The following is a 225,960-nucleotide window of genomic DNA, read 5'->3' as shown; positions in this document are numbered from 1 at the left end:
TTCGTGGCCTTGGATGGAGTTTCTGTCGCCGAGAGTGCGGACAGCAAAAGTGCGGGCGGCGAATGCGTCAACATTAATAAGGCGATGCCCAATCGACTGGATGAGCTGCCTCACATTGGTCCAGCTAGGGCAGAAGCCGTCATCGATGCCCGCCCGTACCAAGGTGTCGATGGGCTGACTCGGGTGAGTGGTATCGGCCCCACGAGCCGAGGACATCGAGGCCAGCGGCATAGTGTGCAGCTTGTAATCTGGAGCAGGGCCACTTGGAGCCGTAATTTAGGCCGCTTTATTGCGGCCTTTCTGTTTGCATGTCCGTTTCAATATCCATGGGACTGCCGATTTCGGCTTGCTGTGATTGCTTGTCGTAGACGCATAACAGCTGTAATCGATTTTTAGCGCCGTGCTCATGCCCGGTCATGCGGGCAAGTCCGAAATGCTTGGAGCCAAAGGGGTCCACCGCAATCGTCTCGACATTTAAGCTGTCATCGACAGCGCCGCGACATTTTTTTCAACGTCTGCACGGAAATCTCTCCAGGCGTTTTCACTGGAGGCTGCAGCTATGGTCGACATAAGTGCAGTGCTTATAGCCATGATTGCTAAAGATATGCGGCCATATTTTGCGTAATGCATGGTGTTCTCCACTGATGGTGACTCTTATGTTTTCACAGCCCCCGTTGTCAGGCGAATGTGGCATTGTCGAGGTGTCGAGTGGTAGGAAGTGAGCTCTATCGTATCCTCGCCACCGGTAACTCATCCCAACTCGTCGTGTACCGCCCCGTCAAATACTCCCGCCGCAATTGCCGCGCCGCGCTTGCGCTGGCCCAGTAGCTCATAGTAAGAGGGTGACGTTGGGGGTGAGGAGCGTTTGCGGGCCATAACCATGCTCCATGCGAATGCTGTTTATAGATACAGCATCTACACGGGAAGGTGAATAAGACAAGTGCTAATATAAATTGGCCAGGATTGCAAACCACGAAACCAAACAGCATAGCCTCGGGAGCAGTGTTGGTAATTAGCCTTCAAAGGTGATAACAATAAGTGATGTATAAAATCATTAAGGTGGGTGTGTTTGATGAAAGCAAATCTTTTTGTGAATTGGAGAACTTATAAAAAAATCAGGGCGCAAGCTATCGACGGCATGAGGTTTAACGATAGGAGAGGGCAGTTAATATGTGGGCTGTTTGTTAGGGTTGATGTGTTGTCCCAAGATATAATAAGAATTTTGAAAGCGGACGCTTCTGCAGGTTGTGCACCGTTGTTGCGTTGTGCTTTTGAGTCTTATATAGACCTGAAGTGCCTTAAGGAGGATGAGGAGTATATTTATGAGTTTGAGGCATTGCACGTAGATAGCGAGATAAAATATTATAAGTTCTACGATGAAGATAATAAGTATTTTCCTCAGATAGGAGCTAATGAAGCTAAAAAGAAGGTGGCTGCGCTGAAGGACAAAAAAGAAGAACTTCTCGCAGGGCGAAAGAAGGTTATGAGTATAAAAGATAGGTTTGAGAAAGCAGGTGAGCTTGGTGCATATTTTACTATTTATCATACTCTTAGTAATTTTACTCACCCTTCTATTACAGCTTTGTCGAGCCAAGTGGAAGGTAGTAATTATGTGCTTAATAAGAAGCCGCATGATTCTGCCTATAATTTTTTATTTTCTTCTGCTATTAATGTTGCTTGTGCTGCGCTCGTTGAAACCCTTGAGGCTATGGAGCATAACAGACACTTCGAAAAGGAGTTGCTTAATAATGTAGAGAGGGTGAATAAAAAATGCCCTAAAGGGGATAAAGTTTCCGCTGACGAGTTGGGTGGGTAGCAGTGTGAGCACTTTAGCATTTACCTGTAGGGTCCCGGATGATCAGATGAGCTATAGAAGTTATCCTTTGCTGGCCGCCAAGGAGCTTCTTCACCAGTTCATCCGGGAGCAAGGATATGGACATCAAGCTACATAAACAGGCGACCACCACTCCGAAGATCCGGGCCGAGATCCAGGCAGCGCCTTCCAGCATCAGCGACAGCGAGCTAGCACGCCAGTACGGCGTCGCCGTCTCGACCATCCGGCGCTGGCGGTACCGTGACGATGTCCAGGACCGACCGCACACGCGTCACAACCTGCTGGCCACGCTCACTTCCGAACAGGAAGAGGTGCTGATCGCGGCGCGCGAATTCCTGCGCCTCGGCCTGGATGATCTGCTCGTCGTGGCGCGTGAGTTCCTCAATCCTGGCTTGTCGCGTTCTGGTCTGCATCGCATGCTCAAGCGGCGCGAGGTGCCGACACTGGCAGAGCTGTCTAGACGGGACGCGGGCGACGATGAGAAACCCCGGCACAAGCCCTTCAAAGATTATGAGCCGGGCTACGTGCACATCGACATCAAGCACCTGCCCCGGATGCCCGATGAGGAGCAAAAACGCTACCTGTACGTCGCCATCGATCGCGCCACGCGCTGGGTCCATCTGGAGGTGAGACGCAGCCAGTCCGCGAAGGATGCGCGGGCGTTCATGAAGCGGGTGGAGGAGAAGGCTCCCTTCCAGGTCCAGACGGTACTGACCGACAACGGCAAGTCATTCACCGATCGCTTCACGCGGGCGGGGGAGCGCAAGCCCAGCGGGAATCACCCGTTTGACCAAGAGTGCCAGGCCCTTGGTATCGAGCACCGTCTGATCAAGCCGGGAAGACCGCAGACAAACGGCATGGTGGAGCGCTTCAACGGCCGTATCAGCGATGTGCTGGCGACTCGGCGCTATACCTCAGGCGAGGACCTGGAGCAGACGCTCAAACGCTACACCTGGCTGTACAATCACCACATCCCGCAGAAGGCGCTGCACCATCAATCACCGATTGCGATGATGAAGGAATGGCAGACCAAGCGTCCTGAGTTATTTACCAAGCGGGTAGTCAATCACACGGGACCCGACATTTACCAAGCATGCATTGGTGGCGGAAAATGAACTTGAGCCAATGATCTCGGCAACACCGTTACAGCCACGGCACCGGTATCGAAACAACGCCCGTTTTGCCAGCGGCATAGATCTTTCTCCCTACTCGCAGGGGTCAGCTCATATCAACCCTTGTCGGCATAGCGTTTTGCCGCAGCCATTTTACGTGTCCGCCTTCGCGAAAGCGCCGATGTTGTTAAAGGTGGGGAGGTCGGGATCCGGTCAGCATATAAAACCTAAGAGAGCAGAATTTTCTCGGTTTATAGAGAATTCAGTAATGCCCCGGCATGGCCGGGGGCTTCGATTTAGTTCTTAAGTTTTGGGTGTTCGAGGTTATCCCAAGATGTGGATAAATGAGCCGTAAGAGGCGATAAGGGTTCCAAGTACAGTAAGTGTAATGCCCTTGAACTCTGTGCTCAGCTGTTTCTCTAGCTCTCTGCGTTTTCTCTCTTGGGCTGCCTCTTGTGTTCCTGAATTCAACCAATAAGCGCAGCACCTGCGGTATCCAGGGCGCCTGAGTATTCCCCCAGAAACACCTGTGCCGGTGTCCGATAACCGAGCCGCTTTCGGGGGCGATCATTGAGCTTATTGACGGTCTTTCTCAGTTCGGCATCCGTCACCTGTCGAAAATCGGTTCCCTTGGGATAGTACTGCCGTATCAAGCCATTCGTATTTTCATTGGTCCCGCGTTGGCCGGAGCAATAGGGATCGCAGAAATAGATCGCCGCTGACACTGCCGTGGCTACTGCCTCGTGATTGGCGAACTCCGAGCCGTTGTCCAGCGTCACGGTCTGAACAGCCCCACGCCGGGGCTTCAGCAGACGAATCATAGCTTTTTGTGTCAGATCGGCGGTGATTTGAGGGAGTCGAGTGGCCAGCAGATAGCCACTGCGGCGCTCAACCAGCGTGACCAATCCGGACTGCTTATGTCCCTTGAGCACCGTATCGCCTTCCCAGTGGCCAATCGTGAGCCGATCATCCACCTCAGCGGCGCGGTACTCGATACCCACTCGGTTCGGAATCTTGCCGAGTCCGGCGCTCTTGGCCTGTGCACGGTGCTTACTCCGCCGCTTGGGTTGCCGGAGATATCGCCACAGCCCGCCACCACGTACCTTGTCATCCCAGATCAACGAATAGATCCACTGATGGCTCACGTAAGCACCGTTGGCCTTGGCCATAAAGCCACTGATTTGCTGAGGGCTCCATTCGTCAGCCAGTTGATCAGTCACCCAGCGCATGAGGCTGGGGAGTCGCTTTGTCATTTTCCAGGCAGTTCGCCTCCGCTGATCACTGCGCGCCTGAGCCTGGCAGGGATCGTAGCCATCAGGAGAGATGTTACGGCGCAATTCGCGACTGACGGTGCTGCTGTGGATGCCAAGCACTCTGGCGATCTGCCGCTGGGTCATCCGGACACCCCGTTGGGCGTGAATCTGGTATCGTTGGGTCTGGGTCAGCTGTCGGTATCCCATGCTCTGCTTCACTTTGGTCGGTAAAGTCGAGAGGGTATCGGCGCTGGCCCTCCTTCCTCTACCTGGCGGTCCAAAGTGCTGCGGTTATTCTATGAATCCAGGGTTTTCTTTTCCTCTCCGGGCCCCGTTGGTGGACCTGTCATGCCTGTAACAGATTGAATTGTTTTCTCCATCCTTAAATACTGCTCCAAGGTGGAGAATTTGATCATTGTAAAAAGGCCAAAGACAGTCATGACGCCACCAGAGGCAGAGAATAGGGCCATGTTTTCGTTCTCTTGGCCGAGGTAGAAGCTAAAAAAGATAGCAGCATTATAAATGCGTCTGCTAGCCCAGAATTTAGGGTTGATAACAGTGCTTTGGCTATTTATTTTTTAAACTTAGGTATTGAATATAATTATCTGTTTGGATCTAGTTTGCCAGCCCCTCGCATACTAATCGAGGGGGCAAGCAAAAGATGTGCTATTTTTTCAGGTAGGCTTCGATGTCTTTAACCAAGACGCCGACAGCATCTACAGCCTCACGAAGCTTTGCCTCCGAGACCCCAAATCGCTGCGTCCAGTACTGAACCTCATGGGCCTGCCCGAGATTGACTTTCTCGGTATCGGGTGAGCCGCGATGATAAAGGTTATCGCTCATGATGTGGATCCTTCTTGCAGCTAGTTGCAGATGAGAATAGTCGTAGCCCCGCTACCACAAGCTAACCGTGGACCACTAGCCATAAGACATCAAGGGAGCATAACTGCCGTCAGGGCTTAGAGAAGCAAAAGTTTTTCCATGTTTTACCATCAACAAAAAACCGCCGCTTATGGGTCAACCATAGCGACGGTTTTTCTTAACAATCTTGGTCGGAGCGACTGGATTCGAACCAGCGACCTCCGCAACCCAATTGCAGCGGGGTTGCTTGAGAGGTGGGCCTTGTTACCAGTAACAGATCTTCCAGGCAACGGGATTGCCTTCGATCCCACCTAATCCCGGGGTTTCGTGAGACCGGTGATAGACTTGGCCATCCAGCTCAAGCGTAGCGCGGTACATCGCGTTTGCTTCAAGGATAGGGTGAACGCGCTCGGGCATGCCCTCTAGCTGCGCCAAACAGATGATGGGCGTGCCGACGGGAGGTAGTTGATCGGAAAAACGATAGTATTTCGACATTGGTGAGCCTCTTGCAACGCCTCACGGCGTGGAATGTGCTCACTCAGCTTAAGCCCTTCTGCGTTTACATGGCAAGCGAGAGCAAGGCATGCATCGATATAAGAGGGGTAAGAAATGCTGACCAAAAAGCTGACCGCACTATGCCAAAAACTGACCATATGTAGACCAGTAGAAGCACAGGAGCGTTTATAACTGATTGAAAACAAAGATATTGATGGTGCGGATGGGGAGACTCGAACTCCCACGCCTTTCGGCACTAGAACCTAAATCTAGCGTGTCTACCAATTCCACCACATCCGCAGTCTGGCAGGTCGAGCGACATTTTACGTATGCCGAGAGGGAAGTCAATCGCCACGGGTACCGAGGCGATATAGAACGCCTTGGCGGGTGTCGGTCATGCTGATACTGGTCTGCATCGAGCGCGGCGTGCGGGAGGCGGCAGGCATGCTAGTCTGTAGCTGTGAAGTCAGGGCTGGGCGGTCCTGTTAACTTAAAAAAAGAATCAGTTAACCATGATGATAGCGAGAAGCGCCTGGGAACTATCAACCAAGATAAAGCTATTGGTTGACCAGTCAGTGCGCGTGGGGCTGCCGGGCCATTGTGCCTTTTGCATGGGCCTGACGCCGCTGGCGTCGCCGTGGTGCGAGGCGTGTTACGAGGCGCTGCCCTGGAATCGTGTGGCCTGTCGGCGTTGCGCCGAGCCGTTGGCGCGCCCCGCCGATCTTTGCGGTCATTGTCTGCGTCACGCGCCGTCCTTCAATGTCGCGAGGGCACCGCTGCGTTACGAAGATGCCACGCAGGCATTGCTTCAGCGCTTCAAATTCGGCGCGCAACCGCGCGCGGGTATCCTGCTGGCGACCCTTTTCGCTCATAGCCGCGAAGGCGTGTTACCCGAGGTACTCGTCGCGGTGCCGACGCACCCGCAGCGGCGGCGTGAGCGCGGCTTCGATCATAGCGTTTGGCTGACGCGTGAGCTCTCGCGTCAATTGGGCGTGCCATATCGGCGTGCCTGGCGTGAGCGTGACACGCCAACTCAGCGTGGGCTGACACGCCGTGCACGTCGCGGCAACGTACGCGGGGCTTTTCGTGTCGCATCCGATTTGCCGGCTCACGTGGCGCTTGTCGACGACGTGATGACCACCGGCAGTACGCTCTCGGCACTAGCCGATGCCTGCCGAGAGGCGGGCGCAAAGCATGTCGAGGCCTGGGCGATGACGCGAACGCCACGAGGAATCTGATAGCATAAGAAGGGAGCATCTCCAATAGGACACGCCATGACCGCCCCGAAGCACCCGTTCGAAAGTCTGTCGCCCGCACACGTGGTCGATGCCGTCGAGTCGCTGGGTTTTTGGTTGCCGGGCGAGCCGTTTGCGCTCAACAGCTATGAGAATCGCGTGTTCCTGTTGAGCGACGACGATCGCCGTCGTTGGGTGGCCAAGTTCTATCGTCCCGAGCGCTGGAGCGAGGCGCAGATTCGCGAGGAGCATACCTTTCTCGATGAACTCGAGGCTGCGGGCGTGCCCGGCGCGCCGCCTTGGCGCGACGCTGATGGTGAGACGCTCCACCATGCCTATGGATTCGCGTTCGCGTTGTTTCCGCACGTCGCGGGGCAGGCGCCAGAGCTCGAGAACCCTGCGCACCTCTTTGCCCTCGGTGACTTGATTGGTCAGGTGCATGCCGTGGCGCGCCGCGGTTCCTTCCAGGCACGTCCTGTTCAGGAACCCATGGCGATCAGCCAAGCCAGTTGTGAGCGTGTGCTGGCGAGCGATTGGCTGAGTCGCCGTCAACGCCAGGCGTATGCCCGTATCGCCGAGCGTCTACAGACACTACTCGCCGAGCAGCGATGGCCGGAGACGGCCTTGCAACGCGTACACGGCGATTGTCATCTGGGCAACATTCTGGGGCGCGATGAAGATTTTGCACTGGTCGACTTCGATGATTGCTGCATGGCGCCGGCGATCCAGGATTTGTGGATGTTATTGACGGCGCCCGAGGCCGATGAATGGCAGATGCAGCTATCCGAAGTGATCGAGGGCTACGAACAGCATGTCGAGTTCGACCGGCGCCAGTTGCGCTGGATCGAGCCGCTGCGCACGTTGCGCTTGATGCGCCATAGCGCCTGGTTGGTCGATCGCTGGGAAGATCCGGCGTTTCCCCGGGCCTTCCCGTGGGTGGCCAGTGAGGGGTACTGGGATCAGCACATCCGGATTCTTGAGCAACAGCGCCTGGCGTTGGAAAATCCGCGCTGGTTGGCATGACGTTGCCACTTTGACGGCTCAGGCGTGGCGTCGTGAAACGCAGTGTTGCCGAGGTCGGCGCGAATCGAGCGTGCGTCGTGCTTTGTCCATGTGGCAAACTTCCGGTGTTGTATTCATTTTGTAACGTATGCCCGGTCGGGCGTCATGACGAAGGCACTTAAAGGCATTTAAATGACAGAAGAACTCGCAACGCATTACCGCGACATCATCGCCGGCTTGGGCGAGGATCCCGACCGGGAAGGGCTGCGTGATACGCCCATGCGAGCCGCCAAGGCCATGCAGTTTCTCAACCAGGGCTATGGGCAGACGCTCGAGTCGCTGGTCAACGGCGCGGTGTTCGAATCGAAGACCGACGAAATGGTGCTGATCAAGGACATCGAACTCTACTCGATGTGTGAACATCATTTGTTGCCATTCATCGGCAAGTGCCATATCGCGTACCTGCCCAAGGGCAAGGTACTGGGGCTCTCCAAGTTCGCGCGTATCGTCGACATGTATGCGCGACGCATGCAGATCCAGGAAAACCTGACACGTCAAATCGCCGAGGCCGTGCAGGAGGTGACCGAGGCGCGCGGTGTGGGAGTGATCGTCGAAGCACAACACATGTGCATGATGATGCGTGGGGTCGAGAAACAGAATTCGTGCATGAAGACCTCCGTGATGCTGGGCGCCTTCCGCAATAACCTGAACACGCGTCAGGAGTTCTTGACGTTAGTGCATGGCTGAGCGAGGCGTCGGTCATCGCCGCGCGTGACGCGCGTTACGCACTTTAGGAGAAATGCCGCATGGCCTTACATGCCCTGAACGATCAGCACCTCGATCATGATCTGGCGACGATTAACATCAAGAATCTGCGCCTGCGTACCCATATCGGAATCAAGGATGAGGAAATCCAGAACCGGCAGGATGTGGTGATCAATGCCACCATTCGTTATAGGGCCGATCGTGCGGTCAAGTTCGATCATATCGAGCAGGCGCTCAATTACCGTACGATCACCAAGCATATCATCGGCTATGTCGAGGATAACCGCTTCCTCTTGCTGGAACGCATGACCCGCGAAGTCTTGGATATCATCATGAGTTACGAGCAGGTCCTCACGGCGCAGGTGGAAATCGATAAACCTTTCGCGCTGCGTTTTTCCGACTCCGTGTCGGTGACGCTATCGGACTCGCGCCTGGATTGAGGTGATATGACCATGCCATCGGTATTTGGTCGGGAGTCGCGTCGTGAACGGTAAGCTGGAAACCTTCGATGATGCTGGCCAGCGCGGCGTGATCGTCGGCGATGATGGGTATCGTTATACATTCACATTGACCGAGTGGCGTGGCCGGGGTCTGCCGAGGGAAGGCAGTCGGCTACGCTTCGACGGGGATGCCGGACGTGCCGAGCAGGTCTTCGACGCGCCCGTGCCTCAGCGCACCGCGCGGCAAACGCGTGACGCTCAAGGGCAGGTCAAATCTTCTTTATTGTCTCCTTGGGCGGTGCTGGCGCTGGTGCTCGTCGCCACGGCGCCGTTGTTGGCGTCTTATATGCTGCTCGTCGACGCGCTGGCGGTGCTACTGGCAGTGCTCGGGATTCGGCAGGTACGGCGCTCGCCGTCGCGTTACAGAGGCCAGGCGCTGTGTGGGGCCGCCATCGCCATTGCGGTGCTGAGTCTCTTTATCTGGGGTGTGGGGTGAACGTCATGTCATTGCGCGCTGCGTTTGGTGGCATCCAGAGACTCGGCATAAGATGAATTCATGGCGACGGCCAGCGTCGCCCTCATTGTCAGGAAGGAGAACGCCATGGAGTCCCTTCAGGAGAACTCGCTGTTTCGCCCCTTTGCCTATATCGACGGCAACTGGGTGGCAGCGGACAGCGGCGAACAGATCGAGGTCGACGACCCGGCCACTGGTGAGATCGTGGGACGCATGCCCAAGCTGGGGCGTGCCGAGACAGAGCGTGCCATCGAAGCTGCCGAGTCGGCCTGGCCGGCTTGGCGTGCCCTGACGGCGCAAGAGCGCGCGGACACCTTGATGAAATGGTATGACCTGATGCTCGAGCATCAGGACGAACTGGCGGCGATCATGACCGCCGAGCAGGGCAAACCGCTCAAGGAAGCGGCCGGCGAGATCGCCTATGCGGCGAGCTTCCTGCGCTGGTTCGCCGAAGAAGCGCGGCGCGTGTATGGCGATACCATCCCTGCCGCCAAGTCCAACCAGCGCATCGTGGTGCTCAAGCAGCCGGTCGGCGTCGTCGGGGCAATCACGCCATGGAATTTCCCGTCGTCGATGATCACTCGCAAGGCGGCCGCTGCATTGGCCGCGGGGTGCCCGATCGTCATCAAGCCGGCCAGTCAGACGCCGTTTTCCGCTACCGCGCTGGCGGCGTTGGCCGAGCAGGCTGGGGTGCCGCGCGGTGTGTTCAACGTGGTGCCGGGGCGTGCCAGCGAGATCGCCAAGGCGATGACCGAGTCGCCCGTGGTACGCAAGATCACTTTCACCGGTTCCACCGAGGTGGGCAGCCAACTGATGGCCGGCGCTGCCGAGCATATCCAGAAGATTTCGCTGGAACTGGGGGGGAACGCACCATTTTTGGTCTTCGAAGACGCCGATCTCGATGCCGCCGTCGAGGGGGCAATGGCCAGCAAGTTCCGCAATGCCGGTCAGACCTGCGTGTGCACCAACCGCTTCCTGGTGCAGTCCAGCGTGATCAATGCGTTCAGTGAAAAGCTGGCGGCGGCCATGAACAGCGAATTGCACGTCGGCCCGGGCACCGAAGAAGGCGTGAACATCGGGCCGTTGATCGACGATGATGCCGTCGCCAAGGTCTCCGAACATATCCAAGATGCCGTCGACAAGGGCGCCGAACTGCTGTTAGGCGGCCATACGCATCCACTGGGTGGACGCTTTTTCACGCCGACACTGGTGAGCCACGCGAATGCCGATATGAAGGTCGCGCACGAGGAAACCTTCGGGCCTTTGGCGGCGGTACTGCCGTTCGATGACGAGGAAGACGCTGTGCAGATGGCTAACGACACGCGCTTTGGGCTGGCATCGTACTTCTATGCCAACGACCTGAGCCGTGTATGGCGTGTGGCCGAAGCGCTGGAGTACGGCATGGTCGGTATCAATACGGGCCTGATCTCCAACGCCAGTGCACCTTTCGGAGGCGTCAAGGCCTCGGGACTGGGGCGTGAAGGCTCCAAGTACGGTATCGACGAATACATGGAAACCAAGTATCTGTGCATGGATCTAGGCTAAGCGGCTTCGCAGAGGTAAGAGTGAAGAAGTAAGAGGTAAGAACAAAGCCCCTGTATATTATACGGGGGCTTTTGCTTTGCGTCGCAGAAGTCATCCTGACCTTCCGTCTTCCGTCTTCCGTCTTCCGTCTTCCGTCTTCCGTCTTCCGTCTTCAGTGCCTGAAGTGACGCATATCGGTGAAGACCATGGCGATGCCCGCTTCGTTGGCGGCGTCGATCACTTCCTGGTCACGCATTGAGCCACCAGGTTGGATGACGGCAGTGATGCCGGCGGCGGCGGCGGCGTCGATACCATCGCGGAAGGGGAAGAAGGCATCCGACGCCATCACCGAGCCGGGTACTTCCAGGCCTTCATCGGCGGCCTTGATGCCGGCGATCTTGGCCGAGTAGACGCGGCTCATTTGCCCGGCTCCCACGCCGATGGTCTGACCGTGCTTGGCATAGACGATGGCGTTGGACTTGACGAACTTGGCGACCTTCCAGGCAAAGCTGAGATCGCGTAGCTCCTGGTCGCTGGGGGCGCGCTCGGTGACGGTGCGCAGGTGTTCGGATTCGACCATACCTTGGTCACGGTCCTGGACCAGGAGCCCGCCGGTGACGCGCTTGAAGTCATGAGCGGGACGCGGCTGGCTGGGCCAGTGCTTGCTGACATCGAGCAGGCGCACGTTTTTCTTCCCAGCGACGATCTCGGCGGCATCGTCGTCTATGCCTGGTGCGATGATGACTTCCACGAACTGGCGGTCGACGATGGCACGTGCCGTATCGGCGTCCAGCGGGCGGTTGAAGGCGATGATACCGCCGAAAGCGCTGGTGGGGTCGGTAGCGAACGCACTCTGATAGGCGGCGAGCGGCGTGTCGGCGACGGCGACGCCGCAAGGGTTGGCATGTTTGACGATGACGCAGGCTGTTTCGTTGAAGACCTTGACGCACTCGAAAGCAGCGTCGGTGTCGGCGACGTTATTGAACGACAATGCCTTGCCCTGGAGCTGTTCTGCCGTGGTCACGCTGGCTTCGGTAGCACCGGCCTCGGCATAGAAGGCCGCTTGCTGATGCGGGTTCTCACCGTAGCGCATCGCCTGTTTTTTCTGGAACTGCACGTTATAGGTACGCGGGAAGTCGCTCTCGCCGCCTTCCACCAGGGTACCCAGATAGTTGGCGATGGCACCGTCGTAGCCTGCGGTATGCTCGAAGGCCTTGACCGCCAGATCGAAGCGCAACGTTGCGCCAACGCCGCCATGTGCGCGTATGTCGCCGAGCACGCGGCCGTAGTCGGACGCATTGACTACGATGCTGGTGTGCGCGTGGTTCTTGGCACAGGCGCGGACCATGGTAGGGCCACCGATGTCGATGTTCTCGATGGCCTCTTCCAGGGTGCAATCCTCGCGCGCCACGGTATCGGTGAAGGGGTAGAGGTTGACCACAACCATGTCGATGGCGTCGATGCCGTGCTCGGCCATTACCTCGTCATCCTGCCCACGGCGCCCGAGGATGCCGCCGTGAATCTTGGGGTGCAGCGTCTTGACGCGGCCATCCATGATTTCCGGGAAACCCGTATGCTGCGAAACCTCCGTGACCGGGATGCCGTGTTCGTTGAGCAGGCGAAAGGTGCCGCCGGTGGAGAGCAGGGCGACGCCGTGCGTGCTGAGTTCGCGAGCAAAATCGACGATGCCGGTCTTGTCGGACACGCTGATCAATGCGCGACGCACGGGCTGGGGAGACGAGGTTGCAGTGTGATCGGCCATGAAGCTCTACTCTTGAAAGATGAGGGACGATTGACGCCAGCCAATAGCGTGAAACGTGAAGAGCGCCCAGTGGGGGCGCCCCTATCAGATCGATTTGGACTCAGATCAGGTCGTACTGCTTGAGCTTCTTGCGCAAGGTGCCGCGATTGAGGCCCAGCATGTCGGCGGCGCGTGTCTGATTGCCGTCGGCATAGCGCATCACAGCTTCTAGCAAGGGCACTTCGACCTCGGTCAGCACCATGCCATAAAGGTCACTGACCGTTTCGCCATCCAGGTGGCCGAAGTAGCGTTGCATGGCGAGCTCGACCGACTCACGCAAAGTTTGCTGATGCGCTGGCGATGCCGTGGCGCTGGCATCGAGCGTATTCTGATCGATGGGAAATGCTTGCCTGCTGGTCATGCTGCATTGCTTCCATTTGAGGCCAACGCCGGTGCATCGTGAGCGAGCGTATCCACGAAGCGGTGTTGAGCCGAGGGCTGTTCCAGAACGTTGAAGCGTGCGCGCAATGCTGCCGCTTGTGGGCGAGTGGCGAGATACCAGCCCACATGCTTGCGTGCGATGCGCACCCCCATGTGCTCACCGTAAAAGGCATGCAGTGCCTCGAGATGACGATGCATCACGGCGGCGATTTCTGCGGGCGTCGGGCGTGCCAGGGGGGCACCGGTACGTAAGTAGTGTTCGATCTCGCGAAAGATCCACGGATTGCCTTGGGCGCCGCGTCCGATCATGACCGCATCGGCCTTAGTGTAGTCGAGGACGCGGGCGGCTTTCTCGGCGCTGTCGATATCGCCATTGGCGAATATCGGCAGCGATACCGCTTGCTTGATAGCAGCGATGGTGTCGTATTCGGCATCGCCGCGATAGCGCTGCTCGCGAGTACGACCATGCACTGCGAGTGCTTGGATGCCAGCGGCCTCGGCTAATTTTGCCACGCGTATGCCGTTGCGCGACTCTGAGCACCATCCGGTACGAATCTTCAATGTCACCGGGACATCCACAGCCGCCACGACACTCTCGAGAATTGCTGCGACCAGGCGTTCGTCGCGCAACAATGCCGAGCCGGCAGCCTTGTTGCAGACCTTCTTGGCCGGGCAGCCCATGTTGATGTCGACGATCTCAGCACCTTGCGCGACATTGAGGCGTGCGGCTTCGGCCAGCATTTCCGGGTCGCCGCCAGCGATCTGTACATCGCGCGGGCCGGGTTCGCCGGCATGGTCGAGCCTTTGCCGCGACTTACGGGTATGCCATAGGCGCGCGTCGGCGGTGACCATTTCCGAGACGACCAAGCCCGCGCCGAGCTCTCGGCACAATTGCCTGAACGGACGATCGGTCACGCCCGCCATGGGCGCCAGAATCGCCCGGTTGGGCAATGCGTAAGGGCCGATGCGCGGCAACGGCGTCACCGGAGATGAGACGTGGGTCGGCATCACGAGACGGGTCTAGATAGTGAAAGGGGCTTATGATAGCCGCCAGAACGATGTTCTTGAAGGGGCAGTGCGCCGCTCCTCGCGTCAAGCGCGCTCATGCCGGCGCCACGCCGGTAATGCGCACCCAACCTTCGCGCTCGTCGGGCGCATCGAGCAGCATGCCTTGCTCGCGATACGCGTCCATGACCTCATCGGCCTGGCCGGCGAGAATGCCTGACAAAGCCAGGCGTCCTCCTGGTGCCAGATGCGCGCAGAGCGTGGGCGCGAGTTCCACCAAAGGGCCGGAGAGAATGTTGGCGACCACGACATCATAACGCTCGACCGCAAGCCGCTCCGGATAGCAAAGCGACAAACGCTCATCGGCGATGGCGTTACGCTGGGCGTTTTCACGGCTCGCGTGCAGGGCCTGTGGATCGATATCGGTGCCTGTGGCGTGGTCAGCTCCCAGCTTGAGCGCAGCGATGGCCAGGATGCCGGAGCCGCAGCCGAAGTCGAGCACTCGGGCGGCGTCGAGGTCGAGGCCGTCGAGCCAGCCCAGGCACAGTGCCGTAGTCGGATGGGTGCCAGTACCGAAGGCCAGGCCGGGATCGAGCAGCAGATTGACGGCATCGGGCTCGGGGGCGGCATGCCAACTGGGTACCACCCACAGCCGTTCGCCCATCTTGAGCGGGGTGAAATCGTCCATCCACTCGCGCTCCCAATCGCGATCGGCGAGCAGCTCGTAGCCGATCTCAGGGCACGGTTCGTCGGCCATCTCGGCGGCCCACTGCTGGCGGACGCGGTCGAGCATTGGCTCGATGTCTTCCAGGTCGTCGTAGAGGCCGGTCAGCACGGTTTCATCCCACAGCGGCGTGGTGCCGCTTTCGGGTTCGAAGACGGGGTCGTCGTAAGCGTCCTGCAGGGTGATGGCCTGAGCACCCTCGGCCAGCAGCAGCTCTTCCAACGTTTCGGCATGCTGCGGGGCGATGTGTGCCTTGAGTTGCAGCCAGGGCATGAAGTCTCCTTGAGCATCAACGCAAACGGGACGGCCAAGGCCGCCCCGTATCGAGTCGCGTGGGCTGATCAGGTCAGGCCAAGCTTCTTCTCGAGGTAGTGAATATTTACCCCGCCTTGCTGGAACGCGCTATCGCGGACCAGATCCTTTTGTAGATCAATATTGGTCTTGATGCCTTCGACCAGTAGCTCGTCGAGGGCATTGCGCATGCGCGTCAATGCTGTCTCGCGACTGGCGCCCCAAGTGATCAACTTGCCGATCAATGAGTCGTAGTGCGGCGGCACGCTATAGCCGGTGTAGATATGCGAATCCATGCGCACGCCCAGGCCGCCCGGCGCGTGGTAGAGGTCGATCTTGCCGGGTGAGGGCATGAAGGTGCGTGAATCCTCGGCGTTGATGCGGCACTCGAAGGCGTGCCCGTTGAGCTGGACATCCTCCTGGGTGATCGACAACGGCAAGCCGGAAGCGATGCGCAGCTGTTCCTTGACGATGTCTACGCCGGTGACCATTTCGGAGACCGGGTGTTCGACCTGAACGCGGGTGTTCATCTCGATGAAGAAGAACTGACCATTTTCATACAGAAACTCGAAGGTCCCGGCACCACGGTAGTTGATCTCGATGCAGGCATCGATGCAGGCCTTGAAAACGTTCTCGCGGGCCTGGGGATCGAGATGAGGTGCTGGGGCTTCTTCAAGCACCTTCTGATGGCGGCGCTGCAGGGAGCAATCGCGATCGTAGAGGTGAATGGCATTGCCCTGGCCGTCGGCCAGCACTTGGACCTCGACGTGACGCGGGTTCTCGAGGAACTTCTCCATGTACAGCGTGCCGTCGCCGAACGACGTATTAGCCTCGTTGCGCGTCACGCTGACTGAGGAGAGCAGGCTATCCTCGCTGTGCACCACGCGCATGCCGCGCCCCCCACCGCCGGCGGCTGCCTTGATGATGACTGGATAGCCGATGCGTTGCGCGGTAGCCAGTATGGCTTCGTCGTTATCTTCGGGGAGCGGGCCATCGGAGCCGGGCACGGTGGGCACGCCGGCTGCCTTCATCGCCGAAATGGCGCTGACCTTGTCACCCATCATACGGATGGTTTCGGCACGCGGGCCGACAAATACGAAACCTGAACGCTCTACCTGCTCGGCGAAGTTGGCATTCTCGGAGAGAAAACCATAGCCGGGATGGATGGCGCTGGAATCGGTGACCTCGGCGGCGCTGATCAGCGCTGGGATATTCAGATACGATTGCGCTGAGGAGGCCGGCCCGATGCACACGGCTTCGTCGGCTAGGCGTACGTGCATGAGTTCACGGTCCGCCTTGGAATGGACCGCCACGGTCTTGATGCCCAGCTCCTTGCAGGCGCGCAGTACGCGAAGGGCGATCTCGCCACGATTGGCGATGAGTACCTTGTCCAACATAGTGTCGTCCGTCTCTATGTAAGCTCGGAAGCGGTTTGCGATCAACAGTCAAGCGTGATCGCAAACGGCTTCAAGAGATGATGACCATCGGCTGGTCGAATTCGACCGGTTCGCCGTCCTCGACCATGATGGCTTCGATTACGCCATCATGGTCGGCCTCGATCTGGTTCATCATCTTCATGGCTTCGACGATGCACACGGTCTCGCCTTTCTTGACGCTCTGGCCAACTTCCACGAACGCTTTGGCGCCCGGTGCCGGCGAGCGGTAAAAAGTGCCTACCATGGGTGAGGTCACCGGGTGGCCGCTGGGCTGCGCGGGTGCTGCCTCGGCCTCCGGAGCGGCCGCTACGCTAGGTGCGGCGGGGGCGGGCGCTGCGGCCGGAGCGGGGGCCTGGGCCGCGGGCGGTGCGCTGAAACCACCAGTGTGGCGGCTGATACGGACGGATTCCTCGCCTTCCTGGATTTCGATCTCGCTGATATTGGACTCTTCCAGGAGTTCGATGAGTTTCTTGACCTTGCGAATATCCATAAGCCTGTCTCGATCAATGTGAATGTGAGGTGGCGTGATTTGCCATCGGAGCGTGGGTGCTGTCAGCCGAGCTGGCGTAGCGCGGCCTCCAGGGCAAGCTCGTAACTGTCGGCGCCGAATCCAGCTATGACGCCGCGAGCGACATCCGAAAAATACGAATGCGCGCGAAACGGCTCGCGCGCATGCACGTTGGAAAGATGCAACTCAATAAAAGGGATGGCGACACCCGTGAGCGCGTCGCGCAAGGCAACGCTGGTATGCGTAAAGGCGGCCGGATTGATCAGGATGAAGTCGGTGCCGTCGTCACGCGCCGCATGCACACGCTCGACCAGTAAGTGCTCGGCATTGGACTGTAGCCAATCGAGTCGATGGCCGGCATCAGAGGCGCGCTGGGTCAGGCGCAGACGAATGTCCTCGAGGGTGGTGGTGCCGTAAACACCTGGCTCGCGGGTGCCGAGCAGGTTGAGGTTAGGGCCGTTGAGTACGAGAAGCTTCGCCATGTCATGGGTCCTGATCGACGCTGTTAACCTGTTCAGGATTGGCTTAGATCACGGCACGATCACGCAAGATGCCGCCGCTGGTGCCATATATCGTTAGTGTGGGCGGAGTTTGCCCAAAAACGGACGAGCTGTCTAGTTTGCGTTGGCACAAGCAAAAACGCCACTGCATGATAGGATGGAAGTCATTGCACTCAACTTCATCACAAGGACGTCTTATGGCTCTTTTTCGCAAGCGTGAGCGTCACCAGCGCAATGTTCTGGAATCGCCCCAGTATGGCTGGATCTGGAAGCCCTTGGTCGCCTTGCTGGCTATCTATCTCGTGGTCTGCGTGGGGCTGGGCGTTTGGTGGAGCCAGCGACCCGATGATTTCAACGTCGATGACGCGGTGGGCGTGCAGCGCGGCGCCGCGCAGTCGTCCAGTGCCGAGGCCGCGTCGGATGCCCCGCGGCCTGGCGAGACGGTGACTGCCACCACCTTGACGCTGCTCGGCAGCTTGCTCGACAAGCCTGGTGGCTATTTGCGTAACGATATCGCGCCGCCAGGGTTGTGGCTGGATAACATGCCGAGCTGGGAGCAGGGCGTGCTCGGGCAAGTGCGGGCCATGAGCGCGACCCTCACTGATCCCATCGCTAGTGACGACGATGACGTGCAACAAGCCGTCGATGCCTTGGCAACGCGCAGCGACGCTTGGCGCTTTCCGTCAGCCGAAGGGCGTTACCAAGAGGCGCGCGAGGCGCTGCGCGCTTACTTGGGGCGCCTGAGTGGACAGCAGGCGGATTTCTCGCAGGACGCGCCAGCGCTGGCGGCGTGGCTTGAGCGCGTGCAGACCCGACTCGACCAGCAGACACAGCGCCTGGCGGCGAGTGTGGGAAGCTCAGAGCGTCGCAGTGCCGATATCGAGACCGGCGAGGATGGCGAGAGCACTCCATGGTGGCGCATCGACAACGTCTTCTTCGAAGCGCGCGGCAACACCTGGGCCTTGGTGCACCTGCTCAAGGCGGCCAAGCGTGACTTTGCACCGGCCATCGAGGAGGCCGGCGTCGGCAAGGCATTTGATCGGTTGATCGACGAGCTTGAAGCCTCGCAGGCGCGCGTGTGGAGTCCAGTGGTGCTCAATGGCAGCGGCTTTGGCATCTTTGCCAATCATTCGCTGATGATGGCCAACTACACGTTGCGGGCATCGCAACTGACCCAAGAGATACGCAGCGATCTCGGGTCGCAATAAGCCCTTAACAAAACACCCCGCGGCGGAATGTCCGGCGCGGGGTGTTGGGCGGGCAGCGAGCGCGTCAGGCTTTGGTATAAGCGTCGGCAGCTTTCTCGATCGCCTTGCGAGCCGCTTCGGCGCCGTCCCAAGAATCGATCTTCACCCATTTGCCTTTCTCGAGATCCTTGTAGTTCTCGAAGAAATGCGCGATCTGTTGGCGCAGCAGCTCGGGCAAGTCGGTGACTTCCTGCACATCGTCATACAGTGCGCTCAGCTTGGAGTGCGGAACGCAGACCAGCTTGGCATCTTCGCCGGCTTCATCGGACATGTTGAGCACACCGACCGGGCGCGCACGAATGACGCTCCCCGGCTGAACCGGATACGGGGTGACCACCAGGGCGTCGAGCGGGTCGCCGTCGTCGGCCAGGGTGTTGTTGATGAAACCGTAGTTAGCCGGATAGAACATCGGCGTGGCCATGAAGCGGTCGACGACCAGCGCATCCATGTCCTTGTCGATCTCGTACTTGATCGGTGCGTGATTGGCGGGGATCTCGATCGCCACGTAGACGTCGTTGGGAAGATCCTTGCCTGCGGGAATGTTTTTGAAACTCATCGTCGAGTCCTTGCTGTTTGCAGGTTGAACACCAGCGGGGGAAAATCCGAGAAATTATACGAGTAGCGTCCAGCGTTTACCAACCGGCGTGAGGTATACATGGCATCATGCAATCGTCGTCTTGCGTTGTCATGCTCATCGCTTGCGGGAATTATCCGTCTCATCATCATCGACAAGGAGACGATCGTTGACGGAAAGCAGCCTTTCTATCAGCTTCGGCCAGGCATTCGTGGCACCGGATCGGCGTCGCCATCGCAGTTCGATGTCGGTGCAGATACCCGGTGGCTCGCAGTTGTCCGCCAAGGGCGCCTGCGCCCTGATCAGTGATTCCACCTGGCGCAATGCCATCGCCAAACAAGCCGGAGACCTGAGCGTACGGGGCTTTCTCGCCGATTACTATTCGACGCCGGAGCATTGGGACGTCAAGACATCGGCGCATCGCGTGCTGCGCGCCCTGAATGGCTGGAGCTATAGCCAAAGCGCCTACATCGAAGGCGGTAGTTATATCTGCTCGCTATCGGCAATGGTGTTTCGTCGTCGTGAGATGCACCTGTTCCATATGGGCGACACACTGGTGTTTCGTCTACGGGGCGCCGAATTCGAGCAATTGTCCCGAGATCATGTCACCGATCTGGGCGGCTATCGCTATCCGTCGCGCGCGTTGGGCATGGACGGCAGCCTCGACATCGATTACGTAACGGATTCGCTCAAGCAGGGTGATCTTTTCCTGTTCACCACCCAGGCCGTACGCGGCACCCTGTTGCCCTCGGACTTCGTACAACTGATCCGTGCCGATGTCAGCGATCTCGATGCGACCTGCGAACGCTTGGCCGAATCGGCGCTTTCCCGCGCGCAGGAGCGCGGGTACGGCGGCGACCAATTCTGTTTCCAATTGGTGCGTATCGACCGGCTGCCCGAGGAAATCGAGCCCGAGCATCCCGTACCGTTGTATGGCGACTTGCCGGTGCCCCCTGAATTGACGCCTGGAGAGCGTCTCGATGGGTTTGAGGTGCAGGAGGTGTTATCGCGTACGGCCAAGTCGCGTGTCTATCGCGTGCATGATGCGCGCAACGAGCGCGAGATGGTGATGAAGGCCCCGAGCCCAGAGCTGTCGCTGCGCAATGCCTACCAAGAGCATTTCGCGCTTCAGCAGTGGATCGTGCAGCGGGTCAACTCCCCGTTCGTCGCCAAGGTCGTGGACCCGGCCCGCCCGCGTCGCTATCAGTATTACTTGCTCGAGTACATCAAGGGCGAATCGCTCAGTGACTGGGCGCTGCGTCACCCTCAGGCGAGTCTCGAGGCACGCCTGGATTTGGCGCGGCAGTTGGTCAAGGCAGTGCAGGCCCTGCACCGCCGCGATGTGCTGCATCAGAACATCCACCCCGATAACCTGATGGTCGATTCACATGGGCAACTGGTGCTGACGGATTTCGGCGCTTGCCATTTGCGTGAAAGCGACAGCCAGCAAGCCGCGCGCGAACTGGCGCGTCAGGTGGGGTTAAATGAGCACAGCGCACCGGAATACGCGCTGGACACCGAAGTAGGGCGGCGCAGCGATCAATACGAGCTAGCCTCGACCATCTACTGGTTGCTGACCGGACATCAGCCCTATGCGCTGGCGCCCAACGAATTGCGCAGCCATACCGACCTCGAGCGTATGAGCTACACCAGTGCGCGTCGCTACAACCCCGCCATCGACGCCGCACTCGATGGTGCCCTGCGGCGCGCGCTCGATCCCCAGCGTGCACTGCGGTTTCGCCGCCTGGGCGAGTTCGCCTACCACCTGCGTACACCCAGGCGGAGCGAAGACGGCGTCGCACGTCAGTCTTGGCAGACGCCGGCCACGCTGTGGAAAGCCGTGGCCGGTGTACTGTTGCTGCTGTTATTGCTGTCGTGGTGGCTGAGGTGAGGCCATAGGGTTTGTTAGGGCGCCGTCAGGCCTGATCCAGCTTCTGCTTGAGAAGGCTGTTGACCTGTTGCGGGTTGGCGGTACCGCGCGAGGCTTTCATTACCTGGCCCACGAAGTAGCCGATCATCTTGCCGCGCTTGGACTCGTCGGCTTCACGGTATTGGGCGACCTGAACCGGGCTGTCGGCGATGACCTGGTCGATCATGCCTTCGATGGCGCCGGTATCGGTGACCTGCTTGAGTCCGCGTGCCTCGATGATGGCGTCGGCGCTGTCCGCTTCACCGTCCCAGAGCGCCTGGAAGACCTGCTTGGCGGCCTTGCCGCTGATGGTGTCGTCCATGACGCGCTGGATGAGGCCGCCGAGCTGCTCGGCCGTGACTGGGCTGTCGCCGATTTCCAGGTTTTCGCGGTTGAGGTTGGCCGAGAGTTCACCCTGTACCCAGTTGGCGGCTTGCTTGGCGTCGCCGCAGACATCCTTGACGGCTTCGAAGTACTCGGCCATGGCACGGCTCGAGGCCAGCACGCCGGCATCGTAGGCAGACAGGCCTAGCTGATTTTCGAAGCGGTGGCGCTTTTCGCTGGGCAGTTCGGGCATGAGCGCGCGCTGGTGATCGACATAGGCACTGTCGAGAGTCACCGGGAGCAGGTCGGGGCAGGGGAAGTAACGGTAGTCGTTGGCTTCCTCTTTGGTGCGCATGCCGCGCGTCTCGTCGCGTTCTGGGTCGAACAGGCGGGTTTCCTGAATGACGCCGCCGCCGTCCTCGATGAGTTCGATCTGGCGCTCGACCTCGAAGGCGATGGCTTTCTCGACGAAACGGAATGAGTTGACGTTCTTGATCTCGGCGCGGGTGCCGAAAGCGGCCTGCCCCTTGGGACGCACCGAGACGTTGACGTCGCAGCGCATCGAGCCTTCGGCCATGTTGCCGTCGGAGATGCCAAGATAAGTGACGATGGCGTGCAGCGCCTTGATGTAGGCGACTGCCTCCTTGGCCGAGCGCATGTCGGGCTCGGAAACGATCTCCAGCAGAGGCGTGCCGGCACGGTTGAGGTCGATGCCGGTCATGCCGTGATAGTCCTCATGAAGCGACTTGCCGGCATCTTCCTCAAGGTGGGCGTGATGAATGCGGACGCTGCGCGTCGAACCGTCGTCGAGGGTGATCTCGACCTGGCCGGGGCCGACGATGGGTTGCGCCATCTGGCTCGTCTGATATCCCTTGGGCAGGTCTGGGTAGAAGTAGTTCTTGCGCTCGAACAGCGAGGTCTCGGGGATCTCGGCGTCGACGGCGAGACCGAATTTCACCGCCATGGCCACGGCGTTTTCATTGAGTACCGGCAGCACGCCGGGCATGCCGAGGTCGACGGCGCACGCCTGGGTATTGGGCTCGGCGCCGAAGGCGGTGGACGCGCCGGAGAAGATCTTGGACTGGGTGGCGAGCTGAACGTGGACCTCGAGCCCGATCACGGTTTCCCACTGCATCATGCCATCTCCTTGCCGAATGCCGGACGCTTGAGGTGCCAGTCGGTGGCCTGCTGGAATTGATGCGCCACGCCGAGCAGCTGGGCCTCGGCGAAGTGCGGAGCCAGCACCTGGAGGCCTACGGGGCGGTTACCGGCAAAGCCGGCCGGAACGCTGATGCCCGGAATGCCGGCCAGGTTGACGGCGATGGTGTAGATATCCTGCAGGTACATCGAGACCGGATCTTTCTGCGCGCCGAGGTCGAAGGCCGGCGTGGGGGCGGTCGGCCCCATGAGCACGTCGACTTCGTCGAAGGCGTCGAGAAAGTCCTGGCGGATCAGGCGGCGCACTTGCTGTGCCTTGAGGTAGTAGGCGTCGAAGAAACCTTCGGAAAGCGTGTGCGTTCCGATCAGGATGCGCCGCTTGACCTCTTCGCCGAAGCCTTCGGCCCGCGTGCGCTTGTACAGGTCTTCGAGATCCGTCGGGTCGTCGCAGCGATGGCCGAAGCGCACGCCGTCATAGCGCGAGAGGTTGGAAGAGGCTTCCGCCGGGGCGATGACGTAGTAGGCGGGGATCGCCAGATGCGTGTGCGGCAGGCTGACTTCGCAGACCTTGGCGCCCAGCGACTCGTAGACCTTGATGGCCTCACGCACTGCAGTTTCGACCTCGGGGTCGAGGCCGTCGCCGAAATATTCCTTGGGCAAGCCGATTTTGAGACCGGAAAGCGAGGTCTCGAGTTCGGCGGTGTAGTCGGGTACGACGCGCGCCACGCTGGTGGAGTCGCGAACGTCGTGGCCGGCAATGGTTTCGAGCAGCAGGGCGCAGTCGGCGGCGGTGCGTGCTAGCGGGCCACCCTGGTCGAGGCTCGAGGCATAAGCCACCATGCCATAGCGCGAGACGCGGCCGTAGGTGGGCTTCAGGCCCGTGATACCGCAGAAGGCCGCCGGTTGACGGATCGAGCCGCCGGTATCGGTCCCCAGCGCTGCTGGCACCAGGCCTGCGGCGACGGCAGCTGCGCTACCGCCCGAGGAACCGCCGGGCACGGCACTCAGATCCCACGGGTTCTTGACCGGGCCATAGAAGCTGTTCTCATTGGACGAGCCCATGGCGAACTCGTCCATGTTGGTCTTGCCGATGTTGACGGCGCCGGCTTGGCGCAGCTTTTCGACGACCGTGGCATCGTAGGGGGAGGCGAAGTCGTCGAGCATCTTCGAGCCGCAGCTGGTGCGCACGCCCTGAGTGCAGAAGATATCCTTGAGGGCTAGCGGCAAACCAGCGAGAGGGCCGGCATTGCCGGCATCGCGTGCACGATCGGCAGCATCGGCATTGGCCAATGCCTGCTCGGCGATCACGGTAATAAAGCTGTTGAGCTCGCCATCGAGGTGCTCGATGCGTTCGAGTGCCGCCTGGCACAGCTCACGGCTGGAGAACTCGCCTGCTTGAAGGCCGGCGGCAAGCTCCGTGAGGGTCTTGTCATGCATGGAAAATATGACTCCTGGTTCGAATCCTGACGAGGATGCTTCACTCGACGACGCGCGGAACGAGATAAAGGCCGTCGGTAACGGCCGGTGCACAGGCTTGGAAGCGTTCTCGCTGGCTATGTTCGGTCACCTCGTCGGGGCGTAGGCGCTGGGTGGCATCCAGCGGATGCGCCAGTGGGGTGATGTCTTGAGTGTCGACGGCCTGAAGTTGATCGACCATCTTCAGGATGCGGCTCAAGTCGTCGACATAACCGGTTGCTTCGTCCTCACTCAGGCCGACGCGGGCCAAATGGGCGGCACGGAGCACGTCTGCATGTTCGATCGCCATATCGTTTGCCTTTTATGGATACTGCGCGGCGCGTGTCATCGCCGCGCCAATGAAGCTCTGACGCCGGGGATAACCCTAGAATTTACCATATCTGGCGAGCGCTGACAGGCCTTTGCTTGCCGCGCCACCCCCGCGATGGTACCGTTTGCATCCGCACAGGGTTCCGGTCTGGACTAGGTGAAAGACTTCCATGTTTAAACGTTTACGGGGGCTTTTCTCGAGCGATCTTTCGATCGACTTGGGAACCGCCAACACACTGATTTACGTGCGCGGTCGCGGTATCGTGCTCGACGAGCCGTCGGTCGTGGCGATCCGCCAGTCTGGCAATATGCGCACCGTCGCGTCCGTGGGGATCGATGCCAAGCGCATGCTAGGTCGTACCCCTGGCAACATTACCGCGATCCGTCCCATGAAGGATGGTGTCATTGCTGATTTTACCGTCACTGAGCAGATGCTTCAGCACTTCATTCGCAAGGTGCATCAAAGTACGTTCTTGACGCCGAGCCCACGTGTCTTGGTATGCGTGCCGTGCATGTCGACGCAGGTCGAGCGGCGCGCCATCAAGGAGTCGGCGGAAGGCGCCGGCGCACGTGAGGTTTTCCTCATCGAGGAGCCTATGGCGGCGGCCATTGGTGCCGGCCTGCCGGTCGAAGAGGCCACGGGGTCGATGGTCGTCGATATCGGCGGCGGGACCTCCGAGATCGCGATCATCTCGCTCAACGGCGTGGTGTATTCCGAATCGATCCGTGTCGGGGGCGACCGCTTCGATGAGGCGATTACGGCGTATGTACGTCGTCATTACGGCAGCCTTATCGGCGAGGCAACCGCCGAGCGCATCAAGGAAGAAATCGGCTGTGCCTATCCCGGCGGCGAGCTGCGTGAAATCGATGTGCGCGGCCGCAATCTGGCGGAAGGCATTCCGCGCAGCTTTACGCTCAATTCGCACGAGATTCTCGACGCCTTGCAGGATCCGCTTTCGTCCATCGTCGCTGCGGTCAAGAGCGCCCTGGAGCAATCACCTCCCGAGCTGGCGTCGGATATCGCCGAACGCGGCGTGGTATTGACCGGCGGTGGCGCGTTGTTGCGTGACATTGACAAGTTGATTGCCGAAGAGACGGGTTTGCCGGTGATCGTTGCCGAGGACTCGCTGACGTGTGTTGCCCGTGGCGGCGGCAAGGCGTTGGAGATGATCGACCAGCGGACCTTCGAGTTGCTGTCCAGCGATTGACGCACTCGGGCGCTTGCCATGTTAGCGCCGATACGCTTGTCTGGAAGCCACACGCGTCGCGAGTGGCTTCCAGCGTGTGTCCGGTCGATATGAGTCTTGCGCCCTGTCTGCGGAGGAAGGCTTATTAAACCTCTGTTTTCGCACGGCCCGGTGCCCAGCTATCGCATGTTGCTATGTGCGGTGGTCGCCTTCTCATTGATGTTCGCGGAGCATCGCCTGCCCTTCATGGACGATGTGCGCTCGCAATTGACCACCGTGGTGGCACCCGTGCAATGGGCGGTGAGTTTGCCTAGCGAGGGGTTGTCCTGGGCGGCGCTGGTTTTTTCGGATCAGCGTGCTCTGGTGAATGAGAACCAGCGCTTGCGCCAGCAGCTGCTGACGCTATCGCATCGCGTGCAACGCATGGCGAACTTGACGGCGGAAAACGTGCGTCTGCGCGAGTTGCTGGACGCCGCGCCGCGCGATGAGGTGCCCTATATCACGGCGGAGTTGTTGTCGTTGGATTCCGACCCTTTCACTCAGCAGATGGTGATCGGGCGCGGGCGCCGTGATGGTGTCTATGTTGGACAACCTGTCATGGATGCTTCCGGCTTGATCGGGCAGGTCATTGCCGTATCCGCGTATACGAGCCGTGTACTGATGGTGAGCGACGCCAATAATGCCGTGCCGGTGCAGGTCAATCGCAGCGGGCAGCGTTTCATCGTCCAGGGCTCCGGTAACCTCGGTACTCTGAATGTGCTCAATGTGCCGGCGACCGCCGACATCCAGCAAGGTGACCTGCTCACGACGTCGGGCTTGGGCGGACGTTTCCCCGAGGGCTATCCTGTCGCGGAGATCACGAAGGTAGACAGGGATGGCCAGCATTCTTTCGCGAGCGTCGAGGCGCGTCCGCTTTCACAACCCGAGCGCTCACGGCATTTCTTGCTACTGTTTCCCTCGCCTGCGGCAGCAGCCGTTACCAGCGACGTCAATATCGAGGCCGCATTGCACTTGATGGATGGCGGGGCGGGTAAAATACCCAACGAGCTTGAGGAGGCGCGTCCATGATGCGCTTACCAGGACTACTCATGGTCTGGTCCACCCTGTTGGTGAGCTTGTGCTTGCAGGTCATGCCACTGCCCGATGCATGGCTGATGTGGCGTCCTAATTGGCTCGGCCTGGCGTTGGCTTATTGGTGCATTGCCGCCCCCCAGCGCGTCGGTGTCCTCCATGGTTTCGTGCTCGGCTTGCTGCTGGATCTGATCGAGGGCACGCCCTTGGGGCAGAACGCCTTGACGCTGTCGTTGCTCACCTATTTGTGTCTCTTGCTCTATCAACGCCTGCGTGCCTATTCCATCTGGCAGCAGGCCGTCCTTATGTTCGTGCTGCTGGGCTTGATCCAACTGGTCGAGCAATGGCTGCGCACGATCTTCGGGCCGGTGTCTATCCATCTGGCATTCTTACTGCCCGCTCTCATGGGCGCTGCCTTGTGGCCGTGGTTGTTCACCATGATGCAAGTACTGCGGCGCCGCTTTAAAATCGTTTGATCCTACTGCCCCGATCCGCGTGGCCTCTGCCACCCAAGCCGTGAGGAAAAGCATATGTCCGCACCCCTGGGGGCGCCGTTGCGCCTGGCATCGGCTTCGCCGCGTCGCCGTGAGCTGTTGGCTTCGATCGGCGTCGAGGTCGAAGTAGCGCCGGCCGATATTGATGAGACACCGCAGCCAGGGGAGTTGCCCGCCGCTTATGTGGAACGCCTGGCGAGAGACAAGGCGCAGGCCGGTGCGGCGGGAACGTCGTTGCCCACATTGGGATCCGACACAGCGGTGGTGTTGGGGCAGCGCATTCTGGGTAAACCGCGTGATCGTGAAGATGCCGTCGCCATGCTCACGGCGCTGTCGGGCACCACGCATGAAGTGATGACAGGCGTCGCGGTGACAGGGCCGCACGGCATGTTGTCGACCTACGTGACGACCCGGGTGACATTGCGTCCTCTCGAAGCGCACGAGATCGATGCGTACTGGCGTAGTCGTGAACCCGTCGACAAGGCCGGTGCCTATGCGATTCAAGGACTAGCGGCGATCTTTGTCGAGCGCATCGAAGGTAGTCACTCCGCGGTAGTCGGGTTACCGCTTTTCGAGACCGCCAAGTTATTGACTCGTCAAGGTGTCTCGCTGTGGGGCGAGCGCTTGGCTGTGCCATAATGCCGACAGATTATCTGGTTAGGGGCAACGCATGAGCGGCGAGGTACTGATCAATTTGACGCCCATGGAGACACGCGTCGCCGTGGTCGAGAACGGTGTCTTGCAAGAAGCCTTCATCGAACGCAGCCGTCGGCGTGGCATTGTGGGTAATATCTACAAGGGTAAGGTGGTACGTGTACTGCCGGGCATGCAGGCTGCCTTCGTGGATATTGGGCTCGAACGGGCGGCCTTCATCCATGTCAACGAAGTCGTGGCGCCCAACGCGAACATCGATGAACACACCACGATCTCGCACTTGCTCCAGGAAGGGCAGCCATTGGTCGTGCAGGTCACCAAGGATCCCATCGCATCGAAAGGGGCGCGTTTGACCACGCACCTGTCGGTGCCGTCGCGCTATCTGGTGTATATGCCCGACTCGCCGCATACGGGTGTCTCTCAGCGTATCGAGGATGAGGGCGAACGCGAACGACTCAAGACATTGATCGACGCCTCTCAGGCAGCCATGCACGAGGAAGTGCCAGGGGGCGTGATCATCCGCACTGCTGCCGAGGGTGTGGGGCAGGAAGAGCTGGCGACCGACATGCATTTTTTGTTGCGGCTCTGGCGCAAGGTCGATGAACGCCGGCTCAACGCCACACCGCCAGCCCTTCTTTACGACGACCTGCCGTTATTCATCCGTACGTTACGCGACGTGTTACGCGCTGACATTGAGCGCGTACGAATCGACTCGCGCGAAAATTATGCCAAGCTCAAGGAGTTCGCCAAGGAGTTCATGCCCGATGTCGAGTCGTGCATCGAGTACTATCCCGGCGAGCGCCCGCTGTTCGATCTCTACAGCGTCGAGGACGAGATCCAGAAGGCTCTGGGTCGCAAGGTGCAGCTCAAGTCGGGCGGGTATCTGGTGATTGACCAGACCGAGGCGATGACCACCATCGATGTCAATACAGGCGGTTATGTTGGGCATCGTAACCTCGAGGAGACCATCTTCAAGACCAACCTCGAGGCGGCCACGGCGATCGCGCGTCAGCTGCGGCTACGCAATCTGGGTGGCATCATCATCATCGATTTCATCGACATGGAAGAGCTCGAGCACCAGCGCCAGGTTCTGCGTGTTCTCGAGAAGGCGCTGGAACGCGACCACGCCAAGAACAAGTTGACTGGCGTGACCGAACTCGGCTTGGTGCAGGTGACGCGCAAGCGCACTCGCGAAAGCCTCGAGCAGACCTTGTGCGAGCCTTGCTTGACCTGCCAGGGACGCGGAACACTCAAGACACCGGAGACCGTGTGCTACGAGATATTTCGGGAAATCCTGCGCGAAGAGCGTGCTTACAGCCCGGAAACCTACATGGTGCTGGCTTCTCAGGGAGTGGTCGATCGCCTGCTCGACGAAGAATCGACAGCGGTGGCGGACCTGGAAGCTTTCATTGGCAAGACGATTCGCTTTCAGGTCGAAGCCCACTATTCCCAGGAGCAGTACGACATCGTGCTGATGTGAGCCCATGAATGCGTTGCGAGGAGCGTGGCGCTGGGCGCTCACAGTCGTGGCGGTGGTACTGAGCATCATCGTACTGGTGTTGCTGGCAGCGCGCGGTCTGGCGACACAGGTCGATGCGTTTCGCGACGATATCGAAGCCCAGCTCTCCGAGCGTTTCAGCGCCGATGCCGAGCTTGAGAATCTCGGCGCCGATTGGCATGGTTGGGACCCGTCTGCGACGCTTTCGGGCATGACCTTGCGTGCCAAGGTGCCTCAGGCGCCGCCTTTGCTGAGCCTTGAAAGCGCGCATGCGCGTCTCGATACCCTGGCGTCGCTACGCGCGGGGTATCCCGTTTTCGAAAGGGCCGAGGTCGAGCAAGCGACGCTTCATCTCTATCAGCGTGACGAAGGCGGATGGGGTTGGCCCTCGGCGGAAGTACCCGATGAGGTTCAGGCACCGGGCCGCTTCCGTCTCGCCGATATCGACCGTTGGGTCGGCGCTCTTCTGCGTCAGCGTGTCGCCATTCATGACGTGCGTGTGGTGCTGCATGGGCGTCAGGACGAGGTCACGCTCGTTGCACCGCGCGTGCTGATGGCGGGCGGCGATTCACAGGCCCACCTCGAAGGCCAGATGCATGTCGAAGGTCAACCGGATGCCGCCTTGAGCGCGGTGCTCGAGGTGCTGCCCGGGCGTCGTGGACTGGGCGCCTTCAATGCCGCTCTGCAAGTCGACGTCAACGCCCAAGGGTTGCGTGCCCTGGGGCAGGTGTTGACTGCTCAGCAACGCTACACCCTGAAAACGGTAGAAGGCGACGCACGGCTGTGGGCCCGTTGGCATGATGCTCGGCTCGAGGATGCTCGCCTGCGCTTGTCGCTACCCAAGCTGGATATCACGCGGCGTGATGGTCCGCCGCTGGCATTCGAGGATATCGGCGTGCGTGCCCAGGCGTTGCGAGATGACGATGGTGGCTGGGATATCTGGGCCAATGGCCTAGTCGCCAAGCGCGACGGCGACGGCCGCGAAGGCTCCCCCTTGCCCGAGCGTTTACAGGCACGCGTTGAAGGCGCCGACTGGTGGCTGCGCAGCAGTGATTTCTCCCTCGGTATGTTGGCCACCTGGGGCGGCATGCTGCCGCTATCCGATGAACACGCACGAATGCTCGAGGAGATGGCACCACAGGGGCGAGTCGCCGGCCTCGAAGTAGGGCGTCATGACGGCCGCTGGTTTTCACGCACGGCATTGACGGGGGCACGCGTGTCGGCTTGGGATAGCATCCCCGGTGGCGGGCCATTCAGCGCCTGGGTGACCACCGACAACGCTTCGGGCAGCGTGCGTTTTCGTGATGAGTCGGGCATGGCGCTCGCGTTCCCCGACGTCTATGTCCAGCCGGTCGCGCTGGATGCCGCGACCGGGCGTATCGACTGGCAGCGTGACGGCAGCGCCTTCGACATTGAAGGCAAGGCGTTGCAAGCCAACTGGCGCGGGGCCGAGGTGAACGGTACGTTCGCGACGCACCTACCGATGGCCGAGGACACGCCCGGGCATCTCGATCTTGACCTGGCGTTTACCGATGTCGATGCAATCGATACGCCGCTGCTCGACTGGTTGCCCACCCAAACCATGGACGACGAACTGCTCGATTGGCTATCGCAGGTCAGCGGGCGAGTCTCCCAAGGCAGCCTGTCATTGTCGCAGACGCTGACCGAACGCGAGGCACCTGAGGGCGAGTTATTCGTCAACCCCGATGATCGTCTGCAGTTGCAATTGGATGTCGAGCAGGGACGTCTTCCCTATGATCCCGAATGGCCAGCGCTGGAAAACGTTGCCGGCCATTTGGATATCGACAACCAGACCCTGGTCGCGCAGGTGGACCACGCCTCTAGCTTGGGCCTGGAAACGCGCGATGCGCGCGTCTTGATGGTCGGCAATACATTGGGTGTGCGCGGACCGGTCACGGGATCTAGCCAGGCCTTGCTGGATTATCTCGCCGAGGCGCCGCTGGAAGATCTCAGCGAAACTTTCGCCGATTGGCAGAGCGAAGGTCACGTCGAGGCCGATCTCGATATGACGATTCCGCTGGCGATCCCAGAAACGATGAAGGCCGATATCCAGGGGCGTGTCGAGGCCTCGCGACTGTATCTCGGCATGTTGCGCCTTCCGCTCGAGGATGTTCAGGGCGATCTGCGTTATCGCCACATCAAGGATCAGGATCTGCTGACCGGTGATGTGAGCGCGCGGGCATTGGGGGGGGATATGAATGGCACGCTGGACATGGGGGGTGACGGCTTCACCTTCACGGGCCGTGCCAGCGCCGAGGGGCTATTGAGCTGGGCGCGCCTGGCGCCGCAGCCCGCGCTTGCCGAGGGCACGCTGCCGTATCGTGCGAGGGTCACCTTCGATGATCAGGACAACGCGAGCGTGCGCGTCACCAGTGATCTCGAAGGTCTGGCCCTGCGCCTGCCAGCCCCCTTTGGCAAGACCGTCGACGACACGGTGCCGCTAGAAGTCAGTGCGGATGTGGCGTCGGGAAGTGGCCGGGTGCGGTTGTCGGACTGGGGGAGGTTACGCTGGCGTACACGCGACGAACGCTTACAGGGCCAGGTATGGTTGGAAAATTGGCCGGAAGCGCCCCAGTGGACCCAGCAGGATGGCTGGACCGTGAACTGGCAGCCGTCGCGACTGGACCCGCAAGAATGGATATCGGCGCTGCGCAAACGCGATCTCAACCGTCAAGTCACCACGCAACCCAAGGGCGTACCGAGCGATACATCAAGCGGCGCGGGCGAAGATATCTCGAGCGGTCTGCGGCGTATCGCCGTCTCGACGCCCTGTGTCGTTCTCGACGATCAATGCCGAGGTGCATTACAAGCCGATGTCACTCCGCTTGAGGATGGATGGCAACTGGCGCTGGCGGGCCCCGTCGCGGCGGGGGAAGCGCAGTGGCGGCCAGAGGCACCACGTCCGGTGGATATTGACCTCGCGCGTCTCGATCTTGATACCTTGTGGCCTGCCGAGGATGCCACCCAAAGCGACGGCAAGGTGAAACTCAGCGATGAAATCGCCACGCCGCCGGACCCTGTAGCACTTCCGGATGGCGTGGAAGGCTGGCCCGATGGGCGCTTGCATGTCGGCGAGCTGCATCATGATGGACAAACCTTTGGTCCGCTCAATGCCGATTGGCAGACCTCATCACAGCGTCTGGATATCAAGCCGTTGTCGCTGGTGGTCAACGGCGTGACCGCTAGCGGCGAACTGGCTTGGGAAACCGCGGGGCGAGAAGATAGCCTGACGCGCGCGCGGTTGGCCTTGAAGGGTAGCAATCTTGGCGACGCCTTGGTTCGCCTGGGGCAGCCCGAAGTGGTCAATAGCGAAAGCGTCGATCTGAATGCACGCTTGGCATGGCCCGGCGCGCCCTGGCAGTTTGCCGTGGAACGCTCGCAGGGCAGCGTGTCGCTGGCATTGACCAATGGCCGTTTTCGGCAGGTCGACTCGGGGCCGGCCAAGCTGGTGGGGCTGCTCAATCTGGACAACATCTTCCGTCGGCTGACGTTGGATTTCTCCGATATTACCCAGGAGGGAACGGCTTTCAACAGCGTGAACGGCGAGGCAACGCTGTTCGATGGTAAGCTCGTGACCCGAGGTCCGGTTGAAATCGACGGTTCGGCCACCCACTTTACCTTGCAAGGCGAAGCCGATCTCGTGCAGCGTACACTGAATCAGCGACTGGGTATCACCGTGCCGGTGAGCCAGAATTTGCCGCTGGCGGCCGTGCTTGTTGGCGCGCCGCAGGTAGGCGTGGGATTGTACCTTGCCCACAAGCTTTTCGGCGGCTGGCTCGATAAGGCAACGCAGATACATTACCGCGTGCACGGCCCATGGTCGTCGCCGCAACTGACACTGGAAAGCGCCCGATGAACGCACTCAACGACAGCGCCTTGAATCAGGCGACCTCATTGCTCCTCGCGCCGGGCGGTCTCGACCTGGCGGCGCTGGATACCGGCCTGGGTCACGCCATGGGGCCGGGCATAGACTATGCCGACTTATATTTTCAACGTACCTGGCAAGAAAGCTGGATTCTCGAGGACGGCGACGTCAAGGAGGCCGGCTACAGCATCGACGGCGGCGTTGGCGTACGCACTCTGACCGGGGAAAAGACCGGCTTTGCCTACTCCAATCAGATCAGTGCCGATGCGTTGGCCGATACCGGGCGTATCGCAGCGGGCATCGCACGAAGTGGCCAACGCTTGCCACCCCAGGCAGTGCAGGCCGCCATGCCTACACGCCGCTATGCCGATGTCGATCCTTTGGCGGGGCTTTCCGCCGAGGATAAAATCGCCATGCTCAAGACAGCGGATCGCGTGGCCCGCGCCGCTGATCCGCGCATTACGCAGGTCAGTGCTTCGCTGTCGGGTGTCTATGAAGTAGTGATGGTGCGCGCCAGCGATGGCACGCTTGCAGCCGATATTCGTCCCTTGGTTCGGTTTAACGTCAGCGTCATCGCCGTGCGCGACGGCCGTCGTGAGCGTGGCAGTGCTGGCGGCGGCGGGCGCTATTCGATGGCCCGGCTGCGTGACGAGAACGTGGCGGAACGCTTCGCCAAGGAAGCGGTGCGTCAGGCAATGGTCAACCTGGAGGCGGTCGATGCGCCGGCCGGTCAGATGCCGGTGGTGCTAGGCAACGGCTGGCCCGGCATTCTGCTTCATGAAGCGGTGGGACACGGCCTCGAAGGCGACTTTAACCGCAAAGGCAGCTCGGCCTTTGCGGGGCGTATCGGCGAGCGCGTGGCTGCGCCTGGCGTCACGGTCGTCGATGATGGGACGCTATCTGATCGGCGCGGATCGCTGAGTGTCGACGATGAAGGTACCCCGACACAGCGCAACACGCTGATCGAGGACGGTATCCTCAAGGGTTACATGCAGGACAAGCTCAACGCACGTTTGATGGGTATGGCACCCACCGGCAATGCGCGTCGCGAGTCCTACGCACATGTCACCATGCCGCGCATGACCAATACCTGCATGATGGCCGGCCAGGATGATCCCGAGGATATCGTCAAGAGCGTCAAGCGGGGCATCTATGCGGTGAGCTTCGGCGGTGGCCAGGTCGATATCACCTCAGGACGTTTCGTGTTCTCTGCCTCCGAGGCCTATTTGATCGAAGATGGCAAGATCACCGCACCGGTCAAAGGCGCGACCTTGATTGGCAACGGACCGGAGGTGATGCAACAGGTGTCGATGATCGGGCACGACCTCGATCTGGATACCGGCATCGGTGTCTGCGGTAAGGAAGGCCAGGGAGTGCCGGTCGGCGTGGGCCAGCCGACACTCAAGATCGACGAACTCACCGTGGGTGGGACACAGTCATAAAGCTCGAAGCGGGAAGAGCGCCGCTATGCGGCTGGAAGCTGGAAGAAGAGAATTCCTGGCTTCGAGCTTCGAGCTTCGAGCTTCGAGCTTCGAGCGGCGAAGCCGTGTCTTCTTAGAGGCCAGCGGTTTCGCGGATCAGTTTGAATAGTTTGCGAGCACTCGTCGGTGGCTTTTCGCGCTGACGCTCGCTTCTGGCATTGCGGGTGAGTTGCCGCAGCGTCTGGCGGTCGACCTCGGGGTATTCGGCGATGAAGGCCTCCAGCGCATCGGCGCTGTCGTCCTCGATGAGCCGGTCGCGCCATTGCTCGAGCCGGTGAAAGACGTTATCGCGGTGTAAGCTTTCCTGCTCGATGGCGTCGAACGTGGCCTGGATGGCCGCAAGGTCTTCGCGGCGCATGACCTTGCCCACGTATTGCATGTGGCGACGCCGCCCTTCGCGGGAGCGGATACGCGAGGTTTCCTCGACCGCGAAGCGCATGTCGTCGGAAAGCGGTAGGCGTGCGCGTTCGGCATCGCTCATGGCGATGATGCGCTCACCCAGCGCTTGCAGGGCTTTCATCTCGTTCTTGCGCTGGGTCTTGCTGGGGCGTCCCGCCTCTTCATCGTGCGGGTCGGGGAGGTCGATCGACATTGCATTACCATCATGCTTCGGGGATGACCGTGCAGTATATCAGGCTTCCTCGACAATCCTACCGAGCCCTTGAGCAGTGTCTCGGGCCTTATGAGTACAGGAGTAGACCATGAGCCAGGCCTTCGATGCCGTAGAGCAGCAAGCACGCTTGGAGGCACGCGTCGCGCAGGCCTTGGAATTGGCCAAGCGATTGGGCGCCGATGCGTGTGAGGTGGGTGCCAGCGTGGACCAGGGAATCGAGGTCGGTGTACGCCTGGGCGACGTGGAAAACGTCGAGCTATCGCGCGATCAGGGGATCGCGGTGACCGTTTATGTGGGGCAGCGCAAGGGCAGCGTGTCGACATCCGATGCGAGCGATGAATCTTTGCGCGCGGTGGTCGAGAAAGCGCTGGATATTGCGCGCTATACCGCGGAAGACCCGGCCTCGGGCTTGGCCGATGCGGCGCTGATGGCGACGGAATTGCCGGATCTCGGCGTCCATTACCCGTGGCCGTTGAGCACCGACGACGCCATTGAGCTGGCGCTTGCGTGCGAGTCCGCCGGTCGTGGGGTCGAGGGTATCGCCAATTCCGAGGGCGCGAGCCTATCCAGCGGTGAGGGCGTGCGCGTTTACGGCAATAGTCATGGATTTCTGGGTAGCCAGCGCGGAAGCCGCCATTCGCTGTCGTGCATGTTGATCGCCGGTCAGGGGGCGGACATGCAGCGCGATTACGACTATACCTCGGTACGCAATCCGGCGGATCTGCAGTCGCCCGAGGTGGTGGGGCGGCGTGCCGCCGAGAAGACGTTGGCCCGGTTGGGGGCAACCTCACCAGCGACGGGGCGGATGCCGGTGCTCTTTGCGCCTGAGCTTGCCAGCGGACTGGTGGGCAGTTTCATGGGCGCCATCGCTGGGGGCGCCTTGTACCGCGAGGCATCCTTCCTGTGCGGTCAGTTGGGTGAGCCTATCTTCCCCGAGTGGTTCACGCTGCGCGAACGGCCGCGTGAATATGGCGCCATGGCGAGCACGGCCTTCGATAACGATGGCGTCGCCACGCGCGAGAACGTCTTCCTCGACAAGGGGCGCTTGGCGAGTTACATGCTCTCGGCGTATAGCGCGCGGCGTCTGGGGATGACCACGACCGGGAATGCCGGTGGGGCGCGCAATCTGCGTATCGACGCGCCTCTCGTCTCACGGGATGAATTGCTCGCGCAAATGGGGCGCGGCGTACTCGTTACCGAGTTGATGGGCCAAGGCGTCAACGGCGTGACCGGCGATTATTCGCGCGGTGCGTCGGGCTTCTGGGTCGAAGATGGCAAGATCCAGCATCCCGTCGAGGAGTTCACCATTGCCGGCAACTTGCGCGATATGTTCGCCAATCTTCAAGGTGTGGGCAACGATACCGATACGCGCGGCAGTGTACACACCGGGAGTTGGCTGATCGATGACATGACGGTGGCCGGCGAGTAAACGCTCGGCGACGCGGGGCTTCGGTGCCGCGTCGTCATTGTCTCATGTGATGGCGCGGCGCTCGTCGCGCTTCAATAAAACGCTGCGGCCAGTCCCAAGAACGCGACGAAGCCGACCACATCGGTAATCGTCGTCAGTAACACGCCCCCCGAAAGCGCCGGGTCAATCTTCAGGCGCTTGAGTAGCACGGGAATCACGGTGCCGGCCAGCGCGGCAACGGTCAGGTTGATGACCATCGCCAAGGCGATGATGCCGCCGAGTTTGTAGTCGTCGAAGCGCACGATGGCGACCAGAGCCACGATCACGGCCCATAGCACACCGTTCATCATCCCCGAGAGCATTTCGCGGACCAGCAGCCACTGCACGTTGGCGCCGCCGACGTGTCCTAGGGCAATCCCACGGATCAGCACTGTCAGCGTCTGCGACCCGGCGATGCCGCCCATGCTGGAGACGATGGGCATCAACACTGCCAGCGCGGTGATTTGCTGAATGGTCGATTCGAAGATGCCGATAGCGAACGATACGATGGTCGCTGCGATCAGGTTGATGCCCAGCCATACGGCGCGACGGCGCCCGGTGCGCCACGCCGGCGCGAAGGTATCCTCGTCCTCATCGAGGCCGGCCATGCTCATAACCTGATGCTCGGCGTCCTCGCGAATGACGTCGACCACGTCGTCGATGGTGATGCGGCCCAGCAGGGCGCCGTCGGTGCTCACTACCGGCGCCGAGATCAGGTCGAATTTTTCGAACAGACTAGCGACATCGGTGTCCGAGGCCGTGGCCTGCACCGAGGCAAAATCGGTATTCATGACCTCGCGGACCAAAATCGAAGGGTCGGACACTAACAGCAAATTGAGCGGTAGTGTGCCGATCAGTTCGTCGCGGCGGGTGACGACGAGCAGCGTATCGGTGGAATCGGGCAGCTTCTCGTGTCGGCGTAGATAACGCAGCACCACGTCCAGTGTGATATCCGGGCGAATGGTGATGGTGTCGGTGTTCATCAAGCCGCCTGCGGTGTCCTCGGGATAGGACAGCACGGTCTCGATTCGCTGGCGCTCCTGCGCCTCCATGGCTTGCAGGACTTCGTGAATGACCGTGTTGGGCAAGCGTTGTAGCAGGTCGGCGAGGTCATCGACGTCGAGCCCTTCGGTCGCCGACACGAGCTGTTCGGCGTCCATGCGGCTCAGGAACTCGCTTTGGATATCATCGCCCAGATATTGCAGCACATCGCCCTGCAATTCGGGCTCGACCAGTTCCCAAAGCACATTACGCTCACGCGGTGGCGTCGACTCGAGCAGATGAGCGACGTCGACCGGGGCCAGGCCGCGATTGAGCATGCGGCGCGCCTGGTCCAGCGCACCGCTTTCCAAGGCCTCGCTAAGGCGGTCCAGCCGGGGCTGTAATTGCTTGTGATTGGGGCTCATGAGGAATCGGCATCCTTTGTCGATTCTAGGGCGAGGCTTCATTCTAACATTGCTTTGGGAAGGCGCGAACACTGTTCGCTAATCAAACATCCTCCTCGAAGCGTGCCTCGAACAAGGCAGTGAGGGCCTTGAGTACCTCCTCGGCATCGTCGCCCTCGGCTTGAATGTCGAGTTCGGTCCCGCAGGGAGCCGCTAGCATGAGCAGTGACATGATATTGGTGGCATCCGCTTCACGCTGGCCATGGAAGACGCAGACGCGTGCCGCGTAAGATTGGCAGCATTGCACGAGCTTGGTTGCGGCGCGTGCGTGGAGGCCGCGCTTGTTGATGAGTTGCAGTCTACGACGCGGCATCGCCATTCTCCGGCAATGCTGCTTGCACACCCAGTTCGCGATGGCGTAGACGGACGCCACTCATTTGCGTCGCAAAATACCGGGCCAGCCCTTCGATCAGGTATACCGAGCGGTGCTGTCCACCGGTGCAGCCGATCGCGACGGTCAAATAACTGCGGTTGCTGGCAACATAGGCGGGGAGCCAGCGTTCCAGCCACTGACGTATATCGTCGGCCATGGCATGTACGTCGGGGTAAGCTTCGAGAAACGTGATGATTTGTGAATCGCGACCGTCGAAACCGCGCAGCTGAGGGTCCCAGTAAGGGTTTGGCAGGCAGCGAGCATCGAACACCATGTCGGCATCCAGCGGGACACCGCGCTTGTAGCCGAACGACTCGAACGTCAAGGTCAGGTGTCGACCGCTATGACGGGCTACCTGCTCGGCGATGCGCCCACGCAGCTCATGCACAGACAGGCTCGAGGTGTCGATGACCAAATCGGCGATATCGCGAATCGACGAAAGGTAGGTCTGTTCCTGCTCGATGGCCTCGGCAAGCGTCATTTCGCTGGTTCGCGTCAGCGGATGTCGACGTCGCGTCGCCGAATAGCGCTCGAGCAGTATGCGCGAGTCGGCGGTCAAATAGACGACCTGGCACTGAATGCCCCGGGCGCGGATCTCTTCGAGCAGAACCGGAAAGCGTCTCAGGGCGTCGGGAAGGTTGCGCGCGTCGATACTGACCGCGATATGCGTGCGGGACGGGGGGCCTTCACGCAGCTCATCGATCAGGGGCGCCATGAGACTGGCCGGCAGGTTGTCGATCGCGTAGTAGCCGAGATCCTCGAGTGCCTGCAGGGCAATTGATTTGCCGGAGCCGGAACGGCCGCTGATGATCACGAGCTGCATGGGCACCCCTTGTATTGCGCGAGTATCAGTTTACGCAGATGTCAGTTTGCGCTGGTATCGTGCTGGCGGATGGCCTCGAGCAAAGTATCGTAGAGCTGCCGCTGGGTCTGTGCCTGACGCAGCTTGGTGCGGATGGCGCTATCGTTCATGATGGCGGCAACCTGAGCAAGCAACGACAGATGCGCATCGTCGGCTTCTTCTGGCACCAGCAGGACGAAGATCAAGTCGACGGGGTCGCCATCGGTGGCATCGAAGTCGATGGGCTCCTGCAAGCGTAGAAAGCCGGCAATCGGCTCCTTGCAATGCGGATTGCGCGCATGCGGGATAGCGACGCCATTGCCGATACCGGTGCTGCCCAATCGTTCGCGGCCAATCAGACGTCCGAAGACTTCCTGGCTATCGAGGCTCGGGGTATTCTGTGCGATAAAGGTGCTGAAAAATTCCAGCACGCGCTTCTTGCTCCCCCCGGCAACGCCGAAGAGTGCGCGCTCGGGGGGTAGGATGCTTTCCAATATCATGGCGAATTAACGGGCACCGGCGCCCTGAGCGCGTGCCTGCACCTTTTCCTTGTGTTTGACGAGCTGACGGTCGAGCTTGTCGGTTAGGGCGTCGATAGCGGCGTACATGTCGTCGCTTTGTGTATCGGCGTGCAGGTCCGCGCCTGCGGCATGAAGCGTGCATGCAGCCAGGTGACGTTCCTTCTCGATGGATAACGTGACCTGGACGGTGGTGATGTTGTCATAGTGGCGTTCCAGACGCGCGAGCTTTTCATTGACGTAGTCGCGTAGAGCATCGGTCAGTTCGATGTGATGACCGGTGATATTGGCTTGCATGGCACGCTCCTATTCCATCGGTTGGCACTTCGATTGTAACCCTTTTTAGAGCGCTGCATAGCCCTAGACAAGCGCTGGATAACGAAGGCCGCGGCGAGTCTACGCAGCGTGGCCGACACGTGCAATCCGCCCACGTTCAGGTGAGTCGCTTGCGCTCGCTGGAGGAGGGGATGCCCAACGCTTCGCGGTACTTGGCGACGGTGCGTCGTGCGACCGGAATACCGTCCTGGGCCAGCAGGTCGACGAGCTTGCTATCGGATAGAGGCTTGCGTGGCGGCTCGTCGCCGATCAATTTCTTCAAGCGTGCACGAATCGCGGTGCTGGAATGGGCGTCGGTTTCGCCTTGCCCCCCGACATGGCTGGAAAAGAAATACTTGAGTTCAAAGACGCCGCGCGGGGTATGGATGAATTTCTGCGTGGTCACGCGGGAGATAGTCGACTCGTGCATGTCTACCGCCCCGGCGATATCCGCCAGGATCAACGGTTTCATGGCTTCCTCGCCGCGTTCGAGGAAATCGAGCTGGCGCGCCATGATCTCCTGGCCCACGCGCAGCAAGGTATCGTTACGGCTCGAAAGGCTCTTGAGCAGCCATTTGGCTTCTTGCAGGTGCTGCTTGAGGAAGGTGTTATCGTCGCTCTTGTCGGCACGCTTGATGAGCGCGGCGTAATCCGGCTGGATGCGCACGCGGGGCAAGGCTTCGGGATTGAGCTCAATGCGCCATTCCTGTCGGATCCGCCGTGCGACGAGATCGGGGATGACATAATCGTTGCTGCTATCCTCGAAGGCGAGGCCGGGGCGCGGATCGAGCGACCGGATGAGGGTAATGACGTGATCGAGTTCTTCCTCGTCGAGGCGCAAACGTCGCTTGAGCAATTTACGGTCGTTGCCGGCGAGAGATTCGAGGAACTGGCGTACTAACCGCTTGGCCTGGGTTAGCAGCGGCATGTTTTCAGGGAGGGCGCCGAGCTGTAGCAACAGGCACTCGCGTAGATCGCGGGCGCCGACTCCGGTGGGATCGAACTGCTGTACACGCATCATGACGTGTTCGACATCGCCCACCTTGAGCCCCGAAAGGCCTTGGCCGCGCAAACCGTCGACAAGCTCGTCGAGGGGCAGGGTGAGGTAGCCGTCGGCCCCCATGGCATCGATCAGGCTTTCGGCAATATCACGTTCGCGCGGTGTCATATCGGCCATGGCGAGTTGCCAGGCCAGATGGTCGTGAAGACTGGTATGCGCCGTATTTCGCTCTATATCAGGGCCTTCCTCGCTGCCTCCGCCTCCCGTCAGTGAGGGGCCTGTGTCCTGGTAGGTATCACTCCATTCGCTATCCAGCGACAAGTTCTCGGGGATGTCGTTCGTCCAGTCATCCTCCTCCTGCGTCTCGCTGACCTCGCGTTCTTCGAAGTCGTCTTCGAGCTCCAGCATGGGGTTGGAATCCAAGGCTTGCTGGATCTCCTGTCGCAAATCCAGCGTAGAAAGCTGCAAGAGCTGAATGGCTTGCTGTAACTGGGGCGTCATCGTCAGCTGTGTGCCGACGCGAAGCTGCAAGGTGGGTTTCATGGACATGGAAAATCGATCATCGCTTCCTGAAACGGTGCCCGTACGTTATCTCGCGACGACGCTACTTGCAAGAATGGAAGCAACAATCATGCCATTTATATAAGCACGCGGCGGTTCCAGTAGTTTGCGTTTACAATCGAAACTCATGGCCGAGATAGACGTCGCGTACTTTCTGGTTGGCGAGTATGGCCTCGGCATGTCCTTCGGCGATGATCTGACCGTCGCCGACGATATAGGCGTTGTCACAGATATCCAGGGTTTCACGTACGTTGTGGTCGGTGATCAAGACGCCAATATCACGATCACGCAATTGCCGGATGATGCTCTTGATCTCGCCAACGGAGATTGGGTCGACTCCGGCGAAGGGTTCGTCGAGGAGGATGAAGGCGGGTTCGGTGGCCAGGGCGCGGGCGATTTCCACGCGACGACGTTCGCCCCCGGACAGGCTCATGCCGGGGTTGTCACGAATATGGGTGACGTGAAACTCCTCAAGGAGGCGTTCGAGTTGCGCCTTGCGTGCAGCCTTGTCGAGATCGCGGCGCGTCTCGAGAATCGCCATGATGTTGTCGGCGACCGAAAGCTTGCGAAAGATCGAGGCTTCCTGGGGAAGATAACCGATACCGGCGCGGGCGCGTTCGTGCATGGCGGAATGCGAGAGGTTGCGTTCGTCGATGTGCACGCTGCCGGCATCGGCGCCTACCAGCCCGACAATCATGTAGAACGAGGTGGTCTTGCCGGCGCCATTAGGGCCGAGCAGGCCGACAATGCTGCCCTGACGTATGGTCAGGCTGATGTCATGTACCACGCGGCGGCCTTTGTAGCTCTTGGCGAGGTTGGCGGCACTCAGGGTCTTCATGGGCGTCGGGTCCTACCTAACGGGGGGAGTGAATCACGAGGCACGTCACTACTCGCTGTCGCGGGGCGTTAGCGTCATGCGAACGCGCTGATCGCCATCGCCATCATCGGCGGAGCGAGCCTGAACCTGGCGGCGATCGAGGAAGTATTCGACATAGGCACCATTGAAGGTATCCCGGGCCTGGTGCAGCTCGGCATTGTCGATGAGCTCCACGCGACGCTCGGCGGCATGATAGATCACCGTATCGCCCCAGCCCTTGGCCACCGGTTCGTCCGGTGCCGGCTGTTGTTCGAGATAGGCGCGCTCGCCACCGCCGCCATGTGCGGTGACCGTGGAGACTTCACCCTGCGCGTCGCGTTCGATTTCCACGCGCGCGGCCGTCAGCTGCATGCTGCCTTGTTGCATGTCGACATCACCGGTGTAGACCGCGGTGCCGGCGTTGTCGTCGAGATCCAACTGCTCGGCGGCGATCTCGATAGGCTGGCTGGCATCGCTTTCCAGCGCTAGTGCTGCGTGGCTGGTGAGTCCCAGCGCGGCGCATGCCAGTGCCGTCGTCAATGGTCGTGTCATCATGATTCGTCCTCGGCAGGCTGTGGATGGTGGCCTCGCACATCACCGCTTAGGCGCGCTTGATCGGTGTCGATCCAGGCATCGAAGCGATTGCCGCGCACGCGTTGCTCATGCTGCCGCAACACGGCCTCGGTGTCACTCCAGGCGTGGCCATCGCTGGACTGGTAGTACAGCACGTCGGTGTCGAGGCGCCAGCCCTGTTCGGGTTGTAGGAGCTGGGCGTTCCCGGTCAGTGTGAGCAGATCGCGTTGCGGTCCCAGGCTTCCTTTGTCGCCGGAGATGTCCCACTTACGTCCTGCTTCGTCGCGCACTTTGGCTGTCGGTGAGTCAGCACGAATGATGTCGTCGACGGGGGTATGCACGAGGCGCGGCGATTTAAGCGTTTGATGGGGAATGCCTTGTGCGTTGAAGCGCGTCATGGTGACGCCTTCGAGGTAGTAATCGGGCTCGCCCGCGTCATCGCTGGGGACCGGGCCAGGTGAAGAAGAATCACGTTGTTCGACGATGGCGAGGCCGATGCCCAGGGCGACGAGTACGAGCAGTAGCCCTACGCGGGCCCATTTGCGAGAAGACAGAAAAGTCGGCATGACGCGCTTCATCCTTGGCCATCGAGATAGGGCGCGAGACAAGCATCCCACCGTCCCTGGCAGCTCAGCAGGGCGTCGCAGATCTCGCGTACTGCACCTTGGCCGCCCGAGCGCTCAGGAATCCAGTCGGCGTGCACACGGACATATTCCGGTGCATTGTTCACGCTCAGGCCGAGTCCCGCAGCGCGAATCGCGGCCAGATCGGGCAAGTCGTCGCCACAATAGGCGACCGCGTCCAGCGGCAGGTCGAGCTGTTCGCATAGGGCGGTGAGCGCCACTAGTTTATCCTCGCGGCCTTGTGCGACGTGGGCGATGCCCAGCGCTTCGGCACGCCGGCTGACCATGGGTGATTCACGCCCCGTGATCAGCGCCACGGCGATGCCGCTTTGCTGCAGCAGCTTGATGCCGAGGCCGTCGAGGATGTTGAAGCTCTTGGTTTCCTGGCCATCGCTTTGAAAATGCAGTGTGCCGTCGGTGAGCACGCCGTCCACGTCCAGTGCAAGGAGGCGGACGTGGCGTGCCTTGTCGCGCCAATCGTCGGGGTACGTCATGGGGCTCCTCAAATGACGCCGCTGGCCAATAGGTCGTGCATGTGCAGTGCGCCGACCGGTCGTCCGGCGTCGTCGACCACGGCGAGCGCCGTGATGCGGTTGTCTTCCATGATCCTGACAGCCTCGGCGGCGAGTAATTCCGGCCGGATCGTCTTGCCGCCGTGGGTCATGACATCATCGACGCGCAGACGGCGCAGGTCGTCGTGCTGGTCGAGAGTGCGCCGCAGGTCGCCATCAGTATAAATGCCAGCCAGATGACCGGCGTCATCGATCACGCAAGTAAAGCCCAAGCCCTGACGGGTGATCTCCAGCAGGGCGTCGCGTAGCGGGCTGCCCAGCGGGACACAGGGCAGGCGCTCGCCGTGATGCATGAGATCTTCGACCTTGAGCAACAGACGTCGTCCCAGGCTGCCGCCGGGGTGTGATAGGGCGAAGTCCTCGGCGGTGAATCCGCGTGCCTCGAGCAGGGCCACCGCCAGGGCATCGCCCATGGCCAGCGCGGCGGTCGTCGAAGTAGTCGGCGCGAGGTCGAGGGGGCAGGCCTCGCGGGCCACGGCGGTATCCAAATGTGCTTCGGCGTGACGTGATAGCGTCGAGCCGGCGCGCCCGGTCATGCTGACCAGAGGGGCGCCCATGCGCTTGAGAAGCGGCAATAGTGCTGTGACCTCGGCCGTCTCGCCCGAGTTGGAGAGTGCCAGGACGACGTCACGGGACGTGATCATACCCATGTCGCCGTGGCTGGCCTCGCCAGGGTGGACGAAGAAGGCCGGCGTGCCGGTACTGGCCAGCGTCGCCGCGATCTTGCGGGCGACGTGCCCGGATTTACCCATGCCGGTGACAACGACACGTCCTTCGCAGGCTAGGAGCAATCGACAGGCGTGGTCGAAGGCCTCATCGAGGCGTTCGACCAAAGCGGCGATGGCCTGCGATTCAAGTGTCAGCGTGCGTCGCGCGCTAGCTCGATAATCGTAATCGGTAACAGTGTTCATGGTAGTGATTGTTGCCCTTAGCGGCCTTGGGCTCAAGCATCGCTGACTCCTGGGGAGTGGCGAGCGAATTGGGGCGCTCATTAAACGCACTCGCCGAGAGTGTTGCAAGGTGAGGCTGGCGGTGATCGCTAGAGTTAGGATACGATGTTCGATAATTATCGAGACGTGGATGAGCGTTACGTGACTGACACGACCCTGGTCGACGTCGAGGGGTTGCATTTCTCGCGGGGCGAGAATGACATCTTTCGTGGCGTCGATCTGCGTATTCCTAAAGGCAAGATTACTGCGGTCATGGGCCCTAGCGGGACGGGCAAGACGACGTTGCTCAAGTTGATCGGTGGTCAGCTAGTGCCCGATGCCGGGCGCGTGTGTATCGATGGAGAGGATGTGCATGGTTTGTCTCGCCGTGCGTTGTTTCGAATGCGGCGTCGCATGGGCATGTTGTTCCAGAGTGGAGCGCTGTTTTCGGATCTGAGTGTTTTCGAGAACGTGGCTTTTCCACTGCGCGTGCATACCGACCTGCCGGAAGCCATGGTGCGCGATATCGTGCTGATGAAGCTTCAGGCGGTGGGCTTGCGCGGTGCGCGCAACTTGTCGCCAGCGGAACTGTCTGGCGGCATGGCCAGGCGTGTGGCGCTGGCGCGTGCGGTGGCGCTCGATCCCGAGCTGGTGCTCTACGACGAGCCCTTCGTCGGCCAGGACCCGATTTCTATGGGCGTACTGGTGCAGTTGATCAAGACGGTCAATCAAGCGCTGGGGTTGACCGCAGTCATCGTCTCGCACGATATCAAGGAGACGCTTTCCATCGCCGATTACGTATATATCATCGCCGACGGCCAGGTCATGGCCCATGGCACGCCGCAAACGCTGGACGTCAATCGTGACGCGCGTGTCAAGCAATTCGTGCATGGTGAGCCCGATGGCCCGGTGCCATTTCATTACCCGGCGCCCGATTTTTATCGCGATATCCTGGCCACCAAGGGGGAGCGTCCATGATTCGTCCTATCGCGTCGCTTGGACGGGGTACGCTCGAAGCGCTGAGTGCCTTGGGTCGGGCGTCGATGTTCCTGGCGCAGTCGGCGGTGGGCATTCCTTCTCGCGAAGGGTGGCACTTATGGCTGCGTCAGATGCATTTCATCGGCGTCATGTCGCTGGCGATCGTGCTGGTCTCGGGGCTTTTTATCGGCATGGTGCTGGGCTTGCAGGGCTACACCATCCTGGTCGGTTTCGGCGCGGAGGATGCGCTGGGACAGATGGTGGCGCTGTCGCTGCTACGTGAGCTCGCGCCGGTGGTGGCGGCGTTGCTGTTCGCGGGGCGCGCCGGTTCGGCGCTGACCGCCGAGATTGGGCTTATGAAAGCGACCGAGCAGTTGACCAGCATGGAAATGATCGGGATCGATCCGCTGCGGCGCATCGTGGCGCCGCGGCTCTGGGCGGGGTTTATCTCGATGCCGTTGTTGACCGTGGGCTTCAGCGTGGTCGGTATCTGGGGTGGGTACCTGGTCGGCGTGCAGTGGTTGGGCGTGTTCGATGGTTCCTACTGGAGCAACATGCAAAGCAGTGTCGCGTTCGTCGACGATATTCTCAACGGCATGCTTAAGAGCGTGGTGTTCGGTCTCGTCGTTACATGGATTGCGGTGTTTCAGGGATATGATTTGATCCCGACGTCGGAAGGCATCTCGCGGGCCACGACCCGCACGGTAGTCTATTCGTCCCTGGCGGTGCTCGGATTGGATTTCGTGCTGACCGCGCTGATGTTTGGAGAACTTGGATGAAGCGCAGCAAGATGATGGAGTTCGGCGTGGGGCTGTTCGTCCTGGCCGGGATTTTAGGCATGGTGTTTCTTGGCTTGCGAGTCAGTGGCATCAGCCTTGGCGTACCGCAGGACACATTCACGCTGCAGGCCAATTTCGCCAATATCGGCGGGCTCAAATCAGGCTCTAGAGTTGCCATGGCAGGCGTGACCATCGGGCGTGTTACCGACGTTGCGCTCGACACCGAATGGCTTGATGCTCGCGTGACCATGGAGCTAGACGAGGATCTTGAGGGCAAGATCTCGCGGGACAGTACGGCATCGATTCTCACCTCGGGGTTGTTGGGTGAGCAATATGTCGGTCTGAGCGTGGGAGGTGACCCCGAGATGCTCGAAGAAGGCGACACCATCCGCGATACCCAGCAAGCGCTGGTGCTGGAGCAATTAATTCAGCAGTTCGTGTCGAACATGACAAGCGATTGAGCCAAGGAGGTTTTCATGACATCAAGGCAATTCACACCCCGGCGCTCCAGTCTTTGTGCACTATTGCTGTCGGTCCTATGGTGCGTGGCATTGACGGCACAGGCCCAGCAGGAGCCTCAGCAGCTGATCGAAGATAACGTGGCAGCGTTGATGCAGAAATTGGAGGGGCGTAAGGATTATTACGCCGCGCATGAAGAAGAGCTTGAGTCGCTGGTCGACGAGAGCCTCGACGACGTGGCCGATTTTCGCTATATCGGCGCCAGCGTCATGGGCCGGTATTTCAGTAATGCCTCGCCGGAGCAGCGCTCGCGTTTCGTCGACACGTTTCGTAAGACGCTGATCGAGACCTATGCCAAAGGGCTGGTGACGTTCGATTATCGCGATATCCGGGTGCTCGATAATGATAGCGAGCGGCGTTATGAGGATCAGGCCAGCGTCGACATGGAAGTGGTCTCCACCAATGGTGATGTCTATCCCGTGGTCTACACGTTGCATCAGCGCGACGGCGAGTGGCGTGTAATCAATGTCATCGTCAATGGTATCAACCTGGGGCTGACATTCCGCAACCAGTTCGATCAAGCCATGCGCGACAACAATCGCGATATCGATGCGGTCATCAATGGCTGGGCGCCGGACGTCGCCACTGATGAGCTCGAAGAAGGCGGTGACGATAGCCAATGAATGTCCTGCTCGAGCGTGACGATGCCCGGCTCGAAGTGCGCGACGAGCGTATTCTCAAAGTCGACGGCGAGGCGGATTTCGATAGCGCTGCCTCGTTGGCGGCCAAAGGACGGGAGTGGCTGCAAAGCTTGCCGCGTGATGCTGCGGTCGAGTTCGATCTAACCGGCGTGAGCTGTGCCAGCAGTGCCGTTCTCAGTGTCCTTCTCGAATGGCTGCGTTGCGCGCAGTCGCACGGCGTGCATATCGTGCATGTGGCACTGTCGCCCCCCTTGGCGCGCTTGACGGCCATGGCGGGATTAGATCCCTTGCTTCCCAGTGACGAGATGCGGGCGGCTTCGGAAACGTTATGACAGCGCAGAGCGCCGCCTACCGGGATTCTACATGCAAGCGGGCGTCGCCAACGGCGCCCGTTTTCTTTATCATGCCTGTTTGAAATCCCGACTCAATTACCGCACCCGTTCGCGTCACGCGCGCGGTGCCGTAGAACAGGAGCCAACGCCTTATGCAACCCAGCGACGTCAAGGCCCTACTCGAATCGCGTATCGACGATTGCCAGTTTCATATTCAAGGTGAAGGCTGCAATTTCCAGGTGGTCGCCGTCGGCGACGTTTTTGAAGGGCTAGCGCCGGTCAAGCGTCAGCAGCTGATTTATTCAGCGTTGTCAGATGAAATCGCCAGTGGCGCCCTACATGCCATCAGTATCAAGACCTACACTCCGTCTCAGTGGGAACAAGCCCCTGAAAACGCGGGCGTCTAAGCACGGAATTTCATGGACAAATTGATCATTACCGGTAATGGGCCGCTCGACGGAGAAGTGTGGGCGAGTGGCGCCAAGAATTCCGCCTTGCCGATTTTGGCGGCGACCCTGTTGGCCGACGAGCCGGTGACTATCGGCAACCTGCCACATTTGCAGGATATCACCACCACGCTGGAGCTGCTGGGACGCATGGGCGTCGAGCCGGTGATGGGCGACAAGATGAGTATTCAGCTTGACGGTTCCCAGGTAACGCATTGCCACGCGCCCTACGAGCTGGTCAAGAAGATGCGCGCTTCGATTCTCGTGCTCGGCCCCTTGCTGGCTCACTTCGGTACGGCCGATGTGTCCTTGCCGGGCGGCTGTGCGATCGGGTCGCGCCCCGTCGACTTGCACTTGCGCGGTCTCGAGGCCATGGGCGCAGAGATCCATGTCGATGGTGGCTACGTGCAAGCGCGGTGCGCCGGCCGCCTCAAGGGCGCCACGATCTTCTTCGACACCGTGACCGTGACCGGCACCGAAAACCTGCTGATGGCCGCGACGCTGGCCGAGGGCACCACGGTACTCGAGAATGCGGCTCGCGAGCCGGAAGTGGTGGATCTTGCCGAGTGCCTGATCGCGATGGGCGCTCGCATTCGTGGCCACGGCACGGATACGATCGTGATCGAGGGCGTGCCGCGTCTGCATGGGTGCCATTACGATGTCATGCCGGATCGTATCGAAACGGGCACTTTCCTGGTGGCAGCCGCGGCGACGAGTGGCCGCGTCCGGGTACGTAACACACGTGCCGATACGCTGGAGGCCGTGCTCGCCAAGCTGGACGAAGCCGGAGCTCGGGTTGAGGTGGGCGATGGCTGGCTGGAGCTCGATATGCGGGGGCGGCGTCCACGGGCGGTCAATGTGCGCACTGCGCCTTACCCCGCGTTTCCCACTGACATGCAGGCCCAATTCGTTGCACTCAACTGTGTCGCTGAAGGCTCGGGGACCGTCGTCGAGACGATCTTCGAAAACCGCTTCATGCATGTGCAGGAGCTCAACCGCATGGGGGCGCGGATCGCGTTGGAAGGTAACGCTGCGGTGATCACGGGCGTCAAACATCTTTCTGGTGCCCCGGTGATGGCCACCGACTTGCGGGCGTCGGCGAGCCTGGTCATTGCGGCCATGATGGCGGAAGGCGAAACGCAGGTGGATCGCATCTATCATATCGACCGCGGCTACGAATGCATCGAGGAGAAACTGCAATTGCTCGGTGCCAAGATTCGCCGCGTGCCGGGTTGATCGGCGGTTTCATTCTCCCGTTCCGCCATGCTGGCGGAACGCCAAGTTCAATAGACGTGCCAACATCATGTCAAAGCAACTGATTCTGGCCCTGTCCAAAGGGCGTATATTGGAAGAAACGCTCCCGCTGTTGGCTGATGCGGGCGTAGAGCCGGCGGAAGATTTCGGCAAGAGCCGCAAGTTGCTGTTCGATACCAACCTTCCCGATGTCAAGTTGGTCGTGATTCGCGCCGTCGATGTGCCGACGTATGTGCAACTCGGAGCCGCCGATGTCGGCGTGGCGGGCAAGGATACCTTGCTCGAGCACGGGGCCGAAGGGTTGTATGAGCCTCTGGATCTGGAAATATCGCGCTGCAAGTTGATGACGGCTGGTGTCGTCGGGGCGCAGCCGACTCATGCGCGGCGTCGGGTAGCCACTAAGTTCGTCAATGTTGCGCGTCGTTACTATGCGCGACAGGGGATCCAGGCCGAGGTGATCAAGCTCTACGGGGCCATGGAGCTGGCGCCTTTGATGAATCTGGCCGATGAGATCGTCGATATCGTCGATACCGGTAATACCTTGCGTGCCAATGGCATGGAGCCGCGCGAATTGATCGACGAGGTCAGTTCGCGGCTGGTAGTCAACAAGGCCTCGATGACCATGAAGCATGAGCGGCTCAAGCCGCTGATCGAGCGCCTGGGGCGCGCGGTCGAGTCGCGGCGCGGTGAGACGCAGGCGTAAGAATACGAGAGGGCGAGATGACTGACAATGCCGTGAATGTGGCGCGTCTGAGCACCACACAAGACGATTTCGATACACGTCTGACAGCGTTGCTGGCGTGGGAAGGTGTCTCCGACAAGCAGGTGGCCGAACGCGTCGAGGAGATCATCGATGCCGTGCGTTCGCGAGGCGACGCCGCAGTGGTCGAATACACCAATCGCCTGGATCGCATGCAGGCGCGTGACATGAGTGAGTTGACGCTGGATGCGGCGCGGTTGCGCGAGGCCTATGAGGGCTTGCCGGATGCACAGCGTGAGGCACTGGCGCACGCCGCCGAGCGCATTCGTCTCTACCACCAGCGTCAGAAACCTGAGTCCTGGCAGTACACCGAGGCCGATGGCAGTGTACTGGGCCAGAAGGTCACGCCGTTGGACCGTGCGGGTATCTACGTGCCGGGCGGAAAGGCCGCGTATCCGTCCTCGGTACTGATGAACGCCATCCCCGCACATGTTGCCGGTGTATGCGAAATCGTCATGGTAGTGCCCACGCCTGACGGGGTGCTCAATGACCTCGTTCTGGCGGCTGCGCATCTGGCGGGCGTCGATTATGTCTTCACCGTGGGAGGCGCTCAGGCCGTGGCGGCTCTAGCGTATGGTACTCAGAGCATCCCCCGCGTGGACAAGGTCGTTGGTCCCGGCAATATCTACGTGGCGACGGCCAAGCGCGCGGTGTTCGGGCAGGTGGGAATCGACATGATCGCGGGGCCTTCCGAGATTCTGGTCGTAACCGATGGCGAGACGGACCCCGAGTGGCTGGCGATGGATCTGTTCTCGCAGGCCGAGCACGACGAGGATGCTCAGGCAATTCTCGTGGGCTGGGACGCAGCCCATCTCGATGCGGTTCACGCCGCCATCGAGCGTTTGCTGCCGACCATGGAACGCGAGGCGATCATTCGTGAGTCGTTGGCGTCACGCGGTGCCTTGATCCAATGCCGTGATCGTGATGAGGCGCTGACGATCATCAACCGCATTGCGCCCGAACACCTTGAACTATCGGTTGGCGACCCTGAGGCGATGGCAGAAGGCGTGCGTCACGCTGGGGCCATCTTCATGGGGCGTTACACGGCGGAAGCGCTGGGCGATTACTGCGCCGGCCCCAATCACGTGTTGCCGACATCAGGTACTGCGCGTTTCTCCTCGCCCTTGGGCGTTTACGATTTTCAGAAACGCTCGTCGCTGATTCATTGCTCGCCGGAAGGCGCGGCCACTCTGGGGCGCACCGCCTCGGTGCTGGCGAGAGGGGAGTCGCTGACGGCGCATGCGCGTTCGGCGGAGAATCGTCTCGGCGATACCTGACGACGGTTGGTCAGCCCTCTCATGCCCCATCGGCGCGCCGGTGGGGCATGTTGCGTTGGCTTACTGTACCTCAGATTCTGACGCTTCGGGGCGTTCGCCTGCCGTCAGTGTGATCTCGCGTTTTTCTCCATCACGCACGATGGTAATGGGGAGCTGTGTGCCGGGGGAAATCTCGGCGATATCGGCCATGGCCTCGCGGGCATCGACGATAGGCTCGCCGTTGATGGACATGAGCACGTCCCCCGGCTGCAGGCCGGCCTTATCGCCTGGGCCGTCGGGTACGACGCTGGCGATGACTACGCCTGTCAGGGTCTTGAGGCCGAATGATGAGGCTAGATCGGGGGTCATCGCCTGAACATCGATGCCCAGCCACGAATGACGCGGCCATGGGCGACGATCTGATCGAGTACTTGGTGAGCCAGGTTGGCGGGGATGGCGAACCCGATGCCTTGTGAGCCTCCCGAACGTGAGAAGATCGCAGTATTGATCCCCACGAGTGCGCCCTCTGCATTGACCAGTGCCCCACCGGAGTTGCCGGGGTTGATGGCGGCATCGGTCTGGATGAAGTCTTCGTAAGCATTCAGACCGAGATGGTTACGCCCCGTGGCACTGATGATGCCCATGGTGACGGTTTGCCCGACTCCAAAGGGGTTGCCGATCGCGAGGCTGACATCGCCGATGGCGACCTGCTCGGAGTCAGTGAGCTGGATGACGGGAAGATCTTCGCTGGGAATCTTGAGTACCGCCAGGTCGCTCTCGGGGTCTGTGCCCACGACCTTGGCAAGTGTTTCACGACCGTCGCGCAGGGCGACCTGAATCTCATCGGCATCGCGTATGACATGATTGTTGGTCAGTACGTACCCTTCGGCGCTGACGATGACCCCCGAACCCAGGCTAGAGAGCATGCGCTGACGTTGCGGCATGTCCTTGCCGAAGAATTGCTGGAAAAAAGGGTCGGACATCAGTGGGTGCTCGCTACGCTCGACCATCCGCGACGAATAGATGTTGACGACGGCAGGGGCTGCCTTGTTCACGGCACTGGCGTAGCTCGCGGGGCCTTTAGATCTGTTCAGGGGCGCCGCCTCGATGACTTCCGGCGCGTGTTCGGCGGTATCGGCACGTTCAGCGATGGCGCGCACGGCGCTGGTATCGGGCACTGGCGTGGCGGCATCGTCGGCGGTGCGCTCGCCCATCAGCTGGGGGAAGGCGTTGAGCAGCACGATGGCGAGCAGGATGCCACTGATGATGGGCCAGACGAGCGACATCAGTGAGCGACGCATGTACGATTCCTTGTCGGCGAGCGGACAGTCGCTGCCCAGTGGGGCAGCCGTTACAATGGTGCCGAGTGTAACATTGCTTCCCTAAGCTGTCTGGAGCCGCCCATGAGTGCTCGACAAGAATTGATCGCCGCTATTGAGTCCGAATTGCAGTGCGGCGACTTCAAGGACTACACCCTCAATGGCCTGCAAGTGGAAGGGCGTGACACGGTGGCGCGCGTGATGAGTGGCGTCACCGCCAACCAAGCATTGCTCGATGAAGCTGTGGCCTGGAAAGCGGATCTGGTGCTCGTCCATCATGGTTATTTTTGGAAGAACGAACCGGTAGCGGTCACGGGGATGAAGCGCCGTCGCCTGGCCACGTTGATGGCGCATGATATCAATCTGTTGGCATATCACCTGCCGTTGGATGCACACGCGACGTTGGGCAATAATGTGCAGCTCGCCAAGCGGCTCGACCTCACGCCGTCAGGCTGTCTCGATGGTGCGCTCGGGCGGGGCCTCTTATGGCATGGGAATATGTCGTCGCCGATGGATCATGCCGCATTCGCTGCACATGTAGAACGACGATTGGGGCGTGAGCCCTTGGTCATAGCGGGACACGCTCGGTCGATCAAGCGTGTCGCGTGGTGCACCGGCGGAGCACAGGATATGTTGCCGCTGGCGGCCGAGGCGGGTGTCGATGCCTTCATTTCGGGAGAAATTTCCGAGCGCACCACGCATATGGCGCGGGAAATGGGCGTGACCTATGTAGCGGCCGGCCATCACGCCACCGAGCGTGATGGCGTCAGGGCTTTGGGGGATTGGCTGGCGTCACGTTTCGACATAACGCATCGTTTCGTGGATATCGACAACCCCGCCTGAGCGGTTCCGAAACAAGAAGGCGCCGAGCATTGAGAGTGGCCGGCGCCTAGGTATTGTGGCAAGCGTGAGGGGCGTCCAAGAAGGTTGCCTGGCAGATTCTAATCTCAGTAGCGCGGCGGCGTTGTCTCTTCTTCGGTGACGCGCTGTTTGCGTGGTTCGAGGCCATAGTCTTCCGAGAGTGTGCCCTGAGTGCCCTCAGCGTAGTCGCGTGGCATCTGGGGTGGCCCGGCGCCTTCTTCTTGCGTCTCACCCTCCTGGTGCGGGTGCAAGCGACGCTTGAGCTGCAGGTCGTCGACGAGACGGTCAGCACCTTGAGATAACTGCTGCTCAAGCTCATGGCTCTGACGCTGGATGCTGTTGACCAGCTCAGAAGCCTTAGCGAAATGGTCGTTCAGTGCATCCTTTACTTGGCTGAGTTCCAGTTCTGCCTCTGCCAGGCGTTGACGAACCTTCTGGTTGCGGGCCACGTTGGCGTTCAGCAGATGGTAGCCGAGGGCACCGATGCCAATGCCTGCCAGAAAGCACGCGATGGCTAGGATCCAGTCGATGTTGCTCTCGTTCACAATGCTCTCCTTGATCGTCACGGGGCATGCGGTTGCGATGCGATGGCATACCAAGCATGGCTATTATATCGGTGTCTTGGCGCAGCGGGTCAAACCCGAAAGTGTGGCACCATGCCGCGCGTGTCCATGCAAGTGTCGTGATGACGCGTATAATGGCAGCTTTCATCGTTCAGCCGAGGTGTGTTTCGCCCCCATGAGTGCCACCATGCCGCCGTCCGTGGACGCACGTACGCCCCTGGAAAAGTATCGCCAGGACTTGAAGCGCGACGATTTCGAGTACGATCCCGAGCAGGAAGAGGCCGTTAAGCACTTGCAGCGGCTCTATGATGAGTTGGTAAACGCGCCACGCCAATCGTCGAGCGCACCATCGGCAAGTGATGATGGCCTCAAGTCCAAGGTTGCCAAGCTCTTCGGCAAGAAGTCCGCACCTTCTCCCTTCGAAGCGCCGCCAGCGATTTTGGGGCTGTATTTCTGGGGAGGCGTGGGGCGCGGTAAGACGTACTTGGTGGATACGTTCTACGAAACCTTGCCGTTCGCCGATAAGATGCGCACGCATTTCCACCGCTTCATGCAACGTGTGCACAATGAGTTGACGCATTACAAGGGGGAGAGAAACCCGCTGACGCTGATTGCGGCCAAGTTCGCCGCCGAAGCCAGGGTGATCTGCCTCGATGAGTTCTTCGTCAAAGACATTACCGATGCGATGATTCTCGCCAATCTGCTTGAGGCGTTGTTTGCGCAGGGGGTGGTGTTGGTCACGACTTCCAATATCGTGCCCGACGATCTCTACAAGAATGGTCTGCAGCGTGCGCGTTTTATCCCTGCTATCGACTTGCTCAAGCGTCACTGCGAAGTGGTCAATGTCGACTCGGGAATCGATTATCGTTTGAGGGCGCTAGAACAAGTGAAGATCTTCTATCATCCATGGGGCGAAGCCGCCGACAGCGCACTGGGAGAAAGCTTCCATGCCATTGCCGGCGCCGAAGGCGAGAGGGATGCCGAGATCGACGTTAACCATCGTGTCCTGCAGCCTCGTCGTCTGCATGAGGATGTCGTATGGTTCGAGTTCGAGACGCTATGCGATGGTCCGCGGAGCCAGAACGACTACATCGAGTTGTCCCGCGAGTTTCATACGGTTCTCGTCTCCAATGTGCCCCAGATGAGCGGGGCGACGGAAGACTTGGCGCGGCGATTCATTAACCTGGTCGACGAGTTCTACGATCGTGGGGTCAAGCTGCTGCTGTCCGCCGAGGTGGCCATTGAGTCGCTTTACACGCATGGCCAGTTAGAATTCGAGTTCGAGCGGACACTGTCTCGCTTGCAGGAAATGCAATCCAAGGAATATCTGGCGTTGCCGCACAAGCCGTGAGGGCTGCTGCAAAGCGTAAATCGGGCTTTGTGGCCGGAGAAACGTCATGTACAATGCGCGCTCGCTCTAACGTTGTCCGTCTTGCGGGGCGCGGCAACCAAGAAAAATAGGGATTGGCTGATCACGCCCTTATACGCGTGACGTCCACACAAGCAATTGGTGATTCACCCATGAAGACGTTCAGTGCTAAGCCACAGTCCGTCACACGCGACTGGTATGTCGTCGATGCGACTGACAAGACGCTCGGCCGCCTGGCCACCGAGATCGCTCGCCGTTTGCGCGGCAAGCACAAGCCGGAATACACGCCGCACGTCGACACTGGCGATTACATCGTCGTCGTCAATGCCGAAAAAGTGCGTGTCACTGGCAATAAGGCGCAAGCCAAGAATTATTACCGTCATACCGGATATCCGGGCGGTCTGCGCTCCATGTCCTTCGAGAAATTGATCGACCATGCGCCTGAGCGCGTTATCGAATCTGCGGTCAAGGGCATGCTGCCGAAGGGGCCATTGGGCCGCGCCATGTACTCCAAGCTCAAGGTGTATGCTGGTGCCGAGCATCCGCATGCCGCGCAGCAGCCGCTTGAACTGAACCTTTAAGGGATTCTTCGCCATGACACAGCAGTATTACGGTACCGGGCGCCGCAAGACTTCCACAGCTCGGGTGTTTTTGAAGCCGGGCACTGGCAAAATCGCCGTCAACAACCGTGACTTGCACGACTATTTCGGTCGTGTCACCGGTGAGATGGTCGTTCGTCAGCCGTTCGAATTGACTGAAACCACTGGCCAGTTCGACGTCTATGTCACCGTGAGCGGTGGCGGCGGCTCTGCGCAGGCGGGGGCGATTCGTCACGGCATTACGCGTGCCTTGCTCGCCTACAATGAAGATTTCCGTCGTCCGCTGCGTGATGCAGGCTACGTGACGCGTGACGCCCGTCAGGTCGAGCGTAAGAAGATCGGTCTGCGCAAGGCGCGTCGTCGTCCGCAGTTCTCCAAGCGTTAAGACGCAGCGCTTCGCACCCATCGGTGCGCGCTACGCAAAGGCCCGGACCTGTTGTCCGGGCCTTTTTGCGTGACGCACACGATAGGGGGCGCTTGTGTGGGGGTATGAGCTTATCTACCCTCCTGGCACGCTTAATGAGTGGCGGCGGGTGGCATTCGTGCCCCCCTGTTAACGTGTTATCATCTGGGTTCGAACTGAAGCGAGGAATGTTTCATGGGTGTAGTGGCCAAGCGGTCGTCGATGACCTTTTATTCTGGCAGCGATGACCATTATAGCCATCGCGTACGTATCGTGTTGGCGGAAAAAGGGGTGGCCGTCGATGTCATTGAGGTTAACGATGATAATCGCCCTGAAGAGCTTGCCGATCTCAACCCGTACAACAGCGTGCCTACCCTGTTGGATCGTGATCTGGTGCTTTACGAGTCCAAGGTCATGATGGAATACCTGGACGAGCGCTTTCCGCATCCGCCGCTGTTGCCGGTCTATCCCGTGGCGCGTGCGCAGAGTCGTTTGTGGATGCATCGCATCGAACGCGAGTGGTGCCCGTTGGTCGAAACGATTCAGCAGGGTAGCAAGAAAGATGCCGAGAAGGCACGCAAGGAGCTGCGCGAAAGCATCACAGGGATTTCACCGATCTTTGAAGACATGCCGTTCTTCATGAGCGACGAGTTTTCGCTGGTGGATTGCTGCATCGCACCGATTCTCTGGCGGCTACCGTCGCTGGGCGTTGAGTTGCCGGAAAAGCAAGTCCAGCCGCTGATGAGCTACATGGAGCGTCTCTTCAGTCGTGATGCCTTCAAGGCTTCCCTGCTGGAGGCAGAGAAGGAAATGCGCACTTAGCGTTGCCAGGCATGAGTATGCAGCGCTAATGAACCGTCGCCGCGAACCGAAAGAGGAAGTTGTCTATGCTTTCCAGTCGCCCTTACTTGGCCCGCGCACTCTATGAGTGGTTGCTGGACAACGGACATACGCCGTATATCGTTGTTGATGCCGAGCGTGAAGGTGTGAACGTACCTCGTCAGTCTGTGCAAAACGGACAAATTGTCCTCAATATTGCGCCTTCCGCAGTACGTGATTTGTATATCGAGAATGCCGCCGTGACCTTCGGAGCGCGCTTTTCCGGCCAGCCGATGGAGGTCGTCGTGCCCATGGAGGCCTTGATCGCGCTTTATGCGCGTGAGAATGGGGTCGGTATGGTCTTTGGCCATGAGCCGGTCATGCCGGAAGCCGAAACGAGCGAGGGTAACGGCACCCAGCCGAAGGACGATGACGATCGCCCTGCGCTGGAAAGCGTCGAGGCGCAGGACGATGAAGAAGCCAGTGGAACCGAGAGTGACAGTGACGACGCCCGGCGTACCAAGGGGCGCCCATCCCTACGTGTCGTGAAGTGAAAGCAGGGTCTTTTGACCCTGCTAGGTGCTCAATTCAGATATTCGAAGACTCTGACGATCCGCTGAATGCCACCCACTTGTGAAGCGATGTTGGTCACGATATCTGCTTCCTGGTGGGTTACCATGCCCATTAGATAGACCGTGCTGTTTTCGGTGATTACCCGGATTCGGCTGCCGTCGATGCGCTCGTCGGTCGCGAGGCTTGCCTTGATCCGTCCGGTGATCCAAGTATCCGTCATGCGCTGACCGATGGGGGAGTTGGCGGCGACTTCCAGTTCGTTGTGAACGCGACGCACCTGCCGTACTTGCTCGGCTACGTTGCCGGCTTTTTTCTTGAGCTCGTCGCTCGCTACTTGGCCGGTGAGAAGTACCATGCCGTTGTAACTGTCGATGTTGAGATGTGCATCGCGAAAGCGTGCGTCAGTGTTGGTAAGATTGTCGGAAATCTTGTTCTGGATGCTTTCGTCTTCCACCTTCATGCCGGGAGTGCGCTTGCCATAGTTTTCACCGCCTTGGTTGTCGGTGAAAGGTGAGGCGCAGCCGGCTAGCGCTAGCGTGATACCAAGGAGTAGTGGAAGAATAACCTGTCGTGTCATGACGAATTCCTTATTCGGTGCTGCCAAACAGTTGTTGATCGATGAGATCGCATAGGCAATGTATTGCGAGCAAATGCACTTCCTGAATGCGCGCCGTAGAGGTCGAGGGGACGCGAATTTCGCAGTCGTCTTGTCCAAGCAGTGATGCCATGTCGCCGCCATCGCGACCCGTCAATGCCACGATATGCATGTCGCGATCATGTGCGGCCTGAATGGCCTGGACTACGTTGGCCGAGTTACCACTCGTGGAGATTGCCAGCAACACGTCGCCGGGCTGACCCAAGGCGCGTATCTGCTTGGAGAAAATCTCGTTATAGCTGTAGTCATTGGCAATCGAGGTAAGTGTCGAGGTATCGGTCGTCAGAGCCAGTGCCGGCAGGCTGGGGCGCTCGCGCTCGAAGCGATTGAGTAGCTCGGAAGAGAAGTGCTGACTGTCGCCGGCGCTACCGCCATTGCCACAGGCCAGAATCTTACCTTCGCTGACGAGGCATTGAACCATCATCTGGCTGGCAACTTCGATGAAGGCCGGCAGGACCTCGCTGGCATAGGTCTTGGCATCGATGCTGGCGTTGAAGTGGCCGAGTATACGTGATTGAAAATCCATGGATAGAGGCCTTGCTTGGGTCAAAAGGCGTCGAATGCCGAACGAATCCACTCGAACGACACGTTGGGTGGCGTGCCGGTGACGCCTACGACGTCGAAACGACACATACATGATAGCCCGTTGCGATGGAGATAAAAACGTGCCGCGCTGACCAGGCGACGCTGCTTGGCGGCGGTCACGGTCTCGAGGGGGTGACCATGGCTGGTATGGGTGCGGTGCCTCACCTCGATGAATACCAGTGTCTCGCCGTCGCGCATGACGAGATCGATCTCGCCGCGCCTGGCATGCTGGTTGGTATCCACCAACTGCAAACCATGCGTGGTCAGCCAGTCGGCGGCGCGACGCTCCATCTCAAGGCCGCGCCGCCGTGGGTCATGGGTCGAGCGTGACATTGTCGATGTCCAGGTCGGACCCACCGGTCAGTAGTGGCGCGGGCACGCCTGACTGGAACTGAGCCCAGGGCAATGTGCGCTGAATCCGTCCGTCGTCGCGTGCCTGAAGCGTTCCGGTGGCACCGAAGACTTCCAGCGAGTGTAGTGCCTGAATCAGAGGTAGACGACGTGCTAGTTCGTAGGCGTCGACGCCCATGGCATTGAGCTTGAGCAGACTAGGATCATCTTGGGCGTCGAGTTCGCGATAGGTGGAGTAAAACGGCAACGCTTCTTCGCCGCCGGCCGCGGCGTCCGGTATCAGCCAGGGGATATCCATGAACATCACATCGTTGAGGTCATGGTCGGCGCGCGGTTGGGGTTGGCCGCCATAAACCTGGGACGTCGCGTAGACGGGGAGGTCGCCTGCGTAGTAATAGTCCAGCGTAGGTGGTACTTGGCGTGCATAGCTAGGCAATGCCACGAGGAAGAGCATATCGATATCCTCGTTTCCACTACGTTTGCCGTCGGCGTTCAGCAGGCGTTTCGTCGCCTCGCTGACGGGGCCCTTGGGGTCATAATGCACGACGGCATCGAGCTCGCCATCCCGTTCTTCCCAGTGCGTACGGAAAGCCTTGAAGACGCGTTCGCCCCATGCGTTGTCGGGAATCAGCGCGGCCGCCTCGTGATGGCCATCCATGCGTGCACGCTTGGCGGCTTGACGCGCCTCGTCCTCGGCCGATAGTCCGTATTGGAATAGTTCGTCCGCTTGATTGCGGTCGTGTTCGCCGTAGTTGAGGGCCAGCGTCGGCAGAGCGACATCATCGCGCTGCTCGAGTTGCGATACCAGATCCTTGTTGAGCGGTCCGAGCACGACCTGTGCACCGTCCATGGTGGCTTGTGCGTAAAGGGCCGCGAGATTTCCCGCGCTACTGTCGTAGTACGTCAGTTGTGGTGTCTGTTCGCCCTGGTTGAGGGCAACCGTGTGGCGTGTCTCGATGCCTTTCTTGATCGCTTTGGCCACGTTCGCCAGCGGGCCGGACTCCGGGAGGAAGATGGCAATGTGCTTGACGTCGTTGCCGCGCAGGTCCTTCAGTGCAGAGAGGTCACTAGGCAGGCGGCGGGCAGCGGGATGGTTGGCGTAATCCGAGCGCCAATCGTCCAGTGCGTCGGTGAGGCGGGACATGTCACCGCCACTTTGGCGATATAGCCGTGCGAGCTCGACCCAGCCTTGAGTGAGAGAGCCGCCTTGATCCTCCATACGGTCGAGTGTGGCCTCGCTCAACCGCGACAGTGGTGTCCAGATGTCGTCGTTGAGTTCGAAAGGGGCCTCGTCGCGTTGCAGGCCGATCAGGGATTCCGCCGCCGCACGCGATTCGCCCACCAGTGTCAGGGCCAGGCCGCGACGATGGCGTAATGTCTGCTGTGCGTCGCGTGGCATGTCATCGATATCGCCGAGTATCTGCGTGGCTGCCAGAGCGCTTCGGCCATCTTCCTTGCGCAGGCTGAGATCGGAGATGAGAAGAGCGCGATCGATGCGATCCTCGCGCGTTAGTTGCGACGCATCGAGGTCGCGGGCGACGTCAAGCGCCTGCTCGTCCTCGCCTTGCCGTGTTAGGATATGGGCCGCTTGGAGCCTGCTCTGTGCTGCCTGCGTAGCGGATTGGCCTTGGGCCTTATCGAGCAGTTCACCGGCGCTGAGGCCTTGCATGGCGGGTCGTGTATCGCTGGGCCCCGGGCCGCTGGCGCACCCGGCGAGTAGTAGGGCGATCAAGGCGAACCCGAACAGGCTGCGCAACGATTTGGGCATGATGTCATTCCTTTATGGCGGTGTGACTCGGACGGTTCCCTGTTCCGGATTATGTCTGACGCATGCTGAGACTGGCGCCGGCCGCATGATCCAATGGTGCGTGGCGCTGGCGACATGACACGACGCAAGTTATCCAATAGAGCGTCGCAACCGGGATATTAACGAATGAGCGAAGGATGTGAAGGGGCATTGTACGTGGTCGCCACGCCGATTGGGAATCTCGAGGATCTGAGTCCTCGCGCGGCCCGTCTGCTCGGTGAGGTATCCTGGGTGGCTGCGGAGGATACGCGGCACAGTGCACGCTTGTTGCGTCATCTGGGAATCGACAAGCCGTTGGTTTCGCTGCATGAGCACAATGAAGCATCGCGGGTGACGGCGCTGCGCGATGCGCTGGCCTCCGGTCAGGATGTGGCGTTGATCAGCGATGCAGGGACGCCGCTGATCTCCGATCCTGGCTTCGTGGTGGTGCGGGAGCTGCGTGCGAGCGGCCATCGAGTCATCCCGGTGCCCGGGGCCTGTGCGCTGGTCGCGGCGTTGTCGGCGGCCGGTTTGGCGACGGATCGTTTTCTCTTCGAGGGGTTTCTACCCGCCAAGGGAGGCGCGCGACGTCAGCGCCTCACGGCTGCGCTCGAGCGCGAAGAAACCCTCGTCTATTACGAGTCGCCGCATCGCATTCAGGCGACACTTCAGGATATCGCAGCACTATTTGGTACGCGGCGCGTGGTTCTGGCGCGGGAGTTGACCAAGACGTTCGAAACATTTCTCGATGCCGATGCCGAGACATTGTTGGCGCGCATGCGCGAAGACCCTAATCAGGCGCGCGGCGAATTCGTGATCATGGTGGCAGGCGCTGAGCCTCGGGATGACGAGACACAAGCCCTGGCCGAAGGCGAGGCATGGCTGGCAGCGATGCTCGCCGAAGGCGTCGGCGTCAAGGCCGCGGCGACGGTTGTGGCCAGCCGTCTCGGGGGGCGCAAAAAATATTGGTACCAATGTGCACAGGCCCTCAAGGACAGCGGTGCATAACAATGTGCCCTTGCGGAGTTTGGGCGCTTGAGGGGCCTGCGAGGGGCTGTTATTCTTGCGCGCTTGGGAGCCGGCCGGACAGTCGCCGCTGCGTATTGCGTGGGGGAGGAAAGTCCGGGCTCCATAGGGCAGGGTGCCAGGTAACTCCTGGGCGGCGTGAGTCGACGGAAAGTGCAGCAGAGAGTAGACCGCCTAAGCGGGCTTTGGCCCGCCGGTAAGGGTGAAAGGGTGCGGTAAGAGCGCACCGCGCGCCTGGTAACAGTGCGTGGCAAGGTAAACCCCACCCGGAGCAAGACCAAATAGGAACCCAAAGGCGTGGCCCGCGCTGGGTTCGGGTAGGTTGCTTGAGGGCCGTGGTGACGCGGCCCCTAGAGGAATGGCTGTCCTCGACAGAACCCGGCTTATAGGCTGGCTCCCATTCGAATTTCAGATCTCCGGGTCTGTGCGCGTCATGCCGCGACGTCTGCCTTCGGGCGGCCCGATACAGCGGCGGCAGGCCCCAATGCCCGAGTGATTCATGCAGCATCGTGACAATCCCGAGAAGGACCCGCTTTCCGATACGCCGAGTGCTGTTGATGGTCGGGCGGTTGATTACCGACACGCGAGTGTGTTGCTCGACGGTGCGGTAGACGCACTGATCACCGACCCCGACGGCTGCTATCTGGACGGCACCTTCGGTCGCGGTGGGCATTCCCGCGCGATCCTCGAACGGCTATCTCCACAAGGACGCCTGTTGGCTATTGATCGCGACCCGGCGGCGCTTGCTGAAGGCGCCGCGCTGGATGACCCGCGCTTCTCTCTTCAATACGGCCGCTTCGCCGAGCTGGATGGCATCGCCCGCGACCATGCGCTGCACGGTCGCTTAGGGGGTGTGTTATTGGATGTCGGTGTTTCATCGCCACAGCTTGACGATCCTTCGCGTGGCTTCAGTTTCTTGCGCGATGGCCCGCTCGACATGCGTATGGACCCTACCCAGGGAGAAAGTGCCGCCGACTGGTTGGCTCGTGTCGCTGAGCGCGAAATGAGCGATGTCTTCAAACGTTATGGTGAGGAGCGCTTCGCGCGCCGCATTGCCAAAGCGATCATCGCGCGCCGCGCCGAGCGACCGATCACGCATACCGAAGACCTGGCGGAGCTCGTCAAGGCCGCGCACCCGGCCTGGGAAAAAGGCAAACACCCCGCGACGCGAGTGTTTCAGGCGATTCGCATTCATATCAACGGCGAGCTCGAGCAGCTCGAGGCCGCGCTCGCCGCCGCACTCGAGGCGCTGGCGCCGGGTGGGCGTTTAGTGGTGATCAGTTTCCACTCCCTGGAGGATCGGCTGGTCAAACGCTTCATTCGTGACCAGGCACGTGGCGATACGCACCTGCCACGCGACTTCCCGATTCGCGATACGCAGTTGAATCGACGCCTAGCCATGGTCGGCAAGGCGAGCCGTCCCGGGGAGTGCGAGGTGGCCCTCAATCCTCGCGCGCGCAGTGCCGTGATGCGCGTGGCCCAGAAACTCGACTGAGGTTCGTGATGGCGGCTCAAGGACGAAACACCACGCTCAAGATCGGCTGGCCGTTCGCCAGTCGCTTGCGTTGGCGCCATGTCATCCTGCTGATTCTGATTGGCGTGATGCTGATCAGCTCGTTGGCGTCCATTGCCAGCACCCACCTGACGCGTGTGCAGTATGCGCGTTTTCAAGAGCTGGAAAGCGAGCGTGATAGCTTGCAGACCGTCTGGGGACGGCTGCTTCTTGAAGAGAGCACCTGGTCGGCGCCGGCACGGGTCGAGGATATGGCCGTCGAACGCCTGGAGATGCGCGTGCCCGACGTCGATGACGTCGAGGTCATTCGTCCATGAGTCGCGAGCGTCGATCCACCACGAGGCGCCGTTCGCCGAATAACGGGCCGATGGGCCGTGGACGTTACTTTTTCTTGCTGGGCATCGTGATCATCGGTCTGAGTGCTCTGGTCGGGCGTATTGCCTATCTCAATGTCATCGACCGAGACTTTCTGCAGAACCAGGGGGATGCGCGCACGCTGCGCGTCGAGCCGATCAATGCGCACCGTGGAATGATTTCCGACCGCAACGGCGACCCGCTGGCGATCTCCACGCCGGTAGTGACGCTATGGGCCAATCCCCAGGAACTGCCTTCCGACCCGACCCAACTGGAGACGCTCGCGCGCGCCTTGAAGATGGACCCCGATACGCTCGAAGCGCGTGTCGAGCGTTATTCCGAGCATGAGTTCATGTATCTGCGGCGGCGCATGACACCGGAAGCGGCAAAGCCCGCCCGCGAGCTCGATATACCCGGCGTTTACGCCAAGGACGAGTACAAGCGTTATTACCCCTCTGGCGATGTCGCCGCGCAATTGGTGGGTGTCACCAATGTCGACGACCATGGCCAGGAAGGCTTGGAGCTGGCCTACGACGATTATCTCAGTGGCCAGCCTGGCAAGCGGCGTGTGCTCAAGGACCGCAAGGGCCGCCTGGTGCGCGATCTACACTTGCTCAAGGATGCCAAGCCGGGAGGCGATCTGACGCTATCGATCGACCTGCGCTTGCAGTACATGGCGTACCGTGAATTGCAGAAATCCGTCGACGCTCATGATGCCGACGGTGGCTCCCTAGTGATGATGGATGCGCGAAGTGGCGAAGTCCTGGCGATGGCCAACCTTCCATCCTATAACCCCAACAATCGCACTTCGATCGACGTCAATGGCTTGCGCAACCAGGCGGTGACCGACGCTATCGAGCCGGGGTCGGTCATGAAGCCTTTGGCAATGTCGGCGGCGCTGGCGACGGACAAGATCAGCCCCGATACGGTCATCGACACCTCGCCGGGATGGATGGTCATCGATGGATATACGATCAGCGACTTTCGCAATTACGGCAAGCTTACCCCCGGGGGGATTCTGCTGCATTCGTCCAATATCGGGATGTCCCATATCGCCTTGAAGCTGGATAAGGACACTATCTGGAAGCAATACCAAAGGCTGGGGCTGGGGCAAGCCCCGGGGACCGGTTTTCCGGGTGAAGGCAGCGGCAGTCTACCGCCCTTGAGTGGCTTGTCGCGCAGTGCTCAGGCGTCCATGGCTTATGGCTATGGGGTCGCGCTGACGCCTTTGCAGCTTGCCAGTGCGTACACCGCGATCGCCAACGACGGGCGACGTCTGCATCCCTCGTTGTTGAAGCGCACCTCGGCTCCGATCGGTGAACAGGTCATGTCACCGACGATTGCGCATGAGTTACTGGGCATGCTGGAGAAGATCGTTCAGCCCGATGCCGGTGGCTCACGTGCGATGGTGGAGGGGTACCGCATAGCGGGCAAGACCGGTACGGTTCGCAAGGTGACCGCTGGGGGCTATCAGCAAAAAGCCTATCGTGGCCTGTTTGCGGGTATTGCGCCGGTTTCCGACCCGCGCATCGTGACGGTGGTGATGATCGACAATCCCAAGGGAGACGAGTATTACGGTGGTCTGGTGGCGGCACCGGTCTTTGGCCGTGTGGTGGGCAAGGCGCTGCGTCTTCTCGATGTGCCCCCCGATAAACAGGAGACTTCCGAGTGATGGAAATCGATACGCAACGTTTGGCGGATACCCTGGCGTTGCTCTGGCCATCGCATGCCACGACCGCGCTGCTCGATGGCTGGCGTCCTGCGCTATCCACTTGCGTGGTGACGCTCGACAGTCGTGAAGCGGGCCCTGGCGTGCTGTTCGTGGCCGTGGCGGGAGCACATGCCGATGGGCGCGCCTTTATCGAGCAGGCGCTGGCGTCCGGCGCGGACGCGGTCCTCTACGATACGGACGCCATGTCGGAAGATATTCCCGAACAGGATGCGCGCGTGTTTGGCGTGCCAGGTCTGCGCGGGCGCCTCGGCGAGTTGGGGCGTTATCTGTTCTGTGTCCCCGAGACGCTGGAGCTGATTGGCGTAACCGGCACCAACGGCAAGAGTTCGGTCACCCATTATATGGCTGCGCTGTCGGAATCGCTGGGTACGGCGACGGCGGTGATCGGTACCTTGGGCGTTGGACGTCCGGGGCGGCTCGAGCCCGGCGCATTGACGACGCCGGGGCCGTTGGCGCTTCAGGCGTCATTGGGAAGTCTGGGCGCGCAGGGTGTCGAGCGCGTCGCCATGGAGGTCTCATCGCATGCGCTCGAGCAAGGGCGTGTGGTCGGGTGCCGGTTCCGTGCGGCGGTGTTCACCAATATCAGCCGCGATCATCTCGATTATCACGGCAGCATGGCGGCCTACGCGGCGGCCAAGGCACGCCTGTTCAAGCATCGTGAGTTGTCGCTGGCGGTGGTCAATGGCGATGATCGCTTGGCGCCATTGATGCTGGCTGGCCTTCCCAAGAGTGTGCGTGTGCTCGCCACGGGGTGCGATGAAGCCACTACCTTGCGTGTCATCGACTGGTTTCCGCATGCGCTCGGGCAGCGTGCCTTGATCGCGACGCCGGAGGGTGAGCGTGAATTGGAGCTGTCGCTGCTGGGGCGTTTCAATCTCGACAACGTGCTCTTGGCGATGGCGACGCTCTATGGTCTGGGATGCGACTTGGCTGCGTTGTTCGACGCCGCCGCGCAGCTTGCGCCGGTGCCTGGGCGCATGCAGCGTCTGGTCGCGGATGGTGCGCCGACGGTGGTGGTCGACTATGCGCATACGCCGGAGGCGCTGAGCAACGCTCTTGACGCGTTACGTGCGCATGTCCCCGCTCAAGAGGGGGCCAAGCTATGGTGCGTTTTTGGGTGCGGCGGCGATCGTGATCGTGGCAAGCGCCCGCTGATGGCGCAAGCTGCCGAGGCGCTGGCCGACCGCCTGGTGATCACCGACGACAACCCACGGGGCGAGCCGGCGGCATCGATTCGTGGCGAGATCGTGGAGGGGCTCTCGAGTACTGGCCAGGCTCGCACGCAATGCGTGGCGGGACGTGGCGAGGCGATCGAGCGTACCTTGCAGGACGCCAATGCGGACGACATCGTGCTGATCGCCGGCAAAGGGCATGAAACCTATCAAGATATCGACGGCCGGCGTTATCCGTTCAGCGATGTCGAGGTGGTGCAGGCCGCGCTTGAGCGACGTCGGGAGCATGAGGCATGAGCGCGACGACGCTACGCGACATCGCGGGTTGGCTGGGGGCACCTCCCCCCGAGGTAGACGCCGAGGCGGTGCAGGTGGTGAGCGATACGCGTCGAATCGTACCGGGCGACGTCTTCTTGGCCTTGGTCGGCGAGCGCTTCGATGGCCATGATTTCTTGGAAGAGGCACGCACCAAGGGAGCGGTCGGGGCGATCGTATCGCGTCCCATGGCGACTCCCTTGCCCCAGATCGAAGTCGCCGACACGCGTCTGGCACTAGGTATGCTGGGGCGCGTTCGTCGGCGCGCCTGGTCGGGAGAAGTGGTCGCGGTCACTGGTAATAGCGGCAAGACCACGGTCAAGGAAATGCTCGCGTCGATCTTGTCACGTTCGCAGCCGACCCTCGCCACGCGCGACAACCTCAACAATGATATCGGCGTGCCGCAGACGTTACTGGCGTTATCGCCAGAGTACCGCCGCGCGGTCGTCGAGGTGGGGGCCAATCACTTGGGCGAGATCGCCTGGACGTCGGCGCTGGCGCGTCCCGATGTGGCGGTGATTACCAATGTCACGGGGGCGCATATCGGTGAGTTCGGTGGTCTTGGCCAGATCGCCCAGGCCAAGGCGGAAATCCTTCAGGGATTGTCGGCCTCTGGCGCCGCCGTGCTCAATCGCGACGACCGGTTTTTTCCACTGTGGCGGGAACTGGCCGGCGAGGCTGAAGTGTTCGATTTCGGGCTCGATGCCACGGCGCGGGTGCGTGCCCAGGCGCTAGCCTGTGACGATGCCGGGCGTTATGCTTTCACGTTATCTGTGGATGGCGAGCCATTGGGCCGGATCCAGTTGGCTTTATTGGGGCGCCATAATGTGCTTAATGCGCTGGCCAGTGCGGCAGCAGCATGGGCGCTGGGCGTTTCGGGCGCCGATGTTGTCGCCGGGCTCGAGGCCTGCAAGGCAATGGCGGGCCGTATGGCGTGTGTGCCGGGGCTGCGTGGTTCGCGCCTGCTGGATGATACCTACAATGCCAACCCCGGTGCGGTCCATGCGGCCCTGACGGTGTTGGCCGATATGCCCGCGCCCCGCTGGTGCTTCCTGGGCGCCATGGGGGAGCTGGGCCGCGATAGCGAGCGCTTGCATGCTGACTTGGGCCGCGCTGCGCGGGAACTGAAGATCGACTTTCTCGGCACGTTCGGTGCCGATGCCCGCGCTGCGGTGGCGGCATTCGGCGATTCGGCGTGTCATTTCGATGATTGGGCGACGCTTGTGCGTTATGCCCGCGACCATCTTCCCTCTGGGGCCAGTGTGCTGGTCAAGGGGTCGCGCAGTGCCGGTATGGAACGCTTGATTGCCGAACTGCGCACGGATGCACCAAGGTGAACGCGACTCATGCTGCTTTTCCTGGCTGACTTATTGGCGAATTACCAAAGCGCCTTCAACGTTTTCAATTACCTGACCCTGCGCGTGATCCTGGGCACGCTGACCGCCCTCATGCTGTGCCTGTGGTTGGGGCCTCAGGTCATCAAGCGTCTGGTCGAACGTCAGATCGGCCAAGCGGTGCGCGACGATGGGCCGCAATCGCATCTTTCCAAGGCTGGTACGCCGACCATGGGCGGGGCGATGATTCTCATCGCCATCGCCATCAGCACCCTGCTCTGGGGAGACCTGACCAACCACTACGTCTGGTTGGTGTTGGCCGTGACGCTTGGTTTCGGTGCCATCGGTTGGGTCGACGATTACCGCAAGGTCGTGGAGAAAAATCCACGCGGCTTGCCAGCACGCTGGAAGTACTTCTGGCAATCGGCCATTGGCCTCGGCGCGGCGGTCATCTTGTATCTCACGGCGGCCAGCCCCGTTGAGGTCAGCCTGATCGTGCCATTGTTCAAGGATGTCGTGGTACCGCTAGGGCTTTTCTACATCGTCTTGACCTATTTCGTCATCGTGGGCAGCTCCAATGCGGTCAACTTGACCGATGGGCTCGACGGCCTAGCGATCATGCCGACCGTGCTCGTTGCCATGGGGCTGGCGATCTTCGCTTACGCAAGCGGTAACACCGTCTTCGCACAATACCTGCATATCCCTCTGGTGCCGGGGGCCGGCGAGCTCGCCGTGTTCTGCGGTACCATCGCCGGAGCGGGGCTAGGCTTCCTGTGGTTCAATACCTATCCGGCGCAGGTATTCATGGGCGATGTCGGGGCGTTGGCCCTAGGCGCCGCGCTCGGGGTGGTGGCCGTCATCGTGCGTCAGGAAATCGTGCTGTTCATCATGGGCGGGGTATTCGTGATGGAAACCGTCTCGGTCATGTTGCAGGTGGGCTCCTACAAGCTGACGGGGCGACGTATTTTTCGCATGGCGCCCCTTCATCATCACTTCGAACTCAAGGGCTGGCCCGAGCCGCGCGTGATCGTGCGTTTCTGGATTATCACGGTCGTGCTGGTCTTGATGGGGCTAGCCACGTTGAAGATTCGCTGATATGGCCAAGGTGCCCCCTGGATATACGCTAATCATCGGGTTGGGTGTCTCCGGCCAAGCGATCGCGCGGCATCTCACCCGTCAGGGAGTGCCGTTCATGATCGCCGATACGCGCGAGATGCCTGCAGGCCTGGAGACTTTTCGCGCGGCCTATCCGGACGTCGAGGTGATGTGCGGCCCGCTGCAAGCGCTGGATATGGGCGAGGCGCTTGAAATCGTGGTCAGCCCTGGGGTTGATTTGCGCACGCCGGGGCTCGTCGAGTACGTGAATGCCAAGGGTGAAGGCCCACACGTGGTCGGCGAGATTGCGCTTTTCGTGCGTGCGTGTCGCGCGCCGCTAGCTGCGATCACCGGCTCCAATGCTAAATCGACGGTGACCACTCTGCTTGGTGATATGGCACGGGAAGCAGGGCGTCGCGTTGCGGTCGGGGGGAATCTCGGTACACCGGCACTCGACTTGCTTGCCGAGGCTCCGGACGCCGAGCTGTTCGTGCTCGAACTCTCAAGCTTCCAGTTGGAAACCACTGCTTGGCTGAGTGCCGAAACGGCGGCGTTTCTCAATCTTTGCGAGGATCACCTGGATCGTCACGGCGACATGGATGGCTACCGAACGGCGAAGCAGCGTGTCTTTCGCGGCGCGCGGCATGCCGTCGTCAATGCTGATGATGCTGCTACATGGCCTGATACTGATGTGCGCGAAGTGGCGCGATTTACCACTCAAGTCCCTTCTAGCAACGATTGGGGCATCGCCGAGCATGATGGGGAATCCTGGCTCGTGCATGGCGACACACCTCTGATGTCGACGCGTAGTGTGCGCATGCCCGGACGACACAATCATGCCAATGCCCTGGCGGCGCTAGCGATGGGGGCACAATTGGGCTTACCGCTGATGGCGATGCGTCGTGTCCTCGAGCGTTTCCCTGGCTTGCCGCATCGGGGCGAGCTGGTCACCGAACGTGATGGCGTGCGCTGGATCAACGACTCCAAGGGCACCAATGTGGGCGCGACGTTGGCGGCGATTGACGGGGTCGGGCCGGTGCTCGAGGGCCGACTGGTTCTATTAGCGGGTGGCGACGGTAAGGGCGCCGATTTCACGCCGCTGGTTGAGCCGCTGATGCGTTATGCACGCGAGGTGGTGGTGTTCGGACGCGATGCTCAGCGCCTTGCGCATGTCATGTCAGGGCGCGTTCCGGTTACCCGAGTTCCCGATCTCGACGCGGCCATGCGACGGGCGCAGGTCATCGCGTGCGCCGGTGATGCCGTCATGCTGTCGCCCGCGTGCGCAAGCCTCGACCAATTTCCCCATTACATGGCGCGTGGGGATGCCTTTCGACAGTGGTTGACGCAGGGCGGAGCGACGACATGCTAGCGCGTTGGGAAAAACGACTTTCCACCCAAGGGCAGGCGACTGACGGGTGGTTGCTGCTGGCGACATTCTCGTTGTTGCTGGTGGGCTGGATCATGGTGACCTCGGCGTCGTCTGAAATCGCGACCAGTCTTACCGGTAACCCTTATTACTTCAGCATTCGTCATGGTGTGTTCGTGCTCTGCTCGATCGTGCTCGGGCTCGTGGCGCTGTGTATACCGCTTGAGCGCTGGCGTTCCTGGGGGCCCGGTTTGCTGTTGTTGGGTATCGTGCTTCTTATCGCGGTGCTGCTTATCGGTCACGAAGTCAATGGCAGCAAGCGTTGGATCCCCTTGGGCATTGTCAATATCCAGGCGTCGGAAGTCGCCAAGTTGTGTCTCATCGTTTACTTCGCCGATTATTTACAACGTTATCTCCCCGAAGTGCGCCGCGATTGGGGCGCCTTCTTGCGCCCGTTCGTGGTGCTCGGGGTGTACGTGGCACTTTTGATATTCGAGCCGGATTACGGGGCCGTCGTAGTGATCGGCGGTTGCATGATGGGCATGTTGCTGATGTCGGGAGCGCCGCTGGGGCGCTTCGGTTTCGTCATGATCGTGGTCGTGGTCGCCGGGGGATTGCTGGCCGTGGCCGAGCCTTATCGCCTGGAGCGCATTACCAGTTTTGCCAATCCCTGGGCCGATCAGTACTCCAGTGGCTATCAGTTGACACAAGCATTGATCGCCTTCGGGCGTGGGCATTGGCTGGGCCTTGGGCTAGGAAATAGTGTCCAGAAGCTATTTTATCTGCCTGAGGCGCACACCGATTTCGTGTTCGCGGTCCTGGCCGAAGAGTTAGGACTTGTGGGTGCCGTCGCCGTCGTCTGCTTGTTCGCGCTGCTTATCTTTCGCGGGCTTCGCATAGGGCGCAAAGCTGAATTGCGTGGCTGGGCCTTTTCCGCTTACCTGTGCTACGGCATTTCACTGGTGTTCGGGGCACAGGCATTTATCAATATCGCCGTCAGTACGGGCATGCTGCCCACTAAAGGGCTGACCTTGCCGCTATTGAGCTATGGGGGCTCCAGCTTGGCAGTCAGCAGTGTCATGGTCGCCTTGTTGCTGCGCGTCGATGCCGAGATGCGAGCCAAGACGCGTGCCACTCAGGCGGCACGCCAAGCGAAGAAACAAGAACGAGGAGAGCGCTAGTGCCTCATCAGCAAGTGTCCCGTGTTCTGATTATGGCCGGCGGGACCGGCGGTCATGTGGTGCCTGCGCTATCACTGGCCAAGGCGCTGCGCGAACGCGGTGTCGTGGTGGAATGGTTGGGCAGCCCTCGAGGAATTGAAAATCAATTGGTACCGGCGGCCGAAATTACCTTGCATCGTGTGCAAGTGTCCGGCCTGCGCGGCAATGGGATCGTCGGATGGCTATTGGCCCCATGGCGTCTAGCCAAAGCCATCTGGCAGGCACGCCAAGTGATTGCCACATTCGATCCGCAACTAGTAGTCGGGTTGGGCGGTTTCGCCAGCGGCCCCGGCGGGCTGGCCGCCTGGTTGATGCGGCGGCGCTTGATTATTCATGAACAAAACGCCTTGGCTGGAATGACCAATCGCTATCTGGCGCGTCTGGCTGATCGCGTCTATGCCGCATTTCCGGGTGCGTTCGGCGAGCACCAGGCCAAGGTAGTGGGAAATCCCGTACGCGATGACATCGCCACGCTGGGCGAGACACCGCGCGATGTCGAGACGCTTCGCGCGCGTCCTCTGCGATTGTTGGTACTGGGTGGCTCATTGGGCGCGCAGGCACTGAATGTCAATGTGCCCCGGGCCGTGGCGCAGTTGCCAGAGGCTCATCGCCCCGAAGTGCGTCACCAAGCGGGACGCGACAAGGAAACCACGACGCAAGCGGAATACGCCGAGGTGGAGGTCAGCGCCGAGGTTAGTGCCTTCATCGACGATATGGCAGCGGCCTATGATTGGGCGGACTTGATTGTCTGTCGTGCCGGCGCCTTGACGATCGCCGAGCTTGCTGCGGCGGCCAAGCCCTCGGTATTGGTGCCGTTTCCGCATGCCGTCGACGATCATCAGACACTCAACGCGCGGCAATTGGTCGATGCCGGAGCCGCGCGTTTGATGCCGCAGGAGCAACTGACGGCGGCGAGTCTCGCCGAGACGTTGGCGGCACTTCTCGAACCCGAGACCTTGGCTACCATGGCGGTCGCGGCACGCTCCGAGGCGCGTTTGGAAGCGGTCGAGCGCCTAGTGGCGGGGTGCATGGAGGCAAAATATTGATAGCGAATAACGTTTCCGCTCCAACTCGTCCGAACCGCACTGGGTTGGGCATGCGCCGCATTCACAATATCCATTTCGTGGGCATCGGTGGTGCCGGCATGTGCGGGATCGCAGAGGTGTTAGCCAATCAGGGCTATACGGTCAGCGGTAGCGATCTGCGTGAGTCGCCCGTCACGCAGCATCTCCGTGATTGCGGCATTCGCGTGTGCATCGGGCACGTCGATGAGCATGCTCAGGGTGCCGATGTTCTGGTCGTCTCTACGGCAGTCGACACCGAGAATCCAGAGATTCGCTGGGCACGTGAGCATCGTATTCCCATCGTCCGGCGTGCGGAAATGCTTGCCGAGTTGATGCGCTTTCGGCATGGCATCGCTGTGGCGGGAACGCATGGCAAGACCACCACGACCAGCCTGACGTCGACGCTACTTGGCGAGGGTGGGCTCGACCCGACTTTTGTGATCGGCGGCAAGCTGACCAGTGCCGGCACCAACGCGCGCCTGGGCGAGGGCGATTACCTGGTGGCCGAGGCCGACGAGTCGGATGCCTCGTTCCTGCATTTGCAACCGATGGTCTCGATCGTTACCAATATTGATGCCGACCATATGGCGACCTACGGGGGCGACTTCACACGGCTCAAGGATACCTTCCTGGAATTCTTGCATAATCTGCCTTTCTACGGGCTGGCGGTGCTGTGCCTCGACGATGACAACGTGCGTGGTTTGATTCCGCGCATCCAGCGTCAATTCGTCACCTACGGTTTCGCCGAGGATGCCGACTACCGGTTGTGCGATTTCGTCCAGCGCGGTGGCGTAGTGCATTTTACCGCTGAGCGTCCGCCAGGTATGGCGCCGCTCGAGATCCAGTTGGGCATGCCGGGGCGCCATAATGCCCTCAATGCGCTGGCGGCGATCGCCGTGGCCAGCGATGCGGGGGTCGACGACGCGGCCATTCAGCGCGGTCTGGCACACTTTGCCGGTGTGGGGCGGCGTTTCCAGGTGCATGGGCAGTTCCCAGCGCCGGCTGCCGAAGGCGAGGTCATGCTGGTCGACGATTACGGCCATCATCCGCGTGAGGTGGAAATGGTCATCGACGCGGTGCGCGCGGGCTGGCCCGAGCGTCGCTTGGTCATGCTGTACCAGCCACATCGCTATTCGCGTACGCGAGATCTGTACGAAGATTTCGTGCGTGTACTCTCGGGCGTGGATACGCTGTTGCTGCTGGATGTCTACAGCGCCGGGGAGGCGTCGATTCCGGGGGCGGAGGGCCGGACATTGGCTGGGTCGATTCGTCAACGTGGCCAGGTCGACCCGCTATTCGTCGAAAGCAAGCAAGAGCTACCGGCGTTGTTGTCACGCGTGCTGCGCCCCGACGATATTCTGATCACCCAGGGCGCCGGTGATATCGGTGGGATCTCGTTGCGTCTGGCCGGTTGTCGGTTACATCTGGATGGAATGGAATTATGAATGACAGCGTGACGAACGAGGGCACGAAGCGCCTGCATCCGGGGCGCGTCGTCGTGGTATACGGTGGCCGTTCTGCCGAACGTGAAGTGTCGCTACTCAGTGGCCGCGCGATCCTGGCATCGCTCAAGCGTAGTGGCGTCGACGCCCACGGGTTCGATTTCGCCGGTGGAGGATTGAGTGGGCTAGAAGCGCTGGCGCCGGAATGTGTCTTTATCGCCATGCACGGCCGTGACGGCGAGGATGGCTCTTTACAGGGTGCCTTGGAACTACTGGACATCCCCTATACGGGCAGCGGTGTGCTGGCCTCTGCGCTGGGTATGGACAAGGAGCGCACCAAACAGTTCTGGCGTGCCCATGGTCTACCCACGCCGGAAAGCGTCATGCTGGAAGGTGCGGTGGATTGGGATGCGGTCATCGAGACCCTCGGATTGCCCTTGATCGTTAAACCGGTGCATGAAGGCTCGACCATCGGGATCAGTATTGTCGATACACGGGAAGAGTTGATCGCGGCGCATGCTGAGGCGGCACGCTTCGATAACGCCATCATGGCCGAGCGTTTCGTGCAGGGCGAGGAATATACCGTGTCGCTGCTTGGCGACGAGGTATTGCCGGCGATTCGCGTCGAGGTGCCCAGTGGCTTCTACGATTACGAGGCCAAGTATCATTCCGACACCACGCGTTATCTATTGCCGTGTGGTCTCGAGGCCGACGATGAACGTACGCTGGGCGAGCTGTGCCGCCGCGCATTCGAGGTGATCGGCGGCAGTGGCTGGGGGCGTGTCGATGTGATGCGCGATGCGCAGGGACGTTTCTGGCTACTCGAGGTCAACACGGTGCCGGGCATGACCGATCATAGCCTGGTGCCGCAAGCGGCGGCGCATGCCGGTCTCGACTTCGATGCGCTGGTGTTGCGGATTCTCGACACCACGATCGGCGAGTGACGCGAGAATGAAGGAGGCCGGTTTGCGCGGTGCCTTGTTAGGTTTGATCCTGTTCGTTGTTTTGCTCGGTGCTGGCGGGCGTACGTTGTGGATCTGGCTCGACCGGCCCATAGAGCGGGTTTCCATCGGCGGCGACCTGCATTATGTCTCGGCGGCCTATTTGCAGCGCAATCTCGCCCCCTTGGTCAGCGGTGAAACCTGGTTATCCATCGATCTCGACCAGGTGCGCGACAAGGCTCGCGATATCGATTGGCTCTCTGAAGTAAAAGTCTCGCGAGAATGGCCGGATGCCTTACGCTTCGAGCTTTTCGAACAAACACCGGTCGCACACTGGAACGATGACAAGCTGCTCAATACGCATGGCGAGCCTTTTTCACCGGGGCCGGTCGATGACTTCGATAAACCTTTGCCGGATCTAGCGGGCCCCAAGGGTAGTGGGCCTGAAGTATTGGCATACCTTGACTCGTTACTACGCCGTCTGGAGACCTTGGACTTGCGTGTGACACAGTTACGGTTGGAGGACCGTGGCGCTTGGCGCTTTCAGGTGAATGACAGTGTGTGGGTTATCCTGGGGCGTACCGATCTCGCATCTCGTCTGGCGCGTTTTACGGCGGCCTGGCAACGACAGTTGGGGACGCAGGCGTCGCAAATTCGCTACATTGATTTACGCTATCCCAATGGTGTTTCCGTCGCTTGGCATGGACAGACAGAAATAGATGCGACAGAGTAACGGCGCAGTTGCCTTTTTCGGCGCCAGGCCACGAAATCCGGGCGACGGGGGTTTCCCTTTTCGAAAAAATCACCGTATTCTGAGGCCGGTTTCATTTGCTGGGTGGTGATGTAAAGTCACATGTTCCTATAATTGGCCCAGCGCGTTTTTATAGATCAATGAATTTCAAACCCAGTGCAGTTCGAGGAGTGACCCCGACCTATGGCAGGACAATCCAATGCTTCCAACATGGTGGTCGGGCTGGATATCGGAACGTCCAAGGTAGTGGCTATCGTCGGCCAGCCTTCCGATGATGGAAGCATCGAGATCGCAGGTATCGGCTCGCACCCCTCGCGCGGTATGAAAAAAGGGGTCGTCATCAATATCGAGTCGACCGTGCAGTCGATCCAGCGTGCCGTCGAGGAAGCCGAGTTGATGGCGGGTTGCGATATTCACTCGGTGTATGTTGGCGTGGCGGGTAGTCATATCAGCTCGATGAATTCCGACGGTGTCGTGGCCATCAAGGAGCGGGAAGTGACCCCCTCGGATATCGATCGTGTCATCGACTCGGCCCGCGCACGTGCTATTTCCGAAGGACAGCGTATTCTTCATGTGTTGCCCCAAGAATTCGCGATCGACAACCAGGAAGGTATCCGTGAGCCCATGGGGATGTCGGGTGTCCGTCTCGAGGCGCGGGTTCACCTGGTCACGGCGGCATTGAATGCCGTGCAGAACATCGAAAAATGCGTGCGTCGCTGCGGCCTGGAAGTCGATGACATCATACTGGAACAGTTAGCCTCCAGTTACGCGGTATTGACGGAAGACGAACGCGAGCTGGGTGTGTGTATGGTCGATATTGGCGGCGGCACCACCGATATCGCCGTGTTTACCGAAGGGGCCATACGCCATACGGCGGTGATTCCCATCGCGGGTGACCAGGTGACCAATGACATCGCCATGGCATTACGCACGCCAACGCAGTACGCGGAAGACATCAAGGTCAAATACGCTTGCGCGCTGACCCAGCTTGCAAGCAGCGACGAAATGATCAAGGTTCCCAGCGTGGGAGACAGGCCGGCACGCGATCTTTCTCGCCAGGCGTTGGCCGAAGTAGTCGAACCGCGCTATGAAGAATTGTTTACATTGGTACGCGAAGAATTGCGGCGTAGCGGCTACGAAGATCTCGTGGCGGCCGGTGTGGTGCTAACCGGCGGTACGTCGCGCATGGAGGGTGTCGTCGAGCTGGCCGAAGAAATCTTTCACATGCCCGTGCGCATTGCTTATCCCCAAAACGTTCGCGGTCTCGCCGATGTCGTTCGTAATCCGATTTATTCGACGGGAGTGGGTTTGCTACTCTACGGTATGAATGATGCCAAACGTAATGCCGTCGTGTCGGCTCAGCCCCGTAGAGAAGAGGCTCATACCCGACGTGGACAAAGGCAGGAGCGCTCGGGGTTGGAAAGGATCAAAGGTTGGTTTAAAGGAAATTTCTGAGAGGGCCGTACAAGTAGCGGTCACAGGAGACGGGGCTTATGTTCGAACTGGTAGATAACGCACCTTCTAGCAGCGCGGTTATCAAGGTGATTGGCGTCGGTGGTGGCGGTGGTAATGCCGTCAACCACATGGTCGAAAGCAATATCGAAGGCGTCGAGTTCATCTGTGCCAATACCGACGCTCAGGCGCTAAAACGCGTCGCTGCCAAGACCGTTCTTCAGCTCGGCAGCGAGATCACCAAGGGGCTGGGGGCTGGAGCCAGTCCCGAGGTCGGTCGTCAAGCGGCGACGGAAGACCGTGAACGGATTGCCGAGCTACTGCAAGGCGCCGACATGGTGTTTATCACGGCCGGCATGGGTGGTGGTACTGGTACCGGTGGCGCGCCCATCGTGGCACAGGTCGCCAAAGAGTTGGGTATCCTGACCGTGGCGGTAGTGACGCGTCCGTTCCCCTTCGAGGGGCCCAAGCGCATGCGGGCCGCCGAAGAGGGCATGGAGGCGCTGTCCGAGTATGTCGATTCGCTGATCACCATCCCCAATGAGAAGCTGCTCGCGGTGCTTGGCAAGAACGCGAGCCTGCTGTCGGCATTCAGTGCCGCTAATGATGTCCTGCTGGGTGCGGTCCAAGGGATCGCTGAGCTGATTACCAGTCCTGGCATCATCAACGTCGACTTTGCCGACGTGCGCACCGTAATGTCTGAGATGGGCATGGCGATGATGGGGACCGGTGCGGCCACTGGCGAAAATCGTGCACGTGAAGCCGCCGAAAAGGCCATCCGCAGCCCCTTGCTGGAAGACATCGACCTGCATGGCGCGCGCGGCATCCTGGTCAACATCACGGCGGGGCCGGACCTTTCCATCGGTGAGTTCAACGATGTCGGGGCCACCGTGCAGGAGTTTGCTTCCCAAGACGCGACGATCGTGGTTGGGACGTCCATCGACATGGAATTGTCCGACGAATTGCGCGTCACCGTGGTGGCAGCGGGTCTCGAAGGGCTCAAGGAAAAGGCGGCAGTCGCCACGCCGCAGCGTGAGACGGTTGCGGCGGCACGCAGTGCCGAATCGCCCGATTATCGCAAGCTTCAGCAGCCAACGGTCATGCGTCAGCAGGCTGCCAAGGAGCAGGATGAGTCGGCTAAGTCCAGGCAGGAGTCGCGCCGTAAGTCGCAAGAGCTAGACGACTACCTGGATATTCCGGCGTTCTTGCGCCGTCAGGCCGATTGATCGGACGACATGCTGGGCGCATAGGCGTGGCCAGGCGACATTTTTTTGTTGAAACGTTCGTTCGGTGTTATAGTGAACAGCGTTTCATAACGATTTCCAAGCTTGGCTTACGCCCATGATTAGACAACGTACATTAAAGAATACTATCCGTGCTACTGGTGTGGGTCTGCACTCAGGTGAAAAGGTCTACCTGACGCTGCGCCCCGCGCCGGTCAATACTGGCGTCGTCTTCGTACGTACCGATCTCGACCCGGTGGTACAGATTGCCGCCAACGCCGAATACGTGACCGATACGACGCTTTGTACCGCGCTGTCGCGTGACGGCGTCAAGGTGGCAACGGTAGAGCACCTGATGTCAGCATTTGCCGGTTTGGGGATCGACAACGTCTTCGTCGAGCTCAGTGCCCCGGAAGTGCCCATCATGGATGGTAGCGCTGGACCGTTCGTCTTCTTGATTCAGTCGGCGGGCATCGCTGAACAAGGTGCGGCCAAGAAGTTCATCCGTATCAAGCGTGAGATCGTGGTTGAAGAAGACGACAAGGAAGCGCGCTTCTTGCCGCATAACGGTTTTAAAGTAGCGTTTGCCATCGACTTCGACCATCCGGTCTTCGCGCACCAGAAGCAGACAGCAAGCGTCGACTTCTCGACGACTTCGTTCGTGAAGGAAGTGTCCCGCGCGCGTACTTTCGGGTTCATGCGTGATCTGGAGTTCCTGCGCGCCCAGAACCTGGCGCTTGGCGGAAGCCTGGATAATGCCATCGTTGTCGATGATTACCGTATCGTGAACGAAGGTGGTTTGCGCTATGAAGATGAGTTCGTCAAGCACAAGGTGCTCGACGCCATTGGCGATCTGTATCAGTTGGGGCATAGCCTCATCGGTGAATTCCGCGGCGTCAAATCTGGCCATGGCTTGAACAACAAGCTATGTCGCGCCTTGATGGCTCAGCAGGACGCTTGGGAAATCGTGACCTTTGAAGACGAGACGCAAGCAGCGCCTATCTCGTATGCGGCGCCAGCGTTAGCCTGATAGTCGCACTGAGTAAGACCAAGCTTTTATTGACGCCGACCGATAGGTCGGCGTTTTTTATGGGGTGCGACACGGCTGTCTAGGTGTCGTCCGGGGCATGGGAAGCCAGGCGCGCCAGCGCTTTTTTTAGCTTGGGGTCCGTGGTGTCATCTGCGCATGCCTTGAGATGGTGCGCGGCCTCGGGAGAAAGCGCACGTGCCTGGAAGGTGGGCGCCTTGAGAGGTTGTACGGGGCGGACCTTGAGATTGAGCGCGAGTACGGCTTCGAATTCGGGAAGTTGGCGCAGCAGCGTGAGGAGACGTTGGCGTTCGTAGCGTAACCACGTCAGCCATACGGCGCCATCGGTGATGAGGGTCAGGGCGCCTTCCCGGTAGCCACCGACATAGACGTGTTCGGCGATTTCGGCGGGAAGCCCGGCGCGTAGGTGCTGTTGGGCCCGCTGCAGCAGTGTTGCCATACGTACCACCGATCCCAACTCGCCGGATCCGTCGATGAGATGGTGGATGGACTGGGCTCGGAAACGCTTAGCCTTTATACTCATGGGCTTGCCCGCGCGAAGGAAAGCAGAATGTCTGCGCAATCTACCATGAGCCGGAGCTCGTCGATAGCATGACCAGCGCTACGCACCATAGCTCAACGCCGCCGCGTCGCGTTCGCACGCGCCACCGTGCGCAATGGTGGCTTGCCGGTCTGTTGGTCGGGTGTCTATTGCCGGCGGGGTTGATGCACTCCGATGCATTGCGTATAGCAGGGCGGTTGACGCAGATATGCCTGATGGCGCCGGAAGCCATTCGTGCCCAATCGCATCGTGTGGCGCGGCGCAAGCGACTGTTGGACACTGGGCGACGTCGCCCCCGGTCTCCTCGCCTGTGGCGATTGCCGCAGCGCTTCTATCATGTATTGAGCGTAGGGTTGGACGTCCTCTCGCGTCGAGGTCCACCACACAGTGTCTGGTTCCGAGATATCGGGCGACTAGCCGCCTGATATCGACGTCGGTCCCGCGTCGATGCGGTGGCCGATATGACGTTTTAGGCACTTTTGGATTTCAGGATCTCACATGCTCAATACCATCGTACGTAAGCTTGTCGGCTCTAAGAACGAGCGCGAAGTCAAACGCATGCGCAAGGCCACCGAGGCCATCAACGCGCTGGAACCCACGTTCGAGGCCCTCGATGATGCCGCTCTGACGGCCAAGACCAGCGAATTCCGCACACGCCTGGAGTCAGGCGAGTCCATTGACAAGATACTTCCCGAAGCTTTCGCCGTTGTGCGCGAGGCGAGTAAGCGCGTGATGGGAATGCGTCACTTCGATGTGCAGATGGTCGGCGGGATGACGTTGCACGAGGGGCGCATCGCCGAGATGAAAACCGGCGAGGGCAAGACCCTGGTCGGCACCTTGTCGGTCTATCTCAATGCGTTGCCGGGCAAGGGCGTGCACGTGGTGACGGTCAACGATTATCTGGCGAGCCGTGATGCCGAGTGGATGCGCCCGCTCTACGAGTTTCTCGACCTCAGCGTGGGCACGATCTACTCCGGCCAGGCTTCGGCTCAGAAGCGCGAAGCCTACGCCTGCGATATCACATACGGCACCAACAACGAATTCGGGTTCGACTATCTGCGCGACAATATGGCGTTTTCGCTGGATGATAAGGTCCAGCGTGCGCTGCACTACGCGATCATCGATGAGGTCGACTCGATTCTCATCGACGAGGCGCGTACGCCGCTGATCATTTCCGGACCGGTCGAAGAAAACGTCGAGCTTTATCGGCGTATCAATCAGCTTTCCCTGGGGCTCGACGAGTGCAGCGACGAAGAGGACCCGGCCAGCGGGGACTTTATTCTCGATGAGAAACAAAAGCAGGTGGAGCTGACGGAAACCGGTCACCAGAAGCTGGAAGGGATACTCAGAGAAACGGAGCTTCTGGGCGCGGACGACTCGCTTTACTCGGCCCAGAACCTGGGGCTTCTACAGCATGTGCATTCGGCATTGCGTGCACGCCATCTCTATCATCGTGACGTCGATTACATCGTCAATAACGATGAAGTCGTCATCGTCGACGAGCACACTGGGCGTAGCATGCCGGGGCGCCGCTGGTCCGAGGGGCTGCACCAAGCGGTCGAAGCCAAGGAAGGCGTGACAATTCAGAAAGAGAGCCAAACGCTGGCCTCGACGACCTTCCAGAATTACTTTCGTCTGTATGACAAGCTGTCGGGGATGACGGGTACTGCGGATACCGAGGCGTTCGAGTTCCGTCAGATCTACGGGCTGGATGTCATGGTGATTCCCACCAACCGTCCTCTGGTACGTGTGGACCACAACGATTTGGTCTACATGAGCGGTGAAGAGAAATTCGAAGCCATCATCGATGACGTCAAGACGCAACGCGAAGCCGGGCGTCCCATCTTGGTGGGCACGGCATCGATCGATACCTCCGAATACCTCGCCCAACTGATGCAGCAGTATCAGATACCGCACAATGTGCTTAACGCCAAGCAGCACCAGAGCGAAGCGGAAATCATCGCCCAGGCGGGGCAGCCCGGTGCCGTCACTATCGCCACCAACATGGCCGGGCGTGGTACCGATATCGTATTGGGGGGTAACTGGGAAGCCGAAGCGGCGGCTCTCGATAATCCTTCCGAAGATCAGCTCGCAGCACTCAAGGCAGCATGGCAGGAACGCCACGATGCTGTACTTGCCGCGGGCGGTCTCCACGTGATTGGTTCCGAACGCCACGAATCGCGGCGTATCGACAATCAGCTGCGTGGGCGCTCCGGCCGTCAGGGTGATCCAGGGTCGACACGCTTCTTCCTCTCGTTGGAAGACAATCTCATGCGGCTGTTCGGCTCTGATCGCGTACAGCGGTTGATGAATGCCTTGGGACTAGAGCGCGGCGAGGCGATCGAACACAAGATGGTGTCCAACGCCGTCGAGCGTGCTCAGAAAAAGGTCGAGGGTCGCAACTTCGACATTCGTAAGCAGTTGCTGGAATACGACGACGTTTCCAACGATCAGCGGCGTGTTGTCTATCAGCAGCGCGATGAAGTGCTTAGGACCGATGATCTCTCGTCGAATATCGCAGAGATTCGCGAGCAGGTCTTGTCTGAAGCCATCACTAGTTATGTGCCGCCACAGAGCTTGGCCGAGCAATGGGATCTGCCCGGGCTACAGGATTACCTCAAGCAAGAGTTCAATCTCGATGTTCCCTTGGTGCAATGGGCTGAAGAAGACGAACACTTCCATGAAGACCTGCTGCGTGAACGTCTGCACGACCAGCACCGCGGTCTCTTCGTCAGCAAGGCCGAGGCCGTCGGCCCGGAGCTGATGCGCCGCTTCGAAAAGCAGGTCATGTTGCAGGTGCTCGATACGCGTTGGAAGGAACACCTGCAGCACATGGACCATCTGCGTCGCGGGATCCATCTGCGTGGGTATGCACAAAAGAATCCCAAGCAGGAATACAAGCGTGAAGCTTTCGAGCTCTTCCAGACACTGCTGGCCAACATCAAGCACGATGTCATTCGCATCCTGAGTCATGTGCAAGTGCGGCGTCAGGAAGAGGTCGATGAATTGGAACGTGAGCGGCGTGCCACGCTGGAGCGCGAGCGTGCGGTCAGCCAGCCGGTTCATGAAGACGCCGTGGCTTCGGCTGAGGCGGTGGCTGCCGAAGGCGAGGAACGTACTGGCGACGAAGACGACGGACAGCCGGTACGCCGCGAAGGCCCCAAGGTGGGTCGCAACGACTCGTGCCCTTGCGGCTCCGGCAAGAAATACAAGCATTGCCACGGCAAATTGAGCTGAGCGCATGGCAAACGTGGCATGAGGAGAGACGACATGGCGGTGGGGGAAGCGAGTTTTCCGGCGATGCCGGCCATCGAGGGCATTCGCCTGGGAACGGCGATGGCAGGTATCAAGGCACCGGGGCGCCGTGATCTGGTGGTGATCGAGCTGCCCGAGGCGACGACTTTGGCGGCGGCGTTTACGCGCAATGCATTTTGCGCGGCACCGGTTCATGTGGCGCGACGTCATCTCGAGACGGACAGGCCGCGTTATCTGCTGATCAATACCGGTAATGCCAATGCCGGTACGGGTGAGCAGGGCATGCACGATGCCGAGCAGAGTTGCCAGGCGTTAGGCGAGCTGACGGGTGTCGCCGCGCAGTGCGTCTTGCCGTTTTCGACCGGTGTGATCGGCGAGCCCCTGACAGTGACGCGGCTATGCGATGCCTTGCCGGAGGCGCTTGCCGCGTTGTCGGTGGATGGCTGGCAGACCGCGGGCGAAGGCATTCTGACCACGGACACGCGTGCCAAAGGGGCCACGACGTGTATCGAGATCGACGGCCAACCGGTGACGATCAACGGCATTGCCAAGGGCTCAGGAATGATCAAGCCCGACATGGCCACGATGCTGAGCTTCGTCTTCACCGATGCCGCCATCGACGATGCGCGCCTGCAAGTACTGTTGCGGCGTGCCGTCGATGAGTCCTTCAACTGCATCACCGTGGACTCGGATACTTCGACTAACGATGCCTGTACATTGGCTGCCACCGGAAGCGGTGTGCGCATCGGCACCGACGAGCACGAAGCGCGCTTTGCTGCGGCGTTGACCGAGGTGCTGGTAGAATTGGCGCAGGCGATCATTCGTGATGCCGAGGGTGCGACCAAGTTCGTTACCCTCGAGGTCGAAGGGGCAACTGATCGGCAGGAAGCGTTGGATGTTGCCTTTACCGTGGCGCATTCGCCATTGGTGAAAACGGCACTTTATGCCAGTGATGCCAATTGGGGGCGTATTTTGGCGGCGGTCGGGCGTGCTCCGGTACCCGATCTGGATGTGTCACGTATCTCTATCGACCTCGGCGATGTGGCGCTAGTCGAACGCGGCGGCCGTGCGGCTTCGTATACCGAGGCGGCGGGCAGCGCGGTCATGGCCGAGTCCGAGATCACGATTCGTATCCATCTGGGACGCGGAGATGTCGCGGCGACGGTCTGGACGTCGGACTTGTCACACGATTATGTCTCCATCAATGCCGACTACCGTAGTTGAGTGCGAGTCGTACAGTACGGCTAGCCGAGTGCGGATGGCAGCAGCGATGAGCGGGCCACCTTCGGTCCGTGGATCATGAATAGTCAGTCAAGGTGAAATGACCAACATGGTGAAGAGAAGGGTACACGTAGCGGCGGCTGCCATCATTCGCGAGGATGGTCATGTGCTGTTGGCACGCCGTCCCTCGATCGTCGATCAGGGTGGGCTATGGGAATTCCCCGGGGGCAAGCTGGCACCCTACGAAACCGGTTTCGAAGCGCTCAGGCGTGAACTCCGCGAAGAGCTGGGCGTCGAGATTCTGCGCGCTCAACCACTCATTCGCGTTCACCATGAATATGCCGACAAACGCATTTTGCTCGATGTCTGGCAGGTACATGAGTTCGAGGGCGAGCCCTTTGGGCGCGAAGGCCAGGCGGTACGTTGGGTGCCCCAGAACGAGCTGAACAATTATCCGTTCCCGGAAGCCAATCACCCGATCTTGCGCGCGGTGTGTCTGCCGCACGAGTATCTGATCAGTGACGAGGAAGCCGACGATACGGTATTTCTCGACAAGCTCGAACGCGCCTTGCGTGATGACGACGTACGCCTGGTGCAACTGCGAGCCAAGACGTTGGATGACAGCGCATATCTAAAGCGTGCCGAGCAAGCACTAGCGCTCTGTCGTCGCTACGAGGCACGCCTGATTCTCAACGGCGACCCTGCACTGCTCGACAGCATCGATGCCGATGGCATTCATTTGCCCAGCCGTACCTTGATGGCGCTCCAGCATCGCCCTGTTGCCAATGACAAGTGGTTGGGAGCGTCCACGCACGATCCCCGTCAACTCGAGCAGGCCGCCGAGATTGGTTGCGATTTCGTGACCTTTTCGCCGCTGCGCGTGACCCCGAGCCACCCAGAGGCTGCGCCGGTCGGTTGGCATGATTTCCAGCAACTGGTGGAAACCGCGGGTATGCCAGTCTATGCGCTAGGCGGGGTTACGCGAGACGATATCGATCAGGCGCGTGCGGTGGGCGCCCAAGGGATTGCGACGATTCGCGATCTCTGGAAATAACGCTCTCGTCGCGATAGCGCTGTATCGCATACCAACGGCTCGCCATTTTGGCGGGCCGTTGGCGTTTATGCCTTATTGGCGTGGTTCGCCGCGTTCCAGATCGTCGATCAAACGGTCGAGATCGGTTTCGTCCATGGCGGGCTCGCCCGCGATACGATGGGATTCATCGGCCCAGGCGCCAAGGTCGAGCAAGCGACAGCGCTTTGAGCAGAAGGGGCGATACGGGTTGTCGGCTGTCCAGGCGACCTTGGTGCGACACTGGGGACAGGCGACTTCAAGGGGGCGATCTTGGGATGTCTCCGTCATGCTAAAGCGAATGCTCCTGATGGGTGCCATCGAATAGTTGCCGGTAACGCGCGTCGAGTTCGGTGACCTGCGCCTTCAGCGCCGTCATGTCACCATGATTCTCGATCACGTCGTCGGCAAGCGCCAACCGCTCTTGGCGGGGCATCTGTGCCGCGAGGATAGCATGCGCCTGAGTTTCACTCACTTCATCGCGTGCCTGAGTACGCGTCACCTGAAGCGTTTCGGGAACATCGATGACCAGGCGGCGGTCGACCAGCGAGACTTGATCCGTCTCGAACAACAGCGGCGACACGAGCAGCCCATAGGGGGCGGCGCCCTGACGTATCGCCTCGAGACGCTCACGCAATCGCTGGCGGATGCGTGGATGCGTGACGCTTTCCAGCCACTGGCGCTCGCTGTCATCGGCGAACACAATGTCGCGCAAGGCGCGGCGTTGCAGCTCGCCGTGCGCGTCGAGCAGCGAGTTTCCGTAACGTGCCACGATTTCGTCCAGCGCGGGCTCACCTGGCGCGACGATATCGCGTGCCACAAGGTCGGCATCGACCCAGGGGATCCCCAGCTCGGCGAACATGGCGGCGACGGTGGACTTGCCCGAGGCGATGCCACCGGTTACGCCGATGATGGGGGCGGTGGAGGTCATGGCAAATTCCTTATAAGCCGGTCCAGGCGCGTAGTGGTGCGCCGAAGAGTACCGCGACCCACCCGGCGAGGGCGAGAAAAGGACCGAATGGTAGCGGCATGCCGCGCAAGCGTGGCAGCGAGAGCTGCAACAGCACCCCGATAATCGCACCCAACCCGGCGGAGAGCATCAGTAGCATCGGCAGCATCGTCCAGCCGAGCCAGGCGCCCAGCGCCGCTAACAGCTTGAAGTCACCGTAGCCCATGCCTTCCTTTTTGGTCAGCCACTTGAAAAGCCAGTAAAAGCTCCACAGAAGCACATAACCGGCCATTGCGCCGACGACTGCATTCCCGAGCATATAGGGCTGAAAGAAGAGCTGATAAAGCAGGCCGGCCCAGAGCAATGGCAGCGTGATGATATCGGGGAGCAACTGGGTGCGCAGATCGATGACAGCCAGCACCAGCAGCGCCAGGCAAAGTCCGCTCCAGGCAAGTGCCGCCCAGGTGGCGCCATGCACGATGATGACACTCGCCATCAACAGGCCCGCCATCAGTTCGATCAGCGGGTACTGCACGCTGATACGCGTCTGGCAGTGCGCGCAGCGGCCACGCCGTTTGAACCAGCCAATCAGGGGCAGGTTGTCGTGCCAGGCGATTGGCTGGCGACAGCTCGGACATTGCGAACGCGGCGTGCACAGGTTGTAGCGCGCCACCTCTTCCTCGGGAAGCGCCAGCGCATCGCGTGCTTCCTGGCGCCATTGCTGCATCAGCATCACGGGTAAACGTACGATGACGACATTGAGAAAACTGCCCAGCAAGCTACCGAGGACAAACGCCATCACGGCCAGCCACGGTAAAGGGATATCGGCGAGCAACGTGCCACTCCTGAAACGAACGCGCCCGGCGAAATGCCGGGGCGGATGAATTGGGGAACGCGGTAGCGTCCTAGATTGCCGAGCCCATCTCGAAAATCGGCAGATACATCGACACCACGAGGCCGCCGACCAGAACGCCCAGCACCACGATGATGAAGGGTTCGAGCAACGATGTCAGGGCGTCGACCTTGGTGTCGACGTCATCCTCGTAGAAATCCGCGACCTTGTTGAGCATCGCGTCCAGTGCGCCGGACTCTTCGCCGACCCCGATCATCTGCACGGCCAGATTGGGAAAGCGCCCGGTGGCGCGCATGGCGAAGTTGAGTTGCTGGCCACTGGCGACGTGTTCACGTACCTCGTCGATGGCACGCTGGTAGACGCGGTTACCGGTCGAGCCTGCCGCAGTATGCAGTGATTCTACCAAGGGCACCCCGGCGCTGAAGGTCGTCGCCAGGGTCCGCGAGAAGCGTGCCACCGACGACTTGTCGAGAATATCGCCGATCACCGGGAGGCGCAGCATCAGCCCATCGACGCGATAGGCGAAGCGCGGCGAACGCCGTATACCGAGACGTATCAGCACGCCGGCAGCGATGAAGGCGCCAAGCAGGTGCGGCCAGTAGGCTTGGACCCACTCCGAGAGGTGGATGGTCAATTGCGTGAAGGCGGGCAGGTCGGCGCCGAAGCCGCGAAACAGGCTCTCGAATTGCGGTACGACCTTGATCAGCAGCAGGGCGGTCACCCCCATGCCCACGAGCACGACAGCGGCGGGGTAATAAAGCGCCTTGCGCACGCGGGAGCGCAGCGAGTCTATCTTTTCCTTGTAGCTGGCGACACGCTCTAGCATTCGATCCAGCGAGCCGGATTGTTCGCCGGCTTCGACCATGTTGACGAACATGCGATCGAAATGTCGCGGATGCTGTGAGAGCGCTTCGGAAAAGCTGGCGCCTGCCGAGACCTCGTTCATCAACGTCTCGATGAGATGATGCATGGCGGGGCGCTTGAGGCTTTCCGACACGACACTGAACGCCTGCAGCAAGGGAATGCCGGCACGAATCATGGTCGCCATCTGGCGTGCGAACAGGGTGATGTCCTGCGGGCGTATGCGACCCAGCCCGAAAGGGCTGCGCACGCGCTGAATCCGCTTGACGAGGATGTTCTGACGTCCGAGTTCCTGGCGCACGCCCATTTCATCCGCGGCGACCAGTTCGCCTTGGATGGTTTCACCGCGGGAGTTCTTGCCCTTCCACCGCCAGCGGTGCAGGACGACGCGCCGAGGCGCCTTGCTGCGTGTCGCTACCGCCATGTCGTTGCCCTCATGTCACTTGCCCTAGTCACTCATTCCAGCACCACGCGATTGATTTCCTCGAGGCTGGTAATGCCCGCGAGTACTTTGCTCAGACCGCTGCGCCGCAGATCGGGATGGCCTTCTTGACGGGCCAGTTCGCCGAGTTCCAATGAATTGCCGTCAGCCATGATCAGTTTGCTCATGGCCTCGCTGACGGGGAGTACTTCATAGAGACCGATGCGTCCTTTGTAGCCGTGGGTGCACTGCGTACAGCCCGTGGCGCTATAGCAGGTCGCGGTCTCGATTTCTTCTGCCGTGAAGCCTGCCTCAAAAAAGAGTTCCCGAGGCAGCTCGACGGATGTCTTGCAGTGCGGGCAGAGTTGGCGCACCAACCGCTGGGCGACGATCAATGTCACCGAGCTTGCAATATTGTACGCCGCCACACCCATGTTACGCAGGCGTGTCAGGGTCTCCGCCGCCGAATTCGTGTGCAATGTCGATAGGACCAAATGGCCGGTCTGCGCAGCCTTGACGGAGATCTCGGCTGTTTCCAGGTCGCGGACCTCACCGACCATCACCACATCGGGGTCCTGGCGCAGGAAGGCGCGCAGTGCGCTGGCGAAATCCAGCCCAATCTTGGGCAGCACATTGACCTGATTGATGCCATCGAGCTTGAGCTCGACGGGGTCCTCGGCGGTGGCGATGTTGCGCGCATCGGTATTGAGGATGTTGAGCCCGGTATACAGGGTCACGGTCTTGCCGCTGCCGGTGGGGCCGGTGGCGAGTATCATCCCCTGCGGCTGCGCGAGCGCGTGTTCAAACAGCGCCTGTTGCGATTCGCTGAAGCCCAGCGCATCGATGCCCAGGCGTGTGGCACCGGCGTCCAGCAAGCGCAGCACGATTTTCTCGCCGTGTACTGTGGGCAGCGTGCTGACGCGGAAGTCGATGGTGCGCGAGGCCGAAACGCGCAACTTGATGGCGCCATCCTGCGGCAAGCGACGCTCGGAGATATCCAGCCGCGACATGACCTTGAGGCGTGCCGAAAGGCGAGCGCGCAGATTGAAGGGCGGGCGCGCAACCTCGACCAGGATGCCATCGATGCGGAAACGGATGCGGAAGGTCGATTCATAGGGCTCGAAATGGATATCCGAAGCGCCACGACGCGCAGCATCGAGCATCATTTTGTGTACGAAGCGCACCACCGGCGCGTCGTCATCGTCGGTGTCCAGCCCCTCATTGAGAGGCGCGACATCGTCGAGATCCAAGTTCTCGAGTGCCTCGCTGGCATCATCGAGCTCTTCGAGCATGCCATGCGTCTCGCGCTGAACGAGATAACGCTCGATGGCTGGCTGCAGTTGATCGGTGGCTACCAACACGCCTTCGGCGGTAAGCCCGGTGGTAAACTGCAGCTCATCGAGGTGTGCAAGCGTCGAGGGATAGGGAATCGCTACGCTGATGTGACGTTCGCCACGCGCCAGCGGCAGTACCCCGAGGCGGCGGATCAGGGTATCGGACAGCCCTTCACCGATGGGTAGGCGCTCGGTACTGATGGCCTCCAGGTCGACGAACGGCAGGCCATATTCCCACGCCGCACTCTGGGTGGCTTCTCGTGCGGGAACCCAGCGCTGCTCGATGACGTATTCGAGCACCGACTGATGCGTGTCGTGCACGGCCTCCAAGGCATGCTGCGCCTTGGATTCCTCGATCAGGCCTTCCGCGACCAGGCGTGCGGCGAGCCCTTTCAAAAGCGGCGTGCCGGGGGCGGGAGGAGACGACGATGAAGACGAATGCATAAGCGTTTCGACACCAAAAGGAGTGACCAGGTGGGGCGGCCGATACCCCGTGACTTCTCGCATCCTACCCCATGCATGCCCATCATGGTGACCCTTGGCATGAGATATCTCGTCAATTAGCGTGTTTGTATGTAATCGGCCGAAATCAGGTAAACTTTAACCTCGATCATCTTGCTAGCATGAGAAGTGTAATTTAACGTAACATCCTAGGTAGCAGCCTCGCAGAGAGTCAGCATGGTGCTGGCACCTCGCTGGAGCGCCCGCAACGGGTTATCATTCGCCCGCGCCGGGCTCGCCAAAAAGCGAATAGCAGGGTATTCAACAAGGGATTACAGGAGAGTTTCATGGGACGTCAGCAACGTGGTTTCACGCTAATCGAACTAATGATCGTCGTCGCGATCATCGGCATCCTTGCCGCCATCGCCATACCGCAGTACCAGAACTATGTGGCGCGCTCGCAATTTGCCGAAGCGCATTCACTGCTGGGCGGTGCCAAGATTTCCATTCAGGAACGTGTCGACCAGGGCGATACTTTTACCAGCGCCGCTGATCTTGGCATACGGACGCAAGGTGAATATGGCGGCATTACTGACGTCACTGGCGTGAGTGAAGGGGATGGCGACAACGGTCCAGCTAGCGTGGAGTATACGTTTGGGGATGATGCTACTGCTAACTCCAATCTTGATAGCCTAATTGTCACCTATACCTATGAAGCTGCAGGTGAGGATGGAAATGAAGACGATTTCCGCTCTTGGAGCTGCACGACAACCGTTCCTGAGCAATATGCATCAAATTGCGATCAGGCAGAATAGTAAGCCGTAACTCTACCGTTCAAAAGGCCGGGCATTAGGTGTTGTGAAAGGGGCAGTGGGAGCGAATTTATTCGCGATGAGTGGACTGAAACCATCGGGAACAAGTTCCCTCCCACAAGGCCAGTGCCTGCCTTCAAGACAAGTCGAGGCTTGTGAATAATGCCAGCAGTGAGCGCTGACTGGCATTATAGATTCGCCGGCCTTTAAGACTCCCTACTATGTCTTTCTTCTTCCCACTTCCTTCTCAAAACTTCCAGCTTCCAGCTTAAACCTTTCAGTACAACGCCTTCCCTTCGTCGACGACTTCCTTCAGCACTTCCAGGAAAAGCCGGTCGGCTTCCGAGTGCTCATTGGGGTCCTCGGGGATATGCACGCTGGTGTTGTCCGAGATTTCGTTGGCGATGGTGGCCCACATCTGCCGGTTATCGCCGTCGTCGGTGTAATGGGCGCGGGCGATGGTGAGCGACTGCTCTAGAATCGCCGGATCTTGCAGCAGTTTCTTGATGAATTCACGCAGCTCGTTGATGATTCGGACTTTCTGCATTTCGGACGCGGAACTCATGGGGCTCTCTCCGTATGGCTCATGCGGGATCGCGTGTCGTGCGTTCACGACGGCGCGAATAGACTCGCAGGACGATGTCGCGGACGATAGCACATCGTCGCGGTTGACGGCAGTGGGCCGCCACGGTGAATGCAGGAGTGCCGGGCGAGTGGAGAAAGTCCCGCGCGCCCTTTATAGTAGCGCCCGATTATAGTGACGCGCCGTTTATCGTGCCTCCGTGGGTCATGGGACGTCGGCGACGCAGGGGTCGAGGAGGTAGACAGGTGGCGGTGATTCACCCACGCATCAAGCGGAGCCTAGCGGTGTCCGCCCCAGTGGTCAGGATTCTGGCGGTGTTGCTTGCCGTGCTGGCGATCTTGATGATCGTGCCGCTCGGCGTGCTTACCCTGGAGGGTGACCCCGACCGCATGGCGTTCTTGCTGTCGATCGCTGTCGTGGCTGGTTCTGCGTGCCTCATGTGGTTCGTGACTCATGGGGTCGAGATACTGCTGCGACCGCGTCAGATGTTCATCCTCACCACCTTGAGCTGGGTGCTGGTGAGTGCGTGTGCCAGCTTGCCGCTGATATTGGGTGCGCCGCAGCTTTCTTTCACCGATGCCGTTTTCGAGTCCATCTCGGCGATCACCACCACCGGATCGACGGTGTTGGTGGGCATCGATGGCCTCTCCGATGGCTTGAAGCTGTGGCGCGGCCTCATGCAGTGGCTGGGCGGCATCGGCATCATCGTGATGGCGATCGCCATCTTGCCGTTCCTCAAGGTCGGGGGCATGCGCCTTTTTCAGACCGAGTCGTCGGACTGGTCGGACAAGGTGCTGCCACGCGCCGGCGGTATCGCCAAGGCGAGTGGTGCAATCTACCTGGCCGGCACCCTGATGGCGATGTTGACATACTGGCTAGCGGGGATGACACCGCTGGATGCCGTCGTGCATGCCATGAGTTCCATGGCCACCGGAGGCTTTGCCAACTCGGATGCATCCTTCGGTGTCTATCATGATCGCCCGCTGATCCTGTGGTTAGCCTCGTTCTTCATGTTGTGTGGTGCGCTACCGTTCGTGCTGTTCATCCGCGCGCTGCGCGATACGCCTCAGGTGCTCTGGCGTGACCAACAGGTGCGGGGATTGCTGTGGCTGTTGGGTGTCGTGATCCTAGGATTGACCGTGTATCGCGTCGCCGGGGGCGCCTCTTTCTTCGAGGCGTTGACCCAGGTGGCCTTCAATGTCATCTCGGTGGTGACCACCACTGGCTATGCGTCCGACGACTATACCCAGTGGGGGCCGCTGGTCGTCGCCGCATTCTTTTACCTCACCTTCGTTGGCGGCTGTAGCGGGTCCACGAGTGGCGGCATGAAAATATTCCGCTTTCAGATCGGCGCCATCATGCTGTTCACGCAGTTGCGCCATCTGGTGCACGCCCAGGGGGTCTTCGCGCAACGCTATAATGGCAACCCGTTGAGCGACGAGGTCGTACGCGGGGTCATTGCCTTTTCTTTCTTTTTCTTCCTGACGATTGCGGGGCTGGCGCTGGGTTTGGCGCTGCTGGGGCTGGATCTGGTGACCGCGCTGTCGGGAGCGGCCACCGCCGTGGCCAATGTCGGCCCCGGACTGGGGCCGATCATCGGACCGGCGGGGAATTTCTCATCGTTGCCCGACGCCGCCAAGTGGCTTCTGAGCTTGGGCATGTTGATGGGGCGCCTGGAAATCCTCACCGTATTGGTGCTGTTGACGCCCACGTTCTGGCGGAAGTGACGTTTCAGGCGTCTTCCTCGACATAGCCGGCGCGATTGAGAATGGGGTTGGCATACTGGCGCAGCCACCAATGGCGCAGGTGGTCGGGCACCGTGGCCAGGCGTGCCTCGAAGCGTGCGCGGTCGGCGTCGGTGACCTCACTGAGATCGACCAGTTCCGGTGCCAGTCCCGTGGCTTCGAGCGCGAGTTGATGGCTGGGGAACATGTGGTAGTTCGCCAGCACCTGACGGTCGATTTCCTGGGTTACGGCCTCTGGCGTGGCGAAGTCACTGCTCAGAGGCGTGCCGAAGGTCAGGCGGATACGCCCCTTGTGGCCTGTGATGCCGGCGACGATGGACTGAATATCCTCGAATTCGACCTTATCATAGCGGCCGTCCGTGTGGAGGGCGTACAGCTCGCGGGCCTTCTGGAGGTCGCAGGGGTCGTATTCGTAGCTGATGGACACAGGTACGAGGCGTAGCTCGGAGACCGCAGCACCGATATCGGCTTCGCCGCCGTCCATGCGCTGGGCCATGCCGAGCATCTTGACGATGGCAGTATCGGCGCGGTCGATGCCGTCCTTGGCGCGCCCTTCGCGCTCGGCGATCCAGATCGAGTGGTTATCGGCGGTGATCGAATGGCGGATATAGCGCGATAATGTCTGATACGCCTGCAGCATCGCCCGTTTGCCCTTGGCCGAGCGCGGTACGATGAAGCTCTTGTTGAGGCGCATTAGGTCGTTGACGAACGGCTTTTGCAGCAGGTTGTCGCCAATCGCAATGCGTACGGTATTGCGGCCTTTCTGGTAGAGCGCGTAATTGACGAACGCCGGATCCATGGCGATATCGCGATGATTGCCGAGGAACAGATAGGCCTTGTCGGCGTCGAGGTGCTCGAGCCCCTCGATCTCGAAGGCATCCGTGGTGGTGGCGATCATGCGCGCCATGTAGCGGGCGATGCGCTGCTGAAAGGCTGTAACGCTCTCGATGTTGCGCATTTCGTGTTGTAGCCCCAGGCGTGCGATGAAACGCGCCACGGGCGGCGCGTAACGCGCCAGCCGGGGGAGGCGAAAGTGCGTGATCGCGTCGAGCAGTTCGTCGCAGTGGGCCAGGCGGTCGAGTACCGTCGCCACCTCGTCGTCATGATAAGGACGAATGGCGTCGAAATCGTGGGGAGCGGATTGAGTCGGTGCGTGCGTCATGATGTCGGCGCTGCCGGGTCGGCTTCGCCGCCCAGCCAATCGATGAGTTGTTCGATGAATCCAGAGAGCACTTGGGCCATGAGGGCGAAGTCCGTTTCCAGGCGTAGCGTGGGGTCGTCATCGTCTTCTTGTTGAGCGGCTTCGTCGAGCAAGGCGTCGGCGAAGCGCAGCGACTTGAGCGTCAGGTCGTCGTGCAGCACCAGCGATAGTTGATCCTCGACATCCAGACCCAGGCGGCTGGCCTGACGCCCGCTGGCGAGCACACTCTGCACTTCTTCGCCGTCGAGGTCGATGCCTCGCGCGCGCCACACGCCATCGTCGCCGTTGGCATCCTTGAGCTCGACCTGATCGCCCAGTTGCAGCCCTTCCGGACGCGAGGCGATATCCTCGAGCCAGGCGGTCATGGTGCGAGAGGGCAATTGGCGTGCGGCCAGCGGCGTGACTTTGAGCGAGCCCAGCGACTGGCGCAACAGGTCGAGAGCATCCTCGGCGCGGGCGCGGCTGGCGCAATTGACGGCGATGAGGCCGCGCTGGGTGTCCCACCATATATCAATGCGTTGGCTACGCGTGAAGGCGCGCGGCAGGAATTCCTCCACGACCTGTTCCTTGAGTGCCTGACGCTCGCGGCGTGGCACAGGGCTACCTTCGGCGGCTTCGCGCTCGGCGGCACGTTCCTCTACTTCCTCGCGCACCACCGAGGCTGGTAGCAGGCGCTCTTGGCGCAGCAATGACAGCAGGCGGTGACCCTGGATCTCATGGGCGAGCTGTTGACCGTGTCGGCCCGCGGGGCGTTGCCAGCCGAGGCGTTTACCTTCACTAGGCGACACCGGACGAAAGGCGAAGGCCTCCAGAGCCGATTCGAGTGCCTCGAGCGCGATGGGCGTCGTGTCGTGCAGGCGATAGAGATGCAAGTGCTTGAACCACATGGGCCTATTCCGTCACAAAGGGGCTCATTATGGCGAAACGCCAAGGCGGGTGCCACTCCCCCAATCGTATGCACTTGTCAGCGGGGCATGAGGAGGCGTGTTTTTCTTGCGCTCGAGAGGAGAGCGCGATTGCATTGACCAAGCCTGCCGCATTGCCATGTGAAATGGTATGATGGCGTGATTCGGGCCTCCTTGATGTGGGCCCGCCATCGAAGCTCAATGATTGCTGTGACGGCCATTGGCGTCGAGCGCTGAAGAGTGGCCTGCGGGGCTTTGTGCTCTGTGAGACCGCTGTTCGTTTCATTCAGTGCCATGACCGATGGTATGGCGCGGTGCAAAGGATTGAACGACCCATGGGTGAGATCGCCAGAGAAATTCTGCCAGTCAATATCGAGGACGAACTTAAACAGTCGTATCTCGATTACGCCATGAGCGTGATCATCGGCCGTGCGTTGCCGGATGTACGAGATGGCCTTAAGCCCGTGCATCGGCGCGTATTGTTTGCCATGCATGAGCTCAGCAATGACTGGAACAAAGCCTACAAGAAATCGGCTCGTGTCGTGGGTGACGTGATCGGTAAGTATCACCCGCACGGGGATAGCGCGGTCTACGACACTATCGTGCGCATGGCGCAGACATTCTCGATGCGCTATGTGCTGGTCGATGGCCAGGGTAACTTCGGTTCCATCGACGGCGATAGCGCGGCGGCCATGCGTTACACCGAGGTGCGCATGGCCCGACTCGCCCATGAGCTCCTCGCCGACCTGGAAAAAGATACCGTCGACTGGGTCGACAACTACGATGGCACCGAGCGCATTCCCGAGGTGCTGCCGACCAAGGTTCCCAACCTGCTGGTCAACGGGGCATCAGGCATCGCTGTGGGCATGGCGACCAACATCCCGCCACATAACATGCGCGAGGTGATCGATGGCTGTCTGGCACTGATCGACGATTACACGCTCAGCATCGATGATCTCATGGCGTACATTCCGGCCCCCGATTTCCCCACCGGCGGGATCATCAACGGGCGCGCGGGGATTCTAGATGCCTACCGTACCGGGCGCGGGCGCATCTATGTGCGGGCTTGTCATACCATCGAGCACAACGACAAGACCGGGCGCGATCACATCATCGTCACCGAACTGCCGTATCAGGTGAACAAGGCGCGCTTGATCGAGAAGATCGCCGAGCTGGTCAAGGACAAGCGTATCGACGGCATCGCCGAACTGCGCGACGAGTCCGACAAGGAAGGCTTGCGCGTGGTGATCGAGGTCAAACGCGGCGAGTCTGGCGAAGTGGTCGTCAATAACCTGTTTGCGCATACTCAGCTGCAGACCGTATTCGGCATCAACATGGTGGCGCTGGATAACGGTCAGCCGAAGATCCTCAATCTCAAAGAGATTCTCGAGGCGTTCATTCGTCACCGTCGCGAGGTGGTGACGCGGCGCACGTTGTTCGAGCTCAAGAAGGCGCGCGATCGCGGCCATATCCTCGAAGGTCTGGCCGTAGCGATCTCCAACATCGACGATGTGATCGAGCTCATCAAGGCGTCGCCCTCGGCGACCGAAGCCAAGGAAAAACTGGTCGCGCGCTCCTGGCAGCCGGGGCAGGTGACCGGCATGCTCGAGCGCGCCGGGGCGACGTCCTGCAAGCCGGAAGATCTCGACGAAAGCTATGGACTCGCCGACAACGAGCGTGAATACCGCCTGTCACCGGCCCAGGCGCAGGCCATTCTGGAATTGCGCCTGCACCGTTTGACAGGACTCGAAACCGAGAAGCTTCTCGACGAATATCTGTCGATCCTCAAGCGTATCGCCGAGCTCAACGAGATTCTCGCCTCGCCGGAACGCCTGCTGGAGGTCATTCGCGAGGAGCTTGGCGCGATTCGCGATCAGTACGGCGACGACCGTAAGACCGAGATCCAGGCCAGTCATCTGGACCTGACCATCGAGGATCTGATCAACGAAGAAGACATGGTGGTCACCATCTCGCGCAGCGGCTATGCCAAGACGCAGCCGCTGTCCGACTACCAGGCCCAGCGGCGTGGCGGACGTGGCAAGTCGGCGACCACCATGAAGGACGAAGACATCATCGAGCACCTCTTGGTGGCCTCGACGCACGACACCATGTTGCTGTTCTCCAATCGCGGCAAGGTCTACTGGCTGAAAGTCTACGAGATGCCCAACGCCAGTCGTGGTTCGCGCGGTAAGCCGCTGGTCAACATGTTGCCGCTGGATGATGGTGAGTCGATCAACGCCATTCTGCCGGTACGTGAATACCGCGACGACTGCTACATCTTCTTTGCGACCGCCAAGGGGACCGTCAAGCGGACCTCGCTGGAACAATTCTCGCGGCCGCGCAGCGTGGGCTTGATCGCCATCGACCTCGAAGAGGACGACCGCCTGGTCGGCGCCGCGATTACTTCCGGCAATGATCACGCCATGTTGTTCTCGTCCAACGGCAAGGCCATTCGCTTTGAGGAAAGCAAGGCGCGTGCCATGGGACGCACCGCCCGCGGTGTACGTGGCATGCGCCTGCAGGGCGATGCCGAGGTGATCAGCTTGATCATTCCGCAGTCGTTGACCATCGATGCCGAGGCTGACGACACCGATAACGTCGCCGAAGAATCGTCGGCTCAGACGGTCAGTGAAGATCAGGTCTATATCCTCACCGCCTCTGAGAATGGCTATGGCAAGCGCACACGTCTCGATGAGTTTCCGCTGCGTGGACGTGGTGGCCAAGGGGTGATTGCCATGCAAACCTCACGGCGCAACGGCGCCCTGGTGGCCGCGATTCAGGTCCGCGACAGCGATGAAATGATGCTGATTACCGACAAGGGCACGTTGGTGCGCACGCGGGTCGAGGAAATCTCGGTAAGTTCGCGCAATACACAAGGGGTCACCCTGATTCGCACCGGCGAAGGCGAGCATTTGGTTGCCACGGTGCGAGTCGATGAGCCGGTCGAGGAACCAGCCTCCGATGAAGAAGAGGTGGTGGTCGACGAGGTGACGCCCGCGCCGGATGACGACGAGGCGCCACAAGGCGATTGAGTCTCAATGCGGCCGCTCCTCTGGAGTGGTCGCTTTACGTTTGGAATCACGCTGATGACACGCAAGTTCAACTTCTGTGCCGGCCCAGCGGCACTTCCCGACCCAGTGCTCGAGCGCGCCCGTGACGAGTTGCTCGACTATCAGGGCCATGGCTTGTCGGTCATGGAAATGAGCCACCGCAGCGATGCCTTTGCGGAGATCGCTGCGCGTGCCGAGCGCGACCTGCGCGCGCTGCTGGCCGTGCCTGACAATTATCGCGTCCTGTTCATGCAGGGCGGCGCTTCCAGCCAGTTCGCGATGGTGCCTTATAACCTGCTGGGCACGGGCGGTACGCCGAACTATCTGTATACCGGTATCTGGGGCAAGAAGGCAATTGCCGAGGCGCGTCATCTTGCGGGCGCGCATGTGGCGGCTTCCAGCGAGGCCAATGGGTTGACGGCGGTACCTCGGCCCGAGGACATCGTCTTGTCGTCGGATGCTGCCTATCTACATTACACGGCCAATGAAACCATCGGCGGTCTGGCATTCGACTACATTCCCGAAGTCGGCGACGTGCCGCTGGTGTGCGATATGTCCTCGTCGATTCTCTCGGGTCCACTGGATGTGTCTCGCTTCGGCGTCATCTATGCCGGGGCGCAGAAGAATATTGGCCCGGCGGGACTGACCTTGGTCATCGTGCGTGACGACCTGCTCGAGCGCGCCTTGCCGAACACGCCGACCATGTTCAACTATCGGGTCATGGCCGAAAATGGCTCGATGTTCAATACGCCGCCGACATATGCCTGGTATCTGGCGGGGCTGGTCTTCGACTGGTTGCGCCATGACATGGGCGGGCTCGAGGCGATGGACCGGCTCAACGCGCGCAAATCCGAAAAGTTATATGCGGCCATCGATGCCAGCGACTTCTATTCCAGCCCCATCGCCATGCCCAATCGTTCGCGCATGAACGTGCCGTTCGTGCTGGCCGATGAGACGCTCAACGGTGCGTTCTTGAATGATGCCGAGGCGGCGGGGCTTTTGAACCTCAAGGGCCACCGCAGCGTGGGCGGCATGCGTGCCAGCCTGTACAACGCCGTGCCGGAAGCGGCAGTAGATGCGCTGGTCGATTTCATGCGGGAGTTCGAACGACGCCATGGCTGATCACGACATGTCCGACAACAATGCCTCTATCACGCCGGCCGACCTGCCGGCACTGCGTGAGCGAATCGATACGCTGGATAGCGAGATTCTCAAGCTGATCAGCGAACGCGCGCATTGCGCACAGCAAGTAGCGCAGGTGAAAAACGACAGTGATCCGCAGGCGACGTTCTACCGCCCCGAGCGCGAGGCTCAGGTGCTGCGTCGCATCATGGCGCTTAACAAGGGCCCTCTCGACGATGAGGAAATGGCCCGCTTGTTTCGCGAGATCATGTCGGCGTGCTTGGCGCTGGAACGGCCGGTCAAGGTGGCCTATCTGGGGCCCGAGGGCACGTTCACCCAACAGGCGGCGCTCAAGCATTTCGGCGACAGCGCGGTGAGTCTGCCGATGGCGGCTATCGATGAGGTCTTTCGCGAGGTGGAGGCGGGGGCCGCGCATTTTGGCGTGGTGCCGGTGGAAAACTCCACCGAGGGCATCGTCAACAGCACGCTGGATACCTTCATGGATGCCAGTCTGCGCATCTGTGGCGAGGTAGTGCTGCGCATTCATCATCATCTACTGGTGTCCAGCAATACCCGCCGCGACAAGGTCTCGCGCATTTATTCGCATCCCCAGTCCCTGGCGCAGTGCCGCAAGTGGCTGGACGCTCATTATCCCAATGCCGAGCGGGTGCCGGTGTCGTCCAATGCCGAGGCGGCGCGCCTGATCAAGAGCGAATGGCACAGCGCCGCGATTGCCGGCGATATGGCCGCTAAGCGTTACGAGCTCGAGAAGGTCGCCGAGAAGATCGAGGATCGTCCCGATAACTCGACACGTTTTTTGATCATCGGGCATCAGGACACACCGATCTCTGAGGATGACAAGACGTCCATTGTCGTTGCCATGCGCAACCAGCCCGGGGCGCTGCACGACCTGCTCGAGCCGTTCCACCGCCACAAGATCGACCTGACGCGCGTCGAAACGCGGCCGTCACGCACTGGGGTCTGGAATTACGTGTTTTTCATCGACTTCAAGGGACATCGCGACGATCCGCAGGTCGCGGCGGTGCTGGAAGAGATTACTCTGCGTGCCGCCGAGCTCAAGGTGTTGGGGTCCTATCCCGTGGGTGTGTTGTAAATGTCGGAGCAGTCCTGTGTGCCGGCCGAGCGCGGTATCCTCATCATTGGGCTGGGTCTGATCGGCGGTTCGCTGGCGGCGGCCTTGAAGGATGCTGGTTATGCGGGGCGGATTCTGGCCTGTGATCGTGATGCCAATGAAGTGGCGCGCGGCATCGATATGGGACTGGTCGATGCCGGTAGCACCGAGATGGCGCCCTGGGTAGCCGAAAGCAGCTTGATCGTGCTGGCGGTGCCGGTATTGGCGATGGAGGCTGTGCTGCGCGAGTTAGCACCGCATCTCGGCGATCAGGTGATCACCGATGTCGGCAGTACCAAAGGCGCCATCGAGGCGTCGGTCGAGCGGGTCTTCGGTAGCCTGCCGCCGCGTTTCGTACCGGGGCATCCGATCGCAGGGTCCGAAAAAAGTGGTGTGGCGGCGTCCAATCCCACGCTTTATCGTCGCCACAAGGTGATACTGACCCCGCGCGCCGACACCGATCCTGACGCCTTGGCCCGCGTACGCGTGCTATGGGCCGCGTGTGGGGCGGAGCTACTGGAACTGGACGTGGCGCGCCACGACCAGGTCTTGGCGCGCACCAGCCATCTCCCGCATCTGTTGGCATTTTCGTTGGTCGACACCCTGGCGCGTCAGGACGAGCGCCTGGAGATCTTTCGCTATGCGGCGGGAGGTTTTCGCGACTTTACGCGCATCGCCGGTAGCGACCCGGTCATGTGGCGCGATATCTTCAGTGCCAACCGCGAGGCGGTACTTGGCGCACTCGATGAGTTCGAGGCGGGCGTCGCCCGTTTGCGCCGTGCCGTGACCGACAATGATGGCGACGCCATGCTGGCGGTCTTCGATCGAGCCAGTCATGCGCGGCAGTATTTCGATACGCTTTTGAACCAGACGAGTTATCAAGCGATGGAACAACGTAATATCCGTTACCGCGTAACCCCCGGTGGCGATGTGCGCGGCCGGATCCGCGTCCCGGGGGACAAATCGATCTCTCACCGCTCGATCATGCTCGGGGCGCTTGCCGAGGGCGTGACCGAAGTGCATGGCTTCCTCGAGGGCGAGGATAGTCTGGCGACGCTGCAGGCGTTTCGTGAAATGGGCGTGGCCATCGAAGGCCCACACCAGGGGCGCGTGACGATTCATGGCGTCGGCTTGCATGGCCTGACGGCGCCGGCCGGCCCTCTTTATGTGGGCAATTCGGGCACCGCCATGCGCCTGTTCGCGGGCTTGCTGGCGGGGCAGGCTTTCGATACCGAATTGACCGGCGATGTGTCGCTCAACAAGCGGCCCATGGGGCGGGTAGCCGATCCACTGCGCGAGATGGGCGCGGTGATCGAAACGGCTGAAGGCGGCCGGCCGCCGCTGACGATTCGGGGTGGCCAGGCTCTCCGCGGCATTCGCTATGACATGCCCATGGCCAGTGCCCAGGTAAAGTCTTGTCTCTTGCTGGCGGGACTCTATGCCGAAGGTGAGACGCGGGTGCGCGAGCCGGCACCGACGCGCGATCACACAGAACGTATGCTCAACGGCTTCGGTTACGCGGTGCAGCGCGCCGGTGACGAAGCTTGGCTACAGGGCGGCGGCCGCTTGACGGCGTCGCCTATCGACGTGCCGTCGGATATCTCGTCGGCCGCGTTCTATCTGGTTGCGGCGGCCATTACGCCGGGTTCGGATCTGCTCCTGGAGCATGTGGGGACCAACCCGACACGTATCGGGGTCATCAATATCCTCAAGGCCATGGGTGCCGATCTTGAGCTGCTCAATCCCCGGGAAGTCGGGGGCGAGCCGGTCGCCGATATCCGCGTTCGCCATGCGCCGCTCAAAGGCATCGATATCCCCGTGGACCAGGTGCCGTTGGCTATCGACGAGTTTCCCGTGCTGTTCATCGCTGCGGCCAATGCGGAAGGCGTGACCCGCTTGCGGGGGGCAGAAGAATTGCGCGTCAAGGAGTCCGATCGCATCCAGGCGATGGCCGACGGTCTGACCACCTTGGGCGTTGAGAATACCGTCCATTCCGATGGCGTCGACATCGTCGGTCGCGCCGACGCCAGCGATACGCATATCGCGCATTACCGCGGCGGGCATGTCGATAGTCTGGGCGATCACCGCATCGCCATGGCCTTCGCCATCGCTGCCCTGCGTGCCGAGGGCGAGATCGTGATCGATGACTGCGCCAATGTGGCGACATCGTTCCCCGGATTCGTTGATCTGGCGCGTCGTGTGGGGCTGTCGCTCGAAGAACAGGAGGCGTCATGAGCTTGTCGCACGGTGAAGTACCCGTACTGACCGTCGATGGGCCGGGCGGCGCGGGCAAAGGGACGGTCAGTCGCTTGATCGCCGAGCGCCTGGGCTGGCACTTGCTGGACTCCGGCGCACTGTATCGTCTCACGGCGCTGGCGGCACTCAAGCATGGCTTGGCGCTGGACGACGAAGCCGCGCTGGCGACGTGTGCCGAAACCTTGGATGTCCGCTTCGTGGCGTGTGATGGCGAAACGCGTATCGAGCTGGAAGGCCGTGACGTGAGTGGCGACATTCGTACCGAAGAGGTCGGCAACGTTGCCTCGCAGGTGGCATCGTTGCCTCGAGTGCGTGATGCGCTGCTGACACGCCAACGCGACTTTCGCGACATGCCGGGGCTGGTGGCGGATGGGCGCGATATGGGCACGGTGGTATTCCCCCATGCGCCCCTGAAAGTCTACCTGACGGCCTCGGCGGAAGAGCGGGCGCGGCGACGCCATGAACAGTTGCTGAGTGCCGGTCGGGATGCTACTCTAACGAGTCTTCTAGACGAAATTAAGGCTCGTGACGCGCGCGACATGCAGCGTGCTGTGGCGCCACTCAAGCCGGCAGACGATGCCGTCTTGTTGGATAGTACGAGTCTTGCGATACCGGACGTGGTGGAGTGTATCGAAAGGCTGCTCAGTGCACGTGGGCTCGGCCTCCCGAACTGAGCAGCTGGGGTGAAACGGGCACCCATCCGGAGACCCTGGCCAGACGTCATGACGTGCGCGGGCGATAACCGAGAGCCTTCGCAGGTCGAACCAGCGCCAACGTCCCCAGGGATATGTAGGAAAGGCCCGCGCTTGCTGGTGGTGCGGAGAATGAGCGGCCTGGCCGCTATTAACGTTGATCACGTAGGAACAACATGAGCGAAAGCTTTGCTGAACTGTTCGAACAGTCTCTCCAGGACATCAATATGGAACCCGGTGCCATCGTCATGGCAACCGTGGTCGATATCGAAGGCGACTGGATTACCGTCAACGCGGGTCTGAAGTCCGAGGGGCAAATCCCCGTGGCGCAGTTCCGTGATGACAATGGCGAATTGACCATCTCCGTAGGCGATGAAGTCAAGGTTGCCCTTGAAGCCGTAGAAGACGGTTTCGGCGAGACGCGCTTGTCTCGCGAAAAGGCCAAGCGTGCCGAGGCCTGGAAAGAGCTGGAAGCGGCCTTCGAGAAAGACGAAATCGTCAAGGGCGTGATCAACGGCAAGGTCAAGGGCGGCTTCACGGTCGACGTTTCCTCCATCCGCGCTTTCCTGCCCGGTTCTCTCGTCGACGTCCGTCCGGTTCGCGATACTGCTCATCTCGAGCACAAAGAGCTGGACTTCAAGGTCATCAAGCTCGATCCCAAGCGTAATAACGTCGTGGTCTCGCGTCGTGCCGTTCTCGAAGCCGAGAACAGCGCCGAGCGTGAAGCGCTACTGTCTACGCTTCAGGAAGGTCAGCAGATCGACGGTATCGTCAAGAACCTCACCGACTATGGTGCGTTCGTCGATCTGGGTGGCGTCGATGGCCTGCTGCACATCACCGACATGGCGTGGAAGCGCATCAAGCATCCCAGCGAGATCGTGGCTGTTGGCGATGAAGTCAACGTCAAGGTGCTCAAGTTCGATCGCGAGCGCAACCGTGTGTCTCTCGGCTTGAAGCAGCTGGGCGAAGATCCGTGGGTCAACATCAAGGATCGTTATCCGGAAAACACCCGCGTCAATGCCCGCGTCACCAACCTGACCGACTACGGCTGCTTTGCCGAGCTCGAGGAAGGTGTCGAAGGTTTGGTCCACGTCTCGGAAATGGACTGGACCAACAAGAATATCCATCCCTCGAAAGTCGTCCAGGTCGGCGATGACGTGGAAGTCATGGTGCTGGATATCGACGAAGAACGTCGTCGTATCTCCCTGGGTATCAAGCAGTGCACCACCAACCCGTGGGAAGACTTCAGCGCGCGCTATAACAAGGGCGATCGCGTCTCGGGCACCATCAAGTCGATCACCGACTTCGGTATCTTCATCGGCCTGGAAGGTGGCATCGACGGTCTGGTCCACTTGTCCGATATTTCTTGGAGCGAAACCGGCGAAGAAGCCGTGCGCAAGTTCAAGAAGGGCGACGAAGCCGAAGCGGTCATTCTCTCGATCGATCCGGAACGTGAGCGTATCTCGCTGGGCATCAAGCAGCTCGAAACCGATCCGGTTTCCGAGTACTTGGCCGTCAACGACAAGGGAGCCATCGTCACTGGCCGCGTTGTCGAAGTCGATGCCAAGGAAGCGCACGTCGAGTTGGCGACTGATGTCGTGGCAGTACTCAAGGCCTCCGAGATCAGCCCCGATCGCGTCGAAGATGCTCGCAACGTGCTCAACGAAGGCGATAGCGTCGAAGCCAAGATCGTCGGTGTCGATCGCAAAAATCGTGCGATTAACCTGTCTGTCAAGGCGAAGGATCAGGTCGATACACGCCGTGCGATGGGCAAACTGCGGGATCAGGAAGCTGAGCCGGAGTCAACAGGCCCGACCACCATCGGTGATTTGATCAAGCAGCAGATGGGCGGCGAATAAGCCACGTCGCCGTCGCGTCTTCGACGCGGCGGCGAGCGCTTTATTTGAGCCGTACAAAAAACCGCGCCTCCAAGAGGTGCGGTTTTTTTGTCCGTCAGATGGCACATTCTCTGGGGTGTATGGTTTTTCTCTCAATCATCGCGTTTTGTGCCGGCTTTCTCCAATGTCGTCAAGACGCCGCGCAGGATGGAAAGCTCCTTGCGGGTGGGTTGAGCACGGGAGAAAAGTGCGCGTAGATGATCTTCAGTGCGTGCATGAGGCTGAGTCAGAAACCCCGAGGACGACAGGGCTTGGTGCAGGTGCGTCTCGAAGTGAGCCATTTGTTCACGTGTCGGCAAGGTGGGCTGCTTGGACTTGGGCTGAGCGGCGCGCGGTGTTTGATGGCGCCATGCACGGCGTACTTCGTAGGCGAGTATCTGCACGGCTTGTGCCAGGTTGAGGACGCCGTAATCGGGGTTGGCGGGAATGCTGACCTGATGCGTGCAGTGTCGAATTTCATCGTTAGTCAGACCAAAGCGCTCGCGGCCGAACACGAGTGCCACGGGGGCTTCATGCGCATGCTCGACCATTTGCACGGCCATGGGCTCGGGATCGTCGTAATGGGGTAGGGGGAGGCTACGCAGGCGGGCGCTAGCGCCGACGACTTTGACACAATCCCCGACGGCTTGCGATATGTGCTCGACGACGCGTGCGTTGTCGAGCACGTCGGTCGCGCCAGCGGCGAGCCGAGTGGCCTCTTCGTCGGGAAAACAACGGGGGTTGACCAATACAAGGTCGGTCAGGCCCATGGTTTTCATGGCGCGTGCGGCCTGGCCGATGTTGCCGGGATGAAATGTCTGAACGAGTACGATACGAATATTGGAGAGCATAGAGCGTCGCGATACAGTCGAAGGCAGGGCGATAGTGTACTTGGGCTACGGGCTACGGGCTACGACTGCCCTGTATTCTGGACATGAAAAACCCCCACCGGTTATCCGGCAGGGGTTCGAGTCACGGGACAGCGCCCGGGAGTCGCTAGGCGGTGATTACATCATGCCGCCCATGCCTCCCATGCCGCCCATGTCCGGTGCGCCGCCGCCGGATTCTTTCTCGTCCGGATCGTCGGCGATCATGGCTTCGGTGGTGATCATCAAGCCAGCCACGGAGCCTGCGGATTGCATCGCGCTACGTGTGACCTTGGCGGGGTCGAGAACGCCCATTTCGAACAGGTCGCCATACTCACCGGTTTGTGCGTTGTAACCGTAGTTACCTTCACCGGCCTTGACCTGATTGACGATGATGGATGCTTCCTGGCCTGCGTTGGTCACGATCTGACGCAGCGGCGATTCCATGGCACGCAGGGCAATGGCAATGCCGTGGGTCTGGTCTTCGTTCTCACCCTTGAGGTTGGCGAGATTGCCAAGGATGCGTACCAGTGCGGTACCACCGCCAGGCACGACGCCTTCTTCGACGGCGGCACGTGTGGAGTGCAGCGCATCTTCGACGCGGGCCTTCTTCTCCTTCATCTCGAACTCGGTCGCGGCACCCACGCGGATGACGGCGACACCGCCAGCCAGTTTGGCGACGCGTTCCTGGAGTTTTTCGCGGTCGTAGTCGGAGCTGGTGTCTTCGATCTGAGCGCGGATCTGGCTGACACGCGCTTCGATGTCGGACTCGACCCCGGAACCATCGATGATGGTGGTGTTTTCCTTGGACATGGTGACGCGCTTGGCGCTACCCAGGTGATCCAGGTTGGCTTGCTCGAGCGTCAGGCCGACTTCCTCGGAAATCACGGTGCCGCCGGTCAGGATGGCGATGTCCTGTAGCATGGCCTTGCGACGGTCGCCGAAGCCGGGCGCCTTGGTCGCCGCAACCTTGACGATGCCGCGCATGGTGTTGACCACCAATGTTGCCAGCGCTTCGCCTTCGATGTCCTCGGCGATGATGCCCAACGGCTTGCCGGACTTGGCAACCGCTTCCAACACCGGCAGCAATTCGCGGATGTTGGAGATCTTCTTGTCGACCATCAACAGGTACGGATCTTCCAGTTCCACCATCATGGTGTCCTGGTTGGTCACGAAGTAGGGCGACAGATAACCACGATCGAACTGCATGCCTTCGACGACTTCCAGCTCGTCTTCGAAGCCGCGGCCTTCGTCGACGGTGATGACGCCTTCCTTGCCGACTTTCTGCATGGCGTCGGCAATGATCTCACCGATACGCTTGTCACCATTCGCAGAAATGGTACCCACCTGTGCGATCGCCTTGGCATCGGTGCAGGGCACGGAAAGCGACTGGATTTCCTTGACGGCAGCATCGACGGCCTGGTCGATACCACGCTTGAGATCCATCGGGTTCATGCCCGCTGTCACGCCTTTCATGCCTTCAGTGACGATAGACTGGGCGAGAACGGTTGCGGTAGTGGTGCCATCACCGGCCACGTCAGAGGTCTTGGAAGCAACTTCCTTGACCATCTGCGCGCCCATGTTCTCGAACTTGTCCTTGAGCTCGATTTCCTTGGCGACGGAAACCCCGTCCTTGGTCACGGTCGGTGAGCCGAAGGATTTTTCCAGGACGACGTTACGTCCTTTGGGTCCGAGAGTAACCTTGACGGCGTCGGCCAAGGTATTAACGCCGCGCGCCATGCGCTTGCGGGCATCATCGGAGAATTTGATCTGTTTAGCTGCCATTTCTAGCTCTTCCCATTAATGGCGCGATCGAGTCGCGCAAACGTGAAACGAAAATGTGACTGGTGAGCGTTGTGAATTACTCGGCAACAGCCAGAATATCGCTTTCGCTCATGATCAGGACTTCTTCGCCGTCGATTTTCTCTTTCTCGACGCCAAAGCCATCCTTGAAAATCACGGTATCACCCACTTTGACGTCCAGCGGGCGCACTTCGCCATTCTCGAGAATACGACCGTTGCCGACAGCAAGGACTTCACCGCGGGTCGGTTTCTCTTGAGCGTTACCCGGAAGCACGATGCCGCCAGCGGTCTTTTGCTCTTCTTCCATGCGACGGACGACGACGCGATCGTGCAAAGGACGGATTTTCATTGCTCACGTTCTCCTGATGGTTCTCTGGATCATAGGACAATCCCGTTGAGCCAAGCTCAAGGGTGAAGGCTGAGCCTTCTGTTTATAAGGCCGACGCATCAAGGCGTTACGGCCGAATCATCTGTTAGGGGCTTGATTGGGTCGACGTGTCCACTTTCAAGGGCCCTTCATGAATTTTTTCAATGCCGGGAATCATCCTTCCCTATATAGTCGCCTTCGATTGGTTGCCCACCATTCGTCTGGCTATTTTGTGAGGCCTTGTCCGTGCGCCGCGTGTGTTCATGCCAATCACTGTCCGTGGTTTTTTCCTGGGTCGCGCCACCGGAACCCATCGTAAAAATTCGGCCTCGCCATCCACCGCGTTGTAGCCCACGGCCCAGCAAGCGGCGGCTACTCGGGATGAGGCACAGAAGCCCCAAGCCGTCTGACAAGAAGCCTGGGGCGACTAATAATGCCCCGCCGAAGATCAGGGCGGCCCCGGTAATCAACTCGTCCGAAGGAAGTTCCCCTTGGGCAAAGCGGACCTGGGCGCGTTGCAGGGTCTGGACCCCTTCGCGCCGAATCAGATGAAGACCCAGGGCCCCGGACAGCAGTACCAATGCCAGCGTTGGAAGCAGCCCGATCTGCCCCCCGATCGCGAACAGCACGACGAAATCGAGTAGCCCGAAAAGCGTAATGAAAAGTAACAGTGGCATGGCGACTCCGTGTGATCTCGACTTTCAGTAGATGGTGGCATGAGTGTGAATTGCAAGGGAAACGGTGCGGCGATGCAAGCTTGCGGTGTTTGCTGCGTGGAGACGCCATGCATCGCATGCTAAGCTCTTCATGTTGCGGTGCACAAAAAGAGTCGTCAGGTCTTGGCTCGTTACTTGAACGCGGGAGGTGTCGCCATGCAGCTTGATGGGAAGGTGGTCGGTATAACGGGAGGTGCCCGAGGGCTGGGATTGGCGGTGGCAGCCGAACTCGGGGCGCAGGGGGCACGTATTGCATTGTTTGACCGTCAGGAAGACGTTTTGAGCGCTGCGGTTGCCTCACTGGCGGAGCGTCACGTCACCGCGTACGCCTTCCTGGTCGACGTGACCGATGAAGAGGCCGTGACCCATGCATTTGCGCAACAACGTGAGTCGCTGGGTCCGCTTGCTGTGCTGGTCAATAATGCGGGCGTCACTCACGATGGGCTGTTGGTAAAAGGTAGTGCGGGACATATCGAGAAACGTATGACGTTAGATCAGTGGCGACAGGTCATCGACGTCAATCTAACGGGTGTCTTCCTATGCGGTCGTGAAGGCGCGACGCAGATGGTGGAGGCGGGCCAGGGTGGCGTCATCGTCAATGTCTCGAGCATCTCGCGATCTGGCAACATGGGGCAGGGCAATTACAGTGCTTCCAAGGCGGGAGTGGTGGCACTGACGGTTACCTGGGCGAAAGAGCTGGCACGCCAAGGAATTCGTGTGGCGGCGGTGGCGCCGGGATTCATCGAAACCGAGATGACGGCGTCCATGCGCACCGATGTGCTCGAGAAAATCAGCAAAGGCATTCCCTTGGGGCATCTGGGACAGCCGGTTGAGATCGCATCGAGCGTGCGTTATATCGTGGAAAACGACTACTTCACGGGGCGGGTTCTGGAATGTGATGGCGGCCTGAGAATCTAATGATGCGTCGTCGTTTCAGACGACACCTGACACCGGCCAAAACGACGCTCGCCGGGCGTTTCCCGTACGAGCGCCGGTAGGGTGCCTTAGAACGTGACACGATCATCCAGGCCCTGCACCGTTGCTTCGCCGATGCCCTTGACGCGGGTCAGGGCGTCGAGTGAGGCGAAGGGGCCATTCGCATCGCGGTCCTCAATGATCGCCTGTGCTTTGACGTCGCCAATGCCCGGCAGCTCGGCCAGCGTTTCAGCAGAGGCTTGATTGATGTCGATAGGCGCCGCAGCGTCTTCCTGGGCGACCGCGAGGGTAGTGACGCTCAGTGCCAGTGTCAGTAGAGCACAGCTCAGTAGCTTCTTCATGCAACCTCTCCTTTAGATATGTCTTATTGAGTGACTTCACCATACTCAGATTTCCATGATTGAAATGTCATCTTTCAATGACATTGTTTGTAAGCCTATGACTACAAAATTAGGTAGTTCTCATAAACAAGAGGCCGGGGAGGAGCACTCGATAGGCGCTAGGTAGCGGAGCGGGGGCAGCGGTATAATGTCGCCGCCATCATATTGTTTGCAGGAGACATCATGCCGCGCCCCGATACGCCTTTGATCATCGCTCTCGACTACCCTGATCTTGACCAAGCGCTTGCCATGGCCGACCGGTTGGACCCTGCACGCTGCCGGGTCAAGGTTGGCAAAGAGCTATTCACGCGCAGTGGTCCGCAGATACTCGAGGCACTGCATGCACGTGGCTTCGAGGTGTTTCTAGATCTCAAGTTTCACGATATTCCCAATACGGTGGCGGGCGCCGTTGAAGCGGCAGCCGATCATGGCGTGTGGATGGTTAACGTCCACGCTGGTGGCGGGCGGCGCATGATGGAAGCGGCCAGAGAACGGCTCGAGAAGCGCCGGCTTCCCACGTATCTGATAGCGGTGACAGTGCTCACCAGTATGGGGCGTGAGGATCTCGCCGAGATTGGCGTCGATGACGACCCATTGTCTCAAGTCGAGCGTTTGGCGGCGCTCTCGCAACGCAGCGGCATGGATGGGGTGGTATGTTCAGCGCAGGAAGCGACGGCGTTGCGCGCACTATGTGGTGATACGTTCTTGAAGGTCACGCCGGGTATACGACCCAGCGCTTCGCAAGGCGATGACCAACGCCGTACGTTGACGCCGACACGGGCGTTGGCGGCGGGGAGTTCGCATCTGGTAATTGGCCGGCCGGTGACGCAAGCCTCGGATCCGATGGCGGCATTGGCCGATATAGAGCAGGAGATCGGCCGCTAGCGGCTACTCGCCTTCTAGCCCGGTGATGGGCTTGGTAGTACCCCAGCTTTGGCAGCGCGGGCATTGCCAATGCAATTGGGCGCTGCCGAAACCGCAGCGATGGCAACGGTGGCGGGGGCGTGCCGCGAGTAATTTCTGGGTGTGCTGTTTGAGCAACAGCAGGCGCTCGCGGTCGCCATGGTCCTCGCCGATCAGATAGAGATCCATGAGGTAATCGACGCCACGCAAGCTGGGATGCGCTTGCAACTGCTCACTGATGAGCTCGATAGCCGCTTCCTGGCTATCCGTGCGCAAGCGGGACGCCGCTAGCATGATGACCACGCTGGTGAAGTGTGTCTCTTGCAGTTTCGCTTCCAGGAAGGAACACCAGCCCGCTTCGTCCTGAAGACGCCGATACGCCTCGTGCAGGGGGTCGAGTATGACGGGAAGAAATCCGGGATCCTGCTCGGGGATACGGGTGAGATGACGAATGACCGCCTTGTAATGTCCTGTGTCTCGTTCGAGTTCGGCGAGCAACCATGTGGCTCGGACACAGCGTTCATCGATCGAGAGGGCCTGGCGCAGACGCTTGCGGGCCACGCTGGGGCTCGCATTGTGTCGATCCCGTTGGGCGAGCTCGCAAAGCCAGTGAGCGGCGGCGCGCTTGATATCGGCATCTTGGCGGATGAGCTGCGGCGTGGCGACATCCAGCGCCTGTTGCCATTCCTTCTCTCGTTGCAGCAAATCGACCAGCAGGCGTTTGGCAGCGTCGCGTAGTCCCTCGTCGGGGGTGTCCTTCACCAGTGTTTGCAGCAAGCGTTCGGCGCGATCGAGCAATCCCAGGTTCAGGAAATCTCGCGACAATTCAAGTTGAACGAGCCCGCCTTGATAAGGAGATAGCGTCGGGCGCGCCAACAGATTTTGATGGATCTTGACGGCGCGGTCGGCCTCGCCACGCGAACGGAAAAGGTTGCCCAGCGCAATGTGCGTCTCGATGGTGTCGCTGTTGACCTCGAGCGCTTGCACAAACGTCTCGATGGCCTGATCCGGCTGCTCGTTGAGCAGATGGTTGAGACCAATGAAGTAGTCCCGGGGCAACGACACTTCGGGGGAAAGGCGTTCGCGAGCGCGCCGGCGCTCGCGACGTCCGAGCCACCAACCGATGGCAATCGCCGCGACCAATAGGCCAAGCAGCAGCGGATCAAGCATTCAGGGCGCTTCCTTGAACTCCTGGGTGCGTAACCGATCCAGTTCCTTGCGCTGCTGTTGATTGTGGCGTTGGGCACGGGTTAGTAGCGTGCGCAGCCGCAGATAGATACCGGTCATGGCCAGCATGCCGAGGATTACGCCGCAGGCCAGCGATATCAGCAGCCAAAGAGACAGCGAGGCGGGCGGCAGTTCAACCCATATCAAGTCGAGCGGCATGGCCTGTTGGTTATTGACGGCAAACAGGATGCCGAGCAACAGGACGACCAACAAGATGATGGCCAGCACGACACCTTTAAACCAACGCATGGGCAGGTTCCTTTTGCATGGAGATTGGCGCCCTGGGGGCTTCAGTAGCCGAGTGCACGGCTGGCGTTGACCTGTTCACGCAACTCCTTGCCGGGCTTGAAGTGCGGCACGAACTTGCCCTGCAGGTCGACGGGGTCGCCGGTTTTGGGGTTACGTCCGGTCCGGGGTTCCCGAAAGTGTAGGGAGAAGCTACCGAACCCGCGAATTTCGACACGCCCGCCGCTGGAAAGCGAGTGGGTAATGTCTTCGAGGATGATCTTGACCGCTGCCTCGACCTCTTTGGCCGATAGCTCGGGCTGCCTAATGGCAATCTGTTCAATCAATTCGGACTTGGTCATCGATTGTCTCCAAGCGACTTTGCCGCTCCGCTGCACATGGCAATAAAGCGACCACGATATTGTTGTGAATTCAGCATACTGTTCAAACCTTGATAAAACAACGCACTAGCACATTGCAAGTCAATATTAGCTGGTTTTGAGCCAAGAGGTGGAAACGGTGTGTCTCGCCAAGTCCTCGGGTATACTCGTCGTCTATTCATGTCATGACATCGCTTGGGAGTCTCCATGCAGGACGATGTAACCATCAAACGGCTTTATTGGCACTCGCGGCGTGGCATGTGGGAGCTGGATCTACTCCTGATCCCGTTTCTCGAACATTGCTACCCGCAGCTCGATGAGGCGGACAAGGCCCGTTATCAGACGTTGATCGACCAGGAAGATCAGGATCTCTTCATCTGGCTGATGCGCCGAGAGTGGCCCGCCGATGCCGAGTTGCGGCGCATCGTCCAGATGATCGTCGATTATGCCGAAACCACTTCCAACAATCAGTATCGTACCCTCTAGGCTCGACTTGGCGCTTCATGCCCTCGTCTGGGGGTTAGTGAGTGGCTTGGCGCTCATGCTGAGCACATGGTGGCTGACGTCTGCGGTATCGCTTAGCGGTGCGGTACTGGTGGGCTACTGGTGGCATGGACAGCGTCGCTGGGAGTTGCGCCAGCGCCTCGACGGGGAGCACGCTACATGGCAATGGCGTGAGGCCTCGGGACAGTGGCAGAACGCTGCGCCGATACCGCTGCGTATCGGTGCGTGTTTGATCGGTTTGCGCATCGGGCGCCGCGTTATTTGGCTGTGGCCGGACAGCGCGGCGCCCACTTCGCGTCGCCTGCTGCGTATACGGCTGTTGGAGGCGATGCCGTCAGGGCAGCATTGACGCTAATCGGTGCTGCCACTCATCGGTACTGGGCGTCAGCGTGCCTCATCCTCGGTGCGCTCCGGGTTGCCCCGCGATGTATCCAGTGGCATCGCCAGGTGGTCGTGAATCAGGGTGTGACGCGAAGCGCGGCGACGCAAGCGGGCGCTGGGCAGTCGGTCGAGTGTCTGCAAGGTGTCGATGAGCGCTTGCGTGAGACGTGCCAGCTCACGGTTGAGCCACAGGTAGCCGCTCGGGCTGAACAGGGCGCGGTCGTTTTCGCCGCGTGCTTCAAGGGCGGCTTGTGCATGGCGTTGCAAGTCGAAGGCGACCACCGTGATATCGATAGTCTGACCCGTGCGGACCTGGAACGCCAGACTGCCGAGCGCGCGCGCCAGGCGGTGCTGTTCGTCCCGCAAGCCATCGAGTTCGGCGATGATGTCGTGACCGGCCCGCGTAGCCCAGTGAGTTTCCAGGAGCAGCTCGATCGTCGATAGCATGCGTCGTTCCAGCGACAGAATGCGTTCCAGGTCATCGCGATGCAGGCGGCGCTCGCTGTGGATGGCATCCACCAGACCACGTTGCTTGACCAGTTGATCCGTCGTGCTCTTCAGCAATTGGCGTGTATCGACGTCATCATGCTGCGTCGCATTGGTATGTGCATGATAAAGCCGCGCTAGCTTGTCGAGGTTGTCGGCGAGCAGGAAGCGCAAGAGGTCGGTGGCTTTCTGGGGCAGAATGAACAAGGTGGCGAGGATGCCGATGCTCGTCCCGATCAGCACGTCGAAGGCGCGCCATAGGGCGAGCCCCAAATCCTGGTGACCGTCTCCCACCACCATCAGCAATGTCACTCCGAACATCAGCGCGCTATAACCATAGCGCGTGGCGAACGTGGTGTGTGTGGCGACTGCGATGCCGATCAAGGTCCAGGCCGGTACCACCCACGGTGCCGGCGCGGGAATCAGCACCAGCAAGATGCCCCAGATCGCTCCGAGCACCGTGCCCAGAAGGCGTTGCCCCCCTTTGTCGATGACGCCGCCGATATGCGGCAGATTGCCCATGACCATCATCGTGCTGACCAGCGCCCAGCTGCCATGAGGAATTTGCAGGGTCAGGATGATGATGAAGGTGATCGCCAACGCCACCGAGGTACGCAGGACGTGCAGTCGATGGCGGTAGCGGTAGATGAAGTACGGATCGCGCAGACGAGTGGGCGACATCACAGTCATGACGCTCCGTGTTGGTTCCCGGCGCATGCTTTAGCTTTAGCGCGCGCCAATGTGGCCGCATGCACCATGCTTGCCGTCCATAACACGAGTAGCAACAGCAACCAGATGAAGCCTAGCCAGCGAATGGGGATCATCATCAGCGCCATCAGAGCGATGAATCCGGCCAGCCACAGAGCGGCCCAGCCCCAGCGGCGAAGGAACGCGTGACCGAGCCCGGGGAGCAAGAAAGCCAATAAGAGCGTGATGAAGAGGCGGTGGCGCATGGAATCTCCGTTCGTCGTGATCCGGGCATTCATGATTGTTTGCCATGATACAGCGTCTCGAGTGTCGACGCGGTGCATCGTTGGCGTTCGGCGGCCAGCAAAGGTTTTAGTATGGCCTCGCGCTCGGTCGGTCTGCCAGCGAGGACATTTCACCGGCCCCGAGAATCCACCATGTAGGCGATGGGCTCATCCGGCATCGCCTTTTTTCGTTGTCGATTTGCGCGATGAGGTGCGCTTCTTGGTGCGTCGTCGCGCGGTGTTGGATTTGCCGCGTGCCGGCCGCTTGGGCTCGGCACCGCCTGGCGTGGCCAGAGCCTGACGCATACGCTCGGTGTCCGCCTGGCTAAGTAGTTGGTGAACATCGCCCACCAGAGTGTCGAGGAACACGGTTGCGTCGGCGTTGCCCTCGGCGATCTCGGCCAGGCGCTGCTCCCAGAGGGCCGTGCGCTCGGGGCGCGTGGCAGTGTCCGGCAAGGCTTGAATCAGCGCGCGTCCGGTCCGCGTGGCGCGCAGTGAGCCTTGCTGACGAATCACGTAACCGCGCGTGATAAGTGTCTCCAGAATGCCGGCACGTGTTGCCTCGGTGCCCAGGCCGTCGGTGTCGCGCAGGGTACGACGCACCGCGTCATCGTCGACGTAGCGGGCGATGTTCATCATCGCCTTGATCAGGCTGGCGTCGGAGAACGGCTCCGGCGGGCGCGTCTGACGATCCCCTACGGCACATGCCTGGACCCGAGCGGTTTCGCCTTCGTGCAATGCGGGCAGTGCCGGTGCTTCATCGCGCGTGGTGAATAGCGGCTTCCACCCGGGCACGAGTATCTCTCGGCCTTGGGCACGAAAGCATTCATCGAGGATCGAGAACTCGGCCTTGACGTCGCGCGTTTCCAGAGGCGGGTAGAATTGCGCGAGTACGTTGCGGGCGATCAGTCGGAAGACGTTGGCCTCATCATTGGACAAGTGAGTCGCAGTGAAAGGGCGTCCGGTGGGCGCCAGCGCATGGTGGGCGCCCACCTGCTTGTCGTTCCAGGCGCGTGAGCGGCGGTTGAAGTCCGCGCCGCGCAGCCAGCCGGCGAGGGTGTCGTCAGAGGCGCAGGCCGTAGAGAGTGTCTGCTTCGCCGTGGCGAAATGCCCTTCGGGCAGGTAGCGACAATCCGAGCGCGGGTAAGTGATGAGCTGATGGCGCTCGTAGAGCGTCTGGCAGATATCCAGCACACGTTTGGCCGGCAGTTTGTAACGGCGCGCGGCATCGACCTGCAATGCCGAAAGCGAATACGGCAAGGGGGCCGTCTGGGACTTCTTCTTGCTTTGCAGGGTACTCAGGTGTCCCTCGGCCCCGGGCAAGCGCGCCGCCAACGCCTCGGCCGGTTCGCGCGCCAACAGCCGCCCCTGGTCGTCGAGCGAATGCGGCGGCTGCGGTTGCCACCAGGCACGTAGTGAGCCGTGCTCGACGCCAAGGTCCGCCCACAGCGTATAAAAGGGCCGCGAGACGAAGCGCTCGATCTCCAGGTCACGGCGCACGATGAGCCCTAATACGGGTGTCTGAACGCGTCCCACCGAGAGCACGCCCGAGTAGCCGGCTTGGCGGCCGGTCAAGGTCCAGGCGCGTGACAGGTTGATGCCATACAGCCAATCGGCGCGCGAACGTGCCTCGGCGGCCTCGAAAAGTGACTGGTAGCGCGCGTTGTCCTCGAGGCGCTGCAGCGCCTGTTGCACCGCAGGGCGGTTGAGGTCGCTGATCAACAGTCGCGACATCGGGCCGCGCCAGCCTAGGCGTTCAATGACCTGCTGCACCAGCAATTGCCCCTCGCGGTCCGGGTCGCCGGCATGCACCACGCTATCGGCGCGCTTGAGGAGTTTGCGAATCACGGCCAACTGCGTACGGGCCTTGGCGCGCGGTATGAGTTGCCATTGCTGGGGCACAATGGGTAAATCGTCGAGGCGCCATTGCTGATAGCGAGCGTCGTAGGCGTCGGGGGGTGCCTGCTCGAGGAGATGCCCGACGCACCAGCTGATGCAGGTCTCCGCGCATTCGAGATACCCGTCCTGACGTTGCGTCTTGGCAGGTAATGCGTCGGCGATGGCGCGTGCCAGGCTAGGTTTTTCGGCGACGATCAGGCGCATGGCGTTCAGTGATTCCGCATGAGTATGGCATCTATTCTGACATGTTCATTCCGAGGCGTGGACTAGCGACGCCCGAAGAGCCGACGTGCGCGCACCAGGGCACGATACCAGTCACGATGGGGTGTCCCCACGGCGGGTGGGCGATGGCTGAGAAAACTGACGTTACGGGCGTCGCTGCGTCCCGTCAGGTTGATGTTGGAGAGCATCTGCAGGGTGCTGTCGCGGGCGCCGTACTGGCGTTTGAGAAACTCGATGGCGGCGGGTTCGAGCTCCACGCGATAGTGGCGCACCAGCGCCAACGCCAATGATTCCGCCGCGCGTGACAACTCGGTATCCACTTCACGGACCATCGAGGCGCCTAGCGCGGCCTTGGCGGCCGCCGAGAGGTTGGGCTCGATCTGGCCGAAGTCGGCGGCGTTGGAGCTATTGATGGCACGCTGCGTGGCGGGTTGCGACAGCCCCACGTGAGGTTCGAGCGCGAGGAATATCTCGATGGCCAGGCGCTTGGCGGCATCCACGCCAACGCTGAGCTGAGTCTCGCGGTGAGCGCCGCGCCACGCTTCGTGATGGCGTGGCGTGATGCCCGTCTGGTTCAAGTAGCGGGCGAGATGCTTGCAGACCCGTGCCTTGGCTTCGTCATCCAGCGCAATGGTGCGTTCGCGGATGCGCAGCCCTCGCCGCCCTGGCCCCAGGCGCAGGCGCGTCGTGTCGTCGGATAGGCTGGCGGTGATGCGCTCCCAGCGATCCACTGACTTGATCAACTGAGCGTGACTGCGGCCCACCTGTTCGTAGGCGCTGGAAACGCTCTTGTAGAGCTGGATGGCATTGGCGAGGATATCTGCCTTGGTGCGTAACGCGCGCTTGCGCTCTTCTTGACCGACTTCCACTGCCTGGGCGAGGTGCACGATCTGCTCGGCCAACGCGTCCATCGCCTTGACCGAACGCTCGAGCAGCAGCTCGGCACGCAGCCCCGAGGCGCTGTCTTCGACCAGGGTGCCGGACTGCTCGGCGAGATAGACATTGAGCGCCTTGAGACGCGAAAGGCCGGTCGCTTGCGCGATGCGCTGGCGTGCGCGTGCCTCTTCCAGATTGTCGAACGCCTGGGCGAGGCGCCAGCGGCCGCGATACTCGAACGAGAGCACTGGAATCTTGCGCCCGCTGATTAGTTCGAACGCCAGAATCATCATTTCCTCGACGTCCTGCAGGGTCATCAGCAGGTCGTTATCCTGCTCAATGGCCGCCATGACGCGCTCGATGAAGTTCTCGTCGCGCGGCACGCCTTGGTGAAGGTCGGGGGCACGACCCTCGAAGCGTTCACGCAACAGGTGCGTGGCGATGGGCGCGGTGTCGTAGAGAGCGTTGAACTGAGGCTCCAGGGTGTCCCGGTATTGCGTGACGAGATCGCGGATGCGGGCATGCAAGCCGACCCGGCGGTAGACGTCGATCTGGCCGATGAGGCGTGCGCTCTCGCGGTCGTCGAGCAGCTCGATGGCCGCGAGCTCGACGCCTTCCGGCGAAAGGTCGTGCTTGCGCAGCAACATGGCGGCGGCCTCGCGGCGTCGGGCATCGCCCTCGAGGCTTTCGACGATCAGGTCACGGGTGACCAGCAGCAGCTCCGGCAAGGTCTTGATGACCTGCTCGATCTGCCCGGAGGTCTTCTCGGCCTTGCGTCCCTGAGTGAGGTGGTAGCCAAGGTTGGCCAGGATCCCCGCAGCGCCGGTAATCACCGTATAGGAAATGAAGAAGACGTAGTTTTCCGTGGTCGGTGCCTTGCCGTATCCCAGCAGGTAGCCGCCCCAGGCGCCGAGCAGCGTTACTGGACCGGCCGTCCATAGGATCTGCATCAGACTGACTGACCAGGGCACCTTCTCGACGGCCGCGGTGATGCGACGGATTTCGTTGCGTCCTTCGCGTTCGAGACGGACCTGTGAGGTTTCTTGAGCGGGTGATGCTTTACGCTGAAACGGCAACGGCAGGAGCACGATGACATCCCTTACATGGCGGGGTTCGGACCAGCGGCGACAATACCCGAAAAGCGGCATCGGTGCATCCAGCCGGTAGACGGATGAGGCTCGCTTGTCGGACATGCTAGAATAAGGCGATTTTTTCTGGAGGGTCGCGATGCTGGCCGCATGGGTGGAACAACTGCTGGGGTACGCCAGCGGCGCGTTGAAAGCGATACGCGACAACGAGCATTATCCGGCGCTGATGATCTGGGCGCGCGACGAGGGAGTGGTACGCGTCGGCGGTGACCTAGGCATGGCGCAGGCTTTGGCGCCCTTGTTGTGGAACGAGACGCCGCTGGTGCGACTTGGTTTCGATCCCGAGCCCTTGGCGTGGCCGGGGCGCAACGAGCCTTGCTGGTGCGATTCAGGGCGCAAGACCAAGCAATGCTGCGGTGCGGTGACGCTGCCGGGTGCGGTTCCCTCGCACCTGATGTGGATGCTTTCGCTCAAGGAATGGACCGGCGAGACACTCAAGGCGGCCCTGGGCAGCGGCAAAGCGCCGGATCAGGCACTGCTGGAGGCCGGTTTGATTGCTGCCGAAAGCGGTCAGCGTGGTCGTGCCCAGCAGATCCTCGAAAGCCTTTTCTCCAGCGAGCGTGACTGGTCGCGCCTTCCCGAGCAGGCCGAGCCGGCGTTTGAAATTCTCGTCGATCTCTATCAATCGCGCGGTTTTCATCGCAAGCGGGCGTCGTTACTCGACGAGGTCCTGGAGCGTGGCCCGACCTTCCTGCGTGGTGTGGCGCTTGAGCGCCTATGCTTGATGCACCTCGACAGCGACGACTTGGCCAGCGCTCGGGAAGCTTTCGTGCGGGCTCAGCAAACGCTGCCCGACTCGCCGACGTTGGCCTATATCGAGGCCATGCTGTTGCTGCACGAGGGCCATCCCGCAGAAGCCCGCGCCCGGGCGCATTTCTGGTGGCGTCGACTCTCCAAGCGCTCCGACCTCGAAACGGATCAGCTACAGTTTTTGGCCGACCTGGCTGCCAATCCCGAGGCAACCCTGGCTGAGCAGATGATCAACTCCGAGGAAGATCTGGCCGAGCCGTTGGCGTCGCTTGCCGCCTTGCTCGACACCTTGGAGGAACCGCCTTGGCTGCAGTTGTCGCGTACTCCGGAAGGCCACGTGGAATATCATGCCACGGCTCGTGAGGATACCGCCTTCGCGGCGTGGTTCGAGTATTTCAAGGTGACCGTCGACGAAGATGCCGCGCTGAGTTTCGAGTCCGACCCATGGGAAAATGCCGGAGAATGGCTACCCGCTTTGTGTGCTCATCCCGAATGGTTGGGCTCGCCGGCGGTAATGCAGTCGCTGAGCCTGGCATTGACCAGCCGCTTCGGAAGCCTGCCTTGGATGGCGGAGAGCTTCTTTGCCCCGCTGGCGGCGCGGTTCGAGGCATGGCTGTCGCAACTCGAGACGCAGCAAGGTCCCTTTGCCTGGGATGACGCCGACAATGCTACTTTGCTGCGCTGCGCCTTGGCGCTGATTGTGGGGATGGAGCGCGGCGCACGGACGCGTTCGCGGCATCTCGCCGAGCGAGTGCTCAAGCTCGATGAAGAAGATGACCTGGGGTTGCGTGAGTTGGTGCTCGATCAGTTGCTGCGTGAAGGGCGTGATGACGAGGCCGCCGAGCTCAGCGGCGCGCACGATGAGGAAGAGATGATCGGCGTGACCATGGCGCGTGTGCTCGCCCTGTATCGTCTGGCACGTCGTGACGAGGCTGACGAGGTACTCATCGTTGCCCAACGGGCCAATCCCTACCTGGTGCCGATGCTGTGCGACGAGAAGCCAAAGCCGGTGGCGCTGGCCGTCGACGCGCCGGCGCCGGGGACGCGCGCCGAGGCATGGCAATACCGACAACTGATGCGTGACCAATGGATGGCGACGCCGGGTGCCATGGCATGGCTGGACGCTCATCGTTGAGGGGCGTCATGCGAGCGTGGCCGCTTTGGATGCCACGTTCAGCGTTGAGTGCGAGCGAGCCAGAGCGCGAGGAGCACGGCGGGCACGCCCAAGGCCGCACTGACGGTAAAGAAGCCTGTGTAGCCGAAACCATCCACCACCAGCCCCGAGAAGCCGCCGAGAAACTTGCCGGGTAGCGTCATCAGCGATGAGAACAAGGCATACTGCGTTGCCGTGTAGGCACGTGAGGTCAGGCTCGAGAGAAAGGCGATGAAGATCGTGCTCGCCAGGCCGTTGGCGAGGTTATCGCCCATGATGGTCATTACCAGCATGGGAAAGTTGTGTCCTGCGTTGGCCAGGGCCACGAACATCAGGTTGGTGAGGGCGGTCGCCAGGGCGCCCGCCACCAGCATTCGTCCCAGCCCAAAGCGTACGACCAAAAGCCCGCCGGCCACACCGCCGAGAATGCTCATGGCGATGCCGAATACCTTGGTCACATTGGCAATCTCGGAGAGACTGAAGCCCAGGTCGATATAGAGCGGATTGGCCATCGCGGCCATCGCCAGGTCGCTGATGCGGTAGAGACCGATGAACAGCAAGAACCATAGAGCCGTGCGCCCATGACGGGCGAAGAAATCGGTGAAGGGGCAGACGATGGCCCCGATGACCCAGGCGCCAAGACGTCGTTGCCGGCGAGGTGCGTGCCGGTGCTTGTACAAAAATGCGCGTACGCGTGGTTCGCTGGCGAGTTGGATGCCAAGCGTCGAGCGCTGCGGTTCCGGTCTCACCAGAGTAGTGATCACGCCGATTCCGACGAGCGCGGCCATGCACGCGTAAGCGGCATGCCAAGAGACCGCGTCGGCGATATAAAGCGCCCCGGCACCCGCGGCGAGGAGCCCGCCGCGATAGCCGATGATATAGGTCGAGGCCATGGCGGCCTGTACGCTTTCCTCCGCGGACTCGATGCGATAGGCATCGATGACGATATCCTGCGTCGCCGCGCCGAACGCGACCAATAGGGCCAGACCGGCAATGGAGATGAGGTGCGCGGGCGGCGAGAGGGCAGCCAGGCCCAGCAGCCCCGCGGCGATCGTCAACTGAGCGCAGAGCATCCAACTGCGGCGTTGACCGAACCAGCGGCCCAAACCGGGCACGGCGACACGATCGACGATCGGCGCCCAGGCGATCTTGATCGAATAGAGAATGCCGATCCAGGAAAAGAACCCGATGGCAGCGACATCCACTCCGGCGTCACGCAGCCACGCCGTGAGTGTCGAGAACACCAGTAGGAAGGGTAGGCCGGCGGCGAAGCCGAGAAACAGCATGGTGATGACCGGTGCCTGCAGATAAACCGCCAAGGCGTCGCGCCAGCGGCGGTGTGCGACATCGTGAGTCATCGGTTCCTCCCGTGGGCGAGCCGCCCGATGCGGCTCGGACATGAATCCGGCACAATGCTAGAATGCAGTGTTTGCATGGTAACGGCCCGCGCCCAGGCGCGTGTCGAAAACGCAGGTTGCGTACCGTGGCATACCCCGACGATGAAGGCCAGAGGACATGACCGATCAGCTCGATCCAAGCGCGCTCGATGACGCGGCCGCCTGCCCGCGCTGGTACGTGGTGCAGTGCAAGGGTGGGGAGTCTTTCCGTGCCAGTGAGCACCTGACCAATCAAGGCTATCGTGTCTTCCATCCGCTGCTCGAGGTGCAGAAGAAGCGTCGCAACAAGTTGGTCTGGATTGCCGAACCCTTGTTTCCTCACTATCTGTTCATTCGTCTTGACCGGGTGGCCAGCAATTGGCGCCCTATCCGCTCCACGCGAGGCGTGTTGAGGCTGGTTGCGTTCGGCGACGAGCCGCTACCCGTGCCGGACACGTTGGTCGAGATGCTGGTCGTCCGTTCCCAGCGCGATGAGACGGTGCGTGAGGCGGGCAACGTCTACTTTCGCCCCGGTGAAATCGTCGAGATCACCGAAGGCCCCTTTCAGGCGCTCAAGGCCGTGTTCGAGACCCAGAAGGGGGAAGAGCGCGCCATCGTTCTGCTCAACATGCTGCATCATCAGCAGCGCCTCGAGTTACCGGTGGGCGGTCTACGCCGCACGACATGACACGCCGCTCAATGTTGTAAAGACCAGGAGTTTTCATGACCATCTCGCCGCAACACGTCGTTCGCCTGCATTATGTGTTGTGCGACTCGGCCGGACACGTGCTCGACGACTCGCGTCGTCGCGAGGAGCCGCTCGAATACCTGCATGGCCACGCCAATATCCTGCTAGGTCTGGAGGCAGCGTTGGAGGGGCTTTCTGGCGGTGATGCCCGTGCGATCAATCTGGCGCCCGAGGAAGCCTATGGGGCGCATGAGCCTGATCTCGTGCAGACAGTGGCGCGCACGGCTTTTCCCGGCGTCGAAGAGTTATCACCGGGTATGCGTTTTCAGGCGCAGGGCCCCGATGGACCGCGCACGGTGACCTTGATAGAGGCGGATGACACGCAGGTGACAGTGGATGCCAATCATCCGCTGGCGGGGCAGGACCTCGTGTTTCGTGTCGAAATTCTCGATGTCCGCTCGGCGAGACGCGCCGAACTGGCCAAGGGCCACCCATTGGCTGCAGATGTGACAGCATCCGAGGTCGAGGATCGCAAGCAATAGCTGTTGGGTCGTGGGCGTCTATCCTGCCGACGCCTCTTCCATGCGGCGCAAGAATGTATCCACCGGCTCGGGGCGTGCCAGGGTAGCCTTGCAGACAGTCGATGCCACGTGCGCACAGATAGTCTTGCTGCACCGCGTTTTCCACGCCTTCAGCGACCACTCGTAGTTCTAACGCCTGGCCAAGCGCGATGATCGAGCGGACTAACGGCGCATCGCGTTGCGGCGTGATGGCATCGACGAAGACCTTGTCGATCTTGATCTCGTCGACGCGAAAATCCTGTAGATAACGTAGCGACGAATAGCCTGTGCCGAAATCGTCGAGGGCGAGACGTACGCCGAGTTCACGCAGCGCATTGAGTCTGGCGGCGATCCCCGGTGTGACGAGAAGCGATTCGACGACTTCCAGGATCAGCCGTCGAGGCGCGAAGTCGTGACGCTCGAGCAATTGCGTCAAGTGGGTCATGAAGGCGTCGTCATGTAGCTGTTGTACTGAAACGTTGACCGAGAGCGACAGCTCACTGCTCTGCAGCGCGCCGCCGAGCAAGGCGCAGGCTTGGTCGAGCACCCACTGCCCCATGGGCCTGATCAAGCCGCTATACTCGGCTTCGGCAATGAAGCTGCCTGGTGCCAGCAGTCCTTCGCGTGGATGTTGCCAGCGCAAGAGCACTTCGGCCCCCGCGAGGCGTCCTGCGGAGTCGAACTGTCCTTGTAGATACAGACGAAACTGGTGTTCGTCGAGCGCCGTACGCAATTCGCGTTCCAGACGGTTGAGGCGCTGTTCCCAATCGCTTAGTTGGCTGGTGTAGAACGCCAAGTGAGGCGGTGGTGTCTCGCGTGCGTGCTGCACTGCGAGTTCGGCGCGTTGTAACAGCGATTCGATATCCTGGGCGTCGCGCGGGTAGCGGGCCACCCCAGCATTGAAACGCAGCTGACTGGGCGTGCCGAAGATACGCCAGCTGTTCTCGCCCATTGAGAGAAGCCGCTCCAGGCAGTAATGGCGCAGCGATTCATCTGTTTGCCCGGGAATCGCGATCAACAGGCGATTGGCCGGGAGGCGACCGACGTGAATGCTGCCTTGCAGTTCGCTCAGACGTTCCTTGAGCTTCTCGGCCACCTGACGAATCGCTTCATCACCGGCCTGTTGGCCGAGTGTCTCGTTGATATGGCCGAGACCGCCTAGTCGTAACACCAACAGGTGGAACGCCTCGTCACGTTGCGTCAGCGTTTGCAGACGTTCGAGGAGGCCTCTCAGTGTTGCCAGTCCCGAGACTTCGTCATGGTGGAGTTGGCGATGCAGGTCATGCTCTACCTCGCGACGGCGCAAAGATTCCGAAAACTGGGAGAGCAATCCCGCGAACCCCATCAGGGTAGTGATTTCATCGCCGTGCCACTCGCGGGGAGAGGTCGACTCACAGCAGATTGCCCCGCGCAGCTCACCGCCGACGAAGATCCCCACGTCCAGCATGGAGTGAATATTATTTTCGCGAAGGTAAGGGCGTAGGCCGCTGAGGCGTTCGTCATGCTGAGCGTCGGACGTGACCAAGCACGGGTTTTGCGTCAGTGACGCGAGATAGCCATCCAATCCATTGGGCGCCAGCCTGATGCCAATGAGTGCGTCAACGAGCGACATGCGACAGGTCAGGGCGCGATCTTCGTCCAGGAACCATAGACTGGCCCGCTCCGCGCCTAGCACCTCGGCGCTGGTGTCGAGCAAGGTGTGCAGGAAGGTATCCTCATCGAGATCGCGCTGCAGAAGCTCGCGCATGCGACGCCAGGCTTCCTGTTGATCCGCCTGGCGCTGTTGCGCCTGCATCAGCGTTTCCCACTGTGCAATGTTGCGGCGTGTTTGTTGAACCATGCGATGTCGCAGCAAGGCGCCCATCAGCATCACCATGATCGTGATCGCCATCAACCAGGATAGGTGTTGCTCGAATAGCAGCGACGCTACGAGGGCGGTCCCACTGCCTACCGCAAACACGCAGAAAAGCACGCTGTTACGACGTTGTTCTTTACGTAAGCGGTGTAATTGGCCGGCGGTATCGGGTGTCATGCGGGACACCGGTGATTGTCGAAGCAAAAATGAGTCGTCATGCGACATCCTACGCCATGTCGAAAGACCCCAGGCGCGTCGGTGTTCAGCCGACGCATGGGCTCGGGCGAATCGTTATTATGTGACGCGCGCGGCGCATGCATGGCCAAGAACGCGCGGACTGCGAACTGCATTGGGGATGGTGTCTGGTCCGTATCTTGGCAGTGAACCAGGACGAGGGGAAGGGAGTCCGGGGCGTGCCGCACAGGGCATGCCCCGGTGCCGATCAGGATGTCAGGCGTTGACGCAGGAAATCGAGCATCGTATCGGCGGGCACCATGGTGACCTCGCTATCGCGGCGTCCTTTGTATTCCAGCTCGCCGTTATCCAGCCCGCGTTCGCCGATGACGACGCGGTGTGGAATCCCGGTGAGCTCCTGATCGGCGAATTTGACGCCAGGCCGCAAATCGCGATCGTCGATCAGCACGTCGACGCCGGCATCGCTGAGTTGCTGATAAAGAGTTTCGGCATGCTCGCGAACGCGTTCGGATTTATGCGCGTTCATGGGCACGAGCGTGACTTCGAACGGGGCGATGGCATTCGGCCAGATGATGCCGCCGTCATCGTGGCTCTGCTCGATAGCGGCGGCGACGACGCGGGTGACGCCAATGCCATAGCAACCCATCAGCAGTGGAACTGCCTGGCCGTTGTCGTCGAGCACAGTGGCATTCATCGCCGTGGAATACTTTGTACCTAGCTGGAAAACATGGCCGACTTCGATGCCACGTGCGATGGCCAGTGTGCCCTTGCCGTCCGGCGAAGGGTCACCCTCGACCACGTTGCGCAGGTCGGCCACCTTGGGCAGGGCGACATCGCGTTCCCAGTTGATGCCGAAATAGTGCTGGCCGTCGATGTTGGCGCCGGCACCGAAGTCGCTCATCAGCGCCACGCTGCGATCGATGATCAGCGGCATCTCCAGATTGACGGGGCCCAGTGAGCCGGGGCCTGCTCCTACTGCCTGGCGAATTTCCGCTTCACTGGCCATGGTCAGGGGGGCGGCAACCTCGGGTAGGTTTTCGGCCTTGACCTCGTTGAGTTCGTGATCGCCACGCACCAGCAAGGCGATCAGACCACCTTCAGCGGCATGCACCATCAAAGTCTTGATGGTCTTCTCGATGGGCAAGCCATGCTGCTCCACCAAGGTGGCGATAGTACGCGCATTGGGCGTGTCGACCAGACGCAACTCTTCCTGCGGCGCCCCGCGCGTGGGCGTCTCTCCGAGTGGGGCGGGGAGCGCTTCGGCTTTCTCCATGTTGGCGGCGTAGTCGGACGACGTGGAAAAGACGACTGCGTCCTCGCCGGAATCGGCCAGCACCTGAAACTCGTGGGAGCCGGTACCGCCGATGTCGCCGTTGTCGGCCTCGACGGCGCGGAAATCCAGCCCCAGGCGCTTGAAGATGCGCATGTAGGCGTCATACATCGCATCGTAGGAGCGCTGTAGACCAGCCTGGTCGATATCGAACGAGTAGGCATCTTTCATGATGAACTCGCGGGCGCGCATGACGCCGAAGCGCGGACGCGTCTCGTCGCGGAACTTGGTCTGGATCTGGTAGAAGTTGGAGGGCACCTGTTTGTAGGAGCGTATTTCGTTGCGCACCAGATCGGTGATCACTTCCTCGTGCGTCGGGCCATAGCAGAAATCGCGATCATGGCGGTCACGAATGCGCAGCAGCAGGTTGCCGTATTGGTCCCAGCGCCCGGATTCCTGCCATAGTTCCGCTGGCTGGATGGCCGGCATCAGCACTTCCTGAGCGCCGGCGCGGTTCATTTCCTCGCGCACGATGTTCTCGACCTTGCGAAGCGTGCGCAGCCCCAGGGGGAGCCAGGTATAGAGCCCCGAGCTCAGGCGACGAATCATGCCCGCACGCAGCATCAACTGGTGGCTGACGATGTCGGCGTCGGCGGGGGTTTCCTTGAGGGTGGAGAGCAACAATTGACTGGCGCGCATGGACAAGCGGTTCCTTGGATTCGAGGCCTAACATCACGTCGCTCTGAAGCGGCGCGGCAAATGAGACTATTGTACGGTCAAGGCGTAAACGCGGCAAAAGCGATGCGCATTGTAGCGCCGAGGCGGACGTCGAGCCCGGCAATGACAGGCTCACGTTGCCGCGACGTTTGCGATATCCTTACGCACGTAATACCCGGCTTATGGATGCCCTAGTCTTGGCCTTAAATAATGTATGTGAACAGGGTAAGAGGATAAAGTGATGAGTGCCATGCACGACCGGAAAGTCTTCCAGGCTCGCCGCTGGGTGGCGGCGCTGACCATCGTGGCCACCACTACGACGCTGGCGGGGTGTGGGACCGTGTTCTATCCCGAACGCAAGGGGCAGCCCAGTGGGCGTGTCGATCCCGCAGTAGCGATAGCCGATGGCGTGGGTCTGCTGTTTTATATCATCCCCGGCGTCATTGCCTACGCTATCGACTTTTCCAATGGCACGATCTACCTGCCGAGTCGCGATACTGCGCAGGTGGATACGCTGCATTTCGGAGACGAGTTGGATACGCAAACGCTCGAATCGGTGCTGGCCGAGCGTACAGGCGGGTCAGTGCGTCTAGACGATGAGCTCGTGCGTGTCGAACGGGTCTCTTCTCGAGATGAAGCGCTGGCGCTGGTGCGCATGTCCGGCGCTTACGATAAAGAACGTCTTGCCTCAATGTAAGGACGCTATTGACGGGTAAAACAGTCTAGTGCGAGTTGCCTCACATGACTTTGATGAGTGTCATGCTACGCGGCAATTCGTTATTGGCATGAGAAAAACCAGACATGTAAACGCGAATATCAAACTGTTATCAAAAAGACTCTAACGCATACTGAACACCCGATTCAGACGCAGGGAGTCTACGATGACATCACAATATAAAGCTTCTCGATTTTCGGCACCGTCCAAGCAGCCGACGCAAACCTATCGTTTGAGCAGCATGTGCTTGCCGGCGCCCTTGTCGGTGGGTGATCTGGACACGTTCAGTACCATCAGCCGTCAGGTATCGCCTTTGAGAAAGCGCCAAACGCTCTTCGCACAAGGTGAAGAGTTCAAGAGCCTGTATATCGTTCGCTGCGGAAGCTTGAAGCAAGTTTATCGTGATATCACCAATGAAGAACACATTACTCAGTTTTATTTGCCCGGGGAAGTAGTGGGGCTTGATGCCATCAGTAGTGGTTTTCATCCAGGGGTGACGCAGGCATTGGAAACGACGTCCGTCTGCGAAATATTGCCTGAAGCGCTCGAAGAACTTGCCCAAAAGAGACCGGGGGAGCTGGGCATGAACGGTTGTTTTCTACGGGTAATGAGTCGCGCGCTGCATCAGGAGCGCATGATGGTGCGTCTATTTCTGAATAGAACGTCCGATGTTCGTTTGGCCAGCTTTCTGCTTGCCTTGTCGACGCGCTTTCGACAACAAGGTTATTCGCCGTTCAGCTTCCGCCTTTCCATGTCGCGTAGCGATATCGGCAACTATCTAGGGTTGGCGGTCGAGACGGTGAGCCGTCTATTAGGGCGTTTCCAAGACTTGGAATTGCTTACGGCAAAGGGGCGAGAAATCAGGATTGACGACCTGGACGGGCTAACGGCACTGGCGGATGGGCGTGGGCGTCAGTCCATCTGGCATGCCACGGTTTCCTCGCCAAGTTCCAGCCATCTCGCCAGCATGCCGGCGCACTGAAATCAAGCGCGTGGTGGGCACTTTATTGCCACTTTAGAGGCTGTCGGTAGAAATGCTAGTAGGAGAGGGCGCCAAGCGCTTGATTCTACTGGTGCCCGGAGCCGGACTTGAACCGGCACGGTGTTACCACCGAGAGATTTTAAGTCTCTTGCGTCTACCAATTTCGCCATCCGGGCTAACGGATACGGAAGGGGAACACCGCAGAAGAAATGGAGGCTGGAGTCGGAATCGAACCGGCGTTAACGGAGTTGCAGTCCGCTGCATCACCACTCTGCCATCCAGCCTTGTTGCACTCGTTCAAGAACGGTCAACGTTCGAGTTTGGAGCGGGAAACGAGATTCGACGGGGCTGCCGCCAGTCGGGCTGGCGTTCCAGCTTGCGACCCTCATTGACCATTCCAATACTCTTAAGTTCTGGAGCGGGAAACGAGATTCGAACTCGCGACCCTCGCCTTGGCAAGGCGATGCTCTACCACTGAGCTATTCCCGCCGAACTCGAGGACGTATTATAGGGATAAGTCTGTGAATGTCAAACGTTTATGTTCTCTTCAAAGTAAAAATAACGCTCACATGGAGCGCGTCAATTCCGGCCACGCTGCGCGCAGGTACTGGAACATCGACCACAGCGTCAGCGCGGCGGAGACATAAAGCAGAACGACGCCCAGGTTGGCGATCATCGAGCCAGGCGCGAATCCGAGCAACAGCAATAGCGAGACCATCTGCAGAGTGGTCTTCAGTTTTCCTATCCAGGAGACGGCAACACTACCACGCTTGCCGATTTCCGCCATCCACTCGCGTAGCGCTGAGATGACGATTTCCCGGCCAATGATGACCAGGCCTGGCAGTGTCAGCCACACGGCGTCGAAACGTTCGATCAGGAGCGCGAGGGCGACGGCGACCATGAGCTTGTCCGCTACCGGGTCGAGAAAGGCGCCGAAGGGGGTGCTCTGATTCCAGCGACGAGCCAGGTAACCATCGAGCCAGTCGGTCATAGCAGCGAGCCCGAACAACCCCGCGCACAGGAGCATGCTCCAGGAATAAGGGAGATAGAAGGCGATCACCAGCAAGGGAATGCACACGATTCGAGCAAGCGTCAATAAGTTGGGGATGTTCATCGAGCGATGTAAGTCCTGACTGGTGAATGAGATCGTCGTGCCATTGTATCTTTCCGTTCATGGCTCATCCATGCAAGGCCTGATGAATGGTCGTGGCCATTTGGGCGCTGATGCCGGGCACGCGGGCCAGTTCATCGCGGCTGGCCTGGCGGACGCCCTGGAGCCCGCCGAAGAAGCGTAACAACTCTCGACGGCGCTTGGGACCGACACCGGGAATGTCCTGTAGGGTCGAAGTGCGGCGTTGCTTGTCACGCTGCTGGCGATGCCCGGTAATCGCAAAGCGGTGTGCCTCGTCGCGAATATGCTGGATCAGGTGCAACCCGGGAGAGGCGCTATCGAGCGATAACGCATTGTCGACGGTTTCCAGGAACAATGTCTCAAGGCCGGGCTTGCGTGTCGTACCCTTGGCGACGCCGAGCAGGTGAGTGTTCGTGATGCCGACCTCCTCGAGCACCTCGCGCGCCATGTTGAGCTGCCCCTTGCCGCCATCGACGATAAGGACGTCAGGCAGTTTGCTTTCGTCCTGCACCAGGCGCTTATAGCGGCGCGTCAGCGCTTGGCGCATGGCCGCGTAATCGTCGCCCGCCGCGACGCCTTCGATGTTGAAACGCCGATAATCGGACTTGACCGGTCCATCCTGATCGAAGACCACACAAGAGGCGACCGTCGCCTCGCCGTGGCTATGACTGATGTCAAAACACTCCAGGCGCGTCGGGGGCTCCTCAAGGTCGAGCGCCTCGCGCAAGGCATCGAAGCGTTTGGCCAGTTGCGAGCGGTTGGCCAACTGGCTGGTGAGGTGCTGTTCGGCATTGGTGTCGGCCAGGCGCAGCCATTGGGCGCGATGACCGCGTACCTGATGCGCCACACGGATGCGTTTGCCGGCACGTTCGGAGAGTGCGGCCTGAATGACATCGGCATCCACAAGTGGCAGGGCCGTGATGACCTCGCTTGGGATGTCGCGATCATGGCCTAGGTAATAATGACTGATGAACGCGCCGAGTAATTCTTCCGCCGTCAGGTCCAGGCCGTTTTGCGGCATGTGGTGGCGTGCCCCGAGCATGCGTCCACCACGTACGCTCAGAGCGCTGATGCAGACGCCGCCGGGACGCTCGGCGAGGGCAAAGATATCGGCATCGCCATCGCCAGTGTCGACGATCTGACGCTCCTGCAGGCGGCGCAGTTGCTGAATCTGATCGCGAAGACGTCCCGCTTCCTCGAAGTCCAGCGCTTGGCTGGCGGCTTCCATGTCCTGGGTGAGTTGCGCGGTCACCTGCTCGCTGCGCCCGTCCAGGGCCATGATGGCGTGGTCGATGTCGCGCTGGTATTCCTCGCGGCCGATATAGTCGACACAGGGCGCGCTGCAGCGTTGTATCTGGTACTGAAGACAAGGCCTTGTGCGATGGGCGAAGACGCTGTCCTCGCAATTGCGGATACGAAATATCTTCTGCACCAACGCTAGACTCTCGCGGACGGCGGTCGTGCTGGGGAAGGGGCCCAGATAGCGACCGTCGCCGCGTTTCCCGCGCGCGCGTTTGAACTCGAGCGCGGGATAAGGATGGCGATCCGAGACGAAGATAAAAGGATAGGATTTATCGTCGCGCAATAGGATATTGTACGGCGGCCGCTGCTCCTTTATGAGCGTCTGCTCGAGCAGTAGCGCCTCGGTCTCGGTGCGCGTGATGGTGACCTGAATATCCGCGATGCGGCCGACCAGGGCTTGCGTCTTGGTGTTGAGCGCACCGCGAAAATAGCTGGCGAGACGTGCCTTGAGCCGCTTGGCCTTGCCTACATACAAGATCTCGCCGTCGGTATCCAGCATGCGGTACACGCCGGGCGACTCGGAAACCGTCTTTAGAAAGTGTTTGGCATCGAAGCTCATGGGCGCGGGACATTCGTTGAGTCGGTCATGCCCGCTAGTGTATCAAAGGGAAAGGGGCACCGGAGACTCGCGTCACGGCGCCGGTGCAACTCGATATCAGGAGGCTTCGTAGCCGTCTATCAAGCCGTAACGCAGCCCCAGGTGGGTGAGCTCGACATCGGATTGCACATTAAGCTTTTCGAAAATGCGATAGCGATACGTGTTGACGGTCTTGGGGCTCAGGAAGAGCCGGTCAGAGATATCGCTGACCTTCTGGCAGTTGACAATCATCATCGTCACCTGCAGCTCGCGATGTGAGAGTTGGTCGAATGGATTGTCCTGTGAGCCTATCTTGGACAGCACGACCTTCTGGGCAATATCCGGGCTGATGTAGCGCTGCCCCCCGAAGATGGCGCGGATCGCGCGAACCATTTCATCGAGTTCCGTGCCCTTGCTGATGAACCCGGCGGCGCCGGCATCCATGAGGCGCTGGGCAAACGCTTCTTCGAGGAATGCTGTCACGATCACGACCTTGATGTCCGACATGCCGCGCATGATCTTGCGCGTGGCTTCGAGTCCACCGATACCGGGCATGCGTATATCCATCAATACGATGTCGGGCCGCAGTTCACGTGCCATGTTGACGGCTTCTTCGCCATCGACGGCTTCGGCGATAACCTGCAAACCGTCTTCGGAATCCAGCATGCGGGCAATACTGGTGCGAACCAGATGGTGATCATCAGCGACAAGAACCTTGATCAAGGGAACTCCTGCAATCAATCGCCGGTTAACGAAATAAAGGTCATGTTGGCCTTATGTTGTGGCCATTATGTAATGCTTCAGCTCAATGCGCTATGTGATGGTAGCGATGTGCTTAATCAACTTAACAGTAATGTTGGCTTTATGCTGCCGTGGGTTTTGCACTTCCGCGCGTGATACGCACGCATTGACATGGATGGGTGGCGACCGTAGTATACGCAGCGTTCCAAGGGCACTATTACGGATATATCCCTTGGCAAGTGGATAAACGCATCGCACGATGCGATATCGACATGGGGCCTTAGCTCAGTTGGGAGAGCGCAACACTGGCAGTGTTGAGGTCAGCGGTTCGAACCCGCTAGGCTCCACCATATCCGCCTGATATCAAGCCGTCGACGCATTGCGTCGACGGCTTTTTTTTGTAGGTTGCTCAATGGCGAGCGGTCGCCGGCAATGTCTTCCCTCAAGGGCTGGCGGGGCCGCTGGCGCCGCATTCCAGGCATCGGTATTGCATGCCGTCCTCGGCATGGCGCTCTTCGAAGGCTTGCAGGCGCTCGTCGTCATTGATCGTCTCGCTGGCGCTGCACGCCGGGCATTCGATGGTACGTTCGTCGTCGCGTTGTTCGATGAGGAACATGCTGTTCTCCTAGCGTTTTCTCGACTCGATGAAAGGCATATATACCGTGCGCTGACGGCAAGGCACGAAGCCTGTGAGCACGGGGCTCGTAAAGAGAAAAGTCGGCCTTTGACGGGGTTGCGTCAACGTAGACATTGGCGACGCTCGGGTAGTAAAAAATCAACGTTCGCGGGGCGTTGGAAGCGCTCCAGCGAGTAGCTTCGTCGTAAAGCGGGGTGTCGGGTAGGGTGATGCCGTGGTAGTGAAGTTACAGGAAGGGCTATCTAGCGGTCGTGTGCGCGAGGCTTTGTACGAAGACGGCCGGCGCTCGGCCATACGGCGTTAAAAATCAGCGCAAAGTGTCGCGGAAAGAAAGGAAACGATGCCGACCAGGCAGCATCGTTTCTTGCGATGGACGTGGCATGTCAGTGGGTTATTCGTCGACCTTTCCGAGCAGGAGGAATTCGATCAAGGCCTTCTGGGCGTGCAGGCGATTGCCGGCTTCTTGCCATACCACTGCACGCGGGTCGTCGAGCAGAGTCGTGCTGATTTCCTCGCCGCGATGCGCGGGCAAGCAATGTAGGAACAGCGCACTATCGACGGCACGGTCGAGCAATGCCTCGGTGACCTGAAAGCCGGTGAAATTCCGCTCGCGCTTGGCTTGCTCCTCTTCCTGGCCCATCGAGGCCCAGACGTCCGTGGTAATCAGCTCCGCACCTTGTACCGCCTGCTGTGGGTCGTGCGATATCTCTACGCGATCACCAGCGGCCGCCACGAGGTCGGCATTCGGCTCGTAGCCTGGCGGACAGCAGATGCGCAGCTGGAAATCGAACTGTCGTGCGGCATTGATCCACGAATGACACATGTTGTTGCCGTCACCGATCCAGACCGCGGTCTTGCCTTTCACCGATCCGCGGCATTCGGTCCAGGTCATGACATCGGCCAGCAACTGGCAAGGGTGATAGTCGTCGGTCAATGCGTTGATGACCGGAATCTGGCTGGCGGCGGCATATTCTTCGAGCCCGGCATGCGAGAAGGTGCGGATCATGACGATGTCCACCATCTCGGCGAGCACGCGGGCGGTGTCGCCGATCGGCTCGCCGCGTCCGAGTTGCGTATCGCGCGGCGAGAGGAAAAGCGCATGGCCGCCGAAATGTGCCATGGCGGTTTCGAAGGAAACCCGCGTGCGCGTCGAGGACTTCTCGAAAAACATCGCCAGGGTGCGATTGGTGAAGGGCGTATAGGTCGGCCCTTGCGCTTTGAGACGGTTCTTGATCGTGATCGCACGCTGAATGAGGTGGCTAAGTTCCTCGGGTGACAAGTCGAGCAAGGTCAAGAAGTGGCGTGTGGCCATGGCGACGCTCCTTTCAAATGTGATCCGCTTTCATATGTGATCCACGGCATATCAGGGCGACGACGCCCACCGATGAAAGCGCTTGAGCGTCACAGCCAAGACGCGCCTCGGGGCCCGGCTTTCTGCGACGCTCGGCCTTGCAAGGGCGACATGCGGGCCGTGCGGAAAGTCGACCATCCTAGCCAGGCTGCCGGAAAGGCGCAATGTCGGCGTTACGAGGGCTGTTTTCGGCGCGCGCCATCAGTAGAATGGACGTACATTCACCCGACGTATTGCGGCGGTGCCGGCAATGGCAAGCCGCCCCGCGTGAGGAAACTGAGATGAGCACGACTCTCGAGAACATCCAGCAGCAAATCGGCGAAAACACGATTCTGCTCTACATGAAAGGCACGCCCCAACTGCCGCAGTGCGGCTTCTCCGCCCAGGCGGTACAGGCGGTCATGGCGTGCGGTGAGCGTTTCGCCTTCGTCAACATTCTCGACAATCCGGACATTCGTACCGAATTGCCCAAATACGCCAACTGGCCGACCTTTCCGCAGTTGTGGGTCAATGGCGAACTGGTTGGCGGCTGCGACATCATCGTGGAAATGTACGAAAGCGGTGAGTTGGAGAAGCTAATCAAGGCAGCCGCAGCCAACGCCGAAACCGAACAAGAGTGAGGCGTTGAGTCGGGCGTTCTTCCCAGGGAGGGCGCCGGCGCATCGAGAAGCCCTGTCGATGAACATTGGCAGGGCTTTTGTATGAGTGGCACGCGAGTAATGACGTGCCGCGTCAGTCCTCGTCCATGCTCTGTTCCTTCTGGGCCAGCTCCCAGCCGCCGAGATCCTTGTAGCGGTTGACCATGGCACAGAATAACTCGGCGGTGCGTTCGGTGTCGTAACGGGCTGAGTGTGCCGAGTCGTTATCGAACTTGATGCCCGCCGCGCGGCAGGCGCGTGCAAGCACGGTCTGGCCGTAGATCAAGCCGCCGAGCGTGGCGGTATCGAAACACGAGAATGGGTGAAAAGGGTTGCGCTTGATGCCGTTGCGCTCGATGGCGGCATTCAAGAAGCCCTGATCGAAAGCAGCGTTATGGCCGACCAGAATGGCGCGAGTGCACTGGTTGGCCTTTATCGCCTTGCGCACCGGCTTGAAGATTTCGCCCAGCGCGTCGTGCTCGTTCAATGCCACTTGCTGGCGCAGTGGGCTATCCAGGTCGATGCCGGTGAAGTCCAGTGCGGCCTGCTCGATATTAGCCCCGTCGAAGGGTTTGACGTGGAAGGCATGCGTGGTATCAGGTATCAGGTTGCCCTGCTCGTCCATGGTCAGGGTCACGGCGGCGATCTCGAGCAAGGCGTCGCTCTGGGCGTTGAAACCACCGGTTTCCAGATCGACGACGACAGGGAGAAAGCCTCGAAAACGTTGAGCCATCAAATCGCGTGCCTGGCCGTCGCTCATGCTTTTGCTCCCATCCCGATGCGGTCTCGATAGCGTCGCCACACCCGGGGCGGGGCGACAAAGTGGCAGCGAGTGTAGCATTTTCGCCCCTCGACGTCCCGCCGCTCGGTGTTCGTCAGCTTCGCTCGGCGCTATAATCGGGAAACGTTTTCTCGCTGTGTTCGCGCAGCCGAACCATTCGATCAATATCCATCTTTTCAGGAGTCCCGCATGTCCGATGTGAACAAGGTCGTCCTCGCCTATTCCGGCGGCCTGGATACGTCCGTCATCGTCAAGTGGTTGCAGGAAACCTACGATTGCGAGGTGGTGACGTTTACCGCCGACATCGGTCAGGGCGAAGAGGTCGAGCCGGCGCGAACCAAGGCACAGGCCCTGGGCGTCCAGGAAATCTATATCGAGGACCTGCGTGAAGAGTTCGTGCGCGACTATGTCTATCCGATGTTCCGCGCCAACACGATCTACGAAGGCGAATATCTGCTGGGGACCTCCATCGCGCGGCCGTTGATCGCCAAGCGTTTGATCGAGATCGCCAACGAAACCGGGGCCGATGCCATTTCCCACGGCGCCACCGGCAAGGGCAACGATCAGGTACGCTTCGAGCTCGGTGCCTATGCATTGAAGCCCGGCGTCCAGGTGATTGCTCCGTGGCGTGAGTGGGATCTCAACTCCCGTGAGAAGTTGATGGATTATTGCGAGAAGCACGACATTCCGGTCGACTTCTCCAAGAGCAAGAAGAAATCGCCGTATTCCATGGACGCCAACCTGCTGCATATTTCTTACGAAGGCGGCATCCTCGAGGATCCGTGGGCGGAAGCCGAAGAGGACATGTGGCGTTGGAGCGTGTCGCCGGAGGCCGCGCCGGAGACGCCGACATATATCGAATTGACCTTCGAGAAAGGCGATGTCGTGGCTATCGACGGCGAGCCGCTCAAGCCCCATGAAGTGCTTTCCAAGCTCAACAAGCTCGGCGGTGACAATGGCATCGGGCGTCTGGATATCGTCGAGAACCGCTATGTGGGCATGAAGTCGCGTGGCTGCTACGAAACCCCGGGTGGCACCATCATGCTGCGCGCCCATCGTGCTATCGAGTCACTGACACTCGACCGCGAAGCCGCGCACCTCAAGGACGAGATGATGCCCAAGTACGCCGAAGTCATCTACAACGGCTACTGGTGGAGCCCGGAGCGCAAGATGCTGCAGGCTGCCATCGACGAGACCCAGGGCAACGTCAACGGCGTGGTACGCATGAAGCTCTACAAGGGCAGTGCCACCGTGGTCGGGCGCAAGTCCGAGGAATCGCTGTTCGATGCTTCCATCGCGACCTTCGAGGACGATGCAGGCGCCTACGATCAGAAAGACGCCGAAGGCTTCATCAAGCTCAATGCCTTGCGTTTGCGCATCGCGGCGGCAAAAGGCCGCAATGCGAATTGATCCGCATCCACTCGCGTCGAACGTCTCCCCGCCGGGCGGCGTTCAACGCATAGCCAGTGCGCAGGAGGCTTCATGCTGAAACGACTCATCGAGGGCTTGTTTGGCAGCAGCGATGCCAATGACGAGGAAATACCCGCGACAGACTACGAAGGTTATCTGATCACACCGGATCCGCAGGATGTCGGTGGTCAGTACCGGGTCAGCGGGTGGATTCGCAAGCCCGTCGAAGGCGGCGAGACACATGAATACCGCTTCGAGCGTTCGGATATCGTCTCCAGCCGCGAAGACTGTATCGAGTTGACGCTGCGCAAGGCCCAGCGCTATATCGATGATATCGGCGACGAGATGTTCGAGGATCGCTGAGCGTTCCTATCCATCGCTCTCGCGCATGCGACTGCCAACGCCACTACCTTTGGAGCTATGGTCTCTGGAGGAGTGGCGTTTTTTATTGCCACGACGCCTTAGCCTAGGGCAGTGAGACCCGGGAACTCTTACCGCATAGAGTGGGCCCAACCTTTTATCATCCCGATGGAGCCGCACATGATTACTGTGCATCATCTCGACAACTCTCGTTCGCTACGCATCGTCTGGTTACTTGAAGCCCTGCAGCAGGCCTATGAGCTCGTGACCCATCATCGCGATCCGCAGACATTGCTGGCGCCGGAGAGTCTCAAGCGTCTTCATCCGCTCGGCAAGGCGCCACTGATCGTCGACGAGGGGCTGACCGTGGCCGAGTCGGGGGCGATCATCGACTACTTGATCGAGCGTTACGACGATGGCCATCTGGCGCCGGCGGTGGGGACGCCCGAGCACCGCGACTACCGTTACTGGCTGCATTACGCCGAGGGCTCCGCCATGCCCCCGTTGGTGATGCATCTAGTCTTTTCACGCCTGGGTAAACCGCCGATGCCGGCGTTGCTGCGCCCGATGGCAGGCAAGTTGGGCCAAGGTGTGCAAGCCAAGTTTCTCGACCCCGAGATCGAGCGCCATCTAGCTTTCTGGGAGACGACGCTCGGCGAGCATGCATGGTTTGCCGGCCCCGACTTCACGGCGGCAGATATTCAGATGAGTTTCCCCGTGTTGGCGGTCGAATCACGACGTGGCATCAAGGATTTCCCCGCCATTGTCGATTGGTTGGCGCGGGTACGTGAGCGGCCGGACTATCAGCGTGCCGTGGCGCAGACCGGTGAGTTGAACCTGAGTGCGTCACGCTAAGCTCTGTTTGAAAAATCGACGAGCGATGGCCAGACAAGGCAAAAATCGGCGAAAAAAGCGGAGTTTACGCGGGTAAATGAGCATTTTGAGTTGATTTTTAACGCCGTATGGGCGAGCGCAGGCATTTTTCAGATAAAGCGTAGAGGAGGCGGTCATGATGAATCATTGGTGGGTAAAAGGGCTGGCACTGGGAATGATGGCGTTGCCGATCATCGCCAGCGCTCAGGAGGAACCGCACGATGACGGAGGTGACGATGTCTCCGGCGTGATGGCCTGCGATGTTCTGCAGGATGAGATCGAAGCCAAGATTCGTGCCAATGGCGTCGAGGACTTCGCGCTCGATATTATCTCCAGCGAACGCGTCGACGAGGAGGGAGTCCGTGAGGACGACGCTCTCGCCGGGGGTGAAGTTGTGGGAAGTTGCAATGGCGGTACGCGTAAGGTGATCTATCGACGCGGCTCTCAAGGGAGCGGGGCCATGTCGTCCTCGGATGCTTCGCTGCCACCGTCTGACGCGAGTGCTGAGCCAGGTAGAAACACGACCGATGAGACGCTGAGCGAAGACTCCGAAAGCGAGGAGGCCGGGCACTAGCGGATTCTACTCCCGCCTTTTGGCGGTCCGCTTCCGTCAGTCTCCGGGCTTGGTTACCATGGCGCCTTTTTTGTAAACACCCTCTCAGGAGGCGCGCGTGAAGGCCTTATTGCTTTCCGCCTACGCAGCCATGAGTCATCGCCATTGGGCGGATGGGCTGCAGCAGCAGTTCCCCGAGATCGACTGGCGGCGATTGGAACTGCCACCACGGCATTTTCCCTGGCGAATCCGCGGCAACCCCCTGACCTGGCTGGGCCAGGAGAGTAACTGTCTCCAGGAGGACTACGATCTGGTCGTCGCCACCTCGATGGTCGATTTGGCGACCTTGGTGGGCCTTTACCCCTCGCTGGCGCGTGCGCGCAAGGTCGTGTACTTCCATGAAAACCAGTTCGCCTATCCGCTTCCCAAGGGCCAACGCATCCGCGCCGAGCCGCTAATGGTCAATCTCTACGCGGCCCTGGCGGCGGATGTCGTCGTCTTCAACAGTGCCTACAACCGCGACAGCCTATTGCGCGGGGCGCGTGACTTCCTCAAGCGCATGCCTGAGCGTCTGCCGCTCGACACCGTGTTGTCCCGCGTCGCCGATAAGGCCGTGGTGCTCCCAGTGCCCTTGTCCGAGGAGACACCCAAGCCGACGTGCTCGGGGCAGCGAATTCTGTGGAATCATCGCTGGGAATACGACAAGAATCCTGAGGCGTTTTTCGCCGCGCTGCAGGCATTGGCGGGCCGTGGCCTCGACTTCGAGGTAGCGGTAATGGGGCAGCAGTTCCGCGATCAGCCCCCCGTCTTCGAGGCGTCGCGTGCGTGGCTGGGTGAGCGCGTCGTGTGCTGGGGCGAGCAGCCTGGTGATGTCTATCGGGATATGCTTGATAGCGCCGATATCGTGGTATCTACGACCGATCATGAATTCCAGGGGCTGTCGGTCATGGAGGCAGTGACCCATGGCTGCGTACCGCTGGTTCCGGACCGCCTGTGCTTTCCCGAGTATTACGCGTCGGCGTATCGCTACGCGGGCGATCAAACGACGCTCGAGGCCACTCTGGCGGAATGGCTGACTCAGCCGGCGTCACGCCCGGCGCTGCCCGACGCGCGAGCCTGGCAATGGCCGGCGTGGCGAGCGGCGTATCGCGACGTGTTGTGCGGTGTGTAAGGGGTCAGCCCAGTTCTGTCTTGTCCTTGTACTCGCACAGATCCTCGATCACACAGCTTCCGCAGCGCGGCTTGCGCGCCACGCAAGTGTAGCGCCCGTGGAGGATCAGCCAGTGATGCGCGTCGTGCAGAAAGTCCTTGGGCACGTGGCGCATCAGTTTCTGCTCGACCTCGAGCACGTTCTTGCCGGGCGCGATACGCGTGCGGTTGGCGACGCGGAAGATATGCGTGTCCACCGCCATGGTCGGCTGGCCAAAGGCGGTATTGAGAATCACGTTGGCAGTCTTGCGGCCGACACCAGGCAGGGCTTCCAGTGCCTCGCGGGTGTCCGGCACCTCGCCACCGTGCCGTTCGAGCAGTAGGTGGCAGGTTTTCATCAGGTTGTCGGCCTTGCTGTTGTACAGGCCGATGGTCTTGATCTTGTCCTTGAGCCCATCCAGGCCCAAATCGAGGATCCCCTGCGGCGTATTGGCCACGGGGAACAAGCGCGCGGTGGCCTTGTTGACGCCGACATCCGTGGCTTGGGCGGAAAGCAACACTGCCGTCAGCAGCTCGAAAGGCGTTTGCCATTGGAGCTCTGTCGTCGGCGTGGGGTTGTGATCGCGCAGGCGCGAAAAAATCTCGTAGCGTTTTTGAGCGTTCATGGGCGAATCAAGTCGATGAGGGAGAATCGAGCGCGGAGCGTGCGGTGTCGAGCATGCGCTGGGCTTCGTCGACCTGGCTATGTGCAGCCTCGAGGCTGGCGGCATCGCCATGGCGCTGGGCATGTGTGACTTGTTGGCGAGCCTTGCGCAATGACTGCTCGGCGGCTTTGACGGCCATGCGCCGATGGTGCGTAGTAGAGGAGTCGGCGCGCGGTGCCTGGGCGTTGCCGAGTTGCCGGTCGACGTCCGCCAGGCGCGAGGTCAGCGTCTCGGCGCGTTCATCGAGCGCTCGGCGTGCCTCGGGATCTAGCCCGTCGCGCTGACGTTGACGTTCCACACGCTTGAGTCCGGCGACCAACGTGGCACGCGTCGCCTTGAGTGACGTGGTATCCACGCTGGCTGCAGCGTCCTGTTGCGTCGGCTGAGCAGGGGCTGTCTCGCGTTTGGTCTTTGCCGCCACGGCTGCCTGGCGACGTTCACGCTTGCGGCGTTTCTCCTCGGCCTGACGGTCGAGGCGCTGCTGACGCGCCTCGTAGCGCTGTCGTCCCAGTTCGGCACGCTTGGCCAGGTAGGTATCTTGCTGGGCCTGGGTGCGTGCCGCGACCCATTCGGGATGCGGCAGGATATCGATGCAGTCGACCGGGCAGGGTGCGACACACAGTTCGCAGCCGGTGCATTCCCCGGCGATGACGGTATGCATCTGCTTGGCCGCGCCGAGGATAGCATCCACCGGGCAAGCTTGGATGCACTTGGTGCAGCCGATACATTCCGCCTCGCGAATATATGCCACCTTGGGAGACTCCGCGGGCTGCGCGAGGGGCTGGCGAGGCTGACCGGTCAACTCGGCCAGACGCGCCACGGTCGCCTCGCCGCCGGGCGGGCACTTGTTGATGGCCTCGTCGCCCGCCGCGATGCCTTCGGCATAGGGACGACAGCCAGGATGACCGCACTTGCCGCATTGGGTCTGCGGCAGTTCGGCGTCCAGCATCTCGATGAGCGCGGCGTTAGCGGACACCTTACCTCCTCAGGTCACGCGCTGGCCGGGTTCCGCACCGCTATCCGGCGACAGCAGATAGATGCCGCCCTCCTTGTCACCAGCGGCCAGCACCATGCCTTCCGAAACACCGAAGCGCATCTTGTGCGGCGCCAGGTTGGCGACCATCACGGTCAGTCGCCCCTCCAGTGCTTCGGGCGCGTAGACGGCACGGATGCCCGAGAACACGGTGCGTGTCTCACCGCCCAAGTCGAGCGTCAACTTGAGGAGTTTTTTGGCGCCCTCGACGTACTCGGCCTTGGCAATACGCACGATGCGCATATCGAGCTTGGCGAAATTGTCGAAGCTGATCTCATCGGCGATTGGATCGTCGGCCAGCGGGCCCGTGGCGCGTTCCTTGAGCTTTTGCTCCTCGGCAAGCACTTCCTTGGATGCCTCGGTCATCTGCGCGATCTTGTCGGTATCGACGCGGGTCATCAGCGGCTTGAACTTGGCGATGGCATGGTCTTCGAGCACATGATGGCGGCTTTCCCAGTCGAGAGAGTCGACCTGTAGAAAGACGCGTGCCTGCTCGGCCATGGTCGGCACCACGGGCTGCAAGTAGACCATCAGCACGTGGAACAGGTTGATCCCCACTGAGCAGATATCGAGCACTTCTTGCTCGCGGCCTTCTTCCTTGGCCAGTACCCAGGGCGCCTTGTCGGCGATATAGGCATTGGCCTCGTCAGCGAGCTCCATGATCTTGCGCATGGCGCGGGCGAATTCGCGTGCCTCGTAATCGGCGGCTATCGCCTCGCCGGCGTCCACGAATCGCGCGACCAGTTCGGGCTCTGTGCAACGTGTGGCGAGTTGGTTGCCATTGAGCTTCTTCACGAAGCCTGCGCAGCGGCTGGCGATGTTGACGACCTTGCCGACCAGATCCGAGTTCACGCGCGAGGCGAAGTCCTCAAGATTGAGATCGAGATCGTCGACCCCGGCGGTGAGCTTGGCTGCGAAGTAGTAGCGCAGATATTCGGGATTGAGATACTCGGCGTAGGTCTGCGCCTTGATGAAGGTGCCGCGTGACTTGGACATCTTGGCGCCGTTGACGGTAACGAAGCCGTGGCAATTGACGCCAGTCGGCGTGCGCAGCCCTGCGCCTTCCAGCATCGCCGGCCAGAACAAGGCGTGGAAGTAGACGATGTCCTTGCCGATGAAATGATAGACCTCAGCGTCGGAGTCCTTCTTCCAGTAGCTGTCGAAGTCGATGCCTTCACGCTCGCAGAGGTTCTGGAAGCTGGCCAGATAACCGATCGGCGCGTCCAGCCACACGTAGAAATACTTGCCTGGCGCGTCCGGAATCTCGAAGCCGAAGTAAGGGGCGTCGCGAGAGATATCCCATTCGTTGAAGCCTGACTCGAACCATTCCAACAGCTTGTTGCGGATCTGCGGTTGCACATGGCCGGCATTGATCCAGCCCTGCATGAAGTCGGCGAAGTCGGGCAGCTTGAAGAAATAGTGAGTGGACGTGCGAACTTCCGGCGTAGCGCCGCTGATCGCCGAGACCGGATTGATCAGTTCAGCCGGCGTGTAGGTCGCACCGCACGCTTCGCAGTTATCGCCGTACTGATCGTCGCTATGACACTTGGGGCAAGTGCCCTTGATGAAGCGGTCGGCGAGGAACAAGCCCTTGATCGGGTCGTACATCTGCTCGATGTCGCGCGTGGAGATATGCCCGGCGTCGCGTAGCGCTTTATAGATGCGCTCGCTGTGCTGGCGGTTCTCTTCCGAGTGCGTCGAATGATAGTTGTCGAACGCCACTCCGAAGCGGGCGAAATCGGCCTGATGCTCGGCGCTGACGTTGCTGATCAACTGCTCGGAGGTGATGCCTTCCTGCTCCGCGCGCAACATGATGGCGGTGCCATGGGCATCGTCGGCACAGACATAATGGCACTCGTGGCCGCGGCTTTTCTGGAAGCGCACCCAGATATCGGTCTGGATATACTCGAGCAAATGGCCCAGATGGATCGAGCCGTTGGCATAGGGCAGGGCACTGGTAACCAGGATCTTGCGCTTGGCGTTGGCGGTAGTCGGCATGGCGGCTCTAGTGACGAAAGTCGGAAACGAAAGAAGGCGTCGCGAACGACATCGACGAAAAGGCGATTGTAGCCCGCTTGGCGCTTGGCTGCATCCGTGATGCGGAAGACAACATCCACGCGGCCGGTGCTTGTAACACCTCGGTAAGGGTAACGCTCAGGGCGTGCTTGGCCAGCCGCCGGTGCGGATGGCTGGACACCCCGTGACATCGAGATTGTAGAGATAAAGCCATGCGGGGCCGAAGGTGGTGCGATGAATGATGCGGTCGTAGGTGCCGTTGTGCGGCGCGCGCACGCGATAATCCTCGAGTTGGTCGAGATCGCGTAGCCCTTGCGCATCGACCCGATAGAGTTCCACGTCGATGCCGTGGGAGGGCTCCGCCTTGGCGCCGGGGCAATGCCCTAGATCGTAAAGAGTGACGTCACGGAGCGTATCCGCGCCGATGAACTCGGCGTCTGTGAGCCAATGGTGATTGCGCAGGCCACGCTTGAGCGTGCCGTACACGGCGACCAGCGGCGTGCGGCGAATGGCGAGAGCGGGTGAATGCATGGAGCCCCCTGGGTTAACGACGAATGGCGTTCAGCGCTCAGCGTGGCGGTTGCCACGATAGACGACGAAGTTCGTCAGTCCCTGGTCGGCGAGCCTAAGTGCCTGCATCTTGCTCATGATGCCCTGATCGCAATATAGCGCGTAGCGCTGGTGCGACGGCAGGTGCGCGGCGCGTTCTCCGAGCTCGAAGAACGGAATCGCCAGTGGCTCGCCTCGTGGCAGTTCCAACGGGGCGGCGTCGCGCTCATCGGGGTGGCGGATGTCGATTACCGTGACGTCATCGGCCTCGTGCAGAGCCTCGGCACTTTCGATTACGGGCACATCGAGCGTCCGCGGCGCTGGCGTGTCGAGTAGACGGTCCACCCGCGTTTGGCTGGTGGCCTCGAGTGCGGCGTCGAGCACACCCATATCGAAGTCAGCCTCGGCGGCGTCGATCTGATCGGGTCTAGGGCGTGTATTGGGGCGTTGCGAGATCGTGCCGCAGTATTCCGGCAAGCGCTCGGCATGGGCGGCGGTACCGATGCGGCGTGCATCCTCAATGATGGTTTGCTTGTCGTCGGCGATGAGCGGGCGCAGGACGGGCCGCTCGCTGACCGTGTCGATCAGTCCCAGGTTGACCAGGCTCTGACTGGAGACCTGTGCCAAGGCATCGCCGGTGACGAGAGCCGAGAGGCGTGCGCGTGCCGCGACGCGATTGGCGACCCGCAGCATCATGCGCTTGAGCACGACGCCTGCCAGGCCGGCGGGCACACGGCGCTGGATTTCATCGAGTACGCCGTCGAAAGGCACGCTGATGAAATGGGCATGGTGCGATGCACTGTAGCCCTGCCACACCCGGTGCACCACCTCGCGTACGGCCTGCTCATGTTCCGGTCCGCCGAGATTGAAGAACAGGTAATGCGTCTTGAGCCCGCGCCGGATCAAGCGCCAGGCCGCCACCGGCGAATCGTAGCCGCCCGAGATGAGTGCCAGTGCCTGGCCTTGGGTACCGATCGGATAACCGCCCAGGCCGGGCAAACGGCGGGTCACCAGACGCAGGTACTGGTCCTGCAGCTCGAGCGTGACGTTTACCTCGGGGTGGGAGAGATCCACCTTGGCATCCGGGCTGGCCTCGAGCAGTGCACCGCCCAGGTAACGTTCGAGGTCTGCCGAGGTGAAGTCGTGCTGCCCGCGGCGCTTGGCGCTGACGCGAAACCGGCGGCCGGCCAGCGGTGCCCGCCATAGTGCTACCAGGCGCTCGGCGGTATCGGCGAAGGAGACGAAGGTGTGCACGTCGATCACCAGCACCTCGTGGATGCCGGGTACGCGCGATAGCGTTGCTTCCAGGCGTTCGCGGGTAGCATCGTCGATAGCGTGGCGGACCCGCACCTCCAGCGCATCCCAGCAGTCGGCGATCCGCACATCGGGGACCAGCGGCGTCAGGGTGTTGCGCAGGTTGGTGCGCAGACAACGAACCATCTGCTTGCGCACGGGGCGGGACTTGATGGTGATCTCGGGGAAAAGCTTGACGCGATACCGCATATGTCTCGTGTCGAGTGCTAGTGAAGGCGCGCATGGTAGCAATCCGGCACTTGCCTCGCCAGTCACTCTTCCGGCGTTCAACGAAGACGGCATTTTTCGCCATTATCTTGAGCTGGATGCGGATTGAGCGCTCGATGTTATCGTCCGGTGGCGCTATGTTGAGAAATGTGTGCGGGGGCCGCGCCCGAGCGCCAATGAATTTGATACCATCTTGGCGTTCGTGATCCGCGCCGTGGTGGGCGCTTCTTGATGGGCAGGGATAAGCGCATGTTTCTCGACGATTTTCACACCGTGACCGATGGCCGGCTATGCATTACGGCCGAGCAGGCAAGCCGTTTCGCCAAGTGTATCGCTGGCGATTACAATCCCATTCACGATGCGGATGCACGCCGCTTCTGTGTGCCGGGCGATCTGCTGTTCGCCCTGGTGATGGCGCGTTTTGGTCTGGCGCAACGCATGACCTTCCACTTCAAGGGCATGGTCGGCGATAGCGTGCCACTGTGCTTCGTGCAGCATGACGACGACACCGTTCAGGTGACCGACGCCAACGGCAAGGTATATCTCGAGGTTGAACGCGGCGGCGATGTCACCCACGACGCTGGCATCATCGAGGCCTTTACGCGCCGCTACGTGGCCTTTTCAGGGCGTAACTTCCCGCATTATCTCAAACCGCTGATGGAAGAGCAGGGGGTCATGTTCAATCCACAGCGGCCGTTGGTGATCTACGACAGCATGGGCTTTTCGTTGTCGCGGCTGGATGTCGCCGAAGCCGGCGTGGCCTTCGCCGGCGCGACGCTGGACGTCAGTGGCAAGCGGGGCGACGCCTTGCTGCAATTCAAGATGACCGATGGCGAAACGGTCATTGGCCATGGCTCCAAGAAGTTGGTGGTCAGCGGGCTTCGCGAGTATGACCCGCCGGTGATGGATGCCTTCGTCGAAAAGTTCATGAACCTCAAGGAGCATTACGCCACCGCCGATTAAGTGGGGCGGATCTCATATCGTGTTGTGCAGATGCAACCCCTGAGCGTGTGGCTTGTCACACTTTGTGTCACCACTTGGTCACGGGAGAGAAACCCTTGAGTATCGAAGGCATTCAGCAATTCTTTCAACGCATGTTGGAGTCCCCGCAATCGGAGCGTCGCCAGGTGACGCTGGAATTGGCGGTGGCAGCCTTGTTGTGCGAGATCATGCGTGCCGATTACGAACATGACCCACGCGAAAGGGCAATGCTGCGGGAGCTTTTGACCACGCGCCTTACGATTGCCCCGGATGACGTCGATGAACTGATGTCGTTGGCCGAAACCGAAGTCGAGCAGGCTGTCGACCACTATGAATTCGTCAGCCTGATTCGCGAGCAATACGACTACGAGGATCGCGTGGCGCTGGTAGCGCAGATGTGGCAGCTGGCTTTTGCCGACGGCGAACTCGATGCCTTGGAAGAACACCGTGTTCGGCGTCTCGCCGATCTCCTTTATGTCAGTCACAGCGATTTCATCCGCACCAAACTCGCGGTCATGCCTGAGAGTTGAGACGTCACGGTTCGTCTGCGTGTGTCGAGAACTCGGAAGGTGCCTGGCGAAAAGTTGACTGAAACGCTTGGGTAAGTGCCATCGCGGGACGTTATACTGGGTGTATCGAGCTGCCAGCCTGGCTGGCGCACTGCAGATGAGCATACCGTGGAAAGGAGAGTTGCTGTGATCGAAGGCGTGAAGCATATCGTCGCCGTGGCGTCGGGCAAGGGGGGCGTAGGCAAGTCCACCGTGACCGTCAATCTGGCCCTGGCGATGGCCGCCGAGGGGTACCGAGTGGGGCTGCTCGATGCCGATATTTACGGTCCCAGTCAGGCGCAGATGCTGGGAATCGCGCCAGGTGTGCGGCCGCAGCCGGCGGGCGAAAATGCCTTCAAGCCGCTGGAGGCCCATGGTCTGCAGGCCATGTCCATGGCGTTCATGGTGGATGTCGACGAACCCATGGTCTGGCGCGGTCCAATGGTGGCCGGCGCCTTCCAGCAGTTGCTCAACCAGACCGCCTGGCAGGACCTGGATTACCTGTTCGTCGACATGCCACCGGGCACCGGCGACGTGCAGTTGACCCTGGCGCAGAAAGTGCCGGTCAGCGGTGCGGTGATCGTGACCACGCCTCAGGACATTGCGCTGCTCGATGCCAAGAAGGGTATCGAGATGTTCCGCAAGGTCAACGTGCCGGTGCTGGGGGTCGTCGAGAACATGAGCCAGCATATCTGCTCGCAGTGCGGCCACCAGGAGCCGATCTTCGGTAGCGGGGGCGGTGAGCGTATCGCAGAGCAGTACCAGACTCGGCTATTGGGCCAACTGCCCCTCGACGGCACGATTCGCGAGCAGGTCGACGGCGGCAAGCCCAGTGTGATCGCTGACCCGGAAGGAAGCGTCGCGCAGACCTTCCGTCAGGTGGCGCGTTCCGTGGCCGAGGGGATCGACGCGCAATCCGATGAGTCGCCGACCATCAGCTTCGGCGAGTGACGTTCGCCACGTAACGTTTGCGTGACGCGATGGGGCCGTTATCATAACGGCCCCCTTTGTTTTCAAGGACCGAGTTTTCACGGACCGAGTGTTCACAGACCCAGCGTTCGCGGAGACGACCCGATTTCATCGCGAAAGCGCACTGAGCAGGAAACTTCAATGAGCATCAAATCCGACAAATGGATTCGGCGCATGGCCGAGGGCCAGGGCATGATCGAGCCGTTCGAGGCGGACCAGGTTCGTTACGTGAATGAGCAGCGGGTGATTTCTTATGGCACCTCCAGCTACGGCTATGACGTGCGCTGCGCCGATGAATTCAAGGTGTTCACCAATATTCATTCGGCCGTGGTCGACCCCAAGGGGTTCGATGAGAAGAGCTTCGTCGACGTCAAGGGCGATGTCTGCGTGATCCCGCCCAACTCCTTTGCCTTGGCGCGCACCGTGGAATATTTCCGGATTCCGCGCAGCGTGTTGACCATCTGTCTGGGCAAGTCGACTTACGCGCGTTGCGGCATCATCGTCAATGTCACGCCGCTGGAACCCGAGTGGGAAGGCCACGTCACGCTCGAATTTTCCAACACCACCAACCTGCCCGCACGCATCTATGCCAATGAAGGCGTGGCGCAGATGCTGTTCCTGGAGTCCGACGAGGTCTGTGACGTTTCTTACAAGGACCGTGGCGGCAAGTACATGGGGCAGAGAGGTGTGACGCTACCGAGGACGTAAGCAGCGAGCTACGGGCAACGGGCCACGAGCAGCGAGCCAAAATGCTGCCGAAGCCCGAAGCCCGAAGCCCGAAGCCCGAAGCTGTGTTCTATCCTTCTTCGTCGAGTTCTTCCGCGGCGTCTTCATGCGACATCCGCAGTCCGGTGGGCGGCAGCGGCATACCGTCGAATTGAGCGCCTTCTGCACCCAGGCGCAAGCGGCCTTCGAGAAACCAGCGCACGGCGATGGGGTAGATCAGATGCTCGCGGGCGTGGACTTTTTCTATCACTTGCTCGGCGGTAGCATCGGGATCGACCCTGAGAGCGGCCTGCAAGGCCACCGGTCCGCCATCGAGTTCTTCGGTGACGAAGTGCACGCTGGCGCCATGCTCCGACACGCCATCGGCCAGAGCACGGCTATGCGTGTCCAGCCCCGGGTAGTCCGGCAATAGCGAAGGGTGGATGTTGAGCATGCGGCCGGCATAGCGATGCACGAATGTCGGGGTCAGAATGCGCATGAACCCTGCGAGTACGATCAGATCCGGCGTATGGCGGTCGATCACCTTGATCAAGGCGCGGTCGTAAGCTTCGCGATCGTCGTACTCCCGATGCGGCAGCACGACGGAGTCGACACCGGCTTCCTTGGCACGAATCAGGCCGTAGGCATCGCCTTGATTGGAGATCACGGCAACGATCTCGCCGCCTAGCTCGTCGTGTTGCTGCGCGTCGAGTAGCGCCTGCAGATTGCTGCCATTGCCGGAGATCAACACCACGACGCGACGCTTCTCGGCCGGTTCCGCTTCGAAGTCGTTGCCGTCGGGGGTGTCGGCTTGAGTCGTAGCATTCATGAGCGGACGTTCTCCAGACGAACTTGTTCTTCCTCATCCTGGCGCGCGACGATGTCGCCGAGACGATGTACCGTTTCGCCGGCGGCTTCTAGCGTGGCCTGGGCGTGTTCGGCCTGCGCCGCAGGTACCACCACGACCATGCCAATGCCGCAATTGAGCACGCGATGCATCTCGTGTTCGTCGACGTTGCCTTCACGTTGCAGCCAGTCGAAGACCGCAGGTCGTGTCCAGCTTGCGGCGTCGATGCGCGCGGTGAGTGTATCGGGCAGCACGCGAGGCACGTTCTCGAGCAGGCCGCCACCAGTGATGTGCGAGAGGGCGTGCACGGCCACGTCGCTGTCCTTGATCAACGACAACAGCGGCTTCACGTAAATGCGTGTCGGCGCCAGCAAGGCGTCACGCAAGGTCACGCCGTCGATCTCGGTGTCAAGGTCGGCCTGGCTGACGTCGAGAATCTTGCGGATAAGCGAGTAGCCATTGGAGTGCGGGCCGGAGGCGGCGAGCCCGAGTAGCACATCACCCTCAGCAACACGGCTGCCATCGAGGATTTCGGATTTCTCGACCACGCCGACGCAGAAGCCGGCCAAGTCGTAGTCGCTGCCCGCGTACATGCCGGGCATTTCGGCGGTCTCGCCGCCGATCAGTGAGCAGCCTGCCTGGGCGCAACCTTCGCCGATACCGGTGACGACATCGGCGGCAATCTCGACATCCAGCTTGCCAGTGGCATAGTAGTCGAGGAAGAACAGCGGCTCGGCGCCGGCGACGACCAGGTCGTTGACGCACATGGCGACCAGGTCGATACCGATGGTGTCATGGCGCTCAAGGTCCATGGCCAAACGGAGCTTGGTACCTACGCCGTCGGTGCCGGAGACCAGCACCGGTTCGCGGTAACCGCTGGGCAATTGGCACAACGCGCCGAAGCCGCCCAAGCCGCCCATTACTTCAGGGCGGGAGGTGCGTTTGGCGACTCCCTTGATGCGTTCGACGAGCGCGTTGCCGGCGTCGATGTCCACGCCGGCATCCTTGTAGCTGAGGGATGCGCGGGAAGAGGTGGGCGTGTCCGAACTGCGAGTCATGGGCATTCCTGTCAACAGTGTGCCGATCGCGGGGCGATCGAGCGAAGCCGATGGCGCCGCCTGGCGCCCGAGGCCAGGGCGGTATAAGGGAAGCCAGCATTGTAGCATTGCCCCACGGGAGGCGCATCGCCCGCGCAGGCGTGTAGAATCGAAACCAAACGAGCCGGGAGATACGTATCGCAATGACACGCATACAAGTGTGGAGCCTTCTGGGCGCGGCGGGATTGATCTGGTTGCTCGTCTTGCTGGAGCCCATCTTGATGCCGTTTTTCGTCGGCATGATTTTGGCCTATCTAGGTGACCCAGTGACTGACTGGCTGGAGGCGCGCGGCTTGTCGCGCCGGCTCTCGGTAAGCGTAGTCTTCCTCGTGTTGGCGCTGTCCATGGTCTTGGCGTGCCTGATTCTGATTCCCTTGCTGGGACGCCAGCTGGCGCAGCTGGTCGAATCCTTCCCGGCCATCTTCAACTGGGTGCAGTCGGTGGTGCTACCGGAGGTCCAAGCCGTGACAGGCGTGGATCTCAGCGCTGATTTCGATCAACTGCGCAGCACCTTGATGGAGAACTGGCGCGAGACCGGCACAGTGGCGGCTGCGATTTTGGCCCAGGCGTCCAAGTCAGGCATGGCGTTCGCCGTGTGGATGGGCAATCTGGCGCTGATTCCCGTGACGACCTTTTACTTTCTACTCGACTGGGATCGGCTCAAGGCACGCCTGCGCGATTTGCTGCCGCGTCATGTCGAGCCAACGATCACGCGCCTGAGCCATGAATGCGACGAGGTGTTGTCGGCCTTTCTGCGCGGGCAGTTGCTGGTGATGCTTAGTCTGGCGGTGATCTACGCGACGGGGCTGAGTCTGCTCGGCCTGCGTTTCGGACTACTGATCGGACTGGTGGCCGGGCTGGCCAGCATCGTGCCGTATCTCGGCGTGATCGTGGGGATCAGCATTGCGGCTCTGGTAGCGTTCTTTCAGTTCGGCGAATGGCTGCCCTTGCTGGGCGTGGCCGTGGTGTTCGGTGTCGGCCAGGTCGTCGAAAGTACGTTACTCCAGCCCGTCCTGCTGGGGGACAAGATCGGCCTTCATCCGATTGCGGTCATCTTCGCGGTCCTGGCGGGGGGGCAGCTGTTTGGCTTCACCGGCATTCTGCTGGCGTTGCCGGTTGCCGCTATCGTCATGGTAGTATTGCGTTACCTTCATGAGCGCTATAAAAACAGTCGCTTATACGATACTTCCCGCCACGATGGCGCCTCGCACGAAGGCGATGAGGAAAGGTCATGACCGGGTCCGCGCAGTTGCCACTGGGAGTGGGGCTGAGTGACGATGCAACGTTTGCCAACTTCCATGCGTCGAGCAATGCGCCATTGCTCGAACGCCTGCGTAGCCAGCTCGACACGGATGGCGAACCTTTTCTGTTTCTATGGGGCGCCCCCGGCAGCGGTCGCAGCCATCTGCTGCAAGCCGCCTGCCACGAAGCCGGCGACCGGGGCGGGCGTGCCTTGTACCTTCCCTTGCGCGACTTGGGCCACTTTCCGCCGCATATGCTAGAGGACCTCGAACGCCTGGACCTGGTGGCGATCGACGATCTCTCTGCGGTACTCGGGCGCAAGCGCTGGGAAGAGGGGCTGTTTCATTTCTTCAACCGTATGCGCGATGCCAACAAGCGCCTAGTGATCGCCGCCGAGGCCGCGCCACGCCAGTTGCCCACCGTGCTGCCCGATCTTTCCTCGCGCTTGAGCTGGGGAGTGACCTTCCATGTGCAGTCCCTGGACGACAGCGGACGCTTCGAGGCTTTGCAACTGCGGGCACGGGTGCGTGGTATGCAGCTCCCCGACGAAGTCGCGCGCTATATTCTGCATCGAGGCCCGAGACAGCTTGCTGCGCTATTCGATGCCCTTGCGCGTCTCGATCACGCCTCGCTTTCCGCTCAGCGGAAGTTGACCATTCCCTTCGTCAAGCAGGCGCTGGGCTGGTAATGAGCCGCGTCACGTATCGTCTCCGTTGAGGGTGGCGAGAATGCGGCGCGGCCCGCCGTGCTGACGATGCTCCCCTAGCCAGATGCCTTGCCAGGTGCCGGTGGCGAGTCGCCCCGACTCGACGGCGAGCGTCAATTGCGTGCCGAAGAGACTGGCCAGAACGTGTGCCGGCATGTCGTCCGGCCCTTCCAGCGTGTGGCGCATGCCGTCGATACCTTGAGGCGCGAGCCGTTCGGCGTAAAGAGCCATGTCGTGACGCACGTCGGGATCGGCGTTTTCATTGAGGGTGAGCGATGCGGACGTATGCAGCAGTTGGAGATGCAAGAGTCCGAGACGCACGGAGGCGAGTGCCGGAAGCTGGTCGATGATCTCGTCGGTGACGAGATGGAAGCCCTGATGGCGTGGACTCAGAGTGAGCGTGGTGCGATGCCACATGATGGATTCTCCCGAGAGGTAGTGACGATGCCTTGAAAGGCGCTATCGGCAGCACAATTTCACATTGATAGTCGCCGGGCTCGTGTGCGCCAGAGGGGCGACCGTCATGATCGTCGATAGCGACGGGGTATCGCCATGATGGGGCGCGTGCACGGTGGTCTCAACCGATCAGGAGGGTGTGATGAGCGAGACACGCATTGAACGCGACAGCATGGGGGAACTCGAGGTTCCTGCCGACGCACTGTATGGCGCCCAGACGCAACGTGCCATCAACAATTTTCCTGTCAGTGGGCAACCCATGCCCCCCGCGTTCATTCAGGCCGTGGCACGGGTCAAGCTGGCGGCGGCGAACGTCAATCATGACCTTGGCCTGCTTGACGCCCAGCGCGCAGAGGCGATCAGCAAGGCGGCCCAGCGTCTCGTCGATGGCGAGCATGGCGACCAGTTTCCGATCGATGTCTTCCAGACGGGGTCGGGCACATCGACCAACATGAACGTCAACGAGGTGATTTCTCATCTCGCTAGCGAGAGCGGCACCGAGGTCGGCCCCAATGACCATGTCAACATGGGGCAGTCGAGCAACGACGTGATTCCCACGGCGCTGCATCTTTCGGCAGCGTTGGAGGTCGAGAAAACGCTGCTTCCCGCCTTGCGTCACCTGCAGTCGTCCATCGATGCCAAGGCGCACGAGGTGGATGATGTCGTCAAAACGGGGCGTACCCATCTGATGGACGCCATGCCGGTGCGCATGAGCCAGGAGCTTGGTGGCTGGTCCAATCAGGTCGCTCAGGCCATCGAACGCCTGGAAGGTACCCAGCAGCGGCTGACCCGCCTGGCGCTTGGCGGCACGGCGGTGGGCACGGGGATCAACGCCCATCCCGAATTCGCTGAACGGGTCGCCAAGGCGCTGAGTGAGCAGACGGGGCTCAACCTGCGCCCCAACGATAGCTTCTTTGCCAGCCTGGGGTCGCAGGATGCCGCCGTCGAGCTTTCCGGTCAGCTACGTACCTATGCCTGCGCGGTGATGAAGATCAGCAATGATCTGCGCTGGATGAATTCGGGCCCCTTGGCGGGGCTGGGCGAGATCGAGCTCGAGGCCTTGCAGCCAGGTAGCTCGATCATGCCGGGCAAGGTCAATCCGGTGATTCCCGAGGCGGCGGCGCAGACCGCAGCGCAGGTGATCGGGCTGGATAGTGCGATCACGGTGGCGGGGCAGAGTGGCAACTTCCAGCTCAATGTCATGCTGCCGTTGATTGCCTCGAACCTGCTGACGTCGCTTCGATTGATGTCCAGCGCCAGCACGCTACTCGCCGATCGCGCCATCGCGACCTTCAATGTGCGTCGTGACAATATAGAAGCACCGCTGTCTCGCAATCCCATTTTGGTGACCGCGCTCAACTCGGTAATCGGATACAACGCGGCGGCGCAAGTCGCCAAGAAGGCCTATCAGGCAGGGCGGCCGATCATTGATGTGGCCGAGGAAGAAACCGAGTTGTCCCGCGAGGAACTCGAACGTCTCCTCGATCCCACGCAGCTGACACAAGGCGGTATCCCCGAATGACGTAACAAAACGGCAGATGTTGCCTTTCTTGGGCGTCCTCACGGGCGCCCAATTTATGTGGTTCATTGCACTTTGCTGTCTCGGCTTTAGGCAACGATGAGCTCAATCGTCGTTCTTGACGGGCTCCTCGCCGCGCCGGTCGTGGGCTTCCTCGACGGTTTCCTCGGCATCCTGTCGTTCTTCGCGGTCCGCCTCCGGGCTGTCGTTTTCATCGGCGCGTGCCGGTCGATAACGGAAGGTCGCGAGAATGGGAAAATGATCGGAACCGAACGCCGAGAGGCGGCGTAGTGCGACCAAGGTGAAGTGCTCGCTGACGAAGACGTGATCCAGCGGCCAGCGCAGCCAACGATATTCGGCGTGGAAGGTGCTGTACAGGCCACGTCCGCGACGAGGGTCCAGCATGCCACTGATGCGGCAGAACAGGCGTGTCGTCTTCGACCATGCCACGTCGTTGAGATCGCCGGCGACCAGCGTGGGTTGATCCGAGTCACGGACCGTCTGGCCGACGAGCAACAGCTCGGCATCGCGCCATAGCGATTCATCGCTTTCGCCGGGTGCGGGTGGCCGAGGATGTACGGCATGGAAACGCACACGCTCGCCACCAGGCAGCTCGAACCAGCCGTGTATCGACGGGATGTCGTCCTGGATCAGCCACTCGATATGCGGCTCATGCAGCGCGAGACGCGAATACAGGTGCATGCCGTAGAGGTTGTCGAGGGGAATCTTGACGGTATGAGGGTGGCTCGCGCTCAGCGCCTCGTCGAGGCGCTCTTCCCACCAGGCGTCCGACTCCAGGGTCAGCACGATGTCGGGGTCGACCTCGTGAATCTGGCGCATCAGCGACGCAGCCTGGCGGTTGGGCGTGAGAACGTTAGCGACCAGCAACGAGAATTGACGTGAGGCGTCCTCGCCTTCGGCATCCACTACCTGGCGTGCCGCCATTGGTGTCCAGGGAAAAATACGCGTGCCTTGCACGCCAAGTACGATCAAACTCGCGATTGCGCCAAGCCAGCCCAGTGGCGACCATGGCAGCACACACAGCAAGGCAATGAAAATCACGACGGCGAATGCCGCCAGTTGCATGCGGGGAAAGTCGAAACCGCGCACCCACCAGTAGCGTAAATCCAGCCACGGAATGGCGGTGGCGATAAACGCTACAAACGCGAGCAGGGCAAGCGCTATCTCAGCGATATACTCAATCATCATGGCCTCGTTTAGGCGGCGCCGGCCCTGGCTCCATGCCGGGGCGTTACCGTCCATGGTCAGCGTTGAGATTGAGGGTAGCAGGCTAAACGGTGATGGCGCCAAGCAACCGCGTCATTACATGGCCGCGTCAGGCCGCATGCCCTTGGCAATGACGATTGAGATAGGCGGTCAGGCGCTGATGTTGTTCGGGCGTGAAACGCAGGCCCAGTTTGGTGCGTCGCCACAGGATATCGTCCGGTGAACGCGCCCATTCCTCATGCATCAAATAGTCGACTTCGGCCTGCGTGAGGCCGGCGCCGAAGGCCTCGCCAAGCTGATCTTCGCGGCTGACGCCGTGCAGGAAGCGCAAGCATAGTGTGCCATAGCTCGAGGCGAGACGCCGCGCCCGGGCTTCTCCCAAAAACGGATAATCGCGAACGAGTTGCATGGTAAATGCCTCGCGCGAGTCGATGTCTCCGCCGGGGAGCGATTTCTCGGCGGTCCAGGGCGTTCCTGTCTCGTTGAAGTAGGGCTTCAATTGCTCGAGGGCGGCTTCGGCCAGCTTGCGGTACGTGGTGATCTTGCCGCCGAAGACTGACAGCAGCGGTGCGCCGCGTGCGTCGAGATCGAGCGTATAGTCGCGCGTCATCGCCGAGGGATCAGCGGATTCGTCATCGCACAACGGCCGCACACCAGAGAAGGTGGTGACGATGTCCGTGCGAGCGAGCGTCTGGGTGAAATGCTGATTGACCACGTCGAGTAGATAGTCGATTTCCTGACCGCTGGCGCTGACCTGGGCAGGATCGCCTTGGTAGCGTACGTCGGTCGTGCCGATCAGGCTGTAGTCCTGCTGATAGGGCAAGACGAAGACGATACGCCGATCCTGGTTCTGCAGGATATAGGCGCGCTCGTCGGTATTGAGGCGTGGCACGACAATATGGCTGCCTTGAATCATGCGCACCCCGTAACGCGAATCGCGCTGAGCGTTTTCGCGTACCACCTGCTCCACCCAAGGCCCGGCGGCGTTGACCAGAGTGTGCGCGTATCGTGTGTGGCGCTTGCCAGTGCTGACATCTTCCAGCGTGATGTGCCAGAGGCCGTCTTCTTCCTGAGCCCCGACGCAGCGGCTTCCCACTTGGATGTCGGCGCCGTGTTCGCGCGCCTGCATGGCGTTTAGCACGACTAGCCGGGCATCATCGACCCAGCAATCGGAATATTCAAAACCGCGCTTGATCTCTGGTTTGAGGGGGCTTTGGGCGTCGAAGCGCAACCCTTTAGAGGCAGGAAGGCTGGCACGCTGACTGAGGTGATCGTAAAGGAACAGGCCCGTGCGGATCATCCAGGCCGGACGTAAATGCGGCTGGTGCGGAAGAATGAAGCGCAATGGCCAGACGATATGCGGTGCCTTGCGTAACAGCACTTCACGCTCATGCAGCGCTTCGCGTACCAGGCGAAATTCCCGATGCTCCAGGTAGCGCAGGCCACCATGGATCAATTTGCTGCTCGCCGAGGAGGTCGCGCTGGCAAGGTCGTTTTGTTCGCTCAGGGCAACGCGCAAGCCTCGGCCTGCAGCATCATTGGCGATACCGGTACCGTTGATGCCACCGCCGATGACGAAGAGATCGAGTATGTCCTGTCGGGGGGAGGCGTTCATGGCAAGCTCCGCAAGGTTGGTTTCGCAAATCGATTGTTCGGATATGAAAATAGCGTAATCGAAAACGAACATCAAGCCGGCGAAACGAACACGGCGTCACTCAGTGACGCCGTAAGCGGGGCGGGGCGGTCAAGCGTCGGCGATATGCAGTGTTACACCATGTTCGCGTAGCAAGCGCAGGATGCCGTCGGGTGGTTGGCGGTCGGTGAACAATGCATCGATCTGTGAAATGTTGCCCTGGCGTACCACGGCATTGCGCTGGAATTTGGAGTGATCGGCGGTCAGGAAGACCTGGCGCGAGTTGCGGATGATCGCCTGGGCGACACGGACTTCCTGATAGTCGAATTCGAGCAACGAGCCGTCATCGTCGATGCCGCTGATGCCGATGATGCCGTAGTCGACCTTGAACTGATTGATGAAGTCGATCGTGGCCTCGCCAATGATGCCGCCGTCGCGTGAGCGTACCTGACCGCCGGCGAGGATGACGTTGAAGTCTTCCTTGTGCTGAAGGATTGCCGCCACGTTGAGATTGTTGGTGATGACCTCGAGGCCCTGATGTTCGCGTAGCGCCTCGGCGACCATTTCATTGCTGGTGCCGATATTGATGAATAGGGAGGCGGAGTCGGGAATCTGTGCGGCGACGCATTCAGCGATGTGCTGCTTGGCATCGGCATTGAGTGTCTTGCGCGTATGATAGGCGGTGTTGACGGTGCTCGATTCGAGGCCGGCTCCTCCGTGCACGCGCTTGATAATGCCTTCGTCGGCCAATTGGTTGAGGTCGCGGCGAATTGTCTGTGGCGTGACGGAGAAATGCTGTGTGAGCTGCTCGATAGAGGCGTAGCCCTGATGCTTGACCAGGGTGACGATGGCCTCGTGGCGGTCTTGTTGTGTCATGGGATGTTCCGTTACCTGGCGAGTAAAACGGCCGATGAATGAGCCATGTCTTTTGGGTAGACGCGAACGTTGCACAGACGGTGCAGTGCGGGCTGGAAAGCTATGTTAAACCATGAATTAGTGCGGAAAAAGGCATTATGAATTGTTGTAAAACGAAAGCACGCAAAGATGTTGTCCGCTAAAACGAACTTTTATAAGCAGACACGTAAATGACAAGGTGTTCGCGTCAAGCGTTTGAACCTTGGCGAATTTTTGGGTCGGGTCTTGCATTTTTCTACGGCCTGCGTAAAATACGCATCCGTTGCCGAGGTGAGAGTCGGCAACGGCAGTCATGGCATTGCCACAGCTAATGTAGAATAGGACCGTAGCTCAGTTGGTTAGAGCGCCACGTTGACATCGTGGAGGTCAGCGGTTCAAATCCGCTCGGTCCTACCAGCACTACTTGATGCCCGCGGTACTTAGCGTTGAAAAGCTGCCAACAATCGATTTGCAGGACCGTAGCTCAGTTGGTTAGAGCGCCACGTTGACATCGTGGAGGTCAGCGGTTCAAATCCGCTCGGTCCTACCAGAATATTGAACGCCCCCGCTGTCTTGCAGCGGGGGCGTTTGCGTTAGGGCTTCGTGCCGCGGAGCTTATCCAGTCACTGTGGGTGTGGAGAGGTCGCTGGCGTTGATGAGGATTTCGACCAGTCGCTCGATCCCGTGTTGGTCGTCTTCGCTGAAGCGCTCAGGGCGTGGGCTGTCGAGATCCAGCACGCCCCAGAGTTCGCCGTCGTGCACGATGGGCACCACCAGTTCCGAGCGCGACGCGGCATCGCAGGCGATATGGCCCGGAAACGCGTGGACGTCCGCGACGCGCTGCGTTTGCCGGGAGGTCGCGGCAGCGCCGCAGACACCTTTCTCGAAAGGGATGGGGTTGCAAGCCGGCATGCCTTGGAAGGGCCCGAGGATGAGCGTGCCGGGCTGGCGTTGCAGATAAAAGCCGGCCCAGTTGAGGTCGGGGATTTCATGCATCAAGAAGGCACAGGTCTGGGCCGTATTGGTCAGCCAGTCGCGCGTGTCCAGCAGGGTTTCGAGCTGGCGGGCGAGCAGGGCGTAGTCACTCATGATGTCTCCAAACGAATGAGGATGATAACGAAACAGGCCGACCCCGTAGGGCCGGCCTGTCGAACGAAATGGCGGAGAGCGATTACTCCCAGCCGGGAACCGCTGCGCCCTTGAACAGTTCGTTGGCCTTGTCGATGACGGCCTGCGACTGATACGCCTTGACCAGATTCTGGATCGCTTCGTCGTCCTGCTTGTCTTCACTCGTCACGATCAAATTGACGTAGGGCGACTCCGGTCCTTCCTTGATCAACGCGTCGTCGAGACTGAGACCTGCCGGCTGAGCGAAGGTATTGTTGATGAAGGCCAGGTCGACATCGGGCAGCACGCGCGGCAGCTGGGCGGCTTCGATTTCACGGAATTCGTAGTCATGCGGGTTGTTGCTGATATCCACCGGTGTTGCTTCGAGATTCTCCGGGTCGTCGAGCTCGAGCAGCCCTTCGTTGTGCATCAAGATGAGCGAGCGTCCCTCGTTGGAAGGGTCGTTAGGCAGTGCGATGGTTGCCCCGTCGGGGACGTTGGAGATGTCGTCGTAGCGCTCGGAATACGCACCGATCGGGTAGACGAAGGTCTTGCCAGCGATGACGAAGTCGTAACCGCGATCCTCGACCATGCTGTTCAGGTACGGCTCATGCTGGAAGGCATTGGCATCCAGGCTGCCGTCGGCGAGGGCGGCATTGGGCGAGACGTAGTCGGTGAACTCGACGATTTCGATATCGAGATTGTATTCGTCCTTGGCGATCTGCTTGGCGACTTGCATGACGTCCGTTTCCGGGCCGGCCACGGTGCCTACCTTGATCGACTGCGTCTCGGCATCGTCGCTGCCGCAGCCGGCAATCAGGCCGGCGCCGAGCAGTGCCGCGGCGCCGAACAGGCGAGCGGGGCGTAGAACGTGAGCCAGGGCGTTGTTCATCGTATGTTCTCCTTGAGCGAGATGGTGCTGCCGGCAGGGAGTGCCGGCTCCCGAAAGCATTTATGCTTTTTTGAGTATAAAAGTGCTGCCTATTATAGCTTTGCGTTTACCCTCTGACCACGCACTCATTTGTGGTCGGCCTTGCGCACGAGACGATCGCCAAGGCTTTGAAAGCCCTGCACCATGACCACCAGTATCGCCACCGTGATGAGCATGATCAGCGGCTCGAAACGGTTGTAGCCGTAACGGATGCCCAGGTCACCTAGACCGCCACCGCCAACGGCACCGGCCATGGCCGAGTAGCTGACCAGCGTGACCACAGTGATGGTCAGGCCGTTGATGATGCCGCCCTTGGCTTCCGGCAGAAGCACCTTGGTGATGATCTGCAGCGGGGTGGCGCCCATCGCCTGAGCGGCTTCGATGAGTCCCGGAGGAATCTCGTTGAGGGCGCCTTCGACCAGGCGCGCGACGAAGGGAATCGCGGCGATGATGAGTGGCACTATGGCGGCGTTGGTGCCGATGGAGCTGCCGACGACGAGGCGCGTGAAAGGGATGATCGCTACCATCAGAATGATGAAGGGAATCGAACGCCCGATATTGGTGACGACGCCCAGTACGCGCTGGGCGACTGGTTGCGCGAGGATCTGCCCCGGCCGCGTGACGTAAAGCAGAACCCCGAGAGGAATGCCGATCACGGCCGAGACCGCACCCGACAGAGCGACCATATAGAGTGTATCGAGCGTGGCCTCGAGAATCAGTTCAAGCATTGCGCTGGACATGGCCGAGTACCTCTACATTGATGTCGTGGGATTCGAGTTGCTTGAGTGCTTGTGACGTCGTCTCGGGCGTGCCGACGAGCTCGGCGATCATCAGGCCCAGCGTGCGGCCCTGAATCGACTCCACCTTGGCTTGCAGGATGCTGACATCGACGCCGCTATCGCGTGCCAGACGCGAGATGAGCGGCGTGGCGACATTGGCACCAGAAAACGCCAGGCGTACCACGGGGTGCGTATGCTCGCCTGGTGTTTCCTCGAGACGCTCGACCAGCGCCTGCGGTGGCTCGAGTTCGAGAAAGGCGTTGAGAAAATCGCGCCCTAGTCGTGTAGCCGGTGCAGTGAAAAAGTCGCCGACGTCGGCTTCTTCCACCAGTTCGCCATCCGAGATCAGGCCGACGCGGTGGCAGATGCTCTTGACCACTTCCATCTCATGGGTAATGAGCAAGATGGTCAGCCCCAGCTTACGGTTGATGTCCTGCAACAGTTCGAGGATCGAGGCCGTCGTCTGTGGGTCGAGGGCGGAAGTCGCCTCGTCGCACAGGAGTACCTTGGGGCGGCTAGCGAGTGCACGCGCGATGGCCACACGTTGCTTCTGCCCGCCCGAGAGTTGCGCCGGGTATTGTGTAGCCTTGTCGGTCAGGCCCGTGAGGTCGAGCAGCGGCTCGACGCGCTCGCGAATCTCGCCTTTCGAGACACCCATCAGCTCCAGCGGCAGCGCCACGTTGTCGAAAACCGTGCGCGAGGCAAGCAGGTTGAAATGCTGGAAAATCATGCCGAGCTGGTGGCGTGACTGACGCAGGGCTTCGCTGTCCTGCCGGGTCAAGTCCTGGCCGTCGACGATGACATTGCCCTCGGTCGGGCGCTCGAGAAGGTTGACGCAGCGAATCAGCGTCGACTTACCCGCGCCGGACAGCCCGATTACGCCATGGATGGCACCCTTCGGGACTTCCAGGTCGATATTTTTGAGGGCATGGACCGCTGTGGGGCCGGCCCCATAAGTTTTGGAGACACCTTCGAGTTTGATCATCGTCTTCGTTTGGGTCGATGCGTTGGGACGTCATGGCCAGTGGCACGCCGGCGACCATGGGTGGTCGAAGCGGGTCATGCCTGGAGTGGCGTCGCATGTGGCAAAGCCCAGCATTATAACGAGGCTGGACTGCCTGTGTGGCGGGATTTGTAGGCTGTGGCCATAAAAAAAGGCCACCCAGGCGGGTGGCCATCAACGCTGGACACACCCTTTTAGCGGTATTTCCCCGGGACAGGCCCGGGCGCGCCCGCAATCTGGGTACAAATCGGCGCTCAAGAAGCCGCGGATTCTAGTGAGCGCTTCGATACCTGTCAATGTCTCTAGGCCAAGTGCTGGCATTCAAGGGCTTGATTGAGAAAGATCGCCTGTTTTTGAGGCTTTGAAAGGTATAGGTGCCTGACGATGGGTGCCTATGGGTCATGTTAGAATGATGGCTGTCGAGCGTGACAGGATTGGTCAAGGAGTCGAGATGTTTACCGGTATCGTGCAAGGCGTGGGGACGGTGGTGGCCGTGGAAGAGGAAACGCAGTTCCGGCGCCATGTCGTGGCGTTTCCCGACGGCATGACGGAGGGGCTCGAGACCGGTGCCTCGGTGTCGCACAACGGATGCTGCTTGTCGGTGACTTCCATCGAGGGGGATCGAGTGTCCTTCGATCTGATGCGTGAAACATTGCGCCTCACCAACTTGGGCGCGCTGGGCGTCGGCGATCACGTCAACCTCGAGCGTGCTGCACGCATTGGGGACGAGATCGGCGGCCATGCGATGTCCGGCCACGTCATCTGCCAAGCGGCCCTGGAAGAGCTCGAGGAGGCCCCGAACAATCGTCGTCTGTGGTTTGCGTTGCCCGACGAGCATGCGCGGTTCTTGTTCGAAAAAGGTTATATTGGCGTCGATGGCATCAGTTTGACGATTGGTGCGCTCGAAGGTGGGCGTTTCTGTGTCGACCTAATACCCGAGACATTGTCGCGGACAACATTGGGTGAGCGCATGCTGGGAGACCGGGTCAATATCGAGATCGACCCGCAGACCCAGGCCATTGTCGAGACGGTCGAGCGGGTCATGGCGGCGCGTGGCGCGGTATAAAACTGCACAGGGATCGAGGTTCTGACGCGCACCCTCGATTCCTGGCGTTGCATTGGGTACCATTTGCGGCTTTGTCCGCTGCCCGTCGCGGCTAAACCGCGTGCATTGCTGATGGAGCCTCAGATGAGCATTTATGGCGATTATATAAAGTCGGTCATTCGCACCGTCCCCGATTGGCCCCAGCCGGGCGTCAACTTCCGTGACATTACGCCGGTGCTGCAGAACAGTGCCGCATTCCGCAAGCTCATCGATAGCTTCGTGCACCGTTATCAGGAGCTCAATCTGGATGCGATTGCCGCTATCGATGCGCGCGGTTTCATCATCGGGGCGCCGGTCGCCTATGAGCTCGGCTGTAGTTTCGTACCGGTACGCAAGAAGGGAAAGTTACCGTTCAAGACCATCAGCGAGACCTATACGCTGGAATACGGTGAATCCACCGTCGAATTGCATTCCGATGCTTTTCGCGAAGGTGATCGTATCCTGGTGATGGATGACCTGATCGCCACCGGCGGCACCATGCTGGCAGCGGCGTCACTGATCCAGCGCAGTGGTGGCCAAGTCGTCGAGACGGCGACCATCATCGACCTTCCCGAGCTCGGCGGCGCGCAGAAGATCCGCGATGCCGGCCATGGCGTGTTCGCCGTTTGCACTTTTACCGAACACGAATGACGAGCGTGGGCGCGTGGCTGTCGCGCGCCCGATAGCCCCTTATTATTCCTCCGTGTGGTCTTCCCATGAGTACTGATCGCTATCACCAGCAGTTCACCGTTTCCTGGGACCAGTTGCATCGCGATGTGCGTGTTCTGTGTCACCAACTTGTCGAGCGAGACTTCAAGGGCATCGTCGCGATTACCCGTGGCGGCTTGATTCCCGCTGCATTGATTGCGCGTGAACTCAACGTGCGCCTGATCGATACCGTTTGCATCAAGAGTTACGAGCACAAGGAACAGGGCGGCTTGAACGTCATGAAGGGCGTCGATCATGATGGCGACGGCTGGTTGTTGGTCGACGATCTGGTCGATACTGGCAATACAGCGCGGGCGGTGCGTGAGATGCTGCCCAAGGCGCATTTCGTGACCATCTATGCCAAGCCGGAAGGCCGCCCGTTGGTCGATCAGTGCTTGACCGAGGTCGCACAGGATTGCTGGATTCAGTTCCCCTGGGACATGGGCATTGCGTATGTCGAGCCGCTGGTTGACCAGGTGCGTTCGCGCGATTCATGAGCCCCGTCGCCAAACGTAAGCGCAAGTAAGGAAGGTGCGTGATGTCTCAAGTCTTGCCGGATAGTTGGCAGCGTCATCTGGGCCCGGAATTCGAGGCGCCCTACATGCAGTCGCTGCGTGCGTTTCTAGCGCGCGAAAAAGATGCGCGCAAGGTGATCTATCCGCATTCTGATCATTGGTTTCGTGCCTTTGAGCTGACGCCGCTGGATCAGGTTCGCGTAGTGGTTCTGGGGCAGGACCCGTATCACGGGCCATACCAGGCGCATGGGCTGTGCTTCTCGGTGCGCCCCGGCATTCCTGCGCCGCCTTCGTTACAGAACATCTACAAGGAACTGGCGCAGGACGTGGGCACGACACCGGTCTCGCACGGTTTTCTCGAGTCTTGGGCACGGCAGGGCGTGTTGCTGCTCAATAGCGTGTTGACCGTCGAGCAAGGCAACGCGGGTGCGCATCGGGGGCAGGGCTGGGAGGCCTTCACCGATCGTGCAATTCAGGTGGTCAACGAGCAATGCGATGGAGTGGTTTTCTTGCTATGGGGGAGTTACGCCCAGAAGAAGGCATCGTTCGTCGACCGTCAAAAACATCTGGTATTGCATGCCCCGCATCCCTCGCCTTTGTCGGCGCATCGAGGCTTCTTCGGTCAGCGTCACTTCTCTCAAGCCAATGCCTTTCTGGCCGCCCGGGGCCGAGAGGGCATCGACTGGCAATTGCCGGCACAGCCCGAGTTCATCCAGTCCCCTTAACCCGCGCTCCCTGGCACGCTAGAATACGTGCCAATCCGAACCGCTTTCCGGCCGCATCCGTGAGGTGCCCGCATGGCCGGCGTGGAGTGCGGTTCGGCTCGTCATCGCCGAAAGGATATCCCCCGACATGAGCGTTCATGCCATTCAGCATCCCCTGGTCAAGCATAAGTTGGGCCTGATGCGCGAAGCCGGTATCAGCACCAAGAACTTCCGTGAGTTGGCCAGCGAAGTCGCCAAGTTGTTGACCTATGAAGCGACGCAGGATCTCGAGACTCAGAAGACCGAGATTCCGGGATGGAGCGGTGGCTTGCTCGAGGTTGAACTGCTCAAGGGTAAGAAAGTCACGGTGGTTCCCATTCTGCGCGCCGGTCTGGGCATGCTGGATGGCGTTACCGATCTCATCCCTAGCGCGCGCGTCAGTGTAGTGGGGCTTTATCGCAACGAAGAAACACTGGAACCGGTGCCGTATTTCGAGAAGTTCGTCGGCGATCTCGACGAGCGCCTGGCGATCGTCATTGATCCCATGTTGGCCACCGGCGGCTCCATGGTGGCGACGCTGGATATGCTCAAGGCGCGTGGCTGCCCGCTGGTGAAAGTCATTGTTCTGGTCGCGGCGCCGGAGGGCATCGCCCGGGTGCAGGAGGCGTACCCCGAGGTGGAGATCTATACCGCCTCCGTCGATGAGCGCCTCGACGAGAATGGGTACATCGTCCCCGGCCTTGGCGATGCCGGCGATAAAATATTCGGCACGCGCTAAACGCCATCGGCTACGCAGCCCCTGATGTCTTGGACTCAGGGGCTTTTTTGAATCCCGCGCCCATGTGCAAGGCGCTTGCGTTCGTCTCGTTCCCTAGTTCGGAGAGTCTTTTTCATGTCGGATGCCGATCCTTCGCTCGCCACCTCCTCGTCAGGGTCGTCTTGGCCTCGTACTCTGCTCACAGGCGCACAGATGCTATTCGTGGCGTTCGGGGCCTTGGTGCTGGTGCCGCTGTTGACGGGGCTGGACCCAAGTGTGGCGTTGTTCACGGCGGGCATCGGCACCTTGATTTTCCAGTTCGTGACAAAACGCAGCATCCCGGTGTTCCTGGCCTCCTCGTTTGCCTTCATCGCGCCCATTCAGGGGTCGGTGGCCAGCTATGGCATCCCCGCCACGTTGGGCGGACTGTTCGTTGCGGGGCTCGTTTATGTAGTGATTTCGCAGATCGTGCGTTTGAAAGGCACCGCCTGGCTGCATCGCCTGCTGCCGTCAGTGGTGGTGGGGCCAGTGATCATGGTCATCGGTCTGGCATTGGCGCCCGTCGCGGTGGATATGGCCACGGGCGAGAACAGCGACATGGGGTACGCACAGGCGGTCACGCTGTCGATGGCCAGCCTGTTGGTGACGCTGGTATTGGCGGTCTTCGGGCGTGGCTTGATTCGCTTGATTCCGATCATGGGCGGGGTTGTCGTGGGCTATGCGCTGGGGTTGGCTATGGGCGTGGTCGATCTGGCGCCGGTACATACCGCTGCCTGGCTGGCGTGGCCCGATTTCGTGGCGCCAACGTTCAGCATGGCGGCGATCCTGTTCATGATCCCGGTGGCCATTGCGCCGGTGATCGAGCACATTGGCGACATGGTGGCGATCGGCTCGGTGACAGGACGCAACTATCTGGATAAGCCGGGGTTGAAGCGCACCTTGCTTGGAGACGGCTTGGCAACCTCCGCGGCGGCGCTTTTGGGAGGGCCACCCAACACGACTTATTCGGAGGTCACCGGGGCGGTGACGCTGACCCGCAATTTCAATCCGGCGATCATGATCGTCGCGGCCTGTACCGCCATCGTGCTGGCGTTCGTCTCCAAGCTCGGGATGTTACTGCAGACCATTCCCACGCCGGTGATGGGCGGTATCATGACGCTGTTGTTCGGTTCCATCGCGGTGGTAGGGATGAACTCCCTGGTGCGTGGGGGGCAGTCCTTGACCGCGCCGCGCAATCTCGTGGTGGTATCGTTGATTCTGGTCTTCGGGATCGGCGGCATGCAGCTTGGCAGTGGCGAATACGCCTTGCAGGGCGTGAGTCTAGCCGCCTTGGTCGGTATCGTTCTCAACTGGATCTTGCCGCCGGCCGCCGAACATGAATGATGCCTAGCGGCGATGGTGCGTGCTCGCGCCACCCTCTGAGAAGCCTGGCGGGGTGTTGGCGCTGACGATGACGCAGTCCGTGTCGCCGCTGTTGCGAAAGCGATGCGGCAGGCGCGAATCGAAATAGTAAGCGTCGCCCGCATGAAGGCATTGCGTGTCGCCATTGACGGTGAGCTCTATCATCCCGTTAATGACGACACCACCTTCCTCGCCCTCGTGTTCGAGCATGTCTTCGCCGGTATCTGCGCCTGGTGGATAGTGCTCATGGATGATCGACATGCCACGGCTAGGATGTCGCGCGGCGACCAGGCGCCAGGATAGGTTGCCGTCGCCGATTTCGGTGAGTTCCTCGGCACGATAGAAGAACTTCTCTTGAGGGCTGGTTTCCTCACCGGCGAAGAATTCGCTGATCGAGACCGGCATGGCGTCGAGGATCTTCTTCAGCGAGCTCACCGAAGGACTCACGCTATTCTGCTCGATGAGTGAAATCGTGCTGTTGGTCACGCCGGCACGTTTCGCCAGCTCGCGTTGCGATAAGTCGCGCAGCTTGCGCAATTGCTTGAGACGTGCGCCGACGTCGAATCCGCTCATGAATGATCCTTTGTGATAAGACGTTATCGGGTCATGATAGCGCCTCGGCGCGGCGATCTTAACCGCCACGTGAGGAAGGTGAGGTCATGTCGCTGAGCGACGCGATCAGTTTGCGCGTGGTGGCTTCCTCGGCGCCGCTGGGGAATGCCCGGCAGGGGAGCCAGACGTGGAAGATCGTGCCGCGACCGCGCGCCGAAACGGCCCACATCTCGCCGCCGCTTCGTCGTACGATGCCCGCGCTGATGGCCAGCCCAAGCCCGGAGCCCGCTTCGCGCGTGGTGAAGAACGGGTCGAAAATCCGGTCGCGTAGTTCGGGCGGAATGCCTGGTCCTCGATCGGCGACGCGAATTTCCACGCCGTCGAGGAGCCCATGTCCGGGAATCTCGCGCACGGCGTCGCGTGTCGCCAGATGAATGCTCATCGGGGAGGTGCTGGCTTGGGTGGCATTGAGCAACACGTTGATCAGCACCTGTTGCAATTGACCGCGGTGGCACTCGGCGCGCCTGGTGGCGTGTAGCGAACTGATCAGGCGATGGCCGTGCTTGTCGAGGGCGTGTCGGATCAAGAGCTCGGTGCCGGCGGCGATGGTGTTGATGTCTTCGGGGACGAAGGCGGGCTCATGACCGCCGGCACGGGAGTACTGCAGCAGGTTGTCTATCAGCGCACGAATACGCTCGACCTGGGCGATGATAGTGTCGACTTCGTCGCGTACGGGGGCGACATCGGAGCCAAGGTTATCGGCCAGTAACTCCACGTGGCCGAGGATCACGGCGGCGGGATTGTTGATTTCATGCGCGATACCGGCGGTCATCTCGCCCAGGGCGGCGAGCTTTTCCTGGGTCATCAGGCTGGCGCGAGCCTGCTTGAGCAAGGCGACATGCTCCTCGAGTGCACGTGTTTTCTCGGTCAGTGACTGGGTGCGGGTTTCGACGCGCCGCTCGAGGGTTTGGGCCGCACGTTGCAAGGCATCCTGATGGGCGTCCAGACGGTCGAGCATGGCATCGAATTCATGTGCTAGTTCGGCCAGTTCGTCCTGGCTGTCGAGATGGCCGATACGTAAGTGCCGGCCATCGCGGATGCCGTGTATCACGCGATGCATCCGGCGCACCGGACTGGCGAGTGCGTCGACGCCGCGAATCACCATCAAGCCTGAGATCAGGATGATGACGAGTAAGACGGCGCCGACCTGCAGCAGTGTGTCTCGGTAGAGGGCTTCATATGGTGCCAGGGGGAAACCGGCGTAGATCATGCCGATGCGTTGACCGGTCAGTGACTCGAGCGGGGCGTAGGCGGCGACGTACCAACCACTGACCACAAAGGCGTTGTCGATGAAGCGCTCGCCGCGCCCTAGAACCTGGCGACTAACGGGCTCGGAGACACGCGTGCCGAGGGCGCGCTCGCCGTTGGCCAGGCGTACATTGGTGGCGATGCGCACGTCATCGAGAAACAAGGTGACGCTGCCGGTGCTGCCTTCGGGGAGCGTCCCCGGGCCGTAGACCAGGTCACGAATCTCATCCACGGGCTCGGCATCGCCGTTGAGCAAGCGACCGCCATCAAGGAGAAGACGCAGGTTTCCTTGTTCATCATGGATGGGGTAGAGGGTGCGCAAGACCATGCCACGTGTTTCGCGTCGACGATCGCTGGGAGCTGCCTGCGGTGTGTCACGCAGTGGCAGGCGTGCCCGTCGGGCCAGTTCGGGGGCCAGCATCTCGAGCTGGGATGCCTCGAGCACATCCAGGCCGGATACGCCCTGTGTATCGCCTGTCGCCTGCAATCGGCGTTGCAATTCAGGGGGCTCGTTCAGCGCCTCGAGCGGCACCACGCGCAGCCAGTCCAGTTGCATCGCGTTTTGCGTTTCGTCGAGCAGTGCCTCGAGTGACTGAGATCCTTCGCCCTGCAGTGCCGAGGCGAGCGCGTGGCTGCGCGCCAATTCTTCGAGACGCGCTTGCTGTTGCTGGCTCACGCCGTCCAGCACGCGCGAGGCGACGGCCAAGTCGGCACGCACTTTCATGTACAGCTGGCGGTCGTTGTATGTCGAGGTCCAATACGCAGTGAGTCCCGCCAGAGCAAGTATCAGCAAGGCCAGGGGGGCGAAAGCGAGCCACAACAGCCGGCGTCGAATCGAGGCGCGCAACCAGCGGCGTAGGGCTCTCATGCGTTCAGGTCTTGCCAGGCATTGAGCTTGCGGTCGAGGGTCTTGCGCGATACGCCCAACGCGCGGGCGGCGCTGGATTTATTATGACCGTGGGATTCGAGTACACCCAATATATGCGCACGCTCGACGGCTTCCAGCGACCAGTCGCTGGGGTAGCCATGCGTGGCAACGGCACTGGGCGCGGTAGTCGTCTCATCGAGCATGTCGCTCGGGAGTTGGCCGAGGAGAATACAGCGTTCGATGAAATTCTTGAGCTCGCGGATATTGCCGGGCCAAGGGTAATGCGTCAGACGCTCAAGGTCGGCATGCTGCCAGGGCAGGGCGGCGAGCCCCAGGTCGCGAGACAGCTGTCGCGAGAAATGGTGGGCCAAGGCCGGTATGTCTTCAGGGTGTTCGCGCAACGCGGGGAGCGTCAAGGTGAGAACGTTGAGGCGAAAATAGAGATCCTCGCGGAAACGCCCCTCGCTGACCTCGTGCTGCAGGTTGCGGTGGGTGGCGGCGAGGATACGCACATCCACGGGCTGCTCTTGCTCGCTGCCCACCGGGCGAATGCGCTTGCTTTCGAGCACGCGCAGCAGCTTGGCCTGCATTGCCAACGGCATCTCGGCGATTTCATCGAGGAACAACGTGCCGCCATCGGCATAGGTGAACAGCCCTTCGCGGGCCTTGACCGCGCCGGTGAAGGCGCCCTTGACGTGACCGAAGAGCTCCGATTCCAGCAGGTCGCCGGCGATGGCGCCGCAATTGAGGGGCACGAAGGCGCCGAATCGCCCTGAGAGGCGGTGCAGGTCGCGCGCCACGAGTTCCTTGCCGGTGCCCGATTCGCCATGGATCAAGACGGCCGAGGGGGTCGGTGCGACGCGCTCGGTGATCGTTCTGACCTGAGCCATGGCGTGGCTATCCCCGATCATGCTTTCGTCGGGGCGGTGCAGGCGCTGAGTCTCGCGCTTGAGCACGAAATTCTCGCGCGCTAAGCGACGCTGGGCCAGGCAACGGTCGACGGCGCTTTGCAACTGCTCGAGACGAAACGGCTTGATGATGAAGTCGCTGGCCCCGGCGCGCAGTGCCTTGACCGCCATGTCGAGGTCGGCGTAGGCGGTCATGAAGATGATATCGCTGCGCCGTTCGGGACCGAGCGCCTCGTGCCATTCGATGCCCGAGCGGTCTGGCAGGCGGATATCGACCAACAGCAGGTCGAAGTGCAGCCGCTGACGCAAGGCTTCCGCGGCGCTGAGTGAGTCGGCGACCTCGACCAGCGCGAAGCGCGATGCCAAAGCCTTGGCTAGATAGCTGCGCATGCCGGGCTCGTCATCGACGATCAACACTGAGGCGGTTGGCAGTTCGGTGGATGCGGTCATGAGCGACGTTCCCTGAGTGGCGGGACATAGTGTCCCGTCATTGGGTCAATTTGTTACATTCGTTGCGCACCTAGATTATTTTCATGGTAAAAGGCGCGATGCAATCCGGCAATTGTCACCGTTTTTGGCCGCGTGGTCACGTCAGGCATGCCAATTGCAAGGAGAGTCGGGCACGTTCAAAACTCGACAATAATGAGGGGTTCCCATGTTGACACGCCGTCTCTCGCTGTTCGCCACCCTGGCGCTATCGTTTCTGTTGGTATCCGGGGCGCAGGCGGCCGATACCGTTCGTTTGGCCACTACTACCAGCACCTATAATTCCGGGTTGCTCGATTACCTGTTGCCCAAGTTCGAAGAAGACCACCCCTATCAGATCCAGGTCATCCCCGTAGGTACCGGCAAGGCGCTACGCCTTGGGCGTGACGGCGATGTCGACTTGGTGTTGACGCACGCGCCCGCTGCGGAGAAGGCCTTCGTCGATGCCGATTACGGCGTCGAACCACATGGTGTGATGTACAACGATTTCGTGATTGTGGGGCCGTCTGGCGATCCCGCCGGGATCGATGGCGGTGATGATGCCACTAGTGCGTTTGCGACACTGGCTGGTCAGGGCGCGACGTTCATTTCGCGTGGCGATGACTCCGGCACCGACAAGAAAGAAAAGCATCTCTGGGAAGAGGCGGGCGTAACGCCTGATTTCGAGGGCTTTCGCGCTGCAGGGCAAGGCATGGGGGAGGTGCTGAAAATGGCTAGCGAACTGCAAGGCTATACGCTGACGGACCGCGGCACTTGGCTGGCAATGAAGGATAAGCTCGATCTCAAGATCATGGTCGAAGGCGATACTGGGTTGTTCAACCCGTATCAGGTCATCCTGGTCAACCCCGAGCGCTATGACGGCCTCAATACGCAGGGCGCGCGGGCCTTGGCCGAGTGGCTGATTTCCGATGAAGGGCAAGACCTGATCGACGCTTTCCGGCTCAATGACAAGGCCTTGTTCCATGCCAGCGCCGGTGAGAAAGTCGATCCTACGAGCGCTGTCCATGAAAGTGACTGACGTGTGGAGGCGTCGATGCACGAGCTCATGAATACGACGAGGGAGGCGTTGTACCTGCTGCTTTCCCTCGATCCAGCCTTGTGGGAAATCATCGGCGTCTCGTTTCGGGTCTCGCTGACGGCGATACTCGTGGCTTTGCCGCCTTCGTTGTTGATTGCTTTGCTGCTGGCGCGTGTTGCCTTTCCGGGGCGCTGGTTCGCGATATCGCTGGTCAATACGTTCATGGCCGTGCCGACCGTGGTGGTGGGGTTGGTGCTGTTCATGCTGCTGTCGCGTAGCGGCCCGCTGGGGGAGTTGCGTCTGCTGTTCACTCAACGCGCCATGATCCTCGGTCAGATCCTACTGGCGATGCCGGTATTGACCGCGATGTTGCACAGCACGCTGCAAAGCATCGATCAGCGTGCCTGGGAAACGGCACGGCAATTAGGCGCCGGATGGTGGCAATCTCTGTGGGTGTTGCTCCGCGAAGCCCGCTTCGGGGTCATTGCTGCCGTGCTGGCCGCGTTCGGACGCATCATTGCCGAGGTCGGTAGCGCGGTGATGATCGGGGGCAATATCGAGCATTTCACGCGCACCATCACCACGGCGATCGCCCTGGAAACGCTCAAGGGTGAGTTCGCTCAGGGACTGGCCCTAGGGCTCGTACTGTTGCTGCTGGCGTTGGTGCTCAATGTACTACTGGGCGTAATGCGCGGACGCGGCCATCAAACCGTGAGCGTCTGATTGCGTATCGTCCATCGAGAGGGATGTTCATGCTCGAGGTGAGCCAGCTTGCCCATGGTTTCGACCGCCAGCCGGCGCTATGGGAAATCCCCCATTTGCATTGGCAGGGGCGCTCGCTGGTGCACTTGCGTGGCGATAATGGCAGTGGCAAGACGACATTGCTGCGTCTTCTGGCGGGGTTGGAGGCGCCCCGTCAAGGCACCATACGCTGGACATTGGCGGGTGCGATGCCTGCCGCCTCGCCGCCATGCCCCGGGCGCGTGCTCTACCTTCACCAACAGCCCTATCTCTTCGATACCAGTGTCGCCGGTAATCTGCGCTATGTTGCTCGTTGGCATGGTTGGCGCGGGGACATGGCACGCGATCGCGTGGCGGCGATGCTGGAACGCTGTGGCTTGGACGCACATGCAGAACAGAGGGCCCGGTCGCTGTCTGGCGGTGAGCGCATGCGCTTGGCGTTGGCACGGGCCTGGCTGTTGTCGCCACGCGTGTTGCTGCTCGATGAGCCCACCGCCAGCCTGGACCGTCAGGCGATTGCTGATGTCAGTACCTTGATCTCGTCGCTGCATGAAGCGGGCTGTGCCATCGTACTCAGTGCTCATCAACCTAGCGTGTTGACCGAGCGCTGTGACGAGTACTGGTGCCTTGCACAACGATGCCTACAGGTAAGTGCCTTCAAGCAGGGAGTAGTGGCGGTGTGATTCGGTCATTGTCGCACGCATTGGGTAAGTGGCTCGGCGTGTGCATCGAAGCCGCGTATGATGGTGGAAGTGATACCCAGCGCGGGAGCGATAGGCATGCACGAGGATGAAGTAACCGCCGTGGTATTGGCGGGAGGAGAAGGGCGTCGCATGGGTGGCCGCGATAAAGGCTGGGAGTCGTTTGCGGGCGAGCCATTGATCGCGCACGTGGTGAACCGTCTGGCGCCTCAGGTCGGTCGCATCGTGATCAATGCCAATCGCAGCCTTGAGCGTTATCGTGCGCTGGGATACCCGCTCATCAGCGACCGCGAGACCGGCTATCACGGGCCGCTCATGGGCATGTGGAGTGCGTTATGTGCCGTGGACACGCCATGGGCGCTGTTCGTGCCTTGTGATTCTCCGGCACTGCCGGCGGATCTGGTGCTGCGCTTGCGGCAAGGGCTCGGCGAGCAGCGTATCGCGGTCGCGCACGATGGTCAGCGGGCGCATCCCGTGGTGGCCTTGATCGATACCACGCTGCGCAACGATCTCGGGGCTGCCCTGCGTGATGGCGAGCGCAAGATAGATCGCTGGTATGCGCGCCACCCTTGGTGTCATGTCGACTTTTCCGATCAGCCCGAGGCGTTCGCCAACCTCAATTCTCCCGAGGACCGTGACGTTATGGAGCGACACTGGCGCTCTGATGGGTCGTTTTGACCTGGTAGCTGCCTTCCTTTGAGATTTTTGGAGAGCCAGGGCGATTCGCCATCACATCAATGGCGTTCGCTCGGCATGTTTGTTGCCTCCTGTTACCCATGGGTGGTTATCCTTCGACGACTTGGCATGAGGACGACAAGACGCGATGACGTTATCGCTTGATGCGCTAGACACGCCACTGCTGGGTATCGCCGCCTGGAGCGGGACCGGCAAGACGACACTGCTCGAGGCACTTTTGCCCAGGCTAGCCGATGCGGGGATGCAAGTGGCCGTGATCAAGCATGCCCATCACGCCTTCGACATCGACCGCCCTGGCAAGGATAGCTACCGTCTGCGTCAGGCAGGCGCGACGCCGATGCTGGTGGCTTCGGGCAAGCGTTTTGCCTTGATGATGGAAACGCCTGAACGCGAGGAAGCCGATCTCGCGGCGCTGATCCCCCATGTCCTGCCCTTGGCGCCGGATTTGATTTTGGTAGAAGGCTTCAAAGCCTGGCCCCTGCCCAAGCTGGAGCTGCATCGCCAGGCCTTGGAAAAGCCGCTGATGGCAGCCGATGACCCCTGGGTGCGGGCAGTGGCGACTCCCGACAATATCGCGCTGCCGGCCGGTGTCGAACGCTTGTCGCTAGACAATCATGACGCCTTGGTTGACTGGCTGCAGGCCTGGCCACAACGTTGGCCCGAGATGCGTCGCGGTCCCCGGGAGACGTCATGACCTTATCCTGCTTTGAGTTGGGCGAGCGCATGCTCAGTGTCGATGAGACGCTCGAGGCCCTGTCGGCGATGACGCCGCCGCCGGTCGCCACGCATCGGGTCAGCCTGGCGTCGGCCTGTGGCGGGGTGCTGGCGGTGGATGTCGTGTCGCCGATCGACGTGCCGCAGAATACCAACGCCGCCATGGATGGCATCGCGCTGGCGTGGCCGGATGACGTGCCGGGAAACGACTTGCGCGTGGACGTGGTCGGTGATGTCCTGGCGGGCATGCGGTTACCGACATCGCTGGCACCAGGTGAAGCGGTGAGGATCACCACCGGAGCGCCGCTGCCGGCCGGCGCAGATACCGTCGTCATGAGCGAGCAGCTCGTCGACATTGGCATCCCCGATCGCATCCGTGTCGAACATCCCGAGCGGGTGCAGCGTGGGCAGAACGTTCGCCAGGCCGGCGAAGACATCGCACGCGGCCAGCGCGTGCTGGGTGCAGGGAAACGGTTGCGGCCTCAACACATGGGGCTGCTGGCCTCGCTGGGGTATGCTGAGGTCGAGGTGTTTCGCCCGCTACGCGTGGCCGTGTTTTCCACCGGCGATGAAGTCACGGCACCGGGCGAGGCGCTACCGCCCGCCGGCATTTACGATACCAACCGTTTTTCGTTACAGGGCCTGCTGAGCCGTCTGGGCTGCGAGGTCATCGATCTTGGCATTCTGCAGGATGATCTGGACAGCATACGTGCCTCCCTCGCGACGGCGGCCCGCGAGGCGGATGTGGTCGTGACCAGCGGGGGCGTCTCGGTCGGTCAGGCCGATTGGGTCAAGCCCGCGCTGACGGCTCTCGGCGAGCTGGGGTTATGGCGGATCGCCATGCGTCCCGGAAGACCCTTGGCATTCGGTCTTATCCACCAAACGGGTGGCGTGATGGTGCCTTTCTTTGGACTGCCCGGCAATCCCGTGGCGGTCATGGTGACGTTCTTGCAGTTCGTTCAACCAATGTTACGACGCATGCAAGGAGAGCACGACTGGCAACCGTCACGTCTCACGGCGCTGGCTGCCGAGCCATTGAAAAGCCGCGAGGAACGTGTCGACTTCCATCGCGGTATCTATACCGGGGATGACGCTGGCCAGCTCTGGGTGCGTACCACGGGCCGTCAGGGGTCGGGCATTCTTAGCTCGATGGTGGTGGCCAATTGCCTTATTGAAATCGGTGACGGATGTGCCGCCGTCGAGGCGGGTGCGCCGGTGACGATACAACCGTTCGGTGACCTGACATGAGTTTGACCCATCTCAATGCGCGTGGTGAAGCCCACATGGTGGATGTCGGCGACAAAGCCGAAACGCAGCGCGAGGCCGTGGCAAGCGGACGCATCGTTATGCGCCCAGAAACGCTTGCCTTGCTGGCCGAGGGTGGCTTGCCCAAAGGCGATGTGCTGGCCACAGCGCGTATCGCCGGCATTCAGGCCGCCAAGCGCACGCATGAACTGATCCCCTTGTGTCATGCGTTGCTGCTGTCCAAGGTGAGTGTCGATTTTCGCCTCGATGAAGCGGCTTCCTGCGTGCATGTGGAGTCACGCTGCCGTCTGGCGGGCCGCACCGGTGTGGAAATGGAGGCATTGACCGCAGTCTCGGTTGCGTGCCTGACTCTCTACGATATGTGCAAGGCGGTCGACAAGGACATGACGGTCGAAGGCGTGCGCTTGGAGCACAAGACGGGCGGCAAATCCGGTGATTGGCATCGCGACTCAGAGGATGAATCTGCGACGCGCGAAGCCTTCGAATCTCCACCCGTCGGAATCGCCGCAATACGCGTCAAGTTTCTCGCCGAATTGCGCGAGCGACTGGATGTTGAAGAGGTAGAGGTGCCGGTTGCATCGCTGAAAAGCCTCGATGTCGCGAGTCTCAAGGCCGCGCTTGAGAAACAGGATCCCCGCTTCGCGGCATTGTCCGCCGCGCGCATTCTATGTGCCGTTAACCATGCCATGGCACATGAGGAAACGTCGCTCTCCGATGGGGATGAAGTGGCGTTTTTTCCGCCGGTAACCGGTGGGTGAGGAGGCCGTCATGATCGATGTGCGTGTGCAGTCGCCGGTCTTCGATGTGGGTGAGGAGCAGCGCCAATTACTGGCGGGGCGTCACGATATCGGTGCCGTGGTGACCTTCACCGGTCTGGTGCGCGATTTCAATGAGCGCCCGGATGTGCAGGCCCTGTCGCTGGAGCATTACCCCGGCATGACCGAGGCGGCGCTTCATGATATTGCCGAGCAGGCGACGTCGCGTTGGCCGCTCGATGGGGTACGTATCGTGCATCGTGTCGGCCGCTTGTCGCCAAGTGACCCCATCGTCATGGTCATGGTCGCGAGCGCCCATCGCCGCGCGGCATTCGATGCGTGCGATTTTCTTATGGACTACCTCAAGACACGTGCGCCATTCTGGAAGAAAGAACACACTGCAAGCGGGACGTATTGGGTCTCGGCGCGTGACAGTGACGCGCGGGACGCGGACCGTTGGGAGGAAGCATGACCGAGCTGATCGACAACTTTCAGCGCCAGATTCGCTATGTGCGTATCTCGGTGACGGATCGCTGTGATTTTCGCTGCGTCTATTGCATGAGCGAGGACATGACGTTTCTGCCGCGTGCACAGATACTGACGCTTGAAGAGATCGAGCAAATAGCGCGTGCGTTCGTCGAGCTAGGCGTGGAAAAGATTCGCTTGACGGGCGGTGAGCCGCTAGTGCGACGTGGCATCGACGACCTGGTGTCGCGTGTCGGCGCGCTTCCGGGTCTCAAGGACTTCGCCATGACCACTAATGGCGCGGGATTGGTCAAGCATGCCAAGGCATTGCGGGAAGGCGGTATGCAGCGCCTCAATATCAGCATTGATTCCCTCGACCCCGAGCGTTTTCGCAGCTTGACGCGCACCGGCAATCTCGAGAATGTCATCGCCGGTATTCGTGCCGCGCGTGATGCTGGGTTCGAGCGTATCAAGCTCAATGCCGTCGTGCTCAAGGGGCGTAACGACGATGAAGTTCTCGATTTGGTCGACTTCGCTCGTCAAGAAGGCGTGGATATCAGCTTTATCGAGGAAATGCCGCTGGGCGATGTCTCCGATCATTCGCGTGAAGAAACCTTTTATTCCAGCGATGACGTGCATGAGGCCATCGCATCGCGTTATCCGCTGTTGCCGACCACCGAGAATACCTTGGGGCCGTCGCGTTATTTCCGTATGCCGGATAGCGATTCGCGTATCGGTTTCATTTCACCGCACAGCCATAATTTCTGCGACACCTGTAACCGGGTAAGGGTCACGGTGGAAGGGCGTTTGTTACTGTGTCTCGGCAACGAGCATTCGGTCGATCTACGCGAGGTGTTACGGCGTTATCCTGGTGATATGGAGCGCCTCAAGCAGCGCATCGTCGAGGCCATGCCATTGAAACCCGAGCGCCATCATTTCCGCACGGACGGTGATGTCGACATCGTGCGCTTCATGAATATGACGGGCGGATAATGTTTTGTGCGTGCCCTTTATTCGCGGTAGCGTGATGCGTCTCCTGGCCATAAAGCTATAAGGTTCGACTTGGCTTGAGGACATTATTTTCTTGCTAAACCAAGTTCGAGTCATATACTTTTCAGAAACGCCCAAGCGTTATGCTGCAGGTTGGTTATTTTAAATGGAGGAGGCGAATGTCCACTGATACTCTGGAGCGCATTGCGCGAAATAAAAACGTGGCTCGCGCTGCCGCGCGACAGCTCAGCATGGAGCAGCTCCACAAGCTGTCGGAAGTCATCGGTGAAGTGATCGAACAGAAGCAGCAGGAAGATCATAAGCGTCAAGCCGAAGAAGCTGCTAAAGAGCGCAAGTTGGCGGAAATCCGTGAAGCGATGAGTGATGCCGGCCTTTCTCTGGACGACTTGATGTCCGAACAGCCGCGCAAGCGTCGGGGGCGTCCACCGAAGAAAGATAAGGAACGCAAGCAGTAAGTGTTGCGCGTAGAAAGATAAAAAACGGACCGCAGGGTCCGTTTTTTATCTTGGGTCATGAGTCGAGAGGCGAGGTCTCTTCCGCGGCCATGATATGCAGATGGACGTCGGGAAGATGACGCAGGTGCTCACCGAGCCAGTGCATCAAAGGGGCGTGTAATTGTTGACGTAACTTGGCGATGGTGTCCGCCTCGTGAACGGCCAACTGATCATCGAGCCAATCGGCGAAGGCGGTGTCGTCCAGTGCCAGGTCATGGCTCGTATCCCACAACAAGCGTCCCACGCGTGCCCACCCCGACGCTTGTCGCACGACCGGAAGCGTCAAACTCAAGATGCCGCTGCGGCGATGCATGCTCGACATGGCGGGAGCACGCAACCCTTCAAGGGGATGAATGCGGTTCTGGGTGACGATATGCGGTGCCAGCGAGTGGCGCTCAAGGCAGCTTAGACCCTCATTATCGAGGCGAAGCATATCGCCGTTTCGCGGAATCCAGGGCACCTCGATGCCAAGCGATTCTGCCAGGACACGATGCGCTTGTTGGTGCTGGAATTCGCCATGCACGGGCAGCAAACGCTGGGGGGCGAGCCAGCCATAAAGGCGCTGCAATTCTTCCTGTGCGGGATGCCCTGAGGCATGTAGTTCGGGATGATTGCGTTCATCGTAAAGGGTGACCCTGGCACGCTTGAGTCCGGCCTGTAACCGCTCGATCAGCAATTCGTTACCCGGGATCGCTTTGGCCGAGAAAATAACGCTGTCGCCGGGCTGGAGTTCGAAATCGGCGTGCTGTCCCTGGGCTAGGCGAGACAGGGCGGAACGTGGCTCACCCTGACTGCCGGTGGCGATGACCAGCACCTCTTCGGGCGGCAAATAGCCAAGGTCGCGAACGGGGACCAGGGAGGGGAAGTCCTCGAGATAGCCAAGCCCCCGGGCAATATTTACCATACGCTCCATCGAACGTCCCATGAGGCTGACGCGTCGCCCGCATGCCTTGGCGGCACGGCCCAGTGCCAGGATGCGTGCCAGGTTGCTGGCAAAGCAGCTGACGATCACACGGCCGTGGCAGGCGCCGATCGTTGTTTCAAGCGCACGCGCGACGTCCCCTTCGCTGCGTGAGTGCCCGGGGACGGGGGCATTGGTGGAGTCGCCGACGACAAGATCGATAGGTGCCAGCGCCTGGAAACGCTGCGGGCATACGGGGTCACCGATCAAGGGTTCGGGATCGAGCTTCCAGTCGCCGGTGTGCAGGATACGGTGGTCAGGTGTCGCCAATAGCAGGGCACAGCTTTCGGGTATCGAGTGCGGCAGCGGCAAAAAGCGTACATCGAAAGGACCGCTTTGCATGGCCTCGTCGGGCGTTATGACGTGAATCGCATCGGTGGGCAGTTGCTGCTCGGCGAAGCGCAGACGCAACAAGCCGGCGGCCAGTGGTGTTGCATGGATGGGGCACTGCCAACGGGGCCACAGCCAGGCAATCGCGCCGATGTGATCTTCATGTCCGTGCGTGACGAGGATTGCCTGAGGAACGATGCCCTTAGAAGCCAAGAGGTCGACATTGGGGACTTGCAAGGGCGCCTGCGGGAGGTCCTGGCGAATCATCATGCCGCAGTCGACCACGATCCAGTGATCACGGTGCCCGTAAAGGGTGAAGTTCATGCCGATTTCACCGCAGCCGCCGAGGGGCAGTATCTGAAGGGGCGGCTTGCGGCGGGCGCGTATCTGGATGCGTGGTTGGGACATCGTTATCCCTTAACGTGAAGATGCCCATTACTATACGGGATGCCCCGGCGCGGCCACAATCGAGGCTTCTTGTCATGATCGAATTCGCTACAATGGGCGCCCTTTGGTGAGAGGTGGCTCTCTCGAGAGAGCACCGATCACCGCCTCATTTCAGGATTGATGGTAGCGCGCATGTCTCATTCGTATCGTCTTATCGTCTCGTGCCCCGACCGCGTGGGCATCGTTTCTCGCGTATCCAGTTACATCGCCGGTCATGGAGGTTGGATCACCGAGGCCAACCAGCACTCGGACCTGGCCACCGGGCGCTTTTTCATGCGCTACGAAATCAAGGCTGAGTCTTTGCCGCTGAGTATCGATGCGATGCGCGATGATTTTTCCGCCATTGCCAGTGAGTTCTCGATGGATTGGGCGCTGAGCGATACCACCAAGCCCAAGCGTGTCGTCTTGATGGCCTCGCGTGCTTCGCATTGCTTGGTCGATCTGCTGTACCGCTGGACCGCGGGTGAGCTCGATTGCGAGATCCCCTGCGTAATTTCCAATCATGAAGCGCTGCGGGATCTGGTCGAATGGCATGGCATTCCGTTTCATCATGTGCCGGTCGATGCGGACGATAAGGCGGCAGCATTTTCGCGGGTCGAGGCACTGGTCGAAGAGGCCCGGGCGGATACAGTAGTGCTGGCGCGCTACATGCAGATTCTGCCGCCCAACCTGTGCCAGCGATACGCCGGGCGGATCATTAATATCCACCACAGTTTCTTGCCCTCTTTCGCTGGCGCCAAACCGTATCATCAGGCCTACGCGCGGGGCGTCAAGCTGATTGGCGCGACGTGTCACTATGTCACCGAAGAACTCGATGCGGGGCCCATCATCGAGCAGGACATACAGCGCGTGACGCACTGCCATACTGCCGAGGACCTGGTACGTCTGGGGCGTGACGTCGAAAAAGCCGTGCTGGCACGGGGGCTACGTTGGCATCTGCAGGACCGGGTCCTGATCCATGGCAACAAGACGGTCGTCTTTGCTTGAGCGCGAGGCTCAGTCGAAGAGTGTCATCTGCCGTCGCTGCGCCTCTGGCGTCAGGCGCACGCCGACCCCAAGCAGGCGCACGGGGCGCTCGCCGCGTGCCCAGGCGCCGTCCAACAAGGCTTGAAAGCGTGCAGCAAGCGCCTCGCTACCCGCCGCTTCCAGGGTCGTGCTGCTGAAATCATCGAAGCGAACCTTGACGAACAATTTTTGAATGGCCGGCGTGCCGTGCCGCGTTAGACGTGCCATCAAGCGCTCAACGAGCGGTGCGAGTGCGTCTTGGCAGCTGGCCAAGTCGGGCAGATCGCGATGATAAGTCGTCTCGACGCTGACGGACTTGCGCTCTCGCTCGATCTGTACCGGGCGCTCGTCGATGCCACGCGCCAGCTCGAATAGCCGACGCCCAAATTTGCCGAAGCGCTCGACCAGAGATTCGAGCGGCCATTCGCGCAGGTCGCGGCAGGTGACGATCTCTAGTGCCTCGAGCTTGGCTGCCGTCGCTGGGCCCACGCCGTGCAGCTGCTTGACGGGCAAGGCGAGGAGAAAAGGCTCGACCTCATCCGGCGCGATCACGCATAGCCCATCGGGCTTATCCCAGTCGCTGGCCAGCTTGGCGAGGAACTTGCTGGGAGCCGCACCCACCGAGATAACGATACCCGTCCGCGCTAGCGCCTCCTGCTTGAGCCATCTGGCCATCCAGGTCGCACTCCCCTGAAAGCGTGTGACCTCGCTGACATCCAGATATGCTTCGTCGAGGGACAAGGGCTCCACCAGTGGCGTCAGCTCATTGAACAGTGCCTGGATGTATGCCGAGACAGCACGGTATTTTTCGAAGTCCGGGGAGAGTCGCGTCAGGTGCGGGCACAGGCGCATGGCACGCGCCATGGGCATCGCCGAATGGATGCCGAAGGCACGTGCGGGATAATTGCAGGTGGCGACAACGCCGCGCGTCTCAGGGCTGCCGCCGATCGCCAGGGGAATGTCGCGTAACGCTGGGTCGTCGCGCATTTCCACGGCGGCATAAAAACAGTCGCAATCGGCGTGAAGGATCTTGCGCATGATGAACGGCGTATCGGCTTAATGCAGGCCGTTACCGCCACCGCCACGAATCACGCCAACGCCGAGGCCTTCGATCTCGAGTTCCTGATGACGTAGATCGACCTCGATGGGCGAAAAATCCTCGTTTTCGGCGAGCAACCAGACATGATGGCCTTGACGCTTGAAGCGCTTGACGGTGACTTCGTCTTCCAGGCGGGCAACGACGATTTGGCCGTCGCGAATCTGCTGGGTGCGATGCACGGCGAGCAGGTCGCCATCGAGAATGCCGGCATTTTTCATCGAGAGTCCGCGGACACGCAGCAGGTAATCGGCGCGGGGGGTGAAATAGTCCGGCGCGAGAGGGCAGTGCCGGTCGATATGCGCTGCGGCGAGGATCGGGCTACCGGCGGCGACCTCACCGACGACTGGCAGACCGTCGCCGTTGGTCAAGGTGGTATCGTCTTCACCGGTGAGGCGAATGCCACGTGAGGTGCCGGGGATCATGCGAATGACCCCCTTGCGGTCGAGCGCGCGAAGATGTTCCTCGGCGGCGTTCGGCGAGCGAAAGCCCAAGGCCCGGGCAATTTCGGCGCGCGTCGGCGGGTAGCCAAGCTCATTCATTGTCTTGACGATAAAATCAAAGACGTGTTGTTGGCGCGAAGTTAACGAGCGAGACATGGGGCCTCCGGCAGGCACTGACGTGTTCAAGTATACAGTATGTGATTGTATCCAGTCTTTGGCGCGGTGCAACCATTCGCGCAATCATTCGCCCAGGGAGATGGCGTTTCAAACGTGGAGATTTGTCGTTATCGACATCAAGGCTTAGAATCGACATGTTTTAAACATTCGTTTATTCCACGCGGGGCGCCCCATGGCTCAGACAGATACAGTGACGCGCATTCTCGATACCGCCGAGGTCCTGTTCGCCGAACGGGGGTTTGCCGAGACCTCGCTGCGTACCATCACCAGCAAGGCCAAGGTCAATCTGGCGGCGGTCAATTACCATTTCGGGTCCAAGAAGGCGCTAATTCAGGCGGTCTTCGCGCGCTATCTGGATCCCTTTTCCGAGCGCTTTCACCAAGCCCTGGATGAACTCGAGGTGCAATATCGGGGTGAGGTCATTCCCCTCGAGGTGTTGTTGGAGACATTGGCACGCACCGTGTTGGAAGTTCCTGCCGAGCGCAATAGCCTCAAGGTGTTCATGCGCTTGTTGGGGCTGGCCTATACTCAGGCTCAGGGCCACTTGCGCCGTTACATTCAGGAGCACTATGGCAATGTGTTCTCACGCTTCAGCGACTTGGTACGCCGCGCGACGCCGGAACTGCCCGAGGCGGAACGCTTTTGGCGGTTACACTTCATGCTGGGCACGGTGATCTTCACGTTGTCGGGCCTTGATGCGTTGCGCGATATCGCCGACAAGGATTATCACGAACATGTCAGCGTTCGCGATTTGATTCGGCGTCTGCGCCCGGTAGTTGTGGCCGGCATGCAGGCCCCACTGCCCGATGATGCTCTCAAGGTGGCGGGATGATGCGAAAGCCGCAACTCTCCCATCTACCCCCCGAACAGGGCGTCTGGCTGGAAATCGATCTCGGTACGCAGTCGCTGACGATCCGCGAGGGCGAGATGTGCCGCGAGACGTTCGCGATTTCCTCGGGCGCTCACGGTATCGGGCAGCACGAAGGCAGTGGGCAGACGCCTGTGGGGTGGCATTACGTGCGCGCAGTTATCGGTGATGGACTGCCACCCGGCAGTGTCTTTCGCGGGCGGCGCCCCACCGGCGAGGTGTTTTCGCCTGAGCTGGCCCGTGCTCATCCCGAGCGGGATTGGATATTGACGCGTATCCTGTGGTTGTGTGGCCTGGAACGGGGCTTCAACCGCGGGGGCGATGTCGATAGCCAGCGCCGCTATATATACCTGCATGGCACGCCTGCCGAGCAGCCGATGGGAACGCCGGCCTCGCACGGTTGTATTCGGCTGCGCGACGAAGCGTTGCTGGCCGTATTGGAGGCCGCACCGGCCGGTACGCCGGTCTGGCTGCATGACTGAGAGGGTTTTTACACAAGGGCTGCGCTCGACGTAGTGCTGCTCACCGCCTAGAATCCTTCCTCCATTTGCCAGGAGTGCGACGATGACCCAACCTCTCGGCCCGGTCATGCTGGACATCGAAGGTACCCAAATCAGCGACGATGAACGCCGTCTTCTGGCACGTCCCGAGATCGGTGGGGTGATCCTCTTCCAGCGCAATACGCATGATGCCGAGCAAGTGCGAGCCTTGACCCGCGCGATTCGTGACGTGCGCCCTGATGTGCTGCTGGCGATCGACCAGGAAGGCGGACGTGTCCAGCGCCTGCAGGACGGTGTGACGCGGCTGCCGCCCATGGCGACGCTGGCAGCTGGGTATGCCGAGACCCCCGAAGCGACTCGCACCCTGGTCCACGAAGCCGGCTGGCTGCTGGGCATGGAGATGGCGGCCTGCGGTTTCGATATCACCTTCGCCCCGGTGCTCGACGTCGATGACCAGCGCTCGCCGGCCATCGGCGATCGCAGCTTTTCTGCCGATCCCGAGGTCGTCACGGTGCTGGGTGAGGCCTTCATTGACGGGTTGCACGAGGCTGGCATGATCGCCGTGGGCAAGCACTTCCCTGGGCATGGCGGCGTCAGCCTCGACTCGCATCATGCCTTGCCTGAGGACACGCGCTCACTCTCAGCGTTGCGCGAGCATGATCTGGTGCCCTTCAAGAAGCTCTCCGGAAAGCTGGACGCCGTGATGCCGGCGCATGTGGTGTATACCGCGTTCGATTCGCGCCCGGCGGGCTTTTCCCCTTCCTGGCTTGGCATGTTGCGCGAAGAATTGGCGTTCAAGGGCGTGGTGTTCTCCGATGATCTGAGCATGGCCGGTGCGCATGTGGCCGGATCGCCCTCGGCGCGTGCCGAGGCCGCCTGGGCGGCGGGATGTGACATGGTACTGGTATGCAACGATCGCCCGGCGGCGCTCGAGATTCTCGACGCGGCGGCGGGGCACTCTTCCAAGCGTTTGGGTAAGTTGCGTTATGGCCGGGCCCGCCCTGAACTTGAAACGCTGCCGGCGCTGGCGCGTTGGCGTCGTGCTCATGCGCGCCTCGAGGCGCTCTCGGAAACGCCCACGCACTGACCTCGCCACTGGTTATCGACATAGCTACCTGTACTAGCTAGAAGGAAAGAGCCTCGTGTTCGATTTTTTCTCTCCCGTGATGGATTGGATTCAAACCACCCTGGGCATGCCGCTGTGGGTGGCGGCGATGGGCTTGGTCATCGCCCTGACGCTGATCGTCGACCTGGTGAGCTGGGTTGTCATCTGGCGTGTGGGGCCGTTGCTGGAGAAAACCAGCAACCGCTGGGCGGATATCCTGATCAAGGCACTGCGGCGACCGTTGCGCCTCTGGATCTGGCTGATGGGCGTCACTCTCTGCCTGACCGTCGTTCGTTATCATTGGGACATCGAGTGGGCGGAGGGACATCTGGCCCAGGCACGTGCCGTCATTACGTTGCTCTTGCTGGCCTGGGCAGGGCTCAGGGCCGTGAAGCTTCTCGAAAAACGCTTGGTGTTTCCACCGGGCGGACATCGCGCCAAGTCTATGGATGCCGATACGGCATCGGCTGTGTCCAAGATACTGGGGGCGGTGGTGGTCGTCATCATCGGGTTGTTGATTCTTTCGAGCTTGGGTGTCTCACCCTCGGGAGTGGCCGCCTTCGGTGGGGCCGGCGGGCTGATAATCGGCTTCGCTGCCAAAGATATGCTGGCCAATTTCTTGGGTGGATTAATGATTCACCTGGACAAGCCGTTTCGCGTTGGCGACTGGATCAAATCTCCAGATCGCGATATCGAAGGGGTCGTGGAAGATATCGGCTGGCGCTTGACGCGCATTCGCACCTTTGCGTCGCGCCCGATCTATATTCCCAACTCCGCCTTCAGTAGCCTGGTGCTCGAGAACCCCTCGCGGATGTGGAACCGGCGCCTTTTCGAAACCATCCGGGTGCGTTATACCGATATCGAGCGTGTGTCGGACATCGTCAAGGCGACCCGCGCGATGCTCGATGCGCATGATGACGTCGAGACCAATGAGCAAACCCTGGTGTACTTCCAGAGCTATGGCGAACATGCGCTGGAGCTGATCGTATATGCTTTTGCCAAGACCACTGACTGGGCTGAATTCCAGTCGATGAAGCAGGACATCCTGCTGCGTGTCTACGATATCGTGCGCGAGCATGACGCGCGCCTGGCGTTGCCGGCCTCCGAATTGCATATTGCCGGTCCGGTGGAGATCACCGGCGAGACGAGCGGCGATAACGCTCAGGGCGATGCTGACAACGACGAAAACGCCGATGACGATCAGAGCGATACACACTCGCGGGCGGCGTCCGACCGCGAGGCTCCCTATACGTCGTCTCGCCAGCGTTCGCGCAATGCCGGACGAGGCGAAGTAAACGATGCTTCCCAGGATCACGATCAGGAATCCGATGCCTAACCAATCTACTTCCGTGTGCCAGGAATCGCTGGCGACCATGCGCGATGTCATGGCGCATGCCGAGTGCCTCATCTCGCAGCAGGAAGTCGAGCGCGCGCTCGACCGTATGGCCGACGAGATCACCCACGATCTTGGCGACACACTGCCGGTTTTCTACTGCGTAATGAACGGTGGGCTGATCACCACAGGACATCTGCTGACACGGCTTGGCTTCCCGCTGGAAGTGGATTATTTACATGCGACACGCTATCGCGGCGGCGTGCGCGGGGGCGAACTGTTCTGGCGTGTTTCGCCCGAGATTCCCATGGCCGGTCGCCATGTGGTGATCGTCGACGACATTCTCGATGAAGGTACGACGCTGGCGGCGATTCTGGACTATTGTCGTCAGGCGGGCGCGGCGAGTATTTCGACAGCGGTACTGGTCGACAAGCGTCACGACCGCAAGGCTGTGCCGGGTCTTCAGGCGGATTATTGCAGCCTTGAGGTCGTCGACCGCTATGTGTTCGGCTTCGGTATGGACTACAAGGGTTATTGGCGCAATGCACCGGGGATCTTCGCACCGCGCGGTATGTGAGCATGCGCTTTGCCACAATGAAGCCGTACGCATGACAGCTAGCTCGTATCGTCTTTTCGCAGGAGAAGGTGAGGGGTGGTGATGACAGAATCCGAGGTAATCTTCGAAGAGCGGCCCACACGTGACGGTGGACGCCTCGGCGTCGCCACGCTGAATGCACCCGGCAGTCTCAATGCCTTGTCACTGGCGATGATCACCTCGCTGCATGCCAAGCTCGAGGCCTGGGCGGATGACATGTCGGTGCATGCGGTGTGGCTGCAAGGCGCTGGCGACAAGGCCTTTTGTGCGGGCGGCGATGTGGTGGCCCTGTATCGCGCCATGACGACGTCTCCCGGGGACGAGGGAGAGGCCGCTCAGGCTTACTTCGGGGCCGAGTATCGTCTCGATCATTTCCTGCATCATTACCCTAAGCCCCTTGTCGTCTGGGGCGACGGCGTCGCCATGGGAGGCGGTCTGGGCCTGTTGGTTGCCGCTGATCACCGTATCGTGACCGACACCAGTCGCCTGGCCATGCCGGAAATCAGCATCGGCCTATACCCCGATGTTGGCGCCAGCTGGTTTTTCCAGCGTATGCCTCGCGGCGTGGGGCTTTATCTAGGTGTAACCGGCGCCCATCTCAATGCGCGCGATGCCCTTGAGCTGGGACTGGCGGATCGCGTCATCGCCAGTGAGGCGCGGCAAGACGTGCTGAAGGCGCTGGAGGATGCCGATTATCGCCATCCACAGCAGGCGGTCAGGGAGGTCTTGCGTGGTTTCGAGAACCGCGCGTTGGCACCGGAGGCTGAGGTCATGCCGCGCCTGGATCACCTTCAGGTCTTGAGCGATGCGGCGGATATTACGCAGGTCGTACGTCGTATTCTCGATGATCCCCGTGAGGATGCTTGGCTGGCCGCCAATCGTGCGCGTCTGGCGGCGGGGTGTCCTGCCACGGCGCACTTGGTGTGGCGCATGCTGTGTCGGCACCGGCATGGCAGCTTGGCGGAGACGTTTCGCGATGAGTTGATGCTCTCGGTGCAATGTTGTCGGCATACGGAGCTCGCCGAGGGCATTCGTGCGCTGTTGATTGACAAGGACCGGGCGCCGCAATGGGCGTATACGGATGTCGGCAACGTGCCAGCGAACTACATCGATGGCTTTTTCATGCCGCTGTGGGATGTCGAGACGCATCCGCTGGCCGACCTTTGATCTGTCCGAGCTGGTGAGTCGAGCATCAACGCGGGCTGAAGCGACGCGTCAGGCTCGTTTCGGCGATCATACGTGTGGAAATCTCCTCGATGGAGAAGCGTGTGGTGTCGATATAGGGGATATGGTAGCGACGAAACAGTGCTTCGGCCTGCTGAAGTTCCTGCATGCATTGATCCATCGAGCAGTACCGACTATTGGGGCGACGTTCGCTGCGAATCGCCGCGAGTCGGCGTGGGTCGATGGTCAAGGCGAACAGCTTGTGACGATAGGGCGCCAACGCTTTGGGCATGCTCAGGGTGCCGTCTTCATCCAGGTCATCCTCGGTCAGGGGATAGTTGGCGGCTTGAATGCCAAATTGAAGGGCCAGGTAGAGTGACGTTGGCGTCTTGCCGCAACGTGAAACGCCGACCAGGATGACATCGGCCTGATCGTATTGGTGCGTGCGTGCGCCATCGTCGTTGTCGAGCGCGAAGTGCACGGCGTCGATGCGATGCATGTAAATGTCATCGCGGCCAATGGCGTGGGTACGTCCCACCGTATACGTGGAATGGGTCGCAAGTTCCTCTTCGAGCGGCGCCAGAAACGTCGAAAAGATGTCTACCTTGAAGCCCGGCGCATCGGCAATGATGGCGCGAATCGACTGATCGACGATGGTGTCGATCACGATGGGGCGGGCGCCGTCACGCTCGGCGGTCTGGGCGATGATGGCCGCCAGGGTGTGGGCTTTTTCCAGCGTATCGATATAGGGCTTGACCACCAGGTTGAGCTCGACGCCCTCGAATTGGGCGAGCAGGCTGCGGCCCAGTGTTTCCGCAGTGATGCCGGTACCATCGGAGATGAAGTAAGCGGTGCGGGGCATGGCAATGTCCGAACGTGGCGAAAATGATCTGTCTATTCTCTGGCCCCTTTCTGACAAGCGCAAATAGGCATTCGTCGCGCTTGGCACGCCGACTACAAGAAACCTCGAAAATGCCGTGTTGTTGTAAAAATACTCCAACCCCTTCGCTATTAGACCAATGGTGAATAGCCAGCCCCCTTGATAGGGTACGAACATCCGCCGCGCCTCGCGCGGTACTGGCTGTGACGACGTCGCCATCGCGGCCGTCCTGACTCGAGGGGGTTCTCTTGGAAGAGTATATCGTTTGGTTCGATCAGCTTGGCATGGATGATGTTGAGCGGGTAGGCGGCAAGAATGCGTCGCTCGGGGAAATGATCTCCAATCTGGCGGATGCCGGTGTCACTGTGCCTGGCGGCTTTGCCACCACCGCCGTCGCGTATCGCGAATTCCTCGCGCACGAGGGACTCAACGAGCGCATCAACGACGCGTTGGCGCGTCTGGATGTCGACGATGTCACGGCCCTGGCCGAGACGGGGGCGCAGATCCGTCAGTGGGTAATCGATACCCCATTGCCGCCGGCTTTCGAACGGGTCTTGGCCGAAGCGTATGGCCAGCTGCAGGACAAGCATCCGCATCTCAAGGCGGCGGTACGCTCTTCCGCGACGGCGGAGGATCTACCCGACGCGTCGTTTGCGGGGCAGCAGGAAACCTTCCTCAATATCGAGGGCTTCGACAACGTCAAACGCGCCGTTCACGAGGTCTTCGCGTCACTATTCAACGACCGTGCCATTGCCTACCGTGTGCACCGCGGTTATCCGCACGAGAACGTGGCGCTTTCCGCTGGCGTGCAGAAAATGGTGCGCTCCGAAACGGCGGCCAGCGGCGTGATGTTCACGCTCGACACCGAATCCGGTTACCGCGACGCCGTGTTCGTGACGGGTTCCTGGGGACTGGGCGAGACGGTCGTGCAGGGGGCGGTCAATCCCGATGAGTTCTACGTCCACAAGCCGACGCTGGCGGCAGGGCGTCCGGCCGTGCTGCGTCGGACACTGGGCTCCAAGCTGATCAAGATGGTCTACGGCGAAGAAAGCGCCGCTGGCCGTTCGGTGCAGACCGTGGATGTGCCGCACGTTGACCGTCAACGTTTTTGTCTAGGCGATGACGAGGTCATGGCGTTGGCCTGGCAAGCGGTGACCATCGAGGCGCACTATGGACGCCCGATGGACATCGAATGGGCGCGCGATGGCGACGATGGCAAGCTGTACATCGTTCAGGCACGTCCCGAAACCGTGGTCTCCAACGTGGAGGGTGGCAAGCTCGAGCGTTTTCAGCTCAAGGAAAAAAGCCGCGTACTGGTGGATGGTCGCGCCATCGGCCAGCGTATTGGCCAGGGCGCGGTCAAGATCGTGGCCAGTCCCGAGCAGATGGATAAGGTGCACGACGGCGATGTATTAGTAACCGACATGACCGACCCCGACTGGGAGCCGATCATGAAGCGCGCCTCCGCGATCGTCACCAATCGTGGCGGACGTACGTGCCATGCGGCCATTATTGCGCGCGAACTGGGCATTCCCGCCGTGGTGGGTTGTGGCGACGCAACCCAGGCGCTTGCCGATGGCCGCGAGGTGACCGTCTCTTGCGCCGAGGGTGATACCGGTCATGTCTACGATGGGCTGCTCGATTACGATTGTAAGACGACGACGGTCGACAACATGCCGGCGCTGCCTTTCCATATCATGATGAACGTCGGCAATCCCGATCGTGCTTTTGGCTTTTCCAGCTTGCCCAACGCGGGTGTCGGGCTGGCACGCCTGGAGTTCATCATCAATCGCATGATCGGCGTGCATCCCAAGGCATTGATCGATTACGCGACGCTGCCCGCCGATCTGCAGCAGACCATCGACCTGCGTACCGCGGGTTATGACGATCCGGTGAGCTTCTATGTCGACCGCTTGGTGGAAGGTATCTCCACGCTGGCGGCGGCGTTCTATCCGAAGCGTGTCATCGTGCGGCTCTCCGATTTCAAGTCCAACGAATACGAGAACCTCATCGGCGGCAAGCTTTACGAGCCGGGTGAAGAGAACCCGATGCTGGGCTTCCGCGGCGCCTCGAGGTATATCTCGGAGACCTTCCGCCCATGTTTCGAGCTGGAGTGCCGCGCTCTGAAACGGGTTCGGGATGTCATGGGATTCGATAACGTCGAGATTATGGTGCCGTTCGTGCGTACGCCCGACGAAGGGCGCGAAGTCGTGTCGCTGATGGCCGCCAACGGGCTCAAGCGCGGCGAGGCGGCGTCTCCCGAAGGCAAGGGCCTGAAGGTCATCATGATGTGCGAATTGCCGGCCAATGCGCTCTTGGCTGATGAATTCCTGGAGCATTTCGATGGCTTTTCCATCGGCTCCAATGACCTGACTCAGTTGACGCTAGGGCTGGATCGCGATTCGGGTATCGTGGCGCATCTCTTCGACGAGCGTAATCCGGCGGTCAAAAAACTGCTGTCCATGGCCATCCAGGCGTGCCGGGAACAGGGCAAGTATGTCGGCATCTGCGGTCAGGGGCCTTCGGATCACCCTGAGCTTGCTAAATGGCTGATGGAGCAGGGGATCGACTCTGTATCGTTGAACCCCGATGCGGTGCTCGAAACCTGGTTCATGCTAGCGGGGGAAAAGGTCGGCTGACGCGGTCCCTCATCGGCTCGATACATCTCCATGCGGTATCTGGCGTGCCCAATGACGGGCACGCCTTTTTCGTTGTGCGCCAGGCATGGCGCGCAGCGCCAGACTGGCGCTGTTCCCGAGGGTGGTGCCTCGGGATGACTGGGGGGTGAAAGTCCCCTGTACGCCCGGCAAGGGGAAGTACTAGCCGACGGCAAGGGTGTCTTCTGCGAGGGAGAATCCGAAGGAAGCCCGAGGCAAAACGCTGGCCTGACGAACAGGAAGCGGATATGAGGCGTCCTGGCGGGGTGAGGTGGCAACGATCACCAAAGCCCGATACTTGCACGAAACGCCATGACGTAAATCCGACAGGCATAAGCGGGAAGGTCGCGCGTCTTACCCTGGGAGGTCTGGTGGTCTGCCACGGTGCTACCGGCGTCGAGAGGCGACGGGAGGGACCATCAGACGTCAGCCAAGGCCATAGTAAGTGCCGGTTCACCCCGGCACCAAGGGCCGAACATGAAGAACCGCGAGTAGGCGATGACGTCTCGAGGATTGATCGTGAAGACAGCAATGGGCGCTAACACCGCCACCCACCCAGAGGGGCCGGGGTGGAACCCCGCGTCTGAACTGACCCCCAATCGTTGGACGGTTAGTTCTCTTAACCGGCGGCCATGGCCTGAGTCCTGTATTGCACGGGGCTCAGGCCTTTTAGTCTCTGCTTGATCCGCTGATGGTTGTAGTAGTGGATGTACTCGGCAATGCCTTGCTGCAACTGCTCAACGGTATCGAACCGGTTCAGATGGAAGTACTCCGCTTTCAGGGTGCCGAAAAAACTCTCCATAGCGGCATTGTCCAGACAATTCCCTTTCCGTGACATGCTGCGCAGTATCCGCTTCTCCGCCACCAGGCGACGATAGTTAGGGTGGCGGTAATGCCACCCCTGATCCGTGTGCAATAGAGGCCGATCATCCGGCCTGAGCCGGTCAAAGGCGCTCTTCAGCATATGCTTCACTAGGCCGAATACCGGTCGTGGCCCAGTCTGGAAGGCGATGATTTCGCCGTTATACAGATCCATGACCGGTGACAGGTAGAGTTTCTGGTCATTGACCTTGAATTCGGTGATGTCGGTCACCCAGCGTTGATTCGGCCCTTGGGCTTGAAATCGACGCTGTAGCGTATTGGGAGCGGCATAGCCCTCGACGCCGCGATAAGCTCGATATCGTTTGGGGCGAACGCGGGACTTCAAGCCCAGCTGCTGCATCAACCGCTGGACGGTCTTGTGGTTGACCGCCTCGCCTGCCTGGCGCAGCACAGCGGTGATACGGCGATAGCCATAGCGTCCCTTGTGGTGATCATAGATCGCCTGGATACGCGCCTTCAGAGGCGCATACAGATCGTCAGCCCTCAGGGCCTTGAGCTGGTAGTAGAACGTGCTGCGCGGCAGCGATGCCGCACGCAGCAGCAGCGCTAGGGGGTGCTCATGCCTTAACCCTTGGACGGCTTGGGCTTTTTGCCCCGTGTCGTCGCCCGTTTCTCTCGGGCCAAGGCATCGAGCTTTTTTAGATAGGCATTCTCTGCCCGCAGATAGGCCAGCTCCTCGAGCAACTCCTCATGGGAGCGCTCACCATCGGCGGGAGGCTCAGGCGTTGGCGATGGGGGCTTCTGGGGCATCGGGCGGCGTCCCGTACGTTTCGGTTCCAAGGCAGTTAGGCCACCACTATGGTACTGACGCTCCCATCTGCCAATAGCGCCAGCAGCACGGATATCAAACAGGATCTCGGTCTGTCGGATCGACAAGCCGTCGCGCCACCTCCTTTCCAGCACCTCACGCTTGAACGCTGGGCTGTAGTGACGGCGTGTTTGGCGCCATCCCAAAGGCCCATGCTGCCGGTACTGCTCCACCCATCGCCTGACCATGGAATAGTCCAGACCCAACTGATGGGCAACCACTTCTAGGCCGACATCTCCACTCAGGTATTGCTGCACCACTTGCAGCTTAAACTGGTCGCTGTACTGGTTCTTCATAGAAACACCCCGAAGGTTGGATTGGATGTCCAACTTTCGGGGTGCAGTTCAGTCCCAGCCGGTGGGCGTCGAGACGGTCCCGGCGTCGTCATCGTGGACGAAAGCGGAGCCCGCCCCGCTCATGGAAGCCGTGGTAGAGAAGGCCAACATGGCGCGGGCTTACCGTAGGGTGGTCGCCAACAAAGGCGCACCGGGTGCCGACGGCATGACGGTGGACCAGTTGACCGACCATCTGAAACAGTACTGGCCGACGCTGCGCGAGCGGCTGCTGGCCGGTGAGTACCACCCCCAGCCCGATCCGAGCCGCCAAGATCCCCAAGCCCAAGGGCGGGACACGACAGCTTGGTATTCCCACGGTCACCGACCGGCTGATCCAGCAGGCGCTGCTGCAGGTGCTGACGCCGATCTTCGATCCGGGCTTTTCCGCATCGAGCTACGGCTATCGCCCCGGGCGCAGTGCCCAGCAGGCCGTCTCGGCGATGAAGGCTCACGTTTCTGTCGGCCACCGCTGGGTGGTCGATCTCGATCTGGAAGCTTTCTTCGACCGCGTGAACCACGACCTGTTGATGGCGCGGGTCGCGCGTCGCGTTCACGATAAGCGAGTGCTGCGCTTGATCCGTCGCTATCTGGAAGCTGGGATGTTCCAGCACGGCCTGACCACACCAAGAAAGCAGGGAGCGCCCCAGGGCGGACCGCTGAGTCCGCTGCTGGCGAATATCCTGCTGGATGACGTGGACAAAGAACTGGAACGCCGCGGCCACCGCTTCTGCCGCTACGCCGACGACATGCAGATTTATGTACGGAGCCGGCGAGCGGGTGAGCGCGTGATGGCCAGCCTGAGTGATTTTCTCGAGAACTCACTTAGACTCACGGTCAATCGCGCCAAGAGCGCGGTGGACCGGCCGTGGCGCCGTGGGTATCTGGGCTACACGCTGACCCGGCACAAACTGCCGAAGCTGACGCTGGCCAAGGCCAGCCTGCAGCGCTTGATGCAGCGTGTCCGCGAGAGCCTGAAGCGTGGCAGGGGCCACAACATCCGGCGAGTCACTGAGGCGTTGGCACCCGTCCTACGCGGCTGGGCCAGCTACTTCAGCCTCGTCGATGTGAAGCGTCCCCTGGAAGCGCTGGATCAATGGGTACGCCGACGATTGCGCTGCGTGATCTGGCGACAGTGGAAACGTCCAGGCACCCGGCGTAGGAAACTTCTGGCGCTAGGGTTGGATGAGCCCCGTGCCTGGAAATCAGCGGGGAATGGGCGAGGTCCTTGGTGGAATGCGGGAGCCGCGCACATGAATCAGGCCCTGCCACGGAAGTGGTTCGAGCAGCAGGGGCTGATTTCGGTACTCGACACGGCAAGAGGGCTTAGCCGTTCTTCATGAACCGCCGTATACCGAACGGTACGTACGGTGGTGTGAGAGGACGGGGGAGGTGACTCCCCCTCCTACTCGATTCCGGACGGTGCGTTACTGATGCAGCCAGTTGCGCAGTTTGAGCAACAGCAGTTCGCCATCGCTGAGGGTGGCGCGTTCGGTGAGCAGGTCGATCAGCGTTGCAGGACGGTCGGTGATGATATTGTCGACGCCCATATCGATGTAGCGCGACATGTCACGGGCGCTGTTGACGGTCCAGATATGCAATTCGCGGCCGCTGTCATGCACCATGTTGACAGTCCCGGCATCGGCGCGGGTGTGACGCAGGCCGATGATATCGGCCGGGGTTGAGGTCAGAGCGCCGGGGAGCAGGAATTGAACGAACAGCGTGGTATCGATATCGGGGGCATAGTCCTCGACGTCGCGAATAATCGTCGGCGATAACGATGCGATGACCGCGCTGTCGGCGATGCCGTAACGTCGCAAACGTTCGACGACCGCTTCGATGAGCGCCTGCTCGTTGCCGGTGCTTGGCTTGAGTTCGACGTACAGGCGCGACTTGCCATGCGCCAGGCCAATCACCTGATCGAGCGTGGCCAAGCGTTCATCGGAAAAGTCATCACCGAACCAGCTGCCGATATCGATATCGCGTGTTTCTTCTAGCGTCAGGTCGTTGACCGCCAGTGCCTGACCGGTGAGGCGTTCCAATGTGCGGTCGTGAGAGAGGACGACATTGCCATCGCGCAACAGCCTGACGTCCAGTTCCAGATAGTCGGCGCCTTCCTGGATGGCTTGGCGCATCGCCGCTAAGGTGTTCTCCGGTGCCGCCATCGAACTGCCGCGATGGGCGGTGACGGCGACATCGTCGCGCAGTTGGAAGTCACTTAGCACCCATCCCGCTTGGAGCAGCGCAAAGACCAGCAAGACGGCCTCGGCGGTCCAGGCCCACCAGCCCGACTGCGTAGGTGCTGGCGAGTCCGTGACACCGAGCATGCTGCCCCCCAACCGTCGGTAGAGGTTGGCTACCAGCAGGCTGTTGGCCGCGACACCGAGAAATGTCACGGCGATGATCGAAAGCGTATAGGCCGCCACGTAGACCAGCATGACGGGAATCAGCAGTGAAATGCGGTCGGGTAGATGGCTGATCAGCGGCGACGCCAGACTATTGAACAGGATGCTGAACAGGACCGGCAGTGCGGCGACTCCCAAGGCGAATGTCAGTGCCAGTGCCGTGATGCGTGTGTGTCGCCCTCTTGTGAGCGCACGACTGCGTGCCAGCGCCTGGAGAGGGGGAAGTCGGTCCAGCACCAGGGCGGGTAGCGCCAAAAACCAGCGCGCATAGAGCCATGCCTGACACCATAGTGCGATGAGCGCTAGGCCACCGCCGAGTGTGGCGAAGTGCCATAAGGCCGGGGGTTTCATGCGCATCACGACGTAGAGCTCGGCATCGCCAAGCAAGGCGTCGTAGCAATAGGCGATCAGCAGCACGAACGGAGCGACGAGCAGCAAGTGGGCGCCGACCTGAAGGAATGTGAGCCCGGCGATACTCGGAAAGCGGCGACCGATTTGCCACAGTGTGTTCATCGTCGCGAGGTAGCGCCCCGGTCCGGGCGCAGCGACTAACCGCATCATGCCGCTTTGCTGCAGGAAGATCAGCAGAAAACTCAGGCCCAGCGCCACGAGACCCCAGGCAAGGCCCAAGGGGGAAAGCGCCATGTCGGCGATCTGGGCATTGCTGAGCGCCTGACGATGGAAGGCATGCAGCAGACTGGTCAGGGTCCAAGTCGTCAGCGGGACCAATACGGCCGTGGCGAGGACAGTGAAGAATAGATGAAAAACCAGTAGCGCTCGTCCCTGAGCGCGCAATTGGGTCGCAATGTCACCCAGCAACGTGCGGGTGGCGAGCATGACAACTCCTTCGTTTCCTATCAGGACATTGCAAGCCTCGCATCGTCGCTCGCCGCTGGCAAATAGCAGCGCTATCAGTCATCTAGCGTTAATGGCTCATGGGTAATCACGATTCCGTTGTTGTCGGCGTAAAGCCACTGCCCCGGTGCGATCGTCACGCCGCCAAACGTGACGGGAATATCGCGCTGACCTTCGCCACGTTTCTCGCTCTTGCGGGGGTGCGTGCCAAGCGCCTGGATGCCGATTGGAGTCTCGTTGAGAATGTCGATATCGCGCACGCAACCATAGACGATGATACCGGCCCAGCCATTGTCGACAGCCTTGGCCGCCAGCATGTCGCCCAGCAGCGCGCAACGCCAGGAGCCGCCGCCGTCGACGACCAGGACGGCGCCATCGCCGGGTTCATTGACCGCTTCCTTGACGCGAGAGTTGTCCTCGAAGCATTTAACCGTGCGCACCGGCCCATAGAAGGCGTCGTGTCCGCCGACATTGGCCAACGATGGCTCGATCACCTTGACGTCGGGATAGGCGTCACAAATATCGGGGGTGATGATAGTGGGCATGCAGTCTCCTCGCCTGTGCGGCGTTCGCTGAAACAGGTGTCATCATGCCATGCCTTGAACGTCGCGCCATTGCGGCCTTGGGGGAAGAAGAACTAGCAAAATGACAGGAAGACGCCGGGCGAGGCCCGGCGTCTTGTACAGCGGTGCATGACGAGGCGTTGTTTAGAACTGCCAGCCCACGGATGCGGAGAAGGAGTCCACCTGGTAGTCGCTGTCGAAGTCGTAGCGCTCGTATTCAGCGCGCACCAGGAAAGGGGTGAAGTTGAATTGCGCGCCGGCGCCATAGACCGGGTCAACGCCATCGTTGTCCTTCAGGTCGGTGCTGGCGCCGCCGAGATTGCCGTCGACATCGGTTTCCCACTTCGCCATGCCAGCCTTGGCGAAAAGCTCGAACCAATTCGTGATGGGCAGCTTGCCGACGAGACTGACGCCATAAGCTTCTGACTCGAGGTCGGTATTGGCCGTGTCGTTGCCCTTGAGCTCGACACGTCCGAGGTCCGCATAGAACGCTTCTGTTGCGAAGTAGCGGTTGAAGTTGTAGCCGACGAAGCCCTTGAAGCTGTTGTCGTCATCGTCGACATCGAAGTCCTCGCTACCCGACTCGATAAAATCGTCAACGTCGTCATCATCGTTTTCCAGCGAGCTGAAGCCGGTCCCGACACCGAAGTACAAGCCTTCGGGGCTGGGAGCAGCCATGGCGTTGGGGGCGAGGGCGAGAAGACTCGACGTGGCCACGGAAGCGGTGATCAAAGCCTTGAGTTTCATGGGGTTCTCCTTGATTGGTCATCACGACGTACCCTTATGTGCCGGCCTCGAGGCGCGGCGCCGGGCGGTCGGAATGTCATGGCATCCTGCCGTCCCATCCCATACCCGTATGGAATGGGGACGCGAACAAGCGTTTTATATCTAAGCGTCTGTCTGGCTCACTGACAAGGCGAACAGTGTTAAAAAACGTACATGGACGTTGGTATGTGGCGACACCATAAAAAACGCCCCGCATCGGCGGGGCGTTTCGGTGACCTGCACTCTTTCTCAATAGGCGAGCATTGGAGACGAGTGGTCAGGCTTCCTCGGCGACCGGGATCACGTTCGCGGCCGCGTTCTGGAACTCTTCGATTTCATGGAAGTTCATGTAGCGGTAGATTTCACCCGCCATGGCGTTGAACTCACTCATGTAACCTTTGTATTCCTCGACGGTCGGCAAACGTCCCTCGACGGCCGCAATGGCGGCCAGCTCGGCGGAAGCCAGGTAGACATTCGCGCCATCGCCCAGACGGTTGGGGAAGTTGCGCGTGGAGGTCGAGACCACGGTGGACTTGGGCGCCACGCGTGCTTGGTTGCCCATGCACAGCGAGCAACCCGGCATTTCCATGCGTGCGCCAGCACGCCCGTAAATGCCGTAATAGCCCTCTTCCGTTAACTGATGTTGGTCCATCTTGGTAGGCGGCGCAAGCCACAGGCGGGTCTTCAAGCTGCCTGGGGGTTGTTTTTCGAGCAGTTTGCCGGCGGCGCGGAAGTGGCCGATGTTGGTCATGCATGAGCCGATGAAGACTTCGTCGATCTGCTCGCCGGCGACATCGGAGAGCAGGCGCGCGTCGTCAGGGTCGTTGGGCGCGCACAGCACGGGCTGGTCGAGTTCGCTCATGTCGATCTCGATCACGGCGGCATACTCGGCGTCGGCATCGGCGCGCATCAGGCTGGGATCGGCCAGCCATTCTTCCATGGCCTGGATGCGGCGCTCCAGCGTGCGGGCATCGCCGTAGCCATTGCTGATCATCCACTTGAGCAGAGTGACGTTGGAGTTCAGATACTCGGCGACCCGCTCCTCGTCCAGAGTGATCGTGCAGCCAGCGGCGCTGCGTTCGGCGGAAGCGTCGGAGAGCTCGAACGCCTGCTCGGCGGTGAGATCCTCGAGGCCTTCGATTTCCAGAATGCGGCCCGAGAAGAAGTTCTGCTTGTTCGACTTCTCGACGGTCAACAAACCGTCCTGAATGGCGTAATAGGGAATCGCATGCACCAGGTCGCGCAACGTGATGCCGGGCTGGCGTTTGCCCTTGAAGCGCACCAGGACCGATTCCGGCATATCCAGCGGCATCACGCCGGTGGCGGCGGCGAAGGCGACCAGGCCCGAGCCTGCCGGGAAGGAGATTCCCATCGGGAAGCGGGTATGGGAGTCGCCGCCGGTACCGACGGTGTCTGGCAACAGCATGCGGTTGAGCCACGAGTGGATGATGCCGTCACCCGGGCGCAGCGAAACGCCGCCACGGTTCATGATGAAGTCAGGCAGGGTGTGATGGGTCTCGACATCGACCGGCTTCGGGTAAGCCGCCGTGTGACAGAATGACTGCATCACCAGATCGGCCTGGAAGCCGAGGCAGGCCAGGTCCTTGAGCTCGTCGCGGGTCATCGGGCCGGTGGTGTCCTGCGAGCCGACGGTCGTCATCTTGGGCTCGCAGTACATGCCTGGACGTACGCCGTCCATGCCGCAGGCCTTGCCAACCATCTTCTGCGCCAAGGTGAAGCCCTTGCCGGTATCGATCGGCTGTTCCGGCTTACGGAAAATGTCGGAGGTATCGAGGCCAAGTTCGTTACGCGCCTTTTCGGTCAGGCCACGGCCCACGATCAACGGGATGCGGCCCCCGGCGCGGACTTCGTCGAGGATCACCTGCGTCTTGAGTTCGAAAGTGGAGACGACCTCGTCGCTGTCGTGACGCGTTACCTTGCCTTCATAGGGATAAACATCGATGACATCGCCCATCTCGAGCTTGGAGACATCCATCTCGATGGGCAGGGCGCCTGCATCTTCCATGGTGTTGAAGAAAATCGGGGCGATCTTGCTGCCGAACACGAACCCGCCGGCGCGCTTGTTAGGCACGTTGGGAATGTCGTCGCCGAAGAACCAAAGCACGGAGTTGGTAGCCGACTTGCGCGATGATCCGGTACCCACGACATCGCCGACATAGGCGACCGGAAAGCCTTTAGCCTTGACCTCGTCGATCTGTGCGATGGGACCCTTGCTGCCCGGCGCTTCCGGCGTGATGCCCTCGCGCGGGTTCTTGAGCATGGCGTTGGCGTGTAGCGGGATATCGGGGCGCGACCAGGCATCCGGGGCGGGGGAAAGATCATCGGTGTTGGTTTCGCCCGGCACCTTGAACACGCTCAGCGTGACTTTCTCCGCGGGGGCCGGCTTGGCCAGGAACCATTCGGCCTCGGCCCAGGACTCGAGCACGGCTTGCGCGATAGCGTTGCCGTTCTTGGCACGTTCGGCGACATCATGGAAGGCATCGAACATCAAAAGGGTGTGCTTGAGCTGTTCACCGGCTTCCTGGGCGAGCGTCTCGTCATCGAGCAGTTCGACCAGAGTGGCGATATTGTAGCCGCCTTGCATGGTGCCCAACAGCTTGACCGCATGCGTCTTATCGAGCAGCGTCGACGTGGCTTCGCCCTTGGCGATGGCAGTCAGAAAGGCGGCCTTGACGTAAGCGGCTTCGTCCACGCCGGGCGGGACGCGGTTGGTGAGCAGCTCGAGAAGCGTTTCTTCCTCGCCGGCGGGCGGCGCCTTGAGCAACTCGACCAGTTCGGCGGTCTGCTCGGCGTTTAGCGGCTGGGACGGCACGCCTTCGCGCGCGCGTTGCTCGGCATGTTGGCGGTAGGCTTCAAGCACGTTGGGACCCTCGTCAGTCATCGAAACCAGGGCGGGGCGATGCGCGTGGCGCTAATCACTTCTACGACTACGCACGCGCACGGCGGACACGACCTGGGGGCAGGTTGTCACCGGTCTAAATAGGCAGCGAGATTCTACTCGAAACTGTCAACAATGTTAAGAAGGCCGTCTATGCCGGGCGCTGAGAGGATGTGCAAAGGCATGCCCATGCATGATGGTCGCTGTAGCGGCGCTTGCGATACCATGAGTGCTCGGGTAAAGGGGAGGTGAGATGGTCGCCAACGAGAGCAAAGAAAAGCGTATCCAGTCGCCATGCGTGGGATTGTGCTCGACGACCGTCGGTGATCGCGTATGCCGTGGTTGCCAACGCACTGAGGACGAAATTCGCGACTGGTTCGCGCTCGATGCCGAGGCCCGGTCAGCGCGCATGCAGGCATTGGATGCCTTGCGTGTGCGGGTTGCCTCGCGCTTCCTGCGTGTCGAGGACCCGGAGTGCCTGGAGGCGCAACTGATACGTCACCGAATTCGCTTTCGCAGCGAGCAGCCAGCGTTGTCACGCGCCATAGAGCTGCTGCGCGTGGGGCGTACGCGTATGCAGGATTTGAGTCGCTATGGACTACAGCGTCACGCAAGCGTGGCTCGCCTTGCGCCCGATGCCTTGTACGCGGCGTTGCAGGAAGCGTTGATGCAAGAGGCGCCCCGACGCCTGACAACAGCGCCGATCGAGCCTTCCGTTTAACTTCCATGACCGCTCACCTGATAGAAGAAAGCCATGTCTACTGACGCAAACGCCTTGCTACCCCAAGAACTGTTGAACTTTTTGCCATGCGCAACGCCGGATGCCTGGGTTCAGGCAGCGCTGGAGCATCCGTCGCTATTGCTCATAGATCACGCTCAATGCGAGAAAAAGGCGGCATCCACGGCGATGAATCTGATGTATCGCTATGTCGAGCATACTGAGTTGTTGACCAAGATGTCGCAGCTGGCCCGCGAGGAACTCTTGCATTTCGAGCAGGTGGTGACCTTGATGCGCGAGCGTGGCGTGCGCTATCGCCAACTCAGCGCCTCGCGCTATGCAGCGGGATTGCGCCAGCATGTCGGCAAGGACGATCCGCAACGGCTGGTTGATACCCTGATCGTCGGCGCCTTCATTGAGGCACGCTCCTGTGAACGCTTCGCGTCTCTGATCCCTTTTCTGGATGATGAGCTTGCCAAGTTCTATCGCGCTCTGGTTAAGTCGGAAGGACGCCATTACGAAGATTATCTGGCGCTGGCGCAGAAGTACGCCACGCAGGATATCGCGCCGCGTATCGCTTTCTTCGCCGAGCGTGAGCGCGAACTGATCGAATCACCGGATACCTGCTTTCGTTTCCACAGCGGTGTGCCGTCGGCAGCGTGATCGCGCTCGCCGGCGTAAGGCCTCGTCTGAAAAGTCGACGAGCGATGATCAGACAAGGCAAAAATTGGCGAATAGACGGAGTTTACACGTCGTAAATGAGTACTTTGAGCTCATTTTTAACGCCGTATGATCGAGCGCAGGCACTTTTCAGACAGTGTCTAACGGCCCAATCAGAGTATGACGACCATGACTCAGGACACCCGGGAACCGCCTCGATTGACGCTTTTCGGGCATTTTTCGATGTCGGTGGGGGGCTCCACGCTCACCCAGTTCAGCTATGACAAAGTCAAGGCGTTGTTGGTCTATCTGTTGCTCAACGAGCAAGCGGCCAATCGCGCTGGACTGGCGGAAATGCTGTGGCCCGATCAAGGCTTGTCGTCGGGGCGCACCAATTTGCGCCATGCGCTGCATTGCCTGCGGCAAGGTCTCGGCGATGAGGCCGAGTCGGCCTTGACGGTCTCGCGTCAAAGCATCGCGTTGCATCTGGAATCGTATTGGGTAATGGATGTGCGTCGTATCGAGACGCTGCTCAAGGCGCCACCCGAGATCGGTGCCATCGACGAGTTGCTCGCGTTGTATCGTGGCGACTTGGTCGAAGAACTGCACTTGCCGCAGTGCAGTGAGTTCCAGCGCTGGTTGGTCAAGGTGCGTGGCGAATGGCGCCAACGCATGACCGCCTATATCGAGCAAGCGCTGGACGGCGTCGATGACGTCTCCGAGGAGATTTTGCGTCAGTTGGTGAGTCGTTTTTCGGGGTATGGCCCCTTCCATGAACGCTTGGTGCGTCAGTTGGCCGAGAAGGGACAAATTGCCGCTGCGCATGAGCAGTTCAATGCCTATCTGGAAATGCTGGCACTGTCTGGCCAGCAGCCCGATGCCGAGTTTTTACAGTTGGCACGCTACTGGTCGGGTGGCGCACAGCCGACGGCGCCGACCTCGCCTCAGGGCGCCTTTTCGCGGGCCGTGGCGCTGGACAGTGCCCCCGTGCGTGAAGACGAGATCGACTATCGCCAGCTATCGGTGATGGCGATTCGGCTGCACTTGAAGGGCGACTGGCAGGAGCGTGCTCAAGGATACGCCTGTCTGCTCCTGCAAGTAGAGCTGATGCGTTGGCTGGAGCGCCAATGTCATCTACTGGGTGGCTTCTGGCTGCCTGGCGCCACCGGCGGGTTAGGGTTAGCCTGTTTCGGCACCCATGGGCCGGCGCACCAATTGGCCGAACTGGTGGCTTTGTACGAGCATTGTCGTCGCCAGCTCCCCGAGGAGGTTCAGCGTCACTGGTCGGGGGGCGATCCGGCGCCACGCTTCGAACTGGCCGCGGGCCTCAACAGCGGGCGTGGGTTGTATCTGCCCGAACGCCGCTTGGCCGACCCCCTGGGACAGGTGACGCAGCCGGCACTCGAGCTCATGAGCGCCGCCCAGGGCAGCGAGCTGGTGATTTCGCAAGAGGCGAGCCAGCACATGCCCCCCGCGCTGGATTTGCAGCCGCGCCTGACGACGCGCTTGCTAGCCGCCGATGGGCGGGTGCGTCTGCGTGCGTTGGTACTGGGGGTCGACGAAGGCGGGCGCGATGCCACGCCGCCGAGCTTGATCGGGCGCGAAGCGGCACTGCGACAGTTGCGCGATGCGCTGGCCCGGGTAGTCATCGGGTTGCGCCAGAGCGTGCTGGTGCAAGGTGCGCTGGGCATGGGCAAGTCGGCGTTGTTGGTAAGCTTCCGGCAACTGGAGCAAAGCCAGGAGATCGCCCTGTGTTGGCAGCCGACGACCCGCTTGTCGACCCAGACCCCTTACGGAGTGGTGCGCGCGCTGTTGCGTTGGTATCTCGACCGAGATGTCGATGGCTCAACGCTTTCCACCTGGTTGGCTAATGAGCCGGCGCTGGACGAATCGCAGCGCGGGGTACTCTACCAAGCGCTGAGTGATGAGGGTGACGGTGACCTGGGTGAGAGTCTCGAGCCGGTCACGCAACTCTTCCATTCGCTGATAGAGCGCATCACCGCGAGCCGCCCGCTGGCCTTGGTCATCGATGACCTGCAATGGATGGATGAACTCTCGCTCAAGGTGTTGCTGGCATTACAGGCACGCCTGCCGATCAATGTTCCCTTCATGCTGATTGCGAGCCACCATGGGCGCGAGGCGTTGCCGGTGCGGCTCAATTGGGACCAGCACATCGTGCTGGGACGTCTGGACAGCACGCAGTCGTCACGGTTGCTGGTGCAATTGGCTAAGCACTATCGGCTGCATATCAGCCCGCGTTTGCGTGAGCAGCTCATCGAGCGTTGCGACGGAGTGCCGCTTTACTTGCAAGAAATTTGTCGGCGTCTCGACATGGATCGGCGCGAGGGGCGTCGCGTCCAGGTGGATGAGTTGCCACGTGGGTTACTGGGGCTTCTTTCCAGCCGCATCGAGCAGCTCGATGCCGACCGCGATGTGGCGCATGTCGCGGCGGTGCTCGGGCGCCAATTCCGGGTCGCTTTCCTGCGCGAATGCACCGGGCTCGGCGAGACACGTCTCAAGCAGGTGCTCGATCACATGCAACGCCTGGAGATCATCGAGCCCTGCCATGGCGATAGCCCATTCGACTATCAGTTCGTTCATCAACTTTTGCAGGAAGCTGCGTACCTTTCCTGTCCTCGCGATGTCAGGGAGCGGCTCCACCACCAGGTCGTCACGCTCATCGAGGAGCGCTTCCCGGCCTTGATTGGTCAGCATCCGGGATACTTCGCGTCTCACTTGCGTCGTAGCGGTGACCATGCGCGGGCGGCGCGCTACTTTGAACTTGCCGCGCGGGCCGCCCTCAAGCTGAGTGCCAACCGCACGGCGCTACAGATGGCCGATGCGGGCCTGGAGTGCCTGCAAGGTCTCGACTCGCAGGAAGAGCGCCACATTAGCCTTTTGACGGTGCGCGGCCAGGCTGCCTTTGCGCTCGAAGGGCACGGTTCGCCCACGGCGCATGAGAGCTTCGTGCGCGCCAAGGATATGTTGGGGACGCTGGAGGCGCGGTGCGTAGAAGACGACGAACCGGATGACGAGCAACCGTTCCTGGTGACCTGGGGGTTATGGGTCGGCTGCAGCCAGCGCCATGCGCATGCCGATGCATTTGCATTGGCGGCGCGCTTGTCGGCGTTCGCCGAGCGCCTCGTCGATCCGCGTTACCAGCGCCTGGCGGATTATGCGCGAGCGCATTGCGAATACTGGGCGGGGCGTGTGCGTCATGCCTTCGAACATCTAGAGGAAATCGATCCGCTGCATCAGCCGATGGTGCTCGATTGGTTGCCGTTTTCCGATCATCCGCAGGTCGCAGCGGCTTGCTACCATGCCTGGGCCTTGTGCCTGCGCGGCGATTATCGGCGTGCCGAGCAACAGATCGAGGCGGCGATACGTCTGGCCGAGTCGATCAAGCATCCCGGCTCGTTGGCGCTGTCGCTAATTTTCGCCGCGGCGTTGTATCGCCAGTTAGGACATGTACACATGGCAGCGGCACGCGCCGAACGCGCGCACGAAGTGACGTCGACGCCGGATCTGCATCTCTGGCATTACTCGGCGCAAGGCATTCTCGGCTGGCACAAGGCGATGAGTGGCGACCCGCAGGGCCTGGAACTGCTTGAAGAGAGCATGGCGCGGGTGGCGGAGGCCACGGGACAAGGTCGTTATCAACGCCCTTTGCTGTGGTACGGCGATGCTTGCTTGGCGCTGGGAGAATATGCCCGGGCCGAGGATTATCTGGACCAATGCTTGATGGTCGCGCGTGAACGCGATTCGTTGTATTTACCGGAGCTGACCCTGCAAATGGTGCGCGTTCGCCACGCGCTGGGGCATGCGCCTCAGGACGTGCGTCGCTTGGCCGAACAGGCTTATCGCGTGGCGAGCGAGCAGGAGAATCGGCATCACCAGATCAATGCTTGTGAAGTCTGGCTGACGCTGGTCGACCCTGATGATGACGATATGCGACAACGCTTCCGCCAGTTGCTGGGCCAGGTCTCGTTGACTGACGCCCCGATGCTGGTGCGCTGGCGCTTGCAACTTGATCGTGCCGTCGAGCCGCAGCACGAGCGGTCATGATCGCAAGCCCGGCGCCGTCAGATCGCGAATTCGCGTAGCTGTGGCTCGGCGTCGTCTTCGACACGTATTTCCCAGCCGCTGCCGGGTTGCCAGTCGCCGAGTACGATGCGTCGAGCACTCTGGTCATCGAGCTCGAAGTCGTGTACCGCCGGGCGATGCGTATGGCCGTGGATGAGTGTGGTGACGCCATGCGCGCGCATGGCAGCTTCGACTTCCGACGGCGTTACATCCATGATCGCATCGGCTTTTTGTGTGTTGGCGTCCGAGGATTGCAGACGCAGGCTCTTGGCGAGTTCCAGGCGTTGCTCGACGGGCAGGGCAAGAATCTGGGCTTGCCATTCGGGGTCTCGCGCCTTGGCACGAAACTTCATGTACTCCTCATCGCCGGTGCATAAGCTGTCGCCGTGCATCAGCAGCACGCGCTGGTTGCCCAGGGCCACAAGGCTCGGGTCATCGAGCAGGGTGGCACCGGCGGCATCGGCGAAGGCGTTACCGACCAGGAAGTCGCGATTGCCATGCATGAAATAAATTTGGGTGCCGGCGTCGCTGAGGCGCTTTAGCGCATCGATGACTTGACGCTCCAAATCACCGAGGTAGTCGTCGCCGATCCAGGCTTCGAAGATATCGCCGAGCAGATAGAGCGTGTCGGCGTGGCGCGCCTCGGTCTCCAGATAATTCAGAAAGCCGTGGGCGATGTCCGGCTGGCCTGCGTGGAGGTGCAAATCGGAAATCAGCAAGGTGGTCATCGTGCTGGCGTCCTCGTGAGCATGGCGAGAAGGGAAACGCAAAAGCCATGCCGTGCCGGAAGGCACGGCATGGCGTGTGGTGATCAGTCTTCGAGGTAAGCACGCTCGAGGATCACGTCTTCGGCGGGCACGTCGGCGTGCATGCCGCGGCGTGTGGTGCGGATGTTCTTGATCTTTTCGACGACATCCATGCCTTCGGCGACCTCGGCAAAGACGCAATATCCCCAGCCTTGCATGGACTTGTCGCGATGATTTAGGAAGTCGTTATCGGCGACATTGATGAAGAATTGCGCACTGGCGGAGTGCGGGTCCTGGGTGCGTGCCATGGCCACGCTGCCCTTGACGTTCTTCAGGCCGTTGTCCGCTTCATTGTCGATCGGCGCGCGGGTGGGCTTTTGTTCGAACTGGGTGTCGAAGCCGCCGCCCTGGACCATGAAGCCGTCGATGACGCGATGGAACAGGGTGTCGTCGTAATGGCCGTCGCGCACGTATTGCTCGAAATTGGCCGCCGTCTTGGGGGCGTTTTCATGGTCGAGGCGCAGACGAATGCTGCCGTAATTGGTTTGCAGAACGATCATGGGCGTATCCTGGCGAAGAGAACTGAGCGCGACTTGGCGTCGCGCGCTGGCGTCGCGCTATAATAGCGGCTTTGCACCCGCGGGCGAAACCGTGTCGAGGCGCCAGCCAGTGCTTTGACGTGCCCTTCGGTCACTTCGCGAACGAACAGAGGTTCTTTAGACAGCCCATGAGCGTAGATAGCCACTCCGCCCCGAATTTCATCCGCAATCAGGTTCGCGAGGAAATCGAGGCCGGTCGCCAAGATACCATCGTCACTCGGTTTCCGCCGGAACCTAACGGTTTCCTGCACATCGGCCACGCCAAGTCGATCTGTCTGAATTTCGGGCTTGCCGAGCAGTTTGGCGGTCAATGCCATCTGCGTTTCGACGACACCAACCCCGCCAAGGAAGAGCAAGCCTATATCGATGCCATCAAGGACGATATTACTTGGTTAGGATTCGAGTGGGATGGGGCAGTACGCTATGCCTCGGATTACTTCGATCAGTTGTATGCCTGGGCACAGCATTTGGTGCGTGAGGGCAAGGCGTATGTCGATGACCTGTCTCCCGACGAGATTCGTGAATATCGCGGCACCTTGACCGAATCGGGCAAGCCGAGCCCGTATCGCGATCGTACGCCCGAAGAAAACCTTGATCTACTCGAGCGCATGCGCAAGGGCGAGTTCGCCGAGGGCGAGAAGGTGTTGCGTGCCAAGATCGATATGGCGGCGTCCAACATCAATCTGCGTGATCCGATCCTTTATCGTGTTCGACATGCCCACCATCATCAGACGGGTGACAAGTGGAAGATCTACCCGTCCTACGATTTCACGCATGGTCAGTCGGATGCGCTCGAGGGCGTCACGCACTCCATCTGCACACTGGAGTTCGAGGATCATCGTCCGCTTTACGAGTGGTTCCTCGAAAACCTTCCGGTGCCTGGCAAGCCGCGCCAGATCGAGTTTGCGCGTCTCAATCTCGCGCACACGGTGACCTCCAAGCGCAAGCTCAAGCTGCTGGTCGATCAGGGCATCGTGGATGGTTGGGACGATCCGCGCATGCCGACGATTTCGGGTATGCGTCGGCGTGGTTATACGCCGGGCTCGGTGCGCAAGTTCTGCGAGATGATCGGTGTGACGCGGGCCGATGGCGGCATGGTGGATATCGCTATGTTGTATCATGCGATTCGCTCTGACCTGGAAGACAATGCGCCGCGCGCGATGTGCGTGCTCAAGCCGCTCAAGGTGGTGTTGACCAATCTCCCCGAGGATCATCAGGAAACCTTCGAGGTGGCTGGCCATCCGGCGCGTGATGATATGGGCGTGCGCCACTTGCCGTTGACGCGCGAGGTGTGGATCGACCGTGACGATTTCATGGAAGAACCGCCCAAGAAGTTCTTCCGCCTGGCGCCGGGCAAGGAAGTACGTCTGCGCAATGCCTACGTGATCCGTTGCGACGAGGTCATCAAGGATGCCGACGGCGAGATCCAGGAGCTACGCTGCAGTGTCGATCTCGACACGCTGGGCAAGAACCCCGAAGGACGCAAGGTGAAAGGCGTCATCCACTGGGTGAGTACGGCGCACGCCGTGCCGGTAGAGGTGCGCCTTTACGACAATCTGTTCCAGGTCGAAGCGCCGGATCGTGACCGCGACGGCGACTTTCTCGAGCACTTGAATCCTGAGTCGCTGCGTATCGTCGAAGGCTACGCTGAACCGAGTTTGGTCGATGCTGAGCCTGAAAGCCGCTACCAGTTCGAGCGCGTCGGCTATTTCTGTGCCGATCGACATGACAGTCGCGATGGCAAGCTCGTTTTCAATCGTACGGTGGGGCTCAAGGATGGTTGGGCCAAGGCACAGAAAAAAGGCTGAGAGGGGATCGCCGTGCAGATTTACAACACGCTGACGCGACGCAAGGAAACGTTCACGCCGCTCGACGCGGGACGGGTGCGCATGTATGTCTGCGGGATTACCGTCTACGACTACTGCCATATCGGCCATGCTCGCGTCATGGTCGCCTTCGACATGATTACCCGCTATCTGCGTTGGCGCGGATTCGATGTCGATTATGTGCGCAATATCACCGATATCGACGACAAGATCCTCAAGCGGGCCGAGGAAAACGGCGAGCCGATTTCGGCGCTGACCGAGCGCATGATCGACGCCATGCACGAAGACGAAGGGCGCCTTGGCGTATTGCGTCCGGATCGCGAGCCACGTGCCACGGCACATGTCGATGACATCGTTGCCATGGTCCAGCGCCTGATCGACAAGGGCTATGCGTACCCGGCCACCAATGGTGACGTCTACTATCGTGTGCGGCGTTTCGAGGGGTACGGCAAGCTCAGCAATCGTGATCTCGATGACATGCGTTCGGGCGCACGTATCGAAGTTGAGGCCGCCAAGGAAGATCCTCTGGACTTCGTGTTGTGGAAAGCCGCCAAACCGGGCGAGGAGAGTTGGCCGTCGCCATGGGGCGCGGGGCGACCGGGCTGGCATATCGAATGCTCGGCGATGTCGACCTGCTGCCTGGGCGATACCTTCGACATTCATGGCGGGGGGCCGGACCTGGTGTTTCCGCATCATGAGAACGAGATCGCGCAGAGCGAGGCGGCGACGGGTCATCCCTACGTCAATACCTGGATGCATGCCGGGGCGGTGCGTGTCGATCACGAGAAGATGTCCAAGTCCCTGGGCAACTTCTTCACGATTCGCGAGGTGCTGGAGGCGCATGCGCCGGAAGTGGTGCGCTACCTGCTTCTGGCCAGTCACTACCGCAGCCCCATCAATTACGCTCCGGATGCCTTGAGCGACGCGCGTCGTTCGCTGGAGCGCTTCTACAACGCGCTGCAGGGCGTCACCCCGGTGGCTGGCGAGGTGGAGGCGGGGCATCGCGAACGTTTCGTGTCAGCGATGGATGACGACTTCAATACTGCCGAGGCCCTGGCGGTGCTGTTCGATTTGGCGCGCGAGTTGAATCGCGCCAAGCAGGAGGCGCCGTCGCATGCACCGGCCCTGGCTCATGAACTCAAGGAATTGGGCGATGTGCTGGGCTTGTTCAGCCAGGAGCCCGAGCGTTTCTTGCAGGCGGGGGCAGGGCGGTTGCCGATGAGTGAGACGGACATCGAAGCACGCATCGAGGCACGGGCGCAGGCCAAAAAGGCCAAGGACTTCGCCACCGCCGATGGCATTCGCGATGAATTGGCGGCGCTGGGGATTGTGCTGAAGGATAGCCGCCAAGGCACGACCTGGGTAGTCGAAGGCGACTGACGGGTTCGGAAGGGCTCAATACACGACGCCCGCGACCTGGGTCGCGGGCGTCGTGTCGTCTGGTCGAGTGGACCGGGGATGCACCTAGGCCGGTGTGCCCAGTCGCTTGACCATGGCTTCGACCATCATCGCCGAGTGTGTCGCTGCTTTCTCGATGAAGGCCTGGAAGGAGAGGTTCGACTCCTTGCCGGCGATATCGGATAGCGCACGAATGACCACGAAGGGGCACTCGTACAGATGGCACGTCTGGGCGATGGCAGCCGCCTCCATTTCCGCGGCCAGCATGCTCGGGAAGCGTTCACGGGTCTTGGCCACCACGGCCTTGTCGGCCATGAAGATGTCACCGGTACAGATGAGGCCTTCCGCGATGCGCAACTCGCCGAGTCCCTCGATGCACTCGCGGGCGACGTCCACCAGGCGAGGATCGGGAACGTAGGCGGCTGGCATTTGGGGGACCTGGCCGTATTCATAGCCGAACACCACTGCATCGACGTCGTGATGGCGCACCTCGCTTGAGATGACCACATCGCCGACTTCGAGGTCGGCCCCGAAGCCGCCCGCCGACCCCGTGTTGATTACGGCATCCGGCTGATAGGTCTCGAGCAGTTGCGTGGTGCCGACAGCGGCATTCACCTTGCCGATTCCCGACTGCAGAATGACGACCTCGACGCCATGCAGATGGCCCGAGTAGAACGTCGAGCCGGCATGCTGGCGAGTCTGGCGGTTTTCCAGATGCGAGGCGAGGCGTTCTACTTCCTCGGCCATGGCACCGATGATGGCAATCTTGCGCATTTGGGGCGTGATCCCTCTATCGATCAGGCGAACACCTGGTTCCATTCATTGCGCTTGGCCAGCAGGTCGCGCGCCAGGGCTTGGGCGCCTTCCAGGCTGTGACTGGCGGCCCAACCGCACTGCATTTCGTTGCAGGCCGGCACTTCCGTGGCGACGAGAACGTCGTTGAGAGTCTTGTCGATAAGATCGAGTACGTCGTCGTAATCATCGTGGTTGATCAACGAGACATAGAAGCCGGTCTGGCAACCCATGGGGCTGATGTCGAGAATCTTGTCAGTATGGTTGCGCGACAATTCGGCCATCAGGTGTTCCAGAGAATGCAGCGCGGGCATTTCCATGTGGGCCTTGTTGGGCTGGCAGATGCGCAGGTCGTACTTGTGAATCGCGTCGCCTTGTTCGCCGGTCTTGATGCCAGCCAGACGCACATAAGGTGCTTTGACCTTTGTATGGTCGAGGTTAAAGCTTTCGACGTTCATTTCTTGGTCGCTCATCTATCTACTCCTTTTTCGCGATCTCGATATCGTCGTCCATTGTAACGCCTGTATGTCAGGCATGCATGCCGTCGTGAAGTTCGGCGGCAAGCAGGGTGTTTTCCAGCAGCGAGGCGACCGTCATGGGGCCGACCCCGCCCGGTACGGGGGTAATGAAGCTGGCGCGTTCGGCGGCGGGTGCGAACTCGACATCGCCCGCGAGCTTGCCATCGGCTTGGCGATTGATGCCCACGTCGATGACGACGGCCCCTTCTTTGACCCACTCACCCTTGACGAGTCCGGGTTTTCCGACGGCGACGATGAGCAAGTCGGCACGGCGCACGTGCGATTCGAGGTCTCGAGTGAAGCGGTGACAGACAGTGGTTGTGCTGCCCGCTAGCATCAGCTCCATGGCCATGGGGCGGCCGACGATATTGGAGGCCCCGACGATGACGGCATCGAGGCCGCGGGCCTGGATGCCGCTCTCCTGCATCAGCGTCATGATGCCCTTGGGGGTGCAAGGACGCAGCACCGGCAGTCGTTGAGCGAGTCGGCCGAGGTTGTAAGGATGAAAGCCATCGACGTCCTTGTCGGGGCGGATGCGTTCGAGAATCGGGCGTTCGTCGAGATGCTCGGGCAGGGGAAGCTGTACCAGGATGCCGTCGATGTCGGCATCTGCGTTCAGTGAGTCGACCAATGCCTCGAGTTCTGCCTGCGTGGTCGTGGCGGGGAGCTGGTGTTGTACCGAATGCAGGCCGGCTTGGTCGCAGGCGCGGTGCTTGTTGCGGACGTAGACTTCGGAAGCCGGATCTTCGCCAACGAGGACGACCGCGAGCCCCGGGACGCGCTTACCGTCATGGCGGCGTACCTGGACCTGACGAGATACCTGTTCGCGGACGTTAGCGGCAATCGCCTTGCCGTCGATCAACTGAGCGGTCATCGACTCGTTCCTTTGACATGCATGGCCCGGCGCCGGGCGGCGTTCGGGCGGCGTTAGAGAGAGGCGCAATTTTCGCACGCTGGGAGGCGCAGTCAATGTATCCTTCTCGTGAGGAAGGCGGAAGGTGGAACGTAAGGGCTTGACCTGGCAAGGAAGATGCGTAGAATACGCTGCGCATCGACGGGCTCGATTGGCCATGCCCAAGCGGTCTCGGGGCAACGGGGTATAGCGCAGTCTGGTAGCGCGCCTGCTTTGGGAGCAGGATGTCGGGGGTTCAAATCCCTCTACCCCGACCAGCATCCGGATCCTCTCGAGGGTCGGTTCCTGGTTGGGTCTGTGCCGGCGTTATCAAGCGCTCATAGCTCAACCGGATAGAGCAACGGCCTTCTAAGCCGTAGGTTGCAGGTTCAAGTCCTGCTGGGCGCACCAGGCTCAAAGCCAAAATGCACCAGGCTAAAAGCCAACATAGAGTGTCGATGTCGGGATTGTTCCCGTGCGTATCAAGTTATGGTGGATGTAGCTCAGTGGTAGAGCCCCGGATTGTGGCTCCGGTGGTCGTGGGTTCGATCCCCATCATCCACCCCATGCTTGAATGTGCTGCAACAAATCGTCGTGGTGGATGTAGCTCAGTGGTAGAGCCCCGGATTGTGGCTCCGGTGGTCGTGGGTTCGATCCCCATCATCCACCCCAGCGATGATTTCCCTCTTTTTGTCTCCCTGTTTGTTCCTTTTGGCGTAATCTCCATTCTTGTGAGTGTACTCCGCACGCCTGTGCTAAGGTGCCTCGTTTGGCTTTTTGCGTCATCACTATGGCTATTCGCCCTTTTTTCGTGTCTTTTCCCTTGTAAGATGAGGCATACAGCCCCATAAACTTCGCAGTGCGCTTGCCAGCGCGAATGGGGATTCATAGAATCCTCGTCTTATACGTATTTTCAGAACGCCCCCAGTCGGTAGAGGATCATTCATGCAAGTTTCCGTTGAGTCGACTTCCCAGATCGAACGTCGTGTCACCGTCCAAGTGCCGGCTGCCGAAGTCGATCAAGCCGTGGCTACCCGTCTCCAGGAAACCGCCAAGAATGTGCGGCTGAACGGTTTTCGGCGCGGCAAGATTCCGCAGACGGTTGTGCGTCAGCGTTTCGGCCAAGAAGTCCGCAACGAGGTGGTGGGCGAAATGATGCGCCAGCACTATGTGCAGGCGATCACTCAGGAAAGCCTCAACCCGGCGGGTTCTCCGCAGGTCGAGCCGACCGTCGACGAAGACGGTAAGGATCTTGAGTTCGTCGCGACCCTTGAGGTGTATCCCGAGTTCGAGCTCAACACGATCGAAAACACCGAGATCGAGCGCCCCCAGGCGAGCGTGACCGAGGCTGATGTCGATCAGATGATCGACACCCTGCGTTCACAGAACGCCGAGTGGGAAACGGTCGAGCGTACCGCGGCTGATGGCGATCAGGTGACCGTTGATTTCCAAGGGTTCTTGGGTGATGAACCGTTCGAAGGTGGCGCCGCTGAAGGCCATGAGCTGGAGCTAGGGTCCAATAGCTTCATCCCTGGCTTCGAAGAGCAGCTGGTGGGTGCTCAGGCCGGTGACGATCTCGAGATCAAGGTGACCTTCCCTGAAGATTATCAGGCGGAACACCTGGCAGGTCAGGAAGCCACTTTCAAGGTGAAAGTGCACAAGGTGGCCGGCAAGCAGCTGCCCGAAGTCGACGACGAGTTCATCAAGCGCTTCGGTATCGAAGAGGGCGGCGTCGCTGCCTTCCGTGCCGACGTGCAGAAGAACATGGAGCACGAGCTATCTCAGGCCGTGACCAATCGCGTCAAGCAGCAGGCGCTCGAAGCGTTGCAGCAGGCCAATGATATTCCGGTCCCGCAGTCATTGATTCAGCAGGAGACCGAGGGGCTCAAGCGCCAGGCCGCTCAGCAGTTCGGTCTAGGGGAAGACTTCGATGTTTCCCAGCTGCCCGACGAGCTGTTCGCCGACCAGGCGAAGAAGCGCGTTCAGGTCGGCCTGCTGCTGGCTGAAGTCGTCAAGGTCAATGAGCTCGACGCCAGCGACGATGAAATCAAGGCGCGCGTCGAAGAGTTGGCGCAGCAGTATCAGCAGCCTGAGCAAGTGGTTGAGCATTACCTCAAGAACGAGGACATGAAGAATCAGGTCAAGTCCTCGGTTCTAGAAGACAAGGCGGTTGACAAGCTGCTGGAGCAAGCTCAGGTTAAGGACGTCGAGATGTCCTACGAGCAGGCTCTGCAAGCGGCACAACAGCAGCAAGAAGCAGATGATGAAGACGAAGCGCAGGAAGAGGCTAGCGCTTAAGCGTTCTCTCGCGTGCCGTCGCAAGTGCCTGGACCCGGCTACGGCCGGGTCTCTAGTCACTGGAGCAATCAGTCACCGAATTAAGGAAGCCACGCAATGGGCAACGAGTTCGATATCAGCAACGCCGGCGGTTTGGTCCCCATGGTGGTGGAGCAAAGCGCGCGTGGCGAGCGGTCCTACGACATATACTCTCGCCTGCTCAAAGAGCGCGTAATCTTTCTGATTGGCCCGGTCGAAGACTATATGGCCAATCTGGTGGTGGCTCAGTTGTTGTTTCTCGAATCCGAGAACCCCGACAAAGACATCCACCTTTACATCAATTCGCCGGGCGGTTCTGTGACAGCAGGGATGTCTATCTATGACACCATGCAGTTCGTCAAGCCTGACGTGTCTACCGTATGCGTCGGCCAGGCTGCGAGCATGGGAGCGTTGCTGCTTGCCGGCGGTGCCGAGGGCAAGCGCTACTGCCTGCCGCACTCACGGATGATGATTCATCAACCGTTGGGTGGTTATCAGGGTCAGGCCGCCGATATCGAGATCCACACCAAGGAAATTCTCAACATCCGCCAGCAGCTCAACGAGATTCTTGCCAAGCATACCGGCCAGGATGTGGAAACGGTTGCTCGAGATACGGATCGCGATAATTTCATGAACGGCGCCCAGGCGGCTGAGTACGGCCTCATCGATGCCATGCTGGATAAGCGCCCTGTATCCTGATAGCGTTTAACCAAACATGGTAGCGATTAGCGAGACATGCATTTATTACCGGCGGTTCGTCAGGGCCGCCGCTATCACGAGGTACACGAATGGCTGACGGCAAAGGCAAAGACGAGAGCGGCAAATTGCTGTACTGCTCGTTCTGCGGCAAGAATCAGAACGAAGTGCGCAAGCTGATCGCGGGTCCTTCCGTCTACATCTGTGACGAATGTGTCGATCTATGCAACGACATCATTCGCGAAGAAGTGCTGGAGGCCGATGCCGAGGGCGACGACGAGCGCCTGCCGGCACCGCGTGAGATCCGTTATACACTGGATGATTATGTCATCGGGCAGGACCGTGCCAAGCGGGTGCTGTCGGTGGCGGTCTACAACCACTACAAGCGTCTCCGTGCTGATGTGAAGACCGACGATGTCGAACTCGGCAAGTCGAACATTCTCCTGATCGGTCCGACCGGTAGTGGTAAGACCTTGCTGGCCGAGACCATGGCCCGACTGCTTAACGTCCCGTTCACGATCGCCGATGCGACGACTCTGACCGAAGCCGGTTATGTGGGTGAAGACGTTGAGAACATCATCCAGAAGCTGCTGCAGAAGTGCGAGTACGATGTCGACAAGGCGCAGCGCGGGATCGTCTATATCGACGAGATCGACAAGATTTCGCGCAAGTCGGACAATCCTTCGATTACGCGTGATGTCTCCGGTGAAGGCGTCCAGCAGGCACTTCTCAAGCTGATCGAGGGCACCACAGCCTCGATACCGCCCCAAGGCGGTCGCAAGCATCCCCAGCAGGAATTCCTGCAGGTCGATACCAGCAACATGCTGTTCATCGTCGGCGGGGCGTTTGCAGGGCTGGAGAAAGTGATCCGTGACCGTATCGAGAAAGGTGGCATCGGTTTCAACGCAGAGGTGAAGAGCAAGGACTCCGAAAAATCGATGGGGGATGTCCTCGCTGGGGTCGAGCCTGAGGACTTGGTCAAGTTCGGCTTGATTCCGGAATTCGTGGGCCGTGTTCCGGTCATCGCGACGCTGACCGAGCTCAGCGAAGAGGCGTTGATCCAGATCCTCACCGAGCCCAAGAACTCGCTGATCAAGCAGTACACGCACCTGTTTTACATGGAAGGTGTTGAACTCGAGTTTCGCGAGGATGCCTTGCGGGCCGTGGCCCATAAGGCCATGGAGCGCAATACCGGCGCGCGTGGTTTACGTTCGATCCTCGAGTCCGTGCTACTCGATACCATGTACGAGGTGCCATCGCTGGAGGATGTCACCAAGGTGGTCATCGATGCCTCGGTCATCACCGGTGACAGCGAGCCGCTTTTGATTTATTCCCAGCAGGAAGAAAGCAAGGTGGCGGGCAAGGACGGTTGAGGTCCAGCCTGAGTCACCTGGGGGCCTAAGGGCCCCCTTTTCGTATGCGTCCCTGCCTTGAGCCATGAAACCGACGGGCTGCACGGTTGCATCATGCTGGATGCGCCCCCATTTCTCTGGCATTAGTGCCGTCTCGCGGCCCATCCACCGAATTTGTTGAGGAACGTCTGCGATGGAGCAGAACGCTGAACAGACCTTGAGTCTCCCCCTTTTGCCGCTGCGGGACGTGGTTGTCTATCCGCAGATGGTGATTCCGCTGTTCGTGGGGCGCGAGAAGTCGATTCGCGCGCTCGAGACGGCCATGGAAAACGACAAGCGGATATTGCTCGTTGCCCAGCGCGAAGCCGGTCAGGACGACCCGGAATTCGGCGATCTCTTCGATGTGGGCACGGTGGCTGAAATCATGCAGCTGCTGAAGCTGCCCGATGGCACCGTCAAGGTATTGATCGAAGGCGATTACCGTGCCGATGTCCGCGATATTCATGAGGATGACGCAGGTTACGTCTCGGCCGAGGCTTTGCGCCGCGAAAGTGAGACGTTGACCGAACGCGAGCAAGAATCTTTGGTGCGCGTACTGCTCAATCAGTTCGAGCAGTACGTCAAGCTGTCCAAGAAGGTGCCTAACGAAGTCCTTAATTCGTTGTCCGGCATCGAGGACCCCAGCCGCTTGGTGGATACCATCTGTGCTCACTTGTCGCTCAAGATCGGCGACAAGCAGGAATTGCTCGAGATGGATCGTGTGCGTGATCGTATCGAGCACCTGATGGCGTTGATCGAATCCGAGATCGATTTGCTGCAGGTGGAAAAGCGCATTCGCTCGCGCGTCAAGGACCAGATGGAGAAGTCCCAGCGCGAGTACTATCTCAACGAGCAAATGAAAGCCATCCAGAAGGAAATGGGTGAGCTCGAGAATGCGCCTAACGAGACCGACAAGTACGAGCAGCTGATCGAATCCACGGGCATGCCCAAGGAGGCGGCAGAGAAGGCGCGTCAGGAGCTGGGCAAGCTCAAGATGATGGCGCCGACCTCGGCCGAGGCGACGGTGGTGCGTTCGTACCTCGATTGGTTGGTGGCGGTGCCCTGGAAGAAGCGCTCGCGCGTCAAGCACGACCTGGCGAATGCGCAGAAAGTGCTCGATGAAGATCACTATGGCCTGGAAGAGGTCAAGGAACGGATCCTCGAGTATCTCGCCGTCCAGAAGCGCGTCAAGAAGCTCAAGGGGCCGGTACTCTGCTTAGTCGGTCCTCCCGGGGTTGGCAAGACCTCGTTGGGGCAATCGATCGCGCGGGCCACCAACCGGCGCTATGTGCGCCTGGCATTGGGCGGGATTCGCGATGAGTCGGAGATTCGTGGCCACCGGCGTACCTATATCGGCTCACTGCCGGGCAAGATGATTCAGCGCATGAGCAAAGCCGAAGTGCGCAATCCGCTCTTCCTGCTCGATGAGGTCGACAAGATCGGGATGGATCACCGTGGTGACCCGTCGTCGGCTCTTCTCGAAGTGCTCGACCCCGAGCAGAACAATAGCTTCAGCGACCATTACCTGGAGCTGGATTACGACCTGTCCGATGTCATGTTCATTTGTACCGCGAACTCGATGAACATTCCCGAGCCGTTGCTCGACCGCATGGAAATCATTCGGTTGCCCGGCTACACCGAGGACGAGAAACTGGCGATCGCCAAGCGGTATCTGGTGCCCAAGCAGCTCAAGGCCAATGGTCTCAAGGAAGAAGAGCTCAGCTTCTCTGACGAGTCGCTGCTTGAGCTTGTGCGCTATTACACCCGTGAAGCGGGCGTACGTGAGCTGGAGCGCCAAATCGCCAAGGTAAGCCGCAAGGTGCTGCGTGAGCGTGTCGAGGCCGAGAAGCAGCAAGGTGCGCAAGGTCCTCAATGGCTTGCGGCATCGGATATCGAAGCCTACGCCGGCGTACGTCGATTCAGCTATGGCTTGGCCGATCAGCAGGATCAGGTGGGGCGTGTCACCGGGCTTGCCTGGACGTCGGTGGGCGGTGAGCTGCTCAATATCGAATCGGTAGTATCCCCGGGCAAGGGGCGTCTCAACAAGACGGGCTCACTCGGCGATGTCATGAAGGAGTCTGTGGATGCCGCGCATACCGTGGTACGGGCGCGTGCCAAGGCGCTGGACATCGATCCTGATCGTTTCGAGAAGGAAGACCTGCACATTCACGTGCCGGAAGGGGCAACGCCCAAGGATGGACCCAGCGCTGGCGTCGCTATGGTGACTGCGATGGTGTCGGCGTATACCGCACGTCCGGTCCGTTGTGACGTGGCGATGACTGGTGAAGTCAACCTGCGTGGGGAAGTGATGCCGATCGGCGGTCTCAAGGAGAAATTGCTGGCGGCGCGACGCGGTGGTATAAAGACGGTGCTAATACCGGAGGAAAACCGCCGGGATCTCAAGGAAGTGCCGGATAATATCAAGGATGCGTTGGATATCCGGCCCGTTAAATGGATTGATGAAGTTCTCGACGCGGCGTTGGTCGGAAAGGCAGAGGTTGAAACCGGTGATCCCTTAGCGGAAACTAGTCAACCTTCGCGTTCCAATATCAGCACGCATTGACAGAATTTAGCGGCCATGTCGCGGTATAAAACCGCGCATGGCACGGCTCGGCGCGAAGCTTTCTTGACAAGAGTTTCGTGGCATTGCTATAAATTCCAGCCTTTGTTGTGACGCTTCAGGAAGTGGAAGTTTCGCGCCGATTTCCAGTCATTACCGAAACAGTCAAGGGGTGAAGTGTGAACAAGTC

General features: G+C 60.5%; 212 protein-coding genes, 11 tRNA genes, 1 other RNA gene and 2 pseudogenes (1 of these 226 running past the window's edge). 127 read left to right on the top strand and 99 right to left on the bottom strand.

All coding sequences use genetic code 11. From position 1 onward, the window contains the following. Positions 1–84 precede the first annotated feature (84 nt). Entirely contained in the window at positions 85–396 is a 312-nt protein-coding gene (locus SR908_RS16730) for a ComEA family DNA-binding protein (RefSeq protein ID WP_378075576.1), read from the top strand. Positions 397–474: 78 nt separating this feature from the next. On the opposite strand, the gene SR908_RS02235 is transcribed toward SR908_RS16730, so the two are convergent. Together SR908_RS02235 and SR908_RS16725 are read right to left on the bottom strand one after the other, a co-directional pair. After that, entirely contained in the window at positions 475–630 is a 156-nt protein-coding gene (locus SR908_RS02235) for a hypothetical protein (RefSeq protein WP_246926106.1), read from the bottom strand. 95 nt (positions 631–725) lie between these two features. After that, a complete protein-coding gene (locus SR908_RS16725) occupies positions 726–833 on the bottom strand; it encodes a DUF4113 domain-containing protein (protein ID WP_407652256.1) in 108 nt (35 codons plus the stop codon). A gap of 239 nt (positions 834–1,072) precedes the next feature. On the opposite strand from SR908_RS16725, the gene SR908_RS02230 reads away from it, so the two are divergent. Both SR908_RS02230 and SR908_RS02225 read left to right on the top strand, forming a co-directional pair. Next, entirely contained in the window at positions 1,073–1,816 is a 744-nt protein-coding gene (locus SR908_RS02230; protein WP_246926109.1) for a DUF5677 domain-containing protein, read from the top strand. A gap of 116 nt (positions 1,817–1,932) precedes the next feature. Further along, positions 1,933–2,949: an IS481 family transposase gene (locus tag SR908_RS02225; protein WP_322527382.1), complete on the top strand. Its 1,017-nt coding sequence runs from the start codon at positions 1,933–1,935 to the stop codon at positions 2,947–2,949. 464 nt (positions 2,950–3,413) lie between these two features. Here SR908_RS02225 and SR908_RS02220 read toward each other — a convergent pair whose 3' ends face one another. The 3 genes from SR908_RS02220 to SR908_RS02210 all read right to left on the bottom strand — a co-directional run bounded on the left by SR908_RS02220 (position 3,414) and on the right by SR908_RS02210 (position 5,855). Further along, a complete protein-coding gene (locus tag SR908_RS02220; RefSeq protein ID WP_281505595.1) occupies positions 3,414–4,406 on the bottom strand; it encodes an IS30 family transposase in 993 nt (330 codons plus the stop codon). 459 nt (positions 4,407–4,865) lie between these two features. Then, on the bottom strand, positions 4,866–5,042 hold the full coding sequence (locus SR908_RS02215; protein WP_246923120.1) for a DUF3606 domain-containing protein: 177 nt from the start codon (positions 5,040–5,042) through the stop codon (positions 4,866–4,868). 728 nt (positions 5,043–5,770) lie between these two features. Further along, positions 5,771–5,855: transfer RNA gene (locus tag SR908_RS02210), tRNA-Leu, on the bottom strand. A 260-nt stretch (positions 5,856–6,115) separates the two neighbouring features. Between SR908_RS02210 and SR908_RS02205 the strand changes: the two genes are divergently transcribed. The 6 genes from SR908_RS02205 (at position 6,116) to SR908_RS02180 (ending at position 11,056) form a co-directional block, all read left to right on the top strand. Further along, positions 6,116–6,793, top strand: coding sequence for a ComF family protein (locus SR908_RS02205; protein WP_322527381.1), 678 nt, complete (start codon positions 6,116–6,118; stop codon positions 6,791–6,793). Positions 6,794–6,829: 36 nt separating this feature from the next. Continuing rightward, positions 6,830–7,813 (top strand): serine/threonine protein kinase, encoded by a 984-nt coding sequence (locus tag SR908_RS02200; RefSeq protein WP_246923099.1) that lies wholly within the window; start codon positions 6,830–6,832, stop codon positions 7,811–7,813. A 171-nt stretch (positions 7,814–7,984) separates the two neighbouring features. After that, positions 7,985–8,539, top strand: coding sequence for a GTP cyclohydrolase I FolE (folE, locus tag SR908_RS02195; protein WP_075369865.1), 555 nt, complete (start codon positions 7,985–7,987; stop codon positions 8,537–8,539). A gap of 59 nt (positions 8,540–8,598) precedes the next feature. Beyond that, positions 8,599–8,997: a dihydroneopterin triphosphate 2'-epimerase gene (gene folX / locus SR908_RS02190; protein WP_040241902.1), complete on the top strand. Its 399-nt coding sequence runs from the start codon at positions 8,599–8,601 to the stop codon at positions 8,995–8,997. Between the two features lie 43 nt (positions 8,998–9,040). Continuing rightward, on the top strand, positions 9,041–9,493 hold the full coding sequence (locus SR908_RS02185) for a hypothetical protein (RefSeq protein ID WP_075369864.1): 453 nt from the start codon (positions 9,041–9,043) through the stop codon (positions 9,491–9,493). 105 nt (positions 9,494–9,598) lie between these two features. Then, the gene (locus SR908_RS02180) at positions 9,599–11,056 is read left to right on the top strand and encodes an NAD-dependent succinate-semialdehyde dehydrogenase (RefSeq protein ID WP_075369863.1); all 1,458 of its coding nucleotides are present in this window, start codon (positions 9,599–9,601) and stop codon (positions 11,054–11,056) included. A 151-nt stretch (positions 11,057–11,207) separates the two neighbouring features. On the opposite strand, the gene purH is transcribed toward SR908_RS02180, so the two are convergent. The 7 genes from purH to aroQ form a co-directional block, all read right to left on the bottom strand. Beyond that, on the bottom strand, positions 11,208–12,797 hold the full coding sequence (purH, locus tag SR908_RS02175; protein WP_246923086.1) for a bifunctional phosphoribosylaminoimidazolecarboxamide formyltransferase/IMP cyclohydrolase: 1,590 nt from the start codon (positions 12,795–12,797) through the stop codon (positions 11,208–11,210). Positions 12,798–12,897: 100 nt separating this feature from the next. After that, entirely contained in the window at positions 12,898–13,197 is a 300-nt protein-coding gene (gene fis / locus SR908_RS02170; RefSeq protein ID WP_040241893.1) for a DNA-binding transcriptional regulator Fis, read from the bottom strand. Next, complete coding sequence (dusB, locus tag SR908_RS02165) at positions 13,194–14,225, bottom strand: tRNA dihydrouridine synthase DusB (protein ID WP_246923152.1); 1,032 nt, start codon at positions 14,223–14,225, stop codon at positions 13,194–13,196. The genes fis and dusB overlap by 4 nt, the downstream gene beginning before the upstream one ends. Before the next feature lie 94 nt (positions 14,226–14,319). After that, on the bottom strand, positions 14,320–15,219 hold the full coding sequence (gene prmA, locus SR908_RS02160; protein WP_246923082.1) for a 50S ribosomal protein L11 methyltransferase: 900 nt from the start codon (positions 15,217–15,219) through the stop codon (positions 14,320–14,322). A 68-nt stretch (positions 15,220–15,287) separates the two neighbouring features. Then, positions 15,288–16,634 carry an acetyl-CoA carboxylase biotin carboxylase subunit gene (gene accC / locus SR908_RS02155; protein ID WP_246923079.1) on the bottom strand — a complete coding sequence of 449 codons (1,347 nt, stop codon included), beginning with the start codon at positions 16,632–16,634 and terminating at the stop codon, positions 15,288–15,290. A 70-nt stretch (positions 16,635–16,704) separates the two neighbouring features. Further along, entirely contained in the window at positions 16,705–17,163 is a 459-nt protein-coding gene (accB, locus tag SR908_RS02150; protein ID WP_246923077.1) for an acetyl-CoA carboxylase biotin carboxyl carrier protein, read from the bottom strand. Between the two features lie 62 nt (positions 17,164–17,225). Beyond that, positions 17,226–17,663 carry a type II 3-dehydroquinate dehydratase gene (aroQ, locus tag SR908_RS02145; RefSeq protein ID WP_246923074.1) on the bottom strand — a complete coding sequence of 146 codons (438 nt, stop codon included), beginning with the start codon at positions 17,661–17,663 and terminating at the stop codon, positions 17,226–17,228. A gap of 215 nt (positions 17,664–17,878) precedes the next feature. On the opposite strand from aroQ, the gene SR908_RS02140 reads away from it, so the two are divergent. Continuing rightward, the gene (locus SR908_RS02140; RefSeq protein WP_246923071.1) at positions 17,879–18,889 is read left to right on the top strand and encodes a DUF2333 family protein; all 1,011 of its coding nucleotides are present in this window, start codon (positions 17,879–17,881) and stop codon (positions 18,887–18,889) included. Between the two features lie 64 nt (positions 18,890–18,953). On the opposite strand, the gene ppa is transcribed toward SR908_RS02140, so the two are convergent. Continuing rightward, a complete protein-coding gene (gene ppa / locus SR908_RS02135; protein WP_097022998.1) occupies positions 18,954–19,484 on the bottom strand; it encodes an inorganic diphosphatase in 531 nt (176 codons plus the stop codon). A 262-nt stretch (positions 19,485–19,746) separates the two neighbouring features. Between ppa and SR908_RS02130 the strand changes: the two genes are divergently transcribed. Then, a complete protein-coding gene (locus SR908_RS02130) occupies positions 19,747–21,393 on the top strand; it encodes a protein kinase domain-containing protein (RefSeq protein ID WP_378075271.1) in 1,647 nt (548 codons plus the stop codon). A 25-nt stretch (positions 21,394–21,418) separates the two neighbouring features. Here the strand turns inward: SR908_RS02130 and gatB are convergent, their stop codons facing one another. The 3 genes from gatB to gatC are packed head-to-tail and all read right to left on the bottom strand — an operon-like array spanning position 21,419 to position 24,658. Further along, entirely contained in the window at positions 21,419–22,870 is a 1,452-nt protein-coding gene (gatB, locus tag SR908_RS02125) for an Asp-tRNA(Asn)/Glu-tRNA(Gln) amidotransferase subunit GatB (protein ID WP_246923149.1), read from the bottom strand. Continuing rightward, positions 22,870–24,330, bottom strand: coding sequence for an Asp-tRNA(Asn)/Glu-tRNA(Gln) amidotransferase subunit GatA (gene gatA / locus SR908_RS02120; protein WP_246923066.1), 1,461 nt, complete (start codon positions 24,328–24,330; stop codon positions 22,870–22,872). The genes gatB and gatA overlap by 1 nt, the downstream gene beginning before the upstream one ends. Positions 24,331–24,370: 40 nt before the next feature. Next, a complete protein-coding gene (gene gatC / locus SR908_RS02115; RefSeq protein WP_040241878.1) occupies positions 24,371–24,658 on the bottom strand; it encodes an Asp-tRNA(Asn)/Glu-tRNA(Gln) amidotransferase subunit GatC in 288 nt (95 codons plus the stop codon). A 190-nt stretch (positions 24,659–24,848) separates the two neighbouring features. Between gatC and SR908_RS02110 the strand changes: the two genes are divergently transcribed. From SR908_RS02110 to tldD, 7 genes are all read left to right on the top strand, one after another. Beyond that, positions 24,849–25,886, top strand: coding sequence for a rod shape-determining protein (locus SR908_RS02110; RefSeq protein ID WP_040241875.1), 1,038 nt, complete (start codon positions 24,849–24,851; stop codon positions 25,884–25,886). Between the two features lie 123 nt (positions 25,887–26,009). After that, entirely contained in the window at positions 26,010–26,933 is a 924-nt protein-coding gene (mreC, locus tag SR908_RS02105) for a rod shape-determining protein MreC (RefSeq protein ID WP_322527394.1), read from the top strand. Continuing rightward, positions 26,930–27,412, top strand: coding sequence for a rod shape-determining protein MreD (mreD, locus tag SR908_RS02100; protein ID WP_246923061.1), 483 nt, complete (start codon positions 26,930–26,932; stop codon positions 27,410–27,412). The genes mreC and mreD overlap by 4 nt, the downstream gene beginning before the upstream one ends. 54 nt (positions 27,413–27,466) lie before the next feature. Beyond that, positions 27,467–28,069, top strand: coding sequence for a Maf family protein (locus tag SR908_RS02095; protein ID WP_246923058.1), 603 nt, complete (start codon positions 27,467–27,469; stop codon positions 28,067–28,069). A 31-nt stretch (positions 28,070–28,100) separates the two neighbouring features. Continuing rightward, positions 28,101–29,564: a ribonuclease G gene (rng, locus tag SR908_RS02090; RefSeq protein ID WP_075369849.1), complete on the top strand. Its 1,464-nt coding sequence runs from the start codon at positions 28,101–28,103 to the stop codon at positions 29,562–29,564. Between the two features lie 4 nt (positions 29,565–29,568). Further along, on the top strand, positions 29,569–33,459 hold the full coding sequence (locus SR908_RS02085; RefSeq protein WP_246923056.1) for a YhdP family phospholipid transporter: 3,891 nt from the start codon (positions 29,569–29,571) through the stop codon (positions 33,457–33,459). Continuing rightward, positions 33,456–34,910 (top strand): metalloprotease TldD, encoded by a 1,455-nt coding sequence (gene tldD / locus SR908_RS02080; protein WP_075369847.1) that lies wholly within the window; start codon positions 33,456–33,458, stop codon positions 34,908–34,910. Before SR908_RS02085 ends, tldD begins: the two co-directional genes overlap by 4 nt. A gap of 112 nt (positions 34,911–35,022) precedes the next feature. Here the strand turns inward: tldD and yjgA are convergent, their stop codons facing one another. Further along, the gene (gene yjgA, locus SR908_RS02075) at positions 35,023–35,541 is read right to left on the bottom strand and encodes a ribosome biogenesis factor YjgA (protein ID WP_246923053.1); all 519 of its coding nucleotides are present in this window, start codon (positions 35,539–35,541) and stop codon (positions 35,023–35,025) included. 109 nt (positions 35,542–35,650) lie between these two features. Between yjgA and pmbA the strand changes: the two genes are divergently transcribed. After that, positions 35,651–36,991, top strand: a complete 1,341-nt coding sequence (gene pmbA / locus SR908_RS02070; RefSeq protein WP_246923051.1) for a metalloprotease PmbA — start codon at positions 35,651–35,653, stop codon at positions 36,989–36,991. A gap of 71 nt (positions 36,992–37,062) precedes the next feature. On the opposite strand, the gene mgtE is transcribed toward pmbA, so the two are convergent. The 11 genes from mgtE to SR908_RS02015 all read right to left on the bottom strand — a co-directional run bounded on the left by mgtE (position 37,063) and on the right by SR908_RS02015 (position 45,597). Continuing rightward, entirely contained in the window at positions 37,063–38,415 is a 1,353-nt protein-coding gene (gene mgtE, locus SR908_RS02065; RefSeq protein WP_246923048.1) for a magnesium transporter, read from the bottom strand. 82 nt (positions 38,416–38,497) lie between these two features. Further along, a complete protein-coding gene (locus SR908_RS02060; protein ID WP_178997124.1) occupies positions 38,498–38,767 on the bottom strand; it encodes an HPr family phosphocarrier protein in 270 nt (89 codons plus the stop codon). Next, positions 38,754–39,650: an RNase adapter RapZ gene (rapZ, locus tag SR908_RS02055; RefSeq protein ID WP_246923044.1), complete on the bottom strand. Its 897-nt coding sequence runs from the start codon at positions 39,648–39,650 to the stop codon at positions 38,754–38,756. Before rapZ ends, SR908_RS02060 begins: the two co-directional genes overlap by 14 nt. Before the next feature lie 41 nt (positions 39,651–39,691). Beyond that, a complete protein-coding gene (gene ptsN / locus SR908_RS02050; RefSeq protein ID WP_246923040.1) occupies positions 39,692–40,168 on the bottom strand; it encodes a PTS IIA-like nitrogen regulatory protein PtsN in 477 nt (158 codons plus the stop codon). Between the two features lie 6 nt (positions 40,169–40,174). Continuing rightward, the gene (gene hpf / locus SR908_RS02045; protein ID WP_040241842.1) at positions 40,175–40,483 is read right to left on the bottom strand and encodes a ribosome hibernation-promoting factor, HPF/YfiA family; all 309 of its coding nucleotides are present in this window, start codon (positions 40,481–40,483) and stop codon (positions 40,175–40,177) included. Between the two features lie 136 nt (positions 40,484–40,619). Continuing rightward, positions 40,620–42,050 carry an RNA polymerase factor sigma-54 gene (locus tag SR908_RS02040; RefSeq protein ID WP_246923035.1) on the bottom strand — a complete coding sequence of 477 codons (1,431 nt, stop codon included), beginning with the start codon at positions 42,048–42,050 and terminating at the stop codon, positions 40,620–40,622. 124 nt (positions 42,051–42,174) lie between these two features. Continuing rightward, a complete protein-coding gene (gene lptB, locus SR908_RS02035; RefSeq protein WP_246923033.1) occupies positions 42,175–42,900 on the bottom strand; it encodes an LPS export ABC transporter ATP-binding protein in 726 nt (241 codons plus the stop codon). A gap of 48 nt (positions 42,901–42,948) precedes the next feature. Further along, positions 42,949–43,473, bottom strand: a complete 525-nt coding sequence (gene lptA / locus SR908_RS02030) for a lipopolysaccharide transport periplasmic protein LptA (RefSeq protein ID WP_083632958.1) — start codon at positions 43,471–43,473, stop codon at positions 42,949–42,951. Next, positions 43,470–44,057 carry an LPS export ABC transporter periplasmic protein LptC gene (gene lptC, locus SR908_RS02025; RefSeq protein WP_246923029.1) on the bottom strand — a complete coding sequence of 196 codons (588 nt, stop codon included), beginning with the start codon at positions 44,055–44,057 and terminating at the stop codon, positions 43,470–43,472. Before lptC ends, lptA begins: the two co-directional genes overlap by 4 nt. Positions 44,058–44,065: 8 nt before the next feature. Continuing rightward, positions 44,066–44,608 carry a KdsC family phosphatase gene (locus SR908_RS02020; RefSeq protein WP_246923027.1) on the bottom strand — a complete coding sequence of 181 codons (543 nt, stop codon included), beginning with the start codon at positions 44,606–44,608 and terminating at the stop codon, positions 44,066–44,068. Positions 44,609–44,616: 8 nt separating this feature from the next. Further along, positions 44,617–45,597: a KpsF/GutQ family sugar-phosphate isomerase gene (locus SR908_RS02015; protein WP_246923024.1), complete on the bottom strand. Its 981-nt coding sequence runs from the start codon at positions 45,595–45,597 to the stop codon at positions 44,617–44,619. 144 nt (positions 45,598–45,741) lie between these two features. Between SR908_RS02015 and SR908_RS02010 the strand changes: the two genes are divergently transcribed. The 9 genes from SR908_RS02010 to hisD all read left to right on the top strand — a co-directional run bounded on the left by SR908_RS02010 (position 45,742) and on the right by hisD (position 52,601). Further along, on the top strand, positions 45,742–46,593 hold the full coding sequence (locus SR908_RS02010) for an ATP-binding cassette domain-containing protein (protein ID WP_082021284.1): 852 nt from the start codon (positions 45,742–45,744) through the stop codon (positions 46,591–46,593). Continuing rightward, entirely contained in the window at positions 46,590–47,372 is a 783-nt protein-coding gene (mlaE, locus tag SR908_RS02005) for a lipid asymmetry maintenance ABC transporter permease subunit MlaE (RefSeq protein WP_246923021.1), read from the top strand. Before SR908_RS02010 ends, mlaE begins: the two co-directional genes overlap by 4 nt. Then, on the top strand, positions 47,369–47,833 hold the full coding sequence (gene mlaD, locus SR908_RS02000) for an outer membrane lipid asymmetry maintenance protein MlaD (RefSeq protein WP_246923019.1): 465 nt from the start codon (positions 47,369–47,371) through the stop codon (positions 47,831–47,833). The genes mlaE and mlaD overlap by 4 nt, the downstream gene beginning before the upstream one ends. Before the next feature lie 15 nt (positions 47,834–47,848). Then, positions 47,849–48,514, top strand: a complete 666-nt coding sequence (locus tag SR908_RS01995; RefSeq protein WP_246923016.1) for an MlaC/ttg2D family ABC transporter substrate-binding protein — start codon at positions 47,849–47,851, stop codon at positions 48,512–48,514. Further along, complete coding sequence (locus tag SR908_RS01990; RefSeq protein ID WP_246923013.1) at positions 48,511–48,864, top strand: STAS domain-containing protein; 354 nt, start codon at positions 48,511–48,513, stop codon at positions 48,862–48,864. Before SR908_RS01995 ends, SR908_RS01990 begins: the two co-directional genes overlap by 4 nt. Before the next feature lie 152 nt (positions 48,865–49,016). Then, on the top strand, positions 49,017–49,271 hold the full coding sequence (locus tag SR908_RS01985) for a BolA family protein (protein ID WP_246923011.1): 255 nt from the start codon (positions 49,017–49,019) through the stop codon (positions 49,269–49,271). 12 nt (positions 49,272–49,283) lie between these two features. Next, on the top strand, positions 49,284–50,546 hold the full coding sequence (gene murA / locus SR908_RS01980; protein ID WP_246923008.1) for a UDP-N-acetylglucosamine 1-carboxyvinyltransferase: 1,263 nt from the start codon (positions 49,284–49,286) through the stop codon (positions 50,544–50,546). A gap of 67 nt (positions 50,547–50,613) precedes the next feature. Beyond that, positions 50,614–51,267 carry an ATP phosphoribosyltransferase gene (gene hisG / locus SR908_RS01975; protein ID WP_246894231.1) on the top strand — a complete coding sequence of 218 codons (654 nt, stop codon included), beginning with the start codon at positions 50,614–50,616 and terminating at the stop codon, positions 51,265–51,267. 17 nt (positions 51,268–51,284) lie between these two features. After that, positions 51,285–52,601, top strand: a complete 1,317-nt coding sequence (gene hisD / locus SR908_RS01970) for a histidinol dehydrogenase (protein ID WP_246923005.1) — start codon at positions 51,285–51,287, stop codon at positions 52,599–52,601. Positions 52,602–52,661: 60 nt separating this feature from the next. On the opposite strand, the pseudogene SR908_RS01965 reads toward hisD, so the two are convergent. Continuing rightward, a pseudogene (locus tag SR908_RS01965) lies at positions 52,662–53,881 on the bottom strand (Do family serine endopeptidase). 102 nt (positions 53,882–53,983) lie between these two features. On the opposite strand from SR908_RS01965, the gene SR908_RS01960 reads away from it, so the two are divergent. Then, entirely contained in the window at positions 53,984–54,742 is a 759-nt protein-coding gene (locus SR908_RS01960; protein ID WP_246923003.1) for a Nif3-like dinuclear metal center hexameric protein, read from the top strand. A gap of 104 nt (positions 54,743–54,846) precedes the next feature. Here SR908_RS01960 and SR908_RS01955 read toward each other — a convergent pair whose 3' ends face one another. Further along, positions 54,847–55,305 (bottom strand): YhcB family protein, encoded by a 459-nt coding sequence (locus SR908_RS01955; protein ID WP_246923000.1) that lies wholly within the window; start codon positions 55,303–55,305, stop codon positions 54,847–54,849. Positions 55,306–55,498: 193 nt separating this feature from the next. Between SR908_RS01955 and zapE the strand changes: the two genes are divergently transcribed. The 5 genes from zapE to SR908_RS01930 all read left to right on the top strand — a co-directional run bounded on the left by zapE (position 55,499) and on the right by SR908_RS01930 (position 59,067). Then, a complete protein-coding gene (gene zapE, locus SR908_RS01950) occupies positions 55,499–56,674 on the top strand; it encodes a cell division protein ZapE (protein WP_246922996.1) in 1,176 nt (391 codons plus the stop codon). A 170-nt stretch (positions 56,675–56,844) separates the two neighbouring features. Continuing rightward, on the top strand, positions 56,845–57,273 hold the full coding sequence (rplM, locus tag SR908_RS01945) for a 50S ribosomal protein L13 (protein WP_011507504.1): 429 nt from the start codon (positions 56,845–56,847) through the stop codon (positions 57,271–57,273). 13 nt (positions 57,274–57,286) lie between these two features. Further along, positions 57,287–57,676: a 30S ribosomal protein S9 gene (rpsI, locus tag SR908_RS01940; RefSeq protein ID WP_040241799.1), complete on the top strand. Its 390-nt coding sequence runs from the start codon at positions 57,287–57,289 to the stop codon at positions 57,674–57,676. Positions 57,677–57,889: 213 nt separating this feature from the next. Beyond that, the gene (gene sspA, locus SR908_RS01935) at positions 57,890–58,516 is read left to right on the top strand and encodes a stringent starvation protein SspA (RefSeq protein ID WP_246922982.1); all 627 of its coding nucleotides are present in this window, start codon (positions 57,890–57,892) and stop codon (positions 58,514–58,516) included. 65 nt (positions 58,517–58,581) lie between these two features. Further along, a complete protein-coding gene (locus SR908_RS01930; RefSeq protein ID WP_246922970.1) occupies positions 58,582–59,067 on the top strand; it encodes a ClpXP protease specificity-enhancing factor in 486 nt (161 codons plus the stop codon). 29 nt (positions 59,068–59,096) lie between these two features. On the opposite strand, the gene SR908_RS01925 is transcribed toward SR908_RS01930, so the two are convergent. Genes SR908_RS01925 through SR908_RS01910 form a run of 4 tightly spaced genes read right to left on the bottom strand, consistent with a single transcriptional unit; the run spans position 59,097 to position 62,445 of the window. Next, positions 59,097–59,663 carry a BON domain-containing protein gene (locus SR908_RS01925; RefSeq protein ID WP_246922967.1) on the bottom strand — a complete coding sequence of 189 codons (567 nt, stop codon included), beginning with the start codon at positions 59,661–59,663 and terminating at the stop codon, positions 59,097–59,099. Between the two features lie 10 nt (positions 59,664–59,673). Continuing rightward, positions 59,674–60,267 carry a phosphoheptose isomerase gene (locus SR908_RS01920; RefSeq protein ID WP_040241789.1) on the bottom strand — a complete coding sequence of 198 codons (594 nt, stop codon included), beginning with the start codon at positions 60,265–60,267 and terminating at the stop codon, positions 59,674–59,676. Positions 60,268–60,287: 20 nt separating this feature from the next. Then, positions 60,288–60,659: a YraN family protein gene (locus SR908_RS01915; protein WP_246922964.1), complete on the bottom strand. Its 372-nt coding sequence runs from the start codon at positions 60,657–60,659 to the stop codon at positions 60,288–60,290. Further along, positions 60,640–62,445: a penicillin-binding protein activator gene (locus SR908_RS01910; protein ID WP_246922961.1), complete on the bottom strand. Its 1,806-nt coding sequence runs from the start codon at positions 62,443–62,445 to the stop codon at positions 60,640–60,642. The genes SR908_RS01915 and SR908_RS01910 overlap by 20 nt, the downstream gene beginning before the upstream one ends. A 165-nt stretch (positions 62,446–62,610) precedes the next feature. On the opposite strand from SR908_RS01910, the gene rsmI reads away from it, so the two are divergent. From rsmI to lpxC, 17 genes are all read left to right on the top strand, one after another. Then, positions 62,611–63,471 carry a 16S rRNA (cytidine(1402)-2'-O)-methyltransferase gene (gene rsmI / locus SR908_RS01905; RefSeq protein ID WP_246922957.1) on the top strand — a complete coding sequence of 287 codons (861 nt, stop codon included), beginning with the start codon at positions 62,611–62,613 and terminating at the stop codon, positions 63,469–63,471. A gap of 66 nt (positions 63,472–63,537) precedes the next feature. After that, positions 63,538–63,891, top strand: an RNA gene (gene rnpB / locus SR908_RS01900) — RNase P RNA component class A. Between the two features lie 97 nt (positions 63,892–63,988). Continuing rightward, the gene (gene rsmH, locus SR908_RS01895; RefSeq protein WP_246922954.1) at positions 63,989–64,984 is read left to right on the top strand and encodes a 16S rRNA (cytosine(1402)-N(4))-methyltransferase RsmH; all 996 of its coding nucleotides are present in this window, start codon (positions 63,989–63,991) and stop codon (positions 64,982–64,984) included. Between the two features lie 8 nt (positions 64,985–64,992). Continuing rightward, a complete protein-coding gene (ftsL, locus tag SR908_RS01890) occupies positions 64,993–65,319 on the top strand; it encodes a cell division protein FtsL (RefSeq protein ID WP_246922951.1) in 327 nt (108 codons plus the stop codon). After that, positions 65,316–67,028 (top strand): peptidoglycan D,D-transpeptidase FtsI family protein, encoded by a 1,713-nt coding sequence (locus SR908_RS01885; RefSeq protein WP_246922948.1) that lies wholly within the window; start codon positions 65,316–65,318, stop codon positions 67,026–67,028. Before ftsL ends, SR908_RS01885 begins: the two co-directional genes overlap by 4 nt. Beyond that, a complete protein-coding gene (locus SR908_RS01880; protein WP_246922945.1) occupies positions 67,028–68,557 on the top strand; it encodes a UDP-N-acetylmuramoyl-L-alanyl-D-glutamate--2,6-diaminopimelate ligase in 1,530 nt (509 codons plus the stop codon). Before SR908_RS01885 ends, SR908_RS01880 begins: the two co-directional genes overlap by 1 nt. Next, entirely contained in the window at positions 68,554–69,912 is a 1,359-nt protein-coding gene (locus tag SR908_RS01875; protein ID WP_246922942.1) for a UDP-N-acetylmuramoyl-tripeptide--D-alanyl-D-alanine ligase, read from the top strand. Before SR908_RS01880 ends, SR908_RS01875 begins: the two co-directional genes overlap by 4 nt. Positions 69,913–69,921: 9 nt before the next feature. Then, positions 69,922–71,004, top strand: coding sequence for a phospho-N-acetylmuramoyl-pentapeptide-transferase (gene mraY / locus SR908_RS01870; RefSeq protein ID WP_246922926.1), 1,083 nt, complete (start codon positions 69,922–69,924; stop codon positions 71,002–71,004). 1 nt (position 71,005) lies between these two features. After that, positions 71,006–72,373 (top strand): UDP-N-acetylmuramoyl-L-alanine--D-glutamate ligase, encoded by a 1,368-nt coding sequence (gene murD, locus SR908_RS01865; protein ID WP_246922923.1) that lies wholly within the window; start codon positions 71,006–71,008, stop codon positions 72,371–72,373. Next, positions 72,367–73,551: a putative lipid II flippase FtsW gene (gene ftsW, locus SR908_RS01860; RefSeq protein WP_246922920.1), complete on the top strand. Its 1,185-nt coding sequence runs from the start codon at positions 72,367–72,369 to the stop codon at positions 73,549–73,551. The genes murD and ftsW overlap by 7 nt, the downstream gene beginning before the upstream one ends. Next, positions 73,551–74,636: an undecaprenyldiphospho-muramoylpentapeptide beta-N-acetylglucosaminyltransferase gene (gene murG / locus SR908_RS01855; protein ID WP_322527380.1), complete on the top strand. Its 1,086-nt coding sequence runs from the start codon at positions 73,551–73,553 to the stop codon at positions 74,634–74,636. The genes ftsW and murG overlap by 1 nt, the downstream gene beginning before the upstream one ends. A gap of 50 nt (positions 74,637–74,686) precedes the next feature. Beyond that, entirely contained in the window at positions 74,687–76,099 is a 1,413-nt protein-coding gene (gene murC / locus SR908_RS01850) for a UDP-N-acetylmuramate--L-alanine ligase (RefSeq protein ID WP_246922917.1), read from the top strand. Next, positions 76,096–77,040, top strand: coding sequence for a D-alanine--D-alanine ligase (locus tag SR908_RS01845; RefSeq protein ID WP_246922915.1), 945 nt, complete (start codon positions 76,096–76,098; stop codon positions 77,038–77,040). Before murC ends, SR908_RS01845 begins: the two co-directional genes overlap by 4 nt. 7 nt (positions 77,041–77,047) lie before the next feature. Next, complete coding sequence (locus SR908_RS01840; RefSeq protein WP_246922912.1) at positions 77,048–77,770, top strand: cell division protein FtsQ/DivIB; 723 nt, start codon at positions 77,048–77,050, stop codon at positions 77,768–77,770. Positions 77,771–77,971: 201 nt separating this feature from the next. After that, a complete protein-coding gene (gene ftsA, locus SR908_RS01835; protein ID WP_040241758.1) occupies positions 77,972–79,243 on the top strand; it encodes a cell division protein FtsA in 1,272 nt (423 codons plus the stop codon). 38 nt (positions 79,244–79,281) lie between these two features. Continuing rightward, entirely contained in the window at positions 79,282–80,466 is a 1,185-nt protein-coding gene (gene ftsZ / locus SR908_RS01830) for a cell division protein FtsZ (RefSeq protein ID WP_097022964.1), read from the top strand. Positions 80,467–80,581: 115 nt separating this feature from the next. Further along, positions 80,582–81,493 carry a UDP-3-O-acyl-N-acetylglucosamine deacetylase gene (gene lpxC / locus SR908_RS01825; RefSeq protein ID WP_246922909.1) on the top strand — a complete coding sequence of 304 codons (912 nt, stop codon included), beginning with the start codon at positions 80,582–80,584 and terminating at the stop codon, positions 81,491–81,493. Between the two features lie 79 nt (positions 81,494–81,572). On the opposite strand, the gene SR908_RS01820 is transcribed toward lpxC, so the two are convergent. Beyond that, entirely contained in the window at positions 81,573–82,034 is a 462-nt protein-coding gene (locus tag SR908_RS01820) for a DUF721 domain-containing protein (RefSeq protein ID WP_097022962.1), read from the bottom strand. 68 nt (positions 82,035–82,102) lie between these two features. On the opposite strand from SR908_RS01820, the gene SR908_RS01815 reads away from it, so the two are divergent. From SR908_RS01815 to SR908_RS01800, 4 genes are all read left to right on the top strand, one after another. Continuing rightward, entirely contained in the window at positions 82,103–82,477 is a 375-nt protein-coding gene (locus SR908_RS01815) for a hypothetical protein (RefSeq protein ID WP_097022961.1), read from the top strand. Between the two features lie 73 nt (positions 82,478–82,550). Beyond that, positions 82,551–85,289, top strand: a complete 2,739-nt coding sequence (gene secA / locus SR908_RS01810; protein WP_246922906.1) for a preprotein translocase subunit SecA — start codon at positions 82,551–82,553, stop codon at positions 85,287–85,289. A gap of 33 nt (positions 85,290–85,322) precedes the next feature. Continuing rightward, positions 85,323–86,531, top strand: a complete 1,209-nt coding sequence (argJ, locus tag SR908_RS01805) for a bifunctional glutamate N-acetyltransferase/amino-acid acetyltransferase ArgJ (protein WP_246922890.1) — start codon at positions 85,323–85,325, stop codon at positions 86,529–86,531. Between the two features lie 106 nt (positions 86,532–86,637). Next, a complete protein-coding gene (locus SR908_RS01800; RefSeq protein ID WP_097023116.1) occupies positions 86,638–87,582 on the top strand; it encodes a Nudix family hydrolase in 945 nt (314 codons plus the stop codon). 72 nt (positions 87,583–87,654) lie between these two features. On the opposite strand, the gene yacG is transcribed toward SR908_RS01800, so the two are convergent. From yacG to pilB, 5 genes are all read right to left on the bottom strand, one after another. Further along, on the bottom strand, positions 87,655–87,888 hold the full coding sequence (gene yacG, locus SR908_RS01795) for a DNA gyrase inhibitor YacG (protein ID WP_040241746.1): 234 nt from the start codon (positions 87,886–87,888) through the stop codon (positions 87,655–87,657). Between the two features lies 1 nt (position 87,889). Next, positions 87,890–88,528, bottom strand: coding sequence for a dephospho-CoA kinase (gene coaE / locus SR908_RS01790; RefSeq protein WP_246922887.1), 639 nt, complete (start codon positions 88,526–88,528; stop codon positions 87,890–87,892). 10 nt (positions 88,529–88,538) lie between these two features. Beyond that, positions 88,539–89,381 (bottom strand): prepilin peptidase, encoded by an 843-nt coding sequence (locus SR908_RS01785; RefSeq protein WP_378075243.1) that lies wholly within the window; start codon positions 89,379–89,381, stop codon positions 88,539–88,541. Between the two features lie 70 nt (positions 89,382–89,451). Beyond that, entirely contained in the window at positions 89,452–90,684 is a 1,233-nt protein-coding gene (locus SR908_RS01780; protein WP_097022957.1) for a type II secretion system F family protein, read from the bottom strand. Positions 90,685–90,716: 32 nt separating this feature from the next. Continuing rightward, positions 90,717–92,459, bottom strand: coding sequence for a type IV-A pilus assembly ATPase PilB (pilB, locus tag SR908_RS01775; RefSeq protein ID WP_246922884.1), 1,743 nt, complete (start codon positions 92,457–92,459; stop codon positions 90,717–90,719). 344 nt (positions 92,460–92,803) lie between these two features. On the opposite strand from pilB, the gene SR908_RS01770 reads away from it, so the two are divergent. Further along, positions 92,804–93,271 carry a pilin gene (locus SR908_RS01770; RefSeq protein ID WP_281504880.1) on the top strand — a complete coding sequence of 156 codons (468 nt, stop codon included), beginning with the start codon at positions 92,804–92,806 and terminating at the stop codon, positions 93,269–93,271. A 274-nt stretch (positions 93,272–93,545) separates the two neighbouring features. Here SR908_RS01770 and SR908_RS01765 read toward each other — a convergent pair whose 3' ends face one another. Continuing rightward, the gene (locus tag SR908_RS01765; protein WP_097022954.1) at positions 93,546–93,833 is read right to left on the bottom strand and encodes a hypothetical protein; all 288 of its coding nucleotides are present in this window, start codon (positions 93,831–93,833) and stop codon (positions 93,546–93,548) included. A gap of 263 nt (positions 93,834–94,096) precedes the next feature. On the opposite strand from SR908_RS01765, the gene SR908_RS01760 reads away from it, so the two are divergent. Further along, complete coding sequence (locus tag SR908_RS01760) at positions 94,097–95,578, top strand: TrkH family potassium uptake protein (protein ID WP_322527379.1); 1,482 nt, start codon at positions 94,097–94,099, stop codon at positions 95,576–95,578. 4 nt (positions 95,579–95,582) lie between these two features. On the opposite strand, the gene SR908_RS01755 is transcribed toward SR908_RS01760, so the two are convergent. Beyond that, a complete protein-coding gene (locus SR908_RS01755) occupies positions 95,583–96,758 on the bottom strand; it encodes a 1-acyl-sn-glycerol-3-phosphate acyltransferase (protein ID WP_097022952.1) in 1,176 nt (391 codons plus the stop codon). Beyond that, positions 96,755–97,684, bottom strand: coding sequence for a recombination-associated protein RdgC (locus tag SR908_RS01750; RefSeq protein WP_246922881.1), 930 nt, complete (start codon positions 97,682–97,684; stop codon positions 96,755–96,757). The genes SR908_RS01755 and SR908_RS01750 overlap by 4 nt, the downstream gene beginning before the upstream one ends. 353 nt (positions 97,685–98,037) lie before the next feature. On the opposite strand from SR908_RS01750, the gene gyrA reads away from it, so the two are divergent. The 6 genes from gyrA (at position 98,038) to rpsA (ending at position 107,813) form a co-directional block, all read left to right on the top strand. Then, complete coding sequence (gene gyrA / locus SR908_RS01745; protein ID WP_246922878.1) at positions 98,038–100,734, top strand: DNA gyrase subunit A; 2,697 nt, start codon at positions 98,038–98,040, stop codon at positions 100,732–100,734. A 54-nt stretch (positions 100,735–100,788) separates the two neighbouring features. After that, positions 100,789–101,874 carry a 3-phosphoserine/phosphohydroxythreonine transaminase gene (gene serC, locus SR908_RS01740; protein ID WP_246922875.1) on the top strand — a complete coding sequence of 362 codons (1,086 nt, stop codon included), beginning with the start codon at positions 100,789–100,791 and terminating at the stop codon, positions 101,872–101,874. After that, a complete protein-coding gene (pheA, locus tag SR908_RS01735) occupies positions 101,867–102,988 on the top strand; it encodes a prephenate dehydratase (RefSeq protein WP_246922872.1) in 1,122 nt (373 codons plus the stop codon). Before serC ends, pheA begins: the two co-directional genes overlap by 8 nt. Then, positions 102,989–105,241 (top strand): bifunctional prephenate dehydrogenase/3-phosphoshikimate 1-carboxyvinyltransferase, encoded by a 2,253-nt coding sequence (locus tag SR908_RS01730; RefSeq protein WP_246922868.1) that lies wholly within the window; start codon positions 102,989–102,991, stop codon positions 105,239–105,241. Continuing rightward, positions 105,238–105,936: a (d)CMP kinase gene (gene cmk, locus SR908_RS01725; protein ID WP_097022948.1), complete on the top strand. Its 699-nt coding sequence runs from the start codon at positions 105,238–105,240 to the stop codon at positions 105,934–105,936. The genes SR908_RS01730 and cmk overlap by 4 nt, the downstream gene beginning before the upstream one ends. Before the next feature lie 194 nt (positions 105,937–106,130). After that, on the top strand, positions 106,131–107,813 hold the full coding sequence (gene rpsA / locus SR908_RS01720) for a 30S ribosomal protein S1 (RefSeq protein WP_075369788.1): 1,683 nt from the start codon (positions 106,131–106,133) through the stop codon (positions 107,811–107,813). Between the two features lie 131 nt (positions 107,814–107,944). On the opposite strand, the gene SR908_RS01715 is transcribed toward rpsA, so the two are convergent. From SR908_RS01715 to SR908_RS01700, 4 genes are all read right to left on the bottom strand, one after another. Continuing rightward, on the bottom strand, positions 107,945–108,682 hold the full coding sequence (locus SR908_RS01715; protein ID WP_246922865.1) for an RNA methyltransferase: 738 nt from the start codon (positions 108,680–108,682) through the stop codon (positions 107,945–107,947). Positions 108,683–108,838: 156 nt separating this feature from the next. Further along, a complete protein-coding gene (groL, locus tag SR908_RS01710; protein ID WP_097022946.1) occupies positions 108,839–110,482 on the bottom strand; it encodes a chaperonin GroEL in 1,644 nt (547 codons plus the stop codon). Positions 110,483–110,558: 76 nt separating this feature from the next. Continuing rightward, positions 110,559–110,849 (bottom strand): co-chaperone GroES, encoded by a 291-nt coding sequence (locus tag SR908_RS01705; RefSeq protein WP_040241717.1) that lies wholly within the window; start codon positions 110,847–110,849, stop codon positions 110,559–110,561. Between the two features lie 179 nt (positions 110,850–111,028). Further along, the gene (locus tag SR908_RS01700) at positions 111,029–111,544 is read right to left on the bottom strand and encodes an FxsA family protein (RefSeq protein ID WP_097022945.1); all 516 of its coding nucleotides are present in this window, start codon (positions 111,542–111,544) and stop codon (positions 111,029–111,031) included. A gap of 195 nt (positions 111,545–111,739) precedes the next feature. On the opposite strand from SR908_RS01700, the gene SR908_RS01695 reads away from it, so the two are divergent. Beyond that, a complete protein-coding gene (locus SR908_RS01695; protein ID WP_097022944.1) occupies positions 111,740–112,501 on the top strand; it encodes an SDR family oxidoreductase in 762 nt (253 codons plus the stop codon). Between the two features lie 86 nt (positions 112,502–112,587). On the opposite strand, the gene SR908_RS01690 is transcribed toward SR908_RS01695, so the two are convergent. Continuing rightward, positions 112,588–112,860, bottom strand: coding sequence for a ComEA family DNA-binding protein (locus tag SR908_RS01690; protein WP_097022943.1), 273 nt, complete (start codon positions 112,858–112,860; stop codon positions 112,588–112,590). 222 nt (positions 112,861–113,082) lie between these two features. Here SR908_RS01690 and pyrF point away from each other — a divergent pair, with 222 nt between their 5' ends. Continuing rightward, positions 113,083–113,784 (top strand): orotidine-5'-phosphate decarboxylase, encoded by a 702-nt coding sequence (gene pyrF, locus SR908_RS01685; protein ID WP_097022942.1) that lies wholly within the window; start codon positions 113,083–113,085, stop codon positions 113,782–113,784. A 3-nt stretch (positions 113,785–113,787) separates the two neighbouring features. Here pyrF and lapB read toward each other — a convergent pair whose 3' ends face one another. Genes lapB through SR908_RS01670 form a run of 3 tightly spaced genes read right to left on the bottom strand, consistent with a single transcriptional unit; the run spans position 113,788 to position 115,616 of the window. After that, positions 113,788–114,972: a lipopolysaccharide assembly protein LapB gene (lapB, locus tag SR908_RS01680; RefSeq protein ID WP_097022941.1), complete on the bottom strand. Its 1,185-nt coding sequence runs from the start codon at positions 114,970–114,972 to the stop codon at positions 113,788–113,790. After that, entirely contained in the window at positions 114,973–115,278 is a 306-nt protein-coding gene (locus tag SR908_RS01675; protein ID WP_040241700.1) for a lipopolysaccharide assembly protein LapA domain-containing protein, read from the bottom strand. It abuts the gene before it with no gap. 41 nt (positions 115,279–115,319) lie between these two features. After that, complete coding sequence (locus tag SR908_RS01670; protein WP_040241697.1) at positions 115,320–115,616, bottom strand: integration host factor subunit beta; 297 nt, start codon at positions 115,614–115,616, stop codon at positions 115,320–115,322. Between the two features lie 225 nt (positions 115,617–115,841). Here SR908_RS01670 and SR908_RS01665 point away from each other — a divergent pair, with 225 nt between their 5' ends. Together SR908_RS01665 and SR908_RS01660 are read left to right on the top strand one after the other, a co-directional pair. Further along, positions 115,842–116,120 carry an FAD assembly factor SdhE gene (locus tag SR908_RS01665; protein WP_097022940.1) on the top strand — a complete coding sequence of 93 codons (279 nt, stop codon included), beginning with the start codon at positions 115,842–115,844 and terminating at the stop codon, positions 116,118–116,120. Positions 116,121–116,175: 55 nt separating this feature from the next. Next, positions 116,176–116,487, top strand: a complete 312-nt coding sequence (locus SR908_RS01660) for a hypothetical protein (RefSeq protein ID WP_246922862.1) — start codon at positions 116,176–116,178, stop codon at positions 116,485–116,487. A 35-nt stretch (positions 116,488–116,522) separates the two neighbouring features. Here SR908_RS01660 and SR908_RS01655 read toward each other — a convergent pair whose 3' ends face one another. From SR908_RS01655 to SR908_RS01640, 4 genes are all read right to left on the bottom strand, one after another. Then, positions 116,523–117,695, bottom strand: coding sequence for an FUSC family protein (locus SR908_RS01655; protein ID WP_245846392.1), 1,173 nt, complete (start codon positions 117,693–117,695; stop codon positions 116,523–116,525). Continuing rightward, on the bottom strand, positions 117,692–117,958 hold the full coding sequence (locus tag SR908_RS01650) for a hypothetical protein (protein ID WP_246922859.1): 267 nt from the start codon (positions 117,956–117,958) through the stop codon (positions 117,692–117,694). The genes SR908_RS01655 and SR908_RS01650 overlap by 4 nt, the downstream gene beginning before the upstream one ends. Before the next feature lie 186 nt (positions 117,959–118,144). Then, a complete protein-coding gene (locus SR908_RS01645) occupies positions 118,145–120,079 on the bottom strand; it encodes a DNA topoisomerase III (protein WP_246922856.1) in 1,935 nt (644 codons plus the stop codon). Positions 120,080–120,141: 62 nt separating this feature from the next. Then, positions 120,142–122,166 (bottom strand): hypothetical protein, encoded by a 2,025-nt coding sequence (locus SR908_RS01640; RefSeq protein WP_246922853.1) that lies wholly within the window; start codon positions 122,164–122,166, stop codon positions 120,142–120,144. A 34-nt stretch (positions 122,167–122,200) separates the two neighbouring features. Between SR908_RS01640 and SR908_RS01635 the strand changes: the two genes are divergently transcribed. Further along, positions 122,201–124,006, top strand: coding sequence for an SEC-C metal-binding domain-containing protein (locus tag SR908_RS01635; protein ID WP_246922851.1), 1,806 nt, complete (start codon positions 122,201–122,203; stop codon positions 124,004–124,006). A gap of 38 nt (positions 124,007–124,044) precedes the next feature. Here the strand turns inward: SR908_RS01635 and SR908_RS01630 are convergent, their stop codons facing one another. Further along, positions 124,045–125,382: an AmpG family muropeptide MFS transporter gene (locus SR908_RS01630; RefSeq protein WP_246922848.1), complete on the bottom strand. Its 1,338-nt coding sequence runs from the start codon at positions 125,380–125,382 to the stop codon at positions 124,045–124,047. A 157-nt stretch (positions 125,383–125,539) separates the two neighbouring features. Between SR908_RS01630 and rfaH the strand changes: the two genes are divergently transcribed. Further along, on the top strand, positions 125,540–126,088 hold the full coding sequence (gene rfaH / locus SR908_RS01625; RefSeq protein ID WP_246922845.1) for a transcription/translation regulatory transformer protein RfaH: 549 nt from the start codon (positions 125,540–125,542) through the stop codon (positions 126,086–126,088). Positions 126,089–126,123: 35 nt separating this feature from the next. Then, positions 126,124–126,630 carry an FKBP-type peptidyl-prolyl cis-trans isomerase gene (locus SR908_RS01620; protein WP_246922842.1) on the top strand — a complete coding sequence of 169 codons (507 nt, stop codon included), beginning with the start codon at positions 126,124–126,126 and terminating at the stop codon, positions 126,628–126,630. A 94-nt stretch (positions 126,631–126,724) separates the two neighbouring features. On the opposite strand, the pseudogene SR908_RS01615 reads toward SR908_RS01620, so the two are convergent. Both SR908_RS01615 and SR908_RS01610 read right to left on the bottom strand, forming a co-directional pair. Next, a pseudogene (locus SR908_RS01615) lies at positions 126,725–128,395 on the bottom strand (putative bifunctional diguanylate cyclase/phosphodiesterase); the annotation flags it as partial. Positions 128,396–128,945: 550 nt separating this feature from the next. Next, entirely contained in the window at positions 128,946–130,667 is a 1,722-nt protein-coding gene (locus tag SR908_RS01610; RefSeq protein ID WP_246922840.1) for a proline--tRNA ligase, read from the bottom strand. A gap of 259 nt (positions 130,668–130,926) precedes the next feature. Between SR908_RS01610 and SR908_RS01605 the strand changes: the two genes are divergently transcribed. Continuing rightward, positions 130,927–131,382: a hypothetical protein gene (locus SR908_RS01605; RefSeq protein ID WP_246922837.1), complete on the top strand. Its 456-nt coding sequence runs from the start codon at positions 130,927–130,929 to the stop codon at positions 131,380–131,382. A 184-nt stretch (positions 131,383–131,566) separates the two neighbouring features. Further along, positions 131,567–132,382, top strand: coding sequence for a helix-turn-helix domain-containing protein (locus tag SR908_RS01600; protein WP_246922834.1), 816 nt, complete (start codon positions 131,567–131,569; stop codon positions 132,380–132,382). A gap of 89 nt (positions 132,383–132,471) precedes the next feature. Here the strand turns inward: SR908_RS01600 and SR908_RS01595 are convergent. From SR908_RS01595 to uvrY, 6 genes are all read right to left on the bottom strand, one after another. Further along, positions 132,472–132,558 (bottom strand) — tRNA-Leu (locus SR908_RS01595). Between the two features lie 34 nt (positions 132,559–132,592). Next, positions 132,593–132,666, bottom strand: a tRNA-Cys gene (locus tag SR908_RS01590). Between the two features lie 130 nt (positions 132,667–132,796). Beyond that, a tRNA-Gly gene (locus SR908_RS01585) sits at positions 132,797–132,871 on the bottom strand. Between the two features lie 76 nt (positions 132,872–132,947). Further along, positions 132,948–133,496, bottom strand: coding sequence for a CDP-diacylglycerol--glycerol-3-phosphate 3-phosphatidyltransferase (gene pgsA, locus SR908_RS01580; protein ID WP_097022928.1), 549 nt, complete (start codon positions 133,494–133,496; stop codon positions 132,948–132,950). Positions 133,497–133,560: 64 nt separating this feature from the next. Then, positions 133,561–135,375 carry an excinuclease ABC subunit UvrC gene (gene uvrC / locus SR908_RS01575; RefSeq protein ID WP_246922831.1) on the bottom strand — a complete coding sequence of 605 codons (1,815 nt, stop codon included), beginning with the start codon at positions 135,373–135,375 and terminating at the stop codon, positions 133,561–133,563. 96 nt (positions 135,376–135,471) lie between these two features. Beyond that, positions 135,472–136,116, bottom strand: coding sequence for a UvrY/SirA/GacA family response regulator transcription factor (uvrY, locus tag SR908_RS01570; protein ID WP_246922828.1), 645 nt, complete (start codon positions 136,114–136,116; stop codon positions 135,472–135,474). Positions 136,117–136,408: 292 nt separating this feature from the next. Between uvrY and SR908_RS01565 the strand changes: the two genes are divergently transcribed. After that, positions 136,409–136,484, top strand: a tRNA-Ala gene (locus SR908_RS01565). A 92-nt stretch (positions 136,485–136,576) separates the two neighbouring features. On the opposite strand, the gene SR908_RS01560 is transcribed toward SR908_RS01565, so the two are convergent. Continuing rightward, on the bottom strand, positions 136,577–136,750 hold the full coding sequence (locus SR908_RS01560) for a hypothetical protein (RefSeq protein WP_179703053.1): 174 nt from the start codon (positions 136,748–136,750) through the stop codon (positions 136,577–136,579). Positions 136,751–137,162: 412 nt separating this feature from the next. Further along, positions 137,163–138,083 carry an ornithine carbamoyltransferase gene (gene argF, locus SR908_RS01555; protein WP_246922825.1) on the bottom strand — a complete coding sequence of 307 codons (921 nt, stop codon included), beginning with the start codon at positions 138,081–138,083 and terminating at the stop codon, positions 137,163–137,165. A 320-nt stretch (positions 138,084–138,403) separates the two neighbouring features. Between argF and grxD the strand changes: the two genes are divergently transcribed. Beyond that, the gene (grxD, locus tag SR908_RS01550; RefSeq protein ID WP_246922822.1) at positions 138,404–138,742 is read left to right on the top strand and encodes a Grx4 family monothiol glutaredoxin; all 339 of its coding nucleotides are present in this window, start codon (positions 138,404–138,406) and stop codon (positions 138,740–138,742) included. Between the two features lie 112 nt (positions 138,743–138,854). On the opposite strand, the gene rnt is transcribed toward grxD, so the two are convergent. Beyond that, on the bottom strand, positions 138,855–139,520 hold the full coding sequence (gene rnt, locus SR908_RS01545; protein WP_097022924.1) for a ribonuclease T: 666 nt from the start codon (positions 139,518–139,520) through the stop codon (positions 138,855–138,857). A gap of 210 nt (positions 139,521–139,730) precedes the next feature. Here rnt and SR908_RS01540 point away from each other — a divergent pair, with 210 nt between their 5' ends. The 5 genes from SR908_RS01540 to SR908_RS01520 all read left to right on the top strand — a co-directional run bounded on the left by SR908_RS01540 (position 139,731) and on the right by SR908_RS01520 (position 143,908). Beyond that, complete coding sequence (locus SR908_RS01540) at positions 139,731–140,951, top strand: argininosuccinate synthase (RefSeq protein ID WP_246922817.1); 1,221 nt, start codon at positions 139,731–139,733, stop codon at positions 140,949–140,951. Positions 140,952–141,023: 72 nt separating this feature from the next. After that, positions 141,024–141,314, top strand: a complete 291-nt coding sequence (locus SR908_RS01535; protein ID WP_097022922.1) for an HlyU family transcriptional regulator — start codon at positions 141,024–141,026, stop codon at positions 141,312–141,314. Positions 141,315–141,491: 177 nt separating this feature from the next. Next, positions 141,492–142,166: a glutathione S-transferase family protein gene (locus tag SR908_RS01530; protein ID WP_097022921.1), complete on the top strand. Its 675-nt coding sequence runs from the start codon at positions 141,492–141,494 to the stop codon at positions 142,164–142,166. A gap of 154 nt (positions 142,167–142,320) precedes the next feature. Beyond that, on the top strand, positions 142,321–142,758 hold the full coding sequence (locus SR908_RS01525; protein ID WP_097022920.1) for a DUF1161 domain-containing protein: 438 nt from the start codon (positions 142,321–142,323) through the stop codon (positions 142,756–142,758). A gap of 97 nt (positions 142,759–142,855) precedes the next feature. Continuing rightward, positions 142,856–143,908, top strand: coding sequence for a tRNA-queuosine alpha-mannosyltransferase domain-containing protein (locus SR908_RS01520; RefSeq protein WP_246922814.1), 1,053 nt, complete (start codon positions 142,856–142,858; stop codon positions 143,906–143,908). Between the two features lie 4 nt (positions 143,909–143,912). Here the strand turns inward: SR908_RS01520 and nth are convergent, their stop codons facing one another. From nth to thiI, 5 genes are all read right to left on the bottom strand, one after another. Next, entirely contained in the window at positions 143,913–144,551 is a 639-nt protein-coding gene (gene nth / locus SR908_RS01515) for an endonuclease III (RefSeq protein WP_097022918.1), read from the bottom strand. A gap of 7 nt (positions 144,552–144,558) precedes the next feature. Continuing rightward, on the bottom strand, positions 144,559–145,566 hold the full coding sequence (locus SR908_RS01510) for an RnfABCDGE type electron transport complex subunit B (protein ID WP_246922811.1): 1,008 nt from the start codon (positions 145,564–145,566) through the stop codon (positions 144,559–144,561). A 9-nt stretch (positions 145,567–145,575) separates the two neighbouring features. After that, positions 145,576–147,621 carry a methionine--tRNA ligase gene (metG, locus tag SR908_RS01505; protein WP_246922808.1) on the bottom strand — a complete coding sequence of 682 codons (2,046 nt, stop codon included), beginning with the start codon at positions 147,619–147,621 and terminating at the stop codon, positions 145,576–145,578. Positions 147,622–147,777: 156 nt separating this feature from the next. Beyond that, a complete protein-coding gene (locus SR908_RS01500; RefSeq protein WP_246922795.1) occupies positions 147,778–148,170 on the bottom strand; it encodes a gamma-glutamylcyclotransferase family protein in 393 nt (130 codons plus the stop codon). A 30-nt stretch (positions 148,171–148,200) separates the two neighbouring features. Then, complete coding sequence (thiI, locus tag SR908_RS01495; RefSeq protein ID WP_246922792.1) at positions 148,201–149,691, bottom strand: tRNA uracil 4-sulfurtransferase ThiI; 1,491 nt, start codon at positions 149,689–149,691, stop codon at positions 148,201–148,203. A gap of 267 nt (positions 149,692–149,958) precedes the next feature. Here thiI and SR908_RS01490 point away from each other — a divergent pair, with 267 nt between their 5' ends. From SR908_RS01490 to dcd, 4 genes are all read left to right on the top strand, one after another. Then, complete coding sequence (locus tag SR908_RS01490; RefSeq protein WP_097022914.1) at positions 149,959–150,672, top strand: DUF3581 family protein; 714 nt, start codon at positions 149,959–149,961, stop codon at positions 150,670–150,672. A 95-nt stretch (positions 150,673–150,767) separates the two neighbouring features. After that, positions 150,768–151,220, top strand: coding sequence for a tellurite resistance TerB family protein (locus SR908_RS01485; protein WP_322527378.1), 453 nt, complete (start codon positions 150,768–150,770; stop codon positions 151,218–151,220). Between the two features lie 168 nt (positions 151,221–151,388). After that, complete coding sequence (gene apbC, locus SR908_RS01480) at positions 151,389–152,189, top strand: iron-sulfur cluster carrier protein ApbC (protein WP_246923125.1); 801 nt, start codon at positions 151,389–151,391, stop codon at positions 152,187–152,189. Positions 152,190–152,348: 159 nt separating this feature from the next. Then, positions 152,349–152,915 carry a dCTP deaminase gene (gene dcd, locus SR908_RS01475; protein ID WP_040241625.1) on the top strand — a complete coding sequence of 189 codons (567 nt, stop codon included), beginning with the start codon at positions 152,349–152,351 and terminating at the stop codon, positions 152,913–152,915. A gap of 88 nt (positions 152,916–153,003) precedes the next feature. Here the strand turns inward: dcd and purN are convergent, their stop codons facing one another. Together purN and purM are read right to left on the bottom strand one after the other, a co-directional pair. Next, positions 153,004–153,741 carry a phosphoribosylglycinamide formyltransferase gene (gene purN, locus SR908_RS01470; RefSeq protein ID WP_246922789.1) on the bottom strand — a complete coding sequence of 246 codons (738 nt, stop codon included), beginning with the start codon at positions 153,739–153,741 and terminating at the stop codon, positions 153,004–153,006. Further along, entirely contained in the window at positions 153,738–154,817 is a 1,080-nt protein-coding gene (gene purM, locus SR908_RS01465; RefSeq protein ID WP_246922786.1) for a phosphoribosylformylglycinamidine cyclo-ligase, read from the bottom strand. Before purM ends, purN begins: the two co-directional genes overlap by 4 nt. 182 nt (positions 154,818–154,999) lie before the next feature. On the opposite strand from purM, the gene SR908_RS01460 reads away from it, so the two are divergent. Both SR908_RS01460 and hda read left to right on the top strand, forming a co-directional pair. Beyond that, complete coding sequence (locus tag SR908_RS01460) at positions 155,000–156,091, top strand: AI-2E family transporter (protein WP_097022910.1); 1,092 nt, start codon at positions 155,000–155,002, stop codon at positions 156,089–156,091. Next, positions 156,088–156,786, top strand: a complete 699-nt coding sequence (gene hda, locus SR908_RS01455; RefSeq protein ID WP_246922783.1) for a DnaA regulatory inactivator Hda — start codon at positions 156,088–156,090, stop codon at positions 156,784–156,786. Before SR908_RS01460 ends, hda begins: the two co-directional genes overlap by 4 nt. A gap of 9 nt (positions 156,787–156,795) precedes the next feature. Here hda and SR908_RS01450 read toward each other — a convergent pair whose 3' ends face one another. Then, positions 156,796–157,221, bottom strand: coding sequence for a secondary thiamine-phosphate synthase enzyme YjbQ (locus tag SR908_RS01450; RefSeq protein ID WP_246922780.1), 426 nt, complete (start codon positions 157,219–157,221; stop codon positions 156,796–156,798). A 181-nt stretch (positions 157,222–157,402) separates the two neighbouring features. Here SR908_RS01450 and SR908_RS01445 point away from each other — a divergent pair, with 181 nt between their 5' ends. Next, positions 157,403–158,782, top strand: a complete 1,380-nt coding sequence (locus SR908_RS01445; RefSeq protein ID WP_246922777.1) for a class II fumarate hydratase — start codon at positions 157,403–157,405, stop codon at positions 158,780–158,782. A 102-nt stretch (positions 158,783–158,884) separates the two neighbouring features. Here SR908_RS01445 and SR908_RS01440 read toward each other — a convergent pair whose 3' ends face one another. The 3 genes from SR908_RS01440 to SR908_RS01430 all read right to left on the bottom strand — a co-directional run bounded on the left by SR908_RS01440 (position 158,885) and on the right by SR908_RS01430 (position 162,515). Beyond that, a complete protein-coding gene (locus SR908_RS01440; RefSeq protein ID WP_322527377.1) occupies positions 158,885–159,985 on the bottom strand; it encodes an endonuclease/exonuclease/phosphatase family protein in 1,101 nt (366 codons plus the stop codon). Positions 159,986–160,115: 130 nt separating this feature from the next. Continuing rightward, entirely contained in the window at positions 160,116–161,621 is a 1,506-nt protein-coding gene (glpD, locus tag SR908_RS01435; RefSeq protein ID WP_246922754.1) for a glycerol-3-phosphate dehydrogenase, read from the bottom strand. A 129-nt stretch (positions 161,622–161,750) separates the two neighbouring features. Beyond that, positions 161,751–162,515: a DeoR/GlpR family transcriptional regulator gene (locus SR908_RS01430; RefSeq protein ID WP_246922751.1), complete on the bottom strand. Its 765-nt coding sequence runs from the start codon at positions 162,513–162,515 to the stop codon at positions 161,751–161,753. A gap of 358 nt (positions 162,516–162,873) precedes the next feature. Between SR908_RS01430 and SR908_RS01425 the strand changes: the two genes are divergently transcribed. Both SR908_RS01425 and SR908_RS01420 read left to right on the top strand, forming a co-directional pair. Next, positions 162,874–162,950: transfer RNA gene (locus tag SR908_RS01425), tRNA-Val, on the top strand. 56 nt (positions 162,951–163,006) lie between these two features. Beyond that, positions 163,007–163,083: transfer RNA gene (locus SR908_RS01420), tRNA-Val, on the top strand. A gap of 65 nt (positions 163,084–163,148) precedes the next feature. Here the strand turns inward: SR908_RS01420 and SR908_RS01415 are convergent. The 4 genes from SR908_RS01415 to SR908_RS01400 all read right to left on the bottom strand — a co-directional run bounded on the left by SR908_RS01415 (position 163,149) and on the right by SR908_RS01400 (position 166,335). Then, positions 163,149–163,622, bottom strand: a complete 474-nt coding sequence (locus tag SR908_RS01415; protein ID WP_097022904.1) for a GAF domain-containing protein — start codon at positions 163,620–163,622, stop codon at positions 163,149–163,151. An 82-nt stretch (positions 163,623–163,704) separates the two neighbouring features. Further along, the gene (locus SR908_RS01410; RefSeq protein ID WP_097022903.1) at positions 163,705–164,532 is read right to left on the bottom strand and encodes a MetQ/NlpA family ABC transporter substrate-binding protein; all 828 of its coding nucleotides are present in this window, start codon (positions 164,530–164,532) and stop codon (positions 163,705–163,707) included. Positions 164,533–164,657: 125 nt separating this feature from the next. After that, entirely contained in the window at positions 164,658–165,311 is a 654-nt protein-coding gene (locus SR908_RS01405) for a methionine ABC transporter permease (RefSeq protein ID WP_246922748.1), read from the bottom strand. Next, positions 165,292–166,335, bottom strand: coding sequence for a methionine ABC transporter ATP-binding protein (locus tag SR908_RS01400; protein WP_246922745.1), 1,044 nt, complete (start codon positions 166,333–166,335; stop codon positions 165,292–165,294). Before SR908_RS01400 ends, SR908_RS01405 begins: the two co-directional genes overlap by 20 nt. Positions 166,336–166,804: 469 nt before the next feature. Between SR908_RS01400 and SR908_RS01395 the strand changes: the two genes are divergently transcribed. The 6 genes from SR908_RS01395 (at position 166,805) to SR908_RS01370 (ending at position 171,504) form a co-directional block, all read left to right on the top strand. Next, a complete protein-coding gene (locus SR908_RS01395) occupies positions 166,805–167,419 on the top strand; it encodes a riboflavin synthase subunit alpha (RefSeq protein WP_246922742.1) in 615 nt (204 codons plus the stop codon). Positions 167,420–167,542: 123 nt separating this feature from the next. Further along, a complete protein-coding gene (locus tag SR908_RS01390) occupies positions 167,543–168,088 on the top strand; it encodes an adenine phosphoribosyltransferase (protein WP_097022899.1) in 546 nt (181 codons plus the stop codon). Between the two features lie 65 nt (positions 168,089–168,153). Further along, complete coding sequence (gpt, locus tag SR908_RS01385) at positions 168,154–168,642, top strand: xanthine phosphoribosyltransferase (RefSeq protein ID WP_097022898.1); 489 nt, start codon at positions 168,154–168,156, stop codon at positions 168,640–168,642. Between the two features lie 41 nt (positions 168,643–168,683). Then, a complete protein-coding gene (ung, locus tag SR908_RS01380; RefSeq protein ID WP_246922727.1) occupies positions 168,684–169,385 on the top strand; it encodes a uracil-DNA glycosylase in 702 nt (233 codons plus the stop codon). Between the two features lie 127 nt (positions 169,386–169,512). After that, positions 169,513–170,142 carry a uracil phosphoribosyltransferase gene (gene upp / locus SR908_RS01375; RefSeq protein WP_097022896.1) on the top strand — a complete coding sequence of 210 codons (630 nt, stop codon included), beginning with the start codon at positions 169,513–169,515 and terminating at the stop codon, positions 170,140–170,142. Positions 170,143–170,256: 114 nt separating this feature from the next. Then, positions 170,257–171,504 carry a uracil-xanthine permease family protein gene (locus SR908_RS01370; RefSeq protein ID WP_246922724.1) on the top strand — a complete coding sequence of 416 codons (1,248 nt, stop codon included), beginning with the start codon at positions 170,257–170,259 and terminating at the stop codon, positions 171,502–171,504. 3 nt (positions 171,505–171,507) lie between these two features. On the opposite strand, the gene SR908_RS01365 is transcribed toward SR908_RS01370, so the two are convergent. The 3 genes from SR908_RS01365 to SR908_RS01355 are packed head-to-tail and all read right to left on the bottom strand — an operon-like array spanning position 171,508 to position 175,608. Beyond that, positions 171,508–172,095 carry a cupin domain-containing protein gene (locus tag SR908_RS01365; RefSeq protein WP_246922721.1) on the bottom strand — a complete coding sequence of 196 codons (588 nt, stop codon included), beginning with the start codon at positions 172,093–172,095 and terminating at the stop codon, positions 171,508–171,510. 58 nt (positions 172,096–172,153) lie between these two features. After that, positions 172,154–174,250 carry a sensor histidine kinase gene (locus SR908_RS01360; RefSeq protein WP_246922718.1) on the bottom strand — a complete coding sequence of 699 codons (2,097 nt, stop codon included), beginning with the start codon at positions 174,248–174,250 and terminating at the stop codon, positions 172,154–172,156. Continuing rightward, positions 174,247–175,608, bottom strand: a complete 1,362-nt coding sequence (locus SR908_RS01355) for a sigma-54-dependent transcriptional regulator (protein WP_246922715.1) — start codon at positions 175,606–175,608, stop codon at positions 174,247–174,249. Before SR908_RS01355 ends, SR908_RS01360 begins: the two co-directional genes overlap by 4 nt. 205 nt (positions 175,609–175,813) lie before the next feature. Between SR908_RS01355 and SR908_RS01350 the strand changes: the two genes are divergently transcribed. The 10 genes from SR908_RS01350 (at position 175,814) to SR908_RS01305 (ending at position 183,466) form a co-directional block, all read left to right on the top strand. Next, complete coding sequence (locus tag SR908_RS01350) at positions 175,814–176,662, top strand: substrate-binding domain-containing protein (RefSeq protein WP_246922712.1); 849 nt, start codon at positions 175,814–175,816, stop codon at positions 176,660–176,662. A gap of 15 nt (positions 176,663–176,677) precedes the next feature. Further along, on the top strand, positions 176,678–177,385 hold the full coding sequence (locus tag SR908_RS01345; protein WP_246922709.1) for an ABC transporter permease: 708 nt from the start codon (positions 176,678–176,680) through the stop codon (positions 177,383–177,385). A 29-nt stretch (positions 177,386–177,414) separates the two neighbouring features. Then, positions 177,415–178,086, top strand: a complete 672-nt coding sequence (locus SR908_RS01340) for an ABC transporter ATP-binding protein (protein WP_246922705.1) — start codon at positions 177,415–177,417, stop codon at positions 178,084–178,086. Between the two features lie 96 nt (positions 178,087–178,182). After that, a complete protein-coding gene (gene mobA, locus SR908_RS01335) occupies positions 178,183–178,782 on the top strand; it encodes a molybdenum cofactor guanylyltransferase MobA (RefSeq protein WP_246922702.1) in 600 nt (199 codons plus the stop codon). 145 nt (positions 178,783–178,927) lie between these two features. Beyond that, positions 178,928–179,494, top strand: a complete 567-nt coding sequence (gene mobB / locus SR908_RS01330) for a molybdopterin-guanine dinucleotide biosynthesis protein B (RefSeq protein ID WP_246922698.1) — start codon at positions 178,928–178,930, stop codon at positions 179,492–179,494. Further along, on the top strand, positions 179,491–180,762 hold the full coding sequence (gene moeA / locus SR908_RS01325) for a molybdopterin molybdotransferase MoeA (protein ID WP_246922695.1): 1,272 nt from the start codon (positions 179,491–179,493) through the stop codon (positions 180,760–180,762). The genes mobB and moeA overlap by 4 nt, the downstream gene beginning before the upstream one ends. Continuing rightward, positions 180,759–181,538 carry a cyclic pyranopterin monophosphate synthase MoaC gene (gene moaC / locus SR908_RS01320; RefSeq protein WP_246922692.1) on the top strand — a complete coding sequence of 260 codons (780 nt, stop codon included), beginning with the start codon at positions 180,759–180,761 and terminating at the stop codon, positions 181,536–181,538. Before moeA ends, moaC begins: the two co-directional genes overlap by 4 nt. Positions 181,539–181,548: 10 nt before the next feature. Further along, a complete protein-coding gene (moaE, locus tag SR908_RS01315) occupies positions 181,549–182,007 on the top strand; it encodes a molybdopterin synthase catalytic subunit MoaE (RefSeq protein ID WP_097022884.1) in 459 nt (152 codons plus the stop codon). After that, positions 182,004–182,993 carry a GTP 3',8-cyclase MoaA gene (gene moaA / locus SR908_RS01310; protein ID WP_246922689.1) on the top strand — a complete coding sequence of 330 codons (990 nt, stop codon included), beginning with the start codon at positions 182,004–182,006 and terminating at the stop codon, positions 182,991–182,993. The genes moaE and moaA overlap by 4 nt, the downstream gene beginning before the upstream one ends. A gap of 176 nt (positions 182,994–183,169) precedes the next feature. Next, positions 183,170–183,466 carry an H-NS family histone-like protein gene (locus SR908_RS01305; protein ID WP_097022882.1) on the top strand — a complete coding sequence of 99 codons (297 nt, stop codon included), beginning with the start codon at positions 183,170–183,172 and terminating at the stop codon, positions 183,464–183,466. A 55-nt stretch (positions 183,467–183,521) separates the two neighbouring features. Here SR908_RS01305 and SR908_RS01300 read toward each other — a convergent pair whose 3' ends face one another. Beyond that, the gene (locus tag SR908_RS01300) at positions 183,522–185,204 is read right to left on the bottom strand and encodes a ribonuclease J (protein WP_246922686.1); all 1,683 of its coding nucleotides are present in this window, start codon (positions 185,202–185,204) and stop codon (positions 183,522–183,524) included. 171 nt (positions 185,205–185,375) lie between these two features. Between SR908_RS01300 and purU the strand changes: the two genes are divergently transcribed. Beyond that, positions 185,376–186,230: a formyltetrahydrofolate deformylase gene (gene purU / locus SR908_RS01295; protein ID WP_246922669.1), complete on the top strand. Its 855-nt coding sequence runs from the start codon at positions 185,376–185,378 to the stop codon at positions 186,228–186,230. Positions 186,231–186,239: 9 nt separating this feature from the next. Here purU and dinB read toward each other — a convergent pair whose 3' ends face one another. Both dinB and lexA read right to left on the bottom strand, forming a co-directional pair. After that, the gene (gene dinB, locus SR908_RS01290; protein WP_246922666.1) at positions 186,240–187,286 is read right to left on the bottom strand and encodes a DNA polymerase IV; all 1,047 of its coding nucleotides are present in this window, start codon (positions 187,284–187,286) and stop codon (positions 186,240–186,242) included. 18 nt (positions 187,287–187,304) lie between these two features. Beyond that, entirely contained in the window at positions 187,305–187,943 is a 639-nt protein-coding gene (lexA, locus tag SR908_RS01285) for a transcriptional repressor LexA (RefSeq protein ID WP_246922650.1), read from the bottom strand. Between the two features lie 193 nt (positions 187,944–188,136). On the opposite strand from lexA, the gene SR908_RS01280 reads away from it, so the two are divergent. The 6 genes from SR908_RS01280 to SR908_RS01255 all read left to right on the top strand — a co-directional run bounded on the left by SR908_RS01280 (position 188,137) and on the right by SR908_RS01255 (position 193,532). Beyond that, positions 188,137–188,796: a TetR/AcrR family transcriptional regulator gene (locus SR908_RS01280; protein ID WP_097022879.1), complete on the top strand. Its 660-nt coding sequence runs from the start codon at positions 188,137–188,139 to the stop codon at positions 188,794–188,796. Beyond that, a complete protein-coding gene (locus tag SR908_RS01275) occupies positions 188,796–189,314 on the top strand; it encodes a L,D-transpeptidase (protein ID WP_246923122.1) in 519 nt (172 codons plus the stop codon). Before SR908_RS01280 ends, SR908_RS01275 begins: the two co-directional genes overlap by 1 nt. Before the next feature lie 82 nt (positions 189,315–189,396). Beyond that, positions 189,397–190,419 carry a beta-N-acetylhexosaminidase gene (nagZ, locus tag SR908_RS01270; protein ID WP_097022877.1) on the top strand — a complete coding sequence of 341 codons (1,023 nt, stop codon included), beginning with the start codon at positions 189,397–189,399 and terminating at the stop codon, positions 190,417–190,419. A gap of 55 nt (positions 190,420–190,474) precedes the next feature. Beyond that, the gene (locus SR908_RS01265; protein ID WP_097022876.1) at positions 190,475–191,773 is read left to right on the top strand and encodes a mechanosensitive ion channel family protein; all 1,299 of its coding nucleotides are present in this window, start codon (positions 190,475–190,477) and stop codon (positions 191,771–191,773) included. Beyond that, a complete protein-coding gene (locus SR908_RS01260) occupies positions 191,766–192,347 on the top strand; it encodes a hypoxanthine-guanine phosphoribosyltransferase (RefSeq protein WP_097022875.1) in 582 nt (193 codons plus the stop codon). Before SR908_RS01265 ends, SR908_RS01260 begins: the two co-directional genes overlap by 8 nt. A gap of 81 nt (positions 192,348–192,428) precedes the next feature. Beyond that, positions 192,429–193,532 carry an enoyl-CoA hydratase/isomerase family protein gene (locus SR908_RS01255; protein WP_246922647.1) on the top strand — a complete coding sequence of 368 codons (1,104 nt, stop codon included), beginning with the start codon at positions 192,429–192,431 and terminating at the stop codon, positions 193,530–193,532. Between the two features lie 25 nt (positions 193,533–193,557). Here SR908_RS01255 and ppsR read toward each other — a convergent pair whose 3' ends face one another. Then, the gene (ppsR, locus tag SR908_RS01250; RefSeq protein WP_097022874.1) at positions 193,558–194,391 is read right to left on the bottom strand and encodes a posphoenolpyruvate synthetase regulatory kinase/phosphorylase PpsR; all 834 of its coding nucleotides are present in this window, start codon (positions 194,389–194,391) and stop codon (positions 193,558–193,560) included. A 266-nt stretch (positions 194,392–194,657) separates the two neighbouring features. On the opposite strand from ppsR, the gene ppsA reads away from it, so the two are divergent. Continuing rightward, entirely contained in the window at positions 194,658–197,048 is a 2,391-nt protein-coding gene (gene ppsA / locus SR908_RS01245; RefSeq protein ID WP_246922643.1) for a phosphoenolpyruvate synthase, read from the top strand. Between the two features lie 637 nt (positions 197,049–197,685). On the opposite strand, the gene SR908_RS01240 is transcribed toward ppsA, so the two are convergent. After that, positions 197,686–199,052, bottom strand: a protein-coding gene (locus SR908_RS01240) for an IS3 family transposase (protein WP_407652255.1) whose coding sequence is annotated in 2 segments (ribosomal slippage) — positions 197,686–198,590 and positions 198,590–199,052 — 1,368 coding nt in all. Because the reading frame shifts where the segments join, the coding sequence is not laid out codon by codon here. Between the two features lie 275 nt (positions 199,053–199,327). Here SR908_RS01240 and ltrA point away from each other — a divergent pair. Next, complete coding sequence (gene ltrA / locus SR908_RS01235; protein ID WP_246922216.1) at positions 199,328–200,431, top strand: group II intron reverse transcriptase/maturase; 1,104 nt, start codon at positions 199,328–199,330, stop codon at positions 200,429–200,431. A gap of 84 nt (positions 200,432–200,515) precedes the next feature. On the opposite strand, the gene SR908_RS01230 is transcribed toward ltrA, so the two are convergent. The 4 genes from SR908_RS01230 to acnB all read right to left on the bottom strand — a co-directional run bounded on the left by SR908_RS01230 (position 200,516) and on the right by acnB (position 206,557). Next, positions 200,516–202,330, bottom strand: coding sequence for a glycerophosphodiester phosphodiesterase (locus SR908_RS01230; protein WP_097024155.1), 1,815 nt, complete (start codon positions 202,328–202,330; stop codon positions 200,516–200,518). Positions 202,331–202,404: 74 nt separating this feature from the next. Continuing rightward, a complete protein-coding gene (gene rraA, locus SR908_RS01225; protein WP_246922213.1) occupies positions 202,405–202,893 on the bottom strand; it encodes a ribonuclease E activity regulator RraA in 489 nt (162 codons plus the stop codon). A gap of 162 nt (positions 202,894–203,055) precedes the next feature. Further along, positions 203,056–203,658, bottom strand: a complete 603-nt coding sequence (locus tag SR908_RS01220) for a porin family protein (RefSeq protein ID WP_097024153.1) — start codon at positions 203,656–203,658, stop codon at positions 203,056–203,058. Between the two features lie 295 nt (positions 203,659–203,953). Beyond that, positions 203,954–206,557 carry a bifunctional aconitate hydratase 2/2-methylisocitrate dehydratase gene (acnB, locus tag SR908_RS01215; protein ID WP_246922210.1) on the bottom strand — a complete coding sequence of 868 codons (2,604 nt, stop codon included), beginning with the start codon at positions 206,555–206,557 and terminating at the stop codon, positions 203,954–203,956. Positions 206,558–206,828: 271 nt separating this feature from the next. On the opposite strand from acnB, the gene SR908_RS01210 reads away from it, so the two are divergent. The 3 genes from SR908_RS01210 (at position 206,829) to SR908_RS01200 (ending at position 212,018) form a co-directional block, all read left to right on the top strand. Further along, the gene (locus SR908_RS01210; protein WP_246922207.1) at positions 206,829–207,296 is read left to right on the top strand and encodes a DUF1289 domain-containing protein; all 468 of its coding nucleotides are present in this window, start codon (positions 206,829–206,831) and stop codon (positions 207,294–207,296) included. 33 nt (positions 207,297–207,329) lie between these two features. Beyond that, positions 207,330–207,956: a tRNA-(ms[2]io[6]A)-hydroxylase gene (gene miaE / locus SR908_RS01205; protein ID WP_097024151.1), complete on the top strand. Its 627-nt coding sequence runs from the start codon at positions 207,330–207,332 to the stop codon at positions 207,954–207,956. A 186-nt stretch (positions 207,957–208,142) separates the two neighbouring features. Then, positions 208,143–212,018: an AAA family ATPase gene (locus tag SR908_RS01200; RefSeq protein WP_246922204.1), complete on the top strand. Its 3,876-nt coding sequence runs from the start codon at positions 208,143–208,145 to the stop codon at positions 212,016–212,018. 17 nt (positions 212,019–212,035) lie between these two features. Here the strand turns inward: SR908_RS01200 and SR908_RS01195 are convergent, their stop codons facing one another. Next, the gene (locus SR908_RS01195; RefSeq protein WP_246922202.1) at positions 212,036–212,764 is read right to left on the bottom strand and encodes a UDP-2,3-diacylglucosamine diphosphatase; all 729 of its coding nucleotides are present in this window, start codon (positions 212,762–212,764) and stop codon (positions 212,036–212,038) included. 83 nt (positions 212,765–212,847) lie between these two features. Then, complete coding sequence (locus SR908_RS01190; protein WP_097024149.1) at positions 212,848–213,342, bottom strand: peptidylprolyl isomerase; 495 nt, start codon at positions 213,340–213,342, stop codon at positions 212,848–212,850. Between the two features lie 167 nt (positions 213,343–213,509). Between SR908_RS01190 and SR908_RS01185 the strand changes: the two genes are divergently transcribed. Then, complete coding sequence (locus SR908_RS01185; protein WP_097024148.1) at positions 213,510–215,189, top strand: glutamine--tRNA ligase/YqeY domain fusion protein; 1,680 nt, start codon at positions 213,510–213,512, stop codon at positions 215,187–215,189. Positions 215,190–215,201: 12 nt separating this feature from the next. Then, the gene (gene cysS, locus SR908_RS01180; protein WP_246922199.1) at positions 215,202–216,587 is read left to right on the top strand and encodes a cysteine--tRNA ligase; all 1,386 of its coding nucleotides are present in this window, start codon (positions 215,202–215,204) and stop codon (positions 216,585–216,587) included. An 84-nt stretch (positions 216,588–216,671) separates the two neighbouring features. Here the strand turns inward: cysS and mtnN are convergent, their stop codons facing one another. From mtnN to folD, 3 genes are read right to left on the bottom strand one after another with little or no spacing between them, the layout of a single operon-like run. Then, the gene (gene mtnN / locus SR908_RS01175) at positions 216,672–217,379 is read right to left on the bottom strand and encodes a 5'-methylthioadenosine/S-adenosylhomocysteine nucleosidase (RefSeq protein ID WP_246922197.1); all 708 of its coding nucleotides are present in this window, start codon (positions 217,377–217,379) and stop codon (positions 216,672–216,674) included. 23 nt (positions 217,380–217,402) lie between these two features. Continuing rightward, on the bottom strand, positions 217,403–217,870 hold the full coding sequence (locus tag SR908_RS01170; RefSeq protein ID WP_097024145.1) for an S-ribosylhomocysteine lyase: 468 nt from the start codon (positions 217,868–217,870) through the stop codon (positions 217,403–217,405). 55 nt (positions 217,871–217,925) lie between these two features. Further along, positions 217,926–218,789, bottom strand: coding sequence for a bifunctional methylenetetrahydrofolate dehydrogenase/methenyltetrahydrofolate cyclohydrolase FolD (folD, locus tag SR908_RS01165; protein ID WP_246922194.1), 864 nt, complete (start codon positions 218,787–218,789; stop codon positions 217,926–217,928). Positions 218,790–219,008: 219 nt separating this feature from the next. On the opposite strand from folD, the gene SR908_RS01160 reads away from it, so the two are divergent. From SR908_RS01160 to SR908_RS01120, 9 genes are all read left to right on the top strand, one after another. Then, positions 219,009–219,085, top strand: a tRNA-Pro gene (locus SR908_RS01160). A gap of 56 nt (positions 219,086–219,141) precedes the next feature. Then, a tRNA-Arg gene (locus SR908_RS01155) sits at positions 219,142–219,218 on the top strand. Between the two features lie 81 nt (positions 219,219–219,299). Next, positions 219,300–219,374: transfer RNA gene (locus SR908_RS01150), tRNA-His, on the top strand. Positions 219,375–219,404: 30 nt separating this feature from the next. Next, positions 219,405–219,479, top strand: a tRNA-His gene (locus SR908_RS01145). Positions 219,480–219,752: 273 nt separating this feature from the next. Continuing rightward, positions 219,753–221,105, top strand: a complete 1,353-nt coding sequence (gene tig / locus SR908_RS01140) for a trigger factor (RefSeq protein ID WP_097024143.1) — start codon at positions 219,753–219,755, stop codon at positions 221,103–221,105. A gap of 96 nt (positions 221,106–221,201) precedes the next feature. Further along, on the top strand, positions 221,202–221,822 hold the full coding sequence (clpP, locus tag SR908_RS01135; protein ID WP_097024142.1) for an ATP-dependent Clp endopeptidase proteolytic subunit ClpP: 621 nt from the start codon (positions 221,202–221,204) through the stop codon (positions 221,820–221,822). A gap of 89 nt (positions 221,823–221,911) precedes the next feature. Beyond that, positions 221,912–223,192, top strand: coding sequence for an ATP-dependent Clp protease ATP-binding subunit ClpX (gene clpX, locus SR908_RS01130; protein ID WP_040241497.1), 1,281 nt, complete (start codon positions 221,912–221,914; stop codon positions 223,190–223,192). Positions 223,193–223,364: 172 nt separating this feature from the next. Continuing rightward, on the top strand, positions 223,365–225,773 hold the full coding sequence (gene lon / locus SR908_RS01125; protein WP_097024141.1) for an endopeptidase La: 2,409 nt from the start codon (positions 223,365–223,367) through the stop codon (positions 225,771–225,773). Positions 225,774–225,949: 176 nt separating this feature from the next. Continuing rightward, a protein-coding gene (locus tag SR908_RS01120) for an HU family DNA-binding protein (RefSeq protein WP_040241491.1) crosses the window boundary here: on the top strand, positions 225,950–225,960 show its 5' end (the start). The gene runs 262 nt beyond the window's last position; the window shows 11 of its 273 coding nt (coding positions 1–11); its start codon is at positions 225,950–225,952; its stop codon lies beyond the right edge, outside the window.

The sequence above is a fragment of the Chromohalobacter canadensis genome, assembly GCF_034479555.1.
Classification (GTDB): Bacteria; Pseudomonadota; Gammaproteobacteria; order Pseudomonadales; family Halomonadaceae; genus Chromohalobacter; species Chromohalobacter canadensis.
Note: the sequence above shows the minus strand (reverse complement) of the source record. Positions and strands in the feature narration are given on the sequence as shown.

Bases quoted from the DNA above. Each gene is read 5' to 3' on its own strand.
- zapE (WP_246922996.1), top strand. From the start codon at position 55,499: ATGAGTGCCACCATGCCGCCGTCCGTGGACGCACGTACGCCCCTGGAA.
- moaA (WP_246922689.1), top strand. From the start codon at position 182,004: ATGACCGAGCTGATCGACAACTTTCAGCGCCAGATTCGCTATGTGCGT.
- SR908_RS01410 (WP_097022903.1), bottom strand. From the start codon at position 164,532: ATGAACAACGCCCTGGCTCACGTTCTACGCCCCGCTCGCCTGTTCGGC.
- lexA (WP_246922650.1), bottom strand. From the start codon at position 187,943: ATGTCTCGCTCGTTAACTTCGCGCCAACAACACGTCTTTGATTTTATC.
- SR908_RS01700 (WP_097022945.1), bottom strand. From the start codon at position 111,544: ATGCCACTGTTACTTTTCATTACGCTTTTCGGGCTACTCGATTTCGTC.
- fis (WP_040241893.1), bottom strand. From the start codon at position 13,197: ATGACCAGCAGGCAAGCATTTCCCATCGATCAGAATACGCTCGATGCC.
- SR908_RS01445 (WP_246922777.1), top strand. From the start codon at position 157,403: ATGAGCGAGACACGCATTGAACGCGACAGCATGGGGGAACTCGAGGTT.
- gpt (WP_097022898.1), top strand. From the start codon at position 168,154: ATGAGTACTGATCGCTATCACCAGCAGTTCACCGTTTCCTGGGACCAG.
- moaE (WP_097022884.1), top strand. From the start codon at position 181,549: ATGATCGATGTGCGTGTGCAGTCGCCGGTCTTCGATGTGGGTGAGGAG.
- SR908_RS01430 (WP_246922751.1), bottom strand. From the start codon at position 162,515: ATGACACAACAAGACCGCCACGAGGCCATCGTCACCCTGGTCAAGCAT.
- pilB (WP_246922884.1), bottom strand. From the start codon at position 92,459: ATGCATTCGTCTTCATCGTCGTCTCCTCCCGCCCCCGGCACGCCGCTT.
- SR908_RS01695 (WP_097022944.1), top strand. From the start codon at position 111,740: ATGCAGCTTGATGGGAAGGTGGTCGGTATAACGGGAGGTGCCCGAGGG.
- ppsR (WP_097022874.1), bottom strand. From the start codon at position 194,391: ATGCCCCGCACCGCTTACTTCATCTCCGATGGTACCGGCATCACTGCG.
- rfaH (WP_246922845.1), top strand. From the start codon at position 125,540: ATGACCGATCAGCTCGATCCAAGCGCGCTCGATGACGCGGCCGCCTGC.
- SR908_RS01500 (WP_246922795.1), bottom strand. From the start codon at position 148,170: ATGCATTCACCCGCTCTCGCCATTCGCCGCACGCCGCTGGTCGCCGTG.
- SR908_RS01360 (WP_246922718.1), bottom strand. From the start codon at position 174,250: ATGAGAGCCCTACGCCGCTGGTTGCGCGCCTCGATTCGACGCCGGCTG.
- cmk (WP_097022948.1), top strand. From the start codon at position 105,238: ATGAGCTTGTCGCACGGTGAAGTACCCGTACTGACCGTCGATGGGCCG.
- lptC (WP_246923029.1), bottom strand. From the start codon at position 44,057: ATGCCGACTTTTCTGTCTTCTCGCAAATGGGCCCGCGTAGGGCTACTG.
- SR908_RS01765 (WP_097022954.1), bottom strand. From the start codon at position 93,833: ATGAGTTCCGCGTCCGAAATGCAGAAAGTCCGAATCATCAACGAGCTG.
- SR908_RS01230 (WP_097024155.1), bottom strand. From the start codon at position 202,330: ATGCTCGCCACCCGCACGTTGCTGGGTGACATTGCGACCCAATTGCGC.
- mraY (WP_246922926.1), top strand. From the start codon at position 69,922: ATGCTGCTTTTCCTGGCTGACTTATTGGCGAATTACCAAAGCGCCTTC.
- SR908_RS01665 (WP_097022940.1), top strand. From the start codon at position 115,842: ATGCAGGACGATGTAACCATCAAACGGCTTTATTGGCACTCGCGGCGT.
- SR908_RS01340 (WP_246922705.1), top strand. From the start codon at position 177,415: ATGCTCGAGGTGAGCCAGCTTGCCCATGGTTTCGACCGCCAGCCGGCG.
- SR908_RS01655 (WP_245846392.1), bottom strand. From the start codon at position 117,695: ATGACTGTGATGTCGCCCACTCGTCTGCGCGATCCGTACTTCATCTAC.
- SR908_RS01885 (WP_246922948.1), top strand. From the start codon at position 65,316: ATGAGTCGCGAGCGTCGATCCACCACGAGGCGCCGTTCGCCGAATAAC.
- SR908_RS01770 (WP_281504880.1), top strand. From the start codon at position 92,804: ATGGGACGTCAGCAACGTGGTTTCACGCTAATCGAACTAATGATCGTC.
- thiI (WP_246922792.1), bottom strand. From the start codon at position 149,691: ATGCGGTATCGCGTCAAGCTTTTCCCCGAGATCACCATCAAGTCCCGC.
- SR908_RS01645 (WP_246922856.1), bottom strand. From the start codon at position 120,079: ATGCGCCTGATCGTCGCCGAAAAACCTAGCCTGGCACGCGCCATCGCC.
- SR908_RS01600 (WP_246922834.1), top strand. From the start codon at position 131,567: ATGACATCACAATATAAAGCTTCTCGATTTTCGGCACCGTCCAAGCAG.
- SR908_RS01170 (WP_097024145.1), bottom strand. From the start codon at position 217,870: ATGAGCGACCAAGAAATGAACGTCGAAAGCTTTAACCTCGACCATACA.
- lpxC (WP_246922909.1), top strand. From the start codon at position 80,582: ATGATTAGACAACGTACATTAAAGAATACTATCCGTGCTACTGGTGTG.
- murC (WP_246922917.1), top strand. From the start codon at position 74,687: ATGCGCCGCATTCACAATATCCATTTCGTGGGCATCGGTGGTGCCGGC.
- purU (WP_246922669.1), top strand. From the start codon at position 185,376: ATGTCTCATTCGTATCGTCTTATCGTCTCGTGCCCCGACCGCGTGGGC.
- SR908_RS01875 (WP_246922942.1), top strand. From the start codon at position 68,554: ATGAGCGCGACGACGCTACGCGACATCGCGGGTTGGCTGGGGGCACCT.
- SR908_RS01960 (WP_246923003.1), top strand. From the start codon at position 53,984: ATGAGTGCTCGACAAGAATTGATCGCCGCTATTGAGTCCGAATTGCAG.
- pgsA (WP_097022928.1), bottom strand. From the start codon at position 133,496: ATGAACATCCCCAACTTATTGACGCTTGCTCGAATCGTGTGCATTCCC.
- SR908_RS16725 (WP_407652256.1), bottom strand. From the start codon at position 833: ATGAGCTACTGGGCCAGCGCAAGCGCGGCGCGGCAATTGCGGCGGGAG.
- SR908_RS02010 (WP_082021284.1), top strand. From the start codon at position 45,742: ATGTTCGATAATTATCGAGACGTGGATGAGCGTTACGTGACTGACACG.
- secA (WP_246922906.1), top strand. From the start codon at position 82,551: ATGCTCAATACCATCGTACGTAAGCTTGTCGGCTCTAAGAACGAGCGC.
- moeA (WP_246922695.1), top strand. From the start codon at position 179,491: ATGACCTTATCCTGCTTTGAGTTGGGCGAGCGCATGCTCAGTGTCGAT.
- metG (WP_246922808.1), bottom strand. From the start codon at position 147,621: ATGCCGACTACCGCCAACGCCAAGCGCAAGATCCTGGTTACCAGTGCC.
- tldD (WP_075369847.1), top strand. From the start codon at position 33,456: ATGAACGCACTCAACGACAGCGCCTTGAATCAGGCGACCTCATTGCTC.
- rpsA (WP_075369788.1), top strand. From the start codon at position 106,131: ATGAGCGAAAGCTTTGCTGAACTGTTCGAACAGTCTCTCCAGGACATC.
- SR908_RS01280 (WP_097022879.1), top strand. From the start codon at position 188,137: ATGGCTCAGACAGATACAGTGACGCGCATTCTCGATACCGCCGAGGTC.
- SR908_RS02230 (WP_246926109.1), top strand. From the start codon at position 1,073: ATGAAAGCAAATCTTTTTGTGAATTGGAGAACTTATAAAAAAATCAGG.
- SR908_RS01260 (WP_097022875.1), top strand. From the start codon at position 191,766: ATGCCTAACCAATCTACTTCCGTGTGCCAGGAATCGCTGGCGACCATG.
- SR908_RS01640 (WP_246922853.1), bottom strand. From the start codon at position 122,166: ATGTCCGACAAGCGAGCCTCATCCGTCTACCGGCTGGATGCACCGATG.
- SR908_RS02225 (WP_322527382.1), top strand. From the start codon at position 1,933: ATGGACATCAAGCTACATAAACAGGCGACCACCACTCCGAAGATCCGG.
- moaC (WP_246922692.1), top strand. From the start codon at position 180,759: ATGAGTTTGACCCATCTCAATGCGCGTGGTGAAGCCCACATGGTGGAT.
- gatB (WP_246923149.1), bottom strand. From the start codon at position 22,870: ATGCAGTGGGAAACCGTGATCGGGCTCGAGGTCCACGTTCAGCTCGCC.
- SR908_RS01995 (WP_246923016.1), top strand. From the start codon at position 47,849: ATGACATCAAGGCAATTCACACCCCGGCGCTCCAGTCTTTGTGCACTA.
- rnt (WP_097022924.1), bottom strand. From the start codon at position 139,520: ATGAGCGACGGCCAGGCACGCGATTTGATGGCTCAACGTTTTCGAGGC.
- mreD (WP_246923061.1), top strand. From the start codon at position 26,930: ATGATGCGCTTACCAGGACTACTCATGGTCTGGTCCACCCTGTTGGTG.
- SR908_RS01365 (WP_246922721.1), bottom strand. From the start codon at position 172,095: ATGAGCGGATTCGACGTCGGCGCACGTCTCAAGCAATTGCGCAAGCTG.
- SR908_RS01530 (WP_097022921.1), top strand. From the start codon at position 141,492: ATGATTACTGTGCATCATCTCGACAACTCTCGTTCGCTACGCATCGTC.
- gyrA (WP_246922878.1), top strand. From the start codon at position 98,038: ATGGGTGAGATCGCCAGAGAAATTCTGCCAGTCAATATCGAGGACGAA.
- accC (WP_246923079.1), bottom strand. From the start codon at position 16,634: ATGTTGGACAAGGTACTCATCGCCAATCGTGGCGAGATCGCCCTTCGC.
- SR908_RS02200 (WP_246923099.1), top strand. From the start codon at position 6,830: ATGACCGCCCCGAAGCACCCGTTCGAAAGTCTGTCGCCCGCACACGTG.
- pheA (WP_246922872.1), top strand. From the start codon at position 101,867: ATGGCTGATCACGACATGTCCGACAACAATGCCTCTATCACGCCGGCC.
- SR908_RS01605 (WP_246922837.1), top strand. From the start codon at position 130,927: ATGAGTGCCATGCACGACCGGAAAGTCTTCCAGGCTCGCCGCTGGGTG.
- SR908_RS01255 (WP_246922647.1), top strand. From the start codon at position 192,429: ATGACAGAATCCGAGGTAATCTTCGAAGAGCGGCCCACACGTGACGGT.
- SR908_RS01705 (WP_040241717.1), bottom strand. From the start codon at position 110,849: ATGAAAATCCGTCCTTTGCACGATCGCGTCGTCGTCCGTCGCATGGAA.
- SR908_RS01880 (WP_246922945.1), top strand. From the start codon at position 67,028: ATGGAAATCGATACGCAACGTTTGGCGGATACCCTGGCGTTGCTCTGG.
- dusB (WP_246923152.1), bottom strand. From the start codon at position 14,225: ATGCCGACCCACGTCTCATCTCCGGTGACGCCGTTGCCGCGCATCGGC.
- SR908_RS01210 (WP_246922207.1), top strand. From the start codon at position 206,829: ATGGTCGCCAACGAGAGCAAAGAAAAGCGTATCCAGTCGCCATGCGTG.
- murA (WP_246923008.1), top strand. From the start codon at position 49,284: ATGGACAAATTGATCATTACCGGTAATGGGCCGCTCGACGGAGAAGTG.
- SR908_RS01460 (WP_097022910.1), top strand. From the start codon at position 155,000: ATGACACGCATACAAGTGTGGAGCCTTCTGGGCGCGGCGGGATTGATC.
- ftsL (WP_246922951.1), top strand. From the start codon at position 64,993: ATGGCGGCTCAAGGACGAAACACCACGCTCAAGATCGGCTGGCCGTTC.
- SR908_RS01200 (WP_246922204.1), top strand. From the start codon at position 208,143: ATGACTCAGGACACCCGGGAACCGCCTCGATTGACGCTTTTCGGGCAT.
- ftsZ (WP_097022964.1), top strand. From the start codon at position 79,282: ATGTTCGAACTGGTAGATAACGCACCTTCTAGCAGCGCGGTTATCAAG.
- SR908_RS01715 (WP_246922865.1), bottom strand. From the start codon at position 108,682: ATGCTCTCCAATATTCGTATCGTACTCGTTCAGACATTTCATCCCGGC.
- murD (WP_246922923.1), top strand. From the start codon at position 71,006: ATGGCCAAGGTGCCCCCTGGATATACGCTAATCATCGGGTTGGGTGTC.
- mlaD (WP_246923019.1), top strand. From the start codon at position 47,369: ATGAAGCGCAGCAAGATGATGGAGTTCGGCGTGGGGCTGTTCGTCCTG.
- SR908_RS01670 (WP_040241697.1), bottom strand. From the start codon at position 115,616: ATGACCAAGTCCGAATTGATTGAACAGATTGCCATTAGGCAGCCCGAG.
- ptsN (WP_246923040.1), bottom strand. From the start codon at position 40,168: ATGATATTGGAAAGCATCCTACCCCCCGAGCGCGCACTCTTCGGCGTT.
- SR908_RS01490 (WP_097022914.1), top strand. From the start codon at position 149,959: ATGTTTCTCGACGATTTTCACACCGTGACCGATGGCCGGCTATGCATT.
- purN (WP_246922789.1), bottom strand. From the start codon at position 153,741: ATGAATGCTACGACTCAAGCCGACACCCCCGACGGCAACGACTTCGAA.
- rpsI (WP_040241799.1), top strand. From the start codon at position 57,287: ATGACACAGCAGTATTACGGTACCGGGCGCCGCAAGACTTCCACAGCT.
- glpD (WP_246922754.1), bottom strand. From the start codon at position 161,621: ATGAACGCCTCCCCCCGACAGGACATACTCGATCTCTTCGTCATCGGC.
- SR908_RS01815 (WP_097022961.1), top strand. From the start codon at position 82,103: ATGACCAGCGCTACGCACCATAGCTCAACGCCGCCGCGTCGCGTTCGC.
- gatC (WP_040241878.1), bottom strand. From the start codon at position 24,658: ATGGCGATCGAACATGCAGACGTGCTCCGTGCCGCCCATTTGGCCCGC.
- SR908_RS01820 (WP_097022962.1), bottom strand. From the start codon at position 82,034: ATGAGTATAAAGGCTAAGCGTTTCCGAGCCCAGTCCATCCACCATCTC.
- SR908_RS01660 (WP_246922862.1), top strand. From the start codon at position 116,176: ATGCTGAGCACATGGTGGCTGACGTCTGCGGTATCGCTTAGCGGTGCG.
- dcd (WP_040241625.1), top strand. From the start codon at position 152,349: ATGAGCATCAAATCCGACAAATGGATTCGGCGCATGGCCGAGGGCCAG.
- mtnN (WP_246922197.1), bottom strand. From the start codon at position 217,379: ATGCGCAAGATTGCCATCATCGGTGCCATGGCCGAGGAAGTAGAACGC.
- lon (WP_097024141.1), top strand. From the start codon at position 223,365: ATGGAGCAGAACGCTGAACAGACCTTGAGTCTCCCCCTTTTGCCGCTG.
- SR908_RS01345 (WP_246922709.1), top strand. From the start codon at position 176,678: ATGCACGAGCTCATGAATACGACGAGGGAGGCGTTGTACCTGCTGCTT.
- yacG (WP_040241746.1), bottom strand. From the start codon at position 87,888: ATGACGGAGACATCCCAAGATCGCCCCCTTGAAGTCGCCTGTCCCCAG.
- SR908_RS01800 (WP_097023116.1), top strand. From the start codon at position 86,638: ATGGTGAAGAGAAGGGTACACGTAGCGGCGGCTGCCATCATTCGCGAG.
- SR908_RS01730 (WP_246922868.1), top strand. From the start codon at position 102,989: ATGTCGGAGCAGTCCTGTGTGCCGGCCGAGCGCGGTATCCTCATCATT.
- SR908_RS01675 (WP_040241700.1), bottom strand. From the start codon at position 115,278: ATGCGTTGGTTTAAAGGTGTCGTGCTGGCCATCATCTTGTTGGTCGTC.
- nagZ (WP_097022877.1), top strand. From the start codon at position 189,397: ATGACCCAACCTCTCGGCCCGGTCATGCTGGACATCGAAGGTACCCAA.
- SR908_RS01305 (WP_097022882.1), top strand. From the start codon at position 183,170: ATGTCCACTGATACTCTGGAGCGCATTGCGCGAAATAAAAACGTGGCT.
- pmbA (WP_246923051.1), top strand. From the start codon at position 35,651: ATGAGCCAGGCCTTCGATGCCGTAGAGCAGCAAGCACGCTTGGAGGCA.
- folE (WP_075369865.1), top strand. From the start codon at position 7,985: ATGACAGAAGAACTCGCAACGCATTACCGCGACATCATCGCCGGCTTG.
- clpP (WP_097024142.1), top strand. From the start codon at position 221,202: ATGGGCAACGAGTTCGATATCAGCAACGCCGGCGGTTTGGTCCCCATG.
- nth (WP_097022918.1), bottom strand. From the start codon at position 144,551: ATGAACGCTCAAAAACGCTACGAGATTTTTTCGCGCCTGCGCGATCAC.
- SR908_RS01920 (WP_040241789.1), bottom strand. From the start codon at position 60,267: ATGGATTTTCAATCACGTATACTCGGCCACTTCAACGCCAGCATCGAT.
- hda (WP_246922783.1), top strand. From the start codon at position 156,088: ATGACCGGGTCCGCGCAGTTGCCACTGGGAGTGGGGCTGAGTGACGAT.
- prmA (WP_246923082.1), bottom strand. From the start codon at position 15,219: ATGCCCTGGCTGCAACTCAAGGCACACATCGCCCCGCAGCATGCCGAA.
- SR908_RS01925 (WP_246922967.1), bottom strand. From the start codon at position 59,663: ATGACACGACAGGTTATTCTTCCACTACTCCTTGGTATCACGCTAGCG.
- purM (WP_246922786.1), bottom strand. From the start codon at position 154,817: ATGACTCGCAGTTCGGACACGCCCACCTCTTCCCGCGCATCCCTCAGC.
- rsmH (WP_246922954.1), top strand. From the start codon at position 63,989: ATGCAGCATCGTGACAATCCCGAGAAGGACCCGCTTTCCGATACGCCG.
- SR908_RS01990 (WP_246923013.1), top strand. From the start codon at position 48,511: ATGAATGTCCTGCTCGAGCGTGACGATGCCCGGCTCGAAGTGCGCGAC.
- SR908_RS02015 (WP_246923024.1), bottom strand. From the start codon at position 45,597: ATGAACACTGTTACCGATTACGATTATCGAGCTAGCGCGCGACGCACG.
- clpX (WP_040241497.1), top strand. From the start codon at position 221,912: ATGGCTGACGGCAAAGGCAAAGACGAGAGCGGCAAATTGCTGTACTGC.
- SR908_RS01535 (WP_097022922.1), top strand. From the start codon at position 141,024: ATGCTGAAACGACTCATCGAGGGCTTGTTTGGCAGCAGCGATGCCAAT.
- SR908_RS02140 (WP_246923071.1), top strand. From the start codon at position 17,879: ATGGCTCTTTTTCGCAAGCGTGAGCGTCACCAGCGCAATGTTCTGGAA.
- SR908_RS16730 (WP_378075576.1), top strand. From the start codon at position 85: ATGCCCAATCGACTGGATGAGCTGCCTCACATTGGTCCAGCTAGGGCA.
- sspA (WP_246922982.1), top strand. From the start codon at position 57,890: ATGGGTGTAGTGGCCAAGCGGTCGTCGATGACCTTTTATTCTGGCAGC.
- SR908_RS02110 (WP_040241875.1), top strand. From the start codon at position 24,849: ATGTTTAAACGTTTACGGGGGCTTTTCTCGAGCGATCTTTCGATCGAC.
- SR908_RS02085 (WP_246923056.1), top strand. From the start codon at position 29,569: ATGAATGCGTTGCGAGGAGCGTGGCGCTGGGCGCTCACAGTCGTGGCG.
- SR908_RS01390 (WP_097022899.1), top strand. From the start codon at position 167,543: ATGAGCATTTATGGCGATTATATAAAGTCGGTCATTCGCACCGTCCCC.
- argJ (WP_246922890.1), top strand. From the start codon at position 85,323: ATGGCGGTGGGGGAAGCGAGTTTTCCGGCGATGCCGGCCATCGAGGGC.
- SR908_RS01915 (WP_246922964.1), bottom strand. From the start codon at position 60,659: ATGTCACGCTCGACCCATGACCCACGGCGGCGCGGCCTTGAGATGGAG.
- SR908_RS01415 (WP_097022904.1), bottom strand. From the start codon at position 163,622: ATGAGTGACTACGCCCTGCTCGCCCGCCAGCTCGAAACCCTGCTGGAC.
- aroQ (WP_246923074.1), bottom strand. From the start codon at position 17,663: ATGGCGAAGCTTCTCGTACTCAACGGCCCTAACCTCAACCTGCTCGGC.
- hisD (WP_246923005.1), top strand. From the start codon at position 51,285: ATGACTGACAATGCCGTGAATGTGGCGCGTCTGAGCACCACACAAGAC.
- SR908_RS01405 (WP_246922748.1), bottom strand. From the start codon at position 165,311: ATGTCCAGCGCAATGCTTGAACTGATTCTCGAGGCCACGCTCGATACA.
- ftsA (WP_040241758.1), top strand. From the start codon at position 77,972: ATGGCAGGACAATCCAATGCTTCCAACATGGTGGTCGGGCTGGATATC.
- SR908_RS02130 (WP_378075271.1), top strand. From the start codon at position 19,747: ATGTCGGTGCAGATACCCGGTGGCTCGCAGTTGTCCGCCAAGGGCGCC.
- SR908_RS02020 (WP_246923027.1), bottom strand. From the start codon at position 44,608: ATGACGTACCCCGACGATTGGCGCGACAAGGCACGCCACGTCCGCCTC.
- rng (WP_075369849.1), top strand. From the start codon at position 28,101: ATGAGCGGCGAGGTACTGATCAATTTGACGCCCATGGAGACACGCGTC.
- lptA (WP_083632958.1), bottom strand. From the start codon at position 43,473: ATGATGACACGACCATTGACGACGGCACTGGCATGCGCCGCGCTGGGA.
- coaE (WP_246922887.1), bottom strand. From the start codon at position 88,528: ATGACCTCCACCGCCCCCATCATCGGCGTAACCGGTGGCATCGCCTCG.
- tig (WP_097024143.1), top strand. From the start codon at position 219,753: ATGCAAGTTTCCGTTGAGTCGACTTCCCAGATCGAACGTCGTGTCACC.
- SR908_RS02095 (WP_246923058.1), top strand. From the start codon at position 27,467: ATGTCCGCACCCCTGGGGGCGCCGTTGCGCCTGGCATCGGCTTCGCCG.
- ftsW (WP_246922920.1), top strand. From the start codon at position 72,367: ATGCTAGCGCGTTGGGAAAAACGACTTTCCACCCAAGGGCAGGCGACT.
- SR908_RS01635 (WP_246922851.1), top strand. From the start codon at position 122,201: ATGCTGGCCGCATGGGTGGAACAACTGCTGGGGTACGCCAGCGGCGCG.
- dinB (WP_246922666.1), bottom strand. From the start codon at position 187,286: ATGCGCAAGATCCTTCACGCCGATTGCGACTGTTTTTATGCCGCCGTG.
- SR908_RS01630 (WP_246922848.1), bottom strand. From the start codon at position 125,382: ATGACTCACGATGTCGCACACCGCCGCTGGCGCGACGCCTTGGCGGTT.
- SR908_RS02040 (WP_246923035.1), bottom strand. From the start codon at position 42,050: ATGTCCATGAAACCCACCTTGCAGCTTCGCGTCGGCACACAGCTGACG.
- mobB (WP_246922698.1), top strand. From the start codon at position 178,928: ATGACGTTATCGCTTGATGCGCTAGACACGCCACTGCTGGGTATCGCC.
- SR908_RS01355 (WP_246922715.1), bottom strand. From the start codon at position 175,608: ATGACCGCATCCACCGAACTGCCAACCGCCTCAGTGTTGATCGTCGAT.
- SR908_RS01985 (WP_246923011.1), top strand. From the start codon at position 49,017: ATGCAACCCAGCGACGTCAAGGCCCTACTCGAATCGCGTATCGACGAT.
- SR908_RS01540 (WP_246922817.1), top strand. From the start codon at position 139,731: ATGTCCGATGTGAACAAGGTCGTCCTCGCCTATTCCGGCGGCCTGGAT.
- ppa (WP_097022998.1), bottom strand. From the start codon at position 19,484: ATGAGTTTCAAAAACATTCCCGCAGGCAAGGATCTTCCCAACGACGTC.
- SR908_RS01650 (WP_246922859.1), bottom strand. From the start codon at position 117,958: ATGCGCCACCGCCTCTTCATCACGCTCTTATTGGCTTTCTTGCTCCCC.
- rsmI (WP_246922957.1), top strand. From the start codon at position 62,611: ATGAGCGAAGGATGTGAAGGGGCATTGTACGTGGTCGCCACGCCGATT.
- uvrC (WP_246922831.1), bottom strand. From the start codon at position 135,375: ATGAGCTTCGATGCCAAACACTTTCTAAAGACGGTTTCCGAGTCGCCC.
- lptB (WP_246923033.1), bottom strand. From the start codon at position 42,900: ATGAAGACCCTGAGTGCCGCCAACCTCGCCAAGAGCTACAAAGGCCGC.
- ung (WP_246922727.1), top strand. From the start codon at position 168,684: ATGTCTCAAGTCTTGCCGGATAGTTGGCAGCGTCATCTGGGCCCGGAA.
- SR908_RS01750 (WP_246922881.1), bottom strand. From the start codon at position 97,684: ATGTGGTTCAAGCACTTGCATCTCTATCGCCTGCACGACACGACGCCC.
- miaE (WP_097024151.1), top strand. From the start codon at position 207,330: ATGTCTACTGACGCAAACGCCTTGCTACCCCAAGAACTGTTGAACTTT.
- mgtE (WP_246923048.1), bottom strand. From the start codon at position 38,415: ATGAGCCCCAATCACAAGCAATTACAGCCCCGGCTGGACCGCCTTAGC.
- rapZ (WP_246923044.1), bottom strand. From the start codon at position 39,650: ATGCAGCTCGTGATCATCAGCGGCCGTTCCGGCTCCGGCAAATCAATT.
- SR908_RS01190 (WP_097024149.1), bottom strand. From the start codon at position 213,342: ATGATCGTTCTGCAAACCAATTACGGCAGCATTCGTCTGCGCCTCGAC.
- SR908_RS01400 (WP_246922745.1), bottom strand. From the start codon at position 166,335: ATGATCAAACTCGAAGGTGTCTCCAAAACTTATGGGGCCGGCCCCACA.
- gatA (WP_246923066.1), bottom strand. From the start codon at position 24,330: ATGCATGACAAGACCCTCACGGAGCTTGCCGCCGGCCTTCAAGCAGGC.
- SR908_RS01690 (WP_097022943.1), bottom strand. From the start codon at position 112,860: ATGAAGAAGCTACTGAGCTGTGCTCTACTGACACTGGCACTGAGCGTC.
- SR908_RS01930 (WP_246922970.1), top strand. From the start codon at position 58,582: ATGCTTTCCAGTCGCCCTTACTTGGCCCGCGCACTCTATGAGTGGTTG.
- SR908_RS02215 (WP_246923120.1), bottom strand. From the start codon at position 5,042: ATGAGCGATAACCTTTATCATCGCGGCTCACCCGATACCGAGAAAGTC.
- lapB (WP_097022941.1), bottom strand. From the start codon at position 114,972: ATGCTTGATCCGCTGCTGCTTGGCCTATTGGTCGCGGCGATTGCCATC.
- hisG (WP_246894231.1), top strand. From the start codon at position 50,614: ATGTCAAAGCAACTGATTCTGGCCCTGTCCAAAGGGCGTATATTGGAA.
- groL (WP_097022946.1), bottom strand. From the start codon at position 110,482: ATGGCAGCTAAACAGATCAAATTCTCCGATGATGCCCGCAAGCGCATG.
- SR908_RS01910 (WP_246922961.1), bottom strand. From the start codon at position 62,445: ATGCCCAAATCGTTGCGCAGCCTGTTCGGGTTCGCCTTGATCGCCCTA.
- SR908_RS02235 (WP_246926106.1), bottom strand. From the start codon at position 630: ATGCATTACGCAAAATATGGCCGCATATCTTTAGCAATCATGGCTATA.
- SR908_RS01780 (WP_097022957.1), bottom strand. From the start codon at position 90,684: ATGGCGGTAGCGACACGCAGCAAGGCGCCTCGGCGCGTCGTCCTGCAC.
- accB (WP_246923077.1), bottom strand. From the start codon at position 17,163: ATGGATATTCGCAAGGTCAAGAAACTCATCGAACTCCTGGAAGAGTCC.
- SR908_RS01610 (WP_246922840.1), bottom strand. From the start codon at position 130,667: ATGCGCGCCAGTCAATTGTTGCTCTCCACCCTCAAGGAAACCCCCGCC.
- SR908_RS02180 (WP_075369863.1), top strand. From the start codon at position 9,599: ATGGAGTCCCTTCAGGAGAACTCGCTGTTTCGCCCCTTTGCCTATATC.
- folX (WP_040241902.1), top strand. From the start codon at position 8,599: ATGGCCTTACATGCCCTGAACGATCAGCACCTCGATCATGATCTGGCG.
- upp (WP_097022896.1), top strand. From the start codon at position 169,513: ATGAGCGTTCATGCCATTCAGCATCCCCTGGTCAAGCATAAGTTGGGC.
- argF (WP_246922825.1), bottom strand. From the start codon at position 138,083: ATGGCCACACGCCACTTCTTGACCTTGCTCGACTTGTCACCCGAGGAA.
- SR908_RS01845 (WP_246922915.1), top strand. From the start codon at position 76,096: ATGAATGACAGCGTGACGAACGAGGGCACGAAGCGCCTGCATCCGGGG.
- SR908_RS01220 (WP_097024153.1), bottom strand. From the start codon at position 203,658: ATGAAACTCAAGGCTTTGATCACCGCTTCCGTGGCCACGTCGAGTCTT.
- SR908_RS01525 (WP_097022920.1), top strand. From the start codon at position 142,321: ATGATGAATCATTGGTGGGTAAAAGGGCTGGCACTGGGAATGATGGCG.
- SR908_RS01300 (WP_246922686.1), bottom strand. From the start codon at position 185,204: ATGTCCCAACCACGCATCCAGATACGCGCCCGCCGCAAGCCGCCCCTT.
- mobA (WP_246922702.1), top strand. From the start codon at position 178,183: ATGCACGAGGATGAAGTAACCGCCGTGGTATTGGCGGGAGGAGAAGGG.
- SR908_RS01395 (WP_246922742.1), top strand. From the start codon at position 166,805: ATGTTTACCGGTATCGTGCAAGGCGTGGGGACGGTGGTGGCCGTGGAA.
- yjgA (WP_246923053.1), bottom strand. From the start codon at position 35,541: ATGTCGATCGACCTCCCCGACCCGCACGATGAAGAGGCGGGACGCCCC.
- hpf (WP_040241842.1), bottom strand. From the start codon at position 40,483: ATGCAAGCCAATATCACCGGTCATCACATCGAACTGACCGATGCTCTA.
- SR908_RS01450 (WP_246922780.1), bottom strand. From the start codon at position 157,221: ATGTGGCATCGCACCACGCTCACTCTGAGTCCACGCCATCAGGGCTTC.
- folD (WP_246922194.1), bottom strand. From the start codon at position 218,789: ATGACCGCTCAGTTGATCGACGGCAAGGCGATTGCCGCTAACGTCCGC.
- purH (WP_246923086.1), bottom strand. From the start codon at position 12,797: ATGGCCGATCACACTGCAACCTCGTCTCCCCAGCCCGTGCGTCGCGCA.
- SR908_RS01620 (WP_246922842.1), top strand. From the start codon at position 126,124: ATGACCATCTCGCCGCAACACGTCGTTCGCCTGCATTATGTGTTGTGC.
- SR908_RS01185 (WP_097024148.1), top strand. From the start codon at position 213,510: ATGAGCGTAGATAGCCACTCCGCCCCGAATTTCATCCGCAATCAGGTT.
- serC (WP_246922875.1), top strand. From the start codon at position 100,789: ATGACACGCAAGTTCAACTTCTGTGCCGGCCCAGCGGCACTTCCCGAC.
- grxD (WP_246922822.1), top strand. From the start codon at position 138,404: ATGAGCACGACTCTCGAGAACATCCAGCAGCAAATCGGCGAAAACACG.
- rplM (WP_011507504.1), top strand. From the start codon at position 56,845: ATGAAGACGTTCAGTGCTAAGCCACAGTCCGTCACACGCGACTGGTAT.
- rraA (WP_246922213.1), bottom strand. From the start codon at position 202,893: ATGCCCACTATCATCACCCCCGATATTTGTGACGCCTATCCCGACGTC.
- SR908_RS01350 (WP_246922712.1), top strand. From the start codon at position 175,814: ATGTTGACACGCCGTCTCTCGCTGTTCGCCACCCTGGCGCTATCGTTT.
- SR908_RS02060 (WP_178997124.1), bottom strand. From the start codon at position 38,767: ATGCCGCGTCGTAGACTGCAACTCATCAACAAGCGCGGCCTCCACGCA.
- SR908_RS01275 (WP_246923122.1), top strand. From the start codon at position 188,796: ATGCGAAAGCCGCAACTCTCCCATCTACCCCCCGAACAGGGCGTCTGG.
- mlaE (WP_246923021.1), top strand. From the start codon at position 46,590: ATGATTCGTCCTATCGCGTCGCTTGGACGGGGTACGCTCGAAGCGCTG.
- pyrF (WP_097022942.1), top strand. From the start codon at position 113,083: ATGCCGCGCCCCGATACGCCTTTGATCATCGCTCTCGACTACCCTGAT.
- SR908_RS01440 (WP_322527377.1), bottom strand. From the start codon at position 159,985: ATGATTGAGTATATCGCTGAGATAGCGCTTGCCCTGCTCGCGTTTGTA.
- SR908_RS01560 (WP_179703053.1), bottom strand. From the start codon at position 136,750: ATGTTCCTCATCGAACAACGCGACGACGAACGTACCATCGAATGCCCG.
- SR908_RS01755 (WP_097022952.1), bottom strand. From the start codon at position 96,758: ATGACGCACGCACCGACTCAATCCGCTCCCCACGATTTCGACGCCATT.
- SR908_RS01195 (WP_246922202.1), bottom strand. From the start codon at position 212,764: ATGACCACCTTGCTGATTTCCGATTTGCACCTCCACGCAGGCCAGCCG.
- SR908_RS01840 (WP_246922912.1), top strand. From the start codon at position 77,048: ATGAAGGAGGCCGGTTTGCGCGGTGCCTTGTTAGGTTTGATCCTGTTC.
- SR908_RS01370 (WP_246922724.1), top strand. From the start codon at position 170,257: ATGTCGGATGCCGATCCTTCGCTCGCCACCTCCTCGTCAGGGTCGTCT.
- SR908_RS02220 (WP_281505595.1), bottom strand. From the start codon at position 4,406: ATGGGATACCGACAGCTGACCCAGACCCAACGATACCAGATTCACGCC.